Source organism: Marinobacter sediminum (assembly GCF_023657445.1).
Classification (GTDB): domain Bacteria; phylum Pseudomonadota; class Gammaproteobacteria; order Pseudomonadales; family Oleiphilaceae; genus Marinobacter; species Marinobacter sediminum_A.
The window spans coordinates 572,531-803,216 of the sequence record NZ_JAGTWY010000001.1 but is presented as its reverse complement, the minus strand read 5'-3'; the positions used below and the strand labels follow the sequence as shown (position 1 = coordinate 803,216).

Below are 230,686 nucleotides of genomic sequence, written 5' to 3'. Positions count from 1 at the left end.
TCAAGAACGTCCGGTAAGTCTGTGTCGATAATCCACTGACGAATCTGAGCACCGACCCGGGCCAGTTCGTTCACGTCGTTTATATCCAGCGCGTCCAGTGCGTTGTCGATCTTGTCCTTCAGTCCGTCGGTGGCCAGAAATTCGCGATAAGCATGTGCTGTTGTGGCGAAACCACCGGGAACGGTAACACCTGCGTTGGCGAGATTACTGATCATTTCACCGAGAGAGGCGTTCTTGCCACCCACCCGGTCAACATCGGACATTCCCAGGTGATCAAACCAGATAATGTAATCTTCCAAAGCACCTCTCCCTTGAGTCTGTATAGCAAAGAGCATAACCGGGCCAGCGATATCTAGCGGCAAAAGCAGGCAATATCCACTGCGGAGTCTCGAACTTGGCGTGTATGATACTGTAACCTGCGGAAATTACCTAGGGACCTTGCCATGTACCGGCAAAAAACGGAACCGGATAAAACGCCATGAAACGTACAGCTTTCTTTATCTCCGATGGCACTGGCCTCACCGCCGAGGCGCTTGGCCATAGCCTTCTGGCCCAATTTGAAAAAATAGAATTTGAACGGGTAACCGTACCCTACATCGACGATGAGGAGAAAGCCCGGGACATGGTAAAGCGGATCAACAAGGCCGCTGAAACCGATGGTGCCCGCCCACTGGTATTCGACACCATCGTAGACAGTGATATCCGCGATATAATCTCTACGGCAGAAAGTTTCATGGTGGATATTTTCGGAACCTTCCTCAATCCGCTTGAGCAGGAGTTGCGGTCATCCTCTTCATATACCGTCGGGAAATCGCACTCCATTAACAATGAGGGCAGGTACGAACGACGCATCAAGGCGGTGAACTTTGCCCTCGATAATGACGATGGCGCACGCACCCGCCACTATGACGAAGCGGACCTGATCCTGGTCGGCGCATCCCGCAGTGGTAAAACGCCGACCTGCCTTTATCTGGCATTGCAATACGGGGTCAAGGCAGCGAACTACCCGATCACTGAGGAAGACCTCGAAGACCAGCAGATACCGGGCGCGCTGAAGCCCCACAAGGAGAAGATCTTCGGGCTGACCATCGATCCAGAGCGCCTGGCCACTATCCGCAACGAGCGCCGGCCGAATTCGCGTTACTCCTCAATCAAACAATGCATGCATGAAATCGAGGAAATCGAGCTGATGTATCGCCGGGAGCGCATCCCTTACCTGAATACGACGGCTTACTCTGTGGAAGAAATCTCCACGCGAATAATGGTAACCACTGGCCTCAAGCGCAATCGCTGACCTCAGTTCAGTGATCTGTCATCACAAAAAAAGAGGACCCGCAGGTCCTCTTTTTTCTGGCCGTATACAAGGCTGCCTTTACATCTCCTCGATCGACAGCCCCAACGCTTCGGCCTCTTTCCGGTTGTCCGGACTGGTCACGACTGCAGTGCTCGCTTTTTCCGGCAGCAACCAGGTACTGGCTACCCGTTTCAGGTCATCGATAGTGACCGACAGCACTCGTTCCCGGAATCGTGCCCGTTGCTCAGAACTGCGGCCGAACAGCTTGTTATGAAACGCATGACGTGCCGCCCCGGCGGGTGAGCGCGGCCTGTCCAGTTGCCCGATAACACCCAGGATCGATTCTTCCAGTTCCTGATACTCATGGTCCGTTTCCTGCAACCACACCAGGGCGTTATCAAAATCATCCAGAGTCTCAGACAGGCGCGGATCCCGATATGAAAAGAACCGGAAAGTCCCGTTCACACTGTCCTGTCCGGCACCACCGCCGTAGGCCCCGCCTTTCTCACGGATTGCCCGGTGCAAGTACCCATTGCGAAGAAAACCGCCAAGGACTGTCAGTGCTGCGGCATCCGGATGGTCTACAGGAACTGTGCTGTAAGCTTTGGAGCAGAAATTAACCTGCGTGGACGTCAGCCAGGCCTCGCGGGCGGTGTAGTTCACCGGCTCCATCTTCCAGCCTGACCCGTCCGCGCCAGCCGTCCCCTGCCAGCAGGACTTGAGCTCATCAACCATAGCCGGAAGCTGTTCATCTTCACCAATGACCAGGAACTGGCGGCTCTGGTTGCGGATTTTTTCATGCAACCCGGACAATTTCCGGCACAATGCATTCAGCTCTTCGGGGTCTTTCAGGGCCTGATCCAGCTGCTTGGTTCCGCGAATGCCTGCCAGGCCGCCAAGACGAAATGACAGCCAGCTGCCGGAACTCATGCCCTGGGCCGCAGCACCCATGGCTAGTGCATGACCACTGCCGGTCACTGCCTGTTCACGACGGGTTCGAATCTGGGCAATAATTTCCCGAATGCGATCCTTCTCATCGAAACGGGCACTGGTACAGAGATCTCTCAGAAGCCGGGTGAGTGCGCCTCGGTTTCGCGCCAGTGCCTTGCCATTAAAGATGATGTAACCGGACAGATCCTGCACGTCGTCAATTCGGCCTTTGGCACTGAAGCCAGCGCCGATACCACCGGATTCCGCAGAAATCCGATCCTGCATCTGCAAGTAATCCAGATCGCCACAACCAACCTCTGAAATCAGTGTCGTGTAGTAAGGGATCAACAGCAGTTCTTCTTCCGACATTTCCGGTACCGGCAATACTACCTGCTCGTAGACAAGACCATTGGTTCCGCGGGCATACACGGTGGCAGAGATGTCCCCATCGAACCGGGCTTCCGGTTCTGGCATCTGAAGCGGCACATCGGAAAGATCCACCTTGGGAAGAATGGAGTCATCATCCTTGCGCATCTGCCGCTCTTCCAGAGCTTCAGCCCGATCAACAATCTGCTGCGCTTCCTCCTCCGTCAACTCGGCCTTTCGGCGGGCCAAAGCCTCACGGATAGCCTGCTGACGATGGCTCTCCAGCTTCTCATCCGGCCGCAGGGTCAGGGTGACGCGATGAGGATTTTCCAATAGCTTCTTACGAATCAGACTCGGCACATACTCAGGATCCCGGATCTTCTCGCGAAGAGTCGCAAGGACGGGCTCGATATCAAGGAGTTCCACGGGGTCACCGCCGTGCACCATGGGCGCGATCGCAGTCATGATCAACTGCAGACCATACGGGAACTGGTCGCCGGCAATCTCTCTCTGGTGCAATTCAAGCTGGTGCAGAATAGCTTCCAGGCGCTCCTCGCTGACACCGTCCTCCACTACCTGCTGCAGAGTACTCTCCAGCAGCAGCTCCAGCTCTTTCTGGTTCTCGGGTTCACTGCCTTCGATGCCACAGACAAAGGTCATTTCCCGGTTTGAATCTTCCAGACCACACATGGGTGACGGTGCATGACCGAGATCTGTGGTTTCCAGTGCGCGCATCAGCGGAGAAGCGCTGTTCTCCAGAAGGACCGCCGAGAGCAACTGCCCCTCAAGGTTCTCCTGGAGATCGAAACTGTGGCCCAGCAACCAGCCCATGACGATATGGGTCTTGTTATCCGTGCCTTCCCCCTCATTCACGGCATAACACTGATCCACCCGGACCGGGGCAAACATGCGTTTCTCGTCGCGAACCGGCAGCTCGACGTCAAGGTGGTCAAAGCGCTTCAGCGCCAGCTCCTCGAACCGCTCGTGGTGCTCATGAGCCGGAATGTTGCCATAAGTGGCAAAAATGGCATTGCTGGGGTGGTAATGCTGACGGTAGAACTTCACCAGGTCGTCATAACTGAGGTCGACAATATGGTCCGGCTCACCGCCACTGTTATAGTGATAAGTCGTTGTCGGGAACAGGTGACTGCTCAGATTCTGCCAGAGCTGCGATGTAGGCGAGCTCATGGCCCCTTTCATTTCGTTATAGACCACACCCTTGTAGACAAGATCACTGTTCGGATCTTCCGGCTTCTCAAATTCGAGACGATGACCCTCCTGGGCGAAATCCAGCGGATCCAGCGTGGAGAAGAACACCGAGTCCAGATAGACCGACACCAGGTTGTCAAAATCCTTCCGGTTCATACTGGCAAAAGGATACGCCGTCCAATCGCTGCTGGTGAACGCATTCATGAAGGTGTTCAGGGAGCGGTGGATCATCATGAAGAATGGATCCCGCACGGGATAGCGCTCACTGCCGCACAAAGCGGTATGCTCCAGGATATGAGCGACGCCGGAAGAATCCATGGGGAAGGTCCGAAGCGCCACGAAAAAAACATTCTCTTCGTTATCTGCTGCAAGGTGCAGGTGGCGGGCACCGGTCTTTTTGTGGCGATACTCCTCAACATCAAGATTAAGGGTGCTAATCCGGTGACTTCTAAGCTTCTCAAAAGCGGGATGGATTGCGTTGTCGATCACTGCAGCCATTCAAACTTTCCTGTCTTTAACGATTAGAGACTTGTAGGGTAACACGTAGTTTCGATTATCATGCACAGTCCAGCAGCGATAAGGTAGCCCCGCGATTCATGACCACCAACTCACCTCACGCCAAGGCCGTTGATGCACCGGAAGTCGCCGCTTACTGGGCAGAACGCCGCAATTATCTTGATCGAATCCGCAAGGTGCCGGAAATAAGACAGCGCTTCTGGCGTGAAGTTGCTCTCTACCTGCTCCGCCGGATTCTCTGGTCCTTCGGATTCTTCCCGATCTTTATCGCCTTCTGGATTCCTTTTGTTCTGGCCAGCTTCAATCCAGTGGTCATGGCCTCTGAACTGATCCCCCTTCTGCAGGATTTTGTGAACGCCAACCCTGAAGTACAGGCAACGACCGTCAGCACGGTGACCATTGCCTGGGCATCTATCGGGTTTATCTTCCTGGTGTTTGACTTTGTCCTCACCCCCTTCCGATCACCCTATGAATACGAAGCTGATGTGTACATGAGATCATGGGAACAGCTCAACCATGATCAGCTTCCGGACAAAGTGTGATTTGGCCTGCATTCTCGGTAACTTAAGACACTTTCTGTTACATAACGTTGCACCCACTGGGTAAGATGAGGACATAGACAGGATTTCGGGAATGCAGAATTAAGAGGCTCCAACATGGTCGATTTCAGACCACTTCTTTTCCTCAACGCGCTGGCACTGATGCTGCTCGTGACGGCCGGCTTCGCATCCGTACGTGAAGAGCAGAAAATCGCGCCCTTGAACGAGGCGCCCTCGGCTGAAAAGATCGTAGCCTTCGCTACCGGAGCATCCGATTCCCGGTCAGGACAACAGCAACCGCCACCTGCGCCGGTCGAGATAAACGAAAAGACACACTCGCAGCTTGAAACCGCCCCCCCTGAACCTGCCACAAAGTCGACACCGGAACCTGCGCCACGTGCAGAGCGATTTACCATTCCGCCAATGCCGGATGAACCAACAGTGCTGGCTGTCGCAGAACCGCCGACCGCTATGGCGACCCGGACCGCCGCGCCTCCGGCCACCGAACCCACCAGGAAAGCCGCGACTACGGGACTACTCGTGCTGCGTTCGAATGTGGTGGGAGATCGCGTCACTATTAATGGTGAGCAATACGGTGCAACCAGGCTCGACCTGACACTCGAAGCCGGCGAGTACGACATCACCATCAGTAAAGATGGCTTCAAACCCTGGAACCAGACGGTGGCACTGCAAGCCGGCAGCGAAAGGACTCTGGTGGGCAAGCTCGAGGCCTACACAACCGTTAATTACCGCGAAGGCACCTGGGTTGGTGGCGTAAAAACAGGCGACGGCACCTATGCAGATAAAGAGGGCCTGCGTTACGAGGGTCATTTCATCAATGGCGCATTTCAAGGTGAAGGCACCGCCTGGTACCCGGACGGTAGTCGCTATGAAGGCGAATGGTCAGAGGGACAGCGTGAAGGTGAAGGCACCTGGCGCAGCGCTGACGGATCCCGGTATTCGGGAGAGTTCCGAGCCAACCAGTTTAACGGTAAGGGAACACTGACCATGGCCAACGGTGACATTCTGACCGGGCAATGGAAAGGCGGCCGGCTGAACGGCTATGGCTCACTCACGACAGCGGACGGCATGCTTTACGTGGGCGGTTTCCGAGATGATGAGTTTCACGGCCGTGGCACCCTCACCTTTCCCGATGGACGACACTATGAGGGCGAATTTTCCAACGGTGTTTTTCACGGTGCCGGGTCGGAAGTCTTCGCAGATGGCAAGAAGTACGAAGGCGAATACATTGAAGGAAAGTTCCACGGCAAGGGGCTGCTGCGCAATCCCAATGGCAGCTCGATCGAGGCAACGTTCCGACACGGACAACCCTACGGCCAGGTACGCCTGACCACTGCGGCAGGTGAAATATTCACTGCCCGCACCACAGAACCCGGTGTTTGTTATCGGGACAAGAGCTACCGGGCTACCCAGTGCCCGGAACTGGAAGGCTGGTAACACGGATCAGCCCGATAACACACGCGTTTGCAGTAAACGATTGAGGTAGTGACATGGCGATCAAGAACGCTCTGCTGGTGGACGATTCAAAGGTGGCACGATTTGCCCTGAGCAAGCTGCTGGAGAATCGCGACATGGAAGTAAACATGGCAGGTTCTGCCGAGGAAGCACTGGATTTCCTGAACAGCAACGGACGCCCGGACGTTATCTTTATGGACCATCTGATGCCGGGCATGAATGGCGTGGAAGCCACAAAAGCCATCAAAGGCAATCCAGACACCGCAGCCATTCCGGTCATCATGTGCACTTCCAAGAAATCCTCTTCTTTTACCGAGGAAGCGAAAAATTTCGGGGTCTATAACATCCTCACCAAGCCGCCTCATACCGAAGGCCTGAGCATGGTACTCGAGCAACTGGACAGAGATGTTATCGCGGGAACTCTTCCGGAAGCTCCTATCACCGAGTTTGAGGGAGGCAGCAGGGCAGACGAACTTCTGAACGTTCCCCGGAATGCCTCTGTTGAAATGTCACTCAAGTCCGAAGGAGAACCTGCCAGCAACGGCAACAGCTCCTCCAATGTAGTGCCGCTGACCAGCGACCTGATCGAACAGATTGCCCGCTCAGCGGTGAAAACTCATGTCAACAACCGGCTCCATGAGCTGCTCAGCTCCCTGTTCGATGAACAGTTCGATCACCTGAAACGGGCCCTGGATGAATCCCGCAGCAAGCAGGAATCGATCGTCGAAGAACGGCTGAACGCAATGGGCAGCCTCGTTGAAGAACGCACAATGCATTTGCGCGACGAGGTGGCGGCGGAAGTTAACCTCAACCTGGGTCGGGAACTGGCAGACCTGAAGAAGGAGATGAAACGCAATTCCGGCTTCACCAGCGAGCACATGGCAGAGCTAAAAGATCACATTACCAGTGTGCAGACCATCGATACCGAGTTCTGGCAAACGCTGCAATCCGAAGCAATTCAGCAGGCGCATGAGATTTCCCGGGAAACTGCAGAAGATATCGCGCAACGCACTATTGATCTGTTTGTTTCACAGCAACGTTCCGCATCTTCCAGGATTTATACGGTCAGTCTCGCCGCCAGCCTGGGCATTTTCAGCGTCGGGATCGCCTGGCTGGCTGGTCTGTTTGGCTAAGGTGCCGCAGATCACACGCACATCCCGACTCAGAGCGCGGCCCAGGTCTATCGCCCTGTCGAGTAGAATGCCCTGCTGATCAGCAAGAGGCAGAAGTGCTTTCGGCCTTCCCATGCGACTGGATGCGTCTGCTGCAAGAATAAGTGCCGGAAATTCCTGATCGTTCGCGATTGGTGGGAAGTTTATAATAGGCATCTCTATAGCAAGAACTAATGAACCCTGATGCGTCGCCAGACTGCCGTGTTCACTGATTTTTGCTAGAATTCGGCCATCATTCATCCATACCCGCCCGGATCTTTAATGAATCACCTCTTTGTAGACAACCTGACCGTTATTGATTTCGCTTACCTGGACCGGACTCGAGGACTGGTAGGTGAAAGCTGGATCGCGGATGTGGTGCTCGGAGGCGAACTCGACGACCAGGGCATGGTGTTCGATTTCAGCAATGTTAAACGCACGATCAAGCGAATAATCGATGAGCGAGTCGATCACAGGCTGGTCGTACCACGAGGCTATGAAGGCTTGTCCTGGAGTGAGGAGGAGCCGGATACCTTTAGCTGGGCGCTGACCGACGGTAGCCAGATTACACACCAGTCTCCGGATGAAGCAGTAGTCTGGCTCTCGGCTGAGCGGGTAGTTCCGTCTGCAGTCGCCACCCTGCTGGAACATGAGCTTAAAGCGGTCCTGCCCGCAAACGTGACGACTGTCGAGATCCACCTGAGGGAAGAAGTCATCGAGGGCGCCTACTATCACTATGTTCATGGTCTGAAGAAACATCTGGGCAACTGCCAGCGCATTGCCCACGGCCACCGCTCGCCCATCCGGATCGACCGGAATGGTCACCGTGACTACGACCTCGAGCGCGAGTGGGCCATTCAGTGGCGGGATATCTACGTGGGCTCCGAGGAAGATGTGGTTCGGCGCCATGTAGGCGATACCGGGGTTCGGTATGTAACCTTTGAATATGAAGCGAATCAGGGAGAGTTTGCCTTGACGCTGCCAGAGGAGCGGGTTTACATGCTGGAAACGGATACAACCGTTGAGCTGATCGCGGCGCACATTGCCGACAAGCTAAAGGCGGAATTTCCGTCCGATACTATTCGGGTCAAGGCCTATGAGGGTGTTGGAAAGGGCGCGATTGCCTCGCGCTGAACCGGCCCCCCCACTAAACCGGGGAGCTTGGGACCGGCCCCGCTGGCCTCTCCGGGCTCCCCGGAAAACTTTCCCTGGTGCCCCTTTTATTCAAACCCGGCGTTTCAACTTTTCTGCAGCCACAAAAAAACCGCCCGAAGGCGGTCTTTTTGTGGCTTAACGGTGGACTAGACCGTCAAGCCGTATTGGCGTCCCCTAGGGGGTTCGAACCCCTGTTGCCGCCGTGAAAGGGCGGAGTCCTAGGCCACTAGACGAAGGGGACTAGAAATTGGTGGAGCCAGGCGGGATCGAACCGCCGACCTCAACACTGCCAGTGTTGCGCTCTCCCGGCTGAGCTATGGCCCCTCAACGGATGCGTATATTAAGGATCCGCCCTATGGGCGTCAACCGTCAAAACACACTTTTTTCCAGTTTTCTGAACATCCCTGTCAAAGCCGTATATTTCTTCACCAAAGCGGTTATTAAGCACCCAGTGCGGCGTACTCTTTCTCCACTCTCTTGGTTTCTTTCTTCGAAAAGCCACCCAGAACTTCCAGGGCGTGCCTCAGACGGGTGCGAGTCATGTCCGGGCCCAGGAGATCCATCGACTCCATGACCGACCAGGAATTGGGCGTTCCTGCGATGGCGACGAAGATCGAAAACATGAAATCGCCCATCTTCAACTCCATGGCCTTAGACAGCGACTTGATGTCGGCGAAGATATTATCCCTGCTCCAGTGCCTCTGGGCTTCCAGTTTCCAAAGGGTGAACTGGAGTACGCGCTTGATCTGCGCCTCCTCCAGCTTGTTGTGGGCAAAGTCCTCCGGTGTCAGGTTCAGCATGCCAGAGAACATGAACTGTGCCATCGGAGCGACATCGGAAAACACTTCCGCCCTGCCCTTGATATGCGGCACCAGAGCCTTCAGCGCATCCTCGTTAAACCACCACTGACGCATGCGCTCCATGAACTGCTCTTCGGTCAGCTCATCCCGCAACCACTGGCCATTAAGCCAGCGCAGTTTTTCTACATCGAAAACCGGGCCGCCCAGAGAAACGCGCTGGATATCGAAGTTCTCGATCATTTCGTCGAGGGTGAACTTCTCGCGCTCGTCCGGCATTGACCAGCCCATACGACCGAGGTAGTTGGTCACTGCTTCCGGCAGGAAACCCATGCGCTCATAGAAATTGATGCTGGTGGGGTTCTTGCGCTTGGACAGCTTGCTCTTGTCCGGGTTACGCAGCAGCGGCAGGTGGCAAAGCTCGGGCATGTCCCATCCGAAGTACTCGTACAGCAGCTTGTGCTTGGGTGCCGAGTTGATCCATTCCTCTCCACGAAGTACGTGGGTGATACCCATAACGTGATCATCGACCACGTTGGCGAGGTGATAGGTGGGCATACCATCGGATTTCAGCAGAATCTGGCAATCCACCTGGGCCCAGTCGATTTCAATAGTGCCGCGAAGCATGTCCTGTATTTCACAAACACCCTCGTCCGGCACTTTCATGCGGATGACGTGCGGATCCCCGGCATCAAGACGCCGCTTCACTTCTTCTTGCGGCAACTCCAGATCGCCCTTGATCCCCGGATTCATGCCCTGGGCTTTGCGCTCTTCGCGGATAGCTTCCAGCTCATCCGGGGTACGGAAACAATAGAAAGCATGCCCCGCTGTCACGAGGTCTTCGGCATACTGCTTATACGAGTCCTTGCGCTCTGACTGCCGGTAAGGACCATAGGGACCGCCAACGTCAGGACCTTCGTCCCAGTTCAGCCCCAGCCAGCGAAGCGCTTGCAGAATATCGCGCTCGGATTCTGCGGTGCTGCGTGCCTGGTCGGTGTCTTCGATACGCAGAATAAACTGCCCACCGTGCTGACGGGCAAAACAGAGATTGAACAGGGCCACGTAGGCGGTACCAACGTGTGGATCACCGGTGGGTGATGGAGCAATTCGGGTACGTACTGTCATGAAATCTTCCTGAAAGGTCGGTGGCCGTTTAATAAACCCGGCATTATACCGGCCTGATCACAATTTCGCATGATGGGTCTGCGGATCTGCCTGACCAGACAGCGACGATGCGACAGAAGGACTTTCCGAAACTGAACCAATAATGTAATATTATAACATTCCACCAAACGCATTGGATAATCCCGCACCATGCCTCGACTAAACACCATAAGCGCAACAGCCGCTCTCGCTCTTACCGTTCTGGTTTACTCCTCTGGAGTTTCGGCCGCCACCCAGGTCGTTACCTCCACCAAACCTCTGGAACTTCTTGTCCGGGCGGTTGCCGGGGAAGACGTGGAAATCACCACGCTGGTGCCCGCTGGCGCCAGCCCCCACACCTACAACATGCGACCTTCCCAGCGCAGGGCACTGGAAAATGCCGATGTTATTTTCTGGGTCGGCCCGGAAATGGAGAGTTTCCTGAGCCGGTTGCTTGCAGGCGAGGATTTCCATCAAAGAACCATCATGCTGATGCAGGACGGGGATGATCATCCTGAGGCGAATCACGGTCACCAGGAACATGCCAGCCACGACGATGACCTGCAAAGCGGGACACATGAAACCGCCGGGCACGACCATGGAGAGGGCGAGGATCCTCACATCTGGCTGGATCCATCACTCGCGCTTGAGATGGTCAGGACCGTCCATGGTGCTCTCGCCAATATGAAAGGCGCAAACACGCAGGCCCTCAACGAGAACCTGACCCGCTTCGAAGCCAACCTCGAAAAAACTGAAAGACAAGTCAGAGCCAAGCTGGAAACGGCAGTACACGACATCAGCCTGTTCGCGTATCACAGTGCGTTCACCCGTTTTGCCAGCCACTACGACTTGCCCCTTGAGGGCGTACTCACGCTAAACCCGGAATTGTCGCCGGGCGCGAGGCACATCTCGGAAGTTCAGGACAAACTGCATAAGGCCAACCACCCCTGTCTGCTGATAGAGCCACAGTTCAATAGACAGTGGTGGCGTTCGATAACCCGGGGCCTGGAGGTCACGTTCAGCACCTGGGATCCCCTGGCCACAGATATCCAGGTAACCGCAGACGGCTATAACGTGTTCCAACACAGCATTGCCGATGCGGTGCTCAAGTGCCTACCAGAGAATACCCAGCATTAAGGGAATAGAGGCCATCGCCAGCAGCGTCTGGCCACTGATGATTCCCGCCATCAGGGGGGCGTCGCCCCCCAGTTGCCGGGCGAGAATGTAGGCGGAAGTTGCCGTCGGCAGAGTCGCCAACAGTATTACTACCTGCACCAGCAAACCATCCAGCCCCAGCATCAGAGCCAGGCCCGCCGCCATCAACGGAAATGCGACGAGCTTGAGCACCGACGACACCAGAAACGGCATGGAAGCGCCACGCAGGGCTTTTAAATGGAGGCCCGCCCCTACCGTCATCAACCCCATCGGCAGGGCGAGGTTGCTAAGAGGTTCCAGAATACTGGCCACCAGGGGGTTAAAACCAATCTTGAAGAAGCTCCAGATAACGCCGATCACCGACCCCACAATCAACGGATTGGTAATAATGGCTTTCAGCACCGGGCCGACCCGCACCGAGTCCCGGGTTGCGACGAGGGAAAACATCAGGATGCACAACAGATTCAGCAACGGCACCATGATGGCCACCGCTATGGCGGTGAGGGATAAGCCGTCATCCCCGAGCAACATCCCAGCGGCCGCAAGACCAACATAAGAATTGAAGCGGATAGCACCCTGATAGACCGAGGAAAAGACTGGACCGCTCCAGCGCCAGAACCACTGGGCGACGGCTAAAACCAGGGTCATTGTTACCAACATCGAAGCAACAAGCAGGGCAATATCGCTGTACGCTGAAACCGGCAACCTTGCCTGACCAAGTTTGAACACGAGCATGGCGGGAAATAGAACGTAATAGGTAAAACGTTCCGCTCGAGGCCAGAAATCGCCTCCGGGGAAATCCCAACGACGAAAAATATGTCCCAGTACAATTAACGCAAAAACAGGCAACAAGGCCTGGATCATAACCGGCATAAAAGTTACTCCAGAACAACGACTTTGGTGGCTAACGGCCGGCACGCACAACCAGGCCACACCCCTATTCTGCTTGAACTGCAAACCAAAAGCATGAACGCTCTGACGACAGACCTTTCACCGAAATGAGCAGTGCCTTCACTAAATCCCCCGAAAACGAGGCGGACCAAAAAAGAACAAACCAAGACGCGCCGGCTGGCAAAGGCGATGTGCCAACCTGATGAGCCCCGGAATGGACTGAAGATGGTAAATGATATGTGCTCAGCCGCTGAGAACCGGCAGTTCGAGCTTCGCTTTCAGCCTATCATCGATCTCGCGACCGGACATGTCACCGAAGGCCTGCTGCTTGAAACCGGTTGTGATAACGGGCGGGGATACCTGTTTTCCCGCCCCCTGTCCGCCCCGGAGTTCGAAGACTTCCTTGGCGTGAACCTATAGCCGGTCCGGAAATTCGGCTTTAGGACGGCTTCGATAACCCCCTACGGTCAGAAAGCCTTGGATAAGGTATAATCGAGTCGGTAGCAATTTTTTCCCATTTGATCAGGCGGTCCATGTTCCAAGACGCAAACATACACTCCGGTATTCACTCCACTTCACCGATGAATGTTGCACCCAAAGAGCCTTCCAGGCGTTTTTGCGTCGCCCCGATGATGGACTGGACCACCAGTCATTACCGCTATCTGGCGCGCCAGCTGAGCCGGCACGCCCTGCTCTATACCGAGATGGTGACTACCGGCGCCCTGATTCATGGCGACACTGAGCGTTTCCTGAGGCACGATCCTGCGGAATATCCATTGGCGCTCCAACTCGGCGGCAGCGATGCGCGAGAGCTGGCCCATTGCTCCAAACTGGCTGAGCAGTTTGGCTTCAATGAAGTAAACCTCAACGTCGGCTGCCCCAGCGACAGAGTGCAAAACAACATGATCGGTGCATGCCTGATGGGCCACCCGGACAAGGTCGCAGAGGGTGTTCGGGCGATGATCGAGGCCACCAGCCTGCCGGTCACGGTAAAGCACCGGATCGGAATTGATGGCCGGGAGTCCTGGGATGAGTTGTGCGAATTCGTGGAGAAAGTTGCCTCTGCAGGGTGCCGGACCTTTATTGTGCATGCCCGCATTGCCGTCCTGGAAGGCCTTAGCCCGAAGGAAAACCGGGATGTGCCGCCGCTGAAGTACGACTGGGTGTATCGCCTGAAGGAGACCTACCCGGACCTTGAAATCATCATAAACGGCGGAATAAAGACGTTTGACGAGTGCCGGGAGCACCTGTCACGGACAGACGGTGTGATGCTGGGCCGGGAGGCCTATCACAACCCGTGGCTGCTGGCAGGAGTGGATGCCGAGTTCTTTGGCGCAGACACGCCTGTCACCACCCGTCACGAGGCGCTGCGGGCCATGTACCCCTTCATCCAGAGTGAGCTTGAGCGCGGCGTATATCTCAACCACATCTCCCGCCACCTGCTGGGCCTGTTCCACGGTGTTCCGGGAGGGCGCCAGTTCCGTCGTTATATCAGCGAAAATGCCCACAAATCCGGTGCAGGGCTGGAAGTCATTCAGACCGCACTCGAGAAGGTCAGGGAACCGGAAAGCCCCGCCATTGCGGAAGCTTAATCGCATCCAGACCTTTTGCTGTCTTGTTCCTGTCAGGGCAGCCCGTTATTGTAGTGGTAAAGCCCACATCCGGGAGTCGGATGCACCAATAACAGTTCAAACGGGACGACAGGACGAATGACCAACAAGCTTGACCAACTGAAAACTATGACCACCGTGGTGGCGGATACAGGCGATATTGACGCCATCGCAAAATGGCGACCGGAAGATGCGACCACCAACCCTTCCCTGCTGCTGAAAGCGGCTGCGTCTGAAGCTTATCGCCCAATGCTGGATAAAGCAGTAGCGGAAGCGCGTCGTTGCGGCGGATCAGACGCAGAACAGCTCACTATTGCAACGGACATGCTGGCCGTACTGGCAGGCCGTGAAATTCTCGGATTGATACCCGGTGTGGTTTCCACGGAAGTCGATGCCAGGCTTTCCTTTGATACGGAAAGAACCCTGGATCGTGCCCGCAGGCTGGTCGACTTCTACGACAGACAAGGCGTCGACACCAGCCGGGTTCTGATCAAGGTTGCTTCTACCTGGGAAGGTATCCGTGCCGCCGAGCAGCTCGAGAAGGAAGGCATTCGATGTAACCTGACTCTCCTGTTCTCGTTCATCCAGGCTGCTGCATGTGCGCAGGCCGGCGCCTTCCTTATTTCCCCCTTTGTTGGCCGAATTCTGGACTGGCACGTTGCCAATAGCGGCAAGGACAGTTTCGCTCCAGCCGAAGACCCTGGCGTCCTTTCGGTCTCCCGGATCTATAATTACTACAAGGTTAATGGCTACGACACCGTCGTTATGGGGGCCAGCTTCCGTAATACTGGCGAGATCGAGATGTTGGCGGGTTGCGACCGCCTGACCATCAGCCCCGCCCTTCTCCAGGAACTTCAGGACGATGAAGGGAACCTGACGCGGAAACTGTCAGCTGATAACGCCAATTCACCGGATCGTTTCGGCGACATCGACGAGAAGCTGTTCCGCTGGGAATCCAACGAAGACGCCATGGCCACCGAAAAACTGGCCGATGGTATTCGCCGCTTTACCGCAGACCAGATTGAGCTGGAACAGAGGGTACGGCAGATGGCAAAAGCCGCCTGAATTCATCGTTAACGGAGTGAAGTTGTCCGATCATGATTGAACGTCTGAAAAAGTTGTTTGCTGCCCCGGAGAGCGTGAAAACCGAACCGGATGCCCACCAGTTGGCCATCGCGGCCACGGCTCTCATGGTACAGCTGGCTCGTGTTGACCGGAACGAGGATGAGCGCGAACTTCAGGCCATCGTAGACTTTGCGGTCAAATCCCATCAGGTCACGCGGGAGGAGGCAGAGGACATTCTGCAGGATGCCCTGGATCATGCAGAGGACGCCACGTCGCTCTATGAATTCACCGGCCAGCTCAACGAACACCTCAACCAGCATTCCAAGCAGGCGCTTCTGGAGTGCATTTGGCGCGTCGCTTTCGCAGACGGGCGAATTGACAAGTACGAAGAACACCTGATTCGCCGCATGGCGGACCTGCTGCATCTTAATCATCGGGAATACATGCAGGCGCGGCACCGGGCAGAAAGTGCCGGTTAACACAAGGAGAAAACATGCTAGCCATTCTTCACCCCAACACGCCGCTGGAAAGTGATGCCTACCGCCAGACCATGCACTATCTGGAAAATCTGCCTGGCGTCTCGCTTCGGGTTCACGAAGTCCAGGGCACCAGCCAGCGGTTGACAGAGGTCTATCTGCTCGGCGACACCAAATCCCTCGACAAGGAAGAAATCGAAGCCTTGCCCGCAGTCGAACGCGCCATCCGCATATCGGATGACTACCGCATTCTTGGCCGCCACCGGGATGACCAACGGCAGAGTGGTTTTACCTACAACGGCGTGGAATTCAGTCAATCCAACCTGAATATTTTCGCAGGCCTGTGCGCGGTGGACGTGCCGGAGCATGTGGACATGATGATGCAAGCGCTGGAAGACAACGGAGAAGTCTGCACCCGGATGGGCGCTTACAAGCCCAGGACTAACCCCTACTCCTTTCAGGGACATGGCAAGGGGTGCCTGCCCTGGGTATTTGAGAAGGCCGGCAAACATGGCATCAAAGTAATCGCCATGGAGATCACCCATGAGAGCCATATTGAGGAAATCGATACCTGCCTCGAGAAGCTCGGCCGCCCCACCGGCGTTATGCTCCAGGTAGGCACCCGGAATACCCAGAACTTCGAACTGCTGAAATCCATCGGTCGCCAGAGTACTTACCCGGTGCTTTTGAAGCGAGGGTTCGGGATCACCCTGAATGAATCACTAAATGCTGCCGAGTACCTCGCCAGTGAAGGCAATGCCAACGTGATCTTCTGTCTCAGGGGTATGAAAACCGATGCCGGACAGCCACACCGTAACATGGTTGATTTCGCCCACGTCCCGGTGGTGAAACGACTGACCCGAATGCCTGTATGCGTGGATCCCTCCCATTCCGTGGGAAGCCGTGACCGGTCTCCTGATGGCATCCTGGATGTCATGCATGCCACAGCTCAGGGTGCTATTGCCGGTGCCAACATGGTGCTGGTGGACTTCCACCCGAAACCGGAAAAAGCTCTGGTTGACGGGCCTCAGGCGCTGCTGATGAATGAGCTTCCGGCTTACCTTGAAGATATCCGGCTCTGCCATGATACCTGGAAGAAGCGCCAGGCCATTTACCAACGCCTTAAAGGTGAAGCAGTCGAATGATTGTCTACGGACACAGAGGGGCCAAGGGAGAAGCCCCTGAAAATACCCTGCCCGGTTTTGTCCATGCCTACCGGCACGGCATTCGCCACTTTGAGCTCGATCTGGTGTTATCGAAGGACGGCACGCCGGTGATGGTTCATGACCTGACCGTGGATCGTACCACCAGCCAGAAAGGTAGTGTGGGCAACTACACCGCTACTGAACTGGCTGAGATGGACGCCAGGCACAATACCAGTTCCTGGCCCCGGAAGATCGGAATCCCGACTCTGGAGGACCTGCTTGACCAGTTTGATGACCTCGAGCACCTCCAGCTTGAGGTAAAAAAAGACAGCCGCCAGCGCCTGAACATTCTGTGTAACCGGCTAACCGAGATTATTCAGCGCCGCGATCTCTACCAGAAGGCCGCAATTACATCCTCGGACACCTGGTTCCTCAAGCAAATCCGTCGCAGGAACAAAAACATCCGAATCGGGTTTGTGGCTGAACGAAAATTCCCCCGGCCACTGAATCTTGCAACCCGGCTGGGGTGTGACTACCTCTGTATAAACTGGAAACTGTGCTCAAAAGGGATGGTGGAACAGGCCCATCGCCGCGGCCTGCATGTATCAACCTGGACGGTCAACCGCATCCACGACATGCTGCAACTGGAAGAGGCGGGCGTGGACAGCATCATCACAGACTACCCGACCAGTACCCGCATGTTCTTCGATAACCGGTCGAGAGCCCTGCTGTCGCTGCCTAATACCCCGAGGAGTGCGGCATCGGACAACAACACTCTGCCCAGGACAGGCTGATACCGGATCAGAAGATCCGGTTCAGGCCGTTGAGTGCGGCAACCCGGTAGGCTTCCGCCATGGTAGGGTAGTTGAAGGTTGTATTGATGAAGTAGTTCAGGGAGTTGGCTTCGCCTTCCTGATTCATGATGGCCTGGCCGATGTGTACGATCTCAGCTGCCTGGTCACCGAAACAGTGGATCCCCAGAATCTGGCGACTCTCCCGGTGGAACAGGATCTTGAGCATGCCCACAGCCTCTCCTGTAATCTGGGCTCGGGCCAGATCCTTGAAGAACGCCTGACCCACTTCATAAGGCACCTTGGCCTCAGTCAGTTCCCGCTCGGTTTTGCCAACCGAACTGATTTCCGGAATCGTGTAGATACCGGTGGGGACATCAGACACAAAGCGGAAGTACTCATCCTGCACAATATCGGAAGAAGCTGAGCGCCCCTGGTCGTATGCAGCGCTGGCAAGACTTGGCCAGCCGATGACATCGCCTGCCGCATAAATGTTTTCGACTTCGGTTCGATAATGCTCGTCCACCGCTAGCTGGCCGCGGCCATTAGGTGTCAGGCCAACGTTTTCAAGACCCAGACTCTCGGTGTTGCCGCTACGGCCGTTACACCACAGGAAGGCATCTGCCCGGATTTTCTTCCCTGATTGGAGGGACAACACCACCCCGTGGTCGTCACCGTCCACAGACTCGTACTGCTCGTTATGGCGCACAAGCACACCATTGTTCCGCAGATGGTAGCTCAGGGCATCCGAAATCTCGTCATCCAGGAAGGAGAGCAGACGGCTACCCGGGTTGATCAGATCCACCTTTACACCCAGCCCCGCAAAGATTGAGGCGTATTCGGAGCCGATTACGCCGGCACCATAGATCACCAGTGTGCGAGGGGTGTGTGACAGATTCAGGATGGTATCCGAGTTATAAATCCGGTGATGGCGGAAATCCACATCAGGCGGCAGGTAGGGGCGGGAACCTGTGGCAACGATCACCTGCTTGAAGTGAAGGGTTTCAATAGACTTGTTACCACGAACTTCCAAACGATTAGTATCAATGAACGATGCCCGACCATTGATCAGATCTACCCGATTACGGGAGTAGAACTGCGTCCTCAGCTTCACCTGCTTACCAATCACTTTCTGCGCGTTCTGCAGAACCCGGGGGAATGAAAACCAACGGGGCTCACCTATATCACGGAACATCTGATTGGTATTGAAGGTGATGATCTGTTTGACGGAGTGACGCAAGGCCTTGGAAGGAATGGTACCCCAGTGGGTACAGTTGCCCCCGACGGTGGGCTTGTCTTCGATGATAGCGACACGTTTACCGTGCTTCGTCGCATTCATCGCCGCACCTTCACCGGAAGGCCCAGCGCCGATAACGACGACGTCGTAATGATGCTCTGCCATGCGCGCAGTAACTCCTTATCTACGTCGTGGAAATGTGGTTGTAACTATCAAATCTGTTTTAGGCCTTGTCGACATTGGAGGCATCGTAGGCCAGTGCCTCCGCCTGTTTTCCATCGTCAGCAACGCGCTGATTCTCCTCCTCGCACTTCTGGGTGTTGCCACCGCAGATGTCGCAGGAGGAACTGACACCCAGGGCGCCGATGCCACCGCAAGTACCACTGATTGGTTTGCGACCCAAAATCACACCAATGGACATGCCCGCTACGAGCAGAACCACAATAACTAAAACCAAAAGAAAGGTACCCATATTGCCCTCCTCTCACTGAGTAACGTAGGACGAAAATGCGGGTGTCTGGTGCGTCTCAAACCCGTTTTCGGTCCGGATAATAAAATAGGCCGGGATATTCTGCCTGGTGGCAAGCACTTCGGCTTGTTCGTAACCCATGACATTGAAACCGGTAGCCAATGCGTCCGCTGTTTTGCAGTCATCAGCAATCACGGTCACTGAAGCCAGATTGTGTGCAATCGGTTTTCCCGTCGCCGGGTCAATTGTATGAGAATATCGGTGGCCTTCCGATTCGTAATAGTTACGATAATCTCCAGACGTCGCCATGGCTCGATCCTGCAGCACAACGACGCGATTGACCTGCCTCGCCGCGGAAACCGGTTGCTCAATGGCCAGTCGCCAAGCGTTCCCGTCCGGCTTCTGGCCGTTTACCCGGACTTCACCCCCTATTTCTACAAGGTAATGGTGGACGCCTTCACTTTCGAGGTAACGGGCTACAACGTCAACCCCGTACCCCTTGGCTATTGCCGAAAGATCAATGTACTGGGGCACATCACTACGAATGCTGGGCGGATCCGCCCGTAACTCCAGTTTGTCATGGCCGGTTTTTGCGAGAAGCCCGGCAAGCACATCATCAGAGGGTGCTTTCTCAGGGCGGGCTTTGGGGCCAAACCCCCAAAGGTTCACGACAGGGCCAATGGTTACATCAAACGCGCCGCCAGTCAGTTCTGAGACCTCCTCAGCGGTTTTCATAACCTCATAAAGGGGCTCGGAAAGAGAGATCCACTCGGACTGATCCGCTTTTGAGTTCAACTGTGACAGTTCAGAATCTTCCCGCCAGGTGGACATTGCCGCATCCACCTTCTTCAGCTCGGCGTCAATGCCTGCTGCAAGATTCTCCAGTCGGGTCTGGTCATCCGTCAATACCACATTGATGTGATAAGTGGTGCCAAACATCGGCCCTGATATTTCCCAGACCTTTTCTTCAGGCTGAAACGAACAACCCGCCAGGGCAGCAATCGTCAGCGCCATAACGACGCTGACCAAAGCCACCCTGACGGGCCGTGTAATGCTGGATGTCATTTGAGTTCATTAACCCCCGAAATCATCCAGCATAATATTTTCATCCTCAACACCCAGATCCTTGAGCATCTTGATGCAGGATGCGTTCATGATGGGGGGCCCACACATGTAGTATTCACAGTCTTCAGGAGCCGGATGGTCCTTCAGATAGTTTTCATACAGCACGTTATGGATAAAGCCCGTCGGACCTTTCCAGTTGTCTTCGGGCAACGCGTCAGACAGGGCAACATGCCACTCGAAATTGTCGTTCTCATCCTGCAGCATGTCGAAGTCTTCCACGTAGAACATCTCGCGGACACTTCGTGCGCCATACCAGAAGCTGATCTTGCGCTTGGAGTTAAGGCGTTTAAGCTGGTCGAAGATATGTGAACGCATGGGCGCCATGCCGGCACCACCGCCGATGAACACCATTTCGGCATCGGTCTTCTTGGCGAAGAACTCACCGAATGGCCCCATCACAGTCACTTTATCGCCCGGCTTCAGATCGAACACGTAGCTCGACATGATGCCAGGGTTATGATCGGTACCCGGAGGCGGCGTAGCAATACGGATGTTAAATTTAAGAACACCCTTCTCTTCCGGGTAGTTCGCCATGGAATAGGCCCGGATGGTTTCTTCCTTGTTTACCGCCTTGTAACGCCAGATGTTGTGCTTGTCCCAGTCTTCGTGGAACTCTTCCTCGATGTTGAAATCTTTGAAGTCGATCTCATAGGGAGGGCACTCCAACTGCACGTAACCGCCAGCGCGGAAATCAACTTCTTCGCCTTCCGGCAGCTTCAGCACCAACTCCTTGATGAAGGTGGCAACGTTATGGTTGGAAATAACCTCACACTCCCACTTCTTGACGCCAAAGAACTCTTCCGGCACTTCCACCTTCATGTCCTGCTTGACAGGGACCTGGCAGGACAGGCGCCAGCCTTCTTTCTCTTCACGGTTAGTAAAGTGAGTCTTTTCCGTCGGCAACATCGCACCGCCGCCTTCCAGAACCTTGCACTTACACTGGGCGCAGGTACCACCACCGCCACAGGCAGAAGACAGGAAGATGCCGTTATTCGCAAGAGTCCCAAGCAGCTTGCCGCCTGCTTCGGTCTTCATGGTGTGTTCAGGGTCATCGTTGATCTCAATGGTCACATCACCGGTGCTTACCAGCCTGGAGCGGGCCGCAAGAATCACTGCGACCAGAGCCAGAACGATAACGGTGAACATGACCACGCCGAGAATAATTTCTGTATTCATGGTCTCGCCTTTTCGTTAAACCGAATCACCGGGTGGTTTACAGTGAAATACCTGAGAAGGACATGAAGCCAAGGGACATCAGACCAACGGTAATGAAGGTAATGCCCAGACCACGCAGGCCTTCCGGAACATCACTGTACTTGAGCTTCTCGCGGATACCCGCCAGCGCGATAATCGCCAGGGCCCAGCCGAGGCCGGCACCAAAGCCATACACCACACTCTCGCCAAAGGTGTAATCACGCTCCACCATGAACAGCGAGGCACCAAGAATGGCGCAGTTCACTGTAATCAGTGGCAGGAATACACCCAGAGCGGCGTAGAGCGCCGGGATATACTTGTCCAGAACCATCTCCATGATCTGGACAATCGCCGCGATTACACCAATATACGTAAGCAATCCGAGAAAGCTCAGATCCACATTCGGCAGACCGGCCCATTCCAGCGCTCCCTCGCGGAGAATGCTGTTATAAAGCAGGTTGTTAACCGGCACGGTGACGGTCAGCACAACCACAACGGCGATACCAAGACCTGTCGCCGCCTCGATCTTCTTGGAAATGGCCAGGAAGGTGCACATGCCCAGGAAGAACGCCAGCGCCATGTTTTCAACGAAAACGGCCTTAAGAATCAGGCTGATATAATGTTCCATCAGAAGGCCTCCTTGGCGACGTGGCGGGACATCTTGTAATCCGCGTCCTCAACCTGCTCCGGCTTCCAGGTCCGCAGACCCCAGATCGCCAGGCCGATAATAAAGAAAGCGCTCGGCGGCAGCAGTAGCAGACCATTCGGAATGTACCAGCCACCTTCGTTCACCACCGGCATCAGTGAGACCCCGAACAGGGAACCGGCACCAAGCAGTTCACGGAAGAATGCCACGAAAATCAGAAGCACCGAGTAGCCAAGGCCGTTACCAACGCCGTCCAGGAAGCTCAGCCAGGGGCCATTCTTCATGGCAAAGCCTTCCGCACGGCCCATGACGATACAGTTGGTGATAATCAGACCAACGAATACCGACAGCTGCTTGGAAATCTCGTAGGCATAGGCCTTGAGCACCTGGTCGACCACGATAACGAGAGACGCGATAATGGTCATCTGAACGATGATCCGGATGCTGCCCGGAATCTGAGTCCGAACCAGAGACACCGCAAGGTTGGAAAATGCGGTAACGGCAATAACCGCCATGCACATAACCAATGTTACGTTCATGCTGGTAGTTACCGCCAGCGCCGAACAGATACCAAGAATCTGCAGGGCGATCGGGTTATTGCTGAAGATCGGTTCGAAGAGAACCTGTTTGGCTGATGCATCTGCCATGATCAGACCTCCCCTTCACGAAGTTTTTGCAGGAAGGACGCGTATCCGCGATCGCCCATCCAGTAGTTAACCAATTGCTGAACACCACGGCTTGTCAGGGTCGCGCCAGAAAGAGCATCAACCTTGTGCTTTTTATTCTTGGCGTCGGCACCTACACCGCCTTTCACCAGCTGGACTTTTGGCTCGGTACGATCCTGATCGTATACCTCCTTGCCAACCCACTGCTTCTTCCAGCGCGGGTTATCGACTTCGCCGCCCAGCCCTGGAGTCTCGGCATGGGCATAGAAACCCAGACCTTCGACGGTGTTCAGGTCGCCCTCAAGCGAAATAAAGCCGTAAAGTGTAGACCAGAGCCCATAACCATGGATCGGCAGCACGACTCGTGTGACAGTACCGTTTTCGCTCATGGTATAGACCTTGGCAACATTTGGCCGACGCTTAATACCTGCTTTGTCTTCCGAGGCCGGTATGTTCGTCGACATCGCCGGGTCAGAGGCCGCCTTGTACATGTCGTACTTCATGGGATCCTGAACGCCTACGGATGACGGTTCGACGAACTCACCGGTATCCAAATCTACCAGTCGAACGTCAAAACGCTCAAAGGCGTCTTCAATCTCCTGAGCACTGGCGCCGGACTTCAGCATGCCAGCAGACGACAGAATGTTGGTTTTGATATCGAGATTCTGGTTCTTGATCTGAGCCGGGCGAAGCATCACCGCCGCGGTGGAGACCACCACAGAGAATGCAATGCTCAGCACCAGCGCAACAACCAGCGTGCGGGAGACAGTTTCTTTAGCTTTAGCCACGAGCAAGCCTCCGTTTGATGTTGGCCTGAACCACATAATGGTCCATCAGCGGCGCGAACAGGTTAGCGAACAGGATGGCCAACATGATGCCCTCGGGGAAAGCCGGGTTGATCACTCGGATCAAAATGGTCATCACACCCACAAGAATACCAAAACACCAGCGGCCCGTATTGGTCATCGCGGCGGACACCGGGTCCGTTGCCATAAACATCATACCGAAAGCAAAGCCGCCCATGACCAGATGCCAGTGCGCCGGGATGGCGAACATCGGGTTGGTCTCGGAGCCGGCAATGTTCAGCAGAAGAGACATACCGATCATGCCGATCAACACGCCGCCCACAATTCGGTAATTGGCGATCTTCATGATCAGCAAGATAATGCCGCCAATCAGAACGGCCAATGTCGAGGTCTCACCCATGGAGCCCTGAATAGTGCCCATGAATGCATTCATCCATCCGATCTGCTCTTTCAGGGCGTCAAGGCCACCGCTGGCTGCCCAGCTCAAGGCCGTTGCACCACTGAAGCCGTCAACAGCTGTCCAGACGGTGTCACCGGAAATCTGCGCCGGGTAGGCGAAATACAGGAACGCACGACCGGTCAGGGCCGGGTTCAGGAAGTTTTTGCCGGTACCACCAAAAACCTCTTTACCGATAACCACACCGAAGGTGATACCCAGAGCCACCTGCCACAAGGGGATGGTGGGCGGGCAAATCAGCGCAAACAGCACGGACGTCACGAAGAAACCTTCGTTAACCTCATGACGGCGCACAGTGGCGAACATCACTTCCCAGAAACCACCCACTACGAAAGTGACGAAGTAAATGGGCACGAAGTACGCCAAACCGTAAACGAAATTGTCCCATACGCCGGCTCCGGCCCCTGTTACCGCCAGGGCCTGGATGAAGGCAGTGCGCAGGCCACCATCTGCAACCATGGCATCGGGGTTTGATGCCAGGAAGCTGTTGGCCTGAAAACCGATATTCCACATACCGAAGAACATCGCAGGGAAGGTACACATCCAGACCGTGATCATGATCCGCTTCAGGTCAACGCCGTCGCGCACATGGGCCGTGGTGGAAGTTACCTTGCCAGGTGTGTAGAAAATGGTATCGACGGCCTCGTAGAGGGCATACCACCGCTCGTACTTGCCACCTTTTTCAAAATGATGCTCGATTCCATCGAGAAACTGTCTGATAGCCATCGTATTAGCCCTCGATCTCGATTCGGGTCAGGTTCTCGCGGAGAATCGGACCATATTCATATTTACCCGGGCACACGAAGGTACAGAGCGCCAGATCTTCTTCATCCAGTTCCAGCGCGCCCAGCTTCTGTGCCATTTCGGTATCGCCAACAATCAGCGAACGCAGCAGCTGAGTAGGCAGGATATCCAGAGGCATGATCTGCTCGTAGGCACCAACCGGAACCATGGCACGCTCACTACCGTTAGTGGTAGTCGTGAAATTGAACAGTTTGCTACCTGCCAGCTTGGACAGATAAATGTTCAGCACGGAGAACCTGTTGGGGCCCGGCGACAGCCAGCCCATAAATTCGCGTTTGGTGCCTTCTTCCAGAACCGATATCTGATTGGCGAACCGGCCAAGATAGGCACACGGGCCATCACCACGACGACCACCGAATACCGAACCGGAAATCGCACGAACGTCGCAATCTGTGGCAACTTCGCCGTCCAGAAGCTCAGGCAGGCTGGCGCCCATGCGGGTGCGAACCAGGCGTGGTTTTTGAGCTTTGGGACCACCGATAGCCACGATGCGCTCGACCGGCACTTCGCCGGTTTCGAACAGCTTGGCAATATCGATGACGTCCTGATAGTTGATGGACCAGACGACCTTACCACCAGAAACAGGATCCAGGTGGTGGATATGGGTACCGACATTACCGGCCGGATGCACACCCTCGAACTGGTGGACCTCAATGTTGTCTGCCTTGGGAACCGCAACATTGGAGCCGGGTTTGCCAGTCACGAAGACCTTGCCCGACGTCAGGGTGGAGAGAATGGTCAGGCCTTTCTCGAAAGCCTGGCTGTTCTCGCCAATGATGACAGTAGGGTCCGCCGCCAGCGGATTGGTATCCATGACAGAAACAAAAATGGAGTGGGGAGCAGTGTCAATAGCGGGAACTTTGCTGTAGGGGCGGGTCTTGAACGCCGTCCACAGACCGGATTCTACCAGGTTATCCACTACCTGCTGGCGTTCCAGGCCGGCAAGATCTGCGTCGTTGTATCGGGCAAAGGTCTCAGCATCATCGCCATCGATTTCGATAACGACCGACTGAAACACACGACGCTCACCACGATTGATTTCTTTCACCACGCCAGCGGCGGGTGAGGTATAACGAACGCCTTCGGTCTTCTTGTCCGTGAACAGCAGCGTGCCGCGCTTGACACGGTCCCCTTCTTTCACAGCCATCGTCGGCTTCATGCCGATATAGTCAAAACCGATCAACGCCACATGGCGAACGGGTTTGCCGTCAGTAATGGTCTGTTCGGGAGCGCCGCTGATGGGAAGATCCAGGCCTTTTTTGATCTTGATCATTAGCCTCATCCAGTCATCAGAAACTATTCTATGGATTTGTAACATCCGGCCCCTTCGACCCAGTTTTCCTCTCCGGCTTGCACCAGATGGAAGCCCCCCAAGAAGCGGAAACGGTCACCACTCAGAATGCAGCCCGCCTTTCGACGCAGGAAAAGATGAGAAACTGGGTGCCAGACATACCCAAAATCGCGCCAATTATAGTGATTAAGGAAGCCTATTTCCACCAGAAACCGGAACCGGTTTGCGCACGGACGTAAACCTCACAGATCACACTCTCATAAAACAAAAAACCCCGGCAACATCCGTTGCCGGGGTTTTCACAGACGTTAAGCGCTAACTAGCGCGCTTTTCCATCAGTCCCGTGCACGTTTCGGGAAGATTGGATAGGTAACGCCCGCCATCTGGCTCACCACACGGACGACCTGAGCACTGTAGCCAAACTCGTTGTCGTACCATACATAAAGAATCAGACGCTTACCGCTGGCAATGGTTGCCTGAGCATCAACGATCCCAGCATGACGGGAACCGACGAAATCTGTGGACACCACTTCCGGAGAGCTCACGAAGTCGATCTGCTTCTGAAGCTCAGAGTGCAGCGCCATGTCGCGCAGGTATTCGTTTACACCATCAACATCGACATCTTTTTCGAGATTCAGGTTGAGGATAGCCATGGAAACATTCGGAGTCGGTACCCGAATTGCGTTGCCGGTCAGCTTACCCTTCAACTCCGGTAGCGCCTTGGCGACCGCCTTGGCAGCACCCGTCTCGGTGATCACCATATTAAGGGCCGCACTGCGACCGCGACGGCTGCCCTTGTGGTAGTTATCAATCAGGTTCTGGTCATTGGTGTAGGAATGAACCGTTTCAACGTGACCATCCTCTATGCCGTACTCATCCCCAATCGCTTTCAGGACCGGTGTGATGGCGTTGGTGGTACAGGAAGCTGCAGACAGGATCTTGTCGTCACCGGTAATCCAGTCGTTATTGATGCCATAAACGATATTCTTGATGTCACCCTTACCCGGGGCAGTCAGGATCACGCGGCTAACGCCCTTTGACTTGAGGTGCAGCCCCAGACCAGCCTCATCACGCCACTTACCCGTGTTATCGATAACAATGGCATTGTTGATACCGTATTCAGTGTAATCGACCTTGTCCGGACCATCCGAATAGATGACCTTGATGTAGTTGCCGTTGGCAATCAGGGCCGACTCTTCTTCGTTGACGGAAATCGTGCCATCGAAAGGACCGTGCACAGAGTCGCGGCGCAACAGGCTGGCACGCTTTTCCAGATCACTGTCCGCACCGCCGTCGCGTACTACGATGGCCCGCAAACGCAAGTTGTTACCCCCACCCGCTTTTTCGATCAGAATGCGGGCCAGAAGACGACCAATGCGGCCAAAGCCATACAGCACAACGTCCTTGGTATCGTTGTGGGCATCCTCTTCGGACTGGGCTGTATACTGACCCACGACCGGGCCGATTTCACGCTTCAGAAATTCAATCAGGTCACCGCCCTCTTCCTTGAATTTCACAGCCAGCTTACCGATGTCGACGTGGGCGCGACCCAGCTCAAGCGTATCCATTGCCTGGAGAATCGGCAGGGTGTCATGAACAGACAGCTCGCTATCTTCGACCTGGCGAACAAAGCGGTGGGCACGGATAATGTCAATCACGGACTGATTGATGATGGCGCGACCGTAAACGGAAGTTACCACGTTGTTCTTGCGATAGAGACGGCCAATCAGCGGAATCATGGTTTCCGCGGTGGATTCTCTTTCAGTCCAGTTAGACAGGTGCTGATTGATCTGTTCGTGACTCACGGTTGGAACCTCTGTATAGCACTGGGGAGAAATTTGGGCGCACATTATCCAACTTAAACAGCCTGACAGCAAATACAGAATAACCCTACCTTCGTAGACACCTCTTTTTTAATCTTGCGGGAAAGCGGCGAACGGAAACCTGTTACAGCCAGCGCCATGACACCGACTTCTGCGGGCGTTAGAATACGTGCCTCTCCGCCTCCCGGACATCCACTGCAGGAGAATCTGACCGTCCATGAGCCAAGGTGCATCCACATTTACGCCTCCCCAGCCGCTGATTGCCCCGGCGTTTCCCGAAAAACCGGCTGACCATCGCACATGGGGCCAATTACATGGCAGCAGCGATGCGCTGGCCATCTGCGAAAGCGCTCGTGCCCACAGGGGCCTTACCCTTGTCATCACCCGGAGCACCGCCGATGCTATTCGCCTTGAGCAGGCCATGCGCTTCTTCCTTGGCCTGCCTGCCGAGGAAGACGGGCCTGCAATCACAGCAGATGGCCTGGAGCTGTTGTCTTTACCGGACTGGGAAACCCTGCCCTACGACCTGTTTTCGCCCCATCAGGACATTACGTCAAGGCGCATACGTACCCTTCACCGACTGCCTGCCACCAGTCACGGGGTCCTGGTCGTTCCGGCAAGAACCCTGATGCACCGGCTGCCACCGGTCAGTTACCTGCAGGGCAATACCCTTCTGCTTGAGGTGGGCCAGTCCCTCGACATCAACACCTGGCGCATGCAACTGGAAGCTGCCGGTTACCGACACGCCGATAACGTATATGAACACGGTGAATACGCTGTACGCGGCGCGATTCTCGATATTTTCCCAATGGGCGCAAGCCAACCCTACCGTATAGACCTGTTCGATGATGAAATCGAAACCCTGCGCACTTTTGACCCGGAAACCCAGCGTTCCATCGACCGGATTGAGAGCATCGAACTGTTGCCGGCATACGAGTTTCCGTGGCACAAGGAAGCTCGCTCGGGGTTCCGCAGCCGCTGGTTCGAGCAGTTCCCGAGTGCTGACAAGGACACCCCCATTTACCAGGACGTCACCCATGGTATTACACCACCGGGGATCGAGTATTACCTGCCATTATTCTTCGATGAAACGGCCACGCTCTTCGACTATCTGCCTGGCGCCACACACGTATTCACCGCCGAAGGTCTGAACGATGCCGTCAGCCTCTTTGATACTGAAACGCGCACGCGCTACGAGGACCGGCGCCACGACCGGTTACGGCCGATCCTGCCACCTACGCGGCTGTTCCTGCTGCAGGAGGAATTATTCGGACAGCTAAAGGCTTTTCCCCGGGTGACCATCACCACGGAAACCGCCACCGGCAAAGGCGCCTCGAACTGCGCAGCTGACAACCTTCCGGATATTGCCATGGATGGTCGTGCGGCAGATCCTGCCGGACGATTAAAACGCTTCCTGAATGACTTCAGTGGCCGGGTCCTGATTTGCGCGGAATCCTCTGGTCGCCGCGAGGCCCTGATCGAAAATCTGGGAGACCACCAGCTCAAACTCAAGACCCGCGATAGCTGGCAAGCCTTCCTTGAGGATGAACACTGCACATTGGGCATTACCATCGCACCCATGGAACAGGGGTTGGTACTCAAAGAACAGCAACTGACGCTGATCACCGAAACCGCGCTGTTTGGTGAGCGGGTATTGCAGCGCCGACGCCGGGAAAAACCAACTGAAACGGACGACGCTGGCTACCGGGACCTGTCGGAGCTTCGTATCGGCGCGCCGGTCGTGCACATTGATCACGGCGTAGGCCGGTATCTCGGACTGGAAACGATCACTGTAGAAGACGAATCCAATGAGTTCCTGATGCTGGAATACGCGGGTGGTTCAAAACTCTACGTTCCCGTTTCCAGTCTTCATCTTATTTCCCGCTATGCCGGAAACGACACTGAACATGCCCCCTTGCACAAGCTTGGCACTGAGCGCTGGAGCAACGCCAAACAGAAGGCGCTGGAGAAAATCCGAGACACCGCTGCAGAGCTCCTGGATGTTTATGCCCGAAGGGAGGCCCGCAAAGGCTTCAGCTTCGACAACCCTAAAGAAGCCTACCGAGCCTTTGCGGCCGATTTTCCGTTTGAAGAAACACCAGACCAGCAAGTTGCCATTCAGGCGGTTATCGAGGATATGACCAGCGAGCGCCCCATGGATCGACTGGTGTGCGGTGACGTTGGCTTTGGTAAAACTGAAGTCGCTATGCGTGCGGCGTTCATGGCGACCTACTCCGGCAAACAGGTGGCCGTATTGGTACCCACCACTCTGCTGGCCCAGCAACACTACGAATCCTTTCGGGACCGCTTCTCCGATACTGCCGTCAATATCGAGCTGCTCAGCCGTTTCCGCAGCGCCGCCCAGACCGGCAAGGCCTTGGAAGCTATTGAGGGCGGCAAGGCCGATATCGTGATCGGAACGCACAAACTTCTTCAGGGCGATATTAAATTCAAGAATCTGGGACTGGTGATTATCGATGAAGAGCACCGGTTCGGTGTCCAGCAAAAAGAAAAGCTGAAAGCCCTGCGGGCCGAAGTCGATATGCTGAACCTTACGGCGACCCCGATTCCCCGAACTCTGAACATGGCCATGGGCCATTTGCGGGACCTTTCCATCATTGCCACACCACCGGCTCGCCGCTTATCAGTAAAGACGTTCGTACGCCAGCGGGACGATGCCATGGTAAAGGAGGCGATCCTCCGGGAAATCCTTCGGGGTGGCCAGGTTTACTTCCTTCACAACGATGTCGCCACGATCGAGAAAACTGCTGAAGATTTGCGCCACCTCATTCCTGAGGCCCGTGTTGGTGTCGCCCACGGCCAGATGCGGGAGCGGGCGCTGGAACAGATCATGTCGGACTTTTACCACAAGCGCTTCAACGTGCTGGTGTGTTCGACCATTATCGAAACCGGTATCGATATTCCCAGTGCCAACACTATCATCATTGAAAGAGCCGACAAGTTTGGCCTGGCACAATTGCATCAGCTGCGAGGCCGGGTTGGCCGCTCACACCACCAGGCATACGCCTATCTGTTGACACCGCCCCCGAAGTCGATCACTTCTGACGCGAAAAAGCGGCTGGATGCCATCACTGAATCCCAGGACCTGGGCGCGGGCTTTATGCTTGCCTCTCACGACCTTGAAATCCGTGGCGCAGGTGAGTTGCTCGGCGAGGAACAGAGCGGGCAGATCGAAAGCATTGGCTTCACGCTTTACATGCAACTTCTGGATGAAGCAGTGAAAGCCATTCGCGACGGCCGGACGCCAAATGCCGACCTGCCCCTGAGCCATGGTACGGAAATGAACCTCAGGATCCCGGCCCTGATACCGGAGGATTACCTGCCCGACGTTCACAACCGCCTGATGCTCTACAAGCGCATTGCCAGCGTGGACAGCAACGAAGCATTAAAAGAACTTCAGGTTGAGATGATTGATCGGTTCGGTTTGTTACCGGAACCGACAAAGAATCTGATGCGCCAGGCCGAGCTGCGAATGCGGGCGGAAGCCCTTGGCATCGTGAAGATAGATGCTGGCAAGGAGTGGGCACGACTGGAATTTGGCGGTTCGACCCCCGTTGACCCGCTGGTGCTCGTTAAGAAAGTGCAATCTGCACCAGACCAGTACCGCCTTGAAGGCGCCAACAGCTTCCGTTTTCGGCTGAAGGACACGTCCACCGGTGGTAAACTCGACGACGTGTCCGAAATGCTTGGCGAACTCGCACCCTCGCAAGCAGCTGCGACCGCCTCATGAAAGCCCGAATCACACGTGGAGTAGAACCTTTGCAGATTTATGGTAATCGCTGGTGCCTGCGGACGGCACGCTTACTGGCCACGGCCCTGTTGCTGGCATGGTCTCTGGCAGGCCATGCACAAGAGCCGGAAACGTCCGCCGAAGAGATTCCCGATGATTACTATCGGGCGGAGTTCATCATTCTGGAACGGATTATCGATCCGGAATCCGTGAATGAGCAGATGTCAGACCGGGCAGTTGAGACTGCTCCCGAAACCGAAGAATTACTGTGGTCAGTAGCGCAGGACGGGACGACAGAAAGCACGCTGGAACTCGTCCCGGATAACGAGCTCCATCTCAATTCTGCGGCCCAGCGCCTGGAACGCAGCGGTCGCTATCACGTGCTGGTGAGCGCTGGCTGGTACGAAGCCTTCCCTCCCGACTACGAGGGCAAACCGCTTCGTGTCGCCATCGGCGATTGGCTGGAAGGTGCAGGAGTTCGGGAAATCGAAGGAACCATCACCATTGATCGTCAGAGGTATCTGCATGTTGGCGTTCACCTGAACCACTGGCAACAGTCAGACGATATGCCTGTGTCCGTGCCCTCAGAGCCTGCAACCGAACAAACAGCGGCAGAGCCAACAACCGACTCTTCCGTCGAGAACGAAACGGCAGACAGCGACATTGGCAGCCTGGCAACCGGCAGGGACACTGCCAAGGCCAAACCCCCGGTGCCTCTGGAATTGCTGACCTGGATTCGCGAGACCCGACGCATGCGAAGCGAGGAGATCCACTTTCTCGACTCCCCCACTATCGGCGTCCTCGTTTTCTTCAAGAAGATCGAGACAACGGAGTAAGCTCTCCGAGACCGGCCATCGAAATCTCAAGTATGCTCTTAACCCCGGACATACCCTTCTCGATGGCCTCTTCAATTTCAGCCATGGTAATAATGTGTTCTGATTTTCCGGCTGCCCAGTTAACCACAAGCCCCAGACAGACGTAACGCATACCCAGCTCGGCTGCCAGGACGGCTTCCGGCATACCCGTCATCCCGACCAGGTCACAGCCATCCCGTTCCAAACGACGAATTTCCGCAGCGGTCTCGAGTCGCGGCCCCTGGGTCGCTCCATATACGCCAAAATCCGAGAAAGGCGCCCCGCTCCCGCCTGCCGCATCAGTCAGGATCTGACGGGCATCGCCATCATAGGGCCAGGTGAAATCAATGTGAGTCACTTCATCCAGCTCACCCTCGAAAAAGGTGCTGGGACGCCCCCAGGTATAGTCAATGATCTGGTCTGGAATCACGATGTGAGCAGGCCCCATATCACGATGTATGCCCCCGACTGCATTCACCCCGACGACTGTTCGCACACCGGCTTCGAAGAGAGCCTGGATGTTGGCCCGATAGTTCACCTGGTGCGGAGGGATTCGATGCGGGTTGCCATGACGGGAGAGAAAAATGACCGGCTGATCGCCGAGACGCCCCTCCACCAGGCCTGCAGAGGGCGAACCCCAGGCTGTATCCACCTGCTGCTGCCCAATGATTTCCAGACCTGACAGCGTCGTCAGTCCGGTTCCACCAATGATACCAACGGGATGGTTTGCTGAGGAAAAGGTCATTCTGCGTCTGTATCTCCGGATTCGGTGGGTTGGTCGGACCCCGACGTCCGGTCCGATCCGGTTTCAGAGCCTTTGGCCTGCTGCGTTTCACGCTGACCTGATGCTGGCAAGCCATCCGCCAAATGCAATGTACGAGTCGGGAAAGCGACTTCAGCACCGTGCCCCTCAATAACCTCGCTGATCTTCAGCAGGACATCCTGCTTTATTTCATGGAAAAGAACCCACTGGGTGGTCTTGGTGAAGGCGTATACCATGATATCCAGTGACGACGCATTGAAGGCGAGGAAGTTCACGATCAGTGTTTGATCACTGTCGATCTCTTCATGGCTCTCCAGCATGGAACGAACATCGGAGACTATCGCGGCCATCTGGCTGACGTCGGCATACCGTATACCAATGGTTTCGGAAATACGCCGGTTGGTCATGCGGGAAGGGTTTTCTACGGCGATCGTTGTGAATGTTGCATTCGGCACATAGAGCGGGCGCTTGTCAAAGGTCCTGAGCGTAGTCAGCCGCCAGCCGATATGCTCAACGGTACCTTCTATGTTCCGGTCCGGCGAGCGCACCCAGTCTCCGACCTTGAACGGGCGGTCCAGGTGGATAATGAATCCGCCAAAGAAATTTGCCAGCAAATCCTTGGCCGCAAAACCAACTGCAATGCCACCGACACCACCAAAAGCCAGCACACCGGAAATACTGTAACCGAGTGACTGCATGGCAATCAGCACTGCGGTAATAATGACAACGGCCCGGGAGAGCTTGCTTACCGCATTGACCGTGGTGTAGTCCATCGGCGTTTCCATCTTCAGCGGCGAGACAAGGATCTTCTCCCCCTCCTTGATGGCACGCAGAATCGACCAGACGAAAATCCAGATAAAGCCAATCTGCAGAACGGTATCGTTGGCCTTGAAAACCTCGGCTTTTGAAAAATGGTGGGCAACTTCGGCGGCCCAGTACACGCCCTGCAACCAAACGAAAGCCACCACGGGCTTTCGCACGGCATGGAGGACAGCGTCGTCCCAGAGGTTTCGGGTATTACTGAACTTGCGCTCAAGAGCCCAGATAATATGGCTGGCAATATAGGCGACCGTTGCGGTACCAAATACCAGTGCAAACACAACAATACCGGCACGCCAGCCCTGGGACAGCAGGCCGAAATTCTCAATCCAGCCATTAAGCATGGAAAGCGCTTCTTGGATCATCGAATCCCTCTGATCACTCTGGTTCAACGGATAAAAACGGCAGTACCGGGGCTGACCCTTTCGAACAGGTCAATAACATCGGCATTGCGCATACGGACACAGCCATGAGATTTGGGGATACCCATGGGCTCAGTGTCAGGCGTGCCGTGAATGTATATGAAGCGACGGAAAGTATCGACCCCGGGGCCGCGGTTTTTACCGGGCTCGAGACCGCAAAGCCAGAGAATTCGGCTCAGGATCCAGTCCCTTTGGGGGTTCTGTGCTGCGAGCTGGGGATTGTAGATCTCACCTGTCGGCCGGCGCGCCTTGAATACGGTACAAGGCGGCATCCCCTTACCTACCATAGCCCGGACATAGTGATCCCCGCGAGGCGTACAGCCACTGCTGTCCTGCTCGCCTGCACCATTAAGAGCGGTGGAAACGGAATATCGCACTGACACCGATCCAGATCCGTCATGCAGGGTTAGCGTCTGCCGGTCCAGATTGATGTCAATTCGTGGGGCGGTAATGCGCTCGTTACTCAAACCGGTCAAGCTCCCTTCAGGCCAATGCCAGAAAGAAGCCTAACCGAGAGCACTCATCTCAGGCAACAGAGGCCTTGCCGCTGCCAGAGGGTAAGAGCATGGTGTCTTCGGCTTGCATACCAGCGGCAAGGAAGGGGACCAGGCGCGCTGCAATTTCCTGCACCGTTGTTTCGACACCCAGTTTGTTCTGGAGAATATCGCGCAGGGCGTCACTGCTGGACATGGTAAACGCGGTCGCGCCCAGCATAAACTGAATTCGCCAGTACCTGTCCACTGCAGATAATTGGGGTGTAGCTTCTTTCAGCAGTCGCATGAAACGGCTAAACGGCTGGCCGTATTCCTGCTCCAGAAACTTCCGGAGATGCCCCTGTGACTGTGTGTAGGCCAGCCCGAGAAGACGCATGAAGATGGATATCCCCTTCTCATTGCGCTGAGGCATTCGCACGGCACTTTCGGTAAGGGCCCAAAGCGTCTGATTCAACGTGGCGGGCTTGCCATCGCACCGTTCTTCCAGCTCATCAAAGGCATTTTCAAGAGTCGCGGAAAACGGCGTGAGAAAACGGGCAAACACGGCGTGAATAAGCGCGTTCTTTGAACCAAAGTGGTAATTGACAGCGGCCAGATTAACTTTAGCCTTACTGGTAATCATCCTGAGCGAAGTTTCGGAAAAACCCCGATCAGCAAACAGCTCTTCGGCTGCATCAAGTATCCGGTCAACGGTATCAGACTGAGCCATTTTATTATCAGCGCCTCTAGCAAACGTCTGTTTGAAACATACGTTTGAAGCACATATATGTCAAGTTCTGGTCTCAGGCTCCGCCACGACGTTTTGCCATCCCCGGTCAATGGCAACCTGGTTCCCCTCGAAAAAGGCTTTCTGTACCCGGCCATAGGCCTTCTCAGCTTCAAGAAGATAAATAAGATAAAGTCGCACGTGTTCACGCCGCGAAAGATGGCGTGGCAACGAATGGCGCTCAGATAACCTGAGCAAGTCGCTGAACCGGGTATTTTTCAGGGCCGGACTGAATTCCGCCATGCGCGCGCATTGCCAGATCAATCCGTCATCGCCTTCAAGATGAGCTACATGACGGCGCGCATCCCTTAACATTCTCTGGCGCTTGATAATGACATCGAGATATGAGGGCTTTGAACTGTAAATGCGCCTTATCGACGGCACTCCCAGCAACAGGATGACCACGAAGAGACCGAAGCCGGTACCTGCAACCCAAGCTGGCACAAAGCCGCTCAGGCCACTGAGAAAAACGATGGCGGCAACCAGAGCTCCGAACAGCCAGAAGTCGCGGCTACGTCGGGCCCTCGCCAGGGTGTAATTATCCGGCCAGTCGTTCATGGCCAGTAAATCGAAGTCCATCAGCAACACCCTGTCACACTGGCGCAGCAGTAATCTGAGCTTACGCTGCCTGGACTCTGCCAGTGTCTGTTCAATGCCGGCACCAGGGGTTTCTCCGGTTAGGGGTTCTGAAGAGTGTGGCTCACTCTCCTCCGCTACCCGAGGTGCTCGTGCCGGCGCGCGCTCGGTGCTGGCCACTCCAGGACTCTCTTCATTTCCCCGGGAAACCTCTGATACTGCTACCCGGGAGCCTTGCGGCACAGGGTCGGCCGCCCGGCCTGGCCGCAAAACGGCTCCCTCGTCGGGTTCTGTAGCTGACTGGACAGTTCTCTGGTTTTCGGCCATGCGCAATTGTCCGTAACAGACGTGGTTTAGCGTTAACAACACGCTCTTTTTATATTATCGGCCACCAGACTCCATTCTTGAGTAATACCCCTGCAACAGTCCAGTCCAGCGCCGGCGGCCTTGGCAATGACGTAACTGCTCGCTATCCTTTGCCACCGTGCCAAACGAGTATTCACCCCAAGAGGTCTGGTTATGTTCACAGGTATTGTTCAAGGCATTGCAACGGTCGATGAAATCACCTCGTCTCCGGGGTTGAGCACCTTTGTGATCCGCTTTCCACAGGAAAAGGTCGAGGGCGTTACCATCGGTGCATCGGTAGCCATCAACGGCACCTGCCTGACGGTCACACGCCAGGACAACAATGCCCTGTTCTTTGATGCCATGCAGGAAACCCTGCGGCTGACTACCCTGGGAGACCTCAAGCCGGGAGATGAAATCAACTTTGAACGAGCAGCCAGGATCGGCGATGAAATTGGCGGACACCTCCTCTCTGGACATATTCACACCACGGCTACCATCGTTGAGATTCAGCGCCCGGAGAATAACGTTACTCTCTGGTTTGAAGTGCCCGATGAGTGGACCCGGTATGTTTTTCCGAAGGGTTACATTGCCATTAATGGCGCAAGCCTGACTATTGGCGAGGTCAAGGGTAACCGGTTCAATGTGCACCTGATCCCGGAGACCCTCAGGGCAACAATCTTTGGCAGGGCACGGGAGGGAGACCGGGTCAATATCGAGATCGACAGCCAGACCCAGACCATTGTCGATACCCTCGCTCGACTTGGCTACGACCAGCCATCCACGGCGCTTTGATCGGACCGCGTTATTTGAGGCTGGCCTCAAGAACCACAAACTTGGGGCTGGCATCCAACTGGCGAACCTGCGGAAAAAACCTGCGCAAGCTGCGGTGATATCCCAGATGGCGATTGCCCACCATCAGTAAACGCCCCCCTGGTGCAAGGTGCCTTGAGGCCTGCTCAAACAAACGCAGGGCAATATGATCCCCGACAACGCCGCCTTCATGGAATGGCGGATTCAGAAGAATCCGCTCGAAAACGGTTGATCGCTCTGGAATTCCATCCTCATGTTCAAATGCCGGTTGCACACCCGGAAACGCCACAGAGGCATTGCGCCGCGCACTGACGACCGCCTGGCTGGACACATCACTGAAGGTCAGTGACAGGTCCGGACGTATAAAAAGTGCGCTCAGACCCACCACACCGTTACCACAAGCCAGGTCGAGAACCCTGGCTCCCGCAGCCAACCCCGAAAGGGTTTCCCGAAGATGGGGAAGCAACAGCCGGGTACCGATATCCAGTTTCTCCCGGGCGAAGACGGCCGGCAACGCCTGAACACTCAGGCCGGAGCCGTCAAGGGCATACCCTTTCCACTCCGCTTGCCACCCTGCCAGCCCGACCTCGCCACGCCGGCAGATTACGACCCGTGCCTTTTTCTTTGCCGGACAAACCTCTTCCGTGTGCACCGCCTGCGCGAATACGTCCACACTTCGGTCCGGAAGGTGCTTGATCATACCTCCGGCGAGAACTACCCCGCCCTCGACAAGGGCACCATTTATCCAGCGTAGCAGCCATGCCAGGTAATCGCCGTGCCTCGGGATTCTCAGAACGACGGCATCGTAGCGGCCTTCCGGCGGATTCAGCCAGCTATAGACAACAGGAGAAAACGAGGCGTGCGGGTTCAGCCGGGCATTGTGAGCAAGCGCACTCTGGAACAGGGCGCTATCAGCCACAACATCAGGGCCAAACGTCTGAAGACCCAGAGTTAGCGCCCCAAACTGGTCATCAACAACCAGAACCCTGGGTTTATCGATCCCGGCCAGCCTCTGGCATGCGGACTGCACCAGCAGTTCGTCAGCCGCGTCCCAGGCCTTTAGAGATGGGCCGCCACCGGGCCGGGACAAGGTCAGCTGACCACCGGGAACATCAAGCACTGCAGTTGTCATTTCAGGCATCCAGCAGGAAATTCATCACAAAGGCGCCATTCTAGGCTGATTACTCTAGAAATTAACCCTAAGTTAGGAGGTGTTCATAGCAAACCCCGTTTCCGGTTGGCTCCGCTGTTTTGGACGCGAACCTTTTGCCCCTTACCCCAGGGGCTTTTTTCGTTCAGGGTTCCGAAAACGCTTCGCTACCGTCTTATCGCCCGATAGACGGTAAACCGACGGTCTTCGTAAAGGCGTTCGACGGGCCCGATAAATCGCTTGATCAGGGACTCGTAGGGCAAAAAACTGTTGGCAACGAGGCGCAGTTCGCCCCGTGACTTCAGATGACGAGAGACATCCCGCAGGAAATTTTCAGTCATGGAGGTGTCCGTTTTTACCCCGCTGTGAAACGGCGGGTTGGTGACAATCGCCGGCCAGACCCCTTCAATTCGAGCCAGACCATCCGACGCGGTTATCTTTCCGGTTGCCCCTGCACGCTCATAGGTCGCACGGGCACAAATGACTGCCTGGGACTGCACATCCACACCGTCCACGGCAGACTGCCCCTCACCCCGCTCACGCTGCCAGGATTGAAGCCAGGCACCGATCACGCCAGCACCACAAGCGAAGTCGAGCACATGGTCAGATCTGAGTGGCGTGTGAGCCAGTGTTTCCAGCAGAATAGCCGTACCGCCATCAAGCTCGCCCTGACTGAAGATACCAGGCAATCCCGCCACATTCACAGAAACTCCGGCGCACTCAATCCTGTGCCACACCATCCACTCCGCCAAATCAAACGAGATGAGAGGCTCAATACCCATAGCACTCCAAACCTGACAGTGACGGGCGCTGTCAATTTTGGTTGCCTCGGGTGCGATAGCTTTGAGTTGCTTTACCGCTCCCGCAATGCCCTCCTTCTTCTCGCCCAGAAGGATCACGGTTGCACCGGCGGCGGACAACCAGCGCGCGAGAGCCAGCCTCAGATCCAGTTCTGCCCGTGCTTTTGGCAGAAAAACTACAACTGTATCGAAATTGGCCGGTTTCAGGTCAGGGTCATCGTAGCCAAAACACACCTGCCAATTGGCAAAATTCGCCATCTCACCCGCATGACCAGCATGCTCACTCATAGCCATACCGCCCGACGGCAACTTCTCAAGCAGAGAAGACGAACGAACGCCGAGCAGAGCAAGCCGCCCTTTTAGCGAGTGATGAATTCGGAGCAGGGCTTGATGGGAATTGGGCATTTCTGACATTGGCGGAATAATCCCGAAAGTTGACTGTAAATCGGGATACTCTAACCGGAATCAGCCCCTGAGTCTCGCAGCCAGAAACGGCTCAAGCGGGCTGGCCAGGGGCGGAACGGGCAGGAAGCGACTACTTGTAGCGGGCAACGGTACCGACACGCAAGGCATCCTCCGGGGACATTCCCCAGCCCTCGCCTTTCCCACCGGTGGCGAGCTTTTGACCTTCATTACGGCCGTCGGACCCGAGGCTTGCGGATTTGCGTTGCGCCAACGCGCTAAGGGCTTTTTGCATCAACTCTTTCATAACCAACCTCCTCGCTTGCTACAGGAACCACTGTATCAAAGCGGAAGGCGAGCAACTGTGATGGCGCCACGGCTCACCGAGTGACGCACATCACGATTTTTTGACGCAATTTTACATTTAACGGTGTACCTTTTTTTGACGGCCCGAGCGGACGGGGCGCAGAACCAGCTCATCGACGCTGTTCTGCTGGATTAACTCGCGCTCTTCTTCGCCGGAGATGGACAGGCCCATATCACGCAAAATGCCATCGCCAAGATCATAGACGAAACCGTGCACCGTGAGCGGCTGACCGCGCCTCCAGGCTTCCTGAACGATGGTGTTCTGACACACGTGGCCGACCTGCTCCACGACATTCAGTTCGCAGAGACGGTCAACACGGTCCTGCTCATTCGGGATCGTTTCCAGTACCGACTTGTGCCGGTCGCGCACATCCTGGACATGGCGCAGCCAATTGCTGATCAGGCCGAAACCTTCATTAAGCAGCGCTGCGCGGACACCGCCGCAGCCGTAGTGGCCAACCACCAGAACATGTTTGACCTTGAGCACCTCGACAGCAAACTGAAGCACTGACAAGCAATTGAAGTCTGTATGCACCACAACGTTTGCAACGTTCCGGTGGACAAACAACTCGCCAGGCAGCAGATCTACGATCTGGTTTGCCGGGACACGGCTATCGGCACAGCCAATCCAGAGATACTCCGGAGCCTGCTGGTTCGATAACCGGTCAAAAAACTTCGGATCTGCAGCCTTGATGCCATTGGCCCAGGCCCGGTTTTTTTCCAGTAGACGGTCTAACTGACCCATGAAAACACTCCCATCAATAACAACAGGCCACGAATTGAACGGCAATCACTGCTATAACGCAATCCTCAGTTTGTCGGAACTTCCAATTCCGGCTGGGACGCGTGCATGGTGCTCTGAGCCAGGTCCAGCAATTCTCGCAATGCAACCGAGAACATCGCGTACTCTGGCTCACGCACTCCCTTCAGTTCCGCGAGCATTGATTTCCAACGGGCTATCATGGGTTGATGGCGCTGGAACCATTTCTCTACACATGCGGGTACCCCTTCCGGATCTCCAGCCAGCCTGAGCACGCCGGTGGTCAACGCGCGCTGTTGCCAGTCCAGATCTTCACGGAAACTCTCACGTGCCAGGGCTTGCCAATGAGAAACCGGCTTTAGCGAAGCAATGGCGCTGGCAAACCAGTTCAGGTCGAGCATGTCTCCCAGTTCATGATAAAGGTTGGCCACGGTCTTCAGGGGCATTCCGGAGGCTTCCTGCGCTTCAATGATACCAAGAGACGAGTAGAGGTAATCGGTCCCCGATAAGACTGAAGCCAGCTCCTTCGGAAGTCCTTTATCCACTAACGCCGCATGGCGCCGCTCCCAGGCTACACGTGCCTGTTCGCCCAGATAGTCTGGCAAGCCGGCCGTGATGGCCCAAACGCTGTCGGCAAATCGCTCCATATGATTCTGAATACTGAGCTCAGCCCGGCGATTACGCAGGAGCCAGCGGACCGAGCGGCGCATCAGGCGCATCAGATCCTGCATCAGTTCCATCTGAATCTGGGCCGGGATATGGAAGTCCTGGCTTTCAATCTTGTCCCACCAGTTGTCAATGCGGAACACGTCGCGGGCAATGATCCACGCGAGGGCGATTGATCCAGCATCAGCGCCCGTCGATTGACTGAGTCGCTCCACAAAGGTGATACCCATGTGGTTGACCATGTCATTGGCAATCTGGGTCGCGATGATCTCTCTCCGCAACTGGTGCTCACCCAATTCACTGGAAAATTTCCGGGTCAGCTCCCGTGGGAAGACTTTATACATTTCACCCGCCAGCAAAGGCTCATCGGGAAGAGTGCTGGCGATCAGGGTTTGCTTGAGATCCCCTTTTACGTACGAAATCAATACCGACAGTTCTGGCCGCGTCAGGCCCTTTTTATCCAGCTTTCGTTCGGACAGGGTCTCGTCGTCAGGCAGGAACTCCAGCGAGCGGTTAAGCTTACCCTCGCTCTCCATGGTGTTCATCAACCTGCGATATTCTTCCATCCGTATAACCGCATCCGCACTGGCAATACTGATGGCCTGGGTCTGGCGGTAGTTGTTTTTCAACACCAGGGCAGCTACATCGTCGGTCATTTCCTCAAGCATAACGTTCCGCTGTTTGCCGGTCAGGTCGCCGAGCGCGACCGCCCGATTGAGCAGAATCTTCATGTTGACTTCGTGGTCCGAGCAATCGACACCGCCGGAGTTGTCTATGAAATCCGTATTTAACCGACCGCCTTTGAGGGCGAATTCAATCCGACCAAGCTGGGTCAGCCCCAGATTGCCTCCTTCACCAACCACCTTACAGCGCAACTCGGAGCCGTTAATTCGCAGGCCATCGTTGGCCTTGTCACCAACATCGCCGTGTGACTCAGTCGCAGATTTCACGTAGGTACCGATACCGCCAACCCAGAGCAGATCGACCTGTGCCCTGAGGATGTGGGATATCAGCATATTGGGAGGAACCCTGTCGGATTTGATGCCGAGCAGCTTCTTCATTTCCGGGCTAACCGGAATTGATTTGGCGTTACGACTGAACACGCCCCCGCCCTCGGAGATGAGCTTGGTGTCGTAATCCGTCCAGGCAGAACGAGGCAATTGGAAGAGGCGTTGGCGCTCCCTGAAGCTCGCCTCTGGATCCGGGGTCGGATCCACAAAAATGTGAATATGGTTGAACGCGGCAACCATTTTAGTCTTCTCGGAACAGAGCATGCCGTTGCCGAACACGTCACCGCCCATATCTCCGATGCCAATGGCTGTGAACTCATCCAGCGCCGGGTTAATCCCCATTTCACGGAAGTGGCGCTCAACAGAAACCCAGGCACCACGGGCTGTGATGCCCATTTTTTTATGATCATAACCGTTGCTGCCACCAGACGCGAAAGCATCGCCCATCCAGAAGCCATAGTCGGCAGCAAGGCCGTTCGCGATATCCGAGAACGTAGCGGTGCCCTTGTCCGCTGCGACCACCAGGTAGTGATCGTCTTCGTCATGACGAATCACCCGCTCCGGTGGCTGGATGCCCGAGTTCACGAGATTGTCGGTAATGTCCAGCAAACCCCGAATGAAGGTCTTGTAGGCTTCAATACCCTCGGCCTGAAAGGCTTCCCGGTCCGACGGATCGGGCAAACGTTTTGCCACGAAGCCACCCTTGGCACCTACGGGCACGATCACCGCATTCTTGACCTGTTGCGCCTTCACCAGCCCCAGAATCTCGGTGCGGTAGTCCTCAAACCGGTCCGACCAGCGCAGACCACCTCGGGCCACCTTTCCACCCCGAAGGTGAACACCTTCCACTCTTGGTGAGTAAACGAAGATCTCAAACATGGGCATCGGCAGGGGCATGTCAGGGATTTTCGCCGGATCGAACTTGATGCTGATGTACGGCTTGGTACCACCCTGATCATCCGGCTGGTAATAGTTCGTGCGCAATGTGGCTTGCATAAGCTCCAGGTACAGTCTCAGCACCCGGTCTTCACTCAGGTTTTCCACCCCGTCCAGACCGGCATTGAACTCAATCTCAAGCTTTTGCTGGACCGCGCGGCTCTTGCCATCGCTCTGGTAACGGTCCGGATTGAAGCGAACCTCGAAATACTCAAGCAGAATCCGGGTCAGCTCAACGTGATTCACCAGGGTGTTGGAGATGAAAGTCTGACTGTTGGAGAATCTGATCTGGCGCATGTAACGCGCAAACGTACGCAGCAACGCAATTTCACGCCAGCTCATGTAAGAGGACAGTAGCAGACGGTTGAACGCATCGTTTTCCGCATCGCCATGCCAGACCCGCCGGAACAGGTCTTCGAATATTGGCCGGATACGATGAATATCCACGACATGGCCAGTGTATGCCCGCAGCGTGAAATCGTGAATCCAGACTGTTTTGTCATGCCGGTCAATCACTTCAAACGGGTGCTCGCCGATGACCCGGAAGCCGAGGTTATCGAAAATTGGCATCACATCGGACAGAGGCAAAGGCTCATCCGGATAGAACAACTTGAAATGTAGGGTGCTCTCATCCTCTTCAAGCGCCCGGTAAAAGCTCATCGCCAGGTCATCGTGCTTAACGGCACCGGCAATATGCTCAAGATCTATGGCGGCACGACGTGGAGAAAACATATCGGTGTAACTGGCAGGAAATCCGCCTGCCCACAGCCGGTAGAGTTCATTGCCCTGCTCTTCCCCATAGGCTTCACTGAGGGCTTCATCTAACCCGTCACGCCAGGACTGAGCCAACTCAATGACCTTGTCGCGGATCTCGGCAATCGGCAACTGGCGGTTTTCAACCTGAGAAACCCGGATGGTGAACTGAACTCGAGCCAGTACAGACTCAGAGAAGTGAGTCACAAACTCAATGTCGTCCGCGTCCAGAGTGTCCACCAGGACCTGCTCGACCTTCAGACGCAGTTCGGTGTTGTAGATATCACGCGGAAAAAACGCCAGACAGGTCACAAACTGGCCGTATACATCCTCCCGGATAAACAGCTCGATACGCCGACGTTCCTGAATATAGAGAATGCTCTTGGCAACTTTGAGCAACTCGCTGGCCTCAATCTGGAACAACTCATCCCGCGGATAAACCGTCAGGATCTGTTCCAGCTCTTTGCCTGCATAGTCATCCTTGAGGAAACCGGAACGTTTCATCACGGACTGGAACTTCCTCCGCAGCAGGGGAATCTCGTCAGGGCGCTCATTGTATACTCGTGCTGTGTAGAGACCCAGAAACCGGCGCTCGCCGACCACTTCACCCTTGCTGTTGAATTTCTTTACCGCAATATAGTCGGGGTAGGCAGGACGGTGAACCCTCGACCGCTGTGCCGATTTGGCGAAGATAAAGGTGTCGTCGGTACGGGTCATCTCATGGCGAGTACGCTGGGGCAATTCGTTAAGGCGGACCCGATCCGGGCGCTCATTGTTAACGCGCAGGATCCCCAGTTCTGATTTTTCAACCCGACGCACCACCATGCCGGTCTTATCTCGGACAAAATCGTATTCATCGTAACCGAGGAAGGTGAAGTGATCGTCCACCAGCCAGTTCAGAAATGCCCTTGCCTCGTCCTTTTCCTCATCCGTGATTTCTGCTGTGGTGGCATCCAGCTCCGCCAAAGCCTCGGTAACTTTCTGCTTCACTACTGGAAAGTCTGAAACGGCGATGCGTACTTCATGCAATACGGTCTGGAGAGTCTCTTCAAGCTGCCTGAGGTCCTCAGGACCACTATGGCGATCGATCTCGAGAACGATGAAAGCCTCGTGGGATGTACCGGCACTGGCTTTTTTGGTTGAATGCAGTTTCGCGAGCTTGCCGTCGTTGTCCCGCTCTACCCGAAGAATGGAGTGCTGGATGGAATGGGTACCAATCTCCTGCTGATTGATGGCAATACGAAGGGAGTCAATCAGAAAGGGAATATTCGGATGCAGAATAAAAATGACGGTATGGGTAGACTGCCACCCGTCGCTTTCCAGATCCGGATTGAACACCAAAACCGGAGTCTCGTCCGCATTTCGCTTCTGCAGAAACTGCCATGCTGCAAGAACAGCGCCGTAGGTATCTGAGAACCTTCGACTAACCAGTTCCTCGAGAGGAATGTGGGCGTAATGCTGTTTGGCGAATTCGCTGATCTTCTTTGCTTCGGTTTTTGTGATCTTTTGTGCGAAAGCGTCAGCCAACTGCTCGAAAAACTGATCCTTGCTGGCTACTGTCAGCGCATTCATGGTTGACCTCGGTTAGTGTGAAATAAACGTAATCGACCTATCGTCACATAAGCATAGTCAAACCCTTGATTTTTGCCGCCCAGACACCAAAACTGCGGCAACTACCTAGGCGCGATACACGTACTTATAGTGAACCCAACAAAACGGGAGTAGTCACTTTCAATGTCGTTACAGCATACGTTCGGTGAACTCAGATCGCAGTTGGCAAAAAGGATAATTGGGCAGGAAAAGCTGGTCGACCGGCTACTCATCGCTCTTCTGGCCGACGGCCATCTGCTGGTTGAGGGGGCACCCGGCCTTGCGAAGACCACCGCGATAAAGGCCCTCGCCGATCACCTGGAAGGCGACTTCCACCGTATTCAGTTCACTCCGGATCTACTACCATCAGACGTCACCGGCAGCGAGATCTACCGTGCCGAGACTGGCAGCTTTGAATTTCAACACGGCCCCATTTTCCACAATCTGGTGTTGGCCGATGAAATCAACCGGGCACCGGCCAAAGTCCAGTCGGCATTGCTGGAAGCCATGGGTGAGCGACAGGTTAGCGTTGGAATGCGCACATTCCCGCTGGACCAACTATTCATGGTCATGGCGACCCAAAACCCGATTGAGCAGGAGGGCACCTACCCCCTGCCGGAAGCCCAGCTTGACCGTTTCCTGATGCATGTGGTGATTGATTACCCGTCCGCAGACGCTGAGAAAGCGATATTGCACCTCGCCCGCAATGACTATCGTCAGGGCCAACCAACAGCGGATAGTCGCCTGACAGCCGAACAGGTCTTCGAGGCACGGAGCGAAGTCGCCGACATTTATATGGCCGAGCCGGTGGAGCAGTACCTGCTGGCGTTGGTGTTGGCAACCCGGGACGCGGCGAGTCTCGACCCGGAACTGGCTCGCTGGACAGCCTTCGGCGCAAGCCCACGGGGAACCATTGCCCTGGACCGCTGTGCGCGGGCACTGGCCTGGCTTAACGGCCGGGACTATGTCACACCGGATGATGTGAGAGCCATGGCCTTCGATGTGCTGCGCCATCGCATTCTGCTGACCTTCGAAGCCGAAGCCGAAGGCATGACTGCAGACATGGTTGTCCAGCGCCTGATCGACCGGGTACCGGTCACCGCCTGATTCTGTCAATTGAGACAAGATACTGACAAAGCCACTATGGCCATCATCGACGCTGTCACACACATCAGCCTTCCCGACCTGATTCGCCTGCAGGCGGACGCCCGGGCCCTGAAACTGCCATCAGCACGACAGGTACGGACGCGCCAGGCGGGACTGCAACGCTCACCTCAACGGGGACGGGGGATGGCGTTCGCGGAAGTTCGTCAATATCAGCCCGGAGATGATATCCGCAGTATTGACTGGCGAGTGACGGCCCGGCGTCAGGCTCCTCACACCAAACTTTTCGAGGAAGAACGGGAACGCCCCGTATTGCTGCTGTGCGATCTTGGCCCGACGCTGTTTTTTGCAAGCACCGGTGCCTACAAGCAGGTTCGCTGCGCGCAGGTGGCCTCATTACTCGCCTGGCTCGCGCTCTGGGCCGGGGATCAGGTTGGCGGCATTGTATTCAATGGTGACAAGCTGAGCGTGCAGCGGCCTGCAAGGCGTAAGAAATCGGTGCTTCGGCTGCTGGATACTCTGGCGGAACAACAGCACCAGCCAGGCAGCGAGCCTTCAGCGGCCGATCCTGAGAGAACCCTCGCCCCTTTGGACAAAGCCCTCGCTGAAGCCAGACGCGTTGCCCATACCGGCAGCCGGATCTTCGTGATCAGTGATTTCCTCAGCATTTCCCCGGAAACAGGGTCTCTTCTGGGCGCACTCGCTCGCCATAACTCCGTCAGTGCTCTGAGGATTGTCGATCCACTGGAGCTGAACCTGCCCCACAGCGGTCGATTTGCAGTCGCGGGTCCTGACGGTCCTGTGTGGTTTGATGCTTCCAACACCAGGTTCCAGGAAGCCTGGCGCAGGAAAGTCGAACACCATGAGGCCCGCCTTGTGGAATGTTTTCGAACCTCTGGAGTGGCCACGGCGACTGTTTCCACCGGCGATGACCCTGCCTTGACACTGAAAGCCCTGCTAGGTCCCGGAGGGCGCATCGGATGAACCCACAGGACCCCCTAAGTCAGCTCAGGGATATCCATATGCCCCAGTCCGGAGGCTTCTGGCCACCCGCGCCCGGCTGGTGGATTCTGGCGATAATTCTGATACTCCTGCTCGCCCTGGCGGTCTGGCTCGTGCGGCGTCGGCGCCGGAGAAACCTCTGGATACGTCTGGCAAAAGCCGAGCTGGCCAATCTGGAACGTCACCAGCAACCAACCGCCCAGTGGTTCGCGCAATTGAACACTCTGCTTAAGCGGGCAGCGCGGGAAGGGTACCCGAACCTTCATCCGGAAGCCCTGTCCGGGGATGACTGGATCGAGTTCCTGCTGACCAACGCACCGAATGACCGTGTAGCTTCCCGCCCTATTGTTGAAGCCATCGTTCATAGCACATGGCAACCCGTGACAACGGCAGACCCCGGCCAGGCCCTGGCGTTTGCCCATCGGTGGCTGGGAGGACAGACATGCTGACCCTGGCCTATCCCTGGTTGCTCGTGCTGGCACTTGTACCATTGCTTTTGCAATGGCGTCGCCCCATGGGGCAATCCGTGGACGCGCCAATCCTTCCCGTCGGGCATTGGCTGTCTGACCTCCCGGGGGTCAGCAGAAAGGGTAATGCGACGCCGTTGTGGCAGAAACTGTTGCTATTCGTCATGTGGCTTCTGCTGGTTGTTGCCATTGCCCGCCCCCAGCATGTAGGTGAACAGGTACAGATGCCTGTCTCGGGCCGGGACCTTATGTTGGTGGTCGACATCTCCCCCAGTATGGATGAACAGGACATGATCATTCAGGGCCGTACTATCAATCGGCTCCAGGCAGTCAAGGTGGTACTGGACGACTTCATTACCCGAAGGAAGGGAGATCGTCTCGGGCTGATTCTGTTCGGTACCCAGCCGTATGTTCAGGCCCCCCTGACCTTTGACCTTGAGACAGTCCGTACCCTGATGAAAGAGTCGGGGCTCGGCATGGCCGGCCGGGCGACCGCCATCGGTGATGCGGTTGGCCTGTCGGTCAAACGCCTGCGAGACCGACCACAGGATCAGCGGGTCGTCGTACTCCTGACTGATGGCGCCAACACCGCCGGAGCGATTGCCCCGGACAAGGCCGCCGAGATAGCAAAGGCAGCCAGCGTGAGAATCTACACCATCGGCATTGGCGCAGAATCGATGGTGCAACGCGGATTCCTGGGTTCACGCCAGGTGAATCCCTCCCGGGATCTGGATGAAGGTCTGTTGACCAGGATGGCCCAGCAGACCGGTGGTCGCTACTTCAGGGCCCGCAGCCTGCCGGAGCTGGAGATGATTTATGAAAGCATTAACCAGCTGGAACCGATTGAGCTCGAAGGTAAATACTACCGCCCTGTCACCGAGCTCTATGTTTGGCCCGCCGGCATCTCCGCAATACTGTGGCTGTTGCTTCTCCTGACCAGGCAGCTAAAAGCTCTACAGGTTTCCCGCCAGCAGGCTGCAGGAGGTAAAGCGCATGACTGATTTTCATTTCCTGCGTCCGTTCTGGCTTTTGCTGATCGTCGCCCTGCCGCTGGTTTATGTGACACTCCGCCACCTCCGTCTTGGCGACAGCGGTTGGTCCCGGTTAATTCCGGATAACCTGCTTGCACCGGTTATCCGGCACCATGGTAATGCCGGCCAGAAAAACGCCTCACCAATATTGCCGGTTTCGCTAGCTGTGGCATTGCTGGCGATCGCCCTTGCCGGTCCAGCCTGGAGAGAGGCCCCGACGCCCCTGAAACAACCAGGCGACAGTCTGGTGATTGCCCTGGACCTGTCCCTGTCCATGCTCGCGACGGATTTGGAGCCGGACCGACTGACGCTCGCCAAACGCAAGATCCGGGATATCCTCGAACTCCGCGACGGCAGCCTCAATGGCTTGATTGTCTACGCTGCGGATGCCCATGTCGTCACCCCTCTGACCGACGACAGCAAGACCATCGAAGGCATGCTCGGTGTACTGGATCCGGTTATCATGCCGGCAACGGGTAATCGCGCCGACCTGGCAATCTCCCGGGCCAGGGCCTTGCTTGAACAGGGTGCGCCCGGGCGGGGCCGTATACTACTCATCACTGACGAGGTATCCACACGGTACCTCTCCAGCATCAAGGACACGCTTAAAGGAACCGAGATCTCACTCAGCACGCTGGTGGTCGGAACCGAGCAAGGCGGCCCCATCCCCCTGGCAAAACGCGGTTTTATCCGTGACAACGGCGACATTGTGATTGCCCGGGCTGACCCCGAAGGCCTGGCTGCGTTAGCCCGAGGCAATGGTGGTGGGAGTCATGAGCTTACCCTGGACAACGCCGACATCCGGTACCTTGACCTGTCTCCTTCTGACAGTGACCAATGGCAGGAAACCGAAAACGGGCTGACCATCAACCGCTGGCAGGATGATGGCTATTGGTTACTCTGGCTTGCGTTACCGCTGATGCTGCTGGGCTGGCGAAGAGGTGCTTTCACTGCGATCACGCTGACTTTCTTGCCACTGATGCCGCAACCTGCCCAGGCGATGGACTGGGCCGCATTGTGGCAACGGGAGGATCAACGGGCACCGGAACTGATTCAGCAGAATCCTGATCAGGCCACCAAACTACTGCAAACACCGGAATGGCGGGGTTCCGCCCTCTACAAGTCAGGCAAGTTCCAGGAGGCGGCAAAAGAATTCTCGGGCGTTGAAGGTCCTCTGGCCGATTACAACCGCGGCAATGCGCTCGCCCGGGCAGGCAAGCTGGAACAGGCAATCGAGGCGTACGATACTGCCCTGGAACAGTCGCCGGAGCTGGAAGACGCGCAATACAACCGGAATCTGGTGGACGAACTGCTCAGGCAGCAACAGCAAAACTCTTCACAGCAACAGAACTCCGAAAACAGTCAGGACAGCAGCCAGCAACAAGATTCCGACCAGTCGTCCGGCAATCAGGATCAACAGCAGCAGAACAGCCAGTCAGGTTCGGGTAGCAATGAGGACCCAGGCCAGCAGTCGCAGCAATCGTCAGGGAACGAACAGGGGCAAGACAATAGCAGCGAGAACAGGCCGGCAGATGGCCAGAAGCAGCAGGAAAACGCCAACACCGATCAGCAGTCTGGCGAGGATGGCCAGAAAGAAATGGCCGAGGCCCCTGCCCGGATCTCGGAAAAGCCTCTTACCCAGGGTCAGGAACAATGGCTCCGCAGGATTCCGGACAACCCCGGTGGTCTGCTTAAACGCAAATTCCTGCAGCAATACCAGCAACGTGAGACACCATCTGATGAGGGCGACACACCATGGTAAAACGGCTTATTTCCCCCGTGGTCCTGCTGCTGATGCTGATGCTGATGGGCCTGGCGACCATACTTCAGGCAGAGGAGCTCAAGGTCGAGCCGGACCGCACACAACTGTACGAGGGTGAGGTTCTGACGGTCACGGTGACTGGCACCATGAAGCTGGACATCAATCTGAGCAACCTGTTCAATTTTGATCTTTCCAACCTGCCCGCCCCGGATATTGAGAAAGTGGAACCGGATTTCGAAATTCTGGGGCGGAATCAACGCTACAGCATCCGCACGGTTGATAACGATATGACCGGGCTAATCACATGGACCTATCAGTTGGCACCGAAAAAAACCGGCAAGCTGACCATCCCTCCTCTTACCTTCAAGGACTCCACCTCCGAACCCGTTACCGTGGAGGTAGTAAGTGGCAATCCGCCTGGCCAGGGCAAGGCGACGCGAGACAGTTTTGTTGAACTGTCCGCAGACAAAGCCGAGGTGTATGTACAGGAACAGCTAACCCTGACCATTCGTCTGTTTTTCAATGGCAACCTGATTCGCGGTGAGCTTTCCGAACCTGTGCATCCAAACGCGATCATTGAGCCTCTGGGAAAGCAGCAGGAGTTCTCCCGCTACCGGGACGGTGTTCGTTACCGGGTGGTGGAACGACGATATGCCCTGTTTCCGCAAAAACCGGGTGAACTTTCTCTACCGGCGATCCGGTTTGAGGGGCAGGCCCGGGATGCGAATGGCAAACTGATTTTCCTGAGGGACAGCGAGAAACTCTTCGATGTTCCGGTAAAAGATGTGCCCGCCGCCTTCACCGGCGATACCTGGTTGCCTGCAAGTAATCTATCCATTGAAGAGGCCGGCCTTCCACCGACCATGCGGGTGGAAACCGGTGAAAACCTCTCCCGCGAATTGACCCTGAAGGCTGACGGGCTGCCTTCAGAAGCACTGCCACCGCTGCCGGATACCACACCGGAGGGATTGCGCAGTTATCCGGATCAACCCGAGCGCTCAACTCAGGTAACGCCCGATGGTCTGATCTCAACCCTCAGCCAGACTAACGCACTGGTGCCGGTAAAGCCTGGGGACATGACGCTCCCGGAAATACGCATTCCCTGGTGGGATACTGATACTGACAGCCAACAGTTTGCGGTTATTCCGGCACACACCCTGCAGGTTGCCAGCGGCTCATCAGTTCCTCCAACCACAGAGGCTTCCACGGAGAGCGCGATTTCCGAACCCGCGGCAGTTAAAGAAAGCCAACCGGCAGCCCAAAATTCTCCCAACAATAATACTGCATGGCGATGGCTCAGCTTCACTCTGGCCGGCTTGTGGCTGCTGACCATGTCGGCCTGGTGGTGGTCCCGGAGAACAGGGTTAGTGCCAACGTGGCATGAAAACCATCGCGAAAACGAACAGGAAAAGGAGCTTTTCGAAAAGCTGATTAAAGCTGCCCGGGATGGCTCTTCATCAACACCACTCTTGCTCATCCAGTGGGTGAATAGCCGCTACGCGGGCAATCAATTCCAGACAGCCGCGGATGCCGTGGAATTCTGTGGAGATTCCGAACTGAAAACAGAGCTCGCTAAGCTCCAGGAACGGCTGTTTTCAACAGCCGCTTCAAGAGAAACCAAAACCTGGGATGGGAGGCCCCTGGCACAGGCACTGGAGAGAGTCCGGCGAAAGGAGATCCAGGAGCCGCCTGAATCCGGTCTTCCGCCGCTTTATCCCGGCAATCTTTCTGCCTGAAAAATTGCCGGTTGATGCATCCGCTGCGGGTTTAGTTGGTGAGCTGCTGGTCAATCACCAGCTCCACAGGCTCACCGGGATCGGCAGAGACAGTAAGCGCGGTATCGACACTCCCCTGCCAGTCTCCGGCTTGAGCCATGGCACTGCCTGACCGGCTCAGCCTTGCGGTAACCATCACTTCCTGTGCCGCGGAGATCTTCGCCTGCGGCGACATCGATTTACTGTCATCCAGGCGAACTTCGACCGGCAGGTCTCCAGCTGTCAGTCTGGCAATGGCCAACGGAGGCCCCGCAGCACCACCCACCTGTCTCGCAAAAACAAACAGCGTGGTGTCAGCCGGTACCTTTTCTGAAAATGCATCTGCCAATTTCACCCGGACCATGACACCGGGTCCTGAGGCGGCTGCGATGTCCATTTTTGGCGGCTCTTCGCCCAGACGACGGTATGCTTCCTCGATACCTCCGCGAATAGAGGCCATTTGAGGGTGTTGCGGTGCCACTTCCCCGATGCGTTCCCAGTAACGAATGGCCTCGCGGTACTCCTGTTGGCTAAAGGCGTGAATACCAAGAAGCCCGAGGGCATTCACTTCGTCTGGGTTCAGCGCCCGGGCAGCATCAATTGCAGTGGTCACCTCGTCGGTCATGACGCCCTGACTGCGGAAGAACAATGCCTGGGCAGCCAGCCCCAGTGCGACAGCGCGGGCCCGGGTATCATCCGCCACACTGTCAGCGAGACTCTGAAACGCCCAGGCGGCATCCTCATAGCGCTCAAGCCGCATGTAGGTCCGCCCGAGCATGGCCCAGCCATCAGGATTGTTCGGGCTGGCCTCGAGTTTGTCACGAAGCTGAGATGTAAGCTGGCTCATCTGAGCTTCACGGGCAGAGTCTGCATCACCCATCTTCTGCATGGTAATGAACTGCTCTACCCGGTCCATGGCACCCCATTCCTGATAAAGCATGAAGGTGGCGGCCGGTATCAACAGAATGGATAACAGCCCCACAACCATCGCACTCCGCCGCCCGGTGACAACACGCTCCGGGACCTCCGCTTCGGAAACGTCGTCCAGCATTGATCCTGCCAGTTCATCTTTCAACTGGCGGTAGTTCTCTTCATCAAGCACGCCCGTCTCGTACTCCCGGTCCAGCTCCTTCATGCGGCTCCGGTAGGCCATCAGATTCTGGTTTCTGAGGTCGGCGCGCTCACGGGCCGCAGGTTGTTGAAAAAGCACCGGGTACAGGACAAACGCCAGGGCGATAATGATTAGTACCGTTGCGGCAATCCAGAATGTTTCTGTCATGGAGATATCGTCACAGGTTCAGTAATGGGTGCAGCAGAAAACAGGTCGGTTCAGGTACTTTTGTCCTGATTGCTCTCTGCGAGAATCTTTTCGGCTCTGACTTTCTCTTCGGCGGTGAGCGCTGTCGCCTGGCTGGCGCCACGACGCGAGCGGATCACAACTCCGGCAACAATCAGAAAGCCGCCGAATACAGCTATGGCCGGCGTGGCCCAAAGCAGGATGGTCCGTTTCTCCACTTTCGGCTTGTATCGAATGAATTCACCGAAGCGAGCCTCCAGGGCATCCATGATTTGCTCATCGCTGGCCCCACCCTGGATCATGCGGTATACCTCATCCCGCATATCCTGGGAAATGGGAGCATCGGAATCGGCAATATTCTGGTTCTGACACTTTGGGCAACGCAACTCTTCAGTGAGATTCTGAAAACGCGTCTCCTCGTTCGCAGCATCAAACTCATAGACATCCGCAACTTCAGCCATGGCGACGGCAGAAAACAACACAAATAACAGAGTCGGGAATAACCTGAACATCAACCGTTCTCCCGCGCGTCATTGATCACAGGGAGCAGGGTCTCCTCCCAAACCTTCTCGTTGATGACACCGACATGGCGGTAGCGAACCACACCGCGGGCATCTATTACAAAGGTCTCTGGTGCACCATATACGCCCAGATCAAAACCGAGGGTGCCTTTCGGGTCATAGATGGTGGCCTGATATGGGTCACCCAGGCGGTCCAGCCAAACCAGTGCATCCGCCCGGTCGTCCTTGTAGTTAAGCCCGATAATAGACACGCCTTTTTCGCGGGCAAGCCACATCAGATCTCCATGCTCATCCCGGCAGGAGGGACACCAGGTACCCCAGACATTCAGCAACTGAACTTTGCCCTTGAGCAGGGCCTGGTCCAGTTTCACATCCGGGTCATGCAGGTCCGTCAGGTTAAACGCAGGAACCTGCTTACCAATCAGAGCCGACTCTAGTTTTGTCGGGTCTTTACCAATACCCGCAAACAGCACAACACCCAGAATCAGAGCGACCAGCACGGGGAGAAACAGAAGGAACCTCTTCACGATGCGGCTCCTGCCGGATCTTCAGATCCTCCAACGGGCTGTGCCCTGGTCGATCGCCGCTCATCGGCTTGCTCACGAATACGGTAACGTCGATCCGCGATAGCCAGGAAGCCACCTGCCGCCATGAACAACGCTCCAAGCCAGAGCCAGCGAATCAGCGGCTTGTATTGCAGACGAATGGCCCAGGCGTCATCTGAAATCCGCTCACCGATAGCAACAAAAATATCCCGGAAAAGGCCAGCATCAATATCAGCCTCGGTCATGACACTCATCCCTACGGAATACTGGCGCTTTTCAGGATGCAGTTCGGCAATTTGCTCTCCCTCCAGCATGACGTCAAAACTGCCGTACTGAGCCGTGAAATTCTGGCCGCGGCGGTCACCGATTCCGCGGAAGACAAACTGGTAGTCCCCCACGGTGGCCACATCGCCAGGCGTCATACGAACATCACGTTCAAGGCCGTAATTGGAAACCACAGTAGCGCCGGCCATGGTAATGGCCAGCCCGAGGTGCCCAAGAACCATCCCGTAATAGCTTCGGGACTGGCGTTTGAGCCCGTGAATGCGCCCCTTGCGAGATGCGGACTTGTCCCAGAGATCCCAGAAGGTGGCCACGGCCACCCACATGGCTGAAAAGAGCCCGGCAAAAGCCCAGGGCTTAAAGCCACCGTAACCCATCACGACCGCCGTGCTGGCAATAAGGCTAATGGCCAGCGGCCACAGCAGTTTTCGGGCGAGCCACCCTCCATCGGTCCTCTTCCAGCGGGAGAAAATCCCGGCCCCCATTAATAGCCCGGTAGCCACAGCCAACGGACTGAAGGTGAGGTTAAAGAAAGGCTCGCCGATGGATAGTTTGCCCATATCCAGGTAATCGAGCACCAGCGGATACAGTGTGCCCACGCCCACCAGCAAAGTGGCGGATACAAGCAAGACGTTATTAAGCAGGAGGAAGATTTCCCGGGAAAGGGAACCGTAACTGGCTCTCACGTGAACAACCGGCGCGCGAAACGCATAGAGGGTCAGGCTGGCCAGCACGGTAATCGCCAACAAGCCCAGCAAAAAGACACCCCGTTCCGGATCAGAGGCAAACGCATGTACCGAAGTCAGAACACCGGAACGTACCAGGAAGGTACCCAGCAGACTCAGTGAAAAAGTGACAATGGCCAGCAATACCGTCCAGCTTTTAAATACGCCCCGCTTTTCCGTCACCGCCAGTGAATGCATCAATGCCGTGCCCGCAAGCCAGGGCAACAGGGACGCATTTTCCACCGGATCCCAGAACCACCAGCCGCCCCAGCCAAGCTCGTAATAAGCCCACCAGCTACCCAGGGCAATGCCAACCGAGAGGAACGACCACGCCACTGTGGTCCAGGGGCGCGACCAGCGAGCCCAGGCGGCATCCAGCCGTCCGTTTATCAGCGCGGCAATGGCAAAGGCGAAAGCCACAGAGAAGCCTACGTACCCCATGTAGAGCATAGGTGGATGCACGATCAGACCAAAATCCTGAAGCAATGGGTTCAGATCAGCGCCATCTGCAGGAACATTGGGCAAAAGACGATCAAACGGGTTTGAGGTGACAATAACGAACAGCAGGAAGCCAACCGAAACCATGCCCAGCACAGACAGCACCTGAGAAATCATTACCGATGGCAGCCGGCGGCTGAAGATAGCCACAGCCAGCGTCCAGCCGGAAAGCATCAGAATCCACAACAACAGCGAGCCTTCATGGCCGCCCCAGACCGCACTGAACTTGAAATACCAGGGCAGCAGGCTGTTGCTGTTATTGGCAACATAGGCCACTGAGAAATCATCGGTCAGGAAGGCATGGGTCAAAACCGCAAACGCCAGGCCGATAAAGACAAACAGCCCTGAGGCCAGCGGTCGCGCGAACGCTTGCAGGTTATCCCGGCCAGTAATGGATCCCACCAGGGGCACAACGGAAAGGAGCACTGCCAACAGCAGCGCGAGAATCAGTGCAAGCTGTCCGAGTTCCGGATACATCAAAGCCCTCCAGCCATCTGGCCGTTAATGTGTTATCAGTAAGCTGCGGATTCCGCAGACTCCACGACCTTGCCCTCGCCTTCCGAGGCCTTTTTAAGGGAATCTGCCACTTCTGGTGGCATATATTTCTCGTCGTGCTTTGCCAGCACCTGGTCCGCCACGAAGCGGCCACGATTGTCCAGCCGCCCCATCGCCACTACACCCTGTCCCTCGGCAAACAGGTCGGGCAGGATACCCGTGTACTGCACCGGAACGGAGGCATTGAAGTCTGTTACCCGGAACTCCACCATCAGGCTGTCCGGATCACGGATAACAGATCCTTCTTCCACCATGCCACCGGCACGAATTCTGACATCTACGGGTGCCTCACCATCCGAGATCTGTGTCGGGTCATAGAACAGGTTGATGTTCTGTCTCAACGCATAGGTGGTCAGACCGACCGCCACAGCGATCCCTGCCACCAGGAACAGAACGATGGTCAGCCGTTTTTTACGGGTTGGGTGCATTCGATACCTGCCCTTCAGTCATGGGAAACGTTAACTCGCGTAAATGTCGCCGAGGTCCGCGAAACCGACGCATCACCCGAGCCATCAAGAGGTTTATACGCTTGGCGACAGGATTCAATCACTGCCCTGCGGCGCCGGAGGGACAAAATCATCATCGCCGCCATCAGAACAAAGAAAGTGCCATAGCAAGCCCAAACGTAAGGGCCGTGGCCATCCATCGCAACAAACGCTGCAAAAGATTCAAACGCCATCAATCAGTGCCTCCCCGCCATAACCAGGTCCTGCACCCAGCGGGTACGCTGCTCCCGGATCAGGATTTCCGTCTGCATCCTAAGACAGGCCAGCCAGCCGAACAGAAGGTATAGCCCGAGAACCGATAGCAATAATGGCACCCACATTTCTGCCGGCATGGTCGGCTTCTCGGTTAGCTTGAACGTGGCCGGCTGGTGCAAGGTATTCCACCACTCCACGGAGTATTTGATAATCGGGATATTCACCACGCCTACGAGCACCAGCACAGCAACCGCACGGGCCGCCGATTTTTCGTCATTGATGGCACGGTCCAGGGCGATCACACCACCATAGAGAAACAGTAAAATCAGCATGGACGTCAGGCGGGCATCCCAGATCCACCAGGTACCCCAGGTAGGCTTGCCCCATACCGCTCCGGTAAACAGTGCAAGAAAAGTCAGTACCAGCCCGACCGGCGCCACAGCTTTGACGAAAACATCTGCCAGCTTCATTCGCCACACCAGTGTGACCACACCGGCGACCGCCATCATGACATAGACTGACTGGGCCAGAAACGCCGTCGGAACATGGATGAAGATGATGCGGTAACTGTTACCCTGGAGATAATCCTGGGGCGCAAATGCCAGCCCCCACACGACCCCAGCCATCAACAATGCAATACCGCCTACCAGAAGCCAGGGCATCAACCAGGCGGCAATACCAAAGAACCATTTGGGCGACCCCAGTTTATGAAATAACTGCCACATCAGACGGATACCCTGTAAGTCATCTCGTTATTCCTATGCGTTGGACAGGCTGATTTTGAGCGCCGCGGCCGATGCAAAGGGTGCCAGTGTTATCGCCAACACCAGAAACGCCGCCATTAAAGCCAGATAGGCACCCACCGGTGCGCCGTCGGCCGCCGCCGCTACCGATCCCGTACCAAAAATCAGGACCGGAATGTACAGCGGAATGATCAGCAGGGACAAGAGCACACCCGCCGATCTCAGCCCGAGAGTCAACGCTGCGCCGATGGAGCCAATCAGGCTCAGTACCGGCGTACCAATCAGCAGCGTTAGACACAAAACTGCAATAGAGTTCCCCTCCAGATGCACCATGACACCGAGAACCGGCGTTAACAGCACTAATGGCAGCCCCGTGAGCATCCAGTGCGCCAGAGTTTTCGCCAATACCAGCAGAAACAGCGGCTGGGGCTGAAGCACCAGCTGCTCGAGTGTGCCATCGTCGAAATCGTGCCGGAACAGATGGTCGAGCGAGAGCAACACCGACAATAAAGCTGCCACCCACAGGATACCTGCACCGGCTTCTCTCAGGAATGACACTTCCGGACTAACCCCGAGGGGAAACAGGGTGACAACCATGACAAAAAAGAGCAAAGGATTGAGCAGGTCCTGCCTTTGCCGGAAAGCCACTTTCATATCCCGTGTGAAGACCGCCTTCATGGCATCGAAAGAACCAACGCCGCTGTCCAGCCTTTTGACCACCGGTCGGACATCAACATTCATCATTCTGCCCTCCGCCAAGCACGATTCGCTTCATTGCCGGGAGCCTGAGATCGTGATGGGTGGTTACCACCACAGCACCACCTTCTGCCGCGCGTTGCTGTAAGAGGGCTTCAATAGCGGTGACACCATCGGCATCGATGGCGGTGAACACCTCATCCAGAAGCCAGAGCGGCTCATCGGCGATCAGCAACCGGGCCAGAGCGACCCGCCGCTGCTGCCCCGCTGACAGGTTCCGGCAAGGCACGTCGTGAAAGCCACTCAGGCCGGTACCATCAAGCGCCTGGCGAAGAACCTGATCCGACACCGGCCGTCTACCGGCCATCAGGGCCCGGAGATTCTCGATCGGTGTCAGAAGTGACTTGATGCCGGGCCGATGCCCCAGATAAAGCGTGTTGCGGAGGAACTCCTCCTGCTGGCCAGACCTGGCTTCCCCACACCAGAACAGATCGCCGGACCAGGCATCGTTCAAACACGCCAGGATACGCAACAGGGTGGTTTTACCGGAGCCATTAGGGCCCTCGACACGGGTAACCGTCCCGGGCAGTATGGAGAACGAAAGGTCACGGAACAGAATCCGTTTATCCCTTTCACACTGCAGATTGACAGCCTGTAGTAACGGCTCAGACATCAGGGCCCCGTATCCAGGACGATGCGCACGTTAGCAGCATCGGGTGTATTCATGACTGACACGGCGGGTGCAGACATTATTCACGGCAGGAGTCGCCGGCGCGGCGTATTATAACGAAAGCGCCTCCGGAATACTCATGTCTAACATCAATTCGGTCACGATGAAATTACCCAGCAGCCAACAGCCACCAACGCCTCAGGGGCAAAAACCAGTGTTGCCCACCAAGCCAGGCGAAACCAGCACGCAGGGGCGGGCACCCGTTGCCATGCCGGCGGAGACCACAACGCAGGGCCGGGAGTCCGTTGCCCTGTCGGCACGGCAACAACTGGAACAATTGCAGTTGGCCAACCGGGAAACCACCCTCGCAAGAGTCGCAGAGATCATTGGCCGTCAAGGCACGGCAACTTCGGACATACTACTGGACATTCGCGGCAAATCACTTCTGGTACAGGCTGTCATTGGCCGCACCGAGCTGGAAACCGGAGACTGGGTAAAGGTGATGCGGGCCGGCAACGAATTGCAGCTGATGGGCAAGCTTGCGCCAGCGCAGGAAGCCGGCATTGCAAGAGCCCTCGCTCAGCGCATACCCTGGCAACAGAACCTGCAAGGCGGCTTTGCCAAACTGCTGACCAGTCTGACCCAGGGGGTAAAGCCCGACGCCCTGCCCGGCCAGCTTCCATCTGGCAGAGCAGTCCAGCCACTCCCCGAAGCCGCCCGGCAGGCCGTACAACAGGTCCTCGCCAGACTTCCGGCAAGTTCCGCAATGCAACCAGGAACCGGTGGCCAGGATCAGACCCTGCAACAGGTCAAGCAGTGGATTTCAGAAAGCGGACTGTTTGCCGAATCACGCCTGACACAGACGCCGTCAGCGGCTCTGCCAGACCTCAAGCTGGCAATAGGCCGGGTAATCACGACCCTGCTCGCCCAACAGGGTGATGGCCCGGAAGGATTCAATCGGCTGACCCCACTCGCCTCACCGGAGTTGATACAGGCACCTCTGCAATTTCCCCAGGCCATGGCCTCAACGCCTCCGGCCAGCGCCGATAGAGAGCCGACGACGGTGGGACAGATGCTGCGCCTGCTGGCCGGAATGCTGAACCGGATTACGGTAAATCAGCTCCACAGCCAGGTGCTGACAGCCCGTGCCGGAGGAGGAGAAGCGCCTGCACCCTTATCCACACTCTTGCTGGAATTGCCCTGGGTAACACCACAGAATGAGCCAAGAATTGCTCAGCTTCGCATTGAACAGCATCAGGATGAACAGGGTGGGCAGCACAGCGAACGTAAGGCTCCGGCCAGTGAATGGAGACTTGCTCTGGCCATGGATCTGGATGAGGCTGGACCGCTGCATTTTGACATATCCCTGCGACATGAAAGCGTCAGCGCGCGCGTTTGGGCCGAAAAACAGACGACCCTGCGACAGGTTAACCAGGAGCTACCCCTGCTTCGGCGAAGTCTGACCGACCTGGGGCTGGAAGTAACCGACCTGGAATGCCGTCGCGGCAGCCCTGAGCACTTGGCAACCCGTTTGGAGCACAGACTTGTGGACACCCGCGCATGACAGATAACCCCTCAGCCCATACCTCCAGTGCCGCTGTCGCGCTGAAATACGACGGCGAGAAAGCACCCACCATTACCGCGACCGGCACACATGAACTGGCCGAGGAGATAATACGCATTGCGCGCGAACACAACGTGCCGCTTTATGAAAATGCAGAACTGGCGGGCATCCTGGCTCGCCTGTCACTGAACGAGGAGATTCCGGAAAACCTTTACCGGGTCATTGCCGAGATTCTGGCGTTCGCCTTCCATATCCGGGGACAAACCCCCGAAGATGCCAGGCGGGATACTAGCGCGGACGCTCCCGGGAGCGGATCACTGGATCAGTGACCGCAAATCCCAGGCCTGCTGCCAGTTTTCGCCCTTACGGAGTGCCACGGTCGTTTCGAAGTAATGCCGCAAACGTCGGCGATCCTCGGGCTGGTCCTTGAGAGCCGAGCCAACGATATGGTGCATCATCTGCTCCACCGACATGCTGCCTCCGCCGTAATACCAGGCGTTAAGACTGGCAGCGTGAGCGACAGAGACCGCTTCGGCAGTAGAAAGCGCCGATCCGGCGAGCCGATCCGTGCTACGACCGTCCAGAGTCTGGCCGTTACGTAATTCATGGAACATGGTCACCAGGATTTCGAGGACCGATTCGTCCGGATCGACATCGATACCGGCATGGGCATTGGCCTTTCGGACTTCGCGGCGCACCACATCCATTTCATCGGGGAGGTTACGGATGGGCCTGATCTCCTCAAAGTCCATCCGCCGTTTCAAAGCCGCACTCATCTGGTGAACACCCGCATCAATGCTGTTGGATGTAGCCACGACATTAAAACCCTCGCGAGCCAGCACAACGCCTTCGTCTCCCGCCAGCTCAGGAATGACAACAACCCTGTCGGATAACACCGACAGCAGGGCGTCCTGAAGCGCCTGGGGGCAACGGGCAATTTCTTCAAACCGGACAAGCTGCCCTTCCATCATGCCCCTAAGCAACGGGCTGGGAACCACCGCCTTCAGGCAGGGACCCTCCGAGCGCAGAATCGCCTCATTCCAGCCGTAGAGAAGCTGACCGACATGACTCACAGCACCACCCTGCAGCGTCAGCGTGGAAGTACCGGAAATCGCTGCCGCCAGCAGTTCGGACAACCAGGACTTTGCCGTGCCAGGCTCACCCACCAGGAGACAACCGCGATTGGTGCACAGGGAAATGATAATACGCACAACCATGGCACGGTCAGCGACGAACTTGCGCTCGACACCAAGGTTATCATCGCCCATGACAAACTTTTCCACAGCCCGTGGGGACATGCGCCAGCCCGGGGGCACTGGTCCCTGGTCCAGGTCCATGAGCCTTGCCAGTTCATCCGCATAGGTAACTTCTACCGGTTCACGCTGCGCGGCTTTCTGCTGTTTCGACTTGCTCATAAGGCGCTCCTACGACCACCACGGACTTCCGGTGCCATGCGCTCCCGCGGCAGAATACGCGGCAATTCGGACAGGGGAATAATGCCTTCAATCACATGATCAAGGGCGCTGTCACGCATGGTCACCAGGCCCGCATCCAGAGAACGCCAGCGTAACTCTCCAATTGGCGGCTGACTGGAAATGGCGTTTCGGATATCCGCATCCACTTCCATATATTCCACGATCGCAACCCGCCCTTTGGTTCCCCGACCATTACACTTGTCACAGCCCTCACCCTCGAAGCTGCGGAAGTTGGCCGGGGGCCCGTCGGGGAAGAGCTCCGCCAGAGTCGCAAGGTCCGGTTTTGCCGGCTTGCAACAATGCTTACAAATCCGCTTGGCCAGTCGCTGGGCAATCACCGCCAGCAATTCGCCGGCAATGGAGTTCGGATGGGCCCCAAGATCGTACAGCCGCTGCAGAGAATCCACGGCATCATTACAGTGCAGTGTGGAGAGAACAACATGGCCAGTCTGGGATGCCCGGATTGCCTCCAGGGCAGTTTCCCGGTCGCGGATTTCACCAACCAGGATAACGTCCGGGTCTTCCCGCACAAACGCCCGCATCGCATCTGCAAATCCAAAACCGATCTCAGGACGAGCGCGGGTCTGCTGGACATTGTCGATGGAGTATTCGATCGGATCTTCAACCGTGATCACCTTGCGCCGGCCATCGTCCGCCAGCGTCTGCAACCCCGCATACAAGGTTGTGGACTTGCCTGACCCGGTAGGACCAACCACCAGAACCAATCCTGCCGGGTTATCCAGTAGTCGCTGGTAGCGCGCGCCGATCAGCTCAGACATGCCCAGCTCTGCGATAGTCATGGCCCGGCCAGTTTGTGGCAGAAGCCGGATGACGGCGTGCTCACCGTGCAGGGAAGGTTGAGTCTGGATCCGCAGATCGTAGGAAGTGTCCCCTAACTGCAGGCGTGAGCGCCCGCCCTGGGGCAAGCGGTGCTCGGCAATATTAAGCTCTGCCCGGAGCTTAATAACATTAATTACACCTCTGATTTCACGCGGGGAAAGCTGGTATTGCGGGAGGTCATGAAGGTCCCCATCCACCCTCAGGCGAATCCGGATCCGATCCCCGTATTGTTCAATATGAATGTCGCTGGCTTTCTCGCTGACCGCATCAAGCAGGATGGCTTCGTAAACAGAGACCAGATAAGGGCTGACGTGTTTCTGACCCGGCTCGCCCCCCAAAAGGTCACTGCTCTGTCCATTAATGAGCGGTTTTTCTTCCACGCCGGCCGACTGATCCGCCACGAAGCGGCTGCCCTTGACCGTAAGATCCAATGCCGACCAGAGCCGCCGGAAATCCGTCGGAGTTACCAGCAGGCATTCAACTACACGATTAGGGCTTAAGCGCTCCAGCTGATCGGTTCGCGCGTCCGGATCATCGGTGACAACGGTTATCTTGTCACTATTTTCAGACACCGGAATCAGCCGTGAAAGGTCGAGAAACGTTCGCGAAAACCTTCGAAACAGAGAGCTATGGAGATCCGGAAGCAAACTGTCCGCATCCGTGAAAGCCATACCCCGTTGCTGCGCCAGGGATCGATACAGACCAACTTCTTCCAGATTGAGCTTGTTTCGCAACACCTCCAGCACCGGACAGTTTTTCCCGGCCGCCTCTGTCTTGGCATCGGCCAGCGCTCTTTCATCCACGATGCCCAGGTCAATCAATATCTGCTCGGCGTTTCTGTTGAAGTCTACCCAGCCAAGAGTCCGGGCACGCTCCAGCCTGCCGCCCTTTTTAACAAACATCGCGAGGCTCGGCACCGGTCCCGCCCTGCCCTCAAGACAGATCAGATGCCCCCCTTCCCTGAGGTAATCAGCCATCACATTCCGTTCGTTAATAAAGCTCGTGCAAAGGATCATGTCGCAGGGCTGGTCCAGCTCAAAGCCATCTTCGATCGCGGTTACCAGTACATCGACATTGTGCTTGCCAAGGCGAAAGAACCGCTTCCGGGCCACCTCGGCAACCGCGACATTCTTATCGACATAGATAACCTGATGAGCCAGTTCGGAAATGACTGCGGCAAGGTAACCGGAACCTCCACCCACATGCATAACGACCTGATCCGGCTCAATCTCCGGCAGCAGGCCGAGAATATGGCTAACAGTCTCTTCACGAGGTATGGAATGGCCGGTGATGGAGGAAACCAGATCTGAACCGGCAACAAAATCGTGGCGGGATACGGCAATGAGGGCCTCATGGGCCCTCGGATACAATCTCTTCATTCGCTAGCGTCCATAACAACATGGAGTCAGGCCGCCTGACGCTTTCTCAATGCTGACACCAGTTCGGCCTCGGGACGGGAAATTCCGCAAGTATTCATAAGATCGTCGATATCTGCGCCCAAATCAACCAGCCGGGACGCCTCATCATAAGAAATACGCAAGGGGTCGTTCTGGCGCATCTCATCGAGGGTGGTTCGAAGTTCATGGAGCTGTCGCTCACAAGCCACGAGCCGTTGGCCCACCCCCATGCTGCCGCTTGCTGTGGCGTGCAACTCTCGCCCCAACGTATCACAACGGTCCTTCAGGGAAGTTTTAAGGTGTCGAATCTGGCGAGACTGAATCATCCCCTGTACAAAAACCAGAGACAGTGCCGAAATAGTCAGCACCCAGGGAAGCCAGGAAGAAATTTCTGAAAGCATGACGGACGTCTCCCGTTATAATATCGACAGGCGTCCATCTGAGCCACTGCGACCTGACCAGGCCCTTACAGTGCTGAGATTTCAGCCCATTCATTCTCTGAAAGCATCTTGTCGAACTCGACCAGTATGATCAGCTCGCCATCTTTATTGCACACGCCCTGGATAAACTTTGCGCTTTCCTCGTTACCCACATTCGGCGCGGTTTCAATCTCACTGGACTTCAGGTAAACCACTTCAGCAACGGAATCTACCAGAATGCCCATAACCTGATTGGCGGATTCCATCACCACGATCCGGGTCGAATCAGTTACCTCTGCCTCAGCCAATCCGAAACGGCACCGGGTATCAATCACCGTAACCACATTGCCCCGCAGGTTGATAATGCCGAGCACATAGTCCGGCGCACCCGGCACCGGGGCTATTTCCGTATATCTCAGCACCTCTTGAATCTGCATGACATTCAGACCGTAGGTTTCGTCATCCAGACGAAAGGTTACGTACTGCAGCACCTGATCGTCATGGGCCTGACTTTGTTGTCCGCTCGCGGATGCCATAGCGTTGTGTCTCCTCTGTGGCTGCCCGGCGGGCAACCTGATCGTCAAAAATTCATCATCAGCGCCCAATACTATAGTTAAGGGCATAAACCGTGCCAGCATGGCATGGTTTCAATCAGTAACTAACGCTATCATCAACTCAGATCGAGGTGATGCTCCCGCTCAGCCCGCACCAGCAGATCAGCCATCGTGCGCACATCGATGAGCGCACACATCTGGTCAATGACCGTGCCGGCCAGCCAGGGGCGTTTGCTGCGAACGGTTCGCCAGCGTACGTCATCCGGTTTGAGCGTGAAGGACTGGGCCACATCATCACATGCAAGCCCCCAGTCACTGTCATCCAGCCGGATAACAAACTTGTAGTTATCCCGTGCGTTTTCTGGCACTCGTCCAGCCATAATCCATTCTGCCGTGTCCACGACACGCAGATTCTGGTCACGGTCAGGCCGGATGCCCATGTACCACCGGGGGCTGCCGGGGATCGGTCGGACCTCTTGTTCAATTCGATGTATAGCGCCCAGCAAAATAAGAGGTACCGCAAGCTGTAGCCCCGCTACGGTGAAAATCAGGCACTCAAAAGGCTTCTCCGACCATTCAGGCCGGGATGGCGGTGCATCAGGCTCAGGCTTGGTGAGAGGCTTATTCCCGGACTCAACCGGCAGATCCACTGCCCGGGGCTTTTGTGTTTCGATGACAGGCTGGGGCGGAGACTCGATCGCTGGCGCTGGGGATGATTCACGCGCCGCCGAATCCGGTGCCGTTTTTTCGACAACCTTTCGTTCCTGTACCCGGGTTGTCGCTGCAGCCTTTGTTCGCGTCTCTTGGGCCGGAGCAGATGCTTCGGGGATTGTTGGCTCCCTCAGGGCGCTATCCGTCGCGGTGTGCAGCAATTCATCCAGATAATTGGCAATGGCACGTTCGGGATCCGCCAGCCTTGTCAATTTTTCGTCAGCCATGCTGACGCTCCTTCACGGACCCTGTGCGAACCAGAAGGTCGCCCAGCAAATGGCTGTAGGCACGAACACCATGGGTCTCTGCGTCCAGTTCCGAGGGAGTGACCCCTGCCTGACTGGCATCACGGAACTTGGTATCAACAGGAACGGCAAAGCGCCAAAGGCTATCCGTATAGGTCTTGCGCATGAGATTAAGACTCTTCACCGAAGCCTGGGTTCGGCGGTCATAAAGAGTCGGCACAATCGTGTATGGGAGTTCGTTTTTCTGGGACCGCATGATCATTTGCAAGGTATGCAGCATACGCTCGAGCCCCTTGATAGCCAGGAACTCCGTCTGTACGGGAATAATCAGGTGCTGGGCTGCGGCCAGTGCATTCACCATCAACACACCCAGTGACGGCGTATTGTCCAGAATCACATAGTCAAAATCATCCCACAACTGGGCGAGGCTTCGGGAAATGATCAATCCCATTCCCTCCACGCCGACCATGCGCCGTTCCAGTGTCGCCAGAGCAGTGCTCGCAGGTAACAGGGACAGTCCCTTACAGCTGGTTTCCGTGATCAGCTGGGCGGGCAAACCCTCAGGCACCTTGCCCTGATGTTGAAAAAGATCAAACACGCTGTGCGCAATACTGTCCGGATCGTACCCGAACCAGCTGGTCAGTGAGCCATGCGGATCAAGGTCCACGACGAGGACGCGCTCACCACGCTCAGCCAGCAGACCGCCCAACGCGACTACGGATGTCGTCTTTCCCACACCACCCTTCTGATTGGCTACTGCCCAGATTCGCACGCTTGTTTCTCCAGAGAATACGTCATCGCCGCAAATAAAAGACGGCTGCACCCGAGTATATCGGCCATACCTGTCCCAACTTGAACAGTGCAAGTTCTAAATTTCAGCAGGGAACGGCAACCAATTGCCCAACACATCCATTACCAGGGAGTAATACAGGAACCATGCCAAAGCGGACATACGCATGTGCCGCGTCGAAGTCGATTAACGCATTGCACCACGTATGCTGGCATCCCGTGATACAAGCAGAACAACTCTGCGATTGCGACGACGACCCTCTTCAGTATCATTGCGGGCGACCGGCTGATACTGGCCATAACCCACCGCTGCGAGTCGTTCAGGCTCAATACCTTCCATCGTTAACATTCGAACAACAGCAGCCGCGCGGGCGCTGGATAACTCCCAGTTGGACGGAAAGCGCTGGGTATTAATCGGCTGATTGTCGGTAAAACCTTCGATTTTCACGGCATTGTCCTGGCCCTGTAAAACCCCGGCGATTTTTCCGATCACGGCGAAGGCGTCATAATGAGGCTCGGCGTCGCCGCTATTGAACAGCATGCTGTTGGGCAGGTTGAGTTCCAGCCAGCGCTCACTGGTTTCAAGTGTAATCACACCCTGATTGATCAGTTCGTCAAACTCCATGGCCAACTGGTCCGCCATAGCCCTCAACGCCTCAGTCCTGGCCTGAGCATCCATCTCAGGGTTTCGGGGAGCCTCTGTGACTGGCGGTGGAATCACATCATCAGAAGGGGCGTTGACCAGGCGCTGGGGCTGGTCACCGACTTCAATGGGCTGAAACGACCTTTGCGGAGCATTGAATACTCCGGTGAGCGTTTCCGACAGAACCTTGTACTTGCCCTCATTCACGGACGAAACCGAATACATGACCACGAAAAAGGCGAACAGCAGCGTGATGAAGTCCGCATAGGAAATCAACCAACGCTCTTTGTTGTTAAGCTCCTCTCGGGGCTGCCTACGACGCCGCATAAAATGGCCTGCGCATGCTTACTGCAGGAAACCCCGCAGCCGCAACTCAATGGATTTCGGATTTTCACCCTCGGCGATGGCAATGATGCCGTCAATCATCATATCTTCATACCGGGTGCGCTCCCGGACAATACCCCGCATCTTGTTTGCTACCGGGAAAAACAGCAGGTTGGCCAGCGCTACGCCATATATAGTTGCCACGAAGGCGGTGGCTATACCGCCCCCCAGCGACTGAGGATCTTCCAGATTGGTCATAACCTGGATCAGCCCCATTACTGCGCCGATAATACCGATGGTCGGCGAATAGCCGCCCATCGCTTCAAAAACCTTGGCCGATTCAAGATCGCGCTGCTCCCGGGATTCAAGATCAACTTCCATAATACTGCGGATGGTTTCCGTCTCTGCCCCATCTACCAGCAGCTGTAACCCCTTGCGAGCAAACAGTTCCGGCTCCCGTTCAGCCAGCCCTTCAAGGCCAAGCAGCCCCTGTTTCCGTGCTTTTACACTCCAGTCAATCACCTTACCAATGCCATCTTCCATGCTGACGAACGGAGGAACGAATACCCAGCGCACCTGTGTAAATGCACGCTTCAGCATGGGCCAGGAGGTCTGCAGAAGAGTCGCCGCGAAGGTTCCGCCAATCACGATGAGCGCCGCCGGGCCGTTGAACAGGGAACTCAGCGCTCCGCCTTCAAGCAGGTTGCCGCCGAGAATGGCAGCAAATGCCAGTATGATCCCGAGCAGACTCAGAATATCCATCAGCAGACACCTTCCACCAGCCGCGGGCCGATTTCCTCAAGCGACAACACTTCATCACTCAATCCAGCCTTGGCCACCGCCATAGGCATACCGTAAATCACCGACGATTTCTCGTCCTGAGACCAGACATCCGAGCCACTCTGTTTCATCATTCGACAGCCCTCCTTGCCATCAGAACCCATGCCTGTGAGGATCAGCCCCAGTGTCTTACCCGGGAAACTGCGAGCAAGTGAGCCAAACGTGACGTCCACGCAGGGCTTGTAATTCAGGCGTTCGTCCCCGGGAAGAATGCGCACCCTTGCCTGCCCCCCGCGATTTTCGACCATCATCTGTTTTCCTCCCGGCGCCAGCAAAGCCAACCCTGGCTTCAGCAAATCACCGTCTTCGGCCTGGCGGACTTCGATTTTGCATAATTTATTGAGCCGCTCGGCGAAGGCCGGAGTAAAACTGGCAGGCATGTGCTGGACTAGAACCAGCGGCGCATGAAAAGACTGCGGCAGCTTGGTCAGTACCCGCTGCAAGGCAACCGGGCCACCTGTGGATGTTCCGATCCCGACGACGCTATAGCGCTTGGCAGGCCCGCGGTGGGGCACTCGCCTGGAAGGTTCTGCCTCAGGCGCATGCTCTTTCGGCTTCACGACGGGCGCTGGCCCCGAACCGGCAGAAGCGTCGGGACGCGAGCGGGATCGCGCAACTTCCTGAGACGATGGCACCGGGGGCCGGGAGGGAGCCGGGGCGGGCCGTGCACCAGGCCGGCTACCGGCAACATCAAGGACTCGATCAATCAGGATCTTCTGGAGCTGACTGCTATCTCGTGCGATTTCCTCGAAATTCTTGGGCAGGAAATCCACGGCCCCGGCCTCAAGGGCGTCCAGCGTAACCCTGGCACCTTCGTAGGTCAGTGAAGAGAACATCAGCACCGGCACCGGGTGCTTTCTCATGATCTCCCGCACGGCCGAGATGCCATCCATCACCGGCATTTCGTAATCCATGGTGATTACATCCGGCCGCAACTTCTCTGCCAGTTCAACGCCCTCGCGACCGTTGGTGGCAACGCCAACAACCTTGATCTGGCCAGAGCCGGTCAATATTTCCGTCAGCCGTTTACGAAAAAAACCTGAATCATCAACGACCAGGACAGAAACTGTCATCCATTTCTCCTACCGAATTCCGGTGTCCAATTATTGCCCATACCAACTCAGCTATAGTTCTGCAGCAAACTGGGGACATCAATAATGAGGGCAATGCGGCCATCGCCGGTAATGGTCGCACCAGCCATGCCCGGCGTACCCTGGAGTGCCCGGCCTAGAGGCTTGATGACCACCTCTTCCTGACCAATAAGCTGATCCACCACGAAGCCAACCTGTTTGGTACCCATGGCAACAATCACCACGTGAGCGTTCTCGGGCTCCTCCTGATCGACAGCACCTTTCACGAGCCAGCGCTTGATATGGAACAGAGGAAAAACCCTGTCGCGAACCACGATGCACTCGCGACCATCAACGGTGTTGGTTTTTGTTAGATCCAGATGGAAAATCTCAACCACATTTACCAACGGCAGCGCAAAAGACTGGTTGCCAAGCATGATCATTAGTGTCGGCATGATTGCCAGAGTCAGGGGCACCTTGATGATGATGCTCGAACCCTTACCCAACTCCGATTCAATATTGATCTGGCCATTGAGTTGCCCAATCTTGGTCTTGACCACATCCATGCCCACGCCACGACCGGAGACGTCGGAAATCTGCTCTTTTGTGGAAAAGCCTGCTGCAAAAATCAGGTTAAAGCATTCGTTATCCGTGAGGCGATCAGCCGCATCCTGTTCATAGATACCCTTCTCGACGGCCTTGCGGCGCAGGACTTCAGCGTCCATACCAGCGCCGTCATCCTGAATGGAGAGAAGAATATGATCGCCCTCCTGCTCGGCAGACAGCGTAACCGTGCCTTGCCGAGGTTTGCCTGCCTTCTCCCGAATGTCAGGGGCTTCAATCCCGTGATCCACTGAATTGCGCACCAGGTGAACCAGCGGATCAGACAGGGCCTCGACCAGGTTTTTGTCCAGGTCGGTATCTTCCCCATGCATTACCAGGCTCACTTCCTTTTTCAGGTTCCTGGCAAGGTCACGTACTACCCTGGGAAAGCGACCAAACACTTTCTTGATCGGCTGCATACGGGTTTGCATCACAGCAGCCTGAAGATCAGTGGTCACCACATCCAGATTGGACACAGCCTTGTGCATGTGTTCGTCTTCACTCTCAGAACCCAGACGCTGCAAGCGGTTGCGCACCAAAACGAGTTCACCAACCATGTTCATGATGTCGTCCAGGCGCTTGGTATCGACACGAACGGTGGTCTCTGCCGCCGGGGCTGTGTCCCTCGCTGGCGCCGCCGGTTTATCAACAGGCTTCGGTTCTGGTTTCGCATTTGGCTCTTCGGGCTTACTGCTTGCAGCGGGGGCAGCTTTCGGAGCCTTCGTATCCGAGGCAGTTGGGCTCCCGCCCTGACCGTGCAGGTCATCCAGCAACTTCTCAAATTCGTCGTCGGTGATCAGGTCATCGCCCTTGCCACCGGAGCTTTCTGGCTTTGAATCCTCATCATCCCTGGTCTCCTCAGCCGCCGGTGCACCGGCAAACTGACCCTTGCCATGCAGATCATCGAGTAAAGCTTCAAATTCATCGTCGGTGATTTCATCATCACCGGAGGCGTCCCCGGCTTCACCTGAATCACCGCCCGCTTTACCCGTTTCCTCTGCTGCAGATTGACCAGGGGTACTGCCACCGTGCAAAGCATCAAGTAGCTGCTCAAATTCGTCATCGGTGATATCACCACCATCATCCGAATCGCCCGAAGTGCTCACAGGCTCTTCTGCAACAGGTTCAGGAGCTTTTCCTTGAGGCTTGGCAAGGGCGTCAAGCGCTGCAATCAGATTGTCCGGGGCGGGCGTGAGGTCTTCGTGGTTCCGGACCTGCTCGAACATGGCGTTGACGTTGTCCAGGGCTTCCAGAACAACGTCCATCAACTCCGAGTCTACCTTGCGCTTGTGGTTACGCAGGATATCAAACACATTCTCGGCGGAGTGGCAGCAATTAACGAGGGCATCAAGCTGCAAAAAACCTGCGCCGCCCTTAACGGTATGAAAACCACGGAAAATGGCGTTGAGCAGATCGCTGTCGTCCGGGTGTTGTTCAAGATCTACCAACTGCTCAGACAGCTTTTCGAGTATCTCGCCAGCTTCAACAAGGAAGTCCTGCAAGATCTCTTCATCAGCATCAAACGCCATGCTTTACCCTCATTTATTCAGAAACCGAGACTGGACAGCAGGTCGTCGACATCGTCCTGTCCCGAGACTACATCTTCACGCTCATCGGCCTTGATCTGGGGCCCAACCCCCTGTTCGGCGGACACTTCTGCATCATCAAGCTGATGCACTGTACCCGTGATCTGATCCACATGACTGGCCATTACCACCAGGCCAAGCATCTGTTCTTCAACCTCCTTCACCAGCGTCGTGACCCTCTGAATAACCTGACCGGTAAGATCCTGGAAATCCTGGGCCATGAGAATCTCGGAGAGATTGTTGTAAATGGTGTCGGCATCGGTCGTCAGGCTGCCAAAGAAGCGATCAATGCGGCCATACAATTCCCGGAACTCCGCCGGCTGCATTTCCCGACGCCTCAGACGCTGCCATTCATCCCGCAGAGCTACTGCCTCGTCTCGAACGGTATGAGCCACCGGCATGGTCTCTTCCACCAGGTCCATGGTCCGATTAGCGGCCTGGCTGGTCATCTGAACCACGTATTCAAGACGATCAGAGGCATCTGTCATTTTTGACAGTGCTTCCTTTTGTTCGGCATTACGGGGGTCTACCTGGAAGTTTCGGATTGCCTCATGAAGGCTGCGCGTCAGCCGGCCGACTTCGCGATAGAGACTCTGATCCCTGACCTCGCTCAAGTCATTAATCAGGGTCATGGCCCTGGCGTAATCGCCGGCCTGAACGCTTTCAGACAGGTCCGCAGCCTGACGCTGGAGCTTTTCGGTTACCTCTGGTTCAAGGCCCTGATGGTTCTTGTTACTATCGCTCATTAGAGCCATCCGATCTCTGATTACTGAATACGTTCAAAGATTTTCTCGATCTTTTCCTTGAGAACCGCCGCCGTGAACGGTTTAACAACATAGCCGTTCACACCGGCCTGGGCCGCCGCTACGATCTGGTCCCGCTTGGCCTCGGCTGTCACCATAAGCACTGGCAGGGTTTTCAGATCTTCATCGGCACGAACCGCTTTCAGCAAATCGAAACCAGACATACCCGGCATGTTCCAGTCGGTCACCAGAAAATCATACTTGCCACTTTTCAGCATCGGCAGTGCCGTATTGCCGTCGTCCGCCTCGTCGGTATTGCTGAAGCCGAGATCGCGCAACAGGTTCTTGATGATCCGTCGCATCGTGGAAAAGTCGTCCACGATGAGAATTTTCATGTTCTTGTCCAATGGGACCTCCAGTTAGTAACACCCGGAATTCGTTTGACCTTTGTGCTTGAAATCTAGCCAGGCCGCTGTTTTAAACGCTTATTGTCTGATGTTTGTTGTGGTTGTAAAGCATCGGTTACCAAAAACTACAGACAACCATGGTCCGGACACATCAACCGTCGCCTAAGCGCCTGACTCCTGACGCCAGCCGGACAGACGCCCGCGTAATCGCAATGCGGCCTGACTGTGAATCTGGCTGACCCTGCTTTCACTCACCCCGAGCACCGCCCCGATCTCCTTGAGATTCAGCTCCTCCTGGTAATACAGGCTCAGCACCAATTTTTCCCGCTCGGGCAGATCCTCGATGGCTTCTGCCAGGTTCCGCCGAAAAGCACCCGAAGTCAGATCATCCAGCGGATTATCACTGGCCTCTGTCTCTTCTATCGGCAGTTCTCCGGATTCATTGAGCTCATCAAGGCTAAAAAGTCGTCCACTGTTGGCATCAGAAAGCGAGGAATGATACTCGGAAAGGTCGAGACCTAACTCTTCGGCAACTTCCAGGTCCTGGGCTTCACGGCCAAGACGGTCTTCAACCGTTTTAATTGCCTGGGAAATTCGGCGGGCGTTGCGGTGAACGGATCGGGGCACCCAGTCGCCCTTGCGGATCTCATCCACCATGGCGCCCCGTATCCTGATACCGGCATAGGTTTCAAACGTAGCACCTTTGGCGGAACTATAACGCTGTGCGGCCTCCAGCAGTCCGATCATTCCGGCCTGCATCAGGTCCTCCAGTTGCACAGACGCCGGCAACCTTGCCATGAGGTGCAGGGCAATCTTCTTGACTAGCGGGGCGTGCTCCTCGACAAGTAGAGAAGCACTTTTCGCGCCTGACTGCTGGTAGATTCCCAGGTTTTTCGTCAATGTCATGTATCCGGTTTTGTTTTTGACTGGATCAGATTCAGACTTCGACGAGCCGCTCCACAAAAAATTCGAGATGCCCGCGGGGAGAGGATGGCAGTGGCCAGTTGTCGACTTTTTCTGCGAGCGCTTTGATTGCCAACGATGCTTTTGCTCGGGGATAAGCATCCAGGACGGCACGCTGACGTTGTACCGCTTTTTTGACAGCTTCGTCAAAAGGGACCATGCCCACGTATTGTAATGCCACATCCAGAAAACGCTCGGTGACCCGAGTCAGTTTTTCAAAAAGATGACGGCCTTCCTGCTCGTTTCGGACCTGATTGGCCAGAATACGGAACCGGTTGGTGCCGTAATCCCGGTTCATGAGCTTGATCAATGCATAGGCATCCGTGATGGACGTAGGCTCGTCACACACCACCAGCAATAGTTCCTGGGAAGCCCTGAGAAAGCTGACAACCGATTCCGAAATGCCGGCGGCGGTATCAACGATCAGGACATCTATCTGATCCCCCAGTTCGCTGAATGCGTTGATCAGGCCGGCATGCTCCATAGGGCTGAGCTGGGTCATGCGCTGGGTACCCGAGGAAGCGGGAACAATCTTTATGCCGCCCGGGCCATTAACCAAAACATCCTTGAGGTCGCACTCTCCGGCCAGCACATCAGAAAGGTTTCTGTTTGCGGTTATACCGAGCAGCACGTCAATATTCGCGAGACCCAGATCGGCGTCCAGCAACACCACTCGACGGCCTTTCTCGGCCAGGGCGATTCCAAGGTTGACCGACACGTTACTCTTGCCGACTCCCCCTTTTCCGCCGGAAACTGCTATCACCTGTACCGGACGTGCTCTGCTCATACTGAATCTTTTCTCTCACCAGTTTTGCCGGGGCTCGCTGTATCAGAACGAAGCCGGATTTATACACCGTATACTCCGTCATCCGATGACAGCCTTCAATAGGTCAGGCCCCTTCTGCGACCGCCTGTTGTTGCTGGAGTTTTTTCAGCCGCTCCACGGCCAGCCGCACCAACGGAATGGCTTCAGCATGGTGCAAATCCTCGGGAATCTTTTGTCCATCGGTGTAATAGGCCACCGGTAAACCGGTCTCCATAACGAACCCGAGAGACTCTCCGAGCGTCAGGGCTTCGTCAATTTTTGTCATCACGCAGCCCGCAAGATTAGCCATCTTATAGCAATGCCAGACGGATTTCATGATGCGCGGCTGACTGGTGGCCGAAACCACAAGATGGGTCCGAATATTGTGGTGACTGCGAGCCAGTTCAGCCAGTTGTTCCTGGTAGCCCTTGTCAGAACTGGTCAGGCCGGCAGTATCGATCAGAACAAGATGGCGATCGGACAGCTCGTCCAGAATATCGTCCAGGGAATGACTCTCATCCACGACCCTTACCGGGACATTAAGGATACGACCAAACACAAACAGTTGCTCGTGTGCGGCAACGCGGTATCTGTCGGTTGTCACCAGAACCAGCGAATCGGAACCATGACGCAACACATGACGGGCCGCCAGTTTACCGATGGTTGTGGTCTTGCCCGAACCGGTCGGCCCAACCAGTGCATAAACACCGCCCTCATCCAGCCATTCGTGCCGGGATGTTCGCACACCTGTCGCCAGCATCTTCAGGGACTGTTTCCAGCCTTCATCCAGGCGCCCGCCCTTATGGCGACGGGACAAAGAACCGGCAAGCTCGCTGCTGAGGCCGAACTCGAAAAGACGCTCGGCCAGACGTTGCTGTACCGCGTTGCCGGCAGGCTTTGCCGGCTCGGCCGGCTGCCCTCCGCTCACCATGTCACGCAGGGAACTGATTTCAGCCCGCATCTGGGCCAGCTCATCAGAATAGCCATTTGTACCCGGAACGTTTTGAGGCGCCGCAAAACCCGATGTTTCAGGTTCTGCAAAACCGGTCGAGGCCGCCTCGCGCAAATCGGCAAAGGACGCTCCGCCGTAGGAAGCACCAACCTTCGACCGTTGTTCCCGCACTTCGCGAATACGATCCCTGGACCGCCCAAGTTCGTCTTCCAGCCTGCGATGCTGATCCGCCTGCATCTCAGCCAGGCGGGAGCCATTGGTTGCTTCCTGAGCCTTATCACCAAGGCTCTGGCGCGCCATATTTTCGTCGTAGTCCAGCGCCGTCACGATTTCGACGCCGCCGTCTACCCGGCGATTGGAAAGGATCACGGCGTCCGGCCCCATTTGCTCGCTGACCTGCTTCAGCGCTTCTGCCATGCTCTGAGCGAAAAACCGTTTTACTTTCATGCTGTTTCATCCTCCACCGGCAACGCCGTGTTGCGCTGGCCGCTTTGCCGTCCACCCGGTCACTGACCGACGGACGCCACGATAGTGATCTGTTTGTTGTCCGGTACTTCCTGGTACGAGAGCACGTGTAACCGCTCCACTCCATAGCTCGCAAACTTCGCCAATACCGGTCGCAGCGGGCCGGAAACCAGCAAGATCGCCGGTTTTCCGAGCATTTCCTGGCGCTGGACGCTGTCCTGCAGGGAACGCTGCAGCTTTTCCACCATGTTCGGCTCAAGAACCAGGCCAATGTCTTCCTGACCGCCGGATTGTTGACTCTGTTGAACAGACTTTAGCAATAACTGTTCCAGATCCGGGTCCAGAGTAATCACCGGAATCTCTGACTCGTTACCGCAGATGCTCTGGACAATCATGCGACGCAAGGATTGGCGGGCCATGGTCGTCAGCAGTTTCGGATCCTGGCTCTTGGGGTGGACGTTGACGACAGACTCGGCAATGGAGCGCATATCACGAATGGGCACCTCCTCTTTCAGGAGGTTCTGCAACACCTTGAGCAGCAGGCTGATGGAAACAGTCGTCGGGACCAGCTCCTCCGCCAGCTTGGGCGAAACCTTTTCCAACTGATCCAGCCATTTCTGAACTTCTTCATGGCCCAGAAGTTCATGGGCATGCTTCTGGAGCACCTGGTTCAGGTGGGTCGCAACGACAGTGCTGGCATCCACTACGGTATAGCCAAGGGTCTGGGCCTGGTCCTTCTTGTCGGGCTCGATCCAGCAGGCATCAAGGCCGAACGCAGGATCCTTGCCTTCAATACCTTCTACCTTGCCAAACACCTGACCGGGATCAATCGCCAACTCGCGATCCGGGTGGATCTCCGCCTCGGCGATGGTCACACCCATCAAAGTAATTCTGTAAACATTGGGCATCAGGTCCAGGTTGTCCCGGATATGCACCGAGGGCATCAGAAAACCCAGATCCTGCGAGAGCTTCTTACGGACACCCTTGATACGGCTCAGTAACTGGCCTCCCTGGGATTTGTCGACCAGGGGAATCAGGCGGTAGCCCACTTCAAGACCAACAATATCGACCGTCGCCACATCATCCCAGCCAAGCTCCTTGGTTTCGCCTGGTGCAGGCAACTGCCTGTTCTGATCGCCGCCGGCATCGCCACCCGGGGGCAGGTCACGACCCGCCGGGCGGGGCACCCCACCAGCACCGCCACGACCGGGGAACACACCATCCTCTTCCACGGTCTGACGTTCGTGTTTCCAGATATACCAGGCCGCCCCGGCAGCCAGGCTGCCCAGACCAAGAAACGCCACATGCGGCATACCCGGGACCAGACCCAGAATAATGAGAATGGCGGCTGCAATGGCCAGTGCTTTTGGCGCACTGAACATCTGCTGCAGAATCTGCCCCCCCATGTCCTGGCTGGAGGTAACCCGGGTCACCATGATCGCGGCAGAGGTAGAGAGTAACAGTGAGGGAATCTGGGCAACGAGACCGTCACCAATGGTCAGCAGTGCATACCGCTGCATGGCAAGGCCAAAATCAAGATCGTGCTGCAGCATACCAATGGCCACACCACCGATAATATTGATCGCCAGAATCAACAAACCGGCAACAGCATCGCCTTTCACAAACTTCGAAGCACCATCCATGGAACCGTAGAAGTCCGCTTCCTGGGCAATCTCAGACCGCCGGTGCTTTGCCTCTTCCTGATTGATCAGGCCGGCGTTGAGATCGGCATCAATAGCCATCTGCTTGCCGGGCATGGCGTCCAGGGTAAAGCGGGCACTGACTTCAGAAACCCGGCCGGCACCCTTGGTAACGACGAGGAAGTTGATAATCATCAGGATAGCGAAGACCACCAGACCGACAGCGTAGTTACCACCAATCAACACGGCGCCGAAAGATTCGATGACCTTACCCGCGGCATCGCCGCCTTCATGTCCGTCCAGCAGGACGATACGGGTTGATGCCACATTCAGGGCGAGGCGCAGCAATGTTGCCACCAGCAGAACCGTCGGGAAGGAGGCAAACTCCATCGGCCGCATGGCGTAAACACAGACCAGTAGAATGACAATCGACAACGTGATGTTAAAGGTAAAGAAGACGTCCAGCAGGAAGGCGGGCATGGGCAGAATCATCATGCCCAGCAGTCCCATCAGCATGACAGGAATGCCCACGTTGCCACGCGTCAGGGATTTGACGTTGTTAAGGACTAAAGCTCTGTCCATGCCGGAAACTTCTCCGATTGGCTGTGCCTGCAGGCGTTATCAGGGTCGAAAATCTGACGCCGGAACGTCATCTGGAGGTAGCTTCGCAAGATCCGTACCACTCCTTACCCGATTTCCTCCGGCTTTCTCCCCTGGCGGCCTGACGCGCCCTGCCAGATACGGTATCCTTGCGCCATTTGATCGCGCTTCCAAAGCCAAAACTGATAATCCAGACAGACAGGTGACAACATGCCAATCCACGAGGTTAAGCACCCCCTGATCCGACACAAAGTCGGCCTGATGCGCCGGGCGGACATCAGCACCAAGAATTTTCGTGAGCTGGCACAGGAAGTCGGCTCGCTGCTGACTTACGAAGCCACCAAGGATTTCAATCTGCAGGAAAAGACGATTGCAGGCTGGGCCGGCCCGGTAAACGTCGAGCAAATCCATGGAAAGAAAATTACCATTGTCCCCATCCTTCGTGCAGGGCTGGGCATGCTCGACGGTGTTCTGAGCCTGATCCCGGTTGCCCGAGTCAGCGTGGTTGGCCAGATTCGTAATGAAGATACTCTGGAAGCCAGCACCTATCTGGAGAAACTGGTGGGTGAGCTGGACCAGCGCACGGCGATGATTGTAGATCCGATGCTCGCGACCGGTGGCTCCATGATTTCCACCATCGACCTGCTGAAAAAGGCGGGCAGCACTGAAATCCGTGCCCTGGTTCTGGTGGCTGCGCCAGAGGGGATTGAGAAAGTGCTGGAGAAACACCCGGATGTCTCCATCTATACGGCGTCGATCGACGACCACCTGAACGACAAGGGCTACATCCTGCCGGGGCTCGGTGACGCCGGCGACAAGATCTTCGGCACCAAGCAGAAGGACGTGTAACCATGCAGGATCATACCAACGACCCGGTCTGGAAACAGGTCATCGCCGGCTCACAGATGCTGCTCGTCGCTTTCGGCGCCCTGGTACTGATGCCCCTGATCACGGGCATGGATCCGAACGTCGCCCTGTTCACCGCGGGCCTTGGCACCATCATCTTTCACATTGTCACCGGTGGCCAGATCCCGATTTTCCTGGCCTCGTCCTTCGCGTTTATCGCGCCCGTTATTGCCTCCAAGGGCAAATTCGGTATGGAAGAGACCCTCGGCGGCCTGATGGCTGCCGGCATTCTCTATATCCTCCTGAGTGGGCTGGTTCGCCTTCGCGGAACCGGCTTCGTACGCGCCCTTCTGCCCCCGGTGGTGATTGGCCCGGTGATCATGACCATCGGTCTCGGTCTTGCCCCGGTCGCTGTGCACATGGCCTCCGGCCGCACCGGTGACGGTGCTACTCAGCTGATCCCTTACGATACTGCGATCTGGATCGCCATGACCTCACTGGCAGTGACCATCATCATGTCAGTCTGGGCCAAGGGCATCTTCCGGCTGATTCCGATCATGTTCGGGGTGATCACCGGGTACGCACTCTCAGCCTTTGCCGGTATCGTCGATACCGCGCCAATTCAGGAAGCGGCGTGGCTGGCCGTGCCGAAGTTCGTAACCCCCGAATTCAGCTGGGGCGCCATTCTGTTCATGATTCCGGTCGCCATCGCCCCGGCCATTGAGCATATTGGCGATGTTCTCGCCATTGGCAACGTAACCCGCAAGAATTACCTTGAGAAGCCGGGCCTGCACCGCACGCTGCTTGGCGACGGGCTGGCAACCAGTACTGCCGCGTTCCTTGGTGGACCACCCAACACTACCTACTCCGAAGTAACCGGTGCGGTTATGCTCACCAAGAACTTCAACCCCAGAGTCATGTGGTGGGCAGCCGTTGTCGCCATCGTGCTGGCGTTCGTTGGCAAGTTTGGCGCCGCCCTGCAGACCATCCCGGTTCCGGTCATGGGTGGCATCCTGTGCCTGCTGTTCGGCTCTATCGCCGTGGTAGGCCTCAACACACTGATCCGCCACCAGGTGGATCTTGCAGAGTCCCGCAATCTGGTCATCGTGGGGGTTACCCTGGTATTCGGAATCGGTGGCATGGTGCTCGGGCACCTCGAAGGCATCGCCCTTTGCGCAGTGGCCGCCATCATTCTGAACCTGATACTCCCCGGCAGCCGCGAAGCCTGGGGCAAGGCCATCTATGAGCAAAAAGCCGACTGACAGTTCGGGAATCAGCTTTACCGCTCTCTATACCGGTGCCGTTTGGCACCGGTATAGGCTCTCGGACGATATCCTGGCCACCAGGCAAGGCCAATGGCTCTATCATCTGATGACCCCTTTCGAAGCCGCCAGCAAGGCGGCCATCGGTGGCAATATCCGCACCTTCCTGCTGCAACGCCACCTCATCATCGATCACCTCATTGACCAGGCCATCAACGAACAGGGCGTCACCCAGATTCTTGAAATCGCCTGTGGCATGTCCCCTCGGGGCATCCGGCTTCGGGAGCGTCACCCGTTGATTCACATGGTCGAAGCAGACCTGCCGAACATGGCTGGTCGGAAGGCCATGCGACTGCTGGCGGCAGGCCGGCTTGGTGACCATCACCAGGTGACTCCGATCGACATTCTGGCAGACCACGGTGAGTACCAGCTGGAAGCTGTCATTGATCGCGTTTTCGACAACACCAAACCCGTGGCCATCGTCACTGAGGGTCTGACGAGCTATTTTTCTCTGGAAGTCATCAGCGATTTCTGGCGGCGCTTGTCGACGGCCATGGCAAAACGTCCCGGCTCTATCTACCTATCCGAGAGCTACTACCGTCCGAAACAGCCCTTGCTGAACGGCACCCTCAGTGCTCTTGGCAACGTTCTGGGCGCCGCCACCCGAAGCCAGGTTTCATTCCATTTCCAGACTGATGAAGAAGCACGGGCGCACTTCCTATCCTGCGGGTTCACATCAGCGACGGTTCACGATCCACGGTCCTGGTATGGAAAGCTGCCGATTCCCGAGAGTCGCGGGGAGCCAATGGTTCGGGTTATCGAGGCTGGCTGCTGAGACTGTCTTTAAGCTCTGGTTCCCTGCCTGATGGGTTTGGTGCTTGTGGTTGCGTGGTGAAGCTTTCCAAAACCCGCTCAAGCACGTCCATGTGTCGCTTCAGCTCCGCCCACCAACATCCTCCCCTGAACCTTACAGGCCAGGTCCCAAAGTCAGGCATCCCGCCTCAAGTCAGAGGGAATCGGTAAATCCGGCATGCCCGGCTTGGGCCCACGCCCCTTGCGGAACTGCCGAAGCTGGAACACGTAAGCCAGAACCTGGGCGATGGCCATGTAGAGGCCATCAGGAATCTCATCGCCGATGTCAGAGTTGTGATAGACAGCCCGGGTGAGCGGCGGAGTGCGAAGAATTTCGACTTTGTGCTCGCGGGCAATCTCCATGATCTTGAACGCAGTTTCATCAGAGCCCTTGGCCACTACCACGGGCGCCGCCATGGCCTTCTGATCGTACTTCAGGGCCACGGCATAGTGGGTCGGGTTAGTGATAACCACATCGGCTGTCGGCACATCCTGCATCATGCGGCGCTGGGCCATTTCACGCTGCAGCTGACGGATCTTGCCTTTAACTTCCGGCTTGCCTTCCGTGTCCTTATATTCGTCCTTGACCTCCTGCTTGGTCATTTTCAATTTCTTCTGGTGATCGTAGATCTGGAAAGGTACGTCAATCAGGGCAATGACAATGGTGGCGCAGGAAAGTACAAAGAAACTCCAGCCAAGCGTCCAGAGAACATGCTCCATGGCGGGCATCACCGGCTCTTCGGCGATGCTGAGCAAGTCTTCTGTCCTCAGGTTAAGGATCAGGATGGCAACTGCCAGCACCAGTCCGACCTTGGCAATGGCTTTCACCAGCTCGACCAGGGAGCGCATGGAGAACATGCGACCAAGACCCTTGATCGGGTCCATTCGGTTCAGCTTTGGAGCAATCGCCTTACCGCTGAACAGGAGTCCGCCAATACCGATGGAGCCGAAGATTGCCGCGAGCAGCAGCATGATGAGTATTGGTGACAAGGCCCAGGCAGCGTCTTTGGTTGCGGCGATCAGTTGCACACTCATGTGGCGGGTATCGAAGATGGCGGAGCGTTCGAGCACAAAGCTGTCACGCATGACCGATTCAAGGGCGGCACCGAGGCTGGCGCCAAACATCAACAATCCGCCGGCGCCCGCCAGAAGCACCGCCATGGTGGCCAGCTCACGGGAACGGGCAGTCTGGCCCTCCTCCCTGGCTTTCTCGAGCCTTCGGGGGGTGGCCTCTTCCGTTTTTTCCTGACTGTTGTCGTTTTCTTCAGCCATTACTATTCACCGGATTCATCTACGGCTGCCCCTGTAACTGCCGCATAAAATCAAACGTCTCTCTGGTGTACTGATCAAAGTGCGGCAGAAAATTGGCGTGCAGTACCCATATGGAAAACAATCCAAAAATCAGGCCAATGGGAAAACCCAGCGCAAAGATGTTCATCTGCGGCGCTGCACGGGTCATCACGCCGAAGGAGATGCTGACGATCAGTACTGCTGTTACCGCTGGCAAGGCGAGCAGCATGGCGGAGGCGAACATCCAGCTTATGCGATGTGCCAGCTCCCATACGCCTGCCTGCCCAAGCCCTTCCATGCCGATTGGCAGTATTCTGAAACTCTCGATGAAGACTTCAAACGCAACCAGATGACCATTCATGGCAAGGAACAGCAGGGTGATAGTAATGGTATAGATCTGGGAAAGCACCGGAACGTTAACCCCGTTGGCAGGGTCAACCATGGAGGCGAAACCGAGGCCCATTTGCATGGCGATCATCTGACCTGCAATAACAAAAAGCTGCCATAGGGCTGTCAGTGCAAAGCCAAGCCCAACGCCGATCAGGATCTGCTGCAGTGTTATAACGACGGCATCGGCGCTAAGCGCTTCAACCTGAGGCACCGATGGAATGATTGGCGCGATGAGGATCGTCATCAGAAGTGCCAAACCCATGCGAACACGAGCCGGAACCAGCTGGGTGCCGAAGATGGGTATAACCATCAGAAAGCTAGCGATTCGAAACAGGGGCCACACATGTTGCCCCACCCACTGCCCTATCAGCTCTGCACTGAACGCCTCAGGAATCATCCGTCAGCCAATCAGGTAGGGGATACTGGAGATCAGCCGGTTGGCGTGATCCAGAAGCTGGGTCAGCATCCAGGGCCCCATGACAATGATCACGATGAGCGTCACCAGAAGGCGTGGCAGAAAGCTCAGTGTCTGCTCGTTAATCTGGGTCGCCGCCTGAAAGGTACTCACAACAAGACCAATAACCAGGCCCGGCCCGATAATGACAGAGGACAAAAGAACGATCATCCAAAGGGCTTCACGAAGAATATCAATGACGGTTTCCGGAGTCATAATGCCCCCTATATTCCGTAGCTGGCAGCCAGAGTGCCCATAATCAGGGCCCAGCCGTCTACCAGCACAAATAACATGATCTTGAACGGCAACGAGATGATGATGGGCGACAGCATCATCATACCCATGGCCATCAGAACACTGGCCACCACCATGTCGATAATCAGGAACGGGATAAACAGGATAAACCCGATCTGGAATGCGGTCTTGAGTTCACTGGTAACGAATGCCGGCATCAGTACCCAAAAAGAGACATCGTCGGGAGTTGCATACTGTTCGTCCGCCATACGCATGAACAGAGCCAGATCACTCTCCCGGGTCTGTTCCATCATGAATTTCTTGAATGGCTGACTGGCCAGCTCCACGGCTTCCAGCGAGGTGACTTCTTCCTGCAGGTAAGGCTGGAGCCCCACCCTGTTAGCCTCTTCCAGGACCGGCTTCATGATAAAAATACTTAGGAACAGCGCCAGTCCCAGCAAGATCTGGTTGGACGGCGTCGCCTGCAGTCCCAGCGCCTGCCTCAATATGGCAAATACCACGATGATGCGGGTAAAGGATGTCATCATCATCAGCATCGCTGGCAGGAACGTAAGCGCTGTCATCAGCGCAAGGATCTGCAGGGTTACCGAGTATTCCTGGGTACCCTCGCCTTCACCCGGCGTTACCGTGAACGCCGGGATACCCGGGATGCCGGTCGCATCCTGCGCCAGTGCCATCTGACTGCAGCCAAAACCCAGCAACAGAACAATAAGCGGGCTGAAACGTCTGAACATTCGCGCAATCATGAGGTCATTCGTTCCTTGTAGGCGAGGTCCAGGATTTGCCAATCATGCTTTGCAGGCGGCGAGCAAAATCGCCCGAGGCGGGATTGCCGGCGTCGACCACCGGCTCGTCGAAAACATGGAGAGTACGGATGGCCGAGGGCGTAATGCCCAGCAGGATCTGCTGCCCACCCACTTCAATCAGCGCGATACGTTCCCTGGCGCCCACTGCCATCACGGAAACAACCTTGATTGCGTTGTTGTTCATACCCGTCATGCCGTTCATTCGGCGAATAATCCAGGCACACCCGTAAATGAGCGCGATTACGGCTACCAGGCCTATGCCGAGGCTGACGATGGTTCCTATGGTATCTGGTGCCCTGACCGGCTCTGCCTGGGCTGGGCCACCCCCGTCTTGCGCGAGCACCGGCGTCGTCAAAAGAGCGGCCGTAAAGGTCGCTAACAGTGTTCTCATGTTATTTCTGCAGCCGCTTGATACGTTCGCCCGGACTGATCACATCGGTCAGGCGGATACCAAACTTCTCATTCACCATCACAACCTCGCCGTGGGCGATCAGCGTGCCGTTAACAAGAACATCCAGCGGCTCACCGGCCAGCCGGTCGAGTTCGATCACTGAGCCCTGGTTGAGCTGCAGAAGGTTCCGAATAGGGATTTGCGTGTTGCCAACTTCCATGGAGATGGTCACTGGAATATCCAGGATTACATCCATATCGGGCGCCGGGCCGTTGCCCTGTGTCGGCCGGGTGGCCTGATCAAACTCTTCCATGGGGGCGGTCTGAACGTCATCCTTCTTTTCAGTTTCACCGGCTTCCGCCATGGCAGCCGCCCACTCGTCTTCCCCCGAGCCCGCCTCTGTGTGCTCGTCTTCGGCATCGCCTGACTCTTCCATAGCCGCTTCCCACTCGGCGGCCAGCTTTTCGTCTTCGCTGAGTTGCTGCTCGTCTTTTTTGTCGTCGTCAGCCATTGTTACGCCCTACTTTCAGTTGTTTCTTGACCTTGGGTAGCGTTGCCTTTTCATGAATCCTCAACGCCAGTTTTCCGTCGCGCGTTCCCATCGTGGCCTTGTATATGGGGATGCCGTTTGCCGTTACCGTCAGATGCTCCGCCATCTCAACCGGAATGATGTCGCCAGCCTTCATCTTGGCAATTTCACGAAGAGAAATCCGGCGGCGGCAAACCGTCGTGTTCACCGGTACATTTACATCCTTGATGTCTTCCTGCAGGGCATTTACCCAGCGTTCGTCAACATCATCAATATCGCTCTGGACACCCGCATCCAGAACATCCCGGATAGGCTCGATCATGGAATAAGGCAGGGCAAAATGCAGCTCCCCGCCACCGCCGTCCAATTCGATATGGAAAGTACTGACAACGACCACTTCACTGGGACTGACAATGTTGGCCATGGCCGGATTAACTTCGGAACTGAGATACTCAAAGTCCACCTTGAGCACCGCCTGCCATGCTTCGGCCATGTCGTGGAAAACCTGATCCAGCACCATCTGGACAATACGGGTTTCCGTTGGGGTAAATTCCCGGCCCTCAATCTTGGCGTGACGACCTTCCCCACCGAAGAAATTATCAACCAGCTTGAATACCAGCTTGGCATCCAGCACGAACAGTGACGTGCCACGCAGTGGACGGATCTTGCAGAGGTTCAGGCTGGTGGGAACATAAAGAGTATGAATATATTCCCCGAACTTCATGATCTGCACGCCGCCGGCGGAAACGTCGGCGTTACGGCGCATCAGATTGAACAGGCTGATACGGGTGTATCGGGCAAAGCGCTCGTTGATCATCTCCAGCGTGGGCATGCGGCCGCGAACAATACGGTCCTGGCTGGAGAGGTCGTAGGACTTTACACCAGTATCGTCAGTCTCTTCGTAAGTATCGATATCGCCATCGTCCACTCCGTGGAGGAGGGCATCGATTTCATCCTGTGACAACAAGTCCTGCATACGTAGTCCTGCCCCTGAAATGCCTTACCCGTCTCGGGTCCTATTGCACGACAAAGTTTCTGAACAGTACCCGCTTGATTGCGGGCTCGCCTTCCTGCTCCAACACCTGGTTGACCGTCGTCAACATCTTGTCAGCCAGGCCGCGACGTCCTTCTGGCGTCTGCAATTCGTTAAAATCACTGCTCCCCAGCACCATGACCAGCTGGCTGCGAATCAATGGCAAGTGTAACTGTGCAGCCGCCAGGGCCTGGGTATCCGTTGCCTCCAGTGCGAGGTAAACCTGGGCATACCTCTGCCGGCCCTGCGCCTGGACGGTCGTGACCAGGGCCTTTTGCAGCTCCACGTAGGTGCTGGGCTCGAAGGCCTCCTCGACAGTCTCGCCTGAATCCTCGTCTTCGCTACCCATACCTGGCAAGCTGCCATTGAGGAACCAGAGCGTCCCCATCACTGAAAGCACAATCGCAAGGATAACGACGATCACGACCATGATGATCAGCTTCAGTTTGCTTTTCTTGGCAGGTGCCTCTTCAGGCGCTTTATTTTCAGCCATAGTGTCAGCTTCGCCAGAAATCCGTCAGAGGGAGCGCTTTTCCGTGACTTTGGTGAGTTCGATGCAAAGGGCGGGCCAGATAGCCCACCCTTCCCGTTAAGAACCGCAGTTTAGCGCTGCCGGAGAGGATGGGCAAAACAGTTTGGAGTGAAATGCACGACACATTGAGGAGTGACTGGATGCAGTCAGGCAAAGATGTCGACTTCGCCTTTCCAACTGAGGTCAAGATTACCTGAACGAAGATCCGTATCGTCAAGATCAGCGTCGGCCAGCGTACCAGATGTCCCACGACCGCCACTCCCCTCACCGTCACCGTCACCGTCACCTGTAGCCTGTTCGCCACCCTGCTGTTGTGGTGAATCCGAAACATCAAACTGGGCAAGGGAGAGCCCCTGTTCACCCAGCATGTCACGCAACCGATGAGAATTCAGTTCGAGCTGGTCCCGAACCACCGGATTGGCTGCATGCACCGTAATGTTGGCCTGGTCGTGATGCATACGCACCTTCACTTCCATCGGCCCCATATCCGGCGGGGTAAGGTGAATCTCAGCGACCGACATATTTCGTGCTGTCAGCCAGCTCAACTTACCAACCATCTTATCGCCCCACTCAGCATGGCCGACCGGGACATCAATTGAGGTGGCGTATCCCCTGAGCGGCAACGAAATCTCGGGAGAAAGCTTTGCAGCATTGGCATTTGCAGCCTGTTGCGAGACCACCTCCATGGCCGACTGAACACGGGCCGAAGCCACAAGACTGGCGGAGGAATCTGCCGCCCTGGCGTTGTCAGGTGCCAGAGAGGCTGTTAGTGCTTCCGTGAGTTGCAGCCCCGAAGTAGCCCCCGGAGCACCCTGCCCCTGCAGGCCAGGCTTGCCATTAATCACACCGTTTACCGGACCGCTGCCCGGCACCATCTGAGCGAGCACCGCCGATAATCCGGACTTACTGGCAGGAACACCTTCCGATAAACCGGGCTTACTTGCAGGGACACCCTCGGCAACAGCAGCAGCTTGCCCATTTGCCGGCACCAGAAGCGTCTGCAATTCGGCAAACGTCAATGGTGTTGCGACCAGCTCCATGTCTCCGGAAAGCTCCGGAGTCAACTTGCCGTTCTCGACGCTGTCAGCGACTGTCGCTACAGCAGCACCCGGGGTTTCAACAACATCCTGAATAGCCTCCGTGTTTTCGCCCGATTCGGGGGGGAGGCGATCATTTTCGGCAGAACGGGGCTCTTTGACAGGTTGCGACTCATCGCTGTGCTCGGCCTTCTGTCGATCCAGGCGCTTCTGTTCAGCGCGAGATAATGACTCAAACCGGCTTTCACCATCTCCGGTTTCCTTACCGGCGCCTGCCTTTCTGGAACCGGTGTCATTCTGCATCCCTGGAGCGGGGGTCTGGGGAAGAACCATCTGGGGCATGGCAACCTCTTGCCGCTTTTGTCGAGTTATCGCCCATCATTGCCGGCTTTCAACGGTTTTCCGGGCGGTTTCCTCTTGGACTGCAAAAGCGGTGCCAGACAGCAGCCTAATATTTATCGAACCAGCAACCCCTCCAGCATATCGGCGACAGTCCGGAGCTCGGCCTCGATACCATCAACCATTGCAGACGCTCCCTCCAGACGGTTCTCCTTGCCGGCCATCTCGGCCGCAAGGCACAACTGCCCCAGATGCGGTGCACCTATATTGATACAACTGCCTTTGAAACTGTGTGCCATCTTGGCAAATGCATCCGCATCTTCCACTTCGATGGCCGCTCTCAGGCTCGCAACTCGCTCACGAGAGTCGCTGAGATAGGTCTGAATCAATACTTCAAATTCATCGTCCATGACGTCCTGAAGCTCGGCCAACGCTTCCTCGTCAAGGTGTGGCTTATTACTCATACCGCCCCCTGTGTTTGTACCTATCATGACTGGACTGCTGCCTCCCGCTCAGATACGGCGCCGGGAAAATGCCAATCATAAACAATTTCGACGTGATTACCCTGATGATGGAACGTGACGGATTCCGACAATCGTTTCAACAGTAAAAGTCCCCGCCCGGCATACCTCGCAGCGACCCGCGGTTTGTCACCAGACACCAGAACCGGATGGTTGTGGAAATCGAACCCGGGGCCACTGTCCTCACAAATAACACGAAGACGCCCTCCCGATGGTTTCATGGAATGGTGCAGGCTAAAGCGGATAAAGTGTCCTTCTATTCGACCAAGCCTGCGCCGTCTTTCCTCATAATAGCGGTCAAAGCCGTCCGACGTATGCTTCCATTCCGATGGTAACTCCAGCACACCGTGCTCCAGGGCATTGTTATAGAGTTCTGCCAGCAGGGTGTATATCTCGCCGCTCTTGCGCCTGAGGCCAGGAACTTCCATACAAATGTGCAGCAACAGTGGCAAAGGGCTGAAATCTCCGAGCGTGCGCTCACGAACCTCATAAATACAGCGCCACTCCGTGGGACCGGCCAGTGCCGAGGGTGGTACCCGATCCGGTAACACTGAAAAACCAGCCTCGTCCACCATTTCCAGACTGCACAGGGTAAGATCATCAGCATCCCCCTGGCTACCGGTGAACCGCTGCACGCCGTCGATCACCGCATCGAATGGATGCTGAGCAGACTCACTCGACTCAAGGGCGCGGAGGATACCCGCTTCTCCGAAAACCTCCCCCGCAGCATTCCCCGATTCCAGTACCCCATCCGTCATCATCAACAGACGATCACCCGGCACAGCGCCAATCGTATCCATTTCAGCGTCGAACTGTTCGGGAGACCTTATACCGAGCGGCAGATGCCGGGATGGCAGTATCTCAGGTTCGCCAGTGGAACGGATAAGCCAGCCATCCGGTAACCCTCCGTTCCAGATCTGCAGCTGATTCAACTTGAAGTCTGCCTCGATCATTGCGCCGCAACAGAACATGCCGGTGGGCAGAATCCGTTTCAGTTTCTGATTGATTTCTCTCAGCACATCAGCGCCATTAAAGCCTTTGCTAGCCATACCATAGAAAATCTCGGCCACCGGCATGGCGCCAATAGCTGCTGGCAAACCATGCCCGGTAAAGTCACCTATGAAGATCAGCATGCCGCCGGCCGGGCGCGGTGAGGCAAATAACACATCACCATTGAAGATCGATAACGGAGAGGCGTGGTACCGGATATTTGCCGCATCAAGACAGCCCGTGTGGGCAACATTGTCGAATACCCGTTTAGCAACCTCTTGCTCCTCCAGCAGCTGCCGGTTGCGCTCACGGATAATATCCCTCTGGTCAGAGAGGGTCTGGTGCATGAGCCGCATCCGGTTGAAGGCGTTAATCTTGGCTTCGATAATCACCCGATTATAGGGTTTGCTCAGGAAGTCATCGCCACCCGCCTCAAGGCACCGAGCCAGTGCGCTGGCCTCAGAGAGAGACGTCAGAAAGATCAGTGGCACCATTCTTTCTCCGGCCAGGGATTTGATCTGCCGGGCTGCCTCCATGCCGTCCATCCGGGGCATAAGAGCATCCAGCAGTACGATATCCGGAGTGGTATCTCTGAACAGGGCGACCGCCTCCAAACCGTTAGCGGCATCGAATACTCTATGGCCCAGTCGTTTCAGCAGGGTTTTCAGAATCAGACGATCACTGTCACTGTCATCGGCAATGAGAATTCGGAGCGGGCGATTTTCTGCAACAGACTCTTCCACAGTGGCCCCCGGCAGCATGCACGGATCACCGAATGGCGAACAGTTGCTCGAAATTGGATATTGTCAGAATGCGGCGAACATCGTTGTTGCAGTTTTCTATGGTGATGCGAGCGCTATCCCCACCCGCATAGTCCCGTAACAGCAACAGCATACCGAGGGCAGAACTATCGAGATACGTGGTCCCAGACAGATCCACAATGTAGTAACGGATGGCCTGGTCACCATGCTCGTAGGCGTCACGAAAGGCCTGATGGGTGCTAAAATCAAAGCGCCCTTCAATACTGATAATCAGGGTTTGACCATCTTCTCCGCGACGTGTCTGAATGGGCATTCCACAATCTCCGAAGGTATTCGATGAAGCGTTAATCCGTCAGATCAATGAGCGGCTTGTCTTCAATTAAGGATAGCCCAACGTATCTGAATTGCATCCGCTTGAGGTTGATACCTGGGAGAAGTCAGCGATGACGGCGGGTAAACGCCCGCCCAGCGGCATCATCCGAGAGTTTCTGGTCACGCAGATCCTGCTCTTTCTGTTCCTGCCGCCGGCAGGTCTCGATGTATTTTTCCATGCCCCGCCTGCGCTCCCATGCCTGCAGCCATTCCTGTCGCCGGGCCTCAAATACCTCTTCGGCCTGAGCCAACAGCGTCTGTTGCTGGCGAATCACCTGGTCAAGCTGGGCAATGAACGCCTGCCAGGCCTGGAGACGGCTGACCTGAACAACACCATACTGGCTGCTGCGGATCTGATCACGATATTCCTGCTGGTAGCGATTGAGATTTTCCACCTGCTCTCTCTGCTGATCCACCGCCTGGCGGGCTTCTCCCATGCGCTCAAGTGCCTCCTGTTCTTTTCTCTCTTCCAGGGCCAACACTACTTCGAGACGCCGGGACCTCAACATCAACCATTACTCCCGACGTTGCCGGCAGAGGGGTTGTGCACCGCCGATTTTCGGCGCTCGGGGGATCTGCGTTCAGGCACGACCGCCATCAGCTGTTCAATACTCTCCTGCAGCGGTGCACTCTCGTTGAGGCCTTGTTGCAGGAACTGACGCATGTTGCTGATATGGGCCATCGCAAAATCCGTCTCCGGATCAGAGCCTTTGACATAGGCGCCGACACTGATCAGATCCCGTGCCTGCTGATAGCGCGAATAAACCTGTTTGAAACGCTGTGCACGGGAAAAGTGTTCCGTTTCTGTCACCTGAGGCATGACCCGGCTTATGGATGCTTCCACATCGATGGCCGGATAATGCCCCTCCTCCGCCATCCGGCGTGACAGCACGATATGGCCATCGAGTATGGCCCTGGCAGCATCAGCGATCGGATCCTGTTGATCATCGCCTTCGGTCAGCACGGTATAGAACGCGGTTATGGAGCCGCCCCCCGGGCGGCCATTACCTGTGCGCTCCACCAGTTGCGGCAGCTTGGCAAAAACGGAGGGAGGATAACCCTTGGTTGCAGGGGGCTCTCCGACGGCCAGGGCTATTTCACGCTGTGCCTGGGCGTAACGGGTCAGGGAATCCATCAACAGCAACACCCGTTTGCCCTGATCCCGATAATATTCGGCTATACGCGTGGTCAACATCGCTGCACGCAGGCGCATCAAAGGCGAGTCATCTGCCGGAGAGGCTACGACAACAGAGCGTGAGAGACCTTCGTCACCGAGAATATCTTCAATGAATTCCTTAACCTCACGGCCCCGCTCACCGATCAGGCCCACAACCGTTATGTCAGCATCAGTGAAGCGGGTCATCATGCCCAAGAGCATACTCTTACCGACGCCACTACCTGCAAACAACCCCAGGCGCTGCCCCTGCCCGACGGTCAACAGCGAGTTGATGGCGCGAATACCCACATCCATAGACTGCCGAACAGGCGCCCGATTCAACGGGTTAATGATGTCACCGGTCAGAGCAACGCGGGCTTCCGCCTGCAATGGTCCTTTGCCATCCAGAGGTTCGCCGCTGCCGTCCACCACCCGGCCCAGCAACTGCGGTCCAACCGGCACACGGCTGGCTGCGGAAAGCGGAACCACCCGCGCGCCGGGCTTCAGGCCTTCAATAGCGGTGAGTGGCATCAGGTAGACCTTCTCGTCTTCAAAGCCAACGACCTCGGCCTCGACATTGCCGGTCCCCTGGCCCTGAATCACACAGCGGTCACCAACAACCATGGGGCATCCGACACATTCGAGTGTCAGCCCAACCATGCGGGTCAGCCGTCCGGAGAGCTCAGGTTCCGGCTCGCTGCCAAGAAAATCCTTAAAGCGGCCAAGACGATCAGCCAGGCGCGAGGTCATCACCATCACCTGTATCAGTATCATCACTCGAAGGGCTTTTTTCACCGCTCTGACTGGCATCAGGCGTATTCAGAATCTCCCGGTGAAAATCCGTCAGGTCCCCCATCAGCGAATCCAGTTCTTCGGATTCACCGGCCTCGGTCTCGCCCATTTGCTGATCCAGCATGCTCTGGACGGCCCGCTGGAAACGTTTCTCCACCGTGAAGTCAACCAGACTGTGCCGCGTTTCCACCCTGCAGCCGCCGGGAAGCACCGCGTCATCCTCAAAGACTGAGGCAGACGTTTCCAGCCGTGCGGTTACTTCTCGCACCAGTTCGCAATCGTCCGGGTGAATATGGATACGAATGTTCTCCGCAGTGGAAGGTAAGGCTTCCAGAGCCCGGCGGACCACCTTGTGAATCTGCGAGGAATCAATGCTCAGTTCACGAAAAACAACCGCGCGGGCCAGTACTGTGGTGAGATTCACCAATGCCGTTTCCAGTTCGTCCTCGTGGCGGCGGATAGGCAACAGCAATTCACCCAACAGGTGCTCAAGACGATCCAGTTTGGTGTCGATTTCTTTTCGGGTATCGTCGTAGCCCTCTTTTTCACCCTGCTCCCGGCCTTCCGCCAGACCAGTTTGTCGTCCTTCCTCCTGACCCTGCTCCCGGCCCTCAGCAAGTCCGGCCTGATACCCGGCGTCACGGCCCTCGTTGTAACCGTCTTCGCGCGCAGCCTGGCGAATCTCATCAATATCGGCGGCAGTCAGAGGCCTGACATCGCGCTCTTCTTCCCTCGCCACTTCATTACCCCTGGCATCCAGCAAAGGCAGCTCCCAGCGCTCATAGGCTGTCAGCTGTTCCTTGGGTATCCGATGGAGGTCCTTGGTGGAGTTTTTCATCACATCATTTCTTCGCCGGCACCGCCGAGTGATATTTCACCAGCTTCCGCCATGCGACGTGCAACGGTAATAATGTCCTTCTGGGCCCCTTCAACCTCGCTGACCTTGACCGGCCCCTTGGCCTCCAGGTCATCCTGCAACAACTCGGCCGCCCGCTTGGACATATTCTTGAAGATCTTTTCCTGAACCGCATCGTCCGCACCCTTGAGGGCAACCACCAGCACTTCGGAAGAAACTTCCCGCAGCAGCGCCTGGATGCCACGGTCATCGATGTCTTTGAGGTTATCGAACACGAACATCAGGTCTTCAATCGTGGAGGCCAGATCCGGATCCATGTCCTTGATGGAATCCATCAGGGTGCCTTCGATACTGCGGTCCATAAAGTTCATGATATCTGCCGCACGCTTGATGCCACCGATGCGACTGGTCTGGGCAGCAGAGCCACCCGAGAACTGTTTCTCCAGGATGTCATTCAGTTCCTGCAGGGCCTGGGGCTGGATGCTTTCGAGGGAAGCCACGCGCATCATTACGTCGAGTCGAACCTTATCATCGAGGGTCCCCAGAATTTCGGCGGCCTGGTCGGGGTCCAGGTAAGAAATAACAATCGCCTGAATCTGCGGGTGCTCGAAGCGGATAATGTCGCCGACGGCACGGGGCTCCATCCATTTCAGGGTATCCAGACCGGTGGTGTTGCCGCCAATCAGGATGCGGTCAATCAGACTGGCCGCCTTATCGTCACCCAGGGCCTGGGTAAGCATGGCACGGATATAGTCGTCGTTGCCCACACCGAGTCCGGTCTGGCCACCGACGGCGTCCACAAACTGGTTGAGAACGTGTGTCACGTCGTCTTTGCTGACATCTTTCATCTGGGCCATGGCAACGCCCACGCGCTGGACCTCTTTCGGGCCCATATGCTTCAGCACTTCTGCAGCGTCGGCTTCTCCCAGCGTCATCAGTAGAATGGCGGCCTGCTCCACACGTGGAATCTTCCGCTGCGATTTCTGCGGCGCATCAACGCTCTGCTGGCTGGTTTGATCAGTCATCGACATTCACCCACTGGCGCATGACCTGGGCAACCCGAGCCGGGTCTTCTGCTATCAGGCCTTTCAATGCATTCAGTTGTCTATCATAGCTGTCAGTGGCACCCGGCAAAAGCAGTTCATCCTGGGACGACATGGCCGCACGCAACTCATCACCACCTTCAATTTTGTCGAGTTCGCCGTAGCCACTCTCACCAAGATCTCCGCCGCGCTCGCGCTTACCGCTGCCAGACAGGCTTTTCAGGGTAGGCCTGAGCAGCCCGAGAACCAGAACCAGAATAACGAGACCCGCCAACACCTGTTTCATCAGGTCCCAGAACCACGGCTGCTCCCAAAAACCCGGTGTTTCAAACTCGATGCTTTCCTCAGGCGCAAAAGCGGTATTCATTACGGTCACGCTGTCACCCCGAGCCGCGGAATAGCCAACCGCATCCCGAACCAGCATGCTGAGGCGCTGAAGCTCTTGCTCCGGCCATGGCTGATAGCTGACTTCACCGGTCTGGGGATCAACCACTTTCATGTCATCAACCGCGAGCGCGACCGTCACTCGCTTTACCCGACCCAGTTCATGGCGAACGTAGCTGACAGTGCGGTCCATTTCATAGTTTCTGGTCGATTCCTTTCGAACATCCATTGGCTGGGATTGGCCTGCCTGGTCACCCTGTTCGCCACCATTCGCCTGTTCAGGCACCGTGGCGTTGGCAGGGGGCTGATTGGAGAGTGCCCCGGGAATACCTACAGGACTGCCACCCGCCACTCGCTGCTCAGTAAGCTCTCGCTCACTCCTGACAGCCTGCTGTTCCGGGTTGAACAGTTCCTCGGCCTGTTCGACAGATGAAAAATCCAGGTCCGCGGAGACCTCCGTACGATAGCGGCCTTCTCCCACAATGGGCGAAATCAGTGATGCCACCCGGCGACTCAGCCTTTCCTCAACCCTCGAGGTGTAGTCATACTGATCCTGCATCTGATCGGTTTCGCTCTGCCCCTCTTTGCCGGTCAGAAGGTTACCGTTCTGATCCACTACAGTGACATTTTCCTTTTTCATCATGGGGATGCTACCCGCCACCAGATTCACCACCGCACTGATCTGTTCCTGTTCGGGACGGCGTCCGGCAAAGACTTCCAGAAATACCGAGGCAGAGGGCTCGCGGGCATCACGGACAAACACGGAGCGTTCGGGAATCGCCAGGTGAACCCTGGCACTGCGAACACCTCGCATGGCGCCAATGGTACGGGCCAGCTCACCCTCCAGGCCGCGACGGTAGCTAATGGTTTCCATGAACTGGGATGTACCGAGGCCCCGATCCTGATCCAGCAACTCGAACCCCATAGTTTTCTGATCCGTCACACCTTCGGCAGCCAGCTTCAGACGGGCGTTATAGACCTGGTCGGACGGAACCAGCAATGCGCCGCTACGCGGATCCATCCTGTAATTAATCCCATTACTGTCGAGGATTGTGGTCACGTCCTGGGGATTGTATGAGGAGAGGTCGCCGACCACGGGTTGATAATTCGGCTCCTGTGCCCACAACACGACCGCAACACCGAGCGCCACGCTGGCCGCAAGGCCCACCATCAGGCCAACCTGCCGCAGCAGGTTCAGGCGATTAAAGCCAAGAAACATATCGTTTCCGCTCTCGGGCGCATCACTCGCCCGGGAGGCTCGAACGTTGGAGGAAGTGGTTTCTGCAGGAACGCTGGCCATGTCTCGGCTCCGCTATCAGATCGGCATGTTCATAATGTCTTCGTAAGCCCGAACCACCCGGTTACGTACCTGGGTAAGTGCTTCGAAGGAGACAGAGGATTTCTGGGCGGCAATCATCACGCGGGTAATGTCCACATTGGGATCCCCCATATCGTATGCCGTGCGGAGATCACCGGCGTTCTGCTGGAGCTCGCTCACGTTGTTCACGGCCTTGCCCAGCATATCGCTGAAGCTTGGCGTTTCCTGTGTCTCCTGAACCTGGCGCGGGCCGTCGATACGACCACGCACCGACTGGTCCTGCTCAATTTGCTGATTCTGCGTCATTTGTGAACGCAGTGAGCGGATGTCAGACAGAACGCTGTTAATGTCGGCACGCTGAACCATAACTCTCTCCCCATTCCTCCGTGAGCACGGACGGACTTACTCATGGAACTCTGTTGCAATCATAAAAGCAACGACCAGGCCAACTAGTATTTAGTCTTTATTTTCAATGCACTAAATCTATCCCGAAGGAACGGAAGATGTCATGCGACAGACTTTTGACAGCATCCGCGATTGCCGGGGGCGGACAGGAGACAGGATAAAAAAAGGCACCCTTGAGGGGTGCCTGTTAGAAGGTATCTGTTGTGGAGGTCAGGCCATTGCCAGTTCCGAATCAAGATCGATGCCAGCATCGCGCATCTGGGCCAGCTTGTAGCGGAGGGTCCGTGGGCTGATGCCAAGCTGCTCAGCAGCGCGATTGCGACGCCCACGTTCGTTCCTGAGCGTCTGTATAATAATACGGAACTCCTGCTGCCTCAGATCATCCCCCAGGGAGCCAGCGGCAAAGGCTTCCGGATCTGCTGTGTGCTGATCGCTTGCTGCCAGCGACTCATGCCCGTTATTGCCATCAGGCTCAGGCTCGCGAACCATGACCTGCTCAGGTGCGGAAGTAGCAGCATTCCGGGCATCTGGCGTGCCAGTAATGCCCAGTTCAAGACACAAATCACCGGCGTGTACCACATTTCCCTGATGCAACACCAAAGCCCGCTGAATGGCATTGTCCAGCTCACGGACATTACCTGGCCAGCCATGGTTCATTAAGGCGTGCTTTGCATCCGGGGCAAAAGCAACACCGGTCAGTTTCATCTTTCGGCAGTGCTGCTTCAACAGAGAAGTGGCAAGCGGCATAATATCCAAAGGCCGTTCACGAAGGGGCTGCCAGCGCATGGGAAATACTGTCAGCCGGTAATAAAGATCTTCCCGGAACTTGCCCTCTCGGACATACTCCGCCAAATCCCGGTTGGTGGTGGCGATAACGCGCACATCCAGGGAAATCGTTTTGCGACCACCAACACGCTCCACTTCTCGCTCCTGAAGCACCCGCAACAATTTGGACTGAAGTCCCAGGTCCATCTCGGAAATCTCATCCAGCAGGATTGTACCGCCGTTAGCCTGCTCGAACTTACCCGGGGAGGAAGCCACCGCGCCAGTGAATGCGCCTTTTTCATGACCAAACAGAATCGCCTCCAGCATATTTTCCGGAATCGCTGCGCAGTTTATGGCGATAAAAGGCTGATCGGCGCGGGGAGACTGCTGGTGAATAAACCGGGCCAGTACTTCCTTGCCCGTTCCGCTCTCTCCCGAAATCATGACCGTGGAATCGCTGCCAGCGACTTTCGTGGCCAACTGGAACATCCGTTTGCTCACCGGATCTTCAGCGACCGGCGCGTCAGAAGATTTCTGGCGAGCGCCGCCAACTACTTTACTCACAGCCTCTACCAGAACCTGAGGTTCAAACGGCTTGACCAGATAGTCGATAGCTCCGGCCTGCATGGCAGACACGGCATGGCTTATCTGACCATAGGCAGTGATCAGCATCATCGGCAGCCCCGGATACAAACGCTGCGCCTCTGCCAGCAGATCATGGCCTGACATCCCCGGCATATTCACATCACTGATAACCATATCCACCGGAGTCTCGGCCAGTCGCGCCAGCGCCTCATGAGCGTTGGATGCCTCTGTTACCCGGAACTTTGCCAGCTCCAGCGTCGTTACCAGCGCCTCCCGCAAATCATGGTCATCTTCAACGATCAGAATCTGGGCTTTGGCCATGGTTGCCTCCGATTAGTGGTTATTCTTCAATTGCGGCAATCGCAGCGTGGCAACCGCGCCACCCTGCTCGGGCGATTCAATGGAAAACTGCCCCTGATGAGCCTTCACCACCGCCTGGACCACCGCAAGGCCAAGGCCTGTGCCGTGGGATTTTGTGGTATAGAACGCCTCCATCAACCGATGCGCTTCAGACCGGGCAAACCCCGGACCGTTATCCACTACCCGGATGACCAGCTCACCGCACTCCGGTGCCACCTGCACCGCAACAGAGGTCGCGCCGGCTTCAAGACTGTTATTCACCAGGTTGGTACAGGCGCCAACCAGCGCATCCCGGTTGCACATCAAGCGACAATCACCAGACACGTCATCCCGAACCGAGACCTCAGTGCCCGGCGCCAGTTTCACCCCCTCCAGCGCAGATGTCAGGGCTGAAACGAGTGTTGCGCCAGACAGCTCCTCCGCGAGGCGGGTCTCCCCCCGCGCAAAAATCAACATGTCCCGCACCTGCTGCTCCAGATGCGTCAGACGGGACATCAGGCGGGAGGCGCAACGCTGACGCATCTCCTCGTCCAGGTCTTTCTCACTCAGGTGCCCGCCATACAGGATCGCGGCAGAAAGCGGGGTACGAATCTGATGGGCCAGAGACGCCACCATCTTACCCATCGCCGAAAGCCGCTGGGCATGAGCCAGCTGCGACTGTAATTGACGGGTTTCCGTCAGATCGGTCAGCAGAATCAACTGGCCCGGCTGATTCTCCATGGTCCGGATTTCAATACTTACCCGCCGGCCATCCTTGAGAGACACCTCGTGACCATCATCCCGGCGTGGCGCAAAGCAGCGACGAATCACATCCACCCAGCGTTCACCATCGAGAGGTTCGCCAAGTAACGCTATCGCCGCCGGATTGGTCTGCGTCACCACACCCTGACTATCCAGAACCACAACAGCAGCAGGAAGTGCGTTAAGCAAAGTCGACAACCTGTCGGCCAGTTGCTCCTTCTGCTCAAGCTCCTGCTGGCGCTGCAGCGACTCCTGGGTCAATTCACCGGACAACTGATTAACCCGGGATTCCAGCGTTCGGTACGAGTCAGTTATCTGCCGCGACATCTGGTTGAACAGCTCCAGGGCAGAATCCACCGCCTCATCGCCCTGCTCCGGAAACAGCGCCGTGACCTTGTCGTTAACGTCCGCCGCCGCATTAGCCTGCGCCTGACTTGCTTCGGACTGAGCAACAAAATGTGCCTGACTCATAACCTCGCCCCCTGACCGGCCCAACCAACAGGCCGCACCATTCGGATGATTCGTTTACGAGCCACGAAGCCAGCATCGTGCCAACTCGGTTTTTTTCATTAAATTCAATAAGAAGAGAAATCGGAAAAACCAGGAGTGACGATTTTACGTCGGTCAGAAATGACAACGGCGCCAAGGGTTACAAACCTTTGACGCCGTTCAGAACATACTTTCGTGACCCGCATCCACAGTTACCCCGGGCCCGTTCTCGCACCTTTAGTCAGGCATCAGGACTCTTCAGCCTCTTCTTCACGAAGCCCATACTTGCGAACCTTTTCCACAAGCGTCGTCCGCCGAATCCGCAACTTCTCAGCCGCCCGGGCAACTACCCCGCCGGCCTCATCCAACGCTTGCTGAATCAGCTGCTTCTCCAGGTTTGAGAGGTAATCCTTCAAATCAATCCCGTTCACCGGCAACAACGCGGGCGCATCAAGGCCGACCAGAGCTGGTATACCTGATGGCATGCCGGAATCCTCGAGGGGCCGATTCTCATCATAATCGTCTACATACCGGAACTTCTTCGGAAGCTCCTGAACGCCGATCACGCCATACGGGTGCATGATCGCAAGGCGCTCAACCAGATTGGCCAGCTCCCGGACATTGCCCGGCCATTCGTGGTGACAGAGACTCATGATCGCAGCCGAATTCATCCTCAAAGAACCGCGTTTCTCCTTCTCCATGCGCGATGTCAACTCATTGATCAATAATGGAATATCCTCCACCCGATCACGAAGCGCCGGCATCTCGATGGGAAAAACGTTCAGACGATAGTACAGATCTTCACGGAAGTTTCCGCCTTCAATCATATCCTCAAGATTCTTGTGAGTCGCCGCAACCACCCGCACATTTGCAGACTGGGTACGATTACTGCCTACACGCTCAAACGTTCGTTCCTGTAGAACCCGCAGAATCTTGACCTGCATATTGAGCGGCATATCACCGATTTCATCCAGAAACAGGGTGCCACCCTCCGCCATCTCAAAGCGGCCAACACGGGCGGTAATTGCGCCGGTGAATGCGCCCTTCTCATGACCAAACAGTTCGCTTTCCAGCAGTTCACCGGGAATGGCGCCACAGTTCACGGGAACGAAGGGCTTGTCCCTGCGAGAGGAATGATAATGGAGATTGCGGGCCACGACTTCCTTGCCAGTGCCGGACTCTCCGGTAATCAGAACACTGACCTCTTTATCCGCCACCTGATTCATCAGCTGGCGAACCTGCTGAACCTTGCGGCTGGTACCAACAAGGCTTCGAAATAACTGAAGACCACGTTGCTGACCACGTTCACGGGACTGGCTGAACTGATCGCGGTATATCTGGGCCCGGTACAGTGAATCCACAAATTTGGTATAGCTCAGGGGCCATTCCATGCGGGCAATAATGCGGGTGATGTCACTATCCGCCACCCCTTTAAGCGCAGGATCCCCGATCATCAGTAACGGCACACCGTCAACGGTTTTACAGACGGCCTGAATGCTGTCAGCTACCCCGTCATCTTCTCCGTTAATGACCACCACCCCAATATTACCAAGACTCTCGGCATCACCAGAGTCCACCAGCGCCAGAGCTTCGTCGCCAGCAACAATCTGCTCCTCACCAATGAACTCAAGAATCGTGACAATGTCCCGGCGTCTTGATTCATCCTCACTCAACACCAGCACGCTGTTATTTTTGGACATTCACAGAAATCTCTTGAGGGATTTGTGCGGTATTTAAGACTGTAAGCATCACAGAGTCAATTTTATGACGCTATTTGGGTCGATTTGAGGAGACGTTCTGGTAGGCCTTCGCAGCACTTCGATTCTGGTTCACACCCTTAAGTGAATCCCGGGCTTCATCGCGGGAGCGTGCGGCGCTTTCGTTAGCCGCATCTACAAACTGCTGCAGTTCCTTGAGCCTCAGACGGACCGGCTCTGCTTCGACCTCGCCAATCTCCAGCGCCTTCATCAGGGGCTCAACCGCCGGCTTGACCTGAGCATTGAGGCGCGCAAGTTGGTCCCAGTCCTGGTCGGCCAGGGCCCTTCCAAGATCTGCCATCAGGCGATCAAGGTAGTCGAAATCAGCCTGTCTGTCGGCCATGCCATATTCTCCTTCAGCGTATCGGCGAGCATCATCAATCAACCCGAACGGAAAAGGGCCGGCGAGTACCGGCCCTTTTCCATCATCTGCAGTCAGCGACGCGCAGCACGGCGGGCCGCCGACGCCGTGAATTCCGTGCCACGGAAGCGCGGACTGAAATCGTATGCCGGGAAACCGCGATCAAGGCCATCAATGTAGTAACGCCTGGCCTTCAGGTCGTATGTCATTTCCATGGTAGTCCAGAACACCGGCTCACTGTAATAGCTGATGTTATGAGCTTCGGACACCCGCCACAGATTTCCCTGCTCATCGTATTCTTCAGACGCCAGAATCTGCCAGCTGTCCTCGTCTAAATAAAAGACACGTCGGTCATAGATGTGACCGATCCCGGTGCGCCGTTTTGCTTCCACAACCCAGACACGGTGGAGTTCATAGCGGGTAAGGGCCTGGTTAATGTGGCCCGGGCGGATAACTTCACCGGCCTTCGCGTCGGCGCCGTGCAGCATGTAGGCATTGTAGGGAACGAACAACTCACGCTTGCCTTTCAGAGTCCAGTCGTATTGGTTCGGCGCACCATTATACATGTCTTTCTGATCGACGGACCTGAGCGACGACGAGTTCGGCAGGTCGGTCTCATAGGCCAGATTGGGCGAACGCCGAAGGCGACGTGAACCAGCATCGTAGCGCCAGGCCAGACGGGGAGAACGGATCTGATCCAGGGTTTCGTGCACCAGTGTGATCGTACCGGCCAGAGAAGACGGGGAAACAGTATCTGTCTTTAAATAGAAAATCTTGTTGTCGATTTCCTCCAACTCCGCGCCTTTCTTGCTGTACGCAAAGAAATACTCGTAGTCATTAACAACCGGGTTATAGGAACCATCAGTCTGCGGCGTAGCTGAGGCGCTCCGAAAGGCAATTTCCTCGCCCCGATAGCGAAGAATATGGTTCCAGATAACCTCCAGGCCATTTTTTGGAATCGGAAAAGGGCTGGTCATAATGGTGTCACGGACCCCATTACCGTTATCCAGAAGCTCAGCCGTCAGGGCGTTTTCCCGCGACTTTTCATATACATGCTCGGGGAACGCCGCTGTCCGTCGGGTCTGGTATACCGGCATAAAAAAGTCAGGACCATACTGTTCAAGCATCCTGATATGGCCGTCAGACAGCCTGTCCCGATAGAGATCAAGATTGTCTGCCGTGATCACAAACATGGCCTGATCATCAGGGAAAGGATTTACTTCTACTTCACCTTTGCGCCAAGTCTCCGGCGGTGTCTTGAGGCCCCCGGTCCAGGCGGGGATATTGCCCGTAGTATTCGCACCCCTTTCTGCGCCAACCGGTGTCAGCTTACCATCGAGCTGCGTGGCCTCTGCAGGCGTTACTCTGGACAGCACTTGCCCGGAAAATCCGAACAAAAACGCTGCAACACCAGCAAAAACGTGGTTCCGCATCTCTTACACCTCCAGAAATTCATGCAGTTAGACTGGCAACCACCAAATTAGGGGAGCCATGCCGTGGGGCCACACTGATCACCAGGTCCGCGGCCGGGCGCCTTTTTGCCAAATTCAAACGATCGTTTCAAGTGAATGATTGTTTCTTCTTGTGTAACGGAAGTGGTCACAGACTGGTGAAGAAATAGTTTGCAGGAAATGTTATAGTGGATGATTAATTTTCCGGGTTGAAAAGACCGCCTCGTGATCGCAGGTACCCTATGGCCTCACAATGGCATTCGCTGGTCTCACAAAAACTGTTTATGGCTCGAACCCTTCTGGGTTTGCTCGACCCCTCCATTAACTCCGCTGGCGGCCGAACGAACACAGAGGCGGAGCAGGCGTTAAGCCGGGAAGCCGCGATTCAGGGTTCTATTGAGCTGCTTCTGAGGTCTCGAACACTGCTGCTGGTTATGATCGCACGACTCTATCAATACCGGACAGAAGAGCCGGCCTCACTGAATGAGCTTGCCTCATTAATTGGCGAAGCAACCAGTGAAGTCGTGCGCTTACGCGAGTTCGAAAGCCGGGCCGGCAGCTGGTGGAACCACCTTGACCAGCTGGAAATGTCACAGAGCCGCCCACCAGCAACCCGGAAAACGGTCAGCGACGAGAATATTATTGCGGTCTCTGTAGATACCGGACCTGACCGGTCCGCAGCCTCACTGCAGAAGACACTGAGCGCAATGAAAACTTTTGCCGATGATCTGGAAGAGCAACACAGTGAGTGGTGATTGATCACTCAGAGGCGCCAGATCTCACCAACTGAAAGGTTTACCGAATGTCACCATCGTTTTTTGAAATTGTACAACTGAGCAACGGCGATTATGCCCTGCGCCGAATTGACGATGACAGCGCACCGCTAGTGAAGATTTCGTTTTCGGAAGAAGCCCGTGAAATGATGGAAGACCGGGATATGTCGGTTGCCAAGGCCATGATTGCAGCCGGCATCGAAGCGGTTGGCAATGTTGCCCATGACATTGACTGGGAAGAGGATGAACTGGAAGCTGCGGACGTCCAGCCTTCCTATACCCTTCACTGATCAACCCGCTCGGATTAGGTAAGAAACGTCCGTTCGGTCTGGCGCCGCGACTTTGCGCCGCCAGACTCTCCTGAATCATCGCTGACGAAGAACTACTCCGTGGCTGTTTCCTTTGGCAGACGCATTCTGCAGCGCCTCAAAGGATGTACGCCCAAGCTTACGGGTCCACATGACGACTGCATGGCAGGTTCCTGCACTCAGCGCTCTTTCGGCCAGTTGTTGAGCAGGATATTCGGTGGTGGAGCGAAGCACCAGTAGCTCACCAGCTACGATACCGTGCATTTTTTGCCACTTGCTCACCAGAGCCTGGGGCGGGTCAATCCAGGCCAGCCAGCGCTTTTCCTGATTCAACTGAGTCAGCATCGGAAGCAGCAACTGAAAATTCTCCACCTGCCCCTTTGGCAAGATAATCTCAGTCACATTACCAGCAACGGCCACATCGTCGAATTCATCCCTGCGTCGCGCACGGATGACAGAACGTCGCTCCGGTGTCGGCACCGAGTAGGACAGAGCACGTTGCTGATAAGCCAGATTCTGATTGAAGCTCAGTTGTTCCATGATTCACCCGCTTTCAAACTTGCTGTAGCGACCCGATGCGATCAGTGAAGATCAGAGCGACGGATCACACCCACTCCCAAACCTTCAATAAACAATTGTTGCTCGGTGAGATCGACCTCAATCGGAGCAAATTCCTCATTCTCGGCCACCAGATACACCTTCGAGCCTTCCTTGCGGAATCGCTTCACAGTGACCTCTTCTTCCCCAACCCGCGCAACCACGACCTGACCGTTATGGACATCCTGAGTACGATGAACCGCCAACAAGTCCCCATCAAGGATGCCGATATCCTTCATACTCATACCGCGTACGCGGAGCAGATAATCGGCGGACGGCGAGAAGAAGTCTGGCTGCAGTGTGACATGGTCTTCGACGTGTTCCTGGGCGAGAATGGGGCTGCCTGCCGCCACCTGGCCAATCACCGGAAGTCCCAGATCCTGCTCAGCCTCTGGCAAACGAATTCCACGACTGGCTCCGGGTACCATTTCAATGGCACCTTTGCGTGCCAAGGCACGTAAGTGCTCTTCAGCCGCGTTGGCGGAACGAAACCCGAGCTCTGCGGCGATTTCCGCACGCGTGGGTGGGTAGCCGGTCTCATCCAGATACCGCCGGATTATTTCCAGCACTTGGGATTGTCTTGCTGTCAGCTTCATCAAGCTACTCCATTACCGGGATAACCGGGTTTTGGACAGGTTTGAGCACCTTACCTGCCCCTGTTTTTTTATACAGTGATTTCACTATATACAGTGTTTTATCCAGTGTAAAGCCTGGCTTTGCTTTTTTCTGTCGGCGACGCAACCCCTTCTGTCCAAACGAATATGATATTGTTGGAAAACTTTTAGCCGCTTCTCAGGGAGTTTCATGACGCATCCCAGTGCCTGCAAAATGCCCGATATTCTCACCGTCAATGAAGGCAAGGATCGACGGGTCGGTATAGAAATCGAGCTGTCGGGTATCAGCTACGACGACCTGGTAGCGCGCGTGACGAAGTTTTTCGATGGGGAACCGACGCTGGTGTCCCGTTACGTCACCAAACTGGAAACCAGTCTTGGTACTTTTACGATTGAACTCGATTCGGACCCGATCAAGGAGCTGGATCTTGCGGATGACCGCCTGCCCGAATCCATACGGGATATTGGCGGACAAGCCATGGAGGTAATTGACGCGGCGGCTGAGCGTATTGTCCCGCTGGAAATTATCAGTCCACCGCTGGCCTTCAGAAAAGTCCACGAAATCGAATCCCTGGTGGATGATCTCCGTCAGGCCGGCGCTCTGGGTAGCCGTGAAGCGATTTATTATGCGTTCGGTCTGCAACTTAACCCCGAACTGCCCGATTTGCGTCCGTCGACACTGGTTCGCTATCTCCAGGCTTTTGCCGGGCTTTATGAATGGCTTAAGGCACGCCACCAACTCGATATCAGTCGAAAGTTGACCACCTACATAGAGCCATGGAGCACCAGGTTTACGGACCTCCTGATGGAGGATGATTATGCACCAGACCAGACCCAACTGATGCGGGATTACCTTGAGACCAACCCGAGCCGCAATCGCGCCCTGGACCTCCTGCCACTCTTTGCTCATCTCGATACGGATTTACTGCATAATTACGTTCATGATCCCCGCGTCAAGAGCCGCCCCACCCTGCATTACCGTTTGCCGGACTGCGACATTGACAACGTTTCCTGGCGATTTTCCAACGTCTGGAACGACTGGGTGATTCTGGAACAGATAGCAGCCAATGGCGCCGAATTGGCGGAGCTTCGGTCGCTATACCGTGAACGGCGTAAACTGAGCATCCACAACCTGACACACAGCTGGCAGGAAACGACAACCAAATGGTTGCAAAGCAAGGGTTATGTCTGATCAGGCGGGCACCAAAGAGGAGCTGCCAGGGCTGACTATCGGAATCAGTGGCCCGGCGAGAAAAGGCACTGCCCATCGGCTGATCAGCCTTGGGCTGAGACTGCATGGCGCCCGAACGCATTACATCAGGCCTGGCTCCCGAACGGACGTATCATTGCTGGACGGGCTCGTACTGTCTGGTGGCACCCACGTACATCCTGAGCGTTACGGACAGCAACCCCAGGTTACCGCCCGCTATGATCAAAAACGGGATTCAACTGATTACAGGCTTCTTGAACAGGCCGAACAGATTGGCATCCCGGTGCTCGGGATATGTCGTGGCGCACAGTTAATCAACGTGTTTCACGGTGGCTCCCTGTGCCAGAACGTGACACCGTTACGAGTGAATACGCGCCACCGCCCGCTGCTACTGCCGATGCAAACCGTAAGGCTGGTAACGACCAGCAGGCTCGGCCAGCTTATGCAGTCCCCCGTGATTGGTGCGAACCGGATTCACAGCCAGACCATAAAGTACCTCGGGCGCAATCTCAGGGTTGTCGCGGTAGACAACGACCTGTTCGTACAGGCTATCGAGAATACCCATGACCAATGGCTGATGGGGGTTCAGTGGCATCCGGAATATCTGTTATATCATGGGGGACACCGACGGATATTCAGGCAGTTCGTCCAGGCTGCGATGGCATTCAAGCTTTCACGCCTGGAACCGGAATCAGACGACGTCTGATATCAGCACCACTTCTCGAAGGGGAACTCTCTATGAACGGAAGGAACCGCATCGCCAGACTGGCTTTATCTTGCGCCCTTTTATTGCCGGGAATCGCACTCTCGGGCGAAGTCAGCCTGAGCGGACAGGGCAGCGTAAGCGTCAAGCCTGACAGCGCCCGTCTGCAGTTTACTGCCAGTGCGCAACACCAATTACCTCAGAAGGCAACTGAACAGGTAACCTCTAAGATGAGCCAATGGCGAGAGGCCATCAAGCAGTACCGGGCACAGCTGGAAGACTACTCGGACGCCAACGTAAACCTTTACAGTCGCATGGTGCCCAGTCCGGAGCGTGGCGAAGACCCGAGAAAGCAGGCCGTGGCATCACAAACAGTCAGTTTTCAGATCAGCGATCTGTCACTGCTGAACCCCCTGCTCGAACAAGCCCAGTCCCTGGGCCTGGATTATTACCTTGGTCCCAATCAGTTCTTTCACTCCGATCAGCGCCGCCTTGAACGCGAAGCATTGGCGGAAGCGATCGCCGATGCTAAAGAGAAGTGTGAGTTTGTTGCCAGCCAGCTGGAAAAAACCTGCGGTGATGTCGTCAGCATCAATGTTAATGGCGGTTTTCGGCCTGTGCCTATGATGAGGGCCGAAGCAAAAGGAGCCTCAGACACTGTTTCAAGTATCGGAGAGCGGGAGATTCAGGCTACGGTCAATGCAACGTTCGAGCTCGACTGATCTCAGAAATCCCGCGTGTAGAAGATGTCCAGAGAAGCGGCCAGGCCACTGGCTGCTTCCAGGTAGAAGTACCTCCCCAGGTCGTAACGCAATGCCACGGTAGTGATTGGTTCGAAGATACCGACCCCATAACGAACACTGAGCTCCTCAGTCAGGTAGCCACTAGCTACAATTGACGTTTGCTCGCCTGATCCCTCCGCCTCAAGCATCAGGTCGCGGACACCAAACTCTTCACCGATCTTCCCAGTCACTTTGCTGGCCTGAGTCAACCCCAATGACAGGGCTGCCTGTCCCATCTGTCCCTCTTCGCCCCGGCTTTGCGCAGGACGCCCCAGAATCACATAGGACAGCGCATCGGTCTGACTCATATCCGGGGTCGAAAATACTTCTGTGGCCGGGGACTGCACCGGGCCACTCAGGCGGATACCCGCCACTACCGACCCCACGGTTCGAATAGCCTCAATGTCCAGATACGGCTGGGTGAGGTTACCCACGAAAAGAATTCGTGCCCTACGCAGCTCCAGCTCCTGACCATAGGCGTCATACTGGCCATTCACCAGTTGGAGCGTGCCGCGGGTATCCATATCGTTGCCGATCCTCAGGCTGCCCTCGAGGTCGCCCTTAACGCCAAACGCAGCAAAAGTGACCCGATCTTCACCGACCACCACCGTCACATCCATCTTCAGGGAACGAATCACCGGCTCCTGTGGCTCTACGCCCACAATGACCTCATCGTCGGAAACTGACACTGCCTGCTCAGGCAGGCCTTTGATTTCGATGCTTCCCCGGGGGACGGCAACCTGCCCCGCGACGCTCAGTTCGCCCTGCCGGAAGGCGATCGTTAGATCCGGCTCCACTTCCAGCCGTGCGTATGGCTCCAGACTGAAAGGTACGCGCTTGCCACGGATGGTTAACTCACCTTCCGGTCTGTTCTCCCAGTCCAATGTGCCACCCACGATCGTTTCGCTTCGGGCGTTGCTCTTGATTCTGCCATTTATATCGGCGGAATAGCCGTTGAGATCCAGACTCAGAAACACATCATCCAGAGGCACCGGAAGCCTTGGATCGACCAGGCGTGCATTACTCAACGTAATTTCACCCTTTACCATCGGTTTCATCAGAGGACCCGACAGCTTCCCCTGACCTTTAACCTTGCCAGACACCCGCTCCAGCCCGGTAAATATTCCAGCCAGGGCGATGTCCAGGCCCTGAAGACTGAATTGCCCAGTCACCGTTCTCTCCGGGGTTGCCGGATCGACAGCCGTATTCACTGTCAGTTCACCCAGCTCTGGCCCCGATAGCCGAATATCCAGCTCCGCCTTTTCGGGTTGCAGGTTCAATCCGACAGTGAAGATTTCATGTTGCAGGGATTCCCACTCCTCATTAAGCAGCACCCGGAACTCCCCTTTTCCCGCATCCATCCGAACCTGGCCCCTTGGGCCTTCAGCCGCCATGGTAACGTCAATGCTACCGTTCAGCTGAGCCCGCCAGCGCAAGGCCTCCGGCATCAACGGATCAAGAGCCGCCGCCGGGAAGTTATTGATGCGATATGCAATCCGGGGTGTTGGCAACAGCACCTGATCTTCAGCACAGAACGAACTCTCCTGCCAGCTCCAGCAATGGGCGTCGAACGTCAGTTGTCCATTCTTCCGATAGGCTAATTTTGCTGGAGACTGAAGCCTCCAGCTCTGGTCCTGCTCCGGTATCTCAATCAGGCCACTGGCCAAGGCGCCTTGCCAGGCCGTCCATGAGTCGTCAAAACCGCCGCCAAACACGAGCCGAAGGTCTGCGTCCTCGTGGTTCGCGGTCAACGTGAGGCGATGATCATCCTGGATTCCGGCCGCATCCAGAGTAACGGACTCCAGGCGCTGGCCTCCGGCCTCGATACCGCCGATTTCAGCATGACTCCTGAGGCGAAAGCCCGGCGCCAGCGAGGCATCCAGGTCAAGGCTGGCAAGCGTTACCGTATCCTGCCAGGCAAGCTCCTGGGCGCTGAAAGTCAGGTCGCCCTGGGGATCATCCGGCGTACCAGCAATGTTGAGTTTCGCCGTCATCCGGCCTTTGAGGCCTGCCAGTATTTCGCCCGGAGCAGGCAATGACAGAACGAGATTCCCGTCCAGTGCTTCGCCCCAGACGCCGCTGCCTTCAAGGCTGTTTTCACCAACCGCTACGGCAAGCCCGGAAACCTCCCAGGCTCCGGATGCCGTATTCAGCGTGCCCACTGCGCTGGCAGGTTTGGACTTCCACTGTCCGGCAAGGTCCCACCGGGCCGTCATATCCGGTATTTCACCCTCACGTAGAGCGCCCCGTGTCTCAACGTCGCCACTGAGGCTGGCCTCCAGCATCGGAAGCCAGTACCCCGGGTTGAAGTTATCAAGCTTTAACGCCGCCTCCCACGACAGCGGCCCGGAGAAATCCAGTGCCCCACCACCAGCCAGCGAACCGGCTCCTGTCGTCACTTTCAGGTCTGTCAGCGTGGTCGCGCTCAGGTCACCATCGACCACCGACGACAAGGTAGCTTCGCCCTGGGGCCCGTCAACAGCCGCCTTCAGCCGCGCGTGATATTGCCCGTCACCCCAACTCACTGAGCCATCCAGACTATTGAGGATGACCGGCGGTTCCGAGACGCCGGGCAGCAGCGAGAACCAGGGAAACTTCGTCAGCGAGACATCGGCCTCGGCGTTCAGACCGCCCTGCCAGTTCACCTTTCCGGCAACCCTCACTTTTCCCGTCTGCTCCGGTTTTTGCGTCGATAACTCCAACTCAATATCCCGCGCCGCTTCTGTACCCACATGACCCCGGAGCAACAGGTTTATCGGCCCCTCTGTACCCGGTAATACTGCGCGGCCTCGGGTTTCAAAGCCAGACTCAAGACTGCCGTTCGCCTCCAGAAACCAGTCCCGGAGAACCAGCGTCTCAGGCAGGGTCTCCAGTGCCAGGAAACTCCTGGAAGTAATCTTGAGCTTTGCGGGCAGAGCCCGGTCAAGCGGCGAAACATTGCCCGTAAGCCCGGCGTCCAGGTACCCGTTGCTACGCCCAGCCAAGGTAAGGTCCCGCACGCTGCCAGACAGATTGACATCAAGTAACCATTCATCCCCGGAGGGCGGCGGCAGGGAGGCCTGAACATTGAGGTCTACAGGCCAGTCCCGGCGGGTTGCCACTCTCCCGGAAACCGTTACGCTGTATGCATCCAGTTCGTAAAAACCTCGTTCCAGCATCCAGTCAGCACCAGAGCCAACAGCCGCAAATTCCAGACGATCCCAGATTTGGCTGCCGTTAAATACAAACGGGCCAACAGACACATCACTGATTCTGACACCCAGCGGTAAATCTATGGTTGGTAACGTCAGGTCTGACCCATCGGCCTTCCCGGTTGAAGATGGCTGGACATTCACGACCAGTCTCTGGGCATGAAGGGTGTCAAGACAGAGCTCTTTGTTGAACAGACACGAGGGGGACCATTCAATGAACGGAGAATCCACCTCGACATTCACACCGTACCCGCGCCACTCAAGCGTTTGCGCGTGCCACTGACCAAACAGTGAGCCCTGGCCGTCTGTGACTGTCAGTCCGGGCACCTGGTCGATAACCCAGGTTGTGCCCGTTTCAGAGCGAAGTGCCAGCAAAACAATGACAACAAGAATGGCGGGCAACAGGATAAGTACAGCAAATGCCAGCAACAGCCAGAACCACAGGGACCTGCGTGCTGGAATCTCATCCTGCTCATGATTCTGGTGTTGATCCGTCACAACTCAGGCCCCATGGAAAAGTGAATTCGCCATTCACCACCGAGTTCCGTATTCAACCCCTTGGCAACGTCCAGGCGAAGCGAGCCGACCGGGCTGATCCAGCGAAGACCGATACCAGCTCCCGTGGCCAGAGGATCAAAAAGATCGTTAATGGCATTACCGTGGTCTACAAACAACGCCACCCGCCATTTGTCGGCAAACTGGTACTGGTATTCGCCGCTCCCCACAAGCAAGTATCGCCCACCAACCGGTACTCCGTTATCATTTTCCGGCGACAGGGTTTCATAACCGTAACCACGAACGCTTTGGTCTCCACCGGCAAAGAAACGCAAAGAGGGAGGCACATCCTCAAAGTGGTTGGTCGCAACGCCACCAAACTGCACACGGCCAAGGAAACGATGCTTCCCGAACAGGGTAAAAAGCCCCTTGGCCAGCGCATTTACATGCAGGATATCCACATCGGACAACACCGCCCGATGTGAGCCGACAACATCAAACTGCAAGTGATACCCTTTAAACGGATCCAGGGCGGAGTCCACAGACAGCCTGGAGTAGCTGGCGCCAGGTAATAGCAGGCTACTGGTGCCTTTTTCGTCGTTGCCAATATTAAAAGTCTCATTCTCCAGGCGAATGGAAAGCACTTGCAGCCATCCTATATCCAGCTGGTGCTGCCACTGCTGGCCAAGCGTGAAACGCTCGGATTCAACATTCTCAATGTCTTCTCTCTGGTAACCCGCAGTCAGCCGTATCAGATCGGTCATGGGTGGATCCAGCGGCAGCTCATACCAGGTCGTCAGATTTTGTCGGGGCGCGGATAACTCCGTTTCTGCACCCCGTTTATGTCCCATCGGGTTGATCCAGTGCTCCCGCCAGGTACCGCGTAACCGTGGCCCGACATCCGTCGAGAAACCGATACCGGCTGAAATTGAACGAGGATCCCGACGGTTCACAGCAACCTGCACCGGAATAACACCGTCAACAGCATTGGAAGGCCTGGCATCAATATCCACCCCCGAGAAATAGCCGCTGTTAGACAGGTCCCGGTTTAGCCTGGCGATTTTATCTGCATGGTAGGGAGTGCCCGGCTCAAAGGTGACGAAATCCCGGAGGAGCCCGATTTCAAAGTAGTGGCCTTCGTCAAAGTACACCTTGCCGAGATGATAGCGATCACCACTCTCATAGATCAGTCTCACCACCGCAGTCCTGGCCTCGGGGTCGACTTCGAGCGTTCTGGCAACAAATCTTCCATCAAAGTAACCGCGGCGGCGGGCACGGGTCTGGATATTGTCCCGAAGTGCCGAGTACTCGCCATGATTCAGGATATCCCCCTCGGCAGGGTGTGCGGGCAGATCATCGGAGAACTGCGGATCCGACGCGGCAGCACCGCGAATCTCAACCGTTCGTGATGTTACGCGAACCGGCTCTCCCGGGGTAATCAAGAGCTTCAGGCTAGAAAGGTCATCCTCATCGCCTTCCTCCACCCGCCAGCTGATCACAGGACTGTAATACCCCAATGCTCGCAGGGCCTTTTCAGCCTGGCCAACGGCCGTAGGTGCGTAACGGCGCAAACTAAAGGCGCTTCGACCTTCAATCTCGCCGATAAATGCCTCAGCGTTGTCTTGAAGGTTGGGATAGTCACCCTCGACCTGGACTTCAACCTGCTGGGCAAAACTTACCAGGGGGCACACTAGAAAAAGCAGCGCCAGCAACCGGGTTCGGCCTGAGTTAACAACGTGATTTTTAGATAGCATCCGGCTATTTCAGCGTTAGGGGTTGGGATAGAACCTTTTGTTCAAGCGTGGGAGTTAAGCTCCGGGTGGTCAAGTTAATCCACCGCCAGTCGTCGGCGGCGCTGAAATAAGCTAACCTGTCAGCTACTTATACAGTCCTGACAGGCAACAGGAAACCCTGAATGCTCCACATTAATCGAGAAAACCTGAAGTCCAGCCACCAGCTGATCTGGTTTGTGGTTGACTTCGTGATGCTGGGCCTGCTGATCATCAACCTGACCTTCATCATCTGGGATTCCATCTACAACTTTGTGGCCATACAGGAGCTGTTAAAGAACCATGCCCCGACGTTACAGGCGCTCTATCACCCCATCCACGAGCGGTTCATTTTCTATGACATGATCTTCGTCAGTATTTTCCTGACCGAGTTCTTTCTGCGCTGGGGTTATTCTGTGAAGGCCAGCATCTACGACCGCTGGTATTTCTATCCGTTTATTCACTGGTACGATCTGGTCGGCTGTATTCCCGTCGGCAGCCTGCGTTTCCTGAGGGTTTTGCGGGTCATATCGATTATCTATCGCCTGCACCAGTACAAGATCATTGATGTCACCAACACCAAAATCTACCGCTTCGTAAATTTCTATTACGAAGCTTTTATGGAAGAACTGTCCGACCGCATCGTTATCAAAGTGCTGAGCGGCGTCCAGCAAGAAGTGAGGCGCGGCTCTCCGCTGTTTGACAAGATCCAGCAGGATATCCTCTACCCTCGTCGGGACATGTTGTCCAACTGGATTTCCGACCGTGTGGCGGAAGCGGCCCAGGAAGGGTATGTACCCAACCGGGGTGCCCTTCGCAGCTACCTGGAAGACCGCGTTGACAATGCGCTCAAACAGAACCTTGAACTGTCCCGGCTCAAATATCTGCCTGTGGTGGGCCCTACCATTCAGGAAACCCTTGAAGAGGCTGTAGGGGACATCGTTGCAAACGTTATACACCAGATCCTCGAAGATCTGGCATCGGCCTCTAATCACGCGTTTATTGAAGACATCGTGAATGTGTTCCTACCCGCGCCCGGCGGCGTGGAGGCAGAGGCAGACGAAGCCCAGAACGAGGCACTCATCAGTCTTATTATCGAGATCATCGATGCCGTGAAGCAGCAGGTTCGCGTGAAATACTGGCGAGAAGAACTGCCCTGACGACCCGTTCGTTACGGACGCCTTTTCCAAAACAACAAGAGCCGACACTATGGATGCGTTGCACTACCGGCCGGCCTATCAGCTCGTCGCCGATCTTAAAGCTGGCACTATTTCCAGCGAAGCCGTTACACGCGCCTTTCTGGAACGTATCCGGCAACACAACTCCGAGATAAACGCCGTCATTACGCTGGACGAAAACCGGGCTCTGGAACAGGCAACGGCTGCTGACAAAAGGCTGGCTGCAGGCGAAAAAGCCGGCGCACTGCACGGATTGCCGCTAACGCTGAAGGACACCTGGGAAGTTGCCGGTATGACCACCACTGCCGGTGCACCACCACTAAGTAACCATATTCCCCGCATTCACGCAGACATCGTCCAGCAACTGGAAGATGCCGGCGCCATTATCCTCGGCAAAACCAATGTGCCCATCTACGCCACCGATCTTCAGAGCTACAACAAACTCTTCGGTGTTACCAACAACCCCTATAACCGCGACCATACACCTGGTGGTTCCTCTGGCGGTGCCGCTGCGGCTCTGGCAAGCGGCATGACACCCCTCGAGGTTGGCAGCGACCTGGCAGGGTCCATTCGCACACCCGCCCATTTCTGTGGCGTATTCGGGCACAAACCAACCCGCGCGCTGGTCTCATTCCGGGGCCACATTCCCGGGCCTCCGGGCACCCAGTCCCGGCCAGACCTGGTGGAAGGTGGCCCCATGGCCCGCTCCGGTAAAGATCTGGAGCTTTTACTCGGCGTCATTGCCGGACCGCGCCCCGCAGAGGCCCGTAGCTGGTCACTGACCATGGAGCCCTCCAAACTGGATAGTCTGGACCAGGCCCGCGTTGGTCTCTGGCTGGAAGATCCGCTCTGCCCGATTGATACCGAGCTGGCCAGCGGCTATCAAAACCTTGCAACAAAGCTGGGGAATAAAGGCGCGCTGGTGGCAGAGGCGACTCACAGCTTGCTCAATATGGAGCATATCCTGCCTGCCTATTTTAATTTACTGGGCAGTCTTCTGAGCACCTCTCTCAAACCCGCCCAGCGCCGCCAGATGAAGTGGATTGCCCTGCTGGAAAAATGGCTGAAATTCTTCGGTCCGGTCACGCCCTTTATCGGCGAGTACGGACGTGGTGTGAATCAGGCCGTACATCGATGGGCGGTCTGGAACGAAGTGCGGGAGAAGATGCGGGCCGAGATCGAAGACCTTTTCCGAGAAATAGATGTCCTGCTGACACCAGTCACACCCACCACGGCTATCAAGCATGATCACAGCCAGCCGGTCTTCAAACGCCGGATTATGGTCGCTGGTCAGCCCAAAGCGTACATGGACCAGTTCTGCTGGATAGCCCTGGCCACCCTGCTCGGCCTGCCGGCAACCTCAGTGCCTGTTGGGCGAACCGAAAAGGGCTTGCCATACAACATTCAGGTGATCGGGGCGCCCGGGAAGGATTTAACCACCATCAGGTTTGCCCAGTTACTTGAGGAGGCAGGATTGGCGGGCTTTGAGCCACCCACTGGACTCTGAACAAAAAAGCCGACTGAATAGTCGGCTTTTTTAAACGGTAGCGGGGACTGGAGAGTTATGAGACTGATGCTGTCTGGAGAGGAAACAGGCTCTATCAGGCAGCACCCAGCGGCACGATCAGCACCGGACGCTTAGAGTGAGTCAGCGTCTTGGTCGCGGTAGAACCCATCAGTGCCTGACCCAGCGAGCTGTGCTTGCGGGTTCCCATAACAATCACATCGGCATTCATCTCGTCGCCGACTTCAAGAATTTTGCGCCAGGGCGTGCCTTCCTCGATGCGCGCCTCAATATTCTTCATGCCTAGCACTTCGTGCTCTTCCAGCTCTTCCTCGCAGAAGCGCTCTATCCGCCCGCGGATTTTGACGCTCAACGCCTCAACGCCCTTGTTCAGCATCTCGTCGAGCTCTTCTTTTTCCATCATATTACTCAGCACACTGCGTGTAGTGCCCGACAGGGACTCAATTACATACAGATACGTGATCTGAGCTCCGGAGTAGTGACCACACAGGCTGACCGCTGCACGGAATGCCGGACGTGAACCTTGATCAAGATCGGAGACATATAAAATCTTTTTAACATCATGAAACATCGTCTTCTCCTCTATCCATCCGTGACAGGTAACGCTGTGCCGCTTAGTGGTACAGCATATCCGGCAAAAACAGTGCAATCTGGGCAATAAACACAATCAGCGCCAAGCGCACAATATCGGCACACCAGAACGGGGTAACACCTTTGAAGATAGTGCCCGTTTTGACATCTCTCAGTACTGCACTGAGCACAAAGACGTTCATACCCACGGGCGGCGTGATCAGACTGATCTCGGTCACGACAACAACAACTATGCCGAACCACACCAGATCGAAGCCCAGACTCTCCACCAGCGGATAGAATACCGGCACTGTTAACAGGATCATCGACAGGCTCTCAAACACCATCCCAAGCACAATGTAGATAGCCAAAATTGCCAGAATCACGACAATCGGGGCCACATCCAGTGCAGTCACGAACCCCAGCAGCATATCTGGCAGCCCGGCCCGGTTAATAAAATCTGAGAAAATCAGCGCCCCGATCACCACAGCAAACAGCATGGCAGAAGTACGCGCTGTATCCGCCAATGTTTCGAAGAGTGTCGAGAGGGTGAGGCTGCGCCGGGCAAGGGCAATCACAAAAGCGCCACCGGCACCGATGCCCGCCGCTTCCGTCGGCGTGAAAACACCCAGATAGATACCGCCCATAACGACGGTGAACAATAGCAATACTCCCCAAACGCCTTTCAGAGCACGCAAACGTTCCGACCAATCGGCTTTCTCACCCGCGGGGCCGGCGCTGGGATCCCGCCAAACCACATAACGCACCGCGACCATATACATTACCATGCCGAGGATGCCCGGAATGAATCCGGCGGCGAACAGTTCACGGATAGAGGACTCGGTCAGCAGACCGTAAATGATCAGAATCACGCTCGGCGGAATCAGGATGCCCAGAGTGCCGCCAGCAGCGATAGAGGCGGTGGCCAAGGAGTCGGCATAACCGTATTTGCGCATCGGTGGCATGGCCACCTTGCCCATGGTCGCGGAGGTCGCCAGACTGGAGCCGCAGATCGCCGAGAAACCACCACAGGCGACTACCGTTGCCATGGACAACCCGCCCTTTCGATGACCGAGAAAGGCATTGGAGACATGGTAAAGCTCCTGGGCCAGACCCGAACGGGTCACCAGGTTCCCCATCAGCACGAACAACGGAATGACCGAAAGGCCATAATTCTGGACCGTATCGATCACCCGGTTCGACGCCATCGACAGAGCGCCCCGCCAGCGGAAATCCATGACGTTGGTCAGGTCCAGCCCCATCAGAAAGGCGAAACCAAAGAAACCGACCAGGCCCATGGCAAAGGCAATTGGCACCCTCAGAACCACGATCATGAAAAGGAGAACGGCAAAGCCGGTCAGCACGACGGTCATAGAATTTTCCGTAACTGATTGGTTTATTTGTTAGCAGTGAACAGGATGCGATAAACCCCGAGCGTTATCATGCACGCGGCGGTCAGCCAGCTCATAATGGCAATGTACTCGGTGATATAACCACTGGGCAGGCCGAGAAATTCCGTCACAACACCACGCCGGATCGACCTCTCGCCAAGCTCAAAGATCCGTACCGCAAGGAAGTACATCGAAGAGGAAATAACCAGGGCGGAAACCAGCCCGAGAACCTTCAACACCTTCTGCCCCAGCACATTGTCCAGCAGGTCCACCACAATATGCCCACCCCGATAAGTGATAACCGGCATCGCCGCGAATACCATCAGGGCAAGGCCGAGCCGGGTGAGCTCAGTGGCCCCGGGAACGGGACTGTTGAAGAGATAGCGTCCGGCCACGTCCACGCAGGTAGTCAACATAAGCAGGAAGAGAACTGACGCTGCCAGAACCTCCAGAAGGAAGACCAGCCACTTGGCTGGCCCCTTCTCGCTATAATGCCTGTTAACCCAGGTAGCGAGAGACATGTGGTTACTCCTGGTGTTCACGCTCATACTCTCGGGCAACGGTCCGCAGTTCCTTGAGCGCCTCTCGGGCATCCGGGGCACGATCAGAAACGTTCTGGATCCACTGTTCGTCCATGCCCTGAATCAGCTTCTGGAAGTCCTTCGCCATCTGATCACCTTCCTTAACCTGGATGATGTTGACGCCGGCTTCCTGCGCGGCCTTCAGGCCCTCGTCATCAATACCATCCCAGGCACGTCCGGCCAGGGCGGAGAGTTTTTCACCCGATACGCTCATGATCGCCTCGCGATCCTTGGGGTCCAGCTTTTCCATGAAGTATGGGTCGATGAACATGGAAAAACTGCCGAGGTACATGCCGCCAGGGAGCATGGTGACGTTGGGCGCCACTTCCTTGAGACGCAGAGTCTTCTGCTCACCCATGGGGAGGAAGGCACCATCAATCACCCCCTGCTGCATCATTTGATAGACTTTTGGGGCGGGCGCCGAAACCGGAGTCACGTCCATCCGCTTGCCAAGCTCGGTCTGGACACCACCACCAATACGAATCTTCTTGTCCTTGATCTGATCGAAGGAGGTGATTGGCTCAATGGAATGGATATAGCCCGGACCATGGGTAAACGTGCCAATGAGTGTCAGGCCTTCAAACTCACCGGAGTCCATGAAGTACTTGTTATACACCCGCCAGAGTGCCACGGAAGCCGCCTCGGCTCCCACACCCAGACCCGGCAATTCCACAATCTGGGGCAACTGGAAACGGCCCGGAACGTATCCGTGGTAACTGAATCCGGCGTTGACGACACCGTCCTCTACCAGCTGGAACATGGTTTTCGGGTGGCCCAGATCGTTTTCGATTTCAACCTTAACCCGTCCTTCGGTTGCCTCTTCGACCCATTTGGCCCATGTCGGCCAGACCACTGCGTTCTGTGGGTTAGTCGGCGGCAGCCAGGTTCCGACGTGCAACGTCGTGGCGGCAAGAGCGCTGCCGGATATCGCCAGCCCCAATGAAAGGATGGCGGCTTTGGTAAAGATCTTTGTTTTTGTCATAACGGCCTTTCTCCTGATTGTTTTGTAGTTATCACTTGCATTGCCGCGGCCTGGGTAGACCCGCGAACATTCCTGACGCTGCAACTACAGGTCCTGCAGCGCCCACCCTTTGTCACACTCCCGTCAGGTGTTTGAGAACAGAGGATGAATGTTGTTCTTGTTGAATTTTAGAACAGGATCCAGCTCCGTCATCTCGAATGAGATCTGACAATAGCCGGTATCAGTGACTGGCTTCATCCAGTCGCAGAGAATGTCGAACACCCGCTCCGCGACTTCTTTCTTCAACGCCATGTCCCGGCCGTGACCGATCTTCAGAGTCAGGTTGAGGAACGAGAAGCCTTCCCTGCCATCCGCGACCCGGAAATCGTCACAGCGAATAGCCCGACTACGCACACCACCAATAGGAAAAGCCCCGGTAGAGACAACGTATTCGTGCAAACTTGCAAACAGCGACTGGAACTCCAGACGGTCGTGGAGGTTACCTGAATACTCGACGATGAAATGAGGCATAGGATGAGTCCCGGATTATAAGTTCATCGTTGTTGATGGACGCCCCTGAACGCACTTGCTAACCAGAGGCTACCCAGAATCTAATTAACATATTAAGTTTTGTCAACACACTCTGTAAAATGAAATATGCCTGCCGAGCAGAAGTTCAGGAGCATACAATTCGGACGCTTGACTTACTTAATATGTTAACTAAAATAGGGAAATTATCGTTGAGGCCTGGAGTCCATTCCAGCCTCCAGGCTCAGGCAACTGCCGCCCGCGACAGGCCATCGCCGGTCATCCACCCGACAAAAAAAAGGTGCATAACAAGCATGTTGACGAAAGATCAAATCGAAACGGCTGCCGACAGGCTCTACCAGGCCGAGACCAGCCGCAAGCAGATCCCGGCCCTGACGCTCGACTACCCGGACATGACCATGGAGGAGGCCTACGCCATCCAGAAAGCCTGGGTGGATCGCAAAGTGGCCGAAGGCCGTAAGGTGATGGGCTACAAGATTGGCCTGACCTCTCGTGCCATGCAGATGTCATCTAATATCGATGAGCCGGACTATGGTGTACTGCTTGATGACATGCTGATCGAGGACGGTGCCACCATCAAGGCATCCGACTTCCTCGACCCACGCATAGAAGTTGAACTGGCCTTCGTGCTGAAAAAGCCGCTGTTCGGCGACGCCGTCACCATCTTCGATGTTATCAACGCCACGGACTACATCATCCCGTCCCTCGAACTGATCGCGGCCCGCTGCCTGCGCACCGACCCCGATACCGGCTACACACGCAAGGTCTACGACACCATTTCCGACAATGCCGCCAATGCCGGCATCGTCATGGGTGGCCGCCCCATCCGGCCGATGGACATCGACCTGCGATGGGCCGGCTGCATGCTGTACCTCAACGGCAAGATCGAAGAAACCGGCCTGGCCGGTGGCGTTCTGGGCAACCCCGTCAAAGGCATAACCTGGGTTTGCAAGCGCTTTGCGCCGCACGGGGTTGGCCTGGAACCAGGCCAGGTCATCCTGTCCGGCTCATTCACCCGCCCTGTCCCGGTCAAGGCCGGCGATACCGTGCATGCAGATTTCGGCTCTCTGGGCGGCGTGACCCTGAACTTCGACTAACCAGAACGCACCGAAGGAACGACCATGGAACTGTCTAAAAACCGTTTCAAACAGGGGTTGGCCGCAGGGGAAACCCAATATGGGCTCTGGCTGGGCCTGCCAGACAACAGCGCGGCCGAAATTGCCGCGATAGCCGGCTTTGACTGGCTGTTGATCGACGGTGAACATGCCCCGTTCGACCTCCGCACCATCATGTCTCACCTGCAGGCAATGGCACCCTACGACGTCGCCCCGATCGTGCGCTGTGTCGAAGGCAATACTGCACTGATCAAGCAACTGCTGGATATTGGTGTGCAGACACTGCTGGTACCAATGGTGGAGGACGCGGAACAGGCAAAACAGCTGGTACAGGCGGTTCGCTATCCACCGGCCGGCATTCGCGGCCTGGGCACCTCGCTGGCCCGAGCGGCCCGCTGGAACCAGACACCAGGCTACCTGAAGAAGGCCAATGATGAGATCTGCCTGATCGTCCAGGTGGAAACCGTCAGTGCCATGGACAACCTCGATGAGATCCTTGCCGTTGACGGTGTCGACGGGGTCTTCATAGGCCCGTCCGACCTGTCCGCATCCATGGGCTACATCGGCGACGCCGGCAACCCGAAGGTGGTCGATACGGTCAACAAGGGCCTCAGCAGAATACGTGCTGCCGGCAAACATGCCGGCCTGCTCTGCCTCGACCCATCCCTGACAGAAAGCTACATCAAGCACGGTGCCAATTTCGTCGGTGTGGGCGTCGACACCATGATCCTGGCCAACGAAACCCGAAAGCTGGCGCAGCGCTTCAAACAGGGCGCCCCGGCTGAAGACGACAAACCTCAGGCCGGCTACTAATCAACGGCGGCCACCACAAGAAAAGGTTAATCATGACAGCAAACACCCTGGTTCACAGCAAGCTGATCTGCGTCGCACTGAACGACAAGTCCCAGCTGGCTGCTCTGGAAGGGACATTCAACGAAGCCCCCTACAAGAAACCACCGACCCAGCCGGTGCTGTATTACAAGCCACGTAACACCTGGAACGTTGATGGCGCCGAGGTGGAATGGGCGAAGGATTTCGACGGCAACGACGTTCAAGCCATGGCAGTTGGCGCCAGCCTGGGCGTGGTCATTGGCCGCGAAACCTGCCGCGTCAGTCAGGCTGAAGCACTGGATTATGTCCGTGGCTACACCATCGTCAGTGATTTTTCGCTGCCGGAAGAAAACTACTTCCGTCCCGATATCAAGGGCAAATGCCTGGACACCTCCGCGCCGGTCGGCCCGGAGGTCGTCCCGGCCGACACCATCGCCAACCCCGACGCCCTCACTGTCACCATCCGAGTCAATGACGAGCAGAAGAGTGCGATTGCGCTGGCTGACATGAAGCGCAGCGTTGCCGAGCTGATCAGCACCATCTCCTGGATCATGACGCTGCAGCCGGGGGAGATCATCGCGGTAGGCTTTGCCGGTGACCGTGTCCCGGTCACCCGAGGTGACAGAGTGGAAGCAACGATCGAGGGTGTCGGCACCCTGACCAACACACTGGGAGGTGCCTGAGCCATGAGACACGCACGCATCATTTTTGACGGCCGCGAGCTGGATATCGACATCGACACCAACGATCGCATCACCACCAGTGGCGGCGAGGTGCTGGACGTAGCACTGGATTCGGACGATATCACGTGGCTGCCACCCGTAAAGGAACCGGGCACCATCTTCGCACTTGGTCTGAACTACGCCGACCACGCCACCGAGCTGTCGTTCGAACCGCCCAAGGAACCGCTGGTATTCATCAAGCATGCCAATACCCTCACCGGGCACAGGCAGGTCAGCTACCGCCCCGACAACATTGAATTCCAGCACTACGAGTGTGAGTTGGTGGCGGTAATCGGTAAAGCGGGCAAAAACATCAAACGCGAAGATGCGATGGATTACGTAGCCGGCTATACCGTGTGCAACGACTTCGCAATCCGCGACTATCTGGAGAACTACTATCGCCCCAACCTGCGGGTAAAGAGCCGGGACTCCCTGCTGCCGATGGGACCGTGGATTGTCGACCGCGAGGACGTGGCGGACGTCAACAACCTGCGCCTGACTACCGAGGTCAACGGCAAGATCACTCAGGACGGCTCCACCAGCGACATGATCTTCGACGTTCCCTTTCTGGTGGAGTACCTGAGCAAGATCATGACCCTGAATCCGGGTGACATGATCGCCACCGGTACCCCGCACGGCGTGGTCGACATGCAGCCCGGCGACACCGTGATCTGCACCATCGAAAACATCTGCTCACTGGAGACACGCATCGTCTCCGAAAAAGAGTACTACGGCGACAAATACTGAGCCTTCAGGAGAACGATCATGAGCGATACACAAGCGACCAACCTGGAACGTGCCCAGCGCTACCTGGAACGTTTCAGGAACAACACCACCGGCCACTACATCAACGGTGAGTTCACCCTCGGTAACGGCGGCAAGGAATACGACAACATCACGCCGACCGACAATAGCCCCATCGGCAAGATCATGGCCGGGTCAACCGACGATATGGATGCCGCCTGCAAGGCTGCCGAAGATGCCTTTGAAGCCTGGGCCGCCACCCCGGGCGCCGAGCGCAAGCGACTGCTGAACAAATTCGCCGACCGCCTGGTCGAGCGTGCCGACGAAATCGCCCTGGTCGAGTCCATGGACTGCGGCCAGGCGATCCGTTTCATGAAAAAGGCGGCCGAGCGAGGCGCCGCCAACTTCCGCTTCTTCGCTGACAAGGCGCCGGAAGCCCAGGATGGCCTCTCCCTGCAGCAGCAGGAACACACCAACTTTACTATACGCAAGGCGATTGGTCCGGTAGGCATCATCACGCCCTGGAATACGCCATTCATGCTGTCTACCTGGAAAATCGCTCCGGCTCTGGCGGCGGGCTGTACGGTTGTCCACAAGCCAGCCGAACTGACTCCGCTGAGCGCCCATATCCTGGCCGAAATCGCCGATGAAGTCCTGCCCAAAGGGGTATGGAACATGGTCAATGGCTTTGGCGAGACGGCGGGTAAGCGCATGACAGAACACCCTGCGATCAAGGCTGTGGCGCTGGTGGGAGAATCCGCCACTGGCTCCCACATCATGCGCCAGGGTGCCGACACCCTCAAGCGCATGCATTTCGAACTGGGCGGAAAGAACCCGGTCATCGTGTTTGACGACGCCGACTTCGAGCGGGCGCTGGATGCAGTTGTGTTCATGATCTACAGCCTGAACGGCCAGCGCTGTACCTCTTCCAGTCGTTTGCTAATCCAGAGTGGCATTCGTGACAAGTTCATGGCTGCACTGGAACAGAGGGTTCGCAACCTTAAGGTCGGTCACCCGCTGGATCCGGACACCGAGGTCGGCCCTCTGGTACACAAAGAGCACTTCGACAAGGTCCTGAGCTATTTCGACATCGCTAAAGAGGATGGCGCCAACACCGCCGTAGGCGGCAAGCGCATCACCGAGGCGAACGGCGATCTGGACCCGGCCGGCAACTATCTGGAGCCGACCCTGTTCACCGATGCCAACAGCAGGATGCGCATCGCTCAGGAAGAGATTTTTGGTCCGGTACTGACCACTATCACCTTCGATACCGAAGAGGAGGCTATCGCGGTCGCCAACGATACGGAGTACGGTCTGTCCGGCTACATCTGGACCGAAAACACCGGCCGGGCCATGCGCATGGCCCGGCATGTCGACGCTGGCATGCTGTGGGTGAACTCCGAGAACAACCGCAACCTGCCGTCTCCGTTCGGGGGCACCAAGATGTCCGGCATCGGCCGTGATGGCGGCGACTGGAGCTTCGATTTCTACATGGAAACCAAGAACGTCTGCATCGCGCATGGTACTCACCGGGTGCCGCAGCTTGGCAAGGGCTGATTGCGCGTCCCAGGCCAAACCAGCCGGACCCCGTGCAGCGGCACGGGGTCCCGGTCCCATAAAATTTCTGCTAGATTCGCGCCATGAGCGAAACCAATCAGACTGAATGGATTCCCAACATCATCCTGGGACAGGACTACGACAGGCGCTATCTCGATGCGTCTATACACTATGATGTGCTGGAAAACCTGGCTGCTTTCTATGGCCGGGACATGCCGGTGCACCGCCACGCCCAATATGTCCAGATCCACTATATCGATCGTGGCGTGATCGATTTTCATATCGATGACAAAGTCTATGAAGTGATCGGGCCCAGCTGTTTCTTCACGCCGGCGTCCATTCCCCATTCGTTCCGCACCGATCCCAGCGCCCGCGGGCACGTTCTGACAATTCACCAGTCTCTGGCGTGGCAGCTGATGCAAGATAACGTCAGTCGCGAAATCAATACCAGCCTCACAGAAGCGATCTGTCTGGAGCGCGACCGCCTGCCCGACGAACAGAAAACCCAGTGGACGCTGCTGAACAGTATTCTGGAAGACATCCAGCTGGAATGGTCCGGGAATCAGGCGGCAAAGGAGCTGGCGCTGGAGAGTCTCGTCCGGCTGTTACTGATCCGCCTGGCCAGGCTTTCTTTCAAACGGTCGGCCAGCAGAACCGTCGACAACGAGGACCTGCGACTGTTCCGTCGTTTCACCGATATCATAGAGGAACACTACCAGGAGCAGTGGCACCTGCCCCGCTACACAGCGGAAATGGCGATTTCGGAAAGCCGGTTGAACCAGACCTGTCAGCGGATTGCCAACACGTCCCCGAAGAAGCTGATTCACGACAGAGTGATTCAGGAAAGCAAGCGAATGCTGATATTCAGCAATCTTTCAAGCAACGAGATCTGCTACCAGCTTGGCTTTTCCGATCCTGCCTACTTCTCGCGCTTCTTCAAGAAGCAAACCGGGATGACCACCCAGAAATTCCGCAGGCACACGGCACTCCGCAGAACACACTAGACATCCCTTAATATATTAATAAAATGGCCCGTTGCGACTATTGGCAATGACTTGTCGAATTCCCAGAGACCGGACCACTGAGGTAACCCAGTTCATGCGCAAGTTTGATGATTCGCTTCCCCTTCGGCTGCTTAAGGCCCGCGAGGCTGCCATGGGTTTTTTCCGCCCCATGCTTCAGGAAATTCCTCTTACCGAACAGCAGTGGCGTGTGATCCGGGCGCTCTATGAATTCGAGGAACTGGAATCGAAGCAGTTGGCAGAACTGTGCTGCATTCTCAGCCCAAGCCTCACCGGAATCATCAACCGGCTTGAACAGCAGGGTTACATAAACCGCCGCAAGTCGCCGGAAGATCAGCGCCGAATCCTGATCAGCCTGACCGACACGGCCAAGACAATGTTCGCCAGAATGAGTCCTCGCGTTGAGGCACGCTACCAGGAAATGACCGAGCGTTTCTCGCGCGAGGACATGAAAGCGCTGGAAGAATTGTTGACCAAATTCTGTAATATGAAGCCCTGAAGGCCCTTCCTCTCCCGCCTATCTCCCGACCTGAAAGCGTTGACATTAGATAACATATTAACTAAATTATTATTTAACATGTTAATTAAATTGGAGCGGCCGTTTACGTCCGCCCAACACAGGTGGAGATTACCCCGTAATGCTTCAAGAAAGTTATCCGTACTTCCTCGCCAATACCGCCGTGTCAACAAACCAGCATCTGGCAGTCCACGACAAGTATACCGGTGAAGTGGTCACCCAAGTAGCACTGGCCGAAGCACTGTACATCGAGGCCGGGAAGGCGATCAGGGATGTACGTTACGCCATTGAGGACATGACCGAACTGCGCCTGCTGGTCATCCGTGACCCACACTGAGACAACGTCGAAAATGACAGCCGATACCCCGGTACGCAGACCATCCATCGCACTGATGACCCTGATCGCCATGGCAAGTCCTTTGGCGCTCAACCTTTTCGTGCCAGCGATGCCGGACGCGGCCCGGGAGTTGCAGACCAATGTCGGGGTGATTCAGCTGAGCTTTACCGCTTATCTGTTCACACTGGCGTTCGGCCAGTTACTGTCCGGCCCGCTGGCCGACCACTTCGGCCGGCGCCCAATCCTGCTCGGGGGACTGGTTTTGCACACCATCGGCAGCCTGCTGGGGGCACTCGCACCCGATGTGACGCAGCTGATCGCCGGCCGTGTACTGCAAGCGCTCGGTGGCAGTGCCGCGATGGTATTGGCGCGCACAATCATCATTGATATCTATGGGCGCGAGGGCGCCGCCGCCCGCATGGGTTATGTTGTCATGGCAATTGCCACCGCCCAGACAATCGCCCCGACGGTCGGCGGCTATCTGAACCTATGGGCAGGATGGAATTCCGTTTTCTATATTTCCCTGGGCATGGGTGGCGTCGCGTTGCTGGTGGCCACGCTACAGTTGCCGGAAACCTGCCGTGTGAAGAGCGACAGCCTGCGACTGGGGCCGGTCATCCAGCGGTATGCCAGTGTCTTCAGTTCGGGGGGGTATATTGGCTACGCACTCTCCACCACCTGCATCGCCGCGGCGTTCTATATGTTTGTTGGCACCGCGCCCTATATCGTTGACGGCCTCGGTGGTAACTCTGCCCTGTTTGGCACCTGGTTCCTGACGGTCTCGCTGGCATTTATGGCTGGCAGTTTCCTGTCGACCCGGCTGGCCAGGCACGCCAGTGTCGACCAGGTGCTGTTGTTCGGCAATGTGCTCTCGCTGACTGGCGCACTGACACTGCTCGGTTTCACGCTTGGTAGCACGCTGACCTATGCCACGCTGTTCCTTCCGATGGCGCTGGTAACTCTCGGCCGCGGATTCAGCCAACCCAATGCCCAGTCCGCTGCGATCAGTTGTTCACCCACATCGGCGGCCACCGCCTCCGGGCTGATGGGGTTCATACAACTTTTGGCCGGCGCCGTGATTGCCCAACTGATGCCGTTGCTGCTCGGCGACGGCGTACTGCCGATCGCCGTCTGTATCTGTCTGGCACCGGTGGCTGCGCTCGGTGCCCACTATTACGCAGTCAGTCGCCAACGCAGTCCGGCAGCAGAAGCCTGAGGAGAGTATCGTGGTGCCATTAAAACATCCCCGGAGACTCATCGTCCTACTGGCCGCCCTGCAGGCGTTTGGCCCTCTTTCCATCGACATGTATCTCCCGGGCCTGCCACTCATCGCTGCTGACCTGCAGAGCCCGGAGAGCAGTATCCAACTGACCATCACGGCGTTCCTGTTGGGCCTGTTCATCGGCATGCTGTTCTATGGCCCCCTGTCCGACAAGTACGGCCGCCGGCCACTGCTCCTTGGCGGAATCTCCCTGTACCTGCTCGCCAGCCTCGGCTGTATTCTTGCCCAAGACGCCAACCAGCTCGTGGCGCTTCGGTTCGTCCAGGCCCTGGGTGGCGCCGCCGCTTCCGTTCTAGGCCGGGCGGTCGTTCGTGACCTGTTTCCGGTCAATGAGTCCGCCCGCGTGCTGTCGCTGATGCACCTGATCACCATGATTGCGACCCTGATCGCACCGTTACTCGGTGGTTACCTGTTGTTGATCTTTGGCTGGCGCGCCCTGTTTGTCGCCCTGATGGTGTTTGCCGGCATCGTGCTGGCCATAACCGCCGTCAAGGTGCCGGAAACCAATACCGGCACCTCCCGCAATGCCAGCATCCTCGGCGTCTTCTCTGCCTATTTCCGCATCATTCGCCACCCGCTGGCGCTCGGCTACATCCTGTGCATGTCATTTTCCTTCGCCGGCATGTTTGCTTATATCACCGCGTCGCCCTTCGTCTACATCAATTACTTCGGTGTGCAACCCCAGCATTATGCCTGGCTGTTCAGTCTCAACATCGGTGGCATCATTCTCTTTGTAACCATCAACGCCCGCACAGTCCGCCGGACCGGCCCCCGCAAGATGCTCCTGATCGGTGCCGGCATTGCGGCCGCCTCCGGGATCGCGCTTTTGGTAATCGGACTGCAGGACATCGGAGGACTACCGGCCATCGTTGCCGGACTATTCGGATATGTCGGAGTCACGGGTGTTCTGGGGGCTAACTGCATGGCGAGTTTGCTGCAGCACTACCCGCAACAGGCCGGAGCCGCAGCCGGGCTTGCCGTAGCAACCCAATTCGGCCTTGGGGCACTGGCAAGCTCCCTGGTCAGCGCCCTCCATGACGGCACACCACTACCAATGACACTGGTTGTCGGACTGGCGGGTCTGCTCTCGGCCTCAGCCCTGGCAGCGGCACTGTTCTCCGAGAGACGGTCGGATCATGCCTCGCCCAAAGGCGCAGGATAAGAATGGAGGAATCAGGCAATGCCGGAAAACAGAACCGAAAAATGCAATTTTTAACGTGAATACTGCATTTCCTGTCAAAGAGGAGCCGCGAATAATTGAGTTACAGAAGCTGGAATCAAGCCCTGCCAATCACTATCAAGAGTATGGCACTGTGTCATCCAGCGCACCCGAAGCTTTCAACAACAAAAGGAAACTGTCATGGGAAAACTCGCGCTTGCCGCTAAAATCACACATGTACCATCCATGTATCTATCCGAGCTGGACGGTCCGCAGAAGGGCTTTCGCCAACCGGCCATCGACGGTCATATCGAGATCGGCCGCCGCTGCCGCGAGCTGGGCGTGGATACCATTGTCGTATTCGATACCCACTGGCTGGTGAACGCCAATTACCACATCAATTGTGGCGCCCACTTCAAAGGTAATTACACCAGTGGCGAACTGCCTCACTTCATCTCCAATATGAAGTTTGAATATGACGGGAACCCTGAGCTGGGCAAACTGCTGGCCGCCGAATGCAATGCCCAGGGCGTTGAAACACTCGCGCATGACAAGACCACCCTCGATCCTGAGTACGGCACTCTGGTCCCCATGCGCTATATGAACGAAGACCGCCATTTCAAGGTAATCTCGGTCTCTGCACTGTGTACCGTGCACTACCTGAATGACAGTGCCCGTCTGGGTTGGGCAATGCGCAAGGCGATCGAAGAGCACTACGACGGTACCGTGGCCATTTTTGCCAGCGGCTCGCTGTCTCATCGCTTTGCCCAGAATGGTCAGGCGCCGAAGTTCGCCACCAAGACCTGGTCTCCGTTCCTGGAGCGCCTGGATCATGATGTGGTTCGGATGTGGGAAAATGGCGAGTGGGAAGACTTCTGCGAGATGCTGCCCGAATACGCCGTAAAAGGTCATGGTGAAGGCTTTATGCATGACACCGCCATGCTGCTCGGCGCACTGGGCTGGTCCGAGTACGACCAGAAAGCGGAAGTACTGACACCTTACTTCGGCAGCTCAGGGACTGGCCAGATCAACGCGGTATTCCCGGTATCCAAAGTCAGCGGCGACAAGGTTCCTGCCCCGCAGGCCTCAGTCACCGAGTCCTTTATTCCCGGTTCAAGCCGCATCTGAGAGTAAACGTCGGAGACGATAACGGCCTGCAACTGCAGGCCATTATCAGGGCACCCAGTTGCTGTGCATTTTTGTGGGAATATTAAACAGATTGTCTGCAGCTACGGTGTCTTGCCCCAAACAACTCAACACCGAAATTATTGGTTGAGTTTTGATCAATAATCTGAGCCAGTCGTGAGCTGTGATGACCCGGGTTAAATATGGAAAAGTGCAATAATAAACCAGAATTTTACATTTCCTGCACAAGCTTAACTGCGCAGAATTGAGTCAGTCTTTCATGATCATTATCAAGGCTATTATTCGGGTAACGACTCGAAGGCCATCACATACGGACAAAAAAGCGGATTCATATAAGAAACACAGCAAACCGGTCTCAATATCATCCGACCGGGCCCAGAAAACAAAAAGGAGAAGTCACAATGCAATTTCACCACCACGGATACGTATCCACCGACCCGAGAGTCGAGGAAGCGTCCGGTACGGGCATTGATCGCCCCGAGACGCTCCCGGATGTTGTGGATGTTCTTATCGTCGGCAGCGGTCCTGCCGGCGTGATTGCCGCCGCTCAGTTGGCGAAGTTCCCGAACATCACTACCCGAATTGTCGAACGGCGCCCCGGGCGACTGGAAATCGGCCAGGCCGACGGCATCCAGGCACGCAGTGTCGAGACATTCCAGGCGTTCGGTTTTGCCGGAAGAATCACCGCCGAGGCCTACCGTATTACCGAGATGGCCTTTTGGGCCCCGGACGCCGATAACCCGGCGCACATTGCCCGTTCCTCGGTGGCGCCGGATGACGCCACCGGTGAAATCAGCGAGTTTCCCCACCTGATTGTCAACCAGGCCAGGGTTCTCGATTACTTCACCGAGTTCGCCAAAAACGCCCCCGCCCGGCTGACCCCCGACTACGGCCTGGAATTCGTAGGGCTGGAGGTTCACGACGGCGAGGACTATCCCGTCGAAGTAACATTGCGCCATACCGCGGGTGATAAAGAAGGCCAGGAATGCACGGTGAAAGCCAAATACGTCGTCGGTTGCGATGGCGCGCACAGTCGCGTTCGTGAATCGATTGGCCGCAAGCATATCGGCGCGGTCTCGAACCATGCCTGGGGTGTCATGGATGTGCTGGCCAGCACCGACTTCCCGGACATTCGCACCAAATGTGCCATCCAGTCATCAACCGGTGGCAGTATTTTGCACATTCCTCGCGAAGGCGGTCACCTGTTCAGGATGTACGTCGACCTTGGCGAAGTCCCCGAGGATGACAACCACCAGATACGCCAGACCACTCTGGAAACCACCATCAAAAAGGCCAACCAGATCCTTCACCCCTATACCCTGGATGTGAAGCACTGCGCCTGGTACACCGTCTATGAGGTTGGCCATCGAGTGACCGACAAATTCGATGACGTCCCACCCGGCGAAGAAGGCTCCCGGACTCCGCGGGTCTTTATCACCGGTGACGCCTGCCACACCCATAGCGCCAAAGCGGGTCAGGGCATGAATGTGTCCATGCAGGACGGTTGGAACATCGCGTGGAAGCTGGGCCATGTGCTTTCCGGCATCGCGCCCGAATCTTTGCTCGATACCTATTCAAGTGAACGCCAGGTTGTCGCGCAGAACCTGATTGACTTTGACCGGGAATGGTCGAGCCTGATGGCCAAGCCCGCCGAGGAGTTCGACGATCCGAAAGAACTGGCGGATTTTTATGTCAAAACCGCAGAATTCCCGGCTGGCTTCATGACCGAGTACCAGCCGTCGATGGTCACTGGCACCACAGAACACCAGAACCTGGCCACCGGCTTCCCCGTTGGCAAGCGGTTCAAATCGGAGCGGGTAACGCGGGTTTGCGATGGCAATGATGTCCACCTGGGCCACCATGCCACCGCCGACGGTCGTTGGCGGATCTACGCCTTCGCCGACAAGGCCCGTCCCGGAGAAGATTCCCGTTTGGCCGCCTGGGCTGAGTGGCTGTACACCTCACCCGACTCGCCGGTCGTGAAGTACACCCCCGAGGGCTGGGATCTGGACAGCATCTTCGACGTCAAGGTGATCTACCAACAACCCCATGGCGAAGTCGAATTCGGCCCGAAAATCCCGGCCATTTTTGCGCCGAAGGTGGGGCCGTTCCAGGTGACCGACTATGAAAAAGTCTACGCAATCGACCCGGAGGTCAACATCTTCGAAACGCGCGGTATCGACAGAAATGGGGCCGTTGTCGTAGTGCGACCTGACCAATATATTTCGCAGGTACTCTCATTCAGTGACGTAGGTGAGCTTGCCGCGTTCTTCGAAGGGGCCCTGCAACGCAGCCCCCAGTGATGATACGTATTGGATGATACAGCAAGACGGTGAAGGCTCTGGGCCGATTTGGCCCAGCTTCACCGAGCCACGTCTTGGCACATATGTGTCACACATACATCCCACGAATTTTCTGCCAACCCAAACGCAAAAAAGGCAGATCAGTATGATACTGATCTGCCTTTTTCTTATATGGTAGCGGGGGCTGGATTCGAACCAACGACCTTCGGGTTATGAGCCCGACGAGCTACCAGACTGCTCCACCCCGCATCAAAACTGGTTGTTTACCGGGGAACCCCCCGATCAACGTGCGCGTATATTAAGGATAGAGATCGACTCTGTCAATCGCTATTTTCAAAAAGGTCGGTCGGAAATTTCAGATCTTCAACATTACCCTGGGTCATTGCCTCAGGCTGCCTCCAGAAGCCAATTTGCTCGATCGCCTCCTGGACAGGTCGGAAAGAGCGGCGATGCTCCGGCGTAACGCCCAACCGCAAAAGCGCGTCAAGATGCACGGGCGTTGGATACCCCTTGTGCTTCGCCAGGCCATAACCCGGATAGGTTTGCTCCAGCTCTTCCATCTCACGGTCCCGGGTAACTTTCGCCAGGATGGAAGCGGCACTGATCGCCTCTACCCTGCTGTCGCCCTTTACCACTGGTTCTGAGGCCCAGCGCCAGTTCGGACAGCGATTGCCGTCGACCAGCACATACTCGGGCTCGACCTGAAGGCCCGCCACTGCCCGCTCCATCGCCAACATGGTGGCCTGGTATATATTCAGCTGGTCGATCTCACTGGCCTCACAGCGGCCGAGGCACCAGGCTGCTGCCTTTTCGACGATCTCTTCGTACAGCGCATTGCGCTTCTTTTCAGTCAGCTTTTTGGAATCGGCCAAGCCAGCGATGGGCCTTGCCGGATCGAGAATAACCGCCGCGGTCACAACAGCTCCGATCAGCGGCCCTCGCCCTACTTCATCCACACCCGCCAGCAGGTGGCCCTGGTAGGAACATTCAAACGGCGGCAGTACGACACGAGCCACTAAACCTGCCCCCGCTCAACGAGCTCAGAAATCGCGTTCGCCGCTTTCTCATCGGCATCCTGCTTCAGGGTAAGGTGCAGCTCGGTAAAGGCATCCACCAATCGCTGGCGCTCCTGCTGATTCTCAAGCCGTTCAAGCACTGCAGATCCGAGCGACTCAGGCGTGGCATCGTCCTGCAACAGTTCCGGCACCAGCGTTTCTTTGGCTAACAGATTGGGTAACGCGACGTGGGGTACCTTGACGAGCCTCGACAGCAAGGCATAACTGAAATTACTCAGCCTGTACCCCACAACCATAGGCTTTTTCAGCAGCATGGCTTCCAGCGTCGCGGTGCCTGAAGCGAGCAGAACAACGTCTGAGGCAGCCATCACCTCACGGGACTGCCCGCGCACGATAGTGACTGGCAGTTTCACTTCCAGCGCATCGACCAGATCCCGCACCTGTTTCTCTCGTTCGCGGTTCACACAGGGGATCACCAGTTGGAGATCAGGACGCCTCTCCTGAATCCAGCGCGCAGCTTCCAGAAACAGAGTTCCCAGTCGCTCCACTTCGCCCGCCCGGCTCCCCGGCAAAACGGCGAGTAACGGTGCCCGGTCATCAAGCCCAAGCTCACGACGGGCCTTGCCGGTTTCAGGGATCATGGGAATTCGGTCTGCGAGAGGATGGCCCACAAAGGCCACCGGAACCTGGTGCTCCTCGTAAAATCGCGCCTCGAAAGGAAACAGGGTGAGCATCAGGTCGACCGACTTGGCAATCTTGAAGATTCTTTTCTGTCGCCATGCCCACACCGAAGGACTGACATAGTGGACTGTCGGAATACCGGCATCACGGCATCGGCGTTCTATGGCAAGAGTGAAGTCTGGCGAGTCAATACCAATGACCACGTCCGGCGGGGTGGCAAAGAAGTACTCCAGCAAGCGGGCCCGAATGCTGAACAGCTCCCGGATTCGGCCTAGCACTTCCACCAGCCCCATTACGGACAGGCGCTCCATCGGAACCAGGGAGCAGAAACCTTCGGCGATCATTTCATCGCCGCCGATCCCCACAAAACGAGCGCGTGGGTAGCGGGCGCGAAGCGATCGGATCAGGCCGGCACCGAGAATATCCCCCGATGCCTCCCCTGCCACGATACCGATGGTAATTTTGCGGTCGCTGACAACCGCCGTAGTTAAACGATGCTCCACCGAGAGACTCCCGCCGCCTTAGCGAATAATGCCGCGGTGAGCTCCTCGCAGGGAGTCAATGAGGGGCGCTACTTCAGCAGTACCGGGGAACGCTTTTTCCAGTGCTTCCACAGCCTGCTCGGTCGTCAGCCCCTGGCGATAGATGATCTTGTAGGCGCGGCGCAGGCTAAGCAGAACCTCCTTGCTGAAGCCGCGACGCTTGAGACCCTCAACGTTCATGCCGTGCGGCTCGGCAGATTGACCGCTGGCCATGACATAAGCGGGAATATCCTTCAACACGATGCTGCCTCCCGCTGCCATACTATGGGGGCCGATACTGCAGAACTGGTGGACCATGGTGCCACCGCCCAGAATCGCAAAGTCTCCCACATTTACGTGGCCTGCAAGCGTCGCACAGTTGGCCAGAATCGTGTTATCACCAACCAAGCAGTCATGGGCGACATGCACATACGCCATGAGCAGGTTGCCACTGCCAATGCGGGTTTCACCCCGGTCCTGGATCGTTCCCCGATGGATCGTGCAGTTTTCACGGATAACGTTATCGTCACCGATAATCAGCGTGGTTGGTTCACCCGCGTACTTCTTGTCCTGGCATTCCTCTCCGATACTGGAGAACTGGAAAATCCGGTTATTGCGGCCGATTACGGTTGGTCCCTTAACGACCACATGGGAAAGGATCTCGGTCCCCTCGCCAATCTCTACACCAGGGCCGATGTAGCTCCAGGGACCAACAGTGACGTTGTCCGCCAGCTTGGCTGATGGGTCCACAATCGCTTGAGGATGGACACCCGACCAGTCATTTGTCGCCATCAAACTTCTCTCTCAGCGGTCAGAATCTCTGCCACGCACACGACTTCACCGTCGACCAGCGCGCGACAATCGAATTTGTAGATTCCACGTTTACCGGAGATAAGTTCCGACTCCATACACAGTTGGTCTCCCGGCAAAACAGGGCGCTTGAAACGCGCCTTACTGGATCCAGCCAAATATTGTACCACGCCATCTGAAGGTTTACGGTCCACGGTCACAAAACCGAGAATTCCCGAGAGCTGAGCCATAGCTTCAATGATCAGCACACCCGGCATAATCGGGTTACCCGGAAAGTGACCCTGAAAAAAAGACTCGTTGAACGAAATATTCTTGTAACCCTTGATCGATTTCCCTTTCTCGACCTCAGTTACCCGATCCACCAGCAAGAAAGGGTAACGATGGGGCAGATATTCCAGAATTTCGTCGATATACATCATGTTGATCGGCCTCAGCCCTCTGATTTCTTTTCCAGTTCTTTAACCCGCCGCGCCAAAGCATCCAGCTGACGGAAACGCACGGCGTTCTTTCGCCATTGCCGGTTGGTATCCGCACTGGTGCCAGAGGAATAGACCCCCGGTTCCCGGATATCACCGGTGACCAACGTCATGCCGGTCAGGTGCACCTGATCTCCGATCTCCAGGTGGCCGGCCACACCAGAGGCACCACCAAATACACAGTGCCGGCCTATACGGGTACTGCCGGCAATGCCGACCATCGCAGCCATCGCGCTGTGGTCGCCGATCTGAACGTTGTGGGCGATCTGTATCAGGTTATCAAGCTTCACTCCATCACCGATCACCGTATCGTCGAGAGCGCCGCGATCAATGGTGGTATTTGCGCCAACTTCCACGTCATCGCCCAGTACAACACGCCCCAGCTGAGCAATTCGATGCCAGACACCCTTCTCATTGGCGAAACCGAAACCGTCCGATCCAATGACCGCACCGCTGAGGATATGACAGCGCTTGCCCAGGACAACATCATGGCCAATCGTTACCCGGGGACGAATAACGGTCCCGGCACCGATACGGGCACGGGCACCAATAACAGAGCCGGCACCGACAACCACTTTAGCGCCTAAATCAGCACCGGCCTCGATCACGGCGTTCGGACCAATGCATGCGTCTTCAGCAATCCTGGCGGCCGGGTCGATCACCGCAGAAGGGTGATTACCGGGTGCCGCAACCGGTTCAGGATCGAACCAGTGGCTCAGCTGAGCATAGCCAAGGTAAGGATTATCCATTAACAGCACATCGGCAGGACTATCCCCCGCCATGGCAGGAGACAGAATTACTGCCGAAGCGCAGGTGTCGGTCAGGTATTTTGCATAGGAGGGGTTTGCCAGAAAACTGATATGTCCGGGCCCGGCTGCCTGCAGGGTTGCAAGCCCGGACACCCTTACATCGGGATCACCCCGGAGTTCGGCTCCCAGTGCCTTGGCAATGTCGCCGAGCCGATAGGACCTTTTTGTCATTACGCACTCCAAAAAGCATTCCGGGGCCGGGGCACCCTTATGAAATTATCGGTTTAGCTTGTCGAGAAGCTGAGCAGTCAGGTTCATTTCAGGCTTTACATAGACGACAGCCTCACTCGGGAGGATCAGGTCGAGGTCGTTCTCCTCCAGCAGCTCTTTTACGGCCGCATCTACATCAGGGCGAGCCTGTTCCAGAAACGCCTGCTTACGCTGGGAAACGGCGCTGTCCAGACGCTGCTTGAGGAAATTGAATTCCTTGACCTTCTCCTGGAATTCGCCGGCCATCTTGTTCCGCTCGCTTTCATTCATCATGGCACCGTCTTTTTCCAGACGTTCCTTGAGCTTGCGTGCCTGCTCCTGCGCTTCCCGGACCTTGGCTTCATCCGCGGTAAAATCCTTCTGGAGAGTCTCACTGAAGCTTTTGGCCTCATTTGAAGAGAACAAAGCCTGCCTTAAATCCACAACACCAATACGGGTTTCTGCCATGGCAGGGAACGAGAGCGCCATAATGGCAGCAGCAACAATCATTGGAATTCGGGACATCGGGTTTCTCCTATGTTTCATCCGGTAATTTTTATTTTGAATCCACTCGCTAGAACGTCTGGCCCAGAGAGAACTGGAATACCTGGGTCTTATCGCCATTTTTGTCATTTATCGGCTTCGCCAGACTGAAGGCCAGCGGACCTACCGCAGTAATCCACTGGAAACCGACGCCGGCCGACATGCGCACTTCCCCCGCGTCTGGATCGAAGCCACGTTCGGTGTCAAACACCTGACCCGCATCGAAGAAAAATGCTGTTCGCATTGAGCGGGTATCGCCGGCGAAAGGTGTCGGGAAAATCAGTTCGAGACTGCCCTCCGTCAACAGATTACCACCGAACGGATCCGGCTCAGATAAATCGTTGGGGTCATTGGTCGCCCTTGGCCCCAGAGAGTTTGCCTCGTAGCCACGCACAGATCCATACCCGCCGGCATAGAAGTGCTCGTAGAAAGGCATCTGCGTCCGATCAGCGTAACCATCTCCATAGCCAATATCCGTGCGGGCACGCATAATCCAGCTGCCCGAGTTCGTGATGGGATAATAGAAGTCGGTCTTATGGCTGAGCTTATAGAAAGTCAGATCACTACCCGGAACTGCCACATCCAGCGACACCGAATGGCTGAAACCATCGGTTGGCAGAACACCCCGGTTCAGGGTGCTGCGGCGCCAGCTGCCAAACAGGAAGTAATTGTCAAAGGAGTCGCCTTCTTCATCAATAAAGTCACGAACTTCCTGTGAGGTGAACAAGCCTTCCTTGAGATTGGAGCGGGTATAGCCAACACCAAAGTTCAGGCGGGTGATGTTGTCTGTTGGATAACCGAAAGTGATCCGGCCACCGTACTCGTCCAGCAGGTAGGATGAAATATCCTCATCTTCATAGTCCGTTTGCCGGGCAAACAGGCTGAAGCCCCGGCTTACGCCATCTACCGTGTAATAAGGGTCGAGATAGGACACATTCGCGCTCTTGACCGAGTCACTGACGTTTACACCGAAAGAAACCCGCTTACCGGTACCGAAGAAGTTGTTCTCCGAAACGTTGGCGCCAAGGATGACCCCGGAATCCTGAGAAAAGCCAACGGACGCAGACAGACTGCCGGTAGGCTGCTCTTCTACGCCGTAATTTACATCGACAAGGTCATCCGTTCCGGGCACGGGCACGGTTTCCACATTAACCGTCTTGAAAAAGCCAAGCCGCTCCAGGCGGGTTTTGGAAAATTCAATTCGGTCGGACGAGGCAATGCCTCCTTCCATCTGAGTCATTTCCTGGCGCAGAACATCATCACGGGTAGAGACATTGCCGTCGAAATTTATCCGGCGAACGTAGGCCCGCTTGCCGGGCTCCACGAAAAAGGTGACTGCTGCGGTGTTACCTTCACCCGGTTCCGGCACGGCATTCACACTCGCGAACGCGTAGCCCTCTTTGCCCAATCGGAAAGACAGAGTCTCGGAAATCGCTGTCATGCGAGCCCTGGAAAAGACGTCCCCTTCCTCAATGGGTATCAGCTTGCGCAGCTCTTCCTCACCAACAATGAGGTTACCGCGCAGATTGATTTCCGAGACAGTGTATTCCGGCCCCTCGTTTACCGCGATGGCAATAAAAACCTGCTGCTTGTCGGGGGAAATCGATACCTGGCTGGACTCCACATTGAAGTCCAGGTAGCCCCGGTCAAGGTAAAACGACCGCAGGGTTTCAAGATCGCCGCTCAATCGCTCACGGGCATACTTGTCGGAATTGGTGATGGAGTTCCACCAGCTACTGCTTTTCAGCTCGAAAAGGTTAAGCAGTTCTTCGTCTTCGAAGTCCTGATTACCCACAATATTGATATGGTGAATCGCAGCAACGGTTCCCTCGTTGATATCCAGGCGAATGGAAACCCGGTTTCTGGCGAGCTCTTCCGCCGACGCTTTTACGCGTGCGTTGTAACGACCCTGCGAGATATACGACCGCAGGATCTCAAGCTCCAGGCGCTCCAGCGTGGCCCGACGGAATACCTGCCCCTCCTGAAGGCCAGCGCCCGCCAGGGCGTCCATGAGCATCTCGGTTTCGATGTTCTTGTTGCCCTCAATCTCGATGGAACTGATCGAGGGCCGCTCGCGCACCGTCAGGATCAGAACACCGGAATCGCGGCTGGCTTCAATATCGGTAAAAAGACCGGTTCGAAACAGGGATTTGATGGCATCAGCGAGCTCAGGCTGATCTACCTGCTCACCAATGTTGACAGGGAAGGCAGAAAAAACGGTACCTGCAGATACCCGTTGCAGGCCTTCGACCTCAATATCCGCAACCGTGAATTCATCCGCGAAAGCTGGCTTCATGCCGGTCGCGGCAACAGCGAGGCCAACGGCTACACCTAGAAGAGAACGTCTCATTCAAATATTTCGCCTGGTTAATGCGCGTAAGGAGCCCGCAATTCTCACAACCGCATCAGGTCGTTGTAAAGAGCAAACACCATTAATGTGAGAATCAATGCCATACCAATTCGTAATCCAAGCGCCTGAGCCGCATCGGACACAGGCTTACCCCGAACTGCCTCGATGGTGTAGTAGACAATGTGACCACCATCCAGAACGGGGACCGGCAGGAGGTTGAGCACACCGAGACTGATACTGAGATACGCAAGGAAGCGCACAAAGTCCTCGAATCCAGAGCTCACGCTGGCCTCAGCCACCCGCGCAATTGTAATCGGACCACTGAGGTTCGAGGGCGAAAGCAGCCCTGTGGCCATTTTCTTGATGGCTACCAGCGTTAGCCGCGTATCCGACCAGGTTTCACTCAGCGCATTAGGAATGGCCGCAAGCGGACCGTAACTGATATCCCGGAGCGCGTCATCCGGCCATTCGACCGACTGAACACCCGCTCCCACAAAGCCGATCACCTTACCATCTTCCAGGGTCTTTGCCTCTGGTCTAACCCGGATCGAGCGTTCGGCGCCATCACGCCTCAGGGTTACTTCGAGGGTCTGTTCTGGCGCGCTCTGGATGTAATCCACCAGCTCAAACCAGTTCGCCACAGGCTCACCGTCTACAGCCATTATCTGATCACCGGTTTCAAGCCCGGCCTGCTTAGCTCGACCGCCATCGGAAAGCTGACCAAGAATGGCCGGCACATCAGGGCGCCAGGGCGTGATCCCAAATTCGCTCAACGGATTTGGCGTATCATCATTCAACCGCCAGCCATCAAGCGCTCCGGTAATGGTGCCGCGCGCATCGTTACTGGTGACATCAATAGCAATCTCGCCCTGCTCACCCGCCCGCTCAAGCAAGCGCATGTTGACGTCCCGCCAGGAGCTGACGCGATGGCCGTCGACCGCATGGATCTCCATTCCTTCGCGCAGCCCCATCCGCTGTGCGACCGTGTCCGGCGAAACGTCACCAACAATCGGAGCGACGGACGTCACACCAACAACGCTCAGCACCCAGTAGGCAAAAATCGCAAAGATAAAATTGGCAATCGGCCCGGCAGCAGCGATCGCTATTCGCTTTGAGGGTGACTTGGAGGTGAAGGCCTGGTCTTTGAGATCTTCAGGAACAGGCCCCTCCCGCTCATCCAGCATTTTGACGTATCCGCCCAGAGGGATGGCAGCAACAGCGAACTCTGTGCCATGGCGGTCGTACCAGGAGAAAAGAGGTTTACCAAAGCCAACCGAGAACCGCAAAACCTTTACGCCACAGCGGCGGGCCACCCAGAAATGGCCGTATTCATGGAGCGTTACGAGGATGCCCAAAGTGAGCGCCAACGCCAGAATGGATTCGATAATCTGCATAGCATTCCCGGTTAGTGGCTAAGGCACGACAGAAAACTGTCGCGCATTTCAGACAGTTAGCAGACCTATCTGTTCCCGGGCACGCTTCCGGGCTTCGGAGTCCTTGGCAAAAATCGTATCAAAACTGTCAGCAGGTGCCACAGACGTGGCTGCCAGTGTCCGCTCTATGATAACGGGGATATCGGCAAAACACAGGTTACCAGCGAGAAAAGCCGCTACGGCCACCTCATTGGCTGCATTCAGGGCTGCAGGCGCAGTGCCTCCGGTCTCGAAGGCTTCAGCGGCCAGCCGCAGGCATGGGAAACGTACCAGATCGGGCGGTTCGAAATGAAAACGCCCGATCGCAAACAGGTCAAGCGGTGCAACGCCAGCTTCAATTCTCTCGGGCCACGCCAGACCATTGGCAATGGGCGTTCGCATGTCCGGACTGCCTAGCTGCGCCAGCACCGAGCCATCCGCATATTCGACCATCGAATGGATAATACTCTCGGGGTGCACATGAACTTCCACTCGCTCCGGCGTCGTGTTGAACAGCCAACAGGCCTCAATCAGCTCCAGACCTTTATTCATCAGGGTCGCGGAATCCACAGAAATCTTCTGCCCCATGGACCAGTTGGGGTGGGCACAGGCCTGCTCCGGAGACACAGAGCGCAGGGACTCCGCGCTGAACTCCCGAAAAGGGCCTCCCGAGGCAGTCAGCAGAATACGGGTGATACCCGCACCCTTGGGATCCCGAACCTTGTCAGCGGGCATGCACTGGAATATGGCGTTGTGCTCAGAGTCGATCGGCAGCAACTCTGCCCCGGAGGCAGCCACTGCGTCCATGAACAACTTTCCGGACATCACCAGCGCTTCTTTGTTAGCCAGCAGTACCCGCTTGCCGGATCGTACGGCGGACAAAGTCGGGGATAAGCCCGCCGCACCAACAATGGATGCCATCACTGTATCTGCGTCAGGGGCGGAAGCAACGTCACAGAGCCCCTCCGGGCCGCTGAGTACGCGAATGTCGGGCAGGTCTGACAGCAATCCGGCAAGTCTGTCGGCTGCGGCGGGATCCGCCATCACAGCGACTTCCGGCAAAAACTCGCGACACAGGGTTGCGAGTTCTTCAGCCCGGGTACTGGCGGTCAGGGCGTAGACAGAAAAGCGATCCGGATGTCGCCGTATAACATCCAGCGTATTGAGACCAATAGAGCCCGTCGCTCCGAGAATCGTGAGGCGTCGCGCTACCATACTCACCAGTGTCCGGCTGTCAGCCAGCCAAGCTGCGTAATAATCAGGGCGAAAATGGGGATCGCGGCTGTCAGGCTGTCGATGCGATCCATAATCCCGCCGTGACCAGGCAACAGCTGACTGCTGTCCTTAATGCCACGAAATCGCTTGAGCATGCTTTCCAGCAGATCACCCAGTACCGAGACCAGGCCGGTCAAGAGGCTCGCGACCACCAGCAACAGGGTCTCAACAACACTGGCAGAAGCAAGGGTGCTGACAATTACGGCAAAGACGCCGACGGCCAAGAGGCCACCCCAGACTCCCGCCCAGGATTTACCCGGACTGACTCGGGGTGCCAGTTTGGCTTTACCAAAGGCGCGACCGGAAAAATAGGCACCAATATCCGCAACCCAAACCACGCAGAAAACGTAGAGGATCACCCAGAGGTTGTTGGTGATATCGCCGAACTGAAAGCTCCCCATTCTCAAATGGTTGAGGCCCACCCACGCAGGCACCAGGACAAACAGCCCCATAATCGCTCTGACCGGCAAACTTCCCCACCGGTCGGAGCCGGACGGGTATCCTCGAACCAGCAAAAAGCAGATGAACCACCAGACCACTGACAGCCATAGCACGGTTAAAGCCGAGGTGTTGAGCAACCCCCAGAGCAGTGCCGCGATGACGGCTGCGTAGGCTACCCGGCCACCCTGCCCTTCAATTCCGGACATATTGGCCCATTCCCAGGCCCCAACAGTAATGATGGCCCCGGTAAACAGGGCAAATCCCAGCGGCGGCAGGAAGAAGATACCACCGATGGCGATCGGCGCCAGGATGAGTGCAGTGATAATCCGGGTCTTTAACACAGTGAGCGTCGCTATCGTTTCGTTATTGTTGTGCGGCCTTGGCAGCAATTTGATCGTCAGTCTGGCCAAAACGGCGCTGGCGCCCGGCATATGCCTGCAAGGCTTTGCGCATCTCGTCTTCTTTGAAGTCCGGCCAGAAAACCGGGGAGAAGTACAGCTCGGTGTAGGCGAGGTGCCAGAGCATGAAATTACTGATTCGCTGCTCGCCCGCAGTACGAATCATCAGATCCGGCATCGGAAGATCGCCAATACTCAGGTGTTGCTGGATAAGATCATCGGTAATGTCAGATGGCTCGAGCTGACCGCTCCGAACCTGCGCAGCCACCTGCCGCGAGGCCTGGGCGATGTCCCAGTGGCCACCGTAGTTGGCAGCAATCACCAGGGTCATGCGGGTATTATTGCGAGTGAGTTCCTCAGCCTCCTCCATATGCTCCTGCAAGGCAGGACTGAAAGCTGAGCGATCCCCAATAATTCTGAGCCGGATATCATTGCGATGCAGCTTGCGGACTTCACGCTCGAGGGCAAACAGGAACAACCGCATCAGCGCCGTCACCTCGTCTTTCGGACGACGCCAGTTCTCGCTGGAAAACGCAAACAGGGTAAGCACTTCGACGCCTTCCCGGGCGCATGTTTCCACCACAGCCTTGACCGCATCCACTCCGGCCTTGTGGCCCGCCACTCCTGTTAGCCGGTGCGACTTCGCCCAACGGTTGTTACCGTCCATGATGATGGCCACATGCCGGGGCCGACTATCAGCCGACTCCGGAATCTCTGCGGATACAGTTCCCGTCATGAAATCCCCTGTCCGGCCGGAGCACTTCTTGGCCGGCCGTATCGTTCGCATGCAAGTGAATCCTGGCGATTAAACCGCCATCAGATCCTCTTCTTTTGCTTTCAGTGCCTTCTCGACTTCCGCGATATAACGGTCGGTCAGCTTCTGGACTTCGTCCTCACCTTTACGTTCGTCGTCTTCGGTGATTTCCTTGTCCTTCAGCAACTCCTTGATCATGCTGTTGGCATCACGACGTGCGTTGCGGATAGAAACCCGACCATGCTCAGCATCGGCCTTCGCCTGCTTGACCATCTCTTTGCGGGTTTCCTCAGTCAGCATGGGCATCGGTATACGGATGAGGTCGCCGCTGGTTGCAGGGTTCAGCCCCAGGTCGGAAGCCAGGATGGCCTTCTCAATGGTCGGAACCAGGCTTTTCTCCCAGGGAGAAACCGCAAGTGTCCGGTTATCCTCAACGTTCACACTGGCCACCTGCTTCAGAGGTGTCTCCTGGCCATAGTAATTGACCGTAACGCTGTCCAGAATCGACGGGTGAGCTCGACCCGTGCGGATTTTGTTAAAGGCCGAGTGCAGAGCCTCCAGGCTCTTTTGCATTTTCTTGTCGGCTTCCGATTTGATGTCGTTAATCACTTCAGCATCCTCAATTCGTTCGTCAGAACATTCCGTGCTCTGGCCCTTAACAGAAGGGGCCAGAAAACCATATTATTCAATCAGTGTACCTTCTTTTTCACCTGTCACGATGCGAGTCAGCGCGCCGGCACGATTCATGTCGAAGACCCGCAGCGGTATGCCGTGATCGCGGGCCAGACAAATGGCCGTCAGATCCATCACGCCCAGTTTCTTGTCCAGCACCTCATCGTACGTCAGGTAGTCGTACTTTTCCGCGGTGTCATCCAGGTACGGATCCGCAGAGTATACGCCATCGACCTTAGTCGCCTTCAGTACCGCGTCAGCCTCGATCTCAATGCCACGCAGACACGCTGCAGAGTCAGTGGTGAAAAAGGGGTTACCGGTACCGGCACAAAAAATCACCACATCACCGTCTTTCAGATCGCGGACCGCACGGCGACGATCATAGTGCTCCACAATACCACTCATGGGTATGGCAGACATGACCCGGGTACGGATGTTTGAACGCTCAAGAGCGTCCCGCATTGCCAGACCGTTCATCACGGTGGCCAGCATGCCCATATGATCACCCGTCACTCGATCCATTCCGGCCGCATTCAGTGCAGCACCGCGGAACAGGTTGCCACCCCCAATAACCAGCCCGACCTGAACACCGATGCCTATCAGGGCACCAATTTCGAGGGCCATACGGTCAAGAACTTTGGGATCAATACCGAATTCGTGCTCCCCCATCAGGGCCTCGCCACTGAGCTTGAGCAGAACACGCTTGTATCTGGGCTGGGTTTTCGATGATGTCGGCATGGTGATCCCCTTTTCGTCTGTTGGCTGCTATCCGGCGTGATACGCGTCGCAGGCTTGTATCTGACATACTCCTCGAAAAGGGGTATCTCAGATACAAGCCCGCCACGAAAACCGGGAATTCCCGGCTAACGTGGCAGACTCAGGTAGCACTGCAAACAACACCCTGCAGTGCCGAACGAAGGATCAGGCCTTGCTTGTGCCAGCCGCAGCAGCAACTTCGGCAGCAAAGTCTACTTCTTCCTTCTCAATGCCTTCGCCCACTTCCAGGCGAACAAAAGTGACCAGTTCACCACCAGCGGACTTGATCAGTTCACCGACGGTCTGGTCCGGATTCTTGACGAAAGGCTGCTCAACAAGGCTGTTTTCCTTGAGGAATTTCTTGATGCGGCCGCCCATCATCTTTTCAACGATCTCGTCAGGCTTGCCTTCCATATCCGGCTGGGCCTTGATGACGTCTTTCTCTCTCTCGAGCTCTTCAGCCGGCATATCTTCCGGCTTGCCCACACGCGGATTAACGGCAGCGGCGTGCATGGCGATATCGCGAGCCACTTCCGGGTCACCGGCAGTCAGGGCAACGACAGAGGCGATCTTGCTATTGCTGTGGACATAGCCACCAACAACAGGACCTTCAACCTTAATGACACGACGAACAGTGATGTTCTCGCCGATCTTCTGAACCAGCGCTTCGCGCTTGGCTTCCAGATCGCCTTCCATCAGTTTGGCAACGTCAGTTTCGCCTTTCTCGAAAGCCACGCCCAGCACATCGTTGGCGAAGTTTATGAAGTTGTCATCGCGGGCAACGAAGTCGGTCTCGGAGTTAACCTCCAGAATGAACGCAACGGTGTTGTCGTCAGAAATCTTGATCAGTGAAGCGCCTTCAGCAGCGGTGCGGCCAGCTTTCTTGGCGGCTTTCAGGCCGGAAGACTTGCGCAGCTCTTCAATTGCGTCATCAACACTGCCTTCGGCTTCTACCAGTGCTTTCTTGCACTCCATCATGCCAAGACCGGTACGCTCACGCAGCTCTTTGACCATTGCAGCGGTAATTGCAGCCATGTTCAATCCTCTTAACTGTTCCGAATTCGGTAGGAAGGTATGCCCGAGGAAAAATATTCGGGCATACCGTACATCTCAAACGTGAAGCTGAGGGTTTACTCAGCGGCCGGAGCGGCACCTTCAGCGTCTTCACTGACTTCGACAAACTCGTCAGCGCCTGAACTTGCAGACTGAGACGCATCCATGCAGGTGTCAGCAACAGCTTTCACGTAGATCTGGATCGCACGAATGGCGTCATCGTTACCCGGAATTACGTAGTCAACACCGTCCGGATCGCTGTTGGTATCAACAACACCGATTACAGGAATGCCCAGCTTGTTGGCTTCCTTGATAGCGATACGCTCGTGGTCAACATCGATAACAAACAGTGCGTCCGGCAGGCCGCCCATGTCCTTGATACCGCCAATGGAGCGCTCAAGCTTATCCATCTCACGGGTACGCTCGAGAGCTTCTTTCTTGGTCAGCTTATCGAAAGTACCGTCTTTGCTCTGGGCATCCAGATCGCGGTAGCGACGGATAGACTGGCGGATGGTCTTGTAGTTGGTCAGCATGCCACCAAGCCAGCGATGGTTAACGAACGGCTGGCCAGCGCGCTCTGCTTCTTCCTTGACGATCTTGGCCGCGGCACGCTTGGTACCAACGAACAGGATCTTGTTCTTGCTCTCTGCCAGCTGCTGAACGAATTTCAGCGCATCGTTCATGGCAGGAACAGTCTGCTCAAGGTTGATGATGTGAATCTTGTTACGGGCGCCGAAGATGAACTTCGACATTTTCGGGTTCCAGTAGCGAGTCTGGTGACCGAAGTGAGCACCTGCCTTTAGCAGGTCACGCATATTTACCTGAGCCATGATATTTACCTTTTTAGCTTCGGGTTAGTCCTCCACGCGTCCGATTGACCCAACCCGCCCTCATTCTAATTACATGAAGGGAGGCACCCTGGGACAACGTGCCGACACGTGTGTGAATTTGCCGGATTCGTTTCCGGCGGGCGCGTTTATACCATAAACCGGCCCGAAAACGCCATTATTTTTGCGAGCAACCTTCCTTGTACCAAGTCACTCAGCCCCTTAAAATGCCGTTTTGATACAAATCAATGGGAAGCCCGATGCAGGTATCGATCAAGACTCCGGAAGAAATTGAAAAGATGCGCGTAGCCGGCCGCCTGGCCGCAGAAGTTCTCGAAATGATTGATGAGCACATCAAGCCCGGTGTCAGCACCGAAGAAATCGACCGAATCTGTCACGAATACATCGTGAATGAACAGAAGGCGATTCCGGCTCCTCTCAATTATAAGGGCTTTCCGAAGTCCGTATGCACGTCTGTGAACCACGTTATCTGTCACGGCATTCCTTCAGAGAAGAAAATCCTGAAGGAAGGAGATATCCTCAACATTGATGTAACCGTCATTAAAGATGAATACCACGGTGACACCAGCAAGATGTGGATAGTCGGAAAACCGAAGCCCGGAACCGAGCGACTCATCCAGATTACCCAGGAATGCCTATATAAAGGTATTGAACTGGTCAAACCGGGCTCCCGTCTCGGTGATATAGGCCATGCGATTCAACAACATGCCGAGAAACACCGGTACTCGGTGGTACGTGACTACTGTGGCCATGGTATCGGCAAGGTGTTCCATGAAGAGCCTCAGGTCATGCATTACGGCAAACCCGGCACTGGCCTGGAGTTGAAAGAAGGTATGATATTTACCATTGAACCCATGATTAACCAGGGCAAGTACCAGACCAAACTGCTGCCGGACGGCTGGACTGTGGTTACCAAGGATCACAAGCTTTCCGCCCAGTGGGAACATACTATTCTTGTAACCGCTGATGGCCACGAGGTTCTCACCAAACGATTGGAAGAGTCCTTCTAAGTGGACCTGAGCGAGCTGGAATCCCGCATCAGCAACGACGTCTCCCCCGTTTCAGCTGCCCGAGAGCTGCTACGGGAAAGGTACAATTCCGACGCCGAAGCGTTCCGCCAGGGCGCAGATGTTCGCGCCCTGGTCCAGTCCAGGGCCGACACCGTCGACACGGTCCTGCGACTGACCTGGAACCGGTACCCCTTTTCCAGCTCACCTGACATCGCATTGGTTGCAGTTGGCGGTTACGGCCGGGGTGAACTGCACCCCCACTCCGACATTGATCTGCTGATTCTGACAAAAGCCGGCATTGAAGACAGCTGGCACGAAGATCTCGGTGCCTTTGTAACTCTGCTCTGGGACCTGAGGCTCGACATCGGCCACAGTGTCCGCAGCATTGAAGAAAACAAGAAAGCGGCACGCGAAGATGTCACCATCCTGACCAACCTGCTTGAAACGCGCACAATTGCTGGCCCCGACGAGCTTCGCCACGAACTCAGCGAACAGGTCTATTCCGACAACGTAAGTAGCGACCGCGACTATTTCATCGCGAAGCGGGAAGAACAGCGGGAGCGCCATAACAAATATGGCGATACCGAATACAACCTTGAGCCCAACGTTAAAGGCTCCCCGGGAGCCCTGAGGGATATCCAGACCATCGGCTGGATCACCAAGCGGCATTTCGGCCTTCAAAATATCGCTGACCTGACCCGTTTCAGCATTCTCACCGAGGAAGAGCACCAGATTCTGTTCCAGGGTGAGACCTTCCTCTGGCAGCTGCGCTACGGCCTTCAGTTGCTGGCAGACCGCAACGAAAACAGGCTCCTGTTTGACCACCAGAGGGCTTTGGCCCAGATGCTTGGTTACCGGGACGAGGGCAAGCGTCTCGGCGTTGAGCTGATGATGCAATCCTATTACAGAACGGTACTGGCACTGGCCGAGCTCACGGATGTGATCCTCCAATACTACGACGAGGCAATTCTGGGCACTGGCACCGAAGATGACATCCAGCCGCTCAACAAGCGCTTCCAGATGCGCAACCTCTATATAGAGGCGGTAAACAATCAGGTATTCGCCTACGCCCCCTACGCCATCATGGAGATCTTTGTGCTGATGGCCCATCACCCGGAAATCAAGGGGATCCGGGCGACCACAATCCGCTCACTGCGGGCGCACCGCCACCTGATTGACGATGCGTTCCGCTGCGATCTGGCAGTAACCACGTTATTCATGGAGTTGTTGCGGACACCGCATTCTCTGGATCAGACGCTGTCCGCCATGAAGAAGTACAACGTGCTGGGGCGCTACCTGCCGGAATTCGGTCAGATCATCGGCCAGATGCAGCACGACCTTTTTCACATCTATACGGTCGACGCACACACAATGCGTGTCATCCGGAACATGGTCAGGCTTGGCGGCACCGAAGCCCAATCTGAGTACCCCCTGGCCTCGCGCCTGATCCACCGGCTGCCAAAACTCGAGACCCTGTTCATTGCCGGCCTCTATCACGATGTCGCCAAGGGTCGCGGTGGCGATCATTCCGAACTCGGTGCTATCGATGCCGAGGCTTTCTGCGAGAGGCATCATCTCAGTGAGCGGGATACCAAGCTGATTTCATGGCTCATAGAGAATCATCTGCTGATGTCGATGACAGCACAGCGCAAGGACATTTCAGATCCGGATATCATTCACGACTTCGCACAGTCCGTTCCCAGCCAGGCACACCTGGATTACCTGTATGTGTTAACGGTGTGCGATATCAGCGCCACCAATCCGAAACTGTGGAACACCTGGCGGGCATCCCTGCTTCGCCAGCTTTACATTGAGGCCAAGCGGGCTCTTCGTCGTGGCACCGAAACACCGGTTAACCGCCATGAGTGGGTCAGTGCGACCCAGTCAGAAGCGAGAGAGATCCTGCACGCCCAGAACATGACCGACGAACAGATCGACCGCATCTGGGAAACGGTGGATGAGGACTACTTCCTGCAGGACTCCACGGTGGATATTGCCTGGCAAACCGCCGCCATTATCCGACATGGGGACAACCCCGATCCACTGGTCCTGATACGCGACACCCGGGGTGGGCCCACCGATGGCTACTCACAGATCATTATCTACATGAAGGATCGGGTCGCACTTTTCGCTGCGACTACCGCCGTTCTGGAACAGCTCAACCTGAACATCGTAGATGCGAGAATCAGTTCAAGCGCCGGCCCGTGCTCAATCAGCTCATACGTGGTTCTGGACGATCAGAGTCAGCCCCTGGGAGTAGACCCGGCCCGCAAGGAGCGGGTGCGCACCCGGTTGATCGAGGAACTGGATGATCCGGACGACTATCCGAACATCATTCACCGACGAACTCCCCGACAACTCAAGCACTTTGCTTTCCCGACCGAGGTGACCTTCTCTAACGATACGGTCAACCAGCGTACGGTCATGGAAGTTATTACCCCTGACCGCGCCGGCCTTTTGGCCAGAATCGGGCAGGTACTCCTTGAACACCGGGTACGTCTGGCCAACGCAAAGATCGCCACGCTGGGCGAGCGGGTTGAGGACGTATTTTTTGTCACGGACGAAAACGGCGAACCTCTTCGCGACCCCGGGAAGTGCCACGACCTGCAGCGAGACCTCTGTAAAATGCTGGACGATATTCAATGAATCCAAATCTGGACAGGCTCCACCCCTACCCTTTCGAGAAACTGACCAAGCTCAAAGCCGGCATCTCCACACCCGAGCATCTAACGCCTATTTCCCTGGGAATCGGAGAACCCAAGCATCCGTCGCCCGGATTCGTGAAGCAGGTTATCGCAGATAATCTGGACAAGCTCGCAAACTACCCGACCACCAAAGGCACCGACGAGTTGCGCGAAGCAATCAGTCAATGGGCTACCCGTCGCTTCCACCTCAAGCCCGGATCGCTGAGCCCGGCGGAGAATATCGTTCCGGTTAACGGCACCCGGGAGGGTATTTTTTCGCTGGTTCAGTCCGTTGTGGCCACAAGCGACAAAGCAACCGTTGTCAGCCCGAATCCGTTCTATCAGGTTTATGAAGGGGCAGCCTTTCTGGCGGGAGCCACGCCGGTTTACCTGCCTTGTGACGCATCAAACGGGTTCATTCCTGATTTTGACAATGTGCCAGAAACCGTCTGGCAAGATTGCCAGGTACTCTTCCTGTGCTCCCCGGGCAACCCGAGTGGTTCAGTGATCCCCCGCGAGATCCTGGTGAAAGTGATTGAGCTGGCTGATCGGCACGATTTCATTGTCGCTTCCGACGAATGTTATTCGGAGCTTTATCCGGACGAGAACAATCCCCCTGAAGGGCTGCTCCAGGCCTGTGCGGCGATCGGCCGGGATGATTTCGCCCGTTGCGTGGTGTTCCACAGCCTGTCCAAGCGCAGCAACCTGCCAGGGCTCCGCTCGGGCTTCGTAGCCGGAGATTCCAGTATCCTCAAAGGTTACCTGAAGTACCGCACCTATCACGGCTGCGCCATGCCGATCCACAATCAGCTGGCCAGCATTGCAGCCTGGCAGGATGAGGATCACGTGCGAGAGAACCGGGCGGCCTACCGCGCGAAATTTGAAGCAGTGGTACCGATTCTTCGCGAGGTCATGGATGTCGAGTTTCCGGACGCAGGCTTCTATCTATGGCCGAAAACGCCCATGGACGACGAGACCTTTGCCCGCGACCTGTCTGCCCAGCAGAACGTGCACGTGCTTCCCGGGCGCTACCTCTCCCGAACAGTGGATGGCCACAATCCGGGAGAGAACCGGGTGCGCATGGCCCTGGTCGCTCCTCTGGAAGAATGCGTAGAAGCAGCAAAACGCATCGTCGAATTTGTAAAGGCAAACAAGGCATGAAGATCTACGGCATCAAGAATTGCGATACCGTCAAAAAGGCCCGAAAGTGGCTGGATGAACAAGGCATCGCCTACGAGTTTCACGACTTCAGAAAAGACGGGCTGGATGATGCCCTGCTGAGTAACTGGGAAGAAGCTGTCGGCTGGGAAATCCTGATCAACCGCCGTGGCACCACCTGGCGCAAACTTCCTGACGAGGTTCGTGATACCATTAGCGCCCAATCCGCCCATGACATCATGCTCGAGAACCCTTCGATCATTAAACGGCCGGTAGTCGAGCATGAAGGTTCTGTTTCTGTCGGCTTCAAGGCCGATGAATGGGCCAAACAGTTTTCCAACGCTTAAATCTGACGAATTTATAGGAGCAACGACCTGATGAGCTTTGCATTCGGTATCGGAATCGGCACCCAGAACAAACAGGGCGAATGGCTGGAAGTATTCTACCAGCAGCCGGTCATGACACCCGATAACACCCTGATGGAAGTGGTTCGTAACGTCGTTGATTATCAGGGTGGTAACCAGGCCATCAGCGCCTCCTCCGAAACACTCAGCCAGCTTGCAAATGCCCTGCGGCAGGCAGGTCAGACAGACCAGGCAACACTCGCCGAAAAAGCTGCGAACAGCAAAAGCCCCGTCGTTGTGACCATTCTGGACAGCGATGATACGGCCTCCAGCACCCCCGAGGTATACCTGAAGTTGCACCTGATTTCCCATCGCATGGCCAAACCCCACGGTTTGAAGCTGGATGGCATCTTTGGCCTGCTGCCGAACCTCGCCTGGACCAACGAAGGCGCGATCGACCTGGCTGAGCTGTCGGACCGCCAACTTCAGGCCCGGATTGAAGGCCGTACCCTGGAAGTGAAGTCTGTCGACAAGTTCCCGCAAATGACCGACTACGTAGTGCCCAAAGGCATTCGCATTGCGGATACCGCTCGGGTCCGTCTCGGCGCGTATGTCGGTGAGGGCACCACCGTGATGCATGAAGGCTTTATCAACTTCAATGCCGGCACTGAAGGTACCAGCATGATTGAAGGCCGCATTTCCGCTGGCGTCATGGTTGGCAAGGGTTCCGACCTCGGCGGCGGCTGCTCAACCATGGGCACGCTGTCCGGTGGTGGCAACATCATCATTGCCGTTGGTGAGAACTGCCTGATTGGCGCCAATGCAGGTATCGGCATTCCCCTGGGCGACCGCTGCAAGGTTGAAGCCGGCCTCTACATCACTGCCGGTACCAAAGTCGCCTTGCTGGACGACAACAACGAGCTGGTGGAAGTGATCAAGGCCCGGGATCTGGCCAACCAGCAAGACCTGCTGTTCCGTCGCAACAGCCAGACCGGCGCCGTAGAGTGCAAAACCAACAAGTCCGCCATTGAGCTGAACGAAGAGCTGCATGCAAACAACTGATTCTCCAACTCTTGACCTCGCCATTGACCTGATCAGCCGGCAGTCCGTAACACCGGATGATGCCGGCTGTCAGGATTTGATGATGTCCCGGCTGGAACCGCTCGGCTTTTCAGGCGAGCATCTCCGTTTTGGTGACACTGATAATCTCTGGGCCCGCAAGGGCTCGGAGGGTCCGGTTCTGGCCTTTGCAGGACATACCGACGTAGTGCCCACCGGGCCGGAGAAAAACTGGGGCCACCCTCCATTTGATCCGGTCATCAAGGAGGGCTATCTCTATGGCCGTGGTGCGGCAGACATGAAAGGCAGCCTCGCTGCCTTTATCACTGCCTGTGAGCGATTTGTCGCGTCGTATCCCGATCACCGGGGATCCATTGCCCTGCTGATTACCAGTGATGAGGAAGGCCCCGCCCAACACGGTACAGTGAAGGTTGTTGAAACCCTGGAAGCCCGAAATGAGAAGATCGACTGGTGCCTGATCGGTGAGCCATCCAGCACCCATGAGGTCGGTGATGTCATCAAGAACGGTCGCCGCGGTTCACTCCACGGCTACCTGACTGTGCATGGCGTTCAGGGGCATGTGGCGTATCCGCACCTGGCAGAGAACCCGGTTCATACTGTGGCGCCAGCCCTGGATGCCCTGGCCAACGAGTTCTGGGACAACGGCAACGATTTCTTCCCGCCTACCACATTCCAGATCACCAGGATGGAAGCTGGGACGGGAAGCAATATCATCCCCGGTGAGTGCCTCGTGCATTTCAACTTCCGTTATTGCACGGAGAACACCGCGGAAAGCCTCGAAGAACGAGTGGTTGCCATTCTTGATCGTCACAACCTGAAATACGAGCTGCAGTGGCACCTCAGCGGCAGACCATTTCTGACCGACAGAGGTGCGCTGGTTTCCGCCAGCCAGGATGCCATTCGCACGGTGACTGGCAGGGAGACTGAGCTTTCGACATCTGGCGGGACGTCTGATGGCCGCTTCATTGCGCCAACCGGCGCTCAGGTTCTGGAGCTTGGTCCCATTAACGCCACTATCCATAAAGTGGACGAGTGCGTTAAAGCCGAGGACCTGAACACTCTGTCCGACATCTACGAACAGATCCTGATCGAACTGCTCGCCTAGCCTGTAGCCCCCTTTCAGCGATCAATAGTGAGGAGGGGGCGTTTCCTCCTCCTCGCGTTTGATGTTGGAGGGGGAGACTTCTTTAAGCTGCTTGTGCATCAATTGCTTCGCCTCCCAAAGTTCGCGCAGCTCCAATTCCTGCTTTGCCACCTGCTCGCTCAGTGTATTTATGATGTCATCCTGAAACGCTAGCCGCGTTTCCAGGTCATCGAGTCGTGCTTCCAGGTCTTTCTGACTCATTTGGCTACTGAAACTCCCATACAAAGGTGGTTGAAGATTGTGACTGACGGGACTCCGCCACACTATCCGTTTGGTCAGCGCTCGGGATAATCTGGTATCATGCCGCTTTTGCCCGCTGGCGCTTCCATGTTCAGGAAGTCTGGCGGTTTTCATCGACCGGATGTGCGATTTTACCCGATATCCGGTTTTTATCGTTAGCGTTACAAGAATGGAGAAATCTCAGTCAATGCGTAATCCAGCCAAAGCGATCCTTGTTGCTATTATGATCGCTATTCCCGCACCGTTTATCCTCGGCTTCCTGCTGGTTTCCTTTACACCGGAACTGTTTCAGATCCTCTCGCAATCCCAGACGAATGAGCTGGCCAGTAACACATCGTTCGTACTTGGCAGTGCCCAGGGTATCGCCGCGTACATCATTGCTCTGGTGATTTTCGCCTTGGCCGGCTTCCTGGCTATCGCCTTGTCAGCCAAACAGAAAAACGCACAGCGCAGCTCATCCGGCGCAGGTACTCGCTCTCAGAACCAGAAGCAGCAGCAGAACCAGAGCTTCAGTGATGATGACGAAGGCGACTACGACGAGAACAGCCCGGAAGGTGATGAAGAAGGTACCGTAAAGTGGTTTAACGTCAAGAAAGGCTTCGGCTTTATCGTTCGCGACAGCGGTGATGAAGTTTTTGTTCATTTCCGCGCCATTCGCGGCCGTGGTCGTCGTGTTCTGCGCCAGGGTCAGTTGGTACGCTTCAGTGTTGTTGAAGCAGACAAAGGCCTGCAGGCAGACAATGTGTCTATCCTGAGTGACTGAAACCTGTCTGGCGTCTACTGGAAAAGGCAGCCCGAGGGCTGCCTTTTCTAGTTCCAGACGACTTGTTGTTCGCCCCGGTGATCAAGGCGCCACCATTTCTCATCCTCAACTGGCTCCCCCTCCTTCCAGTCCCCCGGACTGCAACGGATTTCTGTCTCCATCAAGCGCCACGCACTTCGCGCGCAATCAAGATCAGTGCTCCAGGGCAACTGGTCCCCTTCAATCACCAGACAGGTAAAGCGCTTTCCGAACGCGCCGGGGTAAAGGGATATTCTCAGTCGCCCCCCCTCATATGAGCCAAAGCCCTTGCTGACCGAAGATACCTCGCTGTCATCCAACTCAAGGTTTTCCAAGTGGTTCTCTAGCCAATGAGAAACCGCGCCTGCTTCGAGGTCACGGATGTAAATTTCCAGATCCTGCACCCGCTGAATCTCCATCCTGTTGATCACAATGCAGAACATAGTGAACTGGCCCGGGGCGCGCTGCAACCCAACGTTCCAGTTCCCGGCGCAGATCCTCAATCGAGAGGAGACGCAAAGCACCCGCCGACTTTCGTTCATACCACGAAACTTCGGCAGCGGCCTTCTGCAAGTGGATTGCATCCAGTGAACGCCGGAGGCCGTCCATGGTCTCCTCACGTGCCAGCGCAACCAGACTCTGGCGGCGCAAGGTGCCGGCCTGACCCGCAAGCGCCAGCGACTCTACCGAACCATGCCTGGCAAACATGTCCAGCCTGGCTGCAGCCCGCTCAACCCACTGAAGCATGCCACCAGGTGCAGTCACACAACGGATACGGCGACTCGCGGCATAGTCAATCACTGCCAACGGCAACTCAATATTCCACTGCTTTTCAATGGCCGCCTGATGTGCAGTAAGTATCGCCTTGCGCTGGATGGGGCTTGATACTGGCATATCAAACACTTCCAGGGACCTGCCCAGCCAGTGTTCGAGGATCCGTTCTTCGCCCGAGTTAGAGTCCGGCCCAAGCAAGAGGATGCTGCCCTCCCAGCTCACAACCAGCTCAGCTGACACGCTGCCTGGCCTTTGCATCAACGCCAGAAGGTCTGCCGGTGAGGTGTTGTCCAGGACCAGAACCGGCCAGCGCCGGCATTCTTCGCAAGAGGGTATCGCGGGCAAATCGCTGGCCATTACCTCCGCCTCACGACGGAGATCCAGTTCCACGAAATCCAGCTCAAGCGACGAGAGCAAGCACTGCAGCCACGATGACTTTCCCATACCTCGCTCGCCACGAACCCAGACAAGGCCGGTTGCCAATGCCGATAAGGTGACCGCGACATCTTCCACCAACTCCAACCAGTCCGGATCGGTGACGACAATGGGTGCCCGGGCATGGCTCTCGATCACGGGCACTTCTCCCGGGTCCTTCCGGATGGCCCAGCTCGGTACCAGTTCCAGTACAGCGACATAGGCCTTGCCCTGGAGGCGCTCAGCCTTGTGAGTCAGGACCTCCAGCAGGACCGGCCAATCCAGCCAAGGGGCCTCACAAACCTGGCGGGCCGCGGCGAGCCAGTAGATTAGCTGGGAGGAGAGCCGTCCTTCCCCGACAACTTCGGTCACAATTGGCTGTTCACACTGAATGGTACGGACCAGCTCATCCATATCCACACCCCAAACACGAAGGAAACGCGTAATCGGAGCGCAGGTATCCAGTAATGAAAGAAGGAAATCTTCAGCGGTAATAGCACTGCCACCACGGTGGTCAACGCTCTCCCTGGCACGCACCAGGGCGGTCTGGCACTCAGGGGCCAGGCATCCTTGCCAGTCTTCCATGCAACTCTCCATGTTTTCAGTTCCGGATCGCATCGTCCTGATGCAATCTCATTTTGGCGGCGAATGACTTCACGCCACCACTATCAGGTTCATCCAGCCTGATTCTGCTCACCAGGTGCCGGTGTTCTCCATGCTGGCCCAGGGCTCTTTGGCGGGCAACGCCTCACCCTTCTGCAGCAGTTCAATAGAGATATTGTCCGGCGAACGGATAAAAGCCATATAGCCATCCCGCGGCGGGCGATTGATCGTGACGCCGTTGGCCTGCAAATGCTCGCAAAGGGCGTAAATGTCATCCACCCGGTAGGCCAGGTGGCCAAAATTGCGGCCGCCGGTATACTCCTCGGGATCCCAATTGTAGGTGAGTTCAATCATCGGAGCCCTATCCTGACGGGCACGATCTTCATCTTCAGGTGCTGCAAGAAACACCAGGGTAAACCGGCCCTTATCGCTGCTCTTACGACTGATCTCCTTCATCCCCAGCAGGCCACAGAAAAAATGCAGGGTCTCATCCAGATTACTGACCCGAATCATCGTATGGAGGTATTGCATAACGGCTCCTGTGCATAGATCGGTGGTTAATCCAAGGGCAACTGCTCACCCTTACCTTGACGCTAGTTTACGGTATTCTGTCCAGATGGATGCAAACACCTCAAGCAAAGAAATTCTCTCGTTCAGCCACCCGGCGGTCAGGCACCTCGCCTGGCTATGCAATGCTCCCCAGCTTATTACTACCTCAGCCCTCTTTGAGCCCGGCCAATACCTGCCCCCCGATTATCTGGAAATACTCCAGGGCTGGGACCAGAAACCGGAGACTGCACCGGCTTTGCTCCGGGAGCCTCCCCAGCGGAGACTCGGATTCTACTTCGAGCGGCTTTATGAAGTACTGCTGTCAGACCTGCTCGGCTGGAAAATACTGCTCAAAAACGAGCAAATCCAGTCTGACGGGCAAACGCTGGGCGAGCTCGATTTCGTTGTTCATAACCTGACAGACGACCGGATTGAACACCACGAGATTGCCATCAAGTATTATCTCGGCGTTCCGGGCACGGGCGGCGAAGCCCTCTGGTTCGGGCCCAACGCCCGGGACCGGCTGGACCTTAAGAGCGACCGGCTGGTCAACCACCAGAGCAAGCGCACCCAAAAGCCCGAGACACTAGAGCTGTTGGCAAAGCACGACATAACCGGTCCGCTATTGGCGCGGATTTTCATGCCCGGATATCTGTTTTACCCTTTGAGCCGGCCCATCTCTGCACCACGCACCGCGCCCACAAATCACCTTCGTGGCTGGTGGGCATATGCCGACGAGATCAGCGAGACCGAAACCTCAGCCTGGGTACAGTTGCACAAGCCGCACTGGGTTGGCCCCTGGCGCCAGTCAGAATCCCCGCAAGTGCATGAGTCCAAGGCGGCACTGACTTTGATCAATCAGGATCAAATCCCTCGCCTGTTTGCAGAGCTTGGGTATGATCAGGCCAGCAACACGTGGCGTGAGCAAAGACGATTATTCATCGTTCCACGTTCCTGGCCTACTGGGTCAGACGCTGACAGTTGATTACCGCTTGCATCGATAATGGCCTGCTGCAATCGGCCCCGCAACAGGTCGGAAAGGCCTTCGGTCCCTGAAGATAAATGTGTCGCACTGGCTCATCCTGAGCGCGCTGACGATTATAGCCACCACTCAATTGAATGTAACCCTACCGCGTTTAACGGCAGTTCCAGATGCGAGGTTGACCACAGAAACTTTCTCCTGCACCCTAATCTGGTTTCATTATGCAACCGGAGAGAGAGTTTGTGAGCGAATATAAAAACCGCGCAGTTGTACTCAAGCAACGCCCGCAAGGGGAAATTCAGGACGGCGATCTGGTGATGGAAGAGCGCCCGGTGCGCACGCCCAACGAGGGCGAGGTTGTCGCTCAGATACTCTGGCTGTCTCTCGACCCTTACATGCGCCCACGTATGAATGACGCCAAGGGCTATATGGACCCCATCGGCATTGATGAGCCGATAGTCGGCGAGAGCGTGGCGCGGGTGGTGGAATCCAGATCCGAAAAGCTCAAGGTTGGTGATCTGGTAACCTGTTATTCAGGCTGGCAGGAATATGTCACTTTCCCCGCAGACGCTCCGATGGTCTACAAGATTCACCAGAAGGACAACGTTCCCCTGCAAACGTACCTGGGCGTTGCCGGCATGCCGGGCCGCACAGGCTATTGTGGCCTGATGTACGTTGGCATGCCAAAAGCTGGTGAAACGGTCGTCGTCTCTGCCGCATCCGGTCCCGTGGGTACGGTCGTCGGCCAAACGGCCAAAACCGAAGGCTGCCGTGTCGTCGGCGTCGCTGGTGGCCCGGAGAAATGTAACTTCGTAGTCAACGAACTGGGCTTTGACGCCTGTGTGGACTACAAGGCAGGAAATCTGGAAGCGGACCTGAAGGCAGCTTGTCCGGACGGGATTGATATCTATTTTGAGAACGTTGGCGGTGCCGTAACCCGCGCCGTTGCGCCGCTACTGAACAACGGGGCCCGGGTGCCCATTTGCGGCTTTGTGTCCGCCTATAACGCAACGGACATGGCCAGCGTGGAAACACCGTTCCACGTGCTCAAGGCCCTGGACCCGGTCCCCGAGCATCGCTTCTTCCTTGTCACCGAATGGCAGGACAAGCATCAGGAAATCACCAGCATTCTGACCTCCCGCATCGCGGCCGGTGAACTGAAGTACCGGGAAACTGTGGCGGAAGGCCTGGAAAACGCAGTTGATGCCTTCAAAGGTATGTTGAAAGGCAAGAACTTTGGCAAGCAACTGGTCCATATCGCGGACTGACTACGGCCAGGCACGTAACACCCGGGAAGGCTACTCAGCGATTTTCAGCAGAACCTTCCCGGTATTCCTGTTTTCCGCCACGTAAGCCATGGCATCCTCAACCTGCTCAATCGACCAGGTGCTGTCAATCAGTGGCTCAATCTGCCCGGCACTGAGCAAAGGCCAGACATGCTGGTGCAGTGCCTGCATTACCTTGCCCTTGTCCTCTAGCGTCCGGGACCGGAGCGTGGAACCGATCAGGCGGTGACGCTTTATCAGCATGACACCAAGATCTACTTCCGCAGAACGACCACCCATCAGACCGATCAGAACAATCCGGCCATCCACATTCAGGACTTTCTGGTCCTCGGCAATGTAGGCGCCGCCAACGGGGTCGAGCACCATATCAACACCACCCCAGCTCTTCACCGCATCCACGAACGACCCGTCATTCCGATTCCAGACACCACTGGCCCCCAGCTTGCGACAGATTTCCAGTTTCTTCTCGTCGCCAGCAGTGGCAAAAACGGGATTGCCGAACGCCGTCGCAAGCTGAATCACTGCCGTGCCCAGGCCACTGGCAGCAGCATGCAACAGCATGCGCTCACCAGGCTTCAAGCCGGCTTCCTGATACAGATTCAGCCATGCGGTGGCGAACACCTCTGGGATGGCCGCGGCTTTTTCCAGAGAATACCCTTTTGGAACTGGCAAAACCTGTACCGCGGGAACCATCACCTTTGTCGCGTAACCGCCGCCGGTAAGAAGTGCACAAACCTCATCTCCAGGCTTGAACCCGGTCACGGCTTCGCCTACTGTCGAAATGCGGCCGCTTACCTCCAGTCCCAGAATGTCCGAGGCACCCGGTGGAGGTGGATAGATTCCGGCCCGTTGCATCAAATCAGCCCGATTAATGGCTGTCCAGACAACATCGATTTCAACGTGGTTTGCCGGCAGCTCTTCAATCGCGTCACAGGGCGCCCAACTGAGGGAGCCACCGGTTACCTTAATGGCTTTCATCATGTCTGAGTTCTCAGTATTCCAACGATGTGTTCAGGATACCCCATGTTTTTCCAGGGTTGTAATGATGATATTTTCATAGGCGATTGACAGCCGGGACAACCCCCAACCGGAAGGCGGGCGCGAAGGCACAGGGCTGCGCAATAAGCGGACGAGAGCACGCGCCGCGCCTTTGGCTTCGGCCACCGGATCGTCAGGCTGACTCTCGTACAACTGGGACGACGGCACGTACTCGGGGTAGGCCAGACGACCCGGTGCCAAAGCCAGGCAGCCAGATGCCATGGCCTCCAGCATGGACAATCCCTGAAAATCGTGGAGGGCTGTTGAGATGACAATATCTGCCTCAGTCAGCAGCTTGTCGTAATCGGAACGGCTGGCCAGAAAACCCCAGTTTACAATCCGGCTGCCGTGCCGCTCGCGAATAGTTGAGAACACGTCCGGTTGTTTTCTGAACTGTTCGCCAACAACGCTGAGGCGGAAGTCCTGCCCCAGGTCGGCCAACTCATCCAGCAAGAGAGCAAGCCTGTCCGGGCCTTTGTCATACTCCCACCGGTGGTTCCATAACAGGTGCGGGCACTGCCTTTGCAATGGCCGGCCGCGGTCCATAAACAGGCGATCCTCAATGGGAACCGGCAAGACCCGGGATTTGGCGGCAAGCTGATCAAGTGCTCCATCCGGTACGCCGTCAGGCAACTTTCTGAACAAGCGCTCGACACCAGCCAGGAAGCTTCGCCGGTTCCAGTCGCTGTTAAACAGCACCTCGCGGGCCGCTATGGCGCTATAAAGGTTCACCATTTGCGGGTCTACACTGGCGTGCTGCCCTTCGGATTCCGGGTACGCGAACTGGTTTTCGTGCATGTAAAGAAGCGCTGGCGTGTTGGCGAGGTGCGGATGAAAACCCCGGATTGACGCAAGGTCCACCATGGAAGTCACCAACAAGAGATCCCAGCCTTCCTGCAAAAGCGGTTCATTCAGCCAGGTCAGCGCATTGCCCCGAATCCGCCAACGAAAAAATCGTGGCGGGAGGGCAAGCACATGCCACTCGAACTTCGGCTGACTGGCCACCAGCTGTTCGCGCCAGCGCCGGTGGCTTCCGGCGTCATAGGCAGAAAGCAGCAGGATTCGGGGCTTTCGGGAAAGTGTCTTTTCGGGCATGGGCGCATTCTGCCCTACTCCCGATTGGACAACCAGACGCTTTGATAGGGCTTAAGGGTCATGCAGCCTGAAAGATCATCGATCTGCATGCCCGAGATCAGATCGACCCAGTGATCGGTGCCAATCAGGTTGATATCGCTCAGAGAGACTTGCTGTACTTCATCACTGATGTTGTGAATACAGAAAACCGACTGATCCCGTCGCATGCTCTGACGCCAGAACCCGAAAATCTGCAACCCCAAATGCAGGGTGAACTGAGTGGCATTGGGATGGAACGCCGGCTGCTTCCTGCGAATGGCAATCAGCCGCTTGAGTTCATGGAAGGCCTTGCTGTGGTGGCTCAGGGAATCCTCCAGCTCCCGCTCCAGATCATCGAGCTGCCATTGGCTCCGGTTAATAGATCGTAAGCGCCCGGTGTGCTCCACTCGCTCAATGTCATTCTCGGTCGCGAGCAGGCTGTGTATGTAAAAGGCGGGAATACCCTCAAGAGCAAGCATCACAGTATGGGCGCAGATAAATCGTGGCAGCTGCCAGTGGTCCGCGCCGGTCTCCGCTGTGCCTTTCAAGGCATCGTAAAGCGCGATGTTGACTTCATAGGGCTGGTCCCGGCCATCGGGCGTGCGGCGGTAGGAGACCTTGCCGCCAAACGAGTCCATGGTGTTAATCAGTCGCTGTTTTTCATCGTCCGCCAACAGACCATCGGTGGGGCGCATTCCGATGCCATCGTGGGACGCGACAAAATTCAGGTAGGTGGTGCCCATTTGCGCCGGCGGCATACTCATGAGCCAGGTTTTCAGGTGCTTGCAGTCGCCCGTTATCAGCGTATTGATCAGCAGGGGCGGCAGCGAGAAGTTATAGATCACATGGGCTTCGTTGGCATTGCCAAAGTACGTCAGGTTCTCCCGGTTGGGCACATTGGTCTCAGTAATCACCACGGCTCCCGGGCTGTGGTGTTCGATCAACAGCCGCAGGATCTTGATGAGTTCGTGGGTCTGCCGCAGATGTATGCAGGGCGTGCCCGGTTCCTTCCACAGAAACGCAACGGCGTCCAGGCGGAAAATGATGACGCCGTGCTCAAGGTAATGACGAATGATGGAAACGAACTCGATTAATACCTTTGGATTGGCAAAGTTCAGATCGACCTGATCCTCGCTGAAAGTGCACCATACGTGACGCTCACCATCATCTGTCTGGACCGGGGTCAGCAGTGGCGAGGTGCGGGGTCGCACTACCGCACTCAGGTCATCCTTAGGATTTCCCTCAAAGAAGTAGTCCTTTCCGGGGTCCACCCGTTTGCGGAAGTTCTCGAACCAGCGACTGCGGGCAGACATGTGGTTGATCACGAGGTCGGCCATCAGTTTGAAGTCAGCCGAAATTGCTTCAATGTCTTCCCAGTCACCGTGGGATTCGTTCACCGCGAGGTAATCCATCACCGAAAAGCCGTCATCCGAACTGTAGGGGAAAAACGGCAGGATGTGGACGGCCGACAGACTGTCGGAGAGGCAGTCCGTCAGAAACTGGTGCAGTGTGACCAGTGGTTTCTGATCCGCCTGGCGCACCGTATCCGCGTAGGTGATCAGCAACACATCCGATTCATCCCAGTTGTTCTGATGGGCCGGAGGTGCCGCCTGGTCCGGAGTTACGCCGATGGCCTCAAGCAGCTGATCAGCAAAAAAGTCACAATCCAGCGCCGGATAGACCACTTCCAGCATCGAAACCAGCTTGGCCTTCAGAGGCTGGCTCATCGGCGGAACTCCTCGTTATCCAGCTCCACAGCCTCCAGCAATTGTTCCTTGATATCCGGGATAGCGCTGGTAACCCTGTTCCAGCTGGGGATGAAAGGTGTATCCATCGGGTTCTCAAGAAAATAGGCACCTGCCCGCATCACATTCTGGGCGAACAGCTCTACCGCCTTCTCTTCCTTGTGACGATCGAAAGTCAGGCCATTCACAATGGCGTCATTCTGATAGGTTTCCACAAAATCCAGCGCAATCCGGAAATACGTCGCCTTGAGGGTGCGGAACTTCTCGCTGGAGAAGACTTCACCATTGGTGGCCAGCTTTCGGAACAGAGCCTTGGCGATGTCCACGCTCATTTTCGACAGACCATTGCTGGCATCTTCAGGTGATAATTCCTGGTGTTTATGATCATAAACATCGGCGATATCCACCTGGCACAGACGGTTGGTCGCGTAGTTGCGCTTCATTTCAGAGAGCACGCCGATCTCCAACCCCCAATCACTGGGTATTCGGAGATCATTGATCACATCCGTACGGAACGAAAATTCGCCCGCCAGCGGATAGCGATAACTGTCCAGATAATCGAGAAAATCGTTCGGGCCACACACTTTCTTCAGGGCACGAATGAGCGGGGTTACCAGCAAACGGCTAACCCGGCCATTCATTTTATTGTCCGCCACACGGGCGTAGTAGCCCTTGCAGAACATGTAGTTAAAGCCCGGATTAGCAACCGGATAAATCAATCGGGCAACGAGATCCCGGGAATAGGTAAGAATGTCACAGTCATGCAGCGCCACCGACTTGCAGGTACCGGAGGCCAGTACATAGCCGAAGCAATACCAGACGTTCCGACCCTTGCCCATTTCCGTGGGCGCCAGGTTCTGCTCCCGGAGCTTCAGATCAATAGCGCGGAGCCGGGGACCATCATTCCAGAGTACTTTGAAGTTCTGTGGAAGTTCGGAAAAGTATTCGAGCGCATGGCGGTACTGTTCTTCATTGGCCCGATCCAGGCCGATGACGATCTGATCAAGATAAGGCACCTTGGTCAGTTCGTGCACAATATTCTTCAGTGCGGGCCCCTCCAGCTCGGAATAGAGCGACGGTAGCACCAGAGACATGGGCCGGGCCTTTCGAAAACTCATCAACTCCGCTTCAATATCCTCTACTGGCCGGCGAACAAGGTTGTGCAGAGTCGTGATAATGCCATTCTGGTAAAAGTCGCCCATGGCGGCTCTCCTTTCTAGTACCCGTACTCAAACAGGAGATTAAGGACACACTCATTCCAGCCCTCAGGGCCGGATTTGATGGAACGCATGGCGTGCTTGGCCGATGGCAATTGCACTTCATCACTGTTAACGCCACGAATGACAACTGGTATGTCCGCCGATTCCAGCATTTGCTGATCATTCGGGCTATCTCCGAGCGCTATAGCGATAACCGCATCCTTGCCGTGCTGCTCCCGGTATTTACCCAGCAAAAACCGGGCCCCATCGGATTTGTCAAAGATGCCCATGGCATGATGAAACCTGCCACCATGAACCAGGCGCAGGTTTTCCGCAGCCAGTGCAGCCCTGAAAGCCGTCAGTTCTTCATCAGAGCCGTCCCAGAGCAAGGGTTCTGTACCCAGGCGCTCCTTTGCCCGCCCGGCAGACTCGGCATCCAGGCCCGTCACAGAAGCCAACTCCGTTACCGACATGTCCTCGAAGCCCCGAAAGCGGGCACCCGACTCCCGCTGGGCCGCTAAAACCTTCAGCACTTCCTCCCGGGGTGCCCCAAAATTCACCACTTGCTCTTCATCATTGCCAAAGGTTTTTGCAGGAATCACCACGGCTGCACCGTTTTCAACAATGAAGGGATCGGTGTTTGCCAGCTCCTGCCGTAAGTTGCGAATTTCCGGTGCCGTTTTACTGGAATTCAGAATCAGTGGAATCTGAGCGTCGTCGAGCCTTTTCAGGGCGGGACGTGCGGCTTCCCAGCGATAGTCTTCATGATTCAGTAAAGTACCGTCCAGGTCAGAAAAAATCAGTAACCGGGGCTTTGTCATGGATTGTCTCCGTTAATTGTCTCGGAATCGGGGCTGGCTAAGGGAGTGATCCTCCCCTACCTCAATGAGGACATCCGCCCTGCCCGGCATTTCCGTCAGGCAAAATCGCGTCACACGTTCGTAATGCATAATGAAACGAGCCACCTCGTCATCACTCATTATGCGCAGGCTTTGTGCGCCTCTTTTTTCGTCGCTCTTTTTTGGTGCACTGGAAATTCTTTCAGCCAGCTTATGCTCCTGTAGGGTGCGCCATTCCAGAACGCTGTCCATGGACGGCGCTTTCAGCATGACCAGGTTATCCAACTGGCCGTACAAACGATGGTAGGCCCCCTTCAGGCACTCATTAACATAACGTCGCCAGGTGCCGTGTTGATCTTCCTCCGCCTCCAGGCGATTGATGGGAAGCTCAAGTGCACTTTCGGGTTCAGGCCGGGCACCCAGGCACCAGCCCTCGAAAAGAATCACCTCCGCCCGGCCTTTAAAAACGGGCCAGGACGCCTCGGGAAGCCGGTCATCGATGGATTTATCAAACGCGGGTACCGGAGTCAGGTCACCCGGGCCTGCTGACCGGAGCTGCTCGATAATCCGCTGCCCCAGTTCAACGTCATGTGTTCCGGGAACACCCCGGGTAATAAAAAGTGGGTGCACGCGCTCTGCAAGTTCCTGACGCTCTGCTCTGGTAAGGTAGATATCATCCAGGGAAAAACTGGCTGCCGGACAGTGACGATGCTTCCCCAGAATCTCCCTGAGAAACAGGGTCAGCGTGGATTTACCGGTTCCCTGAGCACCATGGATACCCACAACAACAGGTCGTTTTTGTGCCGCGTGGAGCGAGAGGATGTGATCGACCAGAGGCAGGATGGTCTGTTCTACCGTGCTGACGTAGGTGTCAGGAAGACCCTCCTGTTCAATCAGGGCCTCAATTGTTTTGTTAAGCTCGCTGTCAGACACGTTGATGTTCCTGATATTCATAATTGGTTTGAAAGTTGAAGCAGCAGTATTCGTACCAAATGGGAGTATAGGCATTTTATGAGTAGCAAGAGTTTTCATGTGGAGCATCGCTACCTGGAACTCCCGGACAGCTTTTATACCCGGGTTCAGCCCACGCCGTTGAGAGACGCCAGAATGGTGTGCTTCAACCACAAGCTGGCTGAACAAATGGGGTTTCATACCCAGACAGAAGAGGACTGGACACAAATTGGTGCCGGCGCTGAGCTTCTGGAAGGAATGGATCCTGTGGCCATGAAGTATACGGGCCATCAGTTCGGCGCCTACAACCCGGAACTGGGTGATGGCCGGGGCCTGCTGCTCTGGGAGACCATCGGGCCCGATGATCGACGTTGGGACTGGCACCTCAAGGGTGCAGGCATGACACCTTACTCAAGGTTTGGTGATGGACGGGCCGTTCTGCGCTCCAGCATTCGCGAGTATCTTTGTAGTGAGGCGATGCATGGCCTGGGTATTCCCACCACCCGGGCGCTGTTCATGGTCAGTGCCCGGGATCCGATACGCCGCGAATCCATCGAAACAGCCGCTGCCCTGATGCGGGTAGCCCAGAGTCATATCCGTTTTGGCCACTTTGAGTTTGCCGCGCACCATGAGGGAACAGACGCCTTGGAGACTCTGCTGGAACATGTTATTTCCCTCCACTTCCCGCATCTTATTGAGCTGCCGAAAGACGAACGACACACTCGCTGGTTCGAGGAAGTGGTTGAGCGGACCGCCCGACTGATTGCGGACTGGCAGGCAGTAGGTTTCTGCCATGGGGTAATGAACAGCGATAACATGTCCATCATCGGGGACACCTTCGACTACGGCCCCTATGCATTTCTGGACGATTTCGACGCCGGCTATATCTGCAACCACACCGATCAGGGCGGCCGCTATGCCTACAACCGGCAGCCCCAGGTAGGTTTCACCAACTGCCAGTATCTGGCGAATGCCCTGTTACCAGTCATGGAAGAAGACTCTGTGCGTCGGGGCCTGCGTCGCTATGAGATCACCTACAACGCTCGATTCCTGCAGAACATGCGGGATAAGCTTGGCCTGCTTCAGGAGGAAGAATCGGATCTCAGCCTGATCATGGACACTTTCAGCATGCTCCATGAACACCATGTGGATTACACCGCCTTCTTCCGAGCCCTCTCCAACCTCGATGCCCACGGTCATGCACCGGTCAGAGATCTGTTTGTGGACCGCAGTGTCGCGGATGAGTGGCTGGAACGGTATGAAGAGCGCCTACAGAAGGAAACCCGTGCCCACGATGAACGGGAATACACCATGCGAGCGGTGAACCCCAAATACATACTGAGGAACTATCTGGCCCAGCAGGTGATTCAGGAAGCCCAGAACGGCGACTATCAACCCATGAAAGCGCTGCTGAAAGTGCTTGAGCGGCCGTTCGATGAACAGCCAGAGCACGAGCACTTCGCCGCACTGCCACCAGACTGGGGCAAGCACCTGAACATCAGTTGCTCCTCCTGATCCGGCCGGCATAAAAAAAGGGTGCAGCCTTGGCTTCACCCTTTTTTTGTCCGCCGTCTGGCTATCGAATCAGACCGCCTTGGCGGCAATGATCTTATCGTGCCACTCGGCCGGGCCCGTCTGATGCACGGAAGAACCACGGGAATCCACCGCTACCGTCACAGGCATGTCTTCCACCTCAAACTCGTAGATGGCTTCCATCCCCAGCTCCGGAAATGCAACCACTTCAGCGTGCTTGATAGCCTTGGATACCAGATACGCAGAACCCCCGACAGCCATCAGATAAACCGCGCCAAACTCCTTGATGGCATCGATCGCGACCTGGCCACGCTCGGCTTTCCCGATCATGCCGGTAAGGCCGGTTTTCTCAAGCATGGTATGGGTAAATTTGTCCATACGGGTGGCGGTCGTCGGGCCGGCAGGACCAACCACTTCCTCGCGCACAGGATCAACCGGGCCCACGTAATAGATAAACCGCCCCTTAAGATCGACCGGCAGCTCCTCGCCCTTCTCGATCATGTCGACCATCTTTTTATGAGCCGCGTCACGGCCGGTCAGCATCTTGCCGGAAAGAAGAACCGTCTCCCCCGGCTGCCAGTCCTTAACATCTTCCGGAGTAACCGTATCAAGGTTCACGCGACGAACGTTCTCACCCACTTCCCAGGTAATTTCCGGCCAGTCTTCAAGGCTCGGCGGGGTTTGCAGTGAAGGGCCATTACCGTCCAGCGTGAAGTGTGCGTGACGTGTAGCGGCGCAGTTCGGAATAATGGCAACCGGCTTGTTGGCTGCGTGGGTCGGGTAGTCTTTAACCTTCACGTCCAGAACCGTTGTCAGGCCACCCAGACCCTGGGCACCAATGCCAAGATCGTTCACCTTGTCGAACAGCTCCAGGCGCAGCTCCTCGGAACGGTTGGACGCACCGCGCTCTTGCAGATCGTGGATATCGATCGGATCCAGCAGCGATTCTTTCGCCATTTCCATCGCCTTCTCGGCGGTACCGCCGATACCGATACCCAGCATGCCGGGCGGACACCAGCCAGCCCCCATCTGCGGAACCATTTTCAGCACCCAGTCCACCACGGAATCGGACGGGTTCAGCATGGCAAACTTGGATTTGGCTTCGGAGCCACCACCCTTGGCTGCCACGTGAACTTCAACGGTGTCACCCGGCACCATCTTGTAATGGATGATCGCCGGCGTGTTGTCTCCGGTGTTCTGGCGCTTGCCATCCGGATCCGCCAGGATCGACGCGCGCAGCACGTTATCCGGCTGGGTGTAGGCACGGCGTACACCTTCGTTGATCACGTCGTCCAGCGGCATCTCGCAGTCCCACTGAACATTCATGCCGATGTTCACGAATACGGTAACAATGCCGGTATCCTGGCACAGCGGACGGTGGCCCTCCGCGCACATGCGAGAGTTGATCAGAATCTGAGCCATGGCATCCTTGGCCGCCTGGGACTCTTCCTTCTGGTAAGCCTCATACACGCCCTGGATAAAATCCTTCGGGTGGTAATAGGAAATGAACTGCAGCGCGTCCGCTACGCTTTCAATCAGGTCGTCCTGGCGGATTACGGTGGTCATAGGCGCCTCATCAGCTTGGTATCGTTTTATCGTGTGATCGGAAAATCGGGATGCGAGAGTTTACCAGAAAAACGCCAACGCGAGGGATCAGACAGATGGCGAACCCACCACGAAAACAGTAAAAAACGGCGGCAAGAAAAGGTACGATCCTAATCAAATGACAAGAAATTCCCCTGGAGACCCCGTGACAGACCTCATTCTCACCGAAAAGCATAACCGGATCCTCACCGTTCGCATCAACCGGACGGACCGCAAAAACGCCCTGACCCACGCCATGTACACCAGCCTTGGCGATGCCCTTGAGCAGGCACAGGCCGATGCAGATATTCGCTGTGTACTCTTTACCGGCAGCGCCGACTGTTTTACCGCAGGCAATGATCTGAGCGATTTTGCCCAGGGCCTGCCGGGCGCATTCCAGGACACACCTGTTGGCCGCTTCCTTTTACTGCTGGCCAACACCACCAAACCCGTTGTTGCAGCAGTGAACGGACCAGCCGTGGGCATTGGCACCACCATGCTGCTGCATTGCGATATGGTCTTTGCTGGTCAGAATGCCCGGTTCCAGATGCCTTTTGCCAACCTGGGACTTTGCCCCGAGGGTGGTTCAAGCCTGCTGCTCCCGTCCTGGCTGGGCCGTGTCCGGGCGGCGGAATTATTGATGCTGGGCGACGCATTCACGGCCGATGATGCCTATCGCCTGGGCCTCATCAGCCGGATCTGTGACTCGGTTCAAACGGAAGCCGAGGCGCTGGAAACCTGCAAGCGGCTCGCCGCCCAGGCCCCGGCGGCTATCCGCGCAACCAAGGAACTGCTCAGCCGGTCAACCCATGACGACCTCAGGAGCGCCATGCTGGCCGAAGGTGAACTCTTTGCAGAACGGCTCAAGTCGCCGGAAGCCGCAGAGGCCATCAAAGCTTTCATGGAAAAGCGCAAGCCCGATTTCTCGGCTTTCAAATAGCAGCGCCCGGCCCACTGGAAAGCCGTCCGGTGGGCTCGACAAACCGTTAACTCCCAACTATTTTTCTCAATAGCCAAACTCCAATCGTGCGGGGAGGGTTTAAAGGGTCAGAATCACACTTTCGGCTGATCAACACTTGCCATACTGTCGCTATAGTCATAGATACAGAAATTGGCTCACAGCGCTGGCCAAAATTTCAGACACCAGTTTCAAGCAGAACAGGCCACTGACATCGGGCTTACCGGATCAGACCGGCCCCGTCAGCTGCCGAACATAACGACACAACAACAGGAAAAGGTTCCACCCATGTTCAAGAAAACTCTAATAAGTCTTGCCGTGGCGTCTTCCCTTGGACTTACAGGCTGCTTTGATAGTGGCGAAACGGGGGCGAATGCTAATCCGGACTATAAGATTTCCAACCCTGACTTCACTGGTAAGACCTGGCCAATTTTCAATCCTGTGACCAGTGAGCTGCCTCTTCCGAACGACCTCATATTCAAATCCGATGACCCGAGTACGGCCATCATTGAAGCCGATGGGACCTTTAGTGTTGCAGACACTACCCCCCCTGTCACCAGCGCGCTCAATAGGCTCAGCGGTGCATCAACAGTTGCGCCTGCCGTTGTGCGTTTGAATGGGCAGATTGACCCCGACTCCGTAGATTCTCGTCCGTTCATAATCGTGAATTCAGAATCCGGGCCCGTGCCTGCGCCCAACCCGAATCAGAACGTATTCCTGATCGAACTGGAGTACGCAAGTGGCGACCCGGTTCAAGGCCTCGGTATGGGTGAACCACCCACAGTCCCGCTTGCAATCACTGCGCAGGTAGCTGCAGGAGCCCTGCCACTGGATCTTGAAGGGCGAGACCAAGCGGCAGCCGGCGCCTACTTGGCGGGCCTGGCTCAGAATCCGACCTACACACATGAAGTTGTAGAGCTCGATGGCACTTCCGCCATCCGGATTCACCCTACTGTTCCTCTTGATCCCAAAAAACGCTATTTGGTTGTTGTAACCACGGAAGTAACGGATATTAATGGCGACCCTATTGTCGCCTCCCCGACGTACAGCAACTTAACCGACGAAAACCAGCCACTGGGCACTTCTTCGCTGGCTCCTGTTCGCACAATTATCAACAGCTTCTGGGAAACTGTTGCAAGCAGCTATTTCGGCGTAAACAACACAACCCGCCCGACACCGCTGAGTGCTGACGATATTGCGCTGTCTTACAGCTTTACGACCTCCAATGACGAGGAGGTGCTGAAGTATATTGCTGATCCAACGACTTTCTTCCGGGATACAGTTGCCGGTGCCGCTCGCGTGGCAGGCGTCAAGCAGGCACTCGCAAATGACGTAACAGACTTCTTGGATTTACTGGATGCGGCAAATACTGCCGAGGCTGCTTCAAATGCCGATCAAACAGCTGCAGCTCTGAATGCTGGCCTTGGTGCTCTTCTTCCAAATCCGGGAGACCGGAGTAGCAGCGCGACTTTTGGTGCGCCACAAGACGTAACTCAGGTATCCGCCATTACAGATCAGTTTGTTGATTTTGGTGACGTCAATATCGTCCAGGGCACAATCGACCTGCCTTACTATCTGGGCATACCAACAGGCCAAACAGAAGCTGAGGGTGCGGTAATCAATTCAAGCGATTTCACCGCTGACCTGGTTGCAGCATCGAACATCGGTGACCAACTTGGTGTTCAACTTGCTCAATCGGACGCATCGGTCAGTGACGTCGTCAACTACCGCTTCCCCTTCCCGGATGCGACAAGCGATGCGCTCTCTATACCGGTTTTCATCCTATATCCGGCTTCTTACGATGGCTCCACAGCTCTTGAAACGGTGATTTATCAGCACGGCATTACCACCGACCGAAGTGCCGCCCTGACCTTTGGTAGCGCTCTCGCAAAGAATGCCAACGTTGCCGTAGTGGCAATTGACCAGCCTCTGCACGGTGTTACCCCCTTCAGCGTTGAAGACCAGCAGGCATTGGCCACCCAATTACTGACTGTCGGTCAGGACAGCGGACTCCCCGAGTCCTTGGCGCCGAACGAAACCAACATCAATGCGGTGATTGCGGGTCAGATTGCGATCGGCTTTGTTATCGCAGCAGTTGAAGCTGATGCAGAAGCACAGTCGATTGATGCCGCAACCGCAGCTTCAATAGTAACCAGTGTCGCTGCTGGGGGTACGATCAGCGATTTGGTTGGTGGAATCTCCATTCAAGATGCCGCACTTCTAGACCCGGCGATCCGTAGCCTGCGCTCGTTCGAAAACACCGTAGCGAATGCGGGCAGCACCGTTCCTGGGCTTGCCAAAACAGAGAACGAGCGTCACTTTGACTTCACGGCAGGCGCCGCCAACCAGCCAGTGCCAATGACGGCCACCGCTGGTGAGTCCGGAAGCCTGTTCATCAATTTGACCAACTTCACCAATTCCCGTGACAAGAACCGTCAAGCGGTTCTCGACTTGCTGAATCTGCGTGAATCTCTCGGCGGCCTCGACTTCGATGGCACCGCCGGTGCTGACCTTGATGCAACTCAGGTTTACTTCACGGGCCACTCACTTGGAACCATCGTCGGCGCGCCGTTCGTTGCTGTTGCCAATAATTCGGCTGAGACCGCGGACGATATCGTTGCAACCCAGTTGCTGACGCCAGGCGCAGGTATTGTTCGCTTGCTAGAAAACTCACCAGCATTTGCTCCGGCTATTCTCGGGGGCCTGCAAGTTGCTGCCGGACTTGAGCAAGGGGATGCCAACTTGGAAACATACTTCAACGTTTTCCAGGCCGCTCTGGACTCTGCCGATCCGATCAACTTTGCTGACGATCTGGCTACTTCCAAGGTGGTGCTCTCGCAAGTGAATGGCGATCAGGTAATTCCAAATGATCCACTAACCAACCCGCTTGGTGAGGCGTTCGAGGCCTACCTGTCTGGCACCGAGCCTTTTGCTAGGTTACTGGGCGCGACGCCAGTAACGGGGGATGGCGTTCCTGTAGCGCTGGATAATGCGGCAATCACCCGTTATCTCGAAGGCACCCACGGTACACCAGTTCTGCCCCAAGGCGGACCTTTGGATGTAAGAGTGTTTACAGAGATGGTGACGGAAACCGCCAGCGTGATCTCTACGATGGGTACTGCGGTGGTTCCCAACGCAGCCGGCCTCGATCCGGATATCACTGAAATCGTTCAGCAAAACTGAGAAACCAAGTAAAAGAAAAGGGACGGCAACTGCCGTCCCTTTTTTTATCTACCAAAATCTGTAGGTTTAATAGAAGCCCGGGGTAGATACCCCCAGAGCTTATTAATTCACGCTAGTCGGTAATGGTCACTTCCCCCTGCGGCAAAAGATTTGCTTCCACGTCCTCCGCCTTGAACAGGATTGGTCTGAAGCTCTTCTCTGAGTATCGCAAACTCTGGTCATTGAAGAAGGGAGACTCAAAGTCTGTCGACTGGGAATAGCTGATCAGACCGTATGCCTCTGGACCGTTGTCGGTAAACTCCAGGCCAAAGTGCCAACTCGTTCCACGTGCCATTTTCCAACCTTCCTCGTTGGTCGTCGAAAGACCTGCAGTGTTGTCAATGATACTGGGTGCAACGCGAGGAAAGCGCGTATCCTCGAGGAACGGATCGGTTACGACTCCAATGGCATTGAACGTGCCATCAATAGATCCGTCTCCCCCATGCCAAGGAAAAGAAGCTCCGAGGTCTGTAGGCGTTCCGCCGCTCAGGCTTCCTCCCGCCAACCCCGGCAGAGCACCACCCGAGGGCTGATAGTACTGAACCGATCCCAGATCCGCGTCATACGCGATGTTGACCTGATCCAGCGCATTTAGCCCCACCGCAAGTGCCCGAAGCATAACGTCATCGGCCGTTCCCGCGTTGCTACTTGAAGGGGTTGAGGGTGTCCCTACAGGATCTGCAGGATCAAAGGCAACCGTCAGGTCAGAACTAAAGCTTCGTCGATAGTTGGCAATAAAGACCCGATAGACATGAGCGCCTACGCTGTCAACGTTGTATAAACCATCCCAGGATTGCAGGACGCCGCACGCCTGATCTACCGTCCGAGATCCACCTTCCGGCAAATTAACTGGCGTAGCTCCTATCGTAGTGCATCTGGCCCGAAGCTCCTGTAGGAACTGGTCGGCGTACCATGCGCGGTTATTGTAGATGACATTGATGAGATCCAGGGCCCCAAACTTGCCATCTTGACCCGCAGGAAGCGGAGCGGTCGGTGAAACCGTGCCCGGTGACATTGGGTTTTTCAACATTGAGATACCAAGGCGGGTACGGGGACCCAGGGCCGACTCTTCGGGCCCGAACATCGGAGAATATCCAGTCAGGAATTGATCAGGATTAGTGGACCAGTAGCTGTCATTCGAATTCTGTACCCAATCAGTTCTCAGCAGCTTCGGCTTATCTTCGTATGGAACCAGTCCACCACATTCGCCCTCTACCCAATCGTCTCTTGAGGTATCGCCATCCAGTAAAGTCAGGCCACCCTCAAAAAGCTGATTATATTCAGGACTTGCCTGACGCTTAAATTGAATGACCGCAAGCGTCGCATCGGAAAGATTCGGAACAGAGCTGCTGTCGATATAAAAAGCATTACCCTGATCGTCAGCATAGGTCGAATTGGTCCAGAGAGTAGATCCGCAGTTCCTGAAAACATTCTGGAATTCCGCAAGCGTAGAGGCCCGACTCATCTGCAACCAGGTATCCAGAAGCCTGGTAGTACTGGCATTAGCATCTCGATAGGTGTACGCAGTACCGCTGGATCCCCATGCAGGCAATCCGCCGTCAGTTATGGCATTGGCGGAAACCATCGGACCATACTCGGAGTAGTAAAAGGTCTTCTCTAGGACAACTGGATTTGGAGAGCCATCGAATACCTCAATCTGGAAGGTCTCTGATGTAATCGGCTTTTCCTCACCATCTTTTATATAAACGAGGTTGTCCCCATCCTTGAGCGTCAACTCGTAGAGGGTAAAGCGACGGCTTGTCGTAACGGTATGGGACCAGCCAAGGTTCTCATTGAAGTTGATCAAAGGGACTGCCGTCCCCAGAAGGCCTGCTCCCATCGCATTAAGGTACCCAGGAACCGTCATCTGAACTTGATAGAACCTGCGATGCCCAGTATACGGAAAGTGAGGGTTTGCAAGCAGCGCACCTTTACCATTTTCTGTCAGGTCACTACCAACACCCCAGGCATTACTTGCCAAGCCCGTATCCTGAAAGTTTTCAATCTCGCCGGCATTATTTCCTGCATTGACAGCCACTTGCTTGAAAAAGGCTTCTTGCTCCGCGCCAGTCGCACTAATCACCGGCGTAGGGTTAGGCGACTCCTCTGGAGGGACCGCCACGAATATCGCCCCTGTGGCAAATAATGCGCCACTGGCGTACTGACCCACGACCCGATAGTGCGCCAAAAGGTCAACTGGTGATATCTCTTTAACCCAAGGCTGACCTCTACATTCAACGGGCAAATCTGCTGGATCTGTCTCGGATATATATTTATTGTACCCTGCCGTAAAACCCTCTATTAGCGCCCGGGATTCATCGGTAAGGGAGGGGAACTCAGCTTCAGCCCCGCTCAGAATCTTCTGGGCTTTGAAGCTGAAGTCATTAATGATGTTGATGTCATCTGGCCCCGGACCGAAGTATTTCGCCCTCTCACTGCGGGCCTTCACGATTGCTTCCGCCAGCATGCACACATTATCCTGTGCCTGGGCATAGCCATTCCCAAATGCCGCCGATTTCAGATTGTCGGCGGTTACGTGTGGCACTCCCCCCGTCGTACGGCGAATATTAGCGCTCAGCGTCCCATCCGCCGGGAAGAGGTTGGTATCCACAGACGATTCAGATGAGCCGGAGGAGCTGTCACCGTCAAAACAGCCCGCCAGCATCGTGCTCCCTAGCAGTGCAAGTGCAAAGGCACGTAGGCGCTGCCCCGTCAGTTTTTTCCTAATCTTCATAGTGTCATCCTTATACTTGTTCACTACGGATTCACCGTTATTGGTGACACTAATAAAGCTAGCAGATGGTCAAATTTCGACCAGTAGGACTGAACAGTTATTCACGTTTTTACTCAAAGAAATTCCTCGTTATCAGAACCCAGCGGCTTCCCCACCCAATCCGCTGTGGCGGCCGTTTTCTCGAATCTAATCGGGAACCCGATCTGCATTTGTTGAGTACCGTCTCCTCGATCAACGCCGATCACCATTTCCCGGGCCTTGAGCTGTGGATGCTCAGCCGCCTCGGAAATCGTCAGCACCGGCTCCACGCAGGCATCCTGATCAGCAAAAATCTCCTGCCACTCAGCCAGCGGTTTCTCAGCAATTTTTTCTTTCAGAACCATTTTCAGGTGTTGCTGATGCTCAGGATTCTGGCTCATGGCTAGGCTATTAACCTCAGAAATCCCGAGGGTGTGGAACAGGCGGGAAGCGAATTGGGGCTCAAGGCTGCCCACCGAGAGCCAACGACCGTCGCTGGTCTGGTAGTAGTCGTAAAAGGAGCCCCCGTTGAGCAACGCGCTCTCTGGCTTCTGCTCCTGGCCTCCAGCCAGGCAGGCCGCCCCGGCCATGGCGTTCAGCGCAAAGGCAGCATCGGTCATGCTGATATCAACAAACTGCCCTTCTCCGGTCTGCTGTCGGTGTATTACCGCAGCCAGGATGCCCATAACGGCATGGTGCGAACCGCCAGCCACATCCGCAATCTGAATACCCATGGGTGGCGGTCCGCTGTCGGCTCGGCCACAGTGGCTGCTGACGCCCGCCAGGGAGAGATAATTGATGTCGTGGCCCGCGCGGTCCTTGTAGGGGCCGGTCTGGCCGTAACCGGTAATGGAGCAATAGATGATGCGAGGGTTTATCGCTTTGAGGGCTTCATAGCCAATACCAAGCCGGTCCATCACGCCTGGGCGGAACTGTTCGACGACAACGTCGTAGTGTTTGACCAGCTCCAGAATTTTCTCCCTGCTCCCCTCCTCTTTCAGGTTGAGCCCGAGTGACTTCTTGCCACGGCTCAGAAAGCCATGGGCCGTGCTCACGCCGGCATCATGTGGTGGCATTACCCGGGTCAGATCCACCCTGTCCGGCGCCTCCACCCGCAACACATCCGCCCCCATATCGGCCAGCATCATGGTGGCGTAAGGCCCCGGCAATAAGGTACTGAAGTCCAGGACTTTTAGTGAGGTCAAGGGTCCGGCCATGGTTCACTCCTTTCATGTCTGTTTTTGTCGGTTTTATCGTGATGTCTCATGCTGCCCGGTTTTTCCGGCGGGGCCAACTGCAGCTTACGTCATTCCTATTGGCCGATTCTTACAGTTGGCGGACAGGACTTCGGTTGCATTGTTCCGCGGGGGTTTTATGATGGGTTTCGTTTTTATGGAATGGCGAGTGACATGTCCAACCTGACGGTTTCAAGACACTTTGTTCAGGCCGCTCTGGTCGGAGCGGAGGATCTTGGCTTTGATACTCTGGAGATGCTGAAGGAAGCAGGCATATCTCCGGATCTTCTGCGTATCGAAATGGCACGGGTCAGCAGTGACCAGTTCAGTCATTTAATGCAGGTACTCTGGAACAGGTTAAGTGACGAGTTCATGGGTTTTGGCCCCAGGCGCGCCCGCAGCGGCACATTTGCGACCATGTGCGCCCTGGTCATCGACTGCCCCAATCTCGAGGCGGTCTATCGCCAAGCGTTCCAGTTCTCCCGATTGTTTGACCCCATGATTGCCATGGAGCTGGAAACCGGCGGTGAAAATGCCCAACTGGTAACTCGCATTGAAGGTGAAATACACGATCCGAATTACTTTCTACGGGAAAGCATCCTGGTTATCTGGCACCGCCTGGGAAGCTGGCTGATTGGCCAGCCGGTGGAACTGGAAAAAGCGGAATTTGATTACCCCCGACCGCCTCATGGTGACGAATACCGCCACATCTTCCACTGCCCGCTGGAATTCGGATCAGACCGCACCGCTTTGACCTTCGACAAGCGATTTCTCTCGGCGCCGGTCATTCGCGATAAATCTGAAATGCGGCAGTTTCTCAAAACTTCGCCGGCAGACCTGTTATCCCGTCCTGACGAAAGCAACACCTTCACTGGTCGCATTCGCGCACTCATCGGTAGGGACTTTTCCAGGCCATTGCCGGATTTTGAATGGATTGCGGCCGAACTGCATACCAGCCCCCAGACGCTTCGGCGACGGCTCAAGCAGGAAAACACATCATTTCAGGAGATCAAGGATTTACTCAGACGGGACATGGCGATTTATTACCTGAGCCGACAGGAGCTGCCGATCAACGATATCGCCAGCAAGGTCGGATTCACCGAGCCATCAACCTTCCACCGGGCTTTCAAGAAGTGGACCGGTGTTACCCCGGGTGCCTATCGTGAAGGCGAGCGGGGCAATCTGCCGGAGTGAAAGCCTTCAGTCGCCCGTTGGCGACTGAAGGTTGCGGATAAGCTGGCCCAGCGTTTCGGCAACTTCGCGGGCCTGCCCACGATCAAGCGCCAACTGCAGCAACCGGGAGCCATCCCTCGGATCGTAAATCCAGCAAGCGGCTGCTGTCGCTTCACAGCCCCACTCAACCTGCGGGTTTACACCGTAAACGGACATGGACTGGGTTTTACGAACAACCCGGCCACCGGCGTCCCGGCGTATTTCCTGGACATTAATGTTGCTCTCTGCAGCACTGATCCTGTACTCCACGTCGGCCGGCTTATCCACCTGAACGATGGTCTGATCCTGACGCCAGCCCGCGACTTCCAGCAAACTGTTCAGGTGAAGCGTCAGCGCTTCCCGGTCTGAGTCGGCCAGGTAAAGCTTGCGCAACGAGGTAATGCTTTGATCGCCAGCTGGCTCTATCACCGCAACCTTACTGGTATCAGAGTTGCCACCTTGTGGCGCCAAGGCTCGCTCTTTTCGGGCTTTCTCAACCTCGGTAATGAGCTTGAGGGCTTCCTGATAATGGCCGCCTTCGGAACCGGCCTGCCCAACATAGGATTCCAGAGCAGACTGCGCCTCGTTCAGATGGGCAGCCTGATACATGACACGCCCACGGTAATAAAAGTAATCAGCCGGCTTGCTGCCTTCAAGCTGTTGAAGCCGGTTCAGATATTCACCTGCTTCACCCCAGCTTTCTGCCGCCACGGCTTCCTCTGTTGCCAGCATCAACCGGCGCACCTCATGTTCGGGCGCAAGGGCCGATGCCTGCCCTGCTAACAGCGCCGACGCCAGGATAACCCCCCGGGCCAGCTGACGACCTTTGTCAAACGATACTGCCATGGCATTCACTCCTGCTGGTTGTCTGCACCAATCGCCTGCTCTTCGGTCTCCGGCGAGTCATGTTCGTCGTCTCCCGACTCATCTCCGACGTCCACTTCCGCCTGGTCCATAATGGCTTTTGGTAATTCCTTCTTGACCCTCACCCCAAGCTCCACAAAGCGGTTGGCCTGTGAAATCAGGTTGCCACGCCCTCTGGTCAGGGTATTCATGGCCGAATCATAGGAGCCCTGGGCAGTATGCAACTGCCCCCCGAGACGCTCCATAGCTTCAACGAACACCCGAAGCTTGTCGTAGACAGCACCGGCCCTGTCGGCAATCCGTCGAGCGTTCTGGCTCTGTCTTTCATAACGCCAGATATTTTCAATGGTTCGCAGCGTCGCCAATAAGGTGGTCGGTGTTACTACAATAATCTTTCGCTCGAAGGCTTCTGCGAAAAGGTTCTCGTCCTGCTGAAATGCCGCTACAAAAGCGGGCTCGATGGGCATGAACAACAGCACAAAGTCCGGAGAATGGAGACCGTTCAACTGGCTGTAATCCTTCTCGCTGAGCGTGCGAATATGATTTCTTACCGCTTCAACATGCTGCTGGAGTGCCGCTTCCCTGGCCGTATCATCTTCCTCGGTGACCCACTGCTGATACGCCACCAGCGACACCTTGGAATCGATTATCAGGTTTCGGCTGTCTGGCAGGTGGACAACAACATCGGGCCGGAGCAGTTGGTTGTCGCTGTCCCGGTAACTGCCCTGTGTGTCATATTCCACACCTTTGCGCAGGCCCGATTTCTCCAGCACCCGCTCAAGAATCAGTTCTCCCCAGTTACCCTGAATTTTCTTGTCGCCTTTCAGGGCACGGGTCAGGTTAGACGCCTCTTCCGTGATTTGACGATTCAAATCCTGCAGAGACTTGATTTCACTTCTCAGGGCCTGGCGATCGCGGGTTTCCGTGGTGTATACATCCTCCACCCGTTTGCGGAAGTCCTGAAGCTGGTCGCGAAATGGAGTGAGCAGCGTATCCAGACTGGTCCGGGTTTGCTGGCTGAAACGCTCGCTTTTCTGTTCAAAAATCTTATTGGCAAGATTCTCAAATTCCTGCTTCAAAGCATCACGGTTACGCTCCAGCAACTCCAGCTTCTCAGACGTCGAACGCCGCTCCCTGTCCAGGGTTACTTCCTGCTCTCGCAACTCAACCTGAGCCTGATGAAGCTCTTTGGCAAGCCCATCCGCCCTGTGCTGCTGGATCTGACGCTCACCCTCCAATTGCGAGATTCGGTGCTTACGTCCTTCAAGGTCGGACTCCAGGCCAGCTACGCGGTTTTCCAGCCCGGATGCCTGCTGACGCCATTGCTCGATGTCCTGTTCGTATTTGATCACCCGGGCTTTTTGTTCATCAAGCGCCCGCTCAAGATATTCTGCCTGCTGTCGGTCCATCGCCTCCTGATGCCGGGCATTCTGAAGCAGGTTTTCCGCTTCCTGACGCTCTCTGTCAAGGATAGCAAGTTCGTCGACCAGTTTTCGTTTATTGGCCACAGCGCGTGCCGTCAGACCGGCCAGTACGAAAACCGCAATCACCAGTACAACTATCCATCCGGCCATTAAGTCAGGCTGGGATAATAACAATTCGGTGACGGCTTCTGGCACTGCGGAACACTCCTGTCTTTGTTCAGTCCCTGGCGAGAACCAGGCTTATTGTCGAAGGTTACAGTCTACCCCATCAACGGAACCTTTTTCCTGAAGGCCCGTCTCTTGTATCACTCGGCTCTGTTAGCATCTCGACTGCTTTGCAAATTTGCAAACCGTGTGAATCTGCCTGTAGACGGGATACGTAGAATAATCTAAAAGGATAAGTTGTCCCTTCAGGATAGCGGCATTACGCTTTTTTAACCGCAGCGCGGAAGGGAATGGAACCAGATACGGAAAACGGACCATGCTAAAAGAACTCTGGCGAAAACTTGGAGCAGACTTCCTGCAAGCAGGCGACTCAGCAGCCGAGGGCAATTCAGGCCTGTTCGGAAAGCGTGGCTCGAAAAGCTCTGACCAGTTCCATATTCTCCCCCATATCACCCATACCGGAGAATTCCACCTGGAAAGGCTGACAGAGGTGCTGAAAGCCAGATATGGCAGGAGTTTTAACGCCAAAGACTGTAGCTCGGGGAGTGATGAAGCCATCCGCGACCTCATCAGTTTCGCAGCCAGGATTCAGGATCAGGACGTCCAGCGGGAGCTTTTACTCTTCTACCTCAACTGCTCGCCTGTCATTCAGGAATACCTCCGGTCCGAAACAGACCTGGGGGAAGGACATGTCCTCCCCCGGTAACTACTTACACTCCGGTACTGAGAAAGTGCCCACAATCTCCGCCCCTTAACCATCTGTAAAGCAACCACATAGATGGGTTGTTGTATAATCATGCTCCACATATTTTCAGTTACACAGCCTTAGACCATCACACCTGCTATGCTTTCGGGATCGTGACTGGCTTTCGGCTCAGGGGCATTCTCATGGGTTTAACACGATTACCAGCTGGTTCCTCTCTTTCTTCCATGCTGCTGGCCTCTGGTATGTTATTCCTGTTAGCCGGATGCTCAACAGACCGTTACTTCATGGTCCAGAAGCAGGATCTCAGCGAACTGACCACCTCCGTTCAGGCCCAGCGTGCGACGCTGGTCACCATGGAGGGCAACGAGACCGTGCGCCACAACCAGGTCCTGGAGCAACACCGGGACTCTACCAGAACCATTCTTAATGCCATCAAGACCCAGGTCGAAAAGCCAACCTGCCCCGCGATTCCGACGCAAAGTGCCTGCGCCGCTTCTCAGTCCTCCAAGGGACGGGCAGATCGGCTCAAGGGCAAAGTCATTGTTGGTGAGGTAGAGAAAATATACCTGGCCGAGCCCGAGCAGATCTATACAGCACGCATCGATAGCGGTGCTGAAACATCATCGATCGATGCGCGAAACATCACGCGCTTCGAGCGGGATGGCAGCAACTGGGTTCGCTTCGGTGTCCCGGTAACTGGAACGGATAAGCTGATCACTCTCGAGAAAGAGATTTCACGCAGGGTAAAGGTGATCCAGGCCAGTGCCAACGAACCCGAACGACGGGTCGTGGTGGAGCTGCAGTTCGCCATTGGCGACCACGAGCAGGTTGCTGAATTTACTCTGACCGATCGCACCAACCTGAGCTATGAAGTACTTATCGGGCGCAATGTGCTCCGGGATGTAATGTTGATTGATGTGGGTAAGGAGTTCGCCACTGAACTGCCCGAGACTCTCGTTAACAGCAGGAAAGACTCGTGACCAACCGCTCCCGCCTGCCATTCTACATCGCCGTTTTGCTGCTCATTGCCACCGGAATATCCCTGGCCATCTGGCGCCACATCGAACTGGGCATTCCCTGGCTCACCGGCGAACAGCGCCCGGTGTGGATGGTCGAAGCCCGGGTGGATTTTGACGCCACCAATGAATCGGTACTGGCCAGCCTGAAGGTTCCGGGCCAACCACCCGGGTTCAGGCTCCTTAGCGAACAGGCAGCATCGCCAGGCTACGGCTTTTCCATTATTGAAAAGTCCGGCAACCGGCGGGCCGAGTGGACCAAGCGCAGCGTATCCGGCCCGCAAACCCTGTATTTCAAGGCGCAGTTTGTTCCTGATACAACCGCCAAAAGTGTCCTGCCGATCACGACACCGGAAACCCGTAGAGTTTTCTGGGAAGAACCGCAGGCGACCGCTGTACGAGAGATTCTTGAGCGGGCCAGGGAGAGATCCAGTACGCCGGAAAGTATGACCCGCGAGCTCATTCGCCTGATGCAGCCTGATACCCGCACCCAGAACACAACCTTGCTGGTTGCTGAAGAGAACTATCTGGAATTGCTCGTAGACATGCTTAACCACTCGGGCATTCCCGCACGCACCGCGGATGGCCTCAAGCTTGAGGATGCCAGACGCCGCCAGAGCTTAATGACATTCCTGCAGATTTATGATGGTCAGCAGTGGCTGACCTTCGATCCGCAGTCCGCAGAGCAAGGCGTCCCCGAAAACCTCCTGCTCTGGCGGGAAGGTTCGGCCTCCCTGCTTGATGTGGTGGGCGGTGATAATTCCGAGGTCAGTTTTTCCATGCTTCGGCAAACTGTCCCGGCCCTGCAACTGGCCACCATGCAGTTCGAGTCCACCGGGCTCGGCTTTCTGAGCTTCTATGAACTGCCCATCGAAGAACAGAGCATGTTCCGAATGCTGTTGCTGCTCCCCCTGGGTGCGCTGGTCGTGGCATTCATGCGGATTGTGATTGGTGTCCGCACATCGGGAACGTTTATGCCGGTCCTGATTGCGGTTGCTTTTGTACAGACCACACTGGTGCCGGGGCTCATTGCCTTTCTTGCCGTGGTCGCCATTGGCCTGCTGATGCGAGGGTATCTTTCCAGCCTTAACCTGCTGCTGGTCTCCCGAATTTCCGCCCTTATCATCCTGGTGATATTCATAACCGCCGGGCTAAGCATTATCGGCTACCAGATGGGCTTCAATACCGGCATGACCGTGACATTTTTCCCCATGGTCATCATTGCCTGGACCATTGAGCGGATGTCTATCCTGTGGGAGGAGGAAGGAGGGCGCGAAGTCCTGGTTCAGGGCACAGGCAGCCTGTTTGTGGCGATCTGTGCGTACCTCCTCATGAGTGCGCCACTGGCAGGTCATCTGACCTTCAACTTCCCGGAGCTTCATCTGGCCATTCTGGGACTGATTCTGCTCATGGGTCAGTACACCGGGTACAAGCTCAGCGAACTGAAGCGTTTCACGCCCATGAAGGTCTACGACTAATATGGACTGGATCTCACCTCGACGGCTTAACCGGCTGGGCATGCTCAACATGAACCGGCGCAATGTGGATTACATTGCCCGTTACAACGAGCGCTCCTCTTATCCATTCGTGGACAACAAACTCAAGACCAAACTTGCGGTAGCCGAATACGGAGTCAAAACACCCAAGCTGCTGCAGGTGGTGCGCCAGCAACATGAAATCTCCCACTTCCGGGAAATGGCGGAGGGTCTGGAAGGCTTTGCGATCAAGCCTGCCAAAGGATCCGGCGGTAAGGGCATTACTGTCATTACCGGGCGTGACAATGAAGAATATATCAAGGCGTCGAGCGCACGCGTGGATGCGCCGTATCTGGAGCGCCATCTCACTAACATCCTCGCAGGGCTTTACTCCCTGGCCGGCACGCCAGACGTTGCGATTGTTGAAAACCTGGTGGAGTCAGCGCCGTCCCTGGCTAGGTATTCATTCCAGGGCGTTCCCGATATTCGAATTGTGGTGTTTCAGGGCTACCCCGTGATGGCTATGCTGCGGCTTGCAACAACCGCATCTGACGGCAAGGCTAACCTTCATCAGGGCGCGGTTGGTGTCGGCCTGGACATCGGCTCGGGCAAGAGTTTGAATGCAGTGCAATACAACCGTCCCATTACCCTACACCCGGATACCGGTCTGGCCCTGGAAAATATCGAAATCGAAGCCTGGGGCGAAATGCTGGAAATGGCATCTCGTTGTTACGAGGCAACAGGGCTGGGCTATATGGGCGTGGATCTGGTGGTAGACGCCACTGAAGGTCCGCTTCTGCTTGAGCTGAACGCCCGCCCCGGGCTCGCCATCCAGATGGCAAACGGACGAGGCCTCCTGCCGCGACTGAGGTCCATTGAAAGTCTCAAGCGCCTGCACTTCACACCGCAAGAGCGGGCGGATTTTGCCATGAGGACATTCGCAGCTCTCTAGTAAATAACAGGCATAAAAAAACCGGGGCAGAAGCCCCGGTTTTTTCAATCAACGATGGCGTACTTACATTTCGCCTCTGGAAATCAGAAGCTTACGCTCATGCGTCAGACCTTTCAGCAAGCCCCAGGTCATTACCAGCAGAATAACCGTGAAGGGCAGACCCGCACTGATTGCAGTTGCCTGGATCGCGCCTAGTGCATCCGCACCGCCGCCAAAGATCAGGGCCGCGGCAATCGCGCCTTCCATGACTACCCAGAAAACGCGCTGGGCAGTAGGTGCATCAGTCTTACCACCGGCGGTGATGCTATCGATAACCAGTGACCCGGAATCCGAGGAGGTTACGAAGAACACAAGAACCAGAATAATGCCAACAAACGAAATAATCCCGGTCAGCGGCAGGTTGGCGAACATCTGGAACATAGCCAGAGACACATCTGTGAGGCCATTCTCGGCCAGCGCGCCAACACCATTCTGGATCTGCTCCAGTGCTGAACCGCCAAAGGCGCTCATCCACACTATGCTTATCACGGTAGGAATAATCAGAACCGCTGTAATGAATTCCCGAACGGTACGTCCCCTGGACACACGAGCGATAAACATGCCTACGAACGGTGACCAGGAAATCCACCATGCCCAGTAGAACACGGTCCAGCCCTGGAACCAGGCTTCATCTTCACGACCAAACGGGTTGCTCAGTGGAGCAATGTTACCGACGTAACTGGATGAAGTAACCCAGATAGTTTCCAGGATACTCATGGTCGGACCGGCGAAAATGACAAAGAAGAGCAGGATACCGGCCATTGCCATGTTGATGTTACTCAGCACTTTTACACCGCCATCCAGGCCGCGCAGGACCGACAGCAGGGCGAGAGCAGTTACCCCGACAATAATCGCCATCTGCACATTGGTTCCAGCGCCTATATCAAACAGATAATTCAGGCCAGAGGCGGCTTGTTGAGCACCGAACCCAAGGGATGTCGCCAGACCAAAGATGGTGGCAACCACAGCAAGAATATCAATGATGTGTCCGGGCCAGCCCCAGACTTTATCCTTGAGCAGCGGGAAGAAAGCCGAACGAATGGTCAGCGGCATGTTCTTGTTGTACGCAAAGAACGCCAGGGAAAGCGCCACAATGGCATAGATAGCCCAGGGGTGAAGACCCCAGTGGTACATCGTCGCGCCCATCGCAAGGTCGGCCGCAGCCGGGGTGTTTGCCTCAACGTTGAACGGCGTCTCGTACCAACCGGTGTAATACGCAGTCGGCTCCGCAACGGCCCAGAACATCAGACCAATGCCCATGCCCGCTGCGAACAGCATGGCAAACCAGGACATAGTGGAGAATTCCGGCTTGGCGTCCATGCCGCCAATGCGGATCTTACCTACTGGCATGAAGATCAAGACCAGGCATACCACCACAAAAATGTTCGCACTGATTAGAAAGAACCAGTCAAATGTCGCAATAATGTCCCACTTTGCACCGTCCAGAAGCGATTTCGCCTCGGACGGATAAATGAGGGTACCTATTACGAAGAGCACGACCAGTATTGCCGTTATCGGGAATACTGGTGCGTGAAGATCCAGGCCCAAAGGATTGATATTATCCTGACCTGCGACGTAATCCGTCTGGTATTCGTCTTTAACTACCTCGCCCACGATTGGCGCCTCCTGAATTGAAAATCAGTTTCGGAATCGGTGTTCAAAGATTACAAGCGGTACATAATAATGTTTTGAACTCAAAACATCAAAGGTCGGTCATTCCTTTGCCCAAGGTTTTAGCATAGACCAGCATTACAAACTGGAAAGGTATAAGCATCAGCAATCGACTACTTATTTCCTCGCGTATCGATATACTCGGTGCCAACCACACCCGCTTTCAGGCAAATCGAACCCATTTGAGGTATGCATGGAGAAAACAAAAACTTTCCCACTCCGGTACACAATATACGGATTGAGCATTGCAGGCTTTTTGCTGTCGCTGGTAATCAGTCTTTCTGTCGGAGCCGGCTATGCCTTCCCGCTGGCTTTCGGCATGCTGACAGCTCTGGGATCCTATGATCTGCTTCAGAGAAGTCACACTGTCAGCCGAAACTACCCGATAATCGCCAACTTTCGTTACCTCCTTGAAGCCATTGGCCCCGAAATCCGCCAGTACTTCATCCAGTCTGACACTGACGAGCGACCGTTTTCCCGGGAACAGCGCACTATTGTTTACCAGCGCGCGAAGAACGTCCTGGACAAGCGACCGTTCGGGTCACAGCTGGGCATGTACGAAGAGGGTTTTGAATGGATGAACCATTCACTCACGCCCACCAAAGTAACCAGCAGCGACTTCCGGATCCTGATCGGCAAGGATTGCGCAAAGCCATACAGTGCAAGCGTATTCAACATTTCGGCCATGAGCTTTGGCTCCCTTTCTGCGAACGCCATCCTGAGCCTGAATACCGGCGCCAAAATGGGAGGTTTCTACCATGACACAGGAGAAGGCTCCATCTCTCGGTATCACAGGCAGCCGGGCGGGGATCTGGTCTGGGAAATTGGGTCTGGATACTTTGGCTGCCGCCACGAGGATGGTTCTTTTAATGAAAAAATGTTCCGGGAGAACGCCGCGCTTGACCAGGTTAAAATGATAGAGGTCAAACTATCCCAGGGAGCGAAACCCGGGCATGGCGGCATTTTGCCTGGTGCAAAAGTGACGCCCGAGATCGCAGAAGCCCGTGGAGTGTCTATCGGCGAGGACTGTGTTTCTCCAGCCAGCCATTCCGCCTTTTCAACACCCATCGAATTGCTCGAATTCATTGACCACCTGCGAGAGCTGTCTGGCGGAAAACCTGTGGGGTTCAAGCTCGCGATCGGCCATCCATGGGAATGGTTTGCCATCGTCAAAGCCATGCTTGAAACCGGCCGCAAACCCGACTTCATTGTGGTTGATGGTGGCGAAGGCGGAACCGGTGCCGCCCCCCTGGAATTCATTAACCGCCTTGGTATGCCAATGACCGAAGCGTTGTTAATGGTCCATAACACCCTGGTGGGCACCAATCTCCGGGAGGACATCGCAATTGGCGCAGCCGGAAAAGTCACCTCTGCCTTCAACATCGCACGGACACTGGCCCTTGGCGCCGACTGGTGCAATTCGGCACGAGGCTACATGTTCTCCCTGGGCTGCATTCAGGCCCTCAACTGCCATACAGGGCGCTGCCCAAGCGGCATAGCCACGCAGGACCCCCGCCGGGGAGAGAAACTGGACGTGGAGCTCAAGAGCAAGCGAGTCTACAACTTCCACAAGAATACTCTGGATGCCCTCCAAAACCTGCTGGAAGCTTCCGGCCTTCGTCACCCCTCGGAATTGGGACCAGAACACGTGGTACGCCGGGTATCCCGGACAGAGGTTCACTCCTACATGGACCTGTTTCCGTTTCTTGAGCCGGGCGAACTGCTTGAAGGTGAGACCGGACACACCCTGTACGACAGATACTGGCAGAAAGCGACACCCGACAGCTTCGAGCCCCCCGAATTTATCCGTAAACTCAGGGAGACCAAACTTCGCTAAAAACCCCGCACAGAATCTTCAAAGCCTGTTTATTTTTCCGATGGGCTGGTGTAGACTTCGCTCCCGCTAAGCCACTGAGATAACTCTTAAGTTTCTCTAAGGCACACAGCGAATCGGGGCGTAGCGCAGCTTGGTAGCGCACCTGCATGGGGTGCAGGGGGTCGTAGGTTCAAATCCTACCGTCCCGACCAGACAGATCAAACACTTGGCCCGGCATCGAAAGATCCGGGCTTTGTTGTTTCTGGAAAACATCATTTCTCGTCACCGTTTGGTCACCCGCGTTGCGCTTTTCCAGATCGCGCGGTTCAGAAGTCGCCCGTCTGCCCCGACTTACCGACGTAGACATAAACCGAGGAATTGCCCTTGAACGCAACCCTGTGAACCGACACGCCCGGATCGGCCGCATCCGGTGACTTAAAGTGCGTGGCTACACCGGCTTTTTCGCCGTCCCGGACGCGATCGCTTTCGTCCGATTGCCAGGTGGTGCCGAGACACTGGGATGTTGAGCTGACGGCTGTGTTGTAACGTGCGGCGGCCACCTCATCATTGGGCGCATTGGCTGAGCAGACATAGGCCGTATCGTTGTTAGCCCAGGACCAGATCTCACAGTGCCCCTTGATGATCTCCTCCTCTGCCGAAAAAACCGTCACGCTTTTGAAGTTGTTGGACCTTCCGCGGTACTGGGCAAATCCAGACGGATAATCCGCAATAATGGATTTCAGGGAATCGCAGGGATCGTCCACGCCCAGGCTGAGTGTCTGGTTAAGGGAGCAACCTGTCAGGGTCAGGCCCAGAATCATTGCAACAAACGGTTGGGGGGTGCGACTTGTCGTTGGGACGCTCATTCGGTGAAGGATTTTTGGAGTTCGCGGACGACGACGCGGGAAAACTCTCTGGTGGCCTGTTCCAGGGATTTCGGGTCGACTGTAGTGGAGAACATCTGCCAGATAGAGTTGCCGGATTCACCGTCAAAGAGTGTGGTACGCAAAATGTACTGGGTTGATTCCTCAAAGCGTTCCGGTATCGCCATGGCTTCCATATAGGTGACTGACGCGAGCGGCCCAATGTTTGTTACGACCGGATTAAACACGACCTTGCTGGGAATGTGGTCAATCTGTCGCATCTGGGCACGCAGCCTGAGAATCTCAGTCTTGGCCTCGACCAATTCGGCGACGGTATAGCCCCGCTCCTGCATTGGAGACCTCGCATTAAGACTATGCCAAATAATGTCTCCTGCAATGACAAGAAAAATCGCCATTCCCTGACCATTCAATTAGCAAACTGCTCGGGCCTCGCCAGCTCAAACTGATTCTTACCTGAGCCGGACCTGATTTGCTCCCAATTTTCTATCGCATTGGATAAAGTCGTGTAAACCCAGTGCTTCTGTTGCAGCATCAAATCACGAAGCAACTGATTGTTTAATCGGTGACCACTGCACTGACCGACGAAACAACCCACAATTTTCACGCCCAGCAACGACAAATCCCCGATGACATCGACGATTTTATGACGTACAAATTCATTGTCGAAGCGCAGACCTTCCGGATTTACGACCTGATCCTGGTCAATAAGAACTGCATTGCGTAGCGAGCCGCCCTTGGCCAGGCCCAAAGTTTTTAACGTTTCAATTTGCTGAGCAAAACCAAACGTACGCGCCGCCGAGATGTGCTCACTAAAATGACTGCAGGTAACCGGAGTCACCACTCGCTGCCTGCCAATCGCGGAAGATTTGAAGTCGATGGTCATATCAATCCACGACTCCGGAAAAGGGACGAATCCGGCCTTACCATCGCCCTCAGAGACCCAGATCGGATCAGTGATCACAATAGCCATCCGCTCCTTCGTTAATTGCCGGCTGCCTGTGGCCAGTATCTGATCGACAAAAGGTTTTGCGCTGCCATCCATAATCGGAACTTCCGGCCCATCAATATCAATACGGCAGTTATCTATACCACAGGCCGACAAAGCCGCTATTAAATGCTCGATTGTTTTGACGGTAACACCCGCACTGTTGCCAATGGTGGTCGACAGGCGTGTATCACAGACACTCAGCCAACGAGCCGCCACCTGATTGTGCGGCGGCGCCACATCAAGACGATGGAATACATAACCAGTATCGGCGGTAGCCGGTCGTAACGTCATACTGACCGGCATGCCACTGTGCAGACCCCGACCCACGAAGTGGACGGGTTTGGCTATCGTGCATTGCAGGGATTCGCTTTTTCCCGCTGCGTGTTGTTTATTAGTCATTGCATACCCTCCGTTTCATTTGAGAGTTAGCATATGCCGTGGGCAGCCCGGTTTCTGATCAGTCCGAGCCGAACACTTATCATCTACTTGTCTTTCCGCGCCAAGGCCTTATCTTATTGCTTCATAATTAAGAGCCGGAATAAAAGAGTCATTGAGACTAGGGAGGTTGCCGGGTGAGCACATCAATACTGACGTCTTGGGCGCTGCTAGTCTGGCAGGAGTTGAATGCGAGGGAACTTGATGCTGACACCCTTTTCCGGGAGGCAGGCCTGGATCCAGCGAAGCTTGCTACTCTTGTAGCACGCTATCCGGTAAAGAATATGCAGCGGCTCTGGCAGTCGGCTCAGGATAATGGCGATGAGCATATCGGCATCAGTATCGGTAATCGTTGGAATCCCACCACCTTTCACGCCCTGGGTTTTGCCTGGTTGGCCAGTGGATCCCTAAGCGAAGCACTTTACCGGTTTTCCCGTTACGGCATGTTTCTGAACGACGGCCTCGATTATGAATTAAGAGCCGAACAACTACGTTACCGCTTCAGCATTTCCTTCAAGCCCGACAAGCAGAATAATCAGGTTGCCAGCATAGTGCCGGCTTCATCAGACGCGGGTATCACTGCACTATTGAAAATGATACGAATGATTATGGGAGACCAGTTCGAACCCATTCAGATCGTGTGTCCCCATCCCCCCAACTCCGCCAGCCTTTTACTCGAACAACTGGCTCGCTGTCCGGTTCAATATGGCGGCAATACCATCGAGTTTGTTTTTGACCGTCGCGATATCGAACGGAAACTGTTAACAGGCAATGCCGAGCTCAGCTTTGTCAATGAACAGATACTCACCAAGCATCTAGCCGACCTCGATAATGAACAGCTGACACCAAAGGTTGAACTGGAAATTGTGCAACAACTGCCGACCGGGAATATCAAGGAAAAGAACATTTCAAAAGGAATTAACCTCAGCAGCCGGACTATGCAGCGACGCCTTGCACAAGAAGGCACGTCCTTTGCTGAACTATTACAAAAAACGAGAAAAACGTTAGCTGACAGATATGTCAGCGACAACAAATTGGCGATCAGTGAAATAGCGTTTTTGCTGGGTTTTTCCGAGCAGGCCAATTTTACACGTGCATTTAAGCGCTGGCATGGCTTATCGCCAAGCCAGTATCGTCAAAAAGTCGCCTCAACTATTCGCTAGATCCAGCTTTATGGCAATGAGCCCGGAACTCCAATTTGCTGATTCGATCATCACCATCGGCATCTGTGATCTGCAAAAACCGCAGCCCGAGGTCAAAATCTGTCTTGAGAGGTCGCTCTGTACTTTTATCTGGAACAGGGCCACAAGCCAGACCCTCGGTGATCCCGCACTGGCGAAGATATATCAATTCGGACTTGTCTATGTAGTCATTGCCATTACGATCCGCACATTTGAACTGTGCCATGATTGGTCCGGAAGTCGCCTCAGCGGTGCCAGACGGTTCAGAGGAATGAGTTGTAGTGCACCCGGACGCGCTTATCCCCGCGGTGACGATCAGTGAAGCCAGAAATCGCTTTTTCATTGAAAGACTCTCCTAAAGTTTCAAGGTTCGACTTGCTTGTTCAATACCTTTAAAGATCGCCTAAGCCTACCCCTGTCAGTCTGTACAGAGTCGCAGAAATGCCTGACCGATGAATCAAGGTAGTTGAGCCGGCCGTGGTGCGTCTCTTTTCCTGATGTCTATTCCCTGCCAGACAGAGGTTCCATCAACTGAAAGTCAATCAAGGTTCCGATTTTCAGCAACAAGTTTGAGTCTTTTGCCATCTGAGAGAAGACAAACATGGAATTCCGAAGGTCCATTTTCTCAAATGGCTTGTCTCTTTTCCTTAACGTGGAGCGTGAAAATAACCGTTAAGCCGGTGTAGACACTCCCAATAAGCCCGTAAGGTCAATTTTTCCCCGGGACAGCCTAACCATGCTGCGCCGCTCCAGTTCTTTCAACAAACGACTGACCACCTCCCTGGCTGTCCCAAGCTCGACCGCAAGCTCCTGATGCGTTATTGCCAGACTCCCCTGCCCTGAATGGGCAAGGAGCCACTCTTCAAGCCGCTCATCCATACGATGGAATGCGACCTCCTCTACCAGCAACATCAGATCATCCAGTCGACGGCCATAGGACTCCATGATGCCGAGGCGGAATCCGGCCGACTGTCCCATCAACTGTTCAAACAACCCCCGCGGAATCATCAGCGCTTTGGCATCTGCCTCAACGACGGCCTCTGCCCGATAATGGCGACCGGTCATGAGACATCCGATGGAGAGAGTGCATATATCGTCAGACCCCATCCGATACAGGACAATGCTATGGCCAGACACTCCGGTCATTTGTACTTTTACACTGCCCGAGACCACAAGCGGCAAACCCTGGCAACCCTGCCCTGCAGTAAAAAGGATTTTTCCCGCCGGAAACTGCATTTCGCTAACGCTTTCCAGCACCTCCTCTCGCAGGTTATCGTTCAGGGTATCGAGAATGCTGTGATGGGCCATGAAACTGCGTCCTGATGCGTCGTTACTGTTACCTGAATGTGACTTTATCACTGAAATCACGTGGGGTGTCGAGCTAAAGTAAACCAACTACTTCATATCACAAAAGGAGATTGAATGATGACTATAAACATGGGATCGGCTGACCGAATCATCCGTGCCATCGTCGGCATTGTGCTTCTGGCACTGGTGTTTGTGGGTCCACAAACCGCCTGGGGCTGGATTGGCATTGTACCGCTAGCCACGGCGCTCTCGGGAAACTGCCCGGCATACTCGATTCTCGGCATTAAAACCTGCCAGAAAAAATAGTGTGTCAGGCACAAAAAAGCCGAATTGGCCGTCGCCAATTCGGCTTTTTTCATTGAGGAGCAAGGCTATTTGACGGGGGCGTTCAACACGTCCAGCACTTCTTCCAGTTCCGTGATCATCTGACGGATCAACTGCTTGTACTGGGATGTGTCATCTTTTACCTCGTGGCTGCTTAGCTTCTGTTTAGCACCGCCGATGGTGTAACCCTGGTCGTACAGCAGACTTCGAATCTGGCGAATGGTAATGACGTCAGCGCGCTGGTAATAGCGGCGGTTGCCACGGCGTTTAACCGGCGACAACTGAGGGAATTCCTGTTCCCAATAGCGCAAAACGTGAGCCTTGACCGCACACAAGTCAGCCACTTCACCAATGGTGAAATAGCGTTTTCCCGGGATCGCGGGAAGTTCGTTATTATGACTGGGTTCCAGCATACGCTTCTACTTTTTGCTTTAGTTTTTGCCCTGGGCGAAACGTAACAACACGCCGTGCGCTGATCGGAATTTCTTCACCCGTTTTCGGGTTCCGTCCTGGCCGCTGCTTCTTGTCACGCAGGTCGAAGTTACCGAATCCCGACAACTTCACCTGCTCATTGTGGCTGAGTGCGCCTCTGATCTCGTCGAAAAAAGCTTCTACCATTTCCTTGGCTTCGCGTTTGTTCAAACCCAACTCCTCGTACAAGCGCTCCGCCATTTCCGCTTTCGTCAAAGCCGCCATATCTCAACTCCTCAGTGTTGCCCCCAACTCTTCTTTCAATGCGTCAATGACACCGTTGAAGAGTGTATGCACTTCATCTTCATTCAACGTGCGTTCAGAGTGTTGCCAGAACAGGCTCAGGGCCAGGCTTCGGTTGCCCTCCCCCAGGCTCTCCCCTTCATACACATCAAACGCACGCAACGCTGTCAGTCGCTCTCCGGCATGCTTCCTGGCTACACGTTCCACGTCAGCAAACGCCACCTCGCTTCCGATAATAATAGCCAAATCCCGGCGAACTTCCGGGAATTTTGAAATTTCTTTGAAATTAGGCACATATCCGGAAACGATCGAATTCAAGAATAGCTCAAACATCAGGATCGTGCCATTAAGTTCAAGATTTTTCTGAACTTGTGGATGCAACGTGCCCAGCCACCCGACATGTTCGCCATCGCGCAGCAGCTCCGCCGTCTGGCCCGGATGTAGCGCCGGATGTTGGTTGCCGACGAACTGGATTTCTATGCCCAGCAGACTGAACAGGCTTTCCAGTTCCCCTTTTACATCAAAGAAATCTGCAGTTCTGCGACCGTTTACCCAGTTTTCCGGATATTGAGAACCAACGACGACACCCGCCAGCATCCGCCGCTGATCAATCCGTTCGCCTTCCTTCACAAAGCGAAGGCCAGTCTCAAACAGGCGGATACGCGACTGCTGGCGATTCTGGTTGTAGGCAACCGTTTTCAGAAGACCACTCCACAGGCTGGTGCGCATCACCGACAGATCTGAAGAAATCGGATTGGCAAGGGCTATGCCCTCACGGTCAGGGTCAATCAGTTGCTGAACGCGGGGATCCACGAAACTGTAGGTAATGGCTTCCTGATAGCCCTGATCAACGAAGAAGTTCTGAATTGCAGATACCGGGCGCGTTGCCTCTTCCTGAGGACGCAGACCAAGCGATCCCGTCGGTTCGGTAACCGGGAGGTTGTTGTAGCCATAAATCCGGCCCACTTCCTCGATCAGGTCTTCTTCGATGGAGATATCCGGACGGAAACTGGGGACACTGACCAGCCAGCCGTCCTTGAGAAGCTTGTCGATATGAAGACCAAGCCGGGTCAGAATCTCTTCAACGGTCGTACGATCAATTTCCAGCCCGAGCACATCCGTCAGGCGCTGTGCACGAAGCGAAATAACTCTGCTTTCCGGCAAGTGCTGATCACTGGCAACTTCAACAATTTCACCGGGCTCACCGCCCACAATATCCATCAATAGCTGAGTTGCACGCTCCATTGCATCACGGGCGAGCAGATAATCCACACCTCGCTCAAAGCGATGGGACGCATCTGTATGGAGGCCGTAATGGCGCGCCTTACCTGCCAGAGTAATCGGATCGAAAAAGGCAGATTCAAGAATAAGATCACGGGTTTTCTCGCTGACCCCCGAGTGCTCGCCACCCATCACGCCGGCAATGGCAATCGGTTTCACGTGGTCTGCAATAATCAGGGTCTGGTCAGTCAGTTCCACTTCCTGACCGTCCAGCAAGACGAGCTTTTCACCATCGCTCGCCATCCGGACCACAATTCCGCTCTCAATCTCCTCGCGATCGAAGGCATGCATGGGTTGCCCCAGCTCCAGCATGACGTAGTTGGTTACATCGACCGCAGCATCAATGGAGCGGATACCCGAACGGCGCAGCTTTTCCTGCATCCACAACGGGGTCTCCGCCTGCAGATTTACATTCCGCAGGATACGCCCCAGATAACGGGGACAGCCCGCCGGAGCCTCAACCCGGATATCCGGCACTTCCGAGTGAACAGCCTCTGCCGCCTCAAACGTCGGGCCGGCCACCAGCATACTGTTCAGAACGCCCACTTCCCGGGCAATGCCCTTGATCGACAGGCAGTCGCTGCGATTGGGGGTGAGATCGACATCAATGGTGACATCGTTAAGCTTCAGAAAATCACCGACATCCTGGCCAGCGGGTGCATCTGCCGGCAATTCCATCAGGCCCTCATGATTGTCGGAAAGCCCCAGTTCGGATTCCGAGCAGAGCATACCTTGTGAGGGCTGGCCACGGAGCTTAGCCTTTTTGATCTTGAAATCGCCGGGCAACACTGCGCCAACTACCGCAAAAGGTACCTTGAGACCATTACGAACGTTAGGCGCGCCGCAAACCACCTGAACGGTTTGTTCGCCATCGCTGACCTGGCAGACCCGCAGCTTGTCCGCATCCGGGTGCGGCTCAACGGATTGCACCTCACCGACAACGACACCGCTGAATTGGCCAGCTACCGGCTCAAAGCCATCCACTTCCAGACCGGCCATGGTGATCTGGTCCATCAATTCCTGGGTTCCGATTGCCGGGTTTACCCACTCGCGCAGCCACTGTTCACTGAATTTCATGGTTATTGCCTTGTCCTGATGCGGTTTCGCCTGTTGATTTGTATGCCGTAAAACGCCTGATTAACGGAACTGGCGCAGGAAGCGCAAGTCGTTCTCAAAGAACATGCGCAGGTCGTTTACTCCGTAGCGAAGCATGGCCAGGCGTTCAACGCCCAGACCAAAGGCAAAGCCACGGTACTCTTCGGCATCAATACCGCAATAATCAAACACTTTGGGATGCACCATTCCGCACCCCATTACTTCCAGCCATTTGATGCTGCCATCATCCTCACGGCCCCACTCGATATCCACCTCGGCAGAGGGTTCGGTAAAGGGAAAATAGGAAGGACGGAAGCGGACTTGCAGGTCCCGCTCGAAAAACACCCGCAGGAACTCCTCCACCGTACTCTTGAGATCGGCAAAGCTGACGTTCTTCTCAACCAACAGCCCTTCCACCTGGTGGAACATGGGTGTATGGGTCATGTCGGAATCGCAACGGTATACGCGTCCGGGACAAATCATCCGGAACGGCGGCTTACCCGCTTCCATTGTGCGAATCTGAACCGGTGAGGTATGGGTACGCAGCAACGTGCCCGGATTAAAATAGAAAGTATCGTGCATGGCACGAGCCGGGTGATGCCCGGGAATATTGAGCGCTTCGAAGTTATGATAATCGTCTTCGATTTCAGGGCCCTGTTCTACGGTGTAGCCGGCCCGGGAAAAGAACTGCTCAATGCGCTGAAGAGTCCGGGTGACAGGATGCAAGCCTCCCAGATCCTGGCCACGGCCCGGCAGGGTAACATCAATGGACTCACTGGCCAGCTTCTGTTCAATGGCAGCACGCTCGAGATCCGCGCGACGTGCATTAATCGCCTGCTCCACCTGCCCTTTGGCTTCGTTAATCTTCTGGCCGGCAGCGGGACGCTCCTCAGCAGAAAGCTTGCCCAGTGTCTTTGCCTGCTGGGTAATCACACCCTTCTTGCCAAGGTACTCGACACGAATTTGATCAAGTGCCTGTAAGCTGTCGGCGCTGTCTACCGCCACCAACCCGTCCTGAACCAGTTGCTCCAGGTTTTCCATTGACCCTGCTCCAAACCAGAAATGGGAGTACTAAAAACGAATTCTGAAAACAAAAATAGGGGAAGAGCGTGCCCTTCCCCTATCAGGAGGCGCCCTCATGTTGACATGCGGCGCCCGAATCGATCATCAATCGATGAAGAGCTTAAGCGATCACAGGGATGCTTTGGCTTTCTCGACAACAGCAGCAAACGCCTGCTGCTCGTTCATGGCCAGATCGGCCAGAACCTTGCGATCGATTTCAACATCAGCCTTTTTCAGGCCAGCGATCAGACGGCTGTAGGACAGACCGTTAGCACGAGCACCAGCATTGATACGGGCGATCCACAGAGCGCGGAACGCGCGCTTGCGGTTACGGCGGTCACGGTAAGCGTACTGACCGGCCTTGATAACCGCTTGCTTGGCTACACGGAATACACGGCTACGAGCACCGTAGTAACCTTTGGCCTGATTGAGAATCTTTTTGTGACGACGGCGTGCGACCACACCACGTTTTACACGAGCCATACTTTAATCCTTCTACCTTTAAACCTTTTCAGGAATGATTAGCGCGCTGTTTAGCCCGCGGTCATACGCTTGATGGAAGCCACATCAGACTTGGCAATCAGCTTGGTACCACGGAGCTGACGCTTACGCTTAGGGCTCTTCTTGGTCAAGATATGACTGGTGAAGGACTGCTTGTGCTTAAAGCCAGTGGCGGTTTTCTTGAACCGTTTAGTGGCTCCGCTTTTGGTTTTCATCTTAGGCATTTTTTAAAACTCCGCATTCTATTTTTAAGAACAACAAATGTGTCCCTGAACGACAAATCCCCCGCAACCGCGGGGGATCATCACCCGATCAGGTTCACTTCTTTTTTCGGGGCGCCACAATCATGGTCATCTGCCGGCCTTCCATTTTCGGCCGCATCTCCACCGTTGCCAGCTCCTCAATATCCGTTTCGATGCGGCCCATGAGCTTCATACCAATTTCCTGGTGTGCCATCTCACGTCCACGGAAGCGAATAGTGATTTTGCCGCGGTCCCCGTTTTCAAGGAAACGTACCAGGTTGCGTAGTTTGACCTGATAATCCCCTTCTTCAGTTCCTGGTCGGAACTTAAGCTCTTTGACCTGCGTCTGCTTCTGCTTTTTCTTGGCAGCCGCCTTGGCCTTCTTCTCGTCGAAGATTTTCTTGCCGTAGTCCATTATCTTACAGACGATCGGATCGGAATCCGTAACCTGGACCAGGTCAAGAGATGCCTCTTCAGCTTGCTTGATGGCATCCTCAATTGGTACTACACCGACCTGATTGCCTTCGGCATCGATAAGTCGGACTTCGGTTGCGTCAATATTCTCATTGATCGGCGCCTTTGGTGTACGCCCACCCCGATTCGCTCGCTGTTTAATAATTAGATCTCCGTCTTTGTTTTGCCCTTGCGTTCAACCTCTTTCTGTAAAAGGTGCTCAAACGCTTCGAGCGATAGTGTTCCCAAATCTTCACCTTTGCGGGTTCTCACCGCAACGGCGTTGTTATCGACTTCTTTATCGCCGACAACGACAAGATAGGGAACCTTGTTAAGAGTATGCTCGCGGATTTTAAAGCCGATCTTCTCGTTTCTCAAGTCAGCATTAACCCTATAACCCAAAGAATCCAACTTTTTCGCCAGATTCTGACAATATTCACGCTGATTGTCGGTGATATTAAGGATTGCAACCTGAGTCGGCGCCAGCCAGGTCGGAAATGCGCCCTCGTATTCTTCAATCAGAATACCAATGAAACGCTCGAAGGAGCCCAGCACCGCTCTGTGCAGCATAACCGGCGTTTTCCGCTCGGAATTATCAGCTACATATTGAGCCCCCAGGCGACCCGGCATGGAGAAATCCACCTGAATAGTGCCACATTGCCATACCCGACCGATACAGTCTTTCAGTGAAAACTCGATTTTTGGCCCGTAGAACGCGCCCTCACCCGGCAGCAATTCCCAGTCAACACCTTCACGATTGAGCGCTTCTTCCAGAGCCGCCTCGGCCTTATCCCACACTTCATCCGAACCCACACGTTTCTCAGGACGGGTAGACAGCTTGTAGAGAATTTCGGTAAACCCGAAATCTGTGTAAATCTCGTGCAGCATCTCGATAAAGGCCGACACTTCCTTCTGGATCGCGTCCTCTTCGCAGAAGATGTGCGCATCGTCCTGGGTAAAGCCACGGACACGCATCAGGCCATGGAGGGCACCAGAAGCCTCGTTACGGTGGCACGAACCGAACTCTGCAAGCCTCAGGGGAAGATCCTTGTAACTCTTGAGCCCCTGATTAAAAACCTGAACGTGGCAAGGACAGTTCATAGGTTTGATGGCGTAGTCGTGCTTCTCCGACTCCGTAGTGAACATGTCATCCTTGAACTTGTCCCAGTGGCCGGACTTTTCCCACAGGGTACGAGACACCACCTGGGGTGTCTTGATTTCCTTGTAGCCATGCTTCTGCTGCTTGCGGCGCATGTACTGTTCAATTTCCTGGTACAGCGACCAGCCATCCGGGTGCCAGAACACCATCCCCGGTGCTTCTTCCTGCATGTGAAAGAGGTTGAGCTTCTTGCCTACTTTGCGGTGATCACGCTTTTCGGCTTCTTCCAGGCGATGCAGATAGGCCTTCAGGTCCTTCTTGTTGCCCCATGCGGTGCCGTAAACGCGCTGCAGCTGCTCGTTACTGGTATCACCGCGCCAGAAAGCGCCGGAAACCTTGGTCAGTTTGAACGCTTTCAGCTTGCCAGTGCTCGGTACATGAGGACCGCGACAAAGGTCGATAAAGTCGCCCTGACGGTAGAAGGACAAATTCTCGTCACCCGGGATGTCCTCGATAATGCGGACTTTGTACTCTTCGCCCATTTCATCAAACAGCTTCACCGCCTCATCACGGGAAAGCACGGAACGGGAAACCGGAATGTCCTGTTTGGAAAGCTCTTCCATGCGCTTCTCGATCCGCGCCAGGTCCTCATTGGTAAACGGGCGATCGAATTTGAAGTCGTAATAGAAGCCGTTATCAATGACCGGCCCGATCGTAACCTGGGCCTCCGGGAACAGCTCCTTCACTGCCATCGCTAACAGATGAGCAGTAGAGTGGCGAATGATATCAACGCCGTCTTCATCGCGATCGGTGACGATCGCCAGCTCGGTATCATCTTCAATGCGGTAGCTGGTATCCACCAGCGTGCCATTTACTCGACCAGCCAGTGCGGCCTTGGCCAGACCTGCACCAATATCGGCGGCGACGTCATGAACGGTTACGGGTTCTGCAAAACTGCGATGGCTGCCATCCGGCAAGGTTACGACGGGCATGAAAAACTCCAGTTGGTTACTCAGCGGTGATCTATACCAGAGATCACTTGATGACGGCGTTCCGCGATACAAGCCACGAGCCGATTCGAGCGGGATTCTAACAGAAAAAAACCCGGCAGGTTAATGCCGGGTTTTCACGAACATCATATATTCCGTGGCTGATCAGGCCGGCTCTGCGGCCGCGTCCTCGCGAGCCTTGCGCCGAAGCTGTCCGAAAGCCATGAAGGCCAGCAGAATCAGCGCCGGAATGAACATCAGCTCCTTGGGCGGACGTTCCTTTTCCACCTGAACCTTGTCTATGGTCCAGCCAAAACTGATACCCGCCTGCTCCGCAATGCTTCCGAAATTCACGAAATCCACGACCATCTTGTCATCCTGGGCAGATACCTCCAGGCCAGCCTGCGCCAGTCGCTGCGACGGCGTTTCCGCTTCAGGCAAAGGTAACCTCAGGTACTTCGAGACCTCCTCCCCGTCAATGGACATACCGGAAGCCTGAACGATGATGGGCTCATCTGCGGGAACCTTATCCACATACTCAAGCACCTCCGAACCCGGGCGATCTTCGGTCGGCGGATAAACCTTGTCCCACCAATAGCCCGGGCGGAACAGGGTAAAGGTGATCAGCAACAACAGGACGGTTTCCCACCAACGGGTCTTGGTGAACCAGTAGCCTTGAGTTGCTGCGGAGAAGACCAGCATGGCCGTTATCGCACTGAATATCGTCACCAGCAGATCAAACCAGCCCGTCAGCCCGATCAGCAACAACTGGGTGTTGAAGATGAACATGAAAGGCAGGATGGCGGTACGGATGTCGTAGGTGAACCCCTGCACCCCCGTTCGTATGGGGTCGGCTCCGGATATGGCGGCCGCCGCATAGGCCGCAAGGCCCACCGGTGGCGTATCATCCGCAAGGATACCGAAGTAGAACACAAACAGGTGGACAGCTATCAGGGGAACCAGCAGGCCGTTAGCGGCACCCAGTGTCACGATAACAGGCGCCATCAACGTCGACACCACGATATAGTTTGCTGTCGTCGGCAGCCCCATGCCGAGGATCAGGCTGATGACAGCTGTGAAGATCAGCATAAGCAGCAAATTACCGCCGGAGATGAACTCCACGAACTGTGTCATCACCAGACCAACGCCGGTCAGTGTAACTGTGCCCACCACGATACCCGCTGTCGCTGTCGCGACACCGATACCCACCATGTTGCGCGCGCCGGTCACCAGTGAATGGGCGAGATCGACCACACCCTGCTTCAGTCCGGTGACATAGTTGCCCTGCTTGCGGAAGAAGGCTTTGACAGGCCCCTGTGTGATCACAATAAAAATCATGAACACGGTTGCCCAGAATGCAGACAGTTGCGGCGAGAAGCGCTCAACCGTAAGGCACCAGACCAGCACAACAACCGGTAACAGAAAATACAGGCCAGTCTTGACCGTGGGGCCGACCGGAGGCAACTCGTCCATGGCCGATTCAGAGTCGTCTTCCTCCAGTTCCGGGAAGCGGGTTGCGTAACCGACGAGCCCCACATAAATCAGCAATAACAGCGGACCAAGGACCCAGATTGCGGCTGAGCCAAGCCAGTCCTTCATCCAGCCGATACCGTAGTAAACAACCAGGGTCAGGATACTGAGCGCCAGAACAATCACGACCCAATTCAACATACGCTGGGCCAGAGTTGGCCGATTCAGCCGCTCGATACCCTTCATATTCAGCTTGCAGGCCTCCAGATGAACGATATAGATCAGCGCAATGTAGGAAATCATTGCAGGCAGAATGGCGTGCTTGATGACCTCGAGATAAGAGATGCCCACGTACTCCACCATGAGGAATGCCGCAGCCCCCATAATAGGCGGCGTAAGCTGACCGTTGGTAGATGCGGCCACCTCGACTGCCCCGGCCTTGGTAGCAGGGAAGCCAACACGCTTCATGAGCGGAATGGTAAAGGTGCCCGTGGTCACCACGTTAGCAATGGAGGAACCGGAAATCACACCACTCAGACCACTGGAGACAACGGCAGCTTTGGCCGGCCCGCCACGCATATGACCAAGCAGTGCATAGGCCACCTGGATGAAGTAGTTACCGGCGCCGGCGCGCTCGAGCAGGGCCCCGAACAGCACAAACAGGAATACAAAACTGGTGGAAACCCCGAGCGCAACGCCGAATACACCCTCGGTACCCAGCCACTGATGCGATGAAAGTTTACTGAGGCTCGCCCCCTTATGGGAAATCACATCCGGCATGTAGGGACCGGCCAGGGCATAGACAATAAACACAGTGGCAACAATGGTCAGCGGCAGACCCAGTGCGCGACGGGTTGCCTCAAGCAAGAGAACAAGGCCGCTCAGCGCAACAACCATGTCCTGGGTATTCGGAGCGCCGGGACGTGTCGCCAGCTGGTCATAGAAAACATAAAGATATGAAGCAGCAAACGCCGCTGCCAGAGCCAAAATCCAGTCATAGACCGGCACATGGTCGGCATGCTTCCCGCGAACCATCGGAAACGCGGCAAAAGCAAGAAAGGCCGCAAAGGCCAAATGGATCGATCGCGCCTCGGTGGAGTTGAACACGCCGATTTCGAAAATGTATGGAAGCGGAGAGGCTATCCAAAGTTGAAAAAGAGACCAGAGCAGAGGAACGATAAAAAGAATGACGGCGGCCTTCCCCGTCGCAGCTCTACCACCGGATTCGGTCTGAAGAAATTCTTCGACTTTCTGCTTATCGGTATCATTCCCGGATCTCGGGTCGCTATTGCTCATAGCTGAATCCTGTCAGAGGGAAGCGGGTGGGTCGGTTAAAGCCGCGGACAGAGGTTGCCCGCGGCCAGAGTATACCCGGTACCTGATCAGTCGATCAGACCGGCTTCTTTATAGTACTTGGCAGCTCCCGGGTGCAGAGGCGCACTGAGGGCATCATGTACCATTTCTTCTTTCTTCAGGTTTGCGAAGGCGGGGTGCAGACGTTTAAAGCTGTCAAAGTTCTCGAAAACAGCTTTCACGACTTCATAAACCACCTCTTCCGGAACGTCGGTGGACGACACGAACGTCGCAGCCACACCAAAGGTGGTGGTGTCCTCGTCGCTACCACGGTACATCCCACCTGGAATCGTGGCCTTACGATAGTATGGGTTGTCGGAGATCAAAGTTTCTGTGGAGGAGTTGTCCACGTTGACCAGCACACTGTCACAAGACGTCGTTGCCTCTTTGATGGAACCAGAAGGGTGACCCACGGTGTAGAAGAATGCATCGATATTACCGTCACACAGGGCCTGGGACTGCTCCGATGCCTTCAGCTCGGCTGCAAGGGAAAACTTGTCCATGGTCCAGCCCATTTCGTCCATCAGAACTTCTGCTGTGGCACGCTGGCCAGAGCCGGGGTTACCGACAGAAACACGCTTACCTTCAAGGTCTTCAAAGCTCGTGATGCCTGAGCCCTTGCTGGCAACAACGGTGAACGGCTCCGGGTGCAGTGAGAGTACTGCACGCAGGTCCTTGTTGGGGCCATCATCTTTAAACTGGCTAGTGCCATTGAAGGCATGGTATTGCCAATCGGACTGAGCTACCGCCAGATCCAGTTCGCCCTGGCGAATGGCGTTCAGGTTATAGACGGAACCACCGGTACTCTCAACAGAGCAACGAATACCGTGCTCTTTGCGATCCATATTGACCAGGCGACAGATTGCACCACCCGCCGGGTAGTAGACGCCTGTCACGCCGCCGGTACCGATCGTCACAAAACGCTGCTCCTGAGCAGAAACCGACGTGGAAGCAGCACCTAAGCTGACGGCCGCAGCAACGGCAAGGGAGGAAACCTTGAGTTTCAGTGTCATGTTAATTCTTCCTTTCTCTGAACGTTGTAATTTGAGCCCGTCAGATTTTGCAGACAAACTCTTGGTTCGTGTTAAAACATAGCCCACATATACGCATAAATAAAGCCTGACTTCGTTAGCTAACCATTTGACCCGACAACAAAAAAAGCCCGCATAGCGGGCTTTTTTTGAGCATCACGCGAAAGTCTATTTCGCGGAGCGGGCCTTGGCAACCATCTGGTCCGGGCGCAGCAGGAAGCGCGCCAGTGCAGGCAGCAGCCAGATGGACCCGATCATATTCCAAAGGAACATGAAGAACAGCAGGAAGCCCATGTCGGCCTGGAACTTGATAGGAGAGAAGATCCAGGTCACAACACCGAGACCCAGAGTTACACCGGTAAACATGACTGCTTTACCAGTTGAACGCAGGGTTTCGAAATAAGCCTCCTGAAGCGTCTTACCCTCGAGCAGGTATCTTTCAAGCTTACTGTAAATATAGATGCCATAGTCCACGCCGATCCCCACACCAAGGGCGATAACCGGCAGCGTGGCAACCTTGATACCAATACCTGACACCGCCATGATGGCTTCGCATAGGACAGACGTCAGGCCCAGTGGAACGATAATACAGAGCACTGCACGAAGAGAGCGGAAGGTGGCAAAGCACAACAAACTCACCACACCGTATACCATCAGCAGCATCTTGTCCTTGGCGCTGGAAATGACCTCGTTGGTAGCGGCTTCCACACCCGCATTACCGGCCGCCAGCAAGAAGGTGTGATCCTCATTACTGTTATTCCCAGCAAACTCTTCTACTCGCTCGACAACCGTCTGCAGCGTTTCGGCCTTGTGATCTTCAAGGAAAACCAGGACAGGCGTGAGACTGCAGTCCGTATTGATAAGACCGGAAGGAGCGTTACGGATCGACGCATTGATGATGGTCTGGTTACGGGAAATCTCGAACCACTTCCAGTTACCCTCATTCAGCGCCTTTGTCACAATCTTCGACACATCTGCAAGTGACGCGGAAGACTGGACCCCCGGGGTATTCTGCAACTCCCACTGGAGGCTATCCATGGCACGCAGCACATCGTACTGGGTGCACTGTTCTTCCGGAGTCTTGACCATAACCACGAGCACATCAGCACTGGTGGAATAATTGTCAATGATGAATGCGTTGTCCTTATTGTAGCGGGAGTCCGCACGCAGCTCGGGCGCACCTCGATCCAGGTCGCCGACCTTCAGATCCTGCTTGTAGTAGAGCCCCAGGCCCAGGCCTATCACCGCAATCAACAGTGAAATAGGCGCAACCCCCGGATGGGAGAAATAGGACATGGCCCGCCACTTGCGGTCCTGCTTCTCACCATGGTTCTGGACGTGACGAATACCACCTTTGGAAATCCCGACATACGACATGATCAGAACATGCAAAACGAGATTAGTGATAATCACGAAGGCGACGCCAATACCGGCTGCGACAGCCAGGTCACGGATAACATCGATCTCGATAAAGAACAGCGTCAGGAAGCCGAACGCATCTGAGATGAGAGCCAGCATGCCCGGAATATACAACGCACGGAATGCCAGACGAGCGGCAGTAACGGAATCGAAGCCCTTCGCCGCCTCTACCGCCATTGCGTTGACTATCTGAACCCCGTGACTTATGCCAATCGCAAAAACAAGGAACGGAACCAGAACTGAATACGGGTCCAGACCATAGCCCAGAATACGCAAGGCACCTAGTTGCCAGAACACAGCGATAATGGATGTGAATACCGGCACAAGAGTCCCGGTTATGGATCGCGAGTACCAGAAAAGAAGCAATGTCGTCAGAATAATGGTAATGCCCGCAAACCAGGCAATCGACCCGATGCCTTCAATCAGGTCACCAACTTTTTTGGCAAAGCCGACAATATGAATCTCAATATTGGGGTTCTGAGCTTCGTACTTCTGACGGATCTTCTCTTCCAGCTTGCGGGAGAGCTCGCCATAGTCGAGCGGCTGCCCCGTTTCAGGGTTAGTTTCGTACAGAGGCGCATAGACAATCGTGGACTTGAAGTTATCCGCAATCAGACGACCCACTTCGTTGGACCGAAGGGCATTCTGCCTTAACTGCTCCAGGCTCGACGCAGAGGACCCATCATAGTTGTCCGGGATTACAGTCCCCCCCTGGAAGCCCTGTTCGGTAACCTCGACCCAGCGTACATTCGACGTCCAGAGCGACTTCAGCCCGGATCGGTCCACCCCGTTAAGGTAGAAAACCTCATCAGTGATCTGTTTGAGGGTCTCCATGTACTCTTCAGCAAAGATGTCGCCCTCTTTAACCTCGACCGCTATACGGACAAAGTTGCCAAGGTTCTGAAGATCCTCTCGATGGTCCAGCATGTTGACGATATACGGATGCTCGAGCGGGATCATGCGCTCGAAACTGGCATCCGGCTGGATTTTTACGGCGTTGTAGCCGAGAAACAGGGTCAACAGAAAAAAAGCAATCAGGATGATCGCACGATTATTGAAAAGGAGCCGTTCCAGAAACGGCTCCGCCTTGGGTGTTGTCAGGTAATGTTCACCCTTGTCATGCTTCGGGTTGGACATTCAAAAGCCCCTCTATTATCTGTTCGATTGTTGCCACATCAGGGCGTTATTGGAGGTTCTTGCCTTGGGCGGCAGTCAATTCTGCACCGCCCTCGCCAACCAGCAGCAGGTTTGTGCCGGAAACAGGCACCACACTCATGACGCCCTGGCGGTCATTCCGAAGATACTCCCGGAAGGTATCACCGCTATCACCACTGGTGAGCACAGCACCACCGTTGCCAACCAGCACAATCCGGGAGTCCTCCGTCACACCATCATTCAGGGTCGCAGTTGATCCGGTGTTCACCATCTTCCAGGAGCTGCCAAGGTCGGTCGAGAACATCAGCGTTCCACGAAGGCCGAAGGCAAGAATTTCATTGACCCCTCCAGTGCCGGTAACGCCAAATAAGGAGCCCGGATAAGGGCTTTCCCGCCGTTCCCAACTCTCTCCTCCGTCAACCGACACGTGAATCTGGCCGGCTTCGCCTACAATCACCAGGGCGCCGCCACCGATTCGAGTCATGGCGTTCAGGTGAAAGTTCTGGGAATTATCCAGCTTTGGAGACCAGTCCTGCCAGGTTTCACCACCGTCTGCGGTGTGGAAAAGCATCCCGTAAGCCCCGAGCACAAAACCACGTTGATCGTCCGCGAACCAGACATCCAGAAATGGGTTCACCGGTCCAATATCAAGGTCTGACTGCATGTTTTCGAGCGCGAAATAGAGGTCATCAAGCGCCCATTCAAGGTCAGCCTTTTCCTCTTCCGGCGCCTCTTCAACACGGGTCTCCATTTTGGCAATGGCCTCTTCCTGGCTTTCGATGGCCAGTTCAGCAGCCCGAATACCCGTCAACTGCAGCTGCCACGTCGCGCCAGCATCGCCCGAATGAAGCACTACCCCGCTGTGACCTGTCGCCCAGCCTTCGCTCTCGCTACCGAAGTCCAGACCGGTCAGGGTTACAGAGACCGGAACATCTGCCTGAGTCCAGCTTTGCCCCTCGTCATCGGAGTAAATGATGTGTCCGCGCTCGCCCACCGCCACAATTCGATCGCCGGCACGAGCAACATCGTTCAGGAGATTTTCCGGGGCCAGCTGCGTGGCGCGCGCAGGTGTTTCGATAACGTCCTTGATCGCAAATGCAACAGGGGACGCACAGGCCATGGAAAGCCCCAGGCACGCTGCACCAAGGGTTTTGCACATCAAGCTTGTAGCCATTCGGATTGCCTATAGGTTGTTTTTACTGTGTGTCTCTGACCGGTCAGCCCGGCTCTAACTGTAAAGATACCGGCAACCTCTCGGATGCCGGTATGTCTATTGCCAACTCCATCGGGCGCGGGAACATCCCGTTGATCAACGCGCCTTAACGGACACTCCGGCGACGCAGGGAGGCCGGTGAAAAATACCGCTTATTCGGAACGTCGTTGGTGAACACCCGTGTATTCGGCTCTTCTGTATCCAGACCCTGAACGTGGTAGCGACGAGCCTGAAGATCATGGAACGCCTCCAGAACGGTCCAGACGCCCGGCAACTCGTAGTAGTTTTTCAGGACGCCCATGCTCACGCGCCAAAGATCACCGCGCCCGTCGTACTGATCGAGAAGCGCCGTATTCCAGCTATCCTCATCAACGTAGAAACGACGCTTGGCGTAGATATGACGCTCTCCCTCTTTCAGAGTTGCGGTCACCACGTGAACGCGATGCAGCTCCCAACGCATGAGGTCAGGGTTCAGGTGTGACATGCCGAGAATCTCGGAATATGACAGACCCTTCTGGCCTATTTCGTAGTTGTTGTACGGAATATATATTTCACGCTTGCCTTCATACGTCCAGTTATAACGATCCATGGCACCGTTAAAGATGTCCGTATCATCGGCCGTGCGCAGGTTATCCGCTGCTGCAATCGGAGAATCATAACCCAGGTTCGGTGCGCGGCGAACCCTGCGCTGACCAGCATTGTAACCCCACCCATTGCGCGGGTTAATAATCTGATTCAGGGTTTCATGGATTAGAACGGCGCCACCAGCTAGTCGGGGCGGTGACTGGGTGAACGACAGGTAGTAAAAGATAACGTTATCCAGAGTATCTACACTGCCTTCCGGATCATAGAAATTGAAAAAGGCTTCCTGCTGGGAAGTCACCAGGGAGTAGTCACCATTGGTCTGGACCGCAACCTCACTTGCCCGGCGGGTCAGAGACACCCCCCTCCAACGAGTCAGGTGGTTCCAGATGGTCTGCCATGCTTTCTGCTCGGCATTACCCGAAAGGATCGGGAAAGGGTAACCGCCAAAGGCGCCCTTGATCCCCGCACTCTCACCGACTATCGCGGCATTGGTAGCGTTGTCTTTGGTATTTTCAGACACCCAGTCTGGCACAGCGTGGGTTCTGCGGGTTCTGTAGACCGGGACTCTGAAGGTTGTGGGGTAGGTCTCCAGCATGGCCTTTACCCCGTCCGCAAGATGATCGCTGAACTGGTCCATGTTGGATGCGTTAATGGTAAACAGCACTTCGTCATCCGGAAACGGATTCGGGTGATGCTGACCACTGCCCTCATAATTCGCAGGCGGCTCGGTCAGCCCGCCATCCCATGCAGGAATAGTACCCGCATCGTTACCCGCCCTGGGCGAACCAAAAGGTGTCAAATCCTTACCGAGACGTGCAGCTTCACTGGCAGATACCGCTGCATACGCGGGTGCAGCAACGACAGAAAAGGCCAGAAGGCCGCCGAGAATCGCGTTTTTGTTATATCTCATTGTGTAACCTTAAATCCGTCTGGAAGCCTCTAGAGGGGCTTTTTATTGTCGTCTGATGGGAAACAGACGTTAAAACAGATTACCCGATCGGACAATATTGTCTATCGACCGAAAGTGCGATTTTGTATCCGGCTGTGGCGACGGGTTTGCACTCACAGCCGGATAGCCCACAGGCAGCGATTAACCTGCGAGGCTTTTGTGCACCACCTCATACACATCCCGAGAGAGGTCCCGCTTGTCCCGAATACGCTCAAGCGCGGCTTTCATCTGGTCACTGTAGGCCGGAGCAAACTTTCTCCAGCGAGTAAGTGGTGTCACCAGACGTGCCGCAATCTGGGGATTCCTGTCATCAAGCAAACAGACCTGCTCGGCGAGAAAGTCATAACCCGAGCCATCCGGATTATGGAAGGCGGCCAGGTTCTGGCCGGCAAAAGCTCCGACAACAGAGCGAACCTTATTCGGGTTCTTCCAGTCGAACGCTTCATGCTCAAGCAGCGCATGAATCTGCGGCAATTGACCTGCACGGTCACTGGCAGCCTGAACCGAGAACCATTGTTCCACCACTTGAGGGTCATCCCGGAACCTGCTGTAGAAATCAGCCAGCACATGGCCCCGATCTGCCTCGTAATCCGAGTTCACCAGAGCCCTCAGAGCGCCAGCGCGGTCAGTCATGTTATCTGAATCACGGAACTGACGAAGCGCCAGTTCCCGACCTTCTTCGTCGTTGATCTGCAACAGCCACGCCAGTGCCGTGTTGCGCAAGCTCCTGCGCGCAATCTGCTCCGGAGTCACCTCGTAAGCGCCGTCCTCGATATTCCGGCGGTAGCAGGCAACCAGCTCATTACGCAGGGAAATGGCTAGGTGCTTCAGCACACGTTCACGGGCCTGGTGAATGGCCGGAACATCGGCATTCTCCGACAGCTCAATCAGGTAGGCCTCAGAAGGCAGCTGCAGCATTTTGGCCACCAGCGCCTGATCCAGGGACGAATCTGAGATGAGGTGCCGATAAGCCGTCACCAGCCGTGAATCGACTGGCGCATCTTTCGAGGCCCCAACCAATGACTGAATCACGTCCACGGCCAGGCGCTGGCCTGCATCCCAGCGATTGAACCCATCAGGATCATGGCTCATCAGGAACAGCATCTGTTCCCGGGTCCAGGGGTAACGGACCCGAACCGGCGCTGAAAAGTCCCTCAGCAAGGATGGCACAGGGCGCTCATTGATACCGTGAAATTCGAAGGTATGACTGCTATCAGTCAGCTCAAGAACCCGGTCGGTGGGCGCATTCTGAGACTCTGGCTCCAGTCGCAGAGGCAGAGACTCTCCCCGAGCGCCCAAAAGCCCGACGGCAAAAGGAATATGCTGCGGCTTCTTGGCCGTCTGCCCCGGAGTGTCGGGAATGCTCTGCTCAACCGTCAGCCGATATACGTCCTGTGCGGAGTCATACTCGTCGGAAACGTTCAGTACCGGCGTGCCGGCCTGCTCGTACCAAAGACGGAACTGAGACAGATCGCGGCCGGAAGCGTCTTCCATTGCCTTCACAAAATCGTCGGTGGTGACCGCCTGACCGTCATGGCGCTCGAAATACAGATCACTGCCCTTTCGGAACATGTCCGGCCCCAGCAGGGTGCGAATCATGCGAACCACTTCAGCACCCTTTTCATAAATAGTCAGGGTGTAGAAGTTGGAAATTTCCATATAGGAAGCCGGCCGGATTGGATGCGCCATCGGACCACCATCCTCGGCAAACTGGGCCGTGCGCAGCAGAGTGACATCTTCAATACGCCTGACTGTCGGGGAGCCCATGTCTGAAGAAAACTGGGAGTCCCGCAACACGGTGAAGCCTTCCTTGAGGCTAAGCTGGAACCAGTCACGACAGGTCACCCGGTTCCCGGACCAGTTATGGAAATACTCGTGCGCCACAATGGCCTCAATGCGCTGGAACGCCATGTCAGTGGCAGAGTCCTGGCTCGCCAGCACGCAGGACGAGTTAAAGATGTTCAGCCCCTTGTTTTCCATAGCGCCCATATTGAAGTCATCGACCGCAACAATCATGAAGATATCGAGATCATACTCACGCCCGTAGACCTCCTCATCCCAACGCATGGAGCGCTTGAGTGAATCCAGCGCGTGATCGCATTTTTCAGCGTTACGGGGCTCAACGTACATTCTCAGATCGATATCGCGACCGGAGCAGGTCCTGAATGTGTCTCGCTTCTCCACAAGGTCACCCGCGACCAAAGCGAACAGATAGCACGGCTTGGGAAACGGATCTTCCCAGGTCACATAATGACGGCCGTCGCCCAGGTCACCCCGCTCGATATCATTACCGTTGGACAGCAGCACGGGATAGGCGCCTTTATCCGCCTCGATACGGGTCCGGAAGCGGGACATTACATCCGGGCGATCGGGAAAATAGGTAATACAGCGGAAACCTTCCGCTTCACACTGTGTGCAGAACATGCCGGACGACTTGTAGAGGCCTTCCAGCCGGGTATTGTTCTGGGGTTCAATCCAGGTTACTACCTGCAGTTCAAATTGTTCGGGTACAGAGGCAACAATCAGTTTGTCACCGCGGTCTTCGAAATCGCCCTCACCCAGGGGTGTTCCATTCAGGGCTACGGACTCAAGGACGAGGCTGTCACCGTCAAGTTCAAGTGGTACTGCACCGGCATCAGATTCCGGATTGCGGCGCACTGCCAGAGTGCTGTGAACCCGGGTCCCTTCCTCAAACAGTTCAAACCGAAGGTCGACAGTATCAACCAGGTATGCAGGTACACGGTATTCGCTCAGGTAGATGGTCTGTGGCTGGTTGGTACGCATTGCTTATCTCCAGGTATTTCTGGCTTCGCATGCCGGCAGTCGGGCATGCGGGCGTTGTCAGGTCGGCCGGGTGTAGAGCGAATCAGTCGCCCGCTACCCGAAACCGTACTTCATATCCGGTAAACTTTCGGATGTTAATAACGCCGGTGTCGAGAATCAGGTACTGGCCCTTGATGCCCTCAAGCACACCCTCGACTTCCGGGTTTTTGTCCAGATTATGGGTTTTGATTTTTTCCGGCCAGACCTGGACCGGATAACTGAGGCCCACCCCCTCTTCGCCGACTTCGCGAATGGAATCCTGCCCATGGGTTTCCCGCAAGGCCGTCAGATCATCGGCAATCAATTCCAGCATTCGTGCCCGCTCTTTCACCAGGTCCAGCTCCGGTACATCCCCCTTCAGCATGGCGCGCCAATTGGTCCGGTCTGCCACATGGCTTTTGCAGGCAACTTCCACGAGTCCTGACAGGTAGCGGGTTGCGACCCTAAGCATCGGGATGGCATCAACCGCTCCCTGGTCAATCCAGCGAGTCGGAATCTGTGTTCCACGGGTAATGCCTACCTTCAAACCGGAAGAGTTGGCCAGATAAACTACATGCTCCACCATGCAATGGGTCTCACCCCACTCGGGTTCCCGACACGTCCCGAGATGATAGTGACATTTCTCGGGGCTCATGATGCAGCTATCACATGCCGCCAGCTTTCGGAAACACGGGTAGCAATAGCCCTGGTTGAAGCTTTTTTTGGTGGTACGGTCACAGTGAATACAGCGAATAACGCCATCGAAGTTGATACGCACCTGCTTGCCAAGCACGTCGTTCAACGGAATGCGGCTGTCGCCGATCGCAATGGTATATTCCACCGGACGTCCGGCTTCAGCAGGCATCTTCCGGAGCCGACCCGTTACATCTATCGGATCGCTCAAGATTTGACCTCTACAAACTGGTCTGGATCAGCGCCGTTAGTGCTGCTGGCGCCTGCACGTTGTACCGAAGGATCACAGGCGGTGCCAGCCTTGCTGCCGCGGTCGATATACCCCGTACGCTCTTCTTCGGGGATATTGTGCAGATTTTCGTAATAGATCACCGCCTGAAGGCTGATCTCGCGCTGCTCTGGCGTGAGTTTTCGGCCATCCGGCCATTTGCCCAGCTCAATAGACTGACGCAGACTTCGATACACAGTCGGGTCCAGCCGCTCAATCAATTCATCGTAAGTCATTCCGCTCTCCCGCAAAGCGATTTAAAAATTCAGGTAATCGTTTGACAGATTCAAACAATAATGATTATCATTAGCGCACCAAATGACGAAGGTCGTTGCATTTGGTCTCTCTCATCAGGAGCTATGAGCTCTTTTCACGCCCCGCCTCCGGCGGGGCCTTTTTTACCGCATCACTTTTTTCTTACGGGCAATATCGCTGCGAGGCCCAACCCCGCAACAAATCCGCCGAGGTGAGCCTCATTCGCCATTCGCCCCAGCCCGATCAACTCAGGCAAGGCGGTGAACCCGACCACCATCCATATCACCGCGAACGTCACGAGCGCCGGCGGAAACTGGAATCTCGGCCTCCTGCGCTGACTCAGCCAGCAATAGCCAAGAACCCCGTAGACTACGCCAGACAGGCCACCAAACAAGGGGCCAGACACCATGTACTGGAGTCCGTTCGACAGAATACTGGTGACCAGGAAAAGGGTAACCAGGCGTCCACGCCCGTCAAACCACTCAACCTGACTACCAAGGAACCACAACATCACCGAGTTAAAGATGATGTGTGACCAGCTGAAATGCAGGAAGTCCGGAGTAAACAGGCGCCAGATCTGGCCACTGGCCATCGTACTGGCAAGGCCGTCTACCCGGCCTGCCATTGTCGTCCAGTCGTAACTCCGCGGATCAATCACCATCAATGCGGCAGCGACTTCGTTCCTGCCCATAGAGGTCACCCAGACCATCACCACCGCAAATATGATAATACCCAGCACCAGTGGCGCATGTCGCGGCGATGGCTGCCACCGCCCCCGAACAAATACTGCTGACTGATTCTGGTGCTCCACAGCCTCTCTCAGCTCAGGCTCGGCAAGAAATCGGTCGAGGGCCGCCAGAACCGGTTCGGCATGTTCCGGATCTTCCAGCCAAAGAACCTGGTGCCCTCCTTCTTCCGTTATTCGGTGCGGCACACCCTGACCTCTCAGCCAACGGCTGAATCCCGCAAGATCCACCGTAGTATCGAATTGCTTCACGCGGTACACAAACAACCTCGCCTATCAGGATGTTCAGTTTCAGCCAACTTAACGAGCAACACTGTCTTCCATGCCGAGATAACCCGCCTGCTCCGGACGATCCACTTCTACCCAGACAAACTTGTCCGGAGAAAGCACCTTTTCACCGTCCATTCGATACGCCACCAAACGTCCGTATTTCACGGCGCTGTAATCGATACAGGCAACATTCGGTTTGAGCGGGGCCGGTTCACGCTCCATCCAGTAATGACCAACAAACACCGGCGGCGCATCCAGTGGATAACTGATCAGCTGCTCCCGCTCTGCGTCCGTCAATACCTTGGAGGCAACCTCTGGTGGCAGCGGGTCTGGCTGAAAGACTACGTCTGCACAGGTGTGTGGATCATCGGCCCAGAACTTGGTTCGGAAGAACTCCCTGACATATCCGTCCCGACCGGTGATCGACATTCCTTCCGGCAGCCGTAAATCTGTCCCCCGCAACAGGGTATCCATAACCTGCCCTGCAAACGACTCGATAGCCGCAGATGCGTGCAGAAAATCGTCATCGATACAGGCACCACCCTGTACCTGCTTGAATTTCTCGATCAGATCGCCGTCCCAGCAGGCATGCACAACCCGAAATCCGTCATCCTCAATAAACAACGGAATGGTGTAAAACCACTCCAGAAACTCATTCCACTCGTGAGGATAGGCATCGAACTGGTCAAGGGTTTCCCGAATCAGTCGATCGTGCCTTGCGTTGTGCTCACGCAACCATGTCTTACCGCTGCCCGGACGCGCACGAGTACAGTAGCCGAGCGCATTGTATTCATGGTTGCCCATAACAATGCGGGCAGCGCCGTGTTCGACCATATCCCGGACAAGGTGCAGGGATTCGCGAATCCGTGGACCCCGGTCAATGATGTCACCAATGAAAATAGCCTGGCGGCGAGGGTGCTGATAGACGCCATTCACCTTGCGATAGCCCATCTGATCCAACAGTCGGGACAGGGTATGGGCGCAGCCATGAATATCGCCGATGATGTCATACCCGCGGCTAGCGGATTTTCTGTTACCTGCCATGATCAACTCGCTGATATTTCACTTGCCCAGCCAAGCTTGTCACGGCAGGTGGCGTAAAAATTGTGATCCGTAGGATGGATCAGGCGGATCTTGAACGGCTTCTTGGTAATACGAATGATATCGCCCGGCGCGCAGGCAATGTTCATCTGGCCATCAAAAGAAATCTGCGGATAGGTTTCGTTGGTTTCACCAATCACCAGCTTGATCTCACTTTTGCCATCAACAACGATTGGGCGACTACTCAGGGTATGGGGGAACATCGGCACCAGAACAACGGCATCCAGCTTCGGATGCATGATCGGGCCGCCCGCAGAAAGGGAATAAGCCGTAGAGCCTGTCGGCGTTGCAACGATCAGGCCGTCCGAGCGCTGACTGTAAACAAAATGCCCGTCTATAAACAGGTCAAAACCGATCATTCGGGTAGATTTCCCGGGATGCAGCACCACGTCATTCAGTGCCGTACCAAAACCCAGGGGCTGGCCATTGCGCTCGACATTGCCGTCCAGCAGAAAACGGGTCTCCTCGATGTACTCGCCACCAAGAACCTTACCAAGCCGCTCTTCCAGATCAGAGGGGGAAATATCGGTCAAAAAACCAAGCCGGCCACGGTTGACGCCAAGCAGTGGAATTTTTGATTTGGCCAGCTCCCGCGCTGCACCAAGGAGGCTGCCGTCACCACCGACGACGATGACCAGATCGCAGATCTCGCCAAGCAACTTTTTGCTGGCAACCTGCAGGCCATGCCCGGGTAACATGCCTGCCGTATCTTCCTCGAGAATAACGTGGTAATTGTTGGCTATCAGGTATTGCTTTAGCTGACGCAGTGATTCAACCACTTTCACACTGCCCATCCGGCCAATGACGCCGATATTCCTGAACTGATCCATGAGGCTTCCTGTGGTGTCGGAATGCGATAGGGCCGGACAGATCCGTTACCCCCGTGACAATCTGGCGTACAGTTTAACGAAAGTCACCCGGATACTGAAAAAAGATCAGACATTCAGCCCTGATGCTTTTCGCACCGATCATCAACCCCTGGGCGGAATTCAGCAGGCTGGCTCACCCGCATAATAGGCTCACCACAGGTTTTTCGACCTTTCCCTGTATGTTTACACACCGGGTCCTCATAATGCTCAAGCCATTCCCGGTATGCCGGCTCATTCAGGCCACAGCGTTCCGCCGCATATGAAACAGGGCCATTGAAGTAGGTTTCGATATCGGCGTAGGGCAAGGTGATGTGCCCGACACCCGGGTGATAGGCAACAAGAAAGACCGACTGATTCTTGAGATGCTCCATGATGGAGTTCTCCGGGGGCTCCCGGTCCCGCAGTTCCTGGGTTTCCTGCTCGAGGACAGCAATTTTGTCGTCACGGAGTTCCAGCTCTCGCTCTTTCCGCTCCAGCTGCTCACGCAGGAGAACCAGTTCAGCATCAGCATTGGCATCGTCACGCTTCTTTTCTTCGCCACGGGAGGTTATTTGCTCCTGCATGGTGAGGTATTGCTCGTTTCGCTCAGACAGGCGTTTTTTCAGCTGTTCGTTGCTCAGCCTCTGACGCTCATACTTCTGCTCGATATCAGACAGCTCACTGCGTAAACCCTGCATTTCCAGGCGATGTTCACGCTGGATATCCGAGAGAGAATCCCGATGCACGCTCTGCAGGGTTTTGATGCGAAGTCGCTGCTCGCGAATCAGTTGGGCAAGACGGGAACGGTCGGCAGAATTGGATGCGTCTTCCTGTTCCGGCGCGCCGCCCGAGTCAGCGCTCAGTACCGGAATTTCTTCTTCCTGGGCCGGCTCGATTTTGCGGAACTTGAGACTGTTGGCCTCGACTGCTTTTCGAATGGCCTGGAAGTGGTTATTGCCCGGCGTCATGTCCGGATCCCATAAGTCTTTAGCAAACCGGGGCTCTGGACACTGGCTTCGACACACGAGCCGAATGGGACCGCCGCCCATATCCGGTCCTTTGGAACCCTGTTTTGCCAGTTCCTCTATGGGGATGTTCCAGTGGGAATCCGCACGGCCCTCTTCATCAAACCAGATTCGGAAAAACACCAGGGAGCGCACAAGAAGATCATTACTCAACTCGACCTGCACGGCTTTGACATCGGTTTCGGCCAGGTCCGACAAACCCACATATCCATCCAGAAACGCGCCAAATTCACTGGCACGCATCTGACGCGCCACCTGGCCTCCATCCACGAAAAACACCGCCGCATAACCATCGGTCGCCTGGTCGGCAGATACCATTTGTGACTCCCCAAGATTCAACGATTCGACACCCGCACGAAGGACACATTCAGGATGTTCCATCGGATTCCAGCGCCAGCAGCACTTCCCCGCCGGCTTGGCGGGGAAGTGCTGCAAACTGACAGACTCAAGGACAATAGTCTAGCCAGACAATCTCAGGTGCACAGGTAAAAACTGCAACGTTTTGTGATCAGCCTTGTGACAGGGTTTGCGATCAGAGTTCTGCAGCAAGCCGGCTACCCTGATCGATGGCGCGCTTTGCATCCAGCTCTGAGGCTACATCCGCTCCGCCAATCAGGTGCACCGGTACACCGGCTGTTTCCAGCCCACCCTGAAGCTCACGCAGCGGCTCCTGGCCAGCACAGATAATGATGGTATCCACTGGAAGAACACGATCTTCTCCATACTCTGCACCCTTCGGTGTGACCGTAATGTGCAGGCCCTCGTCGTCAATCTTGCGGTAACTTACACCGGGCACCATCTGCACCTGACGGTTTTTGAGGGATGTCCGGTGAATCCAGCCAGTGGTCTTGCCGAGATTTTTGCCAACCTTGGAGGCCTTGCGCTGCAACAGGTAAACCTCACGGGCAGGCTCCGGCACCTCCGGTGCAACACCCTGAATACCACCCCGATGCTCAACGCTCAGATCGACGCCCCATTCACGCATGAAGTGCCCGGTGTCGAGTGCCGCGGACGCGCCCTTGTGAACAATAAACTCAGACACGTCGAAACCAATACCGCCGGCACCAATTACGGCCACTTTCTGACCAACAGGTTTGCGCTCAAGCAAGGCATCCAGGTAACCAATAACTTTCGGGTGATCAATGCCTTCAATATCCGGCATGCGGGGTTCAACACCCGTGGCCAGAACCACATCATCAAATCCGCCAGCCTTGAGATCCTCCACATTCACCCGGGTATTCAGGCGAACATCCACACCGTGTTTGTCCAGCATCACACGGAAGTAACGCAGGGTTTCGTAAAACTCTTCCTTGCCGGGAATGCGTTTGGCTACATTGAACTGGCCACCAATCTCGCTTCCCGCGTCAAACAGGGTAACCTTGTGCCCGCGCTCCGCGGCTACAGAGGCAAAGGCCAGGCCGGCGGGCCCGGCACCGACAACCGCAATGGCGCGGGGCGCTGCTGTCTTCACATACGCCAGCTCAGTTTCATGACAAGCCCTGGGGTTGACCAGACAGGAGGTCAGTTTTCCACTGAAGGTGTGATCCAGGCAGGCCTGGTTGCAGCCAATACAGGTATTGATCTCATCCGAGCGGTCTTCCGCCGCCTTCAGCACCAGGTCTGCATCTGCCAGGAACGGACGCGCCATGGACACCATATCGGCATCGCCCTCGGCCAGAATCTTCTCGGCCACATCGGGCATATTAATTCGGTTAGTGGTAACCAGAGGGATACTCACTTCCCCCTTAAGGCGAGCCGTCACCTTGGTGAAGGCACCGCGGGGAACGGATGTCGCAATGGTTGGCACGCGCGCTTCGTGCCAGCCAATACCCGTATTGATAATGGTCGCACCGGCTTTCTCGATCTCCTTCGCCAGATGGACCACTTCCTCCCAGGTACTGCCGTCTTCAATCAGGTCCAGCATTGACAGTCGATAGACAAGAATAAAGTTCTCACCGACCCGCTCGCGGACACGACGCACAATTTCGATCGGCAGTCGGATACGGTTCTCGTAGCTTCCGCCCCAACCGTCTGTCCGGTGGTTAGTATGGGACACGATGAACTGGTTGATGAAATAACCTTCCGAGCCCATGATTTCCACGCCATCATAACCGGCGCTCTGAGCCAATACCGCACAGTCGGCATAGTCCTGGATCTGCTTTTCAATACCGGCTTCATCCAGTTCTTTTGGCTTGAACGGGTTGATTGGAGCCTGGATGGCAGACGGCGCCACCAGTTCCGGGGAATAGGCATAGCGACCGGCGTGCAGGATCTGCATACAGATCTTGCCATCGGCCTCATGAACGGCACGGGTAATGACCTTGTGCTTCTCAACCTCGTCCTCGTTGGTCATCTTGGCCGCGTGCTGAAACACACCACCTTCCACGTTCGGCGCAATCCCACCGGTAACGATCAGACCGGCACCACCACGCGCACGCTCAGCATAGAAAGTTGCCAGGCGCTCGAAACCGTTCTTGGCTTCTTCCAGGCCAGTGTGCATGGACCCCATGAGGGACCGGTTGCGCAGCTTGGTAAAACCAAGGTCCAGAGGCTCCAGAAGGTTCGGGTATTTGGCGACGCCAGGGGTGGCGGATGCAGTCATGATTGGTCTCCTCATTCTCAATTTCTACCGGCCTTAAAGGGGCCAGACTCGTTGTATGACGCTAAACTACCCCGCTGGCTTGCCATCAACAATATCCCTGAATAACATTGTATTATCCCTAGATAACATGTCCGACAAAGGCTTCTAATGATCAGAAAACCGGCAGCTACTCAGTATCCACGCAACGCCCTGGGAAACATCAGTGTTCTTTATGCGTCTGTATTGCTGCGTGCCGCGGCTGCAGAAGGTGCCGATACCAACCAGCTGACCTCAAAGTTCCGGCTGGGCGAGGAGACCCTGAATTCACACGCCGCACAGATCAGCATTCCCCGCTTTATGCGCTTGGGACATGCCGTCATCGGCCAAACGGGAAACCGCGCCCTGGGTCTGCGCATGGGAGCCCTCACCCGCCCAGTCGATGCCGGCATCGCTGGCCTGGCTGGCCAATCTGCGGCCACTGCGGGGGAGGCTCTGACTACCCTGATCCGTTATTCCCTTCTCACCAGTCAAAACAGCCGGGGAACACCAAGTACACAGCCATCAGATCGTCAGGCCCGGTTCTATTCCATTCGGCCCTACAACGCTTTCAACTTTTTCGTCGTGGATTCGGTTCTGGCCGCCTGGACTCAGTTTGTCCGTAATATTACGGGCCGGTACGAGGTACTTGAGCGGGTCACGATCGAATACCCATCCATCGGGCAGGACGACCTGTTCGAGAGCTGGTTTCGCTGCCCTGTTCACTTTGGCGCCGACAAAAACAGTATCACCCTCAAGTCGGACACATGGACACAGCCAACGCTTGGGGCCCACCCCGCCATGCATGAAAAACTGGTGGCGTTATGCGACCGCGAATTGCAGCAGATTCAAAGGGGCTGGACCACCGGGGACCGGGTAAAACATCTGCTGACCCCCCTGTTCAGAGGTGAAAGCCCGAGCCTGGAAACCATTGCCAGCAAACTGGGCGTAGCTCCATGGACGCTACAGAGGCAATTAACGGCAGAAGGCACAGGGTATCGCGAACTCGTGGACGAGACACGAAGACAACTGGCAAGGGACTACATTCGGGAAACCGACACATCACTTGCGGAAATCGCCTGGCTACTGGGTTTCGCCAATCCGGCGGCGTTTCACAAGGCTTATCGGCGCTGGTTTGATATCAGCCCCGGAGAACACAGAAAGCGGTTAAAGGCAGAACGCTAGATCTCAATTGCGTCATCGAAGCCTTCGTCGTCATCGAATTCTTCGAATTGGTTTTCAATGAGCTCTTCTTCGTAGTCAAGCATGGACATTTCCTGTTCAGTGAATTCAGGAATACCCTACAAATAGACTGTGACAGTGCGATGACAGAAATCTGGGGAAACAAAAGCGAGGAGAGAAAATGGCGGAGCGGACGGGACTCGAACCCGCGACCCCCGGCGTGACAGGCCGGTATTCTAACCAGCTGAACTACCGCTCCGCGTTGGCTGTCACATCTTGCCTGATTCAGGCGGCACAGTCAGGGGTCTGACTGCTCTGTGACAACGAGGGCGCATTATAAAGAGGCACCCTGTTATGTCAACGTTTTTTCGGAAAAAAATCCGAAAGAAGCATTTCACATGGCATCAACCATGACATCCTTGCCCTGCGCAGTCTTGCGATACTCAATCGGTGTCATGCTGGACCAGCGCTTGAAGGCACGGTAGAAGGTACTCGGCTCCGAGAATCCGGTCAGGTAAACGATCTCGTCGATCGACTCATCCGTGGTGGCCAGCAACTGCCGGGCAAGACGGTAACGGAAATCGGCCAGTACCTGATTAAAGCTGGTTTCAGCTTCGGTCAGCCGCGTGCGCAACGTTCGGGGTTTAATATCAAGGCGCTCGGCTACGGCATCCAGGGTAACCTCACCGCCATCCAGAAGTTCAGCCACAATACGCTCCACCTGGCCGACGATATCTTTCTTCTCAAGGCGCGCCACCTGCTCGCTGGCAAATCGCTCGTGCAGGTCCAGCAACTCGGGCTCCGCGTGGGGCGATGCATGGGCCAGCAGTTTTGCCGGGAAAAATAGCCGATTCTCTTCCGCTCCGAAGATGACGTCGCAGCCGAGCACTTCAGAAACATGCTCCTGGCCCTGCTGATCCCGGGAATGCTCAAACTCAATGCGAGACGGGTGAAAGCTGTCATCCGTAATAGAACGGAAAAATGTAATCAGGCCCAGCACGAAACACTCATTAAAGTGCTTCAAACGCCTCACCTCTTCGGAAGCTGCATCCAACACCATGCAGGCGTCGTCACCCTCAGTGAAGAAATCGGTATTGGCAGCGTCGCTCAACAGGCGCTGATAGTTCTGGGCGCGATGCAGGCCCTCACCAAATGTCGGACTACTGAGAAACAGGTATTCGAGCACTTGCCCCTTGTAGACCGGGAGCAGCTGACCAAGGTGGAGGCCTATGTCTGGATCTCCCGAGACGTCTTCAACCACCTGCCAGAAGTACAGCTGGGCACTGTGAGGCGTACGCAACTGCTCGGTATAAACGTAACTCTCGTCAACGCCCAGACGGCTGAAAATGGTATCGGTGTCGATGCCTTTTTTTTTCATTGCCTCGTAGATCAGGCGCAACATCACTCCCGCGTCACGAAGTTCCTGCATAAGATTCCGTTTTTTTATTTGCTTAATATCACTTTGACCCGCCGGACACTCGCCGGGGCATGCCAAGTCAATGCCTGATCTGGCCGGGTTTGCCAGACTGAAAGTCTCTAGCATTGCCCGTCTTAGACCATAGTCTTAACCAGAGCATATCAGGCCACAGACTCACAGTTGTACCAGAATGTAAAAAAACCAGTACTTAGGCCACCAGTATGCAACCATTTACACAGGGAAAACCGTGAACCAGGGAGAACACTGAGATGCCAGAAACTCTTGTCTACCACAACGCTCCACCGGCCTTACTGCCGCTGTACGCAAAGGCATTGCTGCCAAAGTCCGGCAAATCCTCCGGAGACATTTCCATTCCGAAGCTGTCTGCCAGCCTTCTGGGAGTCAACTCAGCCAACGGCACGCTACCCCGTTACGAAAGCATCTGTGGCTACCCTCATCACACCCGGGTTCCAGTTACCTGGCCACATGTTATGGCCTTTCCACTACACCTGAAGCTGCTGACTGAAAAGGCATTTCCTTTACCGCTACTCGGCCTTGTGCATCTACACAACACCATTACCCAATACCGGGAAATCGGAACCGGTGAGAATCTGGACATACATGTCCGGCTTGGGCAGCAGGAGCGCAGCAAACGGGGAATAGAGTTTGACCTGATTACCGAGGCCTATTCCGCCGGCAAACTTATCTGGGAGGAGACCAGCGTCACGCTGTTCAGGCAGGCGGACAACACGGAAAGCAGCCCCCGGGAGAAAAGCCCGCCACCAACGCTTGATCGCTACCCCAACACACTCAACATCACGGTGCCGGAGTCGATAGGCCGTCAGTACGCCAGTGTCTCGGGCGACAGCAATCCGATTCACATGCATGCGCTCAGCGCAAGGGCATTCGGTTTCCCCCGCGCCATAGCCCACGGCATGTGGAGCAAGGCCCATGCACTGGCGCTGCTGGAACAGCAGAAAGGTTGGAAATCCCCTTGTTTCAGGGTGACATGCCAGTTCAAAAAGCCGCTGCTCCTGCCGGGAAATGCACAGCTGAACTGGCAAATGGGTCAATCGGGCTGTGATTATCAGCTACTGAACGACGAGGGCAATGCGCCTCACCTGAGCGGGCACATTGAATGGCTGTAGCGATTCCGGGAAGACTGAGTGTCAGTCTTCCCGGGTATCAGGCGGATTATCCGGACGACAGGGAGCGCCTTCCGCACCGGCAACAGGCAGCGTGAAGAAGAAACAGGCACCACCATCCTGGGGACGCTCGAAACCGATATCTCCCCCCTGAGCCTGAATCAGCGAGCGGCAGGTAGCCAGGCCGATGCCCATACCCTCATCCTTGGTGGTATAAAACGGCAGAAACAGTTTGTCCTCAGCATCCGCGGACAGGCCAACACCATAATCTCTTACCTGCACCCGCACACAATGCGAGCCAACCAGACTTGCACTAACCTCCACCGGCGTGGCTGATCCGGAGCTGCGCGTTGCCTCAAGGGCATTACGAATGAGGTTCAGCGCAACCTGCTGCACCTGGATCGGGTCGGCCAGGACATCCGGCAAACCCTCTGGTACCGCAACCTCGATACCACCTTCGTTGTTACGCATGTCCACTTCTGCAAACTGCCTCGTATCCTCAAGCAGCGCCGGCATGGAAATAATCTCCTTGCCGGTTGCCGGCTTTTTCATAAACCGGCGAATTCGACGAATGATTTCACTGGCACGATGAGACTGGGCTTCAATCTTGTCCAGGGTTTCCCCAATCAGGCCAAGATCCGGTGTTTCCTTGCCCATCATTCGCTTGGAGACGCGGGCGTAATTTGTGATGGCAGTCAGCGGCTGATTAACCTCATGAGCAAATCCTGCAGCCATTTCACCCATGGTGGTCAGGCGTGAGGCATGAGCAAGTTGATCACGCTGCTCCTGAACCAGCTCCCTGGCTTCTTCCAGAGCCGCCTCGCTTTCCAGCTCCGCCGTGATGTCACGAAAAACCACAACCGCTCCGTGCAGTTCATCGTCATCAAGCTTCGGGGTGGAACGGTACTCTGCGGGGAAGCCGCTACCATCCGTGCGTAACATTCGGATATTACGCTGGCTCTCGGCCACGCCCTGGCGGCACGTACCATGAACGGGCAATCCGCCAGTATCTTCGCCCACCGCCGCAAAATGAATCTCGAAAAAATTACAGCCTATAATCGCATCCACCGGGCTCCCCAAAATCGCCGCCGCTGCGGGATTGGCAAACTCGATCACGCCATTCTCATCGAGACCGTAAATGCCCTCGCTGATGGAGTTGAGAATCCGGGTCTGATCACCCTGCAGCTCGCGGTTGCGCGCCTGCAGTTCGCGCTCAAGGCGAATGACGCGGGCATGGGTCTTAACGCGGGCAATAACTTCCTGGGACTGGAATGGCTTGGAAATGTAATCCGCCCCACCCAGTGAAAAGCCTCTTACCTTGGCCTGGAGATCATCCAGAGCAGAGAGGAAAACCACGGCGCAGTCTGCCGTTTCCGGGTCGGCCTTGAGGCGTTCGCACACCTCATAGCCATCCATATCCGGCATCATGATATCAAGCAGGATTACTTCGGGCTGATGGCGGTGCGCCAGATCCAGGGCCTTGTCCCCCTCATTGGCAATCAGCAGGCGATAGCCTTTGTCCTTAAGGGTCTCATAGAGGACTTTGAGGTTCTGCGGATTGTCATCCACAAGCAGAACCGTCACCTCCGAGTTTTCACTGACAACTTCAGTCATATAAACGGGGCCGGTTGAAAACGTCACCGTATAATGCAGGCAGGATCACTTCGCGTCGATAAGGTCCTTTACGGACAAGACCATACGAACCAGGTGAGCGAGGGAA

General features: G+C 55.7%; 209 protein-coding genes and 5 tRNA genes (2 of these 214 cut by a window edge). 68 read left to right on the top strand and 146 right to left on the bottom strand.

Going from position 1 to position 230,686, the window contains the following annotated elements; all coding sequences use genetic code 11:
* Positions 1–335: the beginning of a phosphoenolpyruvate synthase gene (ppsA, locus tag KFJ24_RS03900; protein WP_434967997.1), read on the bottom strand. It extends 2,074 nt beyond the left edge of the window; only the first 335 of its 2,409 coding nucleotides appear in the window; the start codon lies at positions 333–335; the stop codon falls past the left edge of the window.
* 143 nt (positions 336–478) lie between these two features.
* Here ppsA and ppsR point away from each other — a divergent pair, with 143 nt between their 5' ends.
* Complete coding sequence (ppsR, locus tag KFJ24_RS03895; protein ID WP_250829771.1) at positions 479–1,294, top strand: posphoenolpyruvate synthetase regulatory kinase/phosphorylase PpsR; 816 nt, start codon at positions 479–481, stop codon at positions 1,292–1,294.
* A gap of 78 nt (positions 1,295–1,372) precedes the next feature.
* Here ppsR and KFJ24_RS03890 read toward each other — a convergent pair whose 3' ends face one another.
* A complete protein-coding gene (locus KFJ24_RS03890) occupies positions 1,373–4,297 on the bottom strand; it encodes an insulinase family protein (protein WP_250829770.1) in 2,925 nt (974 codons plus the stop codon).
* A 98-nt stretch (positions 4,298–4,395) separates the two neighbouring features.
* Here KFJ24_RS03890 and KFJ24_RS03885 point away from each other — a divergent pair, with 98 nt between their 5' ends.
* The 3 genes from KFJ24_RS03885 (at position 4,396) to KFJ24_RS03875 (ending at position 7,463) form a co-directional block, all read left to right on the top strand.
* Complete coding sequence (locus KFJ24_RS03885; RefSeq protein WP_250829769.1) at positions 4,396–4,857, top strand: hypothetical protein; 462 nt, start codon at positions 4,396–4,398, stop codon at positions 4,855–4,857.
* Positions 4,858–4,971: 114 nt separating this feature from the next.
* Entirely contained in the window at positions 4,972–6,312 is a 1,341-nt protein-coding gene (locus tag KFJ24_RS03880) for an MORN repeat-containing protein (protein ID WP_250829768.1), read from the top strand.
* A gap of 53 nt (positions 6,313–6,365) precedes the next feature.
* Positions 6,366–7,463 (top strand): response regulator, encoded by a 1,098-nt coding sequence (locus KFJ24_RS03875; RefSeq protein WP_250829767.1) that lies wholly within the window; start codon positions 6,366–6,368, stop codon positions 7,461–7,463.
* On the opposite strand, the gene KFJ24_RS03870 is transcribed toward KFJ24_RS03875, so the two are convergent.
* Complete coding sequence (locus KFJ24_RS03870) at positions 7,359–7,577, bottom strand: nucleotidyltransferase family protein (protein WP_250832547.1); 219 nt, start codon at positions 7,575–7,577, stop codon at positions 7,359–7,361. The genes KFJ24_RS03875 and KFJ24_RS03870 overlap by 105 nt on opposite strands.
* 186 nt (positions 7,578–7,763) lie before the next feature.
* Here KFJ24_RS03870 and KFJ24_RS03865 point away from each other — a divergent pair, with 186 nt between their 5' ends.
* Positions 7,764–8,615, top strand: a complete 852-nt coding sequence (locus KFJ24_RS03865) for a 6-carboxytetrahydropterin synthase (RefSeq protein ID WP_250829766.1) — start codon at positions 7,764–7,766, stop codon at positions 8,613–8,615.
* Between the two features lie 186 nt (positions 8,616–8,801).
* Here the strand turns inward: KFJ24_RS03865 and KFJ24_RS03860 are convergent.
* From KFJ24_RS03860 to gltX, 3 genes are all read right to left on the bottom strand, one after another.
* Positions 8,802–8,877: transfer RNA gene (locus KFJ24_RS03860), tRNA-Glu, on the bottom strand.
* 7 nt (positions 8,878–8,884) lie between these two features.
* A tRNA-Ala gene (locus KFJ24_RS03855) sits at positions 8,885–8,960 on the bottom strand.
* Between the two features lie 116 nt (positions 8,961–9,076).
* The gene (gltX, locus tag KFJ24_RS03850) at positions 9,077–10,558 is read right to left on the bottom strand and encodes a glutamate--tRNA ligase (RefSeq protein ID WP_250829765.1); all 1,482 of its coding nucleotides are present in this window, start codon (positions 10,556–10,558) and stop codon (positions 9,077–9,079) included.
* Between the two features lie 189 nt (positions 10,559–10,747).
* Between gltX and KFJ24_RS03845 the strand changes: the two genes are divergently transcribed.
* On the top strand, positions 10,748–11,713 hold the full coding sequence (locus KFJ24_RS03845) for a zinc ABC transporter substrate-binding protein (RefSeq protein WP_250829764.1): 966 nt from the start codon (positions 10,748–10,750) through the stop codon (positions 11,711–11,713).
* Here the strand turns inward: KFJ24_RS03845 and KFJ24_RS03840 are convergent.
* Positions 11,690–12,604, bottom strand: coding sequence for an AEC family transporter (locus KFJ24_RS03840; protein WP_250829763.1), 915 nt, complete (start codon positions 12,602–12,604; stop codon positions 11,690–11,692). The genes KFJ24_RS03845 and KFJ24_RS03840 overlap by 24 nt on opposite strands.
* Positions 12,605–12,859: 255 nt before the next feature.
* Between KFJ24_RS03840 and KFJ24_RS03835 the strand changes: the two genes are divergently transcribed.
* The 6 genes from KFJ24_RS03835 to KFJ24_RS03810 all read left to right on the top strand — a co-directional run bounded on the left by KFJ24_RS03835 (position 12,860) and on the right by KFJ24_RS03810 (position 17,712).
* The gene (locus KFJ24_RS03835; RefSeq protein WP_250829762.1) at positions 12,860–13,042 is read left to right on the top strand and encodes a hypothetical protein; all 183 of its coding nucleotides are present in this window, start codon (positions 12,860–12,862) and stop codon (positions 13,040–13,042) included.
* Between the two features lie 113 nt (positions 13,043–13,155).
* Entirely contained in the window at positions 13,156–14,214 is a 1,059-nt protein-coding gene (gene dusA, locus KFJ24_RS03830) for a tRNA dihydrouridine(20/20a) synthase DusA (protein ID WP_434967996.1), read from the top strand.
* A gap of 117 nt (positions 14,215–14,331) precedes the next feature.
* Positions 14,332–15,297: a transaldolase gene (tal, locus tag KFJ24_RS03825; protein ID WP_250829761.1), complete on the top strand. Its 966-nt coding sequence runs from the start codon at positions 14,332–14,334 to the stop codon at positions 15,295–15,297.
* Positions 15,298–15,329: 32 nt separating this feature from the next.
* A complete protein-coding gene (locus tag KFJ24_RS03820; RefSeq protein ID WP_250829760.1) occupies positions 15,330–15,776 on the top strand; it encodes a TerB family tellurite resistance protein in 447 nt (148 codons plus the stop codon).
* 14 nt (positions 15,777–15,790) lie between these two features.
* Positions 15,791–16,918, top strand: a complete 1,128-nt coding sequence (locus tag KFJ24_RS03815; RefSeq protein ID WP_250829759.1) for a 3-deoxy-7-phosphoheptulonate synthase — start codon at positions 15,791–15,793, stop codon at positions 16,916–16,918.
* Positions 16,915–17,712 carry a glycerophosphodiester phosphodiesterase gene (locus KFJ24_RS03810; RefSeq protein WP_250829758.1) on the top strand — a complete coding sequence of 266 codons (798 nt, stop codon included), beginning with the start codon at positions 16,915–16,917 and terminating at the stop codon, positions 17,710–17,712. The genes KFJ24_RS03815 and KFJ24_RS03810 overlap by 4 nt, the downstream gene beginning before the upstream one ends.
* A 7-nt stretch (positions 17,713–17,719) precedes the next feature.
* Here KFJ24_RS03810 and sthA read toward each other — a convergent pair whose 3' ends face one another.
* The 10 genes from sthA to KFJ24_RS03760 all read right to left on the bottom strand — a co-directional run bounded on the left by sthA (position 17,720) and on the right by KFJ24_RS03760 (position 28,253).
* Positions 17,720–19,111: a Si-specific NAD(P)(+) transhydrogenase gene (gene sthA / locus KFJ24_RS03805; protein ID WP_250829757.1), complete on the bottom strand. Its 1,392-nt coding sequence runs from the start codon at positions 19,109–19,111 to the stop codon at positions 17,720–17,722.
* A 58-nt stretch (positions 19,112–19,169) separates the two neighbouring features.
* A complete protein-coding gene (gene nqrM, locus KFJ24_RS03800; RefSeq protein ID WP_250829756.1) occupies positions 19,170–19,418 on the bottom strand; it encodes a (Na+)-NQR maturation NqrM in 249 nt (82 codons plus the stop codon).
* Positions 19,419–19,430: 12 nt separating this feature from the next.
* Positions 19,431–20,480: an FAD:protein FMN transferase gene (locus KFJ24_RS03795; protein WP_250829755.1), complete on the bottom strand. Its 1,050-nt coding sequence runs from the start codon at positions 20,478–20,480 to the stop codon at positions 19,431–19,433.
* A gap of 9 nt (positions 20,481–20,489) precedes the next feature.
* Complete coding sequence (gene nqrF / locus KFJ24_RS03790; protein WP_250829754.1) at positions 20,490–21,716, bottom strand: NADH:ubiquinone reductase (Na(+)-transporting) subunit F; 1,227 nt, start codon at positions 21,714–21,716, stop codon at positions 20,490–20,492.
* Between the two features lie 37 nt (positions 21,717–21,753).
* Positions 21,754–22,362 (bottom strand): NADH:ubiquinone reductase (Na(+)-transporting) subunit E, encoded by a 609-nt coding sequence (nqrE, locus tag KFJ24_RS03785; RefSeq protein ID WP_250829753.1) that lies wholly within the window; start codon positions 22,360–22,362, stop codon positions 21,754–21,756.
* Entirely contained in the window at positions 22,362–23,027 is a 666-nt protein-coding gene (locus KFJ24_RS03780) for an NADH:ubiquinone reductase (Na(+)-transporting) subunit D (protein WP_250829752.1), read from the bottom strand. The genes nqrE and KFJ24_RS03780 overlap by 1 nt, the downstream gene beginning before the upstream one ends.
* 2 nt (positions 23,028–23,029) lie before the next feature.
* Positions 23,030–23,833, bottom strand: coding sequence for a Na(+)-translocating NADH-quinone reductase subunit C (locus KFJ24_RS03775; RefSeq protein WP_250829751.1), 804 nt, complete (start codon positions 23,831–23,833; stop codon positions 23,030–23,032).
* A complete protein-coding gene (locus KFJ24_RS03770; protein ID WP_250829750.1) occupies positions 23,826–25,034 on the bottom strand; it encodes an NADH:ubiquinone reductase (Na(+)-transporting) subunit B in 1,209 nt (402 codons plus the stop codon). The genes KFJ24_RS03775 and KFJ24_RS03770 overlap by 8 nt, the downstream gene beginning before the upstream one ends.
* A 4-nt stretch (positions 25,035–25,038) precedes the next feature.
* Positions 25,039–26,385 carry a Na(+)-translocating NADH-quinone reductase subunit A gene (locus KFJ24_RS03765; protein WP_250829749.1) on the bottom strand — a complete coding sequence of 449 codons (1,347 nt, stop codon included), beginning with the start codon at positions 26,383–26,385 and terminating at the stop codon, positions 25,039–25,041.
* A 353-nt stretch (positions 26,386–26,738) separates the two neighbouring features.
* Positions 26,739–28,253 carry a glyceraldehyde-3-phosphate dehydrogenase gene (locus KFJ24_RS03760; RefSeq protein ID WP_250829748.1) on the bottom strand — a complete coding sequence of 505 codons (1,515 nt, stop codon included), beginning with the start codon at positions 28,251–28,253 and terminating at the stop codon, positions 26,739–26,741.
* 190 nt (positions 28,254–28,443) lie between these two features.
* Between KFJ24_RS03760 and mfd the strand changes: the two genes are divergently transcribed.
* Together mfd and KFJ24_RS03750 are read left to right on the top strand one after the other, a co-directional pair.
* Positions 28,444–31,977, top strand: a complete 3,534-nt coding sequence (gene mfd / locus KFJ24_RS03755; RefSeq protein WP_250829747.1) for a transcription-repair coupling factor — start codon at positions 28,444–28,446, stop codon at positions 31,975–31,977.
* Between the two features lie 29 nt (positions 31,978–32,006).
* Positions 32,007–32,813: a CsiV family protein gene (locus tag KFJ24_RS03750; protein ID WP_250829746.1), complete on the top strand. Its 807-nt coding sequence runs from the start codon at positions 32,007–32,009 to the stop codon at positions 32,811–32,813.
* Here KFJ24_RS03750 and KFJ24_RS03745 read toward each other — a convergent pair.
* The 5 genes from KFJ24_RS03745 to KFJ24_RS03725 form a co-directional block, all read right to left on the bottom strand.
* Complete coding sequence (locus KFJ24_RS03745; RefSeq protein WP_250829745.1) at positions 32,788–33,576, bottom strand: S-methyl-5'-thioinosine phosphorylase; 789 nt, start codon at positions 33,574–33,576, stop codon at positions 32,788–32,790. The genes KFJ24_RS03750 and KFJ24_RS03745 overlap by 26 nt on opposite strands.
* Positions 33,573–34,778: a mechanosensitive ion channel family protein gene (locus KFJ24_RS03740; protein WP_250829744.1), complete on the bottom strand. Its 1,206-nt coding sequence runs from the start codon at positions 34,776–34,778 to the stop codon at positions 33,573–33,575. Before KFJ24_RS03740 ends, KFJ24_RS03745 begins: the two co-directional genes overlap by 4 nt.
* 23 nt (positions 34,779–34,801) lie before the next feature.
* Positions 34,802–35,266 (bottom strand): L,D-transpeptidase family protein, encoded by a 465-nt coding sequence (locus KFJ24_RS03735; protein WP_250832545.1) that lies wholly within the window; start codon positions 35,264–35,266, stop codon positions 34,802–34,804.
* A gap of 94 nt (positions 35,267–35,360) precedes the next feature.
* Positions 35,361–36,038 (bottom strand): TetR/AcrR family transcriptional regulator, encoded by a 678-nt coding sequence (locus KFJ24_RS03730; RefSeq protein WP_250829743.1) that lies wholly within the window; start codon positions 36,036–36,038, stop codon positions 35,361–35,363.
* Positions 36,039–36,098: 60 nt separating this feature from the next.
* On the bottom strand, positions 36,099–36,998 hold the full coding sequence (locus KFJ24_RS03725; protein ID WP_250829742.1) for a hypothetical protein: 900 nt from the start codon (positions 36,996–36,998) through the stop codon (positions 36,099–36,101).
* A gap of 192 nt (positions 36,999–37,190) precedes the next feature.
* Here KFJ24_RS03725 and KFJ24_RS03720 point away from each other — a divergent pair, with 192 nt between their 5' ends.
* Entirely contained in the window at positions 37,191–37,811 is a 621-nt protein-coding gene (locus KFJ24_RS03720) for a riboflavin synthase subunit alpha (protein WP_250829741.1), read from the top strand.
* 10 nt (positions 37,812–37,821) lie between these two features.
* Here KFJ24_RS03720 and KFJ24_RS03715 read toward each other — a convergent pair whose 3' ends face one another.
* The 5 genes from KFJ24_RS03715 to KFJ24_RS03695 all read right to left on the bottom strand — a co-directional run bounded on the left by KFJ24_RS03715 (position 37,822) and on the right by KFJ24_RS03695 (position 46,244).
* On the bottom strand, positions 37,822–38,961 hold the full coding sequence (locus KFJ24_RS03715; RefSeq protein ID WP_250829740.1) for a class I SAM-dependent methyltransferase: 1,140 nt from the start codon (positions 38,959–38,961) through the stop codon (positions 37,822–37,824).
* A gap of 185 nt (positions 38,962–39,146) precedes the next feature.
* Positions 39,147–40,193, bottom strand: a complete 1,047-nt coding sequence (locus tag KFJ24_RS03710; RefSeq protein ID WP_250829739.1) for a class I SAM-dependent methyltransferase — start codon at positions 40,191–40,193, stop codon at positions 39,147–39,149.
* Positions 40,194–40,314: 121 nt separating this feature from the next.
* Positions 40,315–40,488: a hypothetical protein gene (locus KFJ24_RS03705; protein WP_250829738.1), complete on the bottom strand. Its 174-nt coding sequence runs from the start codon at positions 40,486–40,488 to the stop codon at positions 40,315–40,317.
* A 117-nt stretch (positions 40,489–40,605) separates the two neighbouring features.
* Positions 40,606–41,292 carry a carbonate dehydratase gene (gene can / locus KFJ24_RS03700; RefSeq protein ID WP_250829737.1) on the bottom strand — a complete coding sequence of 229 codons (687 nt, stop codon included), beginning with the start codon at positions 41,290–41,292 and terminating at the stop codon, positions 40,606–40,608.
* 65 nt (positions 41,293–41,357) lie between these two features.
* Positions 41,358–46,244, bottom strand: a complete 4,887-nt coding sequence (locus KFJ24_RS03695) for an NAD-glutamate dehydrogenase (protein WP_250829736.1) — start codon at positions 46,242–46,244, stop codon at positions 41,358–41,360.
* Between the two features lie 162 nt (positions 46,245–46,406).
* On the opposite strand from KFJ24_RS03695, the gene KFJ24_RS03690 reads away from it, so the two are divergent.
* Genes KFJ24_RS03690 through KFJ24_RS03665 form a run of 6 tightly spaced genes read left to right on the top strand, consistent with a single transcriptional unit; the run spans position 46,407 to position 53,364 of the window.
* Entirely contained in the window at positions 46,407–47,369 is a 963-nt protein-coding gene (locus tag KFJ24_RS03690; protein WP_250829735.1) for an AAA family ATPase, read from the top strand.
* Between the two features lie 36 nt (positions 47,370–47,405).
* Positions 47,406–48,350 carry a DUF58 domain-containing protein gene (locus KFJ24_RS03685; RefSeq protein ID WP_250832544.1) on the top strand — a complete coding sequence of 315 codons (945 nt, stop codon included), beginning with the start codon at positions 47,406–47,408 and terminating at the stop codon, positions 48,348–48,350.
* On the top strand, positions 48,347–48,817 hold the full coding sequence (locus KFJ24_RS03680) for a DUF4381 domain-containing protein (RefSeq protein ID WP_250829734.1): 471 nt from the start codon (positions 48,347–48,349) through the stop codon (positions 48,815–48,817). The genes KFJ24_RS03685 and KFJ24_RS03680 overlap by 4 nt, the downstream gene beginning before the upstream one ends.
* The gene (locus KFJ24_RS03675) at positions 48,811–49,836 is read left to right on the top strand and encodes a VWA domain-containing protein (protein WP_250829733.1); all 1,026 of its coding nucleotides are present in this window, start codon (positions 48,811–48,813) and stop codon (positions 49,834–49,836) included. The genes KFJ24_RS03680 and KFJ24_RS03675 overlap by 7 nt, the downstream gene beginning before the upstream one ends.
* Complete coding sequence (locus KFJ24_RS03670) at positions 49,829–51,628, top strand: VWA domain-containing protein (protein WP_250829732.1); 1,800 nt, start codon at positions 49,829–49,831, stop codon at positions 51,626–51,628. The genes KFJ24_RS03675 and KFJ24_RS03670 overlap by 8 nt, the downstream gene beginning before the upstream one ends.
* A complete protein-coding gene (locus KFJ24_RS03665; RefSeq protein ID WP_250829731.1) occupies positions 51,622–53,364 on the top strand; it encodes a BatD family protein in 1,743 nt (580 codons plus the stop codon). The genes KFJ24_RS03670 and KFJ24_RS03665 overlap by 7 nt, the downstream gene beginning before the upstream one ends.
* Positions 53,365–53,395: 31 nt before the next feature.
* On the opposite strand, the gene ccmI is transcribed toward KFJ24_RS03665, so the two are convergent.
* Genes ccmI through ccmA form a run of 9 tightly spaced genes read right to left on the bottom strand, consistent with a single transcriptional unit; the run spans position 53,396 to position 60,618 of the window.
* On the bottom strand, positions 53,396–54,661 hold the full coding sequence (gene ccmI, locus KFJ24_RS03660; RefSeq protein ID WP_250829730.1) for a c-type cytochrome biogenesis protein CcmI: 1,266 nt from the start codon (positions 54,659–54,661) through the stop codon (positions 53,396–53,398).
* Positions 54,662–54,711: 50 nt separating this feature from the next.
* Positions 54,712–55,191: a cytochrome c-type biogenesis protein gene (locus tag KFJ24_RS03655; protein ID WP_250829729.1), complete on the bottom strand. Its 480-nt coding sequence runs from the start codon at positions 55,189–55,191 to the stop codon at positions 54,712–54,714.
* On the bottom strand, positions 55,191–55,727 hold the full coding sequence (locus tag KFJ24_RS03650; protein WP_250829728.1) for a DsbE family thiol:disulfide interchange protein: 537 nt from the start codon (positions 55,725–55,727) through the stop codon (positions 55,191–55,193). The genes KFJ24_RS03655 and KFJ24_RS03650 overlap by 1 nt, the downstream gene beginning before the upstream one ends.
* Complete coding sequence (locus KFJ24_RS03645) at positions 55,724–57,727, bottom strand: heme lyase CcmF/NrfE family subunit (protein ID WP_250829727.1); 2,004 nt, start codon at positions 57,725–57,727, stop codon at positions 55,724–55,726. The genes KFJ24_RS03650 and KFJ24_RS03645 overlap by 4 nt, the downstream gene beginning before the upstream one ends.
* Positions 57,728–57,762: 35 nt before the next feature.
* The gene (gene ccmE / locus KFJ24_RS03640) at positions 57,763–58,233 is read right to left on the bottom strand and encodes a cytochrome c maturation protein CcmE (RefSeq protein ID WP_250829726.1); all 471 of its coding nucleotides are present in this window, start codon (positions 58,231–58,233) and stop codon (positions 57,763–57,765) included.
* Between the two features lie 14 nt (positions 58,234–58,247).
* Complete coding sequence (ccmD, locus tag KFJ24_RS03635) at positions 58,248–58,451, bottom strand: heme exporter protein CcmD (protein WP_250832543.1); 204 nt, start codon at positions 58,449–58,451, stop codon at positions 58,248–58,250.
* Positions 58,452–58,487: 36 nt separating this feature from the next.
* Positions 58,488–59,231: a heme ABC transporter permease CcmC gene (gene ccmC / locus KFJ24_RS03630; RefSeq protein WP_250829725.1), complete on the bottom strand. Its 744-nt coding sequence runs from the start codon at positions 59,229–59,231 to the stop codon at positions 58,488–58,490.
* Between the two features lie 33 nt (positions 59,232–59,264).
* Positions 59,265–59,927, bottom strand: a complete 663-nt coding sequence (gene ccmB / locus KFJ24_RS03625) for a heme exporter protein CcmB (protein WP_250832542.1) — start codon at positions 59,925–59,927, stop codon at positions 59,265–59,267.
* 52 nt (positions 59,928–59,979) lie between these two features.
* Positions 59,980–60,618, bottom strand: coding sequence for a cytochrome c biogenesis heme-transporting ATPase CcmA (gene ccmA / locus KFJ24_RS03620; RefSeq protein WP_250829724.1), 639 nt, complete (start codon positions 60,616–60,618; stop codon positions 59,980–59,982).
* A 136-nt stretch (positions 60,619–60,754) separates the two neighbouring features.
* Here ccmA and KFJ24_RS03615 point away from each other — a divergent pair, with 136 nt between their 5' ends.
* Positions 60,755–62,179 carry a flagellar hook-length control protein FliK gene (locus KFJ24_RS03615; RefSeq protein WP_250829723.1) on the top strand — a complete coding sequence of 475 codons (1,425 nt, stop codon included), beginning with the start codon at positions 60,755–60,757 and terminating at the stop codon, positions 62,177–62,179.
* Positions 62,176–62,508 (top strand): EscU/YscU/HrcU family type III secretion system export apparatus switch protein, encoded by a 333-nt coding sequence (locus KFJ24_RS03610; protein WP_250829722.1) that lies wholly within the window; start codon positions 62,176–62,178, stop codon positions 62,506–62,508. Before KFJ24_RS03615 ends, KFJ24_RS03610 begins: the two co-directional genes overlap by 4 nt.
* Here KFJ24_RS03610 and KFJ24_RS03605 read toward each other — a convergent pair.
* The 16 genes from KFJ24_RS03605 to flhA form a co-directional block, all read right to left on the bottom strand.
* Positions 62,494–63,594: an ATP-binding protein gene (locus KFJ24_RS03605; protein WP_250829721.1), complete on the bottom strand. Its 1,101-nt coding sequence runs from the start codon at positions 63,592–63,594 to the stop codon at positions 62,494–62,496. The two genes, KFJ24_RS03610 and KFJ24_RS03605, sit on opposite strands and share 15 nt — an antisense overlap.
* Positions 63,591–65,873, bottom strand: a complete 2,283-nt coding sequence (locus KFJ24_RS03600) for an ATPase, T2SS/T4P/T4SS family (protein ID WP_250829720.1) — start codon at positions 65,871–65,873, stop codon at positions 63,591–63,593. The genes KFJ24_RS03605 and KFJ24_RS03600 overlap by 4 nt, the downstream gene beginning before the upstream one ends.
* A 26-nt stretch (positions 65,874–65,899) precedes the next feature.
* Positions 65,900–66,292: a DUF2802 domain-containing protein gene (locus tag KFJ24_RS03595; RefSeq protein ID WP_250829719.1), complete on the bottom strand. Its 393-nt coding sequence runs from the start codon at positions 66,290–66,292 to the stop codon at positions 65,900–65,902.
* A 65-nt stretch (positions 66,293–66,357) separates the two neighbouring features.
* On the bottom strand, positions 66,358–66,846 hold the full coding sequence (locus tag KFJ24_RS03590) for a chemotaxis protein CheW (RefSeq protein WP_250829718.1): 489 nt from the start codon (positions 66,844–66,846) through the stop codon (positions 66,358–66,360).
* Between the two features lie 134 nt (positions 66,847–66,980).
* Complete coding sequence (locus KFJ24_RS03585) at positions 66,981–67,802, bottom strand: chemotaxis protein CheW (protein WP_250829717.1); 822 nt, start codon at positions 67,800–67,802, stop codon at positions 66,981–66,983.
* Positions 67,795–68,592, bottom strand: coding sequence for a ParA family protein (locus KFJ24_RS03580; RefSeq protein WP_250829716.1), 798 nt, complete (start codon positions 68,590–68,592; stop codon positions 67,795–67,797). The genes KFJ24_RS03585 and KFJ24_RS03580 overlap by 8 nt, the downstream gene beginning before the upstream one ends.
* Positions 68,593–68,796: 204 nt before the next feature.
* Positions 68,797–69,579 (bottom strand): flagellar motor protein MotD, encoded by a 783-nt coding sequence (motD, locus tag KFJ24_RS03575; RefSeq protein WP_250829715.1) that lies wholly within the window; start codon positions 69,577–69,579, stop codon positions 68,797–68,799.
* An 18-nt stretch (positions 69,580–69,597) separates the two neighbouring features.
* Complete coding sequence (locus tag KFJ24_RS03570; protein WP_250829714.1) at positions 69,598–70,338, bottom strand: flagellar motor protein; 741 nt, start codon at positions 70,336–70,338, stop codon at positions 69,598–69,600.
* On the bottom strand, positions 70,338–71,489 hold the full coding sequence (locus tag KFJ24_RS03565; RefSeq protein WP_250829713.1) for a protein-glutamate methylesterase/protein-glutamine glutaminase: 1,152 nt from the start codon (positions 71,487–71,489) through the stop codon (positions 70,338–70,340). Before KFJ24_RS03565 ends, KFJ24_RS03570 begins: the two co-directional genes overlap by 1 nt.
* A gap of 47 nt (positions 71,490–71,536) precedes the next feature.
* Positions 71,537–73,618: a chemotaxis protein CheA gene (locus KFJ24_RS03560; RefSeq protein WP_250829712.1), complete on the bottom strand. Its 2,082-nt coding sequence runs from the start codon at positions 73,616–73,618 to the stop codon at positions 71,537–71,539.
* A gap of 17 nt (positions 73,619–73,635) precedes the next feature.
* The gene (locus tag KFJ24_RS03555) at positions 73,636–74,421 is read right to left on the bottom strand and encodes a protein phosphatase CheZ (RefSeq protein WP_250829711.1); all 786 of its coding nucleotides are present in this window, start codon (positions 74,419–74,421) and stop codon (positions 73,636–73,638) included.
* 20 nt (positions 74,422–74,441) lie between these two features.
* On the bottom strand, positions 74,442–74,825 hold the full coding sequence (gene cheY / locus KFJ24_RS03550; protein WP_219473460.1) for a chemotaxis response regulator CheY: 384 nt from the start codon (positions 74,823–74,825) through the stop codon (positions 74,442–74,444).
* A 162-nt stretch (positions 74,826–74,987) separates the two neighbouring features.
* Positions 74,988–75,731: an RNA polymerase sigma factor FliA gene (locus KFJ24_RS03545; protein ID WP_250829710.1), complete on the bottom strand. Its 744-nt coding sequence runs from the start codon at positions 75,729–75,731 to the stop codon at positions 74,988–74,990.
* A gap of 31 nt (positions 75,732–75,762) precedes the next feature.
* Positions 75,763–76,575 (bottom strand): MinD/ParA family protein, encoded by an 813-nt coding sequence (locus KFJ24_RS03540; protein WP_250829709.1) that lies wholly within the window; start codon positions 76,573–76,575, stop codon positions 75,763–75,765.
* A gap of 103 nt (positions 76,576–76,678) precedes the next feature.
* A complete protein-coding gene (gene flhF / locus KFJ24_RS03535) occupies positions 76,679–77,992 on the bottom strand; it encodes a flagellar biosynthesis protein FlhF (RefSeq protein WP_250829708.1) in 1,314 nt (437 codons plus the stop codon).
* A gap of 59 nt (positions 77,993–78,051) precedes the next feature.
* A complete protein-coding gene (flhA, locus tag KFJ24_RS03530) occupies positions 78,052–80,232 on the bottom strand; it encodes a flagellar biosynthesis protein FlhA (RefSeq protein ID WP_250829707.1) in 2,181 nt (726 codons plus the stop codon).
* Between the two features lie 228 nt (positions 80,233–80,460).
* On the opposite strand from flhA, the gene upp reads away from it, so the two are divergent.
* The 3 genes from upp to KFJ24_RS03515 are packed head-to-tail and all read left to right on the top strand — an operon-like array spanning position 80,461 to position 83,193.
* Positions 80,461–81,099, top strand: a complete 639-nt coding sequence (gene upp, locus KFJ24_RS03525; protein ID WP_250829706.1) for a uracil phosphoribosyltransferase — start codon at positions 80,461–80,463, stop codon at positions 81,097–81,099.
* Between the two features lie 2 nt (positions 81,100–81,101).
* Positions 81,102–82,358 (top strand): uracil-xanthine permease family protein, encoded by a 1,257-nt coding sequence (locus tag KFJ24_RS03520; RefSeq protein WP_250829705.1) that lies wholly within the window; start codon positions 81,102–81,104, stop codon positions 82,356–82,358.
* On the top strand, positions 82,339–83,193 hold the full coding sequence (locus tag KFJ24_RS03515; RefSeq protein ID WP_250829704.1) for a class I SAM-dependent methyltransferase: 855 nt from the start codon (positions 82,339–82,341) through the stop codon (positions 83,191–83,193). Before KFJ24_RS03520 ends, KFJ24_RS03515 begins: the two co-directional genes overlap by 20 nt.
* 152 nt (positions 83,194–83,345) lie before the next feature.
* Here the strand turns inward: KFJ24_RS03515 and flhB are convergent, their stop codons facing one another.
* The 23 genes from flhB to KFJ24_RS03400 all read right to left on the bottom strand — a co-directional run bounded on the left by flhB (position 83,346) and on the right by KFJ24_RS03400 (position 105,355).
* Positions 83,346–84,482, bottom strand: a complete 1,137-nt coding sequence (gene flhB, locus KFJ24_RS03510; protein ID WP_250829703.1) for a flagellar biosynthesis protein FlhB — start codon at positions 84,480–84,482, stop codon at positions 83,346–83,348.
* A gap of 19 nt (positions 84,483–84,501) precedes the next feature.
* On the bottom strand, positions 84,502–85,287 hold the full coding sequence (gene fliR / locus KFJ24_RS03505; protein ID WP_250829702.1) for a flagellar biosynthetic protein FliR: 786 nt from the start codon (positions 85,285–85,287) through the stop codon (positions 84,502–84,504).
* Between the two features lie 3 nt (positions 85,288–85,290).
* Positions 85,291–85,560: a flagellar biosynthesis protein FliQ gene (fliQ, locus tag KFJ24_RS03500; RefSeq protein WP_070965790.1), complete on the bottom strand. Its 270-nt coding sequence runs from the start codon at positions 85,558–85,560 to the stop codon at positions 85,291–85,293.
* An 8-nt stretch (positions 85,561–85,568) separates the two neighbouring features.
* Entirely contained in the window at positions 85,569–86,345 is a 777-nt protein-coding gene (gene fliP / locus KFJ24_RS03495; protein ID WP_250829701.1) for a flagellar type III secretion system pore protein FliP, read from the bottom strand.
* 4 nt (positions 86,346–86,349) lie between these two features.
* Entirely contained in the window at positions 86,350–86,796 is a 447-nt protein-coding gene (gene fliO / locus KFJ24_RS03490) for a flagellar biosynthetic protein FliO (RefSeq protein WP_250829700.1), read from the bottom strand.
* 1 nt (position 86,797) lies between these two features.
* Positions 86,798–87,307, bottom strand: coding sequence for a flagellar motor switch protein FliN (gene fliN / locus KFJ24_RS03485; protein ID WP_250829699.1), 510 nt, complete (start codon positions 87,305–87,307; stop codon positions 86,798–86,800).
* Entirely contained in the window at positions 87,300–88,301 is a 1,002-nt protein-coding gene (fliM, locus tag KFJ24_RS03480) for a flagellar motor switch protein FliM (RefSeq protein WP_250829698.1), read from the bottom strand. Before fliM ends, fliN begins: the two co-directional genes overlap by 8 nt.
* 40 nt (positions 88,302–88,341) lie before the next feature.
* Positions 88,342–88,851 carry a flagellar basal body-associated FliL family protein gene (locus tag KFJ24_RS03475; RefSeq protein WP_250829697.1) on the bottom strand — a complete coding sequence of 170 codons (510 nt, stop codon included), beginning with the start codon at positions 88,849–88,851 and terminating at the stop codon, positions 88,342–88,344.
* Between the two features lie 185 nt (positions 88,852–89,036).
* Positions 89,037–90,269, bottom strand: coding sequence for a flagellar hook-length control protein FliK (locus KFJ24_RS03470; protein WP_250829696.1), 1,233 nt, complete (start codon positions 90,267–90,269; stop codon positions 89,037–89,039).
* A 113-nt stretch (positions 90,270–90,382) separates the two neighbouring features.
* Positions 90,383–90,730, bottom strand: a complete 348-nt coding sequence (locus KFJ24_RS03465) for an Hpt domain-containing protein (RefSeq protein WP_250829695.1) — start codon at positions 90,728–90,730, stop codon at positions 90,383–90,385.
* Positions 90,731–90,753: 23 nt separating this feature from the next.
* Complete coding sequence (locus tag KFJ24_RS03460; protein ID WP_250829694.1) at positions 90,754–92,520, bottom strand: PP2C family protein-serine/threonine phosphatase; 1,767 nt, start codon at positions 92,518–92,520, stop codon at positions 90,754–90,756.
* A gap of 25 nt (positions 92,521–92,545) precedes the next feature.
* On the bottom strand, positions 92,546–92,851 hold the full coding sequence (locus KFJ24_RS03455; RefSeq protein ID WP_250829693.1) for an STAS domain-containing protein: 306 nt from the start codon (positions 92,849–92,851) through the stop codon (positions 92,546–92,548).
* A 124-nt stretch (positions 92,852–92,975) separates the two neighbouring features.
* Entirely contained in the window at positions 92,976–93,419 is a 444-nt protein-coding gene (fliJ, locus tag KFJ24_RS03450) for a flagellar export protein FliJ (RefSeq protein ID WP_250829692.1), read from the bottom strand.
* Positions 93,419–94,816 (bottom strand): flagellar protein export ATPase FliI, encoded by a 1,398-nt coding sequence (gene fliI, locus KFJ24_RS03445; protein ID WP_250829691.1) that lies wholly within the window; start codon positions 94,814–94,816, stop codon positions 93,419–93,421. The genes fliJ and fliI overlap by 1 nt, the downstream gene beginning before the upstream one ends.
* Positions 94,797–95,696, bottom strand: a complete 900-nt coding sequence (locus tag KFJ24_RS03440) for a flagellar assembly protein FliH (RefSeq protein WP_250829690.1) — start codon at positions 95,694–95,696, stop codon at positions 94,797–94,799. The genes fliI and KFJ24_RS03440 overlap by 20 nt, the downstream gene beginning before the upstream one ends.
* Positions 95,696–96,739, bottom strand: coding sequence for a flagellar motor switch protein FliG (fliG, locus tag KFJ24_RS03435; RefSeq protein ID WP_250829689.1), 1,044 nt, complete (start codon positions 96,737–96,739; stop codon positions 95,696–95,698). Before fliG ends, KFJ24_RS03440 begins: the two co-directional genes overlap by 1 nt.
* Positions 96,732–98,441, bottom strand: a complete 1,710-nt coding sequence (gene fliF, locus KFJ24_RS03430) for a flagellar basal-body MS-ring/collar protein FliF (protein WP_250829688.1) — start codon at positions 98,439–98,441, stop codon at positions 96,732–96,734. The genes fliG and fliF overlap by 8 nt, the downstream gene beginning before the upstream one ends.
* 15 nt (positions 98,442–98,456) lie before the next feature.
* Positions 98,457–98,825 carry a flagellar hook-basal body complex protein FliE gene (gene fliE, locus KFJ24_RS03425; RefSeq protein ID WP_250829687.1) on the bottom strand — a complete coding sequence of 123 codons (369 nt, stop codon included), beginning with the start codon at positions 98,823–98,825 and terminating at the stop codon, positions 98,457–98,459.
* Positions 98,826–99,074: 249 nt separating this feature from the next.
* Positions 99,075–100,535, bottom strand: a complete 1,461-nt coding sequence (locus KFJ24_RS03420; protein ID WP_250829686.1) for a sigma-54-dependent transcriptional regulator — start codon at positions 100,533–100,535, stop codon at positions 99,075–99,077.
* Between the two features lie 12 nt (positions 100,536–100,547).
* Complete coding sequence (locus tag KFJ24_RS03415) at positions 100,548–101,786, bottom strand: sensor histidine kinase (protein ID WP_250829685.1); 1,239 nt, start codon at positions 101,784–101,786, stop codon at positions 100,548–100,550.
* A gap of 266 nt (positions 101,787–102,052) precedes the next feature.
* Entirely contained in the window at positions 102,053–103,504 is a 1,452-nt protein-coding gene (locus KFJ24_RS03410; protein WP_250829684.1) for a sigma-54 dependent transcriptional regulator, read from the bottom strand.
* A gap of 70 nt (positions 103,505–103,574) precedes the next feature.
* Positions 103,575–103,904, bottom strand: a complete 330-nt coding sequence (locus KFJ24_RS03405; protein WP_250829683.1) for an SOS cell division inhibitor — start codon at positions 103,902–103,904, stop codon at positions 103,575–103,577.
* 92 nt (positions 103,905–103,996) lie between these two features.
* The gene (locus KFJ24_RS03400) at positions 103,997–105,355 is read right to left on the bottom strand and encodes a DUF1329 domain-containing protein (RefSeq protein ID WP_250829682.1); all 1,359 of its coding nucleotides are present in this window, start codon (positions 105,353–105,355) and stop codon (positions 103,997–103,999) included.
* Between the two features lie 260 nt (positions 105,356–105,615).
* Here KFJ24_RS03400 and KFJ24_RS03395 point away from each other — a divergent pair, with 260 nt between their 5' ends.
* Complete coding sequence (locus KFJ24_RS03395) at positions 105,616–106,128, top strand: DUF6586 family protein (protein WP_350455558.1); 513 nt, start codon at positions 105,616–105,618, stop codon at positions 106,126–106,128.
* 47 nt (positions 106,129–106,175) lie between these two features.
* Positions 106,176–106,436 (top strand): hypothetical protein, encoded by a 261-nt coding sequence (locus tag KFJ24_RS03390; RefSeq protein WP_250829680.1) that lies wholly within the window; start codon positions 106,176–106,178, stop codon positions 106,434–106,436.
* 75 nt (positions 106,437–106,511) lie between these two features.
* Here KFJ24_RS03390 and KFJ24_RS03385 read toward each other — a convergent pair whose 3' ends face one another.
* Together KFJ24_RS03385 and lexA are read right to left on the bottom strand one after the other, a co-directional pair.
* On the bottom strand, positions 106,512–106,994 hold the full coding sequence (locus tag KFJ24_RS03385; protein ID WP_250829679.1) for a cell division inhibitor SulA: 483 nt from the start codon (positions 106,992–106,994) through the stop codon (positions 106,512–106,514).
* 41 nt (positions 106,995–107,035) lie between these two features.
* On the bottom strand, positions 107,036–107,650 hold the full coding sequence (gene lexA / locus KFJ24_RS03380) for a transcriptional repressor LexA (protein ID WP_250829678.1): 615 nt from the start codon (positions 107,648–107,650) through the stop codon (positions 107,036–107,038).
* A 205-nt stretch (positions 107,651–107,855) separates the two neighbouring features.
* On the opposite strand from lexA, the gene KFJ24_RS03375 reads away from it, so the two are divergent.
* The 3 genes from KFJ24_RS03375 to KFJ24_RS03365 are packed head-to-tail and all read left to right on the top strand — an operon-like array spanning position 107,856 to position 110,300.
* Positions 107,856–108,857 (top strand): amidoligase family protein, encoded by a 1,002-nt coding sequence (locus KFJ24_RS03375; RefSeq protein WP_250829677.1) that lies wholly within the window; start codon positions 107,856–107,858, stop codon positions 108,855–108,857.
* Positions 108,850–109,581 carry a gamma-glutamyl-gamma-aminobutyrate hydrolase family protein gene (locus KFJ24_RS03370; protein ID WP_250829676.1) on the top strand — a complete coding sequence of 244 codons (732 nt, stop codon included), beginning with the start codon at positions 108,850–108,852 and terminating at the stop codon, positions 109,579–109,581. Before KFJ24_RS03375 ends, KFJ24_RS03370 begins: the two co-directional genes overlap by 8 nt.
* Positions 109,582–109,613: 32 nt before the next feature.
* Positions 109,614–110,300: an SIMPL domain-containing protein gene (locus KFJ24_RS03365; RefSeq protein ID WP_250829675.1), complete on the top strand. Its 687-nt coding sequence runs from the start codon at positions 109,614–109,616 to the stop codon at positions 110,298–110,300.
* Between the two features lie 2 nt (positions 110,301–110,302).
* Here KFJ24_RS03365 and KFJ24_RS03360 read toward each other — a convergent pair whose 3' ends face one another.
* Positions 110,303–114,049, bottom strand: coding sequence for a translocation/assembly module TamB domain-containing protein (locus KFJ24_RS03360; RefSeq protein WP_250829674.1), 3,747 nt, complete (start codon positions 114,047–114,049; stop codon positions 110,303–110,305).
* Positions 114,046–115,800 (bottom strand): autotransporter assembly complex protein TamA, encoded by a 1,755-nt coding sequence (locus KFJ24_RS03355; RefSeq protein WP_250829673.1) that lies wholly within the window; start codon positions 115,798–115,800, stop codon positions 114,046–114,048. The genes KFJ24_RS03360 and KFJ24_RS03355 overlap by 4 nt, the downstream gene beginning before the upstream one ends.
* 161 nt (positions 115,801–115,961) lie before the next feature.
* Between KFJ24_RS03355 and KFJ24_RS03350 the strand changes: the two genes are divergently transcribed.
* Together KFJ24_RS03350 and KFJ24_RS03345 are read left to right on the top strand one after the other, a co-directional pair.
* A complete protein-coding gene (locus KFJ24_RS03350) occupies positions 115,962–116,975 on the top strand; it encodes a hypothetical protein (protein ID WP_250829672.1) in 1,014 nt (337 codons plus the stop codon).
* Positions 116,976–117,024: 49 nt separating this feature from the next.
* The gene (locus KFJ24_RS03345; RefSeq protein ID WP_250829671.1) at positions 117,025–118,500 is read left to right on the top strand and encodes an amidase family protein; all 1,476 of its coding nucleotides are present in this window, start codon (positions 117,025–117,027) and stop codon (positions 118,498–118,500) included.
* A 94-nt stretch (positions 118,501–118,594) separates the two neighbouring features.
* Here the strand turns inward: KFJ24_RS03345 and KFJ24_RS03340 are convergent, their stop codons facing one another.
* The 5 genes from KFJ24_RS03340 to KFJ24_RS03320 form a co-directional block, all read right to left on the bottom strand.
* A complete protein-coding gene (locus KFJ24_RS03340; RefSeq protein WP_250829670.1) occupies positions 118,595–119,089 on the bottom strand; it encodes a universal stress protein in 495 nt (164 codons plus the stop codon).
* A 43-nt stretch (positions 119,090–119,132) separates the two neighbouring features.
* A complete protein-coding gene (locus KFJ24_RS03335; RefSeq protein WP_250829669.1) occupies positions 119,133–120,461 on the bottom strand; it encodes a TRAP transporter large permease in 1,329 nt (442 codons plus the stop codon).
* Between the two features lie 23 nt (positions 120,462–120,484).
* Positions 120,485–121,000, bottom strand: coding sequence for a TRAP transporter small permease (locus KFJ24_RS03330; protein ID WP_250829668.1), 516 nt, complete (start codon positions 120,998–121,000; stop codon positions 120,485–120,487).
* A gap of 4 nt (positions 121,001–121,004) precedes the next feature.
* Positions 121,005–122,042 carry a TRAP transporter substrate-binding protein gene (locus KFJ24_RS03325; protein WP_250829667.1) on the bottom strand — a complete coding sequence of 346 codons (1,038 nt, stop codon included), beginning with the start codon at positions 122,040–122,042 and terminating at the stop codon, positions 121,005–121,007.
* 123 nt (positions 122,043–122,165) lie between these two features.
* On the bottom strand, positions 122,166–122,552 hold the full coding sequence (locus tag KFJ24_RS03320; RefSeq protein WP_250829666.1) for a 5-carboxymethyl-2-hydroxymuconate Delta-isomerase: 387 nt from the start codon (positions 122,550–122,552) through the stop codon (positions 122,166–122,168).
* A gap of 311 nt (positions 122,553–122,863) precedes the next feature.
* Here KFJ24_RS03320 and hpaH point away from each other — a divergent pair, with 311 nt between their 5' ends.
* The 12 genes from hpaH (at position 122,864) to KFJ24_RS03260 (ending at position 135,305) form a co-directional block, all read left to right on the top strand.
* A complete protein-coding gene (hpaH, locus tag KFJ24_RS03315; protein ID WP_250829665.1) occupies positions 122,864–123,667 on the top strand; it encodes a 2-oxo-hept-4-ene-1,7-dioate hydratase in 804 nt (267 codons plus the stop codon).
* 24 nt (positions 123,668–123,691) lie between these two features.
* Positions 123,692–124,498, top strand: coding sequence for a 4-hydroxy-2-oxoheptanedioate aldolase (gene hpaI, locus KFJ24_RS03310; protein ID WP_250829664.1), 807 nt, complete (start codon positions 123,692–123,694; stop codon positions 124,496–124,498).
* 32 nt (positions 124,499–124,530) lie between these two features.
* Positions 124,531–125,199: a fumarylacetoacetate hydrolase family protein gene (locus tag KFJ24_RS03305; RefSeq protein WP_250829663.1), complete on the top strand. Its 669-nt coding sequence runs from the start codon at positions 124,531–124,533 to the stop codon at positions 125,197–125,199.
* 3 nt (positions 125,200–125,202) lie between these two features.
* On the top strand, positions 125,203–125,985 hold the full coding sequence (locus KFJ24_RS03300) for a fumarylacetoacetate hydrolase family protein (RefSeq protein WP_250829662.1): 783 nt from the start codon (positions 125,203–125,205) through the stop codon (positions 125,983–125,985).
* A gap of 18 nt (positions 125,986–126,003) precedes the next feature.
* Positions 126,004–127,539 (top strand): 5-carboxymethyl-2-hydroxymuconate semialdehyde dehydrogenase, encoded by a 1,536-nt coding sequence (gene hpaE, locus KFJ24_RS03295; RefSeq protein ID WP_250829661.1) that lies wholly within the window; start codon positions 126,004–126,006, stop codon positions 127,537–127,539.
* Between the two features lie 83 nt (positions 127,540–127,622).
* Positions 127,623–128,543, top strand: coding sequence for a 4-hydroxyphenylacetate catabolism regulatory protein HpaA (gene hpaA / locus KFJ24_RS03290; protein WP_250829660.1), 921 nt, complete (start codon positions 127,623–127,625; stop codon positions 128,541–128,543).
* 94 nt (positions 128,544–128,637) lie between these two features.
* Positions 128,638–129,060 (top strand): homoprotocatechuate degradation operon regulator HpaR, encoded by a 423-nt coding sequence (gene hpaR / locus KFJ24_RS03285; RefSeq protein WP_250829659.1) that lies wholly within the window; start codon positions 128,638–128,640, stop codon positions 129,058–129,060.
* 139 nt (positions 129,061–129,199) lie between these two features.
* Complete coding sequence (locus tag KFJ24_RS03280) at positions 129,200–129,415, top strand: hypothetical protein (protein ID WP_250829658.1); 216 nt, start codon at positions 129,200–129,202, stop codon at positions 129,413–129,415.
* 13 nt (positions 129,416–129,428) lie between these two features.
* On the top strand, positions 129,429–130,631 hold the full coding sequence (locus tag KFJ24_RS03275; protein ID WP_250829657.1) for a multidrug effflux MFS transporter: 1,203 nt from the start codon (positions 129,429–129,431) through the stop codon (positions 130,629–130,631).
* 10 nt (positions 130,632–130,641) lie between these two features.
* Complete coding sequence (locus tag KFJ24_RS03270; RefSeq protein WP_250829656.1) at positions 130,642–131,859, top strand: Bcr/CflA family multidrug efflux MFS transporter; 1,218 nt, start codon at positions 130,642–130,644, stop codon at positions 131,857–131,859.
* Positions 131,860–132,057: 198 nt separating this feature from the next.
* Positions 132,058–132,984 (top strand): 3,4-dihydroxyphenylacetate 2,3-dioxygenase, encoded by a 927-nt coding sequence (gene hpaD / locus KFJ24_RS03265; protein ID WP_137434873.1) that lies wholly within the window; start codon positions 132,058–132,060, stop codon positions 132,982–132,984.
* A gap of 419 nt (positions 132,985–133,403) precedes the next feature.
* Complete coding sequence (locus KFJ24_RS03260) at positions 133,404–135,305, top strand: FAD-binding monooxygenase (RefSeq protein ID WP_250829655.1); 1,902 nt, start codon at positions 133,404–133,406, stop codon at positions 135,303–135,305.
* A 172-nt stretch (positions 135,306–135,477) separates the two neighbouring features.
* On the opposite strand, the gene KFJ24_RS03255 is transcribed toward KFJ24_RS03260, so the two are convergent.
* From KFJ24_RS03255 to rpsB, 16 genes are all read right to left on the bottom strand, one after another.
* A tRNA-Met gene (locus KFJ24_RS03255) sits at positions 135,478–135,554 on the bottom strand.
* Between the two features lie 71 nt (positions 135,555–135,625).
* Complete coding sequence (gene rnhB / locus KFJ24_RS03250; protein WP_250829654.1) at positions 135,626–136,321, bottom strand: ribonuclease HII; 696 nt, start codon at positions 136,319–136,321, stop codon at positions 135,626–135,628.
* A complete protein-coding gene (gene lpxB / locus KFJ24_RS03245) occupies positions 136,321–137,505 on the bottom strand; it encodes a lipid-A-disaccharide synthase (protein ID WP_250829653.1) in 1,185 nt (394 codons plus the stop codon). Before lpxB ends, rnhB begins: the two co-directional genes overlap by 1 nt.
* A gap of 18 nt (positions 137,506–137,523) precedes the next feature.
* Complete coding sequence (gene lpxA / locus KFJ24_RS03240) at positions 137,524–138,315, bottom strand: acyl-ACP--UDP-N-acetylglucosamine O-acyltransferase (protein WP_250829652.1); 792 nt, start codon at positions 138,313–138,315, stop codon at positions 137,524–137,526.
* On the bottom strand, positions 138,315–138,752 hold the full coding sequence (fabZ, locus tag KFJ24_RS03235) for a 3-hydroxyacyl-ACP dehydratase FabZ (RefSeq protein ID WP_250829651.1): 438 nt from the start codon (positions 138,750–138,752) through the stop codon (positions 138,315–138,317). The genes lpxA and fabZ overlap by 1 nt, the downstream gene beginning before the upstream one ends.
* 11 nt (positions 138,753–138,763) lie before the next feature.
* Entirely contained in the window at positions 138,764–139,789 is a 1,026-nt protein-coding gene (lpxD, locus tag KFJ24_RS03230) for a UDP-3-O-(3-hydroxymyristoyl)glucosamine N-acyltransferase (RefSeq protein WP_250829650.1), read from the bottom strand.
* Between the two features lie 45 nt (positions 139,790–139,834).
* A complete protein-coding gene (locus tag KFJ24_RS03225; RefSeq protein ID WP_250829649.1) occupies positions 139,835–140,332 on the bottom strand; it encodes an OmpH family outer membrane protein in 498 nt (165 codons plus the stop codon).
* Positions 140,333–140,381: 49 nt separating this feature from the next.
* A complete protein-coding gene (gene bamA / locus KFJ24_RS03220) occupies positions 140,382–142,700 on the bottom strand; it encodes an outer membrane protein assembly factor BamA (protein ID WP_250829648.1) in 2,319 nt (772 codons plus the stop codon).
* A 44-nt stretch (positions 142,701–142,744) separates the two neighbouring features.
* Complete coding sequence (gene rseP, locus KFJ24_RS03215) at positions 142,745–144,094, bottom strand: RIP metalloprotease RseP (protein WP_250829647.1); 1,350 nt, start codon at positions 144,092–144,094, stop codon at positions 142,745–142,747.
* Between the two features lie 48 nt (positions 144,095–144,142).
* A complete protein-coding gene (ispC, locus tag KFJ24_RS03210) occupies positions 144,143–145,327 on the bottom strand; it encodes a 1-deoxy-D-xylulose-5-phosphate reductoisomerase (protein WP_250829646.1) in 1,185 nt (394 codons plus the stop codon).
* A 2-nt stretch (positions 145,328–145,329) separates the two neighbouring features.
* Complete coding sequence (locus tag KFJ24_RS03205; protein ID WP_250832541.1) at positions 145,330–146,169, bottom strand: phosphatidate cytidylyltransferase; 840 nt, start codon at positions 146,167–146,169, stop codon at positions 145,330–145,332.
* Positions 146,170–146,191: 22 nt separating this feature from the next.
* Positions 146,192–146,962 (bottom strand): polyprenyl diphosphate synthase, encoded by a 771-nt coding sequence (gene uppS / locus KFJ24_RS03200; protein WP_250829645.1) that lies wholly within the window; start codon positions 146,960–146,962, stop codon positions 146,192–146,194.
* 69 nt (positions 146,963–147,031) lie between these two features.
* The gene (gene frr, locus KFJ24_RS03195; protein ID WP_250829644.1) at positions 147,032–147,589 is read right to left on the bottom strand and encodes a ribosome recycling factor; all 558 of its coding nucleotides are present in this window, start codon (positions 147,587–147,589) and stop codon (positions 147,032–147,034) included.
* Positions 147,590–147,661: 72 nt separating this feature from the next.
* Positions 147,662–148,390 (bottom strand): UMP kinase, encoded by a 729-nt coding sequence (gene pyrH / locus KFJ24_RS03190; RefSeq protein ID WP_250829643.1) that lies wholly within the window; start codon positions 148,388–148,390, stop codon positions 147,662–147,664.
* Between the two features lie 183 nt (positions 148,391–148,573).
* The gene (gene tsf / locus KFJ24_RS03185) at positions 148,574–149,443 is read right to left on the bottom strand and encodes a translation elongation factor Ts (RefSeq protein WP_250829642.1); all 870 of its coding nucleotides are present in this window, start codon (positions 149,441–149,443) and stop codon (positions 148,574–148,576) included.
* Positions 149,444–149,538: 95 nt separating this feature from the next.
* Complete coding sequence (rpsB, locus tag KFJ24_RS03180; RefSeq protein WP_250829641.1) at positions 149,539–150,291, bottom strand: 30S ribosomal protein S2; 753 nt, start codon at positions 150,289–150,291, stop codon at positions 149,539–149,541.
* 257 nt (positions 150,292–150,548) lie between these two features.
* Here rpsB and map point away from each other — a divergent pair, with 257 nt between their 5' ends.
* From map to dapE, 6 genes are read left to right on the top strand one after another with little or no spacing between them, the layout of a single operon-like run.
* Positions 150,549–151,319: a type I methionyl aminopeptidase gene (map, locus tag KFJ24_RS03175; RefSeq protein WP_250829640.1), complete on the top strand. Its 771-nt coding sequence runs from the start codon at positions 150,549–150,551 to the stop codon at positions 151,317–151,319.
* Positions 151,320–153,965: a [protein-PII] uridylyltransferase gene (locus KFJ24_RS03170; RefSeq protein ID WP_250829639.1), complete on the top strand. Its 2,646-nt coding sequence runs from the start codon at positions 151,320–151,322 to the stop codon at positions 153,963–153,965.
* Positions 153,962–155,164: a succinyldiaminopimelate transaminase gene (gene dapC / locus KFJ24_RS03165; RefSeq protein ID WP_250829638.1), complete on the top strand. Its 1,203-nt coding sequence runs from the start codon at positions 153,962–153,964 to the stop codon at positions 155,162–155,164. The genes KFJ24_RS03170 and dapC overlap by 4 nt, the downstream gene beginning before the upstream one ends.
* On the top strand, positions 155,161–155,508 hold the full coding sequence (locus KFJ24_RS03160) for an ArsC family reductase (protein WP_250829637.1): 348 nt from the start codon (positions 155,161–155,163) through the stop codon (positions 155,506–155,508). The genes dapC and KFJ24_RS03160 overlap by 4 nt, the downstream gene beginning before the upstream one ends.
* Positions 155,509–155,538: 30 nt before the next feature.
* A complete protein-coding gene (gene dapD / locus KFJ24_RS03155) occupies positions 155,539–156,567 on the top strand; it encodes a 2,3,4,5-tetrahydropyridine-2,6-dicarboxylate N-succinyltransferase (protein ID WP_250829636.1) in 1,029 nt (342 codons plus the stop codon).
* On the top strand, positions 156,554–157,690 hold the full coding sequence (dapE, locus tag KFJ24_RS03150; protein ID WP_250829635.1) for a succinyl-diaminopimelate desuccinylase: 1,137 nt from the start codon (positions 156,554–156,556) through the stop codon (positions 157,688–157,690). The genes dapD and dapE overlap by 14 nt, the downstream gene beginning before the upstream one ends.
* Positions 157,691–157,711: 21 nt before the next feature.
* Here the strand turns inward: dapE and KFJ24_RS03145 are convergent, their stop codons facing one another.
* Positions 157,712–157,930, bottom strand: coding sequence for a SlyX family protein (locus KFJ24_RS03145; RefSeq protein WP_250829634.1), 219 nt, complete (start codon positions 157,928–157,930; stop codon positions 157,712–157,714).
* 226 nt (positions 157,931–158,156) lie between these two features.
* Between KFJ24_RS03145 and KFJ24_RS18160 the strand changes: the two genes are divergently transcribed.
* Complete coding sequence (locus tag KFJ24_RS18160) at positions 158,157–158,732, top strand: cold-shock protein (RefSeq protein ID WP_284709148.1); 576 nt, start codon at positions 158,157–158,159, stop codon at positions 158,730–158,732.
* Between the two features lie 47 nt (positions 158,733–158,779).
* Here KFJ24_RS18160 and KFJ24_RS03135 read toward each other — a convergent pair whose 3' ends face one another.
* The 3 genes from KFJ24_RS03135 to KFJ24_RS03125 form a co-directional block, all read right to left on the bottom strand.
* Positions 158,780–159,154 (bottom strand): hypothetical protein, encoded by a 375-nt coding sequence (locus tag KFJ24_RS03135; RefSeq protein WP_250829633.1) that lies wholly within the window; start codon positions 159,152–159,154, stop codon positions 158,780–158,782.
* Entirely contained in the window at positions 159,126–160,523 is a 1,398-nt protein-coding gene (locus KFJ24_RS03130; protein WP_250829632.1) for a hypothetical protein, read from the bottom strand. Before KFJ24_RS03130 ends, KFJ24_RS03135 begins: the two co-directional genes overlap by 29 nt.
* 108 nt (positions 160,524–160,631) lie before the next feature.
* Positions 160,632–161,072 carry a VOC family protein gene (locus tag KFJ24_RS03125; RefSeq protein ID WP_250829631.1) on the bottom strand — a complete coding sequence of 147 codons (441 nt, stop codon included), beginning with the start codon at positions 161,070–161,072 and terminating at the stop codon, positions 160,632–160,634.
* A gap of 85 nt (positions 161,073–161,157) precedes the next feature.
* On the opposite strand from KFJ24_RS03125, the gene KFJ24_RS03120 reads away from it, so the two are divergent.
* Together KFJ24_RS03120 and KFJ24_RS03115 are read left to right on the top strand one after the other, a co-directional pair.
* Positions 161,158–162,075, top strand: coding sequence for a DUF1853 family protein (locus KFJ24_RS03120; RefSeq protein WP_250829630.1), 918 nt, complete (start codon positions 161,158–161,160; stop codon positions 162,073–162,075).
* Positions 162,076–162,314: 239 nt separating this feature from the next.
* The gene (locus tag KFJ24_RS03115) at positions 162,315–163,340 is read left to right on the top strand and encodes an NADP-dependent oxidoreductase (RefSeq protein ID WP_250829629.1); all 1,026 of its coding nucleotides are present in this window, start codon (positions 162,315–162,317) and stop codon (positions 163,338–163,340) included.
* Between the two features lie 30 nt (positions 163,341–163,370).
* Here the strand turns inward: KFJ24_RS03115 and KFJ24_RS03110 are convergent, their stop codons facing one another.
* The 6 genes from KFJ24_RS03110 to KFJ24_RS03085 are packed head-to-tail and all read right to left on the bottom strand — an operon-like array spanning position 163,371 to position 170,225.
* Positions 163,371–164,336 (bottom strand): NAD(P)H-quinone oxidoreductase, encoded by a 966-nt coding sequence (locus KFJ24_RS03110; protein WP_434968030.1) that lies wholly within the window; start codon positions 164,334–164,336, stop codon positions 163,371–163,373.
* A gap of 33 nt (positions 164,337–164,369) precedes the next feature.
* On the bottom strand, positions 164,370–165,491 hold the full coding sequence (locus tag KFJ24_RS03105) for a tRNA-queuosine alpha-mannosyltransferase domain-containing protein (protein WP_250829627.1): 1,122 nt from the start codon (positions 165,489–165,491) through the stop codon (positions 164,370–164,372).
* Between the two features lie 14 nt (positions 165,492–165,505).
* A complete protein-coding gene (locus KFJ24_RS03100; protein ID WP_250829626.1) occupies positions 165,506–167,236 on the bottom strand; it encodes a sugar phosphorylase in 1,731 nt (576 codons plus the stop codon).
* A complete protein-coding gene (locus tag KFJ24_RS03095; RefSeq protein WP_250829625.1) occupies positions 167,233–168,456 on the bottom strand; it encodes a glycosyl transferase in 1,224 nt (407 codons plus the stop codon). The genes KFJ24_RS03100 and KFJ24_RS03095 overlap by 4 nt, the downstream gene beginning before the upstream one ends.
* A 14-nt stretch (positions 168,457–168,470) precedes the next feature.
* Entirely contained in the window at positions 168,471–169,274 is an 804-nt protein-coding gene (locus tag KFJ24_RS03090; RefSeq protein WP_250829624.1) for an HAD-IIB family hydrolase, read from the bottom strand.
* A 12-nt stretch (positions 169,275–169,286) separates the two neighbouring features.
* A complete protein-coding gene (locus KFJ24_RS03085; RefSeq protein WP_250829623.1) occupies positions 169,287–170,225 on the bottom strand; it encodes a hypothetical protein in 939 nt (312 codons plus the stop codon).
* 78 nt (positions 170,226–170,303) lie between these two features.
* Here KFJ24_RS03085 and KFJ24_RS03080 point away from each other — a divergent pair, with 78 nt between their 5' ends.
* Entirely contained in the window at positions 170,304–171,758 is a 1,455-nt protein-coding gene (locus KFJ24_RS03080; RefSeq protein WP_250829622.1) for a protein adenylyltransferase SelO, read from the top strand.
* A gap of 69 nt (positions 171,759–171,827) precedes the next feature.
* Here KFJ24_RS03080 and KFJ24_RS03075 read toward each other — a convergent pair whose 3' ends face one another.
* Positions 171,828–173,342: a fumarate hydratase gene (locus tag KFJ24_RS03075; protein WP_250829621.1), complete on the bottom strand. Its 1,515-nt coding sequence runs from the start codon at positions 173,340–173,342 to the stop codon at positions 171,828–171,830.
* Positions 173,343–173,526: 184 nt separating this feature from the next.
* Between KFJ24_RS03075 and KFJ24_RS03070 the strand changes: the two genes are divergently transcribed.
* Together KFJ24_RS03070 and KFJ24_RS03065 are read left to right on the top strand one after the other, a co-directional pair.
* Positions 173,527–174,300, top strand: coding sequence for an enoyl-CoA hydratase (locus KFJ24_RS03070; RefSeq protein ID WP_250829620.1), 774 nt, complete (start codon positions 173,527–173,529; stop codon positions 174,298–174,300).
* Positions 174,301–174,606: 306 nt separating this feature from the next.
* Positions 174,607–177,501, top strand: coding sequence for a hypothetical protein (locus KFJ24_RS03065; protein ID WP_250829619.1), 2,895 nt, complete (start codon positions 174,607–174,609; stop codon positions 177,499–177,501).
* Positions 177,502–177,613: 112 nt separating this feature from the next.
* Here KFJ24_RS03065 and KFJ24_RS03060 read toward each other — a convergent pair whose 3' ends face one another.
* Together KFJ24_RS03060 and KFJ24_RS03055 are read right to left on the bottom strand one after the other, a co-directional pair.
* Positions 177,614–180,274 (bottom strand): penicillin acylase family protein, encoded by a 2,661-nt coding sequence (locus KFJ24_RS03060; RefSeq protein ID WP_250829618.1) that lies wholly within the window; start codon positions 180,272–180,274, stop codon positions 177,614–177,616.
* Between the two features lie 113 nt (positions 180,275–180,387).
* The gene (locus KFJ24_RS03055) at positions 180,388–181,509 is read right to left on the bottom strand and encodes a CaiB/BaiF CoA transferase family protein (RefSeq protein ID WP_250829617.1); all 1,122 of its coding nucleotides are present in this window, start codon (positions 181,507–181,509) and stop codon (positions 180,388–180,390) included.
* A 192-nt stretch (positions 181,510–181,701) separates the two neighbouring features.
* Here KFJ24_RS03055 and KFJ24_RS03050 point away from each other — a divergent pair, with 192 nt between their 5' ends.
* Entirely contained in the window at positions 181,702–182,721 is a 1,020-nt protein-coding gene (locus tag KFJ24_RS03050; RefSeq protein WP_250829616.1) for an AraC family transcriptional regulator, read from the top strand.
* A gap of 6 nt (positions 182,722–182,727) precedes the next feature.
* On the opposite strand, the gene KFJ24_RS03045 is transcribed toward KFJ24_RS03050, so the two are convergent.
* Entirely contained in the window at positions 182,728–183,585 is an 858-nt protein-coding gene (locus KFJ24_RS03045; RefSeq protein ID WP_250829615.1) for a hypothetical protein, read from the bottom strand.
* Positions 183,586–183,590: 5 nt separating this feature from the next.
* The gene (gene rmuC / locus KFJ24_RS03040) at positions 183,591–185,222 is read right to left on the bottom strand and encodes a DNA recombination protein RmuC (protein ID WP_434967995.1); all 1,632 of its coding nucleotides are present in this window, start codon (positions 185,220–185,222) and stop codon (positions 183,591–183,593) included.
* Between the two features lie 286 nt (positions 185,223–185,508).
* Between rmuC and KFJ24_RS03035 the strand changes: the two genes are divergently transcribed.
* From KFJ24_RS03035 to KFJ24_RS03020, 4 genes are all read left to right on the top strand, one after another.
* Positions 185,509–185,898 (top strand): hypothetical protein, encoded by a 390-nt coding sequence (locus tag KFJ24_RS03035; RefSeq protein ID WP_250829614.1) that lies wholly within the window; start codon positions 185,509–185,511, stop codon positions 185,896–185,898.
* Between the two features lie 182 nt (positions 185,899–186,080).
* Positions 186,081–186,878: an ATP-dependent zinc protease family protein gene (locus KFJ24_RS03030; RefSeq protein ID WP_250829613.1), complete on the top strand. Its 798-nt coding sequence runs from the start codon at positions 186,081–186,083 to the stop codon at positions 186,876–186,878.
* Positions 186,875–188,392, top strand: coding sequence for an inactive transglutaminase family protein (locus tag KFJ24_RS03025; RefSeq protein WP_250829612.1), 1,518 nt, complete (start codon positions 186,875–186,877; stop codon positions 188,390–188,392). Before KFJ24_RS03030 ends, KFJ24_RS03025 begins: the two co-directional genes overlap by 4 nt.
* Before the next feature lies 1 nt (position 188,393).
* A complete protein-coding gene (locus KFJ24_RS03020) occupies positions 188,394–189,341 on the top strand; it encodes an alpha-L-glutamate ligase-like protein (protein ID WP_250829611.1) in 948 nt (315 codons plus the stop codon).
* Positions 189,342–189,404: 63 nt separating this feature from the next.
* On the opposite strand, the gene KFJ24_RS03015 is transcribed toward KFJ24_RS03020, so the two are convergent.
* Positions 189,405–190,994 (bottom strand): BCCT family transporter, encoded by a 1,590-nt coding sequence (locus tag KFJ24_RS03015; protein ID WP_250829610.1) that lies wholly within the window; start codon positions 190,992–190,994, stop codon positions 189,405–189,407.
* Between the two features lie 250 nt (positions 190,995–191,244).
* Here KFJ24_RS03015 and KFJ24_RS03010 point away from each other — a divergent pair, with 250 nt between their 5' ends.
* Both KFJ24_RS03010 and KFJ24_RS03005 read left to right on the top strand, forming a co-directional pair.
* Positions 191,245–192,888: an FMN-binding glutamate synthase family protein gene (locus tag KFJ24_RS03010; protein WP_250829609.1), complete on the top strand. Its 1,644-nt coding sequence runs from the start codon at positions 191,245–191,247 to the stop codon at positions 192,886–192,888.
* Positions 192,889–193,002: 114 nt separating this feature from the next.
* Positions 193,003–193,079: transfer RNA gene (locus tag KFJ24_RS03005), tRNA-Pro, on the top strand.
* 114 nt (positions 193,080–193,193) lie between these two features.
* Here KFJ24_RS03005 and KFJ24_RS03000 read toward each other — a convergent pair.
* From KFJ24_RS03000 to lpxC, 3 genes are read right to left on the bottom strand one after another with little or no spacing between them, the layout of a single operon-like run.
* Positions 193,194–193,733 carry a hypothetical protein gene (locus tag KFJ24_RS03000; protein WP_250829608.1) on the bottom strand — a complete coding sequence of 180 codons (540 nt, stop codon included), beginning with the start codon at positions 193,731–193,733 and terminating at the stop codon, positions 193,194–193,196.
* The gene (locus KFJ24_RS02995) at positions 193,730–194,146 is read right to left on the bottom strand and encodes a hypothetical protein (protein ID WP_250829607.1); all 417 of its coding nucleotides are present in this window, start codon (positions 194,144–194,146) and stop codon (positions 193,730–193,732) included. Before KFJ24_RS02995 ends, KFJ24_RS03000 begins: the two co-directional genes overlap by 4 nt.
* A gap of 11 nt (positions 194,147–194,157) precedes the next feature.
* Positions 194,158–195,138 (bottom strand): UDP-3-O-acyl-N-acetylglucosamine deacetylase, encoded by a 981-nt coding sequence (gene lpxC / locus KFJ24_RS02990; protein WP_250829606.1) that lies wholly within the window; start codon positions 195,136–195,138, stop codon positions 194,158–194,160.
* A gap of 173 nt (positions 195,139–195,311) precedes the next feature.
* On the opposite strand from lpxC, the gene KFJ24_RS02985 reads away from it, so the two are divergent.
* A complete protein-coding gene (locus KFJ24_RS02985) occupies positions 195,312–196,337 on the top strand; it encodes an AraC family transcriptional regulator (protein ID WP_250829605.1) in 1,026 nt (341 codons plus the stop codon).
* Here the strand turns inward: KFJ24_RS02985 and KFJ24_RS02980 are convergent.
* Both KFJ24_RS02980 and KFJ24_RS02975 read right to left on the bottom strand, forming a co-directional pair.
* Entirely contained in the window at positions 196,327–196,581 is a 255-nt protein-coding gene (locus tag KFJ24_RS02980; RefSeq protein ID WP_250829604.1) for a hypothetical protein, read from the bottom strand. The genes KFJ24_RS02985 and KFJ24_RS02980 overlap by 11 nt on opposite strands.
* Positions 196,582–197,027: 446 nt before the next feature.
* Positions 197,028–197,663, bottom strand: coding sequence for a Crp/Fnr family transcriptional regulator (locus KFJ24_RS02975; RefSeq protein ID WP_250829603.1), 636 nt, complete (start codon positions 197,661–197,663; stop codon positions 197,028–197,030).
* Between the two features lie 117 nt (positions 197,664–197,780).
* Between KFJ24_RS02975 and KFJ24_RS02970 the strand changes: the two genes are divergently transcribed.
* Positions 197,781–197,969 (top strand): YgaP family membrane protein, encoded by a 189-nt coding sequence (locus KFJ24_RS02970; protein ID WP_250832539.1) that lies wholly within the window; start codon positions 197,781–197,783, stop codon positions 197,967–197,969.
* 65 nt (positions 197,970–198,034) lie between these two features.
* Here the strand turns inward: KFJ24_RS02970 and KFJ24_RS02965 are convergent, their stop codons facing one another.
* The 21 genes from KFJ24_RS02965 to KFJ24_RS02860 all read right to left on the bottom strand — a co-directional run bounded on the left by KFJ24_RS02965 (position 198,035) and on the right by KFJ24_RS02860 (position 225,207).
* Complete coding sequence (locus KFJ24_RS02965) at positions 198,035–198,400, bottom strand: MerR family transcriptional regulator (protein WP_070968659.1); 366 nt, start codon at positions 198,398–198,400, stop codon at positions 198,035–198,037.
* Positions 198,381–198,683 (bottom strand): integration host factor subunit alpha, encoded by a 303-nt coding sequence (gene ihfA, locus KFJ24_RS02960; RefSeq protein ID WP_007151838.1) that lies wholly within the window; start codon positions 198,681–198,683, stop codon positions 198,381–198,383. The genes KFJ24_RS02965 and ihfA overlap by 20 nt, the downstream gene beginning before the upstream one ends.
* Positions 198,684–198,686: 3 nt before the next feature.
* On the bottom strand, positions 198,687–201,059 hold the full coding sequence (gene pheT / locus KFJ24_RS02955; RefSeq protein ID WP_250829602.1) for a phenylalanine--tRNA ligase subunit beta: 2,373 nt from the start codon (positions 201,057–201,059) through the stop codon (positions 198,687–198,689).
* 60 nt (positions 201,060–201,119) lie between these two features.
* Positions 201,120–202,118: a phenylalanine--tRNA ligase subunit alpha gene (pheS, locus tag KFJ24_RS02950; RefSeq protein WP_250829601.1), complete on the bottom strand. Its 999-nt coding sequence runs from the start codon at positions 202,116–202,118 to the stop codon at positions 201,120–201,122.
* Positions 202,119–202,268: 150 nt separating this feature from the next.
* Positions 202,269–202,622 carry a 50S ribosomal protein L20 gene (gene rplT / locus KFJ24_RS02945; protein ID WP_250829600.1) on the bottom strand — a complete coding sequence of 118 codons (354 nt, stop codon included), beginning with the start codon at positions 202,620–202,622 and terminating at the stop codon, positions 202,269–202,271.
* Between the two features lie 50 nt (positions 202,623–202,672).
* Positions 202,673–202,864, bottom strand: coding sequence for a 50S ribosomal protein L35 (gene rpmI / locus KFJ24_RS02940; RefSeq protein ID WP_088828864.1), 192 nt, complete (start codon positions 202,862–202,864; stop codon positions 202,673–202,675).
* Positions 202,865–202,958: 94 nt separating this feature from the next.
* The gene (gene infC, locus KFJ24_RS02935; RefSeq protein WP_094191242.1) at positions 202,959–203,498 is read right to left on the bottom strand and encodes a translation initiation factor IF-3; all 540 of its coding nucleotides are present in this window, start codon (positions 203,496–203,498) and stop codon (positions 202,959–202,961) included.
* A gap of 2 nt (positions 203,499–203,500) precedes the next feature.
* Positions 203,501–205,426 carry a threonine--tRNA ligase gene (thrS, locus tag KFJ24_RS02925; protein ID WP_250829598.1) on the bottom strand — a complete coding sequence of 642 codons (1,926 nt, stop codon included), beginning with the start codon at positions 205,424–205,426 and terminating at the stop codon, positions 203,501–203,503.
* A gap of 162 nt (positions 205,427–205,588) precedes the next feature.
* A complete protein-coding gene (locus KFJ24_RS02920) occupies positions 205,589–208,189 on the bottom strand; it encodes a TRAP transporter permease (protein ID WP_250829597.1) in 2,601 nt (866 codons plus the stop codon).
* A gap of 86 nt (positions 208,190–208,275) precedes the next feature.
* A complete protein-coding gene (locus tag KFJ24_RS02915; protein WP_250829596.1) occupies positions 208,276–209,259 on the bottom strand; it encodes a TAXI family TRAP transporter solute-binding subunit in 984 nt (327 codons plus the stop codon).
* 186 nt (positions 209,260–209,445) lie between these two features.
* Positions 209,446–211,833 (bottom strand): efflux RND transporter permease subunit, encoded by a 2,388-nt coding sequence (locus tag KFJ24_RS02910; protein WP_250829595.1) that lies wholly within the window; start codon positions 211,831–211,833, stop codon positions 209,446–209,448.
* A 46-nt stretch (positions 211,834–211,879) separates the two neighbouring features.
* Positions 211,880–213,025 (bottom strand): WD40/YVTN/BNR-like repeat-containing protein, encoded by a 1,146-nt coding sequence (locus KFJ24_RS02905; RefSeq protein WP_250829594.1) that lies wholly within the window; start codon positions 213,023–213,025, stop codon positions 211,880–211,882.
* A 145-nt stretch (positions 213,026–213,170) separates the two neighbouring features.
* The gene (locus KFJ24_RS02900) at positions 213,171–214,559 is read right to left on the bottom strand and encodes a DUF1329 domain-containing protein (protein WP_250829593.1); all 1,389 of its coding nucleotides are present in this window, start codon (positions 214,557–214,559) and stop codon (positions 213,171–213,173) included.
* A 180-nt stretch (positions 214,560–214,739) separates the two neighbouring features.
* Positions 214,740–217,382, bottom strand: a complete 2,643-nt coding sequence (pepN, locus tag KFJ24_RS02895; RefSeq protein ID WP_250829592.1) for an aminopeptidase N — start codon at positions 217,380–217,382, stop codon at positions 214,740–214,742.
* 82 nt (positions 217,383–217,464) lie between these two features.
* Positions 217,465–218,304 carry a DUF2797 domain-containing protein gene (locus KFJ24_RS02890; protein WP_250829591.1) on the bottom strand — a complete coding sequence of 280 codons (840 nt, stop codon included), beginning with the start codon at positions 218,302–218,304 and terminating at the stop codon, positions 217,465–217,467.
* A complete protein-coding gene (locus tag KFJ24_RS02885) occupies positions 218,301–218,597 on the bottom strand; it encodes a YeaC family protein (protein ID WP_250829590.1) in 297 nt (98 codons plus the stop codon). The genes KFJ24_RS02890 and KFJ24_RS02885 overlap by 4 nt, the downstream gene beginning before the upstream one ends.
* Positions 218,598–218,767: 170 nt before the next feature.
* Entirely contained in the window at positions 218,768–219,622 is an 855-nt protein-coding gene (locus tag KFJ24_RS02880; protein ID WP_250829589.1) for a rhomboid family intramembrane serine protease, read from the bottom strand.
* Positions 219,623–219,661: 39 nt separating this feature from the next.
* Complete coding sequence (locus KFJ24_RS02875) at positions 219,662–220,675, bottom strand: metallophosphoesterase (RefSeq protein ID WP_250829588.1); 1,014 nt, start codon at positions 220,673–220,675, stop codon at positions 219,662–219,664.
* Between the two features lie 2 nt (positions 220,676–220,677).
* Positions 220,678–221,562: an NAD(+) kinase gene (locus KFJ24_RS02870; RefSeq protein WP_250829587.1), complete on the bottom strand. Its 885-nt coding sequence runs from the start codon at positions 221,560–221,562 to the stop codon at positions 220,678–220,680.
* 113 nt (positions 221,563–221,675) lie between these two features.
* Positions 221,676–222,923, bottom strand: coding sequence for a DNA repair protein (locus KFJ24_RS02865; RefSeq protein WP_250829586.1), 1,248 nt, complete (start codon positions 222,921–222,923; stop codon positions 221,676–221,678).
* A gap of 214 nt (positions 222,924–223,137) precedes the next feature.
* Positions 223,138–225,207 carry an FAD-dependent oxidoreductase gene (locus KFJ24_RS02860; protein ID WP_250829585.1) on the bottom strand — a complete coding sequence of 690 codons (2,070 nt, stop codon included), beginning with the start codon at positions 225,205–225,207 and terminating at the stop codon, positions 223,138–223,140.
* Positions 225,208–225,354: 147 nt separating this feature from the next.
* On the opposite strand from KFJ24_RS02860, the gene KFJ24_RS02855 reads away from it, so the two are divergent.
* Positions 225,355–226,407 (top strand): AraC family transcriptional regulator, encoded by a 1,053-nt coding sequence (locus KFJ24_RS02855; RefSeq protein WP_250829584.1) that lies wholly within the window; start codon positions 225,355–225,357, stop codon positions 226,405–226,407.
* Between the two features lie 179 nt (positions 226,408–226,586).
* On the opposite strand, the gene KFJ24_RS02850 is transcribed toward KFJ24_RS02855, so the two are convergent.
* Positions 226,587–226,663 (bottom strand) — tRNA-Asp (locus tag KFJ24_RS02850).
* A gap of 135 nt (positions 226,664–226,798) precedes the next feature.
* Positions 226,799–227,833 (bottom strand): AraC family transcriptional regulator, encoded by a 1,035-nt coding sequence (locus KFJ24_RS02845; protein ID WP_250829583.1) that lies wholly within the window; start codon positions 227,831–227,833, stop codon positions 226,799–226,801.
* Between the two features lie 257 nt (positions 227,834–228,090).
* Between KFJ24_RS02845 and KFJ24_RS02840 the strand changes: the two genes are divergently transcribed.
* On the top strand, positions 228,091–228,969 hold the full coding sequence (locus KFJ24_RS02840) for a MaoC family dehydratase (protein WP_250829582.1): 879 nt from the start codon (positions 228,091–228,093) through the stop codon (positions 228,967–228,969).
* Positions 228,970–228,990: 21 nt separating this feature from the next.
* Here the strand turns inward: KFJ24_RS02840 and KFJ24_RS02835 are convergent, their stop codons facing one another.
* Both KFJ24_RS02835 and fixJ read right to left on the bottom strand, forming a co-directional pair.
* Entirely contained in the window at positions 228,991–230,580 is a 1,590-nt protein-coding gene (locus KFJ24_RS02835; protein WP_250829581.1) for an ATP-binding response regulator, read from the bottom strand.
* A 45-nt stretch (positions 230,581–230,625) separates the two neighbouring features.
* On the bottom strand, positions 230,626–230,686 hold the 3' portion of the coding sequence (fixJ, locus tag KFJ24_RS02830) for a response regulator FixJ (protein ID WP_250829580.1). 566 nt of this gene lie beyond the right edge of the window; only the last 61 of its 627 coding nucleotides appear in the window; the start codon falls outside the window, past its right edge; it ends in the stop codon at positions 230,626–230,628.

What these genes read in the sequence shown, in the direction of transcription:
- ppsR (WP_250829771.1), top strand. Translation starts at nt 479, where the DNA reads ATGAAACGTACAGCTTTCTTTATCTCCGATGGCACTGGCCTCACCGCC.
- KFJ24_RS03890 (WP_250829770.1), bottom strand. Translation starts at nt 4,297, where the DNA reads ATGGCTGCAGTGATCGACAACGCAATCCATCCCGCTTTTGAGAAGCTT.
- KFJ24_RS03885 (WP_250829769.1), top strand. Translation starts at nt 4,396, where the DNA reads ATGACCACCAACTCACCTCACGCCAAGGCCGTTGATGCACCGGAAGTC.
- KFJ24_RS03880 (WP_250829768.1), top strand. Translation starts at nt 4,972, where the DNA reads ATGGTCGATTTCAGACCACTTCTTTTCCTCAACGCGCTGGCACTGATG.
- KFJ24_RS03875 (WP_250829767.1), top strand. Translation starts at nt 6,366, where the DNA reads ATGGCGATCAAGAACGCTCTGCTGGTGGACGATTCAAAGGTGGCACGA.
- KFJ24_RS03870 (WP_250832547.1), bottom strand. Translation starts at nt 7,577, where the DNA reads ATGGGAAGGCCGAAAGCACTTCTGCCTCTTGCTGATCAGCAGGGCATT.
- KFJ24_RS03865 (WP_250829766.1), top strand. Translation starts at nt 7,764, where the DNA reads ATGAATCACCTCTTTGTAGACAACCTGACCGTTATTGATTTCGCTTAC.
- gltX (WP_250829765.1), bottom strand. Translation starts at nt 10,558, where the DNA reads ATGACAGTACGTACCCGAATTGCTCCATCACCCACCGGTGATCCACAC.
- KFJ24_RS03845 (WP_250829764.1), top strand. Translation starts at nt 10,748, where the DNA reads ATGCCTCGACTAAACACCATAAGCGCAACAGCCGCTCTCGCTCTTACC.
- KFJ24_RS03840 (WP_250829763.1), bottom strand. Translation starts at nt 12,604, where the DNA reads ATGCCGGTTATGATCCAGGCCTTGTTGCCTGTTTTTGCGTTAATTGTA.
- KFJ24_RS03835 (WP_250829762.1), top strand. Translation starts at nt 12,860, where the DNA reads ATGTGCTCAGCCGCTGAGAACCGGCAGTTCGAGCTTCGCTTTCAGCCT.
- dusA (WP_434967996.1), top strand. Translation starts at nt 13,156, where the DNA reads ATGTTCCAAGACGCAAACATACACTCCGGTATTCACTCCACTTCACCG.
- tal (WP_250829761.1), top strand. Translation starts at nt 14,332, where the DNA reads ATGACCAACAAGCTTGACCAACTGAAAACTATGACCACCGTGGTGGCG.
- KFJ24_RS03820 (WP_250829760.1), top strand. Translation starts at nt 15,330, where the DNA reads ATGATTGAACGTCTGAAAAAGTTGTTTGCTGCCCCGGAGAGCGTGAAA.
- KFJ24_RS03815 (WP_250829759.1), top strand. Translation starts at nt 15,791, where the DNA reads ATGCTAGCCATTCTTCACCCCAACACGCCGCTGGAAAGTGATGCCTAC.
- KFJ24_RS03810 (WP_250829758.1), top strand. Translation starts at nt 16,915, where the DNA reads ATGATTGTCTACGGACACAGAGGGGCCAAGGGAGAAGCCCCTGAAAAT.
- sthA (WP_250829757.1), bottom strand. Translation starts at nt 19,111, where the DNA reads ATGGCAGAGCATCATTACGACGTCGTCGTTATCGGCGCTGGGCCTTCC.
- nqrM (WP_250829756.1), bottom strand. Translation starts at nt 19,418, where the DNA reads ATGGGTACCTTTCTTTTGGTTTTAGTTATTGTGGTTCTGCTCGTAGCG.
- KFJ24_RS03795 (WP_250829755.1), bottom strand. Translation starts at nt 20,480, where the DNA reads ATGACATCCAGCATTACACGGCCCGTCAGGGTGGCTTTGGTCAGCGTC.
- nqrF (WP_250829754.1), bottom strand. Translation starts at nt 21,716, where the DNA reads ATGAATACAGAAATTATTCTCGGCGTGGTCATGTTCACCGTTATCGTT.
- nqrE (WP_250829753.1), bottom strand. Translation starts at nt 22,362, where the DNA reads ATGGAACATTATATCAGCCTGATTCTTAAGGCCGTTTTCGTTGAAAAC.
- KFJ24_RS03780 (WP_250829752.1), bottom strand. Translation starts at nt 23,027, where the DNA reads ATGGCAGATGCATCAGCCAAACAGGTTCTCTTCGAACCGATCTTCAGC.
- KFJ24_RS03770 (WP_250829750.1), bottom strand. Translation starts at nt 25,034, where the DNA reads ATGGCTATCAGACAGTTTCTCGATGGAATCGAGCATCATTTTGAAAAA.
- KFJ24_RS03765 (WP_250829749.1), bottom strand. Translation starts at nt 26,385, where the DNA reads ATGATCAAGATCAAAAAAGGCCTGGATCTTCCCATCAGCGGCGCTCCC.
- KFJ24_RS03760 (WP_250829748.1), bottom strand. Translation starts at nt 28,253, where the DNA reads ATGTGCGCCCAAATTTCTCCCCAGTGCTATACAGAGGTTCCAACCGTG.
- mfd (WP_250829747.1), top strand. Translation starts at nt 28,444, where the DNA reads ATGAGCCAAGGTGCATCCACATTTACGCCTCCCCAGCCGCTGATTGCC.
- KFJ24_RS03745 (WP_250829745.1), bottom strand. Translation starts at nt 33,576, where the DNA reads ATGACCTTTTCCTCAGCAAACCATCCCGTTGGTATCATTGGTGGAACC.
- KFJ24_RS03740 (WP_250829744.1), bottom strand. Translation starts at nt 34,778, where the DNA reads ATGATCCAAGAAGCGCTTTCCATGCTTAATGGCTGGATTGAGAATTTC.
- KFJ24_RS03730 (WP_250829743.1), bottom strand. Translation starts at nt 36,038, where the DNA reads ATGGCTCAGTCTGATACCGTTGACCGGATACTTGATGCAGCCGAAGAG.
- KFJ24_RS03725 (WP_250829742.1), bottom strand. Translation starts at nt 36,998, where the DNA reads ATGGCCGAAAACCAGAGAACTGTCCAGTCAGCTACAGAACCCGACGAG.
- KFJ24_RS03720 (WP_250829741.1), top strand. Translation starts at nt 37,191, where the DNA reads ATGTTCACAGGTATTGTTCAAGGCATTGCAACGGTCGATGAAATCACC.
- KFJ24_RS03715 (WP_250829740.1), bottom strand. Translation starts at nt 38,961, where the DNA reads ATGACAACTGCAGTGCTTGATGTTCCCGGTGGTCAGCTGACCTTGTCC.
- KFJ24_RS03710 (WP_250829739.1), bottom strand. Translation starts at nt 40,193, where the DNA reads ATGTCAGAAATGCCCAATTCCCATCAAGCCCTGCTCCGAATTCATCAC.
- KFJ24_RS03705 (WP_250829738.1), bottom strand. Translation starts at nt 40,488, where the DNA reads ATGAAAGAGTTGATGCAAAAAGCCCTTAGCGCGTTGGCGCAACGCAAA.
- can (WP_250829737.1), bottom strand. Translation starts at nt 41,292, where the DNA reads ATGGGTCAGTTAGACCGTCTACTGGAAAAAAACCGGGCCTGGGCCAAT.
- KFJ24_RS03695 (WP_250829736.1), bottom strand. Translation starts at nt 46,244, where the DNA reads ATGAATGCGCTGACAGTAGCCAGCAAGGATCAGTTTTTCGAGCAGTTG.
- KFJ24_RS03690 (WP_250829735.1), top strand. Translation starts at nt 46,407, where the DNA reads ATGTCGTTACAGCATACGTTCGGTGAACTCAGATCGCAGTTGGCAAAA.
- KFJ24_RS03685 (WP_250832544.1), top strand. Translation starts at nt 47,406, where the DNA reads ATGGCCATCATCGACGCTGTCACACACATCAGCCTTCCCGACCTGATT.
- KFJ24_RS03680 (WP_250829734.1), top strand. Translation starts at nt 48,347, where the DNA reads ATGAACCCACAGGACCCCCTAAGTCAGCTCAGGGATATCCATATGCCC.
- KFJ24_RS03675 (WP_250829733.1), top strand. Translation starts at nt 48,811, where the DNA reads ATGCTGACCCTGGCCTATCCCTGGTTGCTCGTGCTGGCACTTGTACCA.
- KFJ24_RS03670 (WP_250829732.1), top strand. Translation starts at nt 49,829, where the DNA reads ATGACTGATTTTCATTTCCTGCGTCCGTTCTGGCTTTTGCTGATCGTC.
- KFJ24_RS03665 (WP_250829731.1), top strand. Translation starts at nt 51,622, where the DNA reads ATGGTAAAACGGCTTATTTCCCCCGTGGTCCTGCTGCTGATGCTGATG.
- ccmI (WP_250829730.1), bottom strand. Translation starts at nt 54,661, where the DNA reads ATGACAGAAACATTCTGGATTGCCGCAACGGTACTAATCATTATCGCC.
- KFJ24_RS03655 (WP_250829729.1), bottom strand. Translation starts at nt 55,191, where the DNA reads ATGTTCAGGTTATTCCCGACTCTGTTATTTGTGTTGTTTTCTGCCGTC.
- KFJ24_RS03645 (WP_250829727.1), bottom strand. Translation starts at nt 57,727, where the DNA reads ATGTATCCGGAACTCGGACAGCTTGCACTGATTCTCGCGCTGCTGTTG.
- ccmE (WP_250829726.1), bottom strand. Translation starts at nt 58,233, where the DNA reads ATGCACCCAACCCGTAAAAAACGGCTGACCATCGTTCTGTTCCTGGTG.
- ccmD (WP_250832543.1), bottom strand. Translation starts at nt 58,451, where the DNA reads ATGGATGGCCACGGCCCTTACGTTTGGGCTTGCTATGGCACTTTCTTT.
- ccmC (WP_250829725.1), bottom strand. Translation starts at nt 59,231, where the DNA reads ATGTGGCAGTTATTTCATAAACTGGGGTCGCCCAAATGGTTCTTTGGT.
- ccmB (WP_250832542.1), bottom strand. Translation starts at nt 59,927, where the DNA reads ATGAAGGCGGTCTTCACACGGGATATGAAAGTGGCTTTCCGGCAAAGG.
- ccmA (WP_250829724.1), bottom strand. Translation starts at nt 60,618, where the DNA reads ATGTCTGAGCCGTTACTACAGGCTGTCAATCTGCAGTGTGAAAGGGAT.
- KFJ24_RS03615 (WP_250829723.1), top strand. Translation starts at nt 60,755, where the DNA reads ATGTCTAACATCAATTCGGTCACGATGAAATTACCCAGCAGCCAACAG.
- KFJ24_RS03610 (WP_250829722.1), top strand. Translation starts at nt 62,176, where the DNA reads ATGACAGATAACCCCTCAGCCCATACCTCCAGTGCCGCTGTCGCGCTG.
- KFJ24_RS03605 (WP_250829721.1), bottom strand. Translation starts at nt 63,594, where the DNA reads ATGAGCAAGTCGAAACAGCAGAAAGCCGCGCAGCGTGAACCGGTAGAA.
- KFJ24_RS03600 (WP_250829720.1), bottom strand. Translation starts at nt 65,873, where the DNA reads ATGAAGAGATTGTATCCGAGGGCCCATGAGGCCCTCATTGCCGTATCC.
- KFJ24_RS03595 (WP_250829719.1), bottom strand. Translation starts at nt 66,292, where the DNA reads ATGCTTTCAGAAATTTCTTCCTGGCTTCCCTGGGTGCTGACTATTTCG.
- KFJ24_RS03590 (WP_250829718.1), bottom strand. Translation starts at nt 66,846, where the DNA reads ATGGCATCCGCGAGCGGACAACAAAGTCAGGCCCATGACGATCAGGTG.
- KFJ24_RS03585 (WP_250829717.1), bottom strand. Translation starts at nt 67,802, where the DNA reads ATGGCTGACGAAAAATTGACAAGGCTGGCGGATCCCGAACGTGCCATT.
- motD (WP_250829715.1), bottom strand. Translation starts at nt 69,579, where the DNA reads ATGCGGCGTCGTAGGCAGCCCCGAGAGGAGCTTAACAACAAAGAGCGT.
- KFJ24_RS03570 (WP_250829714.1), bottom strand. Translation starts at nt 70,338, where the DNA reads ATGGATATTCTGAGTCTGCTCGGGATCATACTGGCATTTGCTGCCATT.
- KFJ24_RS03565 (WP_250829713.1), bottom strand. Translation starts at nt 71,489, where the DNA reads ATGACAGTTTCTGTCCTGGTCGTTGATGATTCAGGTTTTTTTCGTAAA.
- KFJ24_RS03560 (WP_250829712.1), bottom strand. Translation starts at nt 73,618, where the DNA reads ATGGCGTTTGATGCTGATGAAGAGATCTTGCAGGACTTCCTTGTTGAA.
- KFJ24_RS03555 (WP_250829711.1), bottom strand. Translation starts at nt 74,421, where the DNA reads ATGAGCGATAGTAACAAGAACCATCAGGGCCTTGAACCAGAGGTAACC.
- KFJ24_RS03545 (WP_250829710.1), bottom strand. Translation starts at nt 75,731, where the DNA reads ATGACATTGACGAAAAACCTGGGAATCTACCAGCAGTCAGGCGCGAAA.
- KFJ24_RS03540 (WP_250829709.1), bottom strand. Translation starts at nt 76,575, where the DNA reads ATGAGCAGAGCACGTCCGGTACAGGTGATAGCAGTTTCCGGCGGAAAA.
- flhF (WP_250829708.1), bottom strand. Translation starts at nt 77,992, where the DNA reads ATGAAAGTAAAACGGTTTTTCGCTCAGAGCATGGCAGAAGCGCTGAAG.
- flhA (WP_250829707.1), bottom strand. Translation starts at nt 80,232, where the DNA reads ATGGACAGAGCTTTAGTCCTTAACAACGTCAAATCCCTGACGCGTGGC.
- upp (WP_250829706.1), top strand. Translation starts at nt 80,461, where the DNA reads ATGCCAATCCACGAGGTTAAGCACCCCCTGATCCGACACAAAGTCGGC.
- KFJ24_RS03520 (WP_250829705.1), top strand. Translation starts at nt 81,102, where the DNA reads ATGCAGGATCATACCAACGACCCGGTCTGGAAACAGGTCATCGCCGGC.
- KFJ24_RS03515 (WP_250829704.1), top strand. Translation starts at nt 82,339, where the DNA reads ATGAGCAAAAAGCCGACTGACAGTTCGGGAATCAGCTTTACCGCTCTC.
- flhB (WP_250829703.1), bottom strand. Translation starts at nt 84,482, where the DNA reads ATGGCTGAAGAAAACGACAACAGTCAGGAAAAAACGGAAGAGGCCACC.
- fliR (WP_250829702.1), bottom strand. Translation starts at nt 85,287, where the DNA reads ATGATTCCTGAGGCGTTCAGTGCAGAGCTGATAGGGCAGTGGGTGGGG.
- fliQ (WP_070965790.1), bottom strand. Translation starts at nt 85,560, where the DNA reads ATGACTCCGGAAACCGTCATTGATATTCTTCGTGAAGCCCTTTGGATG.
- fliP (WP_250829701.1), bottom strand. Translation starts at nt 86,345, where the DNA reads ATGATTGCGCGAATGTTCAGACGTTTCAGCCCGCTTATTGTTCTGTTG.
- fliO (WP_250829700.1), bottom strand. Translation starts at nt 86,796, where the DNA reads ATGAGAACACTGTTAGCGACCTTTACGGCCGCTCTTTTGACGACGCCG.
- fliN (WP_250829699.1), bottom strand. Translation starts at nt 87,307, where the DNA reads ATGGCTGACGACGACAAAAAAGACGAGCAGCAACTCAGCGAAGACGAA.
- fliM (WP_250829698.1), bottom strand. Translation starts at nt 88,301, where the DNA reads ATGCAGGACTTGTTGTCACAGGATGAAATCGATGCCCTCCTCCACGGA.
- KFJ24_RS03475 (WP_250829697.1), bottom strand. Translation starts at nt 88,851, where the DNA reads ATGGCTGAAAATAAAGCGCCTGAAGAGGCACCTGCCAAGAAAAGCAAA.
- KFJ24_RS03470 (WP_250829696.1), bottom strand. Translation starts at nt 90,269, where the DNA reads ATGCCCCAGATGGTTCTTCCCCAGACCCCCGCTCCAGGGATGCAGAAT.
- KFJ24_RS03465 (WP_250829695.1), bottom strand. Translation starts at nt 90,730, where the DNA reads ATGAGTAATAAGCCACACCTTGACGAGGAAGCGTTGGCCGAGCTTCAG.
- KFJ24_RS03455 (WP_250829693.1), bottom strand. Translation starts at nt 92,851, where the DNA reads ATGCCCATTCAGACACGTCGCGGAGAAGATGGTCAAACCCTGATTATC.
- fliJ (WP_250829692.1), bottom strand. Translation starts at nt 93,419, where the DNA reads ATGTTGAGGTCCCGGCGTCTCGAAGTAGTGTTGGCCCTGGAAGAGAGA.
- fliI (WP_250829691.1), bottom strand. Translation starts at nt 94,816, where the DNA reads ATGACCTCGCGCCTGGCTGATCGTCTTGGCCGCTTTAAGGATTTTCTT.
- KFJ24_RS03440 (WP_250829690.1), bottom strand. Translation starts at nt 95,696, where the DNA reads ATGAAAAACTCCACCAAGGACCTCCATCGGATACCCAAGGAACAGCTG.
- fliG (WP_250829689.1), bottom strand. Translation starts at nt 96,739, where the DNA reads ATGACTGATCAAACCAGCCAGCAGAGCGTTGATGCGCCGCAGAAATCG.
- fliF (WP_250829688.1), bottom strand. Translation starts at nt 98,441, where the DNA reads ATGGCCAGCGTTCCTGCAGAAACCACTTCCTCCAACGTTCGAGCCTCC.
- fliE (WP_250829687.1), bottom strand. Translation starts at nt 98,825, where the DNA reads ATGGTTCAGCGTGCCGACATTAACAGCGTTCTGTCTGACATCCGCTCA.
- KFJ24_RS03420 (WP_250829686.1), bottom strand. Translation starts at nt 100,535, where the DNA reads ATGGCCAAAGCCCAGATTCTGATCGTTGAAGATGACCATGATTTGCGG.
- KFJ24_RS03415 (WP_250829685.1), bottom strand. Translation starts at nt 101,786, where the DNA reads ATGAGTCAGGCACATTTTGTTGCTCAGTCCGAAGCAAGTCAGGCGCAG.
- KFJ24_RS03410 (WP_250829684.1), bottom strand. Translation starts at nt 103,504, where the DNA reads ATGTCCAAAAATAACAGCGTGCTGGTGTTGAGTGAGGATGAATCAAGA.
- KFJ24_RS03405 (WP_250829683.1), bottom strand. Translation starts at nt 103,904, where the DNA reads ATGGCCGACAGACAGGCTGATTTCGACTACCTTGATCGCCTGATGGCA.
- KFJ24_RS03400 (WP_250829682.1), bottom strand. Translation starts at nt 105,355, where the DNA reads ATGCGGAACCACGTTTTTGCTGGTGTTGCAGCGTTTTTGTTCGGATTT.
- KFJ24_RS03395 (WP_350455558.1), top strand. Translation starts at nt 105,616, where the DNA reads ATGGCCTCACAATGGCATTCGCTGGTCTCACAAAAACTGTTTATGGCT.
- KFJ24_RS03390 (WP_250829680.1), top strand. Translation starts at nt 106,176, where the DNA reads ATGTCACCATCGTTTTTTGAAATTGTACAACTGAGCAACGGCGATTAT.
- KFJ24_RS03385 (WP_250829679.1), bottom strand. Translation starts at nt 106,994, where the DNA reads ATGGAACAACTGAGCTTCAATCAGAATCTGGCTTATCAGCAACGTGCT.
- KFJ24_RS03375 (WP_250829677.1), top strand. Translation starts at nt 107,856, where the DNA reads ATGACGCATCCCAGTGCCTGCAAAATGCCCGATATTCTCACCGTCAAT.
- KFJ24_RS03370 (WP_250829676.1), top strand. Translation starts at nt 108,850, where the DNA reads ATGTCTGATCAGGCGGGCACCAAAGAGGAGCTGCCAGGGCTGACTATC.
- KFJ24_RS03365 (WP_250829675.1), top strand. Translation starts at nt 109,614, where the DNA reads ATGAACGGAAGGAACCGCATCGCCAGACTGGCTTTATCTTGCGCCCTT.
- KFJ24_RS03355 (WP_250829673.1), bottom strand. Translation starts at nt 115,800, where the DNA reads ATGCTATCTAAAAATCACGTTGTTAACTCAGGCCGAACCCGGTTGCTG.
- KFJ24_RS03350 (WP_250829672.1), top strand. Translation starts at nt 115,962, where the DNA reads ATGCTCCACATTAATCGAGAAAACCTGAAGTCCAGCCACCAGCTGATC.
- KFJ24_RS03345 (WP_250829671.1), top strand. Translation starts at nt 117,025, where the DNA reads ATGGATGCGTTGCACTACCGGCCGGCCTATCAGCTCGTCGCCGATCTT.
- KFJ24_RS03340 (WP_250829670.1), bottom strand. Translation starts at nt 119,089, where the DNA reads ATGTTTCATGATGTTAAAAAGATTTTATATGTCTCCGATCTTGATCAA.
- KFJ24_RS03335 (WP_250829669.1), bottom strand. Translation starts at nt 120,461, where the DNA reads ATGACCGTCGTGCTGACCGGCTTTGCCGTTCTCCTTTTCATGATCGTG.
- KFJ24_RS03330 (WP_250829668.1), bottom strand. Translation starts at nt 121,000, where the DNA reads ATGTCTCTCGCTACCTGGGTTAACAGGCATTATAGCGAGAAGGGGCCA.
- KFJ24_RS03325 (WP_250829667.1), bottom strand. Translation starts at nt 122,042, where the DNA reads ATGACAAAAACAAAGATCTTTACCAAAGCCGCCATCCTTTCATTGGGG.
- KFJ24_RS03320 (WP_250829666.1), bottom strand. Translation starts at nt 122,552, where the DNA reads ATGCCTCATTTCATCGTCGAGTATTCAGGTAACCTCCACGACCGTCTG.
- hpaH (WP_250829665.1), top strand. Translation starts at nt 122,864, where the DNA reads ATGTTGACGAAAGATCAAATCGAAACGGCTGCCGACAGGCTCTACCAG.
- hpaI (WP_250829664.1), top strand. Translation starts at nt 123,692, where the DNA reads ATGGAACTGTCTAAAAACCGTTTCAAACAGGGGTTGGCCGCAGGGGAA.
- KFJ24_RS03305 (WP_250829663.1), top strand. Translation starts at nt 124,531, where the DNA reads ATGACAGCAAACACCCTGGTTCACAGCAAGCTGATCTGCGTCGCACTG.
- KFJ24_RS03300 (WP_250829662.1), top strand. Translation starts at nt 125,203, where the DNA reads ATGAGACACGCACGCATCATTTTTGACGGCCGCGAGCTGGATATCGAC.
- hpaE (WP_250829661.1), top strand. Translation starts at nt 126,004, where the DNA reads ATGAGCGATACACAAGCGACCAACCTGGAACGTGCCCAGCGCTACCTG.
- hpaA (WP_250829660.1), top strand. Translation starts at nt 127,623, where the DNA reads ATGAGCGAAACCAATCAGACTGAATGGATTCCCAACATCATCCTGGGA.
- hpaR (WP_250829659.1), top strand. Translation starts at nt 128,638, where the DNA reads ATGCGCAAGTTTGATGATTCGCTTCCCCTTCGGCTGCTTAAGGCCCGC.
- KFJ24_RS03280 (WP_250829658.1), top strand. Translation starts at nt 129,200, where the DNA reads ATGCTTCAAGAAAGTTATCCGTACTTCCTCGCCAATACCGCCGTGTCA.
- KFJ24_RS03275 (WP_250829657.1), top strand. Translation starts at nt 129,429, where the DNA reads ATGACAGCCGATACCCCGGTACGCAGACCATCCATCGCACTGATGACC.
- hpaD (WP_137434873.1), top strand. Translation starts at nt 132,058, where the DNA reads ATGGGAAAACTCGCGCTTGCCGCTAAAATCACACATGTACCATCCATG.
- KFJ24_RS03260 (WP_250829655.1), top strand. Translation starts at nt 133,404, where the DNA reads ATGCAATTTCACCACCACGGATACGTATCCACCGACCCGAGAGTCGAG.
- lpxA (WP_250829652.1), bottom strand. Translation starts at nt 138,315, where the DNA reads ATGGCGACAAATGACTGGTCGGGTGTCCATCCTCAAGCGATTGTGGAC.
- fabZ (WP_250829651.1), bottom strand. Translation starts at nt 138,752, where the DNA reads ATGATGTATATCGACGAAATTCTGGAATATCTGCCCCATCGTTACCCT.
- lpxD (WP_250829650.1), bottom strand. Translation starts at nt 139,789, where the DNA reads ATGACAAAAAGGTCCTATCGGCTCGGCGACATTGCCAAGGCACTGGGA.
- KFJ24_RS03225 (WP_250829649.1), bottom strand. Translation starts at nt 140,332, where the DNA reads ATGTCCCGAATTCCAATGATTGTTGCTGCTGCCATTATGGCGCTCTCG.
- bamA (WP_250829648.1), bottom strand. Translation starts at nt 142,700, where the DNA reads ATGAGACGTTCTCTTCTAGGTGTAGCCGTTGGCCTCGCTGTTGCCGCG.
- rseP (WP_250829647.1), bottom strand. Translation starts at nt 144,094, where the DNA reads ATGCAGATTATCGAATCCATTCTGGCGTTGGCGCTCACTTTGGGCATC.
- ispC (WP_250829646.1), bottom strand. Translation starts at nt 145,327, where the DNA reads ATGGTAGCGCGACGCCTCACGATTCTCGGAGCGACGGGCTCTATTGGT.
- uppS (WP_250829645.1), bottom strand. Translation starts at nt 146,962, where the DNA reads ATGACGGGAACTGTATCCGCAGAGATTCCGGAGTCGGCTGATAGTCGG.
- pyrH (WP_250829643.1), bottom strand. Translation starts at nt 148,390, where the DNA reads ATGCCGACATCATCGAAAACCCAGCCCAGATACAAGCGTGTTCTGCTC.
- tsf (WP_250829642.1), bottom strand. Translation starts at nt 149,443, where the DNA reads ATGGCTGCAATTACCGCTGCAATGGTCAAAGAGCTGCGTGAGCGTACC.
- rpsB (WP_250829641.1), bottom strand. Translation starts at nt 150,291, where the DNA reads ATGGCTCAGGTAAATATGCGTGACCTGCTAAAGGCAGGTGCTCACTTC.
- map (WP_250829640.1), top strand. Translation starts at nt 150,549, where the DNA reads ATGCAGGTATCGATCAAGACTCCGGAAGAAATTGAAAAGATGCGCGTA.
- dapC (WP_250829638.1), top strand. Translation starts at nt 153,962, where the DNA reads ATGAATCCAAATCTGGACAGGCTCCACCCCTACCCTTTCGAGAAACTG.
- KFJ24_RS03160 (WP_250829637.1), top strand. Translation starts at nt 155,161, where the DNA reads ATGAAGATCTACGGCATCAAGAATTGCGATACCGTCAAAAAGGCCCGA.
- dapD (WP_250829636.1), top strand. Translation starts at nt 155,539, where the DNA reads ATGAGCTTTGCATTCGGTATCGGAATCGGCACCCAGAACAAACAGGGC.
- dapE (WP_250829635.1), top strand. Translation starts at nt 156,554, where the DNA reads ATGCAAACAACTGATTCTCCAACTCTTGACCTCGCCATTGACCTGATC.
- KFJ24_RS03145 (WP_250829634.1), bottom strand. Translation starts at nt 157,930, where the DNA reads ATGAGTCAGAAAGACCTGGAAGCACGACTCGATGACCTGGAAACGCGG.
- KFJ24_RS18160 (WP_284709148.1), top strand. Translation starts at nt 158,157, where the DNA reads ATGCGTAATCCAGCCAAAGCGATCCTTGTTGCTATTATGATCGCTATT.
- KFJ24_RS03130 (WP_250829632.1), bottom strand. Translation starts at nt 160,523, where the DNA reads ATGGAAGACTGGCAAGGATGCCTGGCCCCTGAGTGCCAGACCGCCCTG.
- KFJ24_RS03125 (WP_250829631.1), bottom strand. Translation starts at nt 161,072, where the DNA reads ATGCAATACCTCCATACGATGATTCGGGTCAGTAATCTGGATGAGACC.
- KFJ24_RS03120 (WP_250829630.1), top strand. Translation starts at nt 161,158, where the DNA reads ATGGATGCAAACACCTCAAGCAAAGAAATTCTCTCGTTCAGCCACCCG.
- KFJ24_RS03110 (WP_434968030.1), bottom strand. Translation starts at nt 164,336, where the DNA reads ATGAAAGCCATTAAGGTAACCGGTGGCTCCCTCAGTTGGGCGCCCTGT.
- KFJ24_RS03105 (WP_250829627.1), bottom strand. Translation starts at nt 165,491, where the DNA reads ATGCCCGAAAAGACACTTTCCCGAAAGCCCCGAATCCTGCTGCTTTCT.
- KFJ24_RS03100 (WP_250829626.1), bottom strand. Translation starts at nt 167,236, where the DNA reads ATGAGCCAGCCTCTGAAGGCCAAGCTGGTTTCGATGCTGGAAGTGGTC.
- KFJ24_RS03095 (WP_250829625.1), bottom strand. Translation starts at nt 168,456, where the DNA reads ATGGGCGACTTTTACCAGAATGGCATTATCACGACTCTGCACAACCTT.
- KFJ24_RS03090 (WP_250829624.1), bottom strand. Translation starts at nt 169,274, where the DNA reads ATGACAAAGCCCCGGTTACTGATTTTTTCTGACCTGGACGGTACTTTA.
- KFJ24_RS03080 (WP_250829622.1), top strand. Translation starts at nt 170,304, where the DNA reads ATGAGTAGCAAGAGTTTTCATGTGGAGCATCGCTACCTGGAACTCCCG.
- KFJ24_RS03075 (WP_250829621.1), bottom strand. Translation starts at nt 173,342, where the DNA reads ATGACCACCGTAATCCGCCAGGACGACCTGATTGAAAGCGTAGCGGAC.
- KFJ24_RS03065 (WP_250829619.1), top strand. Translation starts at nt 174,607, where the DNA reads ATGTTCAAGAAAACTCTAATAAGTCTTGCCGTGGCGTCTTCCCTTGGA.
- KFJ24_RS03060 (WP_250829618.1), bottom strand. Translation starts at nt 180,274, where the DNA reads ATGAAGATTAGGAAAAAACTGACGGGGCAGCGCCTACGTGCCTTTGCA.
- KFJ24_RS03055 (WP_250829617.1), bottom strand. Translation starts at nt 181,509, where the DNA reads ATGGCCGGACCCTTGACCTCACTAAAAGTCCTGGACTTCAGTACCTTA.
- KFJ24_RS03050 (WP_250829616.1), top strand. Translation starts at nt 181,702, where the DNA reads ATGTCCAACCTGACGGTTTCAAGACACTTTGTTCAGGCCGCTCTGGTC.
- KFJ24_RS03045 (WP_250829615.1), bottom strand. Translation starts at nt 183,585, where the DNA reads ATGGCAGTATCGTTTGACAAAGGTCGTCAGCTGGCCCGGGGGGTTATC.
- KFJ24_RS03035 (WP_250829614.1), top strand. Translation starts at nt 185,509, where the DNA reads ATGCTAAAAGAACTCTGGCGAAAACTTGGAGCAGACTTCCTGCAAGCA.
- KFJ24_RS03030 (WP_250829613.1), top strand. Translation starts at nt 186,081, where the DNA reads ATGGGTTTAACACGATTACCAGCTGGTTCCTCTCTTTCTTCCATGCTG.
- KFJ24_RS03020 (WP_250829611.1), top strand. Translation starts at nt 188,394, where the DNA reads ATGGACTGGATCTCACCTCGACGGCTTAACCGGCTGGGCATGCTCAAC.
- KFJ24_RS03010 (WP_250829609.1), top strand. Translation starts at nt 191,245, where the DNA reads ATGGAGAAAACAAAAACTTTCCCACTCCGGTACACAATATACGGATTG.
- KFJ24_RS03000 (WP_250829608.1), bottom strand. Translation starts at nt 193,733, where the DNA reads ATGAGCGTCCCAACGACAAGTCGCACCCCCCAACCGTTTGTTGCAATG.
- KFJ24_RS02995 (WP_250829607.1), bottom strand. Translation starts at nt 194,146, where the DNA reads ATGGCGATTTTTCTTGTCATTGCAGGAGACATTATTTGGCATAGTCTT.
- lpxC (WP_250829606.1), bottom strand. Translation starts at nt 195,138, where the DNA reads ATGACTAATAAACAACACGCAGCGGGAAAAAGCGAATCCCTGCAATGC.
- KFJ24_RS02980 (WP_250829604.1), bottom strand. Translation starts at nt 196,581, where the DNA reads ATGGCACAGTTCAAATGTGCGGATCGTAATGGCAATGACTACATAGAC.
- KFJ24_RS02975 (WP_250829603.1), bottom strand. Translation starts at nt 197,663, where the DNA reads ATGGCCCATCACAGCATTCTCGATACCCTGAACGATAACCTGCGAGAG.
- KFJ24_RS02970 (WP_250832539.1), top strand. Translation starts at nt 197,781, where the DNA reads ATGACTATAAACATGGGATCGGCTGACCGAATCATCCGTGCCATCGTC.
- KFJ24_RS02965 (WP_070968659.1), bottom strand. Translation starts at nt 198,400, where the DNA reads ATGCTGGAACCCAGTCATAATAACGAACTTCCCGCGATCCCGGGAAAA.
- ihfA (WP_007151838.1), bottom strand. Translation starts at nt 198,683, where the DNA reads ATGGCGGCTTTGACGAAAGCGGAAATGGCGGAGCGCTTGTACGAGGAG.
- pheT (WP_250829602.1), bottom strand. Translation starts at nt 201,059, where the DNA reads ATGAAATTCAGTGAACAGTGGCTGCGCGAGTGGGTAAACCCGGCAATC.
- pheS (WP_250829601.1), bottom strand. Translation starts at nt 202,118, where the DNA reads ATGGAAAACCTGGAGCAACTGGTTCAGGACGGGTTGGTGGCGGTAGAC.
- rplT (WP_250829600.1), bottom strand. Translation starts at nt 202,622, where the DNA reads ATGGCTCGTGTAAAACGTGGTGTGGTCGCACGCCGTCGTCACAAAAAG.
- rpmI (WP_088828864.1), bottom strand. Translation starts at nt 202,864, where the DNA reads ATGCCTAAGATGAAAACCAAAAGCGGAGCCACTAAACGGTTCAAGAAA.
- thrS (WP_250829598.1), bottom strand. Translation starts at nt 205,426, where the DNA reads ATGCCCGTCGTAACCTTGCCGGATGGCAGCCATCGCAGTTTTGCAGAA.
- KFJ24_RS02920 (WP_250829597.1), bottom strand. Translation starts at nt 208,189, where the DNA reads ATGAGCAATAGCGACCCGAGATCCGGGAATGATACCGATAAGCAGAAA.
- KFJ24_RS02915 (WP_250829596.1), bottom strand. Translation starts at nt 209,259, where the DNA reads ATGACACTGAAACTCAAGGTTTCCTCCCTTGCCGTTGCTGCGGCCGTC.
- KFJ24_RS02910 (WP_250829595.1), bottom strand. Translation starts at nt 211,833, where the DNA reads ATGTCCAACCCGAAGCATGACAAGGGTGAACATTACCTGACAACACCC.
- KFJ24_RS02905 (WP_250829594.1), bottom strand. Translation starts at nt 213,025, where the DNA reads ATGGCTACAAGCTTGATGTGCAAAACCCTTGGTGCAGCGTGCCTGGGG.
- KFJ24_RS02900 (WP_250829593.1), bottom strand. Translation starts at nt 214,559, where the DNA reads ATGAGATATAACAAAAACGCGATTCTCGGCGGCCTTCTGGCCTTTTCT.
- pepN (WP_250829592.1), bottom strand. Translation starts at nt 217,382, where the DNA reads ATGCGTACCAACCAGCCACAGACCATCTACCTGAGCGAATACCGTGTA.
- KFJ24_RS02885 (WP_250829590.1), bottom strand. Translation starts at nt 218,597, where the DNA reads ATGACTTACGATGAATTGATTGAGCGGCTGGACCCGACTGTGTATCGA.
- KFJ24_RS02875 (WP_250829588.1), bottom strand. Translation starts at nt 220,675, where the DNA reads ATGGCAGGTAACAGAAAATCCGCTAGCCGCGGGTATGACATCATCGGC.
- KFJ24_RS02870 (WP_250829587.1), bottom strand. Translation starts at nt 221,562, where the DNA reads ATGGATCAGTTCAGGAATATCGGCGTCATTGGCCGGATGGGCAGTGTG.
- KFJ24_RS02865 (WP_250829586.1), bottom strand. Translation starts at nt 222,923, where the DNA reads ATGGTATCTGCCGACCAGGCGACCGATGGTTATGCGGCGGTGTTTTTC.
- KFJ24_RS02860 (WP_250829585.1), bottom strand. Translation starts at nt 225,207, where the DNA reads ATGACTGCATCCGCCACCCCTGGCGTCGCCAAATACCCGAACCTTCTG.
- KFJ24_RS02855 (WP_250829584.1), top strand. Translation starts at nt 225,355, where the DNA reads ATGATCAGAAAACCGGCAGCTACTCAGTATCCACGCAACGCCCTGGGA.
- KFJ24_RS02845 (WP_250829583.1), bottom strand. Translation starts at nt 227,833, where the DNA reads ATGCAGGAACTTCGTGACGCGGGAGTGATGTTGCGCCTGATCTACGAG.
- KFJ24_RS02840 (WP_250829582.1), top strand. Translation starts at nt 228,091, where the DNA reads ATGCCAGAAACTCTTGTCTACCACAACGCTCCACCGGCCTTACTGCCG.
- KFJ24_RS02835 (WP_250829581.1), bottom strand. Translation starts at nt 230,580, where the DNA reads ATGACTGAAGTTGTCAGTGAAAACTCGGAGGTGACGGTTCTGCTTGTG.